We start from the raw sequence: 230,686 nt of genomic DNA on the forward strand, positions 1-230,686 counted from the left end.
CGGATTCCGGCCGGGTGGACCTCGTATCGGCTCTGCGCACCCTGCTTCCCTGGCCGGAGGCCGCACGGCTTCGCGAATTGGTCCCGGAATCGCTCGAGGTGCCCAGCGGATCGCGCATCCGCCTGGACTACCCGGAGCCCGAACGGGCCGATGACGGCCCGGTTCTCGCGGTCAAGCTCCAGGAGTGCTTCGGCTGGGAGGCGGTCCCGCGCATCTGCGATGGGAGGGTGCCGGTCACCCTCCATCTGCTCTCCCCCGCCCGACGTCCGCTCGCTGTCACCGCCGATCTCGCCTCCTTCTGGGCCAATGCGTACTCACAGGTCCGCGCCGAGAACCGGGGACGCTATCCGAAGCACCCCTGGCCGGAGGATCCGCTGAGCGCACCCGCGATGCGGGGCACGAAGCGGTCTGGGACAATGAACCGGTGACCTCAGCACCCGCCCGTCCTGCCGCGCCGACGACCTTCGGCCGAGGCGATGTCCTGCCCGCCCGCACCTGGCGGCGGATGCGGGACGAGCACGCCGCGGCGGTCGCCGCGCGCACCGATGCGCACATCGCCCGGCGGATGCGCGGCGAGGCCCATCCCGTCGAGGACTTCCTGTTCACCTACTATCCGTTCAAGGTCGGGCAGCTGGCGAAGTGGAACCCCGGGCCCGGCATCCGCCTCGAGCTCGAAACCGATGCCGATCGCCAGTGCTTCGATCGTCGCTGGTACCGCCTCGACCACGCAGGCACGAACGCCGAGTTCGATCTCGACGCCTGGCAGGCCGATCGGGGGGACGGAGCGAAGTTCATCGCCTCACTCCTCGCCGCCACCCTGCACCGGGAAGCGAACTTCGGCTGCTTCGGGATCCATGAATGGGCGATGGTCTACCGGCTGAGCGAGGAGGAGCGCCGCCATCAGCAGGTGCCCCTGCGTCTCAGCCCGGCCGAGACCGATGCCGTGGTCGAGGGCCATCGCATCCAGTGCTCGCACCATGATGCCTTCCGCTTCTTCACCGAACCGGCACGGCCGTTGAACACGCTGCAGCCGAGCCGGTCCGGCATGATCGACAACGAACAACCCGGGTGCCTGCATGCGGGCATGGACCTCTACAAATGGGCGATGAAGATCGGACCGGTCGCGCCCTCGGCTCTCGTCCTCGACTGCTTCGATCTCGCCCTCGACATCCGCACTCTGGATATGGAAGCCTCTCCCTATGACCTGCGCGGATGGGGCTACGGAGTCGTCGCCGTCGAGACCGCAGCAGGCAAGGCCGAGTACATGCACCGGCAGAAGGAATTCTCCGCACGTGCCCAGGCGCTCCGGCGGCGGCTGCTCGAGTCCCTGGGATCCGCAGGCGTGCGGCCGCGCTGAACGCCGCGTTGAACGGGGGCGGACTTCACAGGCTGGACACGATCGGCGCTCGGCTGCCGTGACGCCTACTCTCGACGTCATGCGCGCCATCGTCTTCGAAGAGTTCTCCGTCCGTCCCGAGCTGCGGGACATCGCTGCCCCGGTCGCCCCCGCTGCCGGGGTCGTCATCGACGTCGAGGCCACAGGGGTGTGCCGCAGCGATCATCATGCCTGGACCGGTCACGATGAGTCGATCCGCCTGCCGCACGTTCCCGGGCATGAGCTGGTCGGTCGAGTCGCCTCGGCGGGGGTCGGTGTGGAGGAATTCCATGTCGGTCAGCGGGTGACCGTGCCCTTCGTCTGCGGGTGCGGGCGCTGCCGCTGGTGCCGCTCCGGCAATGCGCAGGTCTGTCCGGATCAGACCCAGCCGGGCTTCACCCATTTCGGCTCGTGGGCCGAGCAGGTCGTCATCCACCAGGCCGATGCGAATCTCGTGTCCGTGCCCGAGGAACTGCCTGCCGCCGCCGTGGTCGGACTCGGCTGTCGATTCGCCACCGCCTTCCACGGACTGCGCGTGCGGGCGGAGCTGACCGCCGGTGAGACGGTGGCCGTGTTCGGCTGCGGGGGCGTGGGACTGTCGGCGATCATGATCGCTCGAGCCCTCGGCGCCGAGGTCGTGGCCGTCGACGTCAGCCGGGCCGCCCTCTCGTCGGCTCGTCGTCTCGGTGCGGTCCGAACCGTCGACGCCGGCGGGCTGAGCCCGGAGGAGCTGAGCGCCGAGGTCGTCTCCCAGGTTCACGGCGAGTGCCCGGACGGGGTGGCCGTGACCGTCGACGCGCTGGGCCGTGAGGATACGATCCGGGCGGCCATCGGCGCTCTGGCGCCGTTGGGCCGGCATGTGCAGATCGGTCTGCTGCCGCAGGCGCCGGTCGTCGATCTGCCGCGCGTGATCGCACTCGAACTCAGTGTGCTCGGCTCCCACGGCATGGCCGCCGCCGACTATCCCGAGCTCGTCGACCTCGTGGTGCAGGGGCGACTGCGCCCGCAGGATCTCGTCACCACCGTCATCGGCCTCGCCGACGCGCCGGAGGCGATGGAGGCCATGAGCCTGCCTGCGGCATCGGCCGGGATGACGATCATCGACCTGGCGCGGTGATCGCCTCCTCCGCTCACACCACGACGGTCAGGATTCACACCATGACGGCGAGGACGACGGCCGCTTCCTGACCGGTCCAGCGCCCCAGCAGCCGACCCTCGGTTCCTTCGGCCGGTGAGTCGAGGCTCAGCCGGTGCAGCATTTCGACGTCGCGGGCACCGGGCAGCGGTCCCGTCCCGAAGGCTTGGGCCACCTCGGTGATCTCATCGATCCGTCGTCCGTCTTCGTCGACGCGGAACTGCTTCGCCGAGGTTCCGGCCGTGGCGATGGCCTCGTCGAGGCGTTGGCGGAAGACCGGATCGCCCATACCCGCGTAGACCCAGCGTTTGCCGAGCACGGAATGCTCCATGGTCGCGATCAGGTGCTCATCGGCACCGTCGAGCGGGGCTCCGCGGTAACTCAGCGGAACCTGGAAGTGTCGGTCGCCGCTGCGGACGATGTGCACTTCGAGGCCGACCTCACCGGCGGGATCATCGAATCGGTAGGACGTGACCGGCTCGAGCGGTGCGGAACCGAGATCGAGGTCCGCCGCCCAGTCCTGTGCGGCCACCCATTCGGTGACGACCTCGAGCTTGCCGGGATTGAGCTGCGCGGCATAGATATCAGCCATGACGGTTCCTCCTGACGTCGGTGTTCGGGGCGGGCTCAGGCCTTGCGGGTGCCGGGGATCCACTCTCCGTCGACGACCTCGTAGTCGGCGAAGACGGCGGGGGCTTCCTCCCGCATGACCTCGCCGATCTTGTTGAACACGAGGCGGATCTCCTCTTCGGCGCCCTTGGCGGTGCGCATCTCGATGACGTGGCGCAGAGAGCGCAGGTTCGCGGTGTAGACGATGCCGGTGGCCAGTCCTTCGGGGGCGAAGCGGCGCATGAACGAGGTCATGTGCTTCTTGTGGGAGAACTTCGTGCCCTCCTCGTCGAGTTCGAAGTGCTCGGCCATCCACTTCTGATGCTCCTCGAGCGTGTCGAGGACCTTCAGGGAGCGCTCCATCAGCTCGGGATCCTCACGGGCCCATTCGGGGAACCAGAACGGGATGTCGGACAGGCGCACATAGCGCAGGGACTCCTGCGAGAACGCGGAGCCGGCGCGGTGGCGGATGAGCTCGTGGGTGAGCACGCGGGAGACGTTGTGGAGGACGAACGTGAAGTTCGCGTGTTCGAGCACGGAACCGTGCTGGGAACGCACGACATTGCCCAGGTACTGAGCGGAATCGGTGCGCACTCGGGAGACGTTCGGATTGAGTCCGGGCTCCCAGGAGCGGTAGCACATGCGGCCGGAGAACTCGAGGAGATCCTCGGCGTCGGGCGAATCGGCCTCTTCGACGCGATCGGCCCAGTTGTTGCCGCCCACCTCATCGAGGTACGTCCTCATCGCTTCCCAATCGATGCTGGGTTTGGCGAGCAGTTCAACGGACGGTTCGACCTGGCGCATGGCTCTCCTTGTGCAGGGTGCAGTTGTTCTGGTGCAGAGTGCAGTCGTTCAGCGGTGGAGTGTGATTCCCAATCCTACAGACCCGAACACTATCCCACAGACCCGAGCAAAAGGGGTGGATTCTCAGATCGCTACCGATATCTCCGACCGAATCTGACCATGAGCACGACCGACCCGCCGCCGAAGAACACGACGCCGACGGCTGCGGCGATCGTGGCGATCAGCTGCGACCGTCCGGGAGCATCGATGACGATCCCGGTCAGCGTCATCACAACGAGGAATCCGCAGGCGAACGTCAGCAGCACCGCGGATGTGATGCCCAAGAGCAGTCCGCGCCGGGTGCCCATGCCGACCAGCTGCATGCTGCCGGCCACAATGCCGGCAGCGAAGAATACAGCTACGAAGAGCCCGGCCATCAGACCCGCGCCGATGAGCATGATCAGTCCGACGACGACGAACAGGCACGAGACGAGGATGAGCAGCACCGCCTCACGCCGCTGTCTGCGCCAGGCATAGGTGAAGATCGCCTGCAGCTCGTCGTCGCTCACGGTTCGGCCCGCCCCCAGACCCGGTCGGCGCAGCGCGTCACCGGCCGCACCGGCACCTGGTCGGAGACGACGAAGGCCCATGCCTCGGGTTCTTCCACCATCACCGAGGCGGCCCCTGCGCGATCGAAGACGACCGCGGCTCCGTCGTCGATGGCCAGTCCCGGGCCGGGCAGCTCGCCGGAGCCGATCCAGTCATGGAACGTCTCCGCGCGGTCGGCTTCACCGTGGAAGTGCGGGCATGCGCTGCCGGAGATGAACCCGAGCCCGTCGTTGAGCGGCGCCAGCTGTCCGAAGGAGTCGGTGGATGAGGCATCGAACCAGCAGTTCGCTCCCGCGCTGATGCCGGCCAGGATGACTCCGCCGGCGGCGGCCTGTCGGAGGGCATCGTCGACCCCATGCCGTCGCCACAGGGCGAGGAGGTTGACGGTGGATCCACCCCCGACATAGACGAGGTCCATGTCCAAGAGCATGCTCGGATCCGAATACTCCTGCCCGGCCTGCCCGAACAGGGACAGAACATGTGTCTCGACACGTTCGGCGAAGGCGTCTTCGAAGCGCTGGATATAGGCGGGGTCGTCGCCGGAGGCCGTCGGTACGAAGCAGACACGCAGGTCAGAGACCGCGTTCGGGCTCTCCGTCCCGACATCGGGGCGCGGCGCACGTTTCCGGCGATTCACCCGTGCCTGTTCTGCCATCTTCAGCAGGCGATCGTCGATCACGGAGCTCCCGTCCTCCGCCATCGAGAATCCGCCGCCGCCGAGGGCCACGATCGTGCCGTCGACTCTCTTCTCGTTGCGAATGTCGGGGCACCCGGTCTCGTTCCTCAGGGCACGCGATGGGTCCATTTGTCGGTCCCGAACTTCTCCTCGACGAGGGTCTGCGCCCTCTCCAGCTCGGCCTCGGTGTAGGTGTCGTAGGAGGCGCCGTACCGGGAGGCGAAGGTCTCGGCCATGACGTCGATGATGTCCTTCCGGGCCTCACCGGTCTGGCTGCGCAGCGGATCGACGCGCTTCTTCGCGCTCGAAACTCCTTTGTCGGAGATCTTCGCCTCGCCGATCCGCAGGACTTCAACCATCTTGTCGGCGTCGATGTCGTAGCTCATCGTCGCGTGGTGGAGCAGCGTGCCGTCGCGCAGGCGCTTCTGAGCGGCGCCGCCGATCTTGCCGCCTGTCGACGAGATGTCGTTGATGGGCTTGTAGAAGGCGTCGACGCCGAGGCTGGCCAGCGCTGCCAGCACCCATTGGTCGAGAAAGACGTAGGACTCCTCGTAGTCGAGCCCGGCGACGAGGGCGGGCGGGACGAACATCGAATAGGTGATGCAGTTGCCGCCCTCCATGAACATGGCACCACCGCCGGAGATCCTGCGGACGACCTGGACGTCGTGCTTCTCCACGCCTTCGGGACGCAGCTCGTTGACATAGGACTGGAAGGCACCGATCACGGTTGCGGTGTCCTCCCATTCCCAGAACCGCAGCGTCGGCTTCCTCCGTCCGGCGGCGACCTCTTCGAGCAGCACCTGGTCGAGGGCCACGTTCACCTGGGTCGGCAGGACCTCGCCGCGGATGACCTGCCAATCGAAATCGGTGAAGTTCGCGGCCGAACCGAGGGCACGGCGGACGACCGTGGCGATGTCGGCCGTCGAGAAGCCGTGCATGGCCAGCTCGGAGCCGTAGCCGGCGAGCGCGGAGTCGAGTCGCTGGCGCAGTGCCGCATTGTCGGCGTTGACGCTGGCGCCTTCGAGTGCCGGTGCCAGGTCGAAATACGCTTCTTCGGGTTCGAGGAAGAAGTCGCCGGAGATCTTGACCTCGGTGATGGTCTTGCCGTCGGTGGTCACATCGGCGACTACGAGCTTGCCGCCGATGACCTTAAATTCGCCGTGGAAGTGCTGCGTCTCGTTCGTCATGCTTCCCAACCTACTCCCCCGTCAGCGAGTTCCACAGAAAGCGGTAGCTCAGAGCCCGGGTGAATGCCGTCTGCTCATTGTCCGAGGCCGCCGAGTGCCCGCCTTCGGTGTCTTCGAAGAACCAGACGTTCTCGATGCCCTGTGCCTGCATCCGCGCGGCCATCTTCCGTGCCTGGACGGGACCGACCCGATCGTCCGAGGTCGCTGTCCAGAACAGCACGGGCGGATAGTCCCGGTCGGCCTCGATGAGGTGGTACGGCGAGAACGTGCGGATGAATTCCCAGTCCTCGCCCACGTCCGGGTCTCCGTATTCGGCCTTCCACGAATAGCCGGCGCTGAGCTTCGTGTATCGCCGCATGTCGAGCAGTGGCACGCCGCAGGAGACGGCGCCGAAGAGCTCGGGGTACTGGGTGAGCATGTTCCCGACCAGAAGGCCGCCGTTCGAACCTCCGGCGCAGGCGAGTCGTTTCGGGTTCGTCACCCCGCGATCGATGAGGTCACGGGCGACCGCCGCGTGGTCCTCAAAGCATAGTAGCCGGTTCTCCCGCATCGCCGAGGTGTGCCAGTCGGGTCCGTATTCGCCGCCCCCGCGGATGTTGGCCAGCACATAGACGCCCCTGCGTGCCGTCTCCACCCCTGTGCGCCGGCTCAGCCAGCCGATGCCGACGACGGGCGAGTACACGGGGGTGCGGCTGACTTCGAAGCCTCCGTAGCCGTCGAGCAGCGTGGGGTTGCCGCCGTCGAGTTCGATGTCCTCGTCGCTGATCTGGAAGTACGGGACCTTCGTGCCGTCGGCGCTGGTGGCGAAGTGCTGTTCGACCCTCAGCCCATCGGACGGGAACAGTGCGGCTGCGGACTTGATCACCTCGGCGTCGGCTTCGTCTCCCTCGGACGAGGGGGCCTCCGAGGCGCCATGCGACGGTGTGCCCAATGTTCCGTACGACAGAGTCGAGGGGGTGAGGAAGCCTGTGCTGACCATCCAGTAGTCGTTGGCGGTCGCCGGGTCGAACTTGTCGACCGCGGCGAGCCCGACCATGTGATTAGCCGGCACCCCCGGCAGTGCGGACTCGGCGAAATCGTTTTCGAGGTCGAGGACGACCAGCTTCGACTGCACATCGGCCAACAGCTCGAGGACGAGGAAGTCATGGGTGAAGGTGAATGACTGCAGCGATGTGTGCTCGTCGGGGGTGAAGATCACCCGAGGAGTGATCTCACCGGCCTTGACGTCGGCGATATCGGCGATGGCGAGTCCTCCGGCGGACACCACGGCGGTGCCTGCGTCCCAGGACGACTGCGGTCGGAAGAGCACCAGATCGCGCTCGAAACCGACCTGGACGTCGGTCGGGACCTCGACCGTGGTGATTGCCTCCTTCCACACTTCGGGGTCGGCGGAGACAGTCCCATCGGCCTCCTTGATGTCATCGAGGTCGAGGAAGCTGAATCGGGAGTTGAAGAAGTCGATGGCGTCATCGAGGACGACCCGATCGGTGGTCTCTGTGCCGGGCCTGACGTCGCTGCCGACGAAGATGGCGACATGGTTACGGGGCACCTCGGCGACGATCGGAGCCTCGGACACATCCTGCCCGCGTCTGAGCGCTCTGGCCTGGCGGGCGTAGGACGAGGTCGTCAGGGAGTCCTCGTCGGTCTCGGTCGCCACGAGCACGGTGTCGTCGTCGAGCCAGGCCAGTCGCGTCTTGGCAGCCGGGATGTCGAAGCCGCCGTCGACGAACTCCTTGTCCTCGAGATCGAATTCGCGGACACGATGTGAGTCTCCCCCGTCAGGCGACAGCAGGACGAGAGCGCGACGATTGTCGCTGCGGCGGACCATCGCTCCTGACCAGACCCATGCCGTGTCCTCACGGGCGGCCAGCTCGTCGAGATCGAGCAGCACTTCCCAGTCGGGTGTCGGAGTGCGGTAGCTGTCCCAGGTCGTACGTCGCCACAGTCCCTTCGGGTTCGTCTCGTCCCGCCAGAAGTTGAAGAAGTGTTCTCCGCGTTTGGTGACCATCGGGATCCGGTCGTCGGAGTCCAGTGCGGTGCGCAGTTCGTCTGAGATGGCGTCGAAGAGTCCGTCGTGGAAGCGGTCGAGCGTCTTCGCGTTCTGCTTTCTGACCCAGTCGAGCTGTGCTTCGCCGGTGATGTCCTCGAGCCAGAGGTTCTCGTCGTCGGGCATCTCAGCGCTCGTCGTCGGGGCTGTACTCTCTTCACGCATGCCACCCATCCTAGTGAATGCTGTCGCGGCTGCCACTGTGTGCGGACGGGCGCAGCATGACCAGCCCGAGCTGCCCGACCGGCGCCAACAGGCCGCGCTGGGTTGACGCCGACGTCTCATCGCCTCTGTCTGCGGTGCTCCCAGGTGCCGATGCACAGGAGTTCTTCGGCAGGACTGAGCGGATCGTCGTCGGCCTCGAATACCTCGACTCCGATGGTCTTCCCGCCGATGTCGATCATCGATGGCTGCGAGTCCCGAGGGCGGAACCGCCACGGGATCAGCACATTGATCGACGGATCGGCACCCGGCGGACTGGCATCGGCCCCCGGCTGATCGGTGTGCGACGGGTCGGCACCCGGCGGACTGGCATCGGCGCCTGGCGGGCCGGTATTCGACGGAGCGGCGCCCGGCGGGTCGGCACCCGGCGGGTCGGCACCCGGCGATCCGCGGCCGTCCTGGATGCTGGGAGGAGCGTTCGCCTCCGTTACGACTTCGCCCCGGACCAGTGCAGGGTCGGGGCCGCTGATCGGTTTGGTGCGTGAGCGATAGTGGTGCCCCGTCGGGGTGCTCACCTCGAGCTCATCCGGTGTCGCCTCGTGCCGCCACCCGGAGAGTTCCTTAGCAAAATTGCAGGCGGCGCACAGTCCGGAGGAATTGACCCAACCGGTCGTTCCGCCCGAAGCGTACGAATCGGCATGATCGGCATGTTTGATGGGCGCTTCACACCACGGCGACCTGCAGACGTCGTCACGGAAGACGACCATGCGCCTGAGCAGACCGGAAAACTCCCTTCGGCGGGAATCCATGCGTACGAGCTGGCCGTCTTCCGGTCGTGTGTACATCCGCCGAACGAACACGGCCGCCTCGTTCTCGGTCACGAAATCCCGGGCAGCCTGCGCCGGGATCGGACCACATCCCGGGAACCAGGCAGCTTCGGCTCCGGGCTCGAACAGACTGCTGGCCTGCATGATGAGGTGGACTTCTGTGGGCACTGCGGCTGCGGATGCCTGTCCCGTGAGACGTTCGACCAGAAGATCGACGGCGATCTGGCTCTGCGTCCGACCTGATGATTCTCCGGTGGCGATGAGTGACTGCGCCGACTTCTGGAGATTGGCAAAGGCGGCCACCGCCTGCGGCATCGGAAGCAGCGCCGTCAGATAGGCCATGTTCCCCGGGGCAGGGCGCACACTCACCGACCGCTCCTCGACACGACGTTCAAGGTGTTTGACCGCAGCCCGTTGATCGAGCTGTTGGGCCAGTGCGCGGACTTCGTTCCCGAGTCGCTTGACTCCGGCTTCGGGGAGGCGCTCTGCCATGCGCTCATCGAGTTCGTGCTTCTTCTCGCGCGGCAGCCAATCGGATTCCCTGGCGACGACCCGCGCCTTCTCCTCGGAGATGTCCCCGCTCTTCATCGCCGCATACGTCCTGGGCAGATCCATGAGCAGTGTGCGGGAGAACTTCAGCAGCCCATCGCCGCGCGAACGGGAGACCCTGCGCGCCAACGCGATCTCCGCCCCGAGACCGCGGCCCTGCTTCTCACTGGCCACTCCGTCCTCGGCCTCACGGTTCCTCCGGAGCATGTCGAAGGTCAGGGTCTCCCGAGCCTGAGCTGCCGCGCTCGCCGAGTTCAACTCCTCCAGGGCGGCGATCCGGTCGATCGCCTCTTCCTCGGTCTTCGCCGGCGGCAGTTCGGACAGGGAACGGCGCCACCGATGGATCTCGGTGAGAACGTCCGGAACCTGCTCTGCTTCCATGACTCCGACACTATACGGCGGCACTGACACGACTTCATTTGCGCCTGTCTTCCGAGGTCACGCCATCTCCATGGGCTCCCGCAGGCGCTCTTCAGCCGAGTTCCTCGCCGGTCGTCTCGCGGGCCAGGAGACTCATCATCAGGACTGCCGCGACGACGAGCACTCCGGTGAGGACGAACGTCAGCGTCAGGCCGAGCACCGGCCACATGAAGGCTCCGAACACGATCGGGGCGATGCCCGTGGCCACGCGGGAGGCCGCCGAGGCCCAGCCGAATCCCGAACCGCGCAGCCGGGTCGGATAGAGCTCGGACACGTATGTGTACAGGGCCGGGATCGCGACCTGGACGACGAAGCCGAAGCCGATGATCGCCGCCTTGGCCGAGAACGTCAGCTGCGAACCGGACGATTCGATGAACACTGCCGAGGCGACGAGCAGCACCGCCGAGGCGATGGCAGTCGAACCGAGCACCCATTTGCGTCCGAAACGTTCGACGGTGAGCGCTGAGACCACGACGCCGAGGATTCCGACCGCTGTCATCGAACCTGTCACGAGGAAGGCCGCCTGATCGGCCAGACCCTGCTGCTTGAGGATCCCGGGAAGCCATGTCAGCGCCGCGTAGTAGACGAGGAGGATGGAAACGAAGAGCGACCATGCCACGAGCGTCGTCCCGGCTGAGTGCCGCCACAGCTGCACCAGCTGGCCGCTCGCGGCGCGCCACCGTCCGTCGGCTTCGTCCCCTGAGCCGGAAGACGCGCTCGCGGGTACGACATGCGTCCATTCGCGCGCCTCGGCACCGGTGCGTGCGACCAGCCCGGCGATGACGGCGTCGGCCTCCTCGTAGCGACCGACCGAGGCGAGATAGAGAGGTGATTCGGGAATCCCGAACCGGACGGCGACGGTGAGCAGCGCCGGCACGATCATGATGAGCATGATCAGCCGCCAGTCGCCGAAGTCCAGCAGATACGCGGAGACGAAGGCGCACAGGGAGGCGCCGATCGGCCACCAGCCGTCCATGGCCGTGAGCACCCGGCCACGATGCCGGCTCGGAGTGAACTCCCCGACGAGCGCATAGTCGACGGGAATGCATCCGCCGAGTCCGAATCCTGCGAGGAAGCGGAAGAGGATGAACCATCCGTATGCGGGAGCGAAGGCTCCCGCGACCGTGAAGATCGAGAACACGAGGAGCGTGAGTGTGAAGGCTTTCTTGCGGCCGATGACATCGGCGACACCGCCCCAGATGAAAGCCCCGAGGGCCATTCCGATGAGGTTCGCCGCAGCGATCCAGGACGCCTGACCGACGCTGAGACTCCAATAGTCGCTGAGGAGCGGGATCAGAAATCCGTTGAGTGCGACGTCCCAGGCGTCGAACATGAACCCGAGCCCGCCGATGATGAAGATGGCGCCCTGGGTGCGCCATCTCCATGGCAGGTTGGCGATGACTTCGGAGGCTGTCGGTACCGACGCCGAGGTGGTGGTGGACACGAGGACACAGTACCCCATTTTGCGCATAATTGCGCAAATGAGTCAGGAAGGTTCTCGCTCAAGAGCGATCGTCGAAGAACACGGCAGGGACCACAGCACCTCCGGTCCGGCAGGTGTCCCGAGGCTCATGACAAGCACGAAGAGCGAAGGCGGGCACCGCGACCGTGATCGCGATACCCGCCTCAGCGCTGTCAGAGCGGAGCTCCCTCAGGCCAGACGCACGAGCCAGTTGTTCGTGTCCTCGACCCGGCCGTACTGGATGTCGAGCAGCGTCCTGCGCAGCTCCATGGTCTTCTCTCCGGCCGTCTCACCGTGGTCGATGGTGAAGTCCTCGCTGACGAGCTTGCTGATCGGCGTGATGACCGCGGCCGTGCCGCAGGCGAAGGCCTCGACGATCTCGCCGCTGGCCGCCCCCGCGCGCCACTCCTCGACGGAGATCTTGCGCTCCTCGGGCTCGAGTCCGAGCTGCGGTGCCAGCTCGAGCAGCGAGCGACGGGTCACGCCGTCGAGGATCGTGTCGCTGAGCGCCGGCGTGAGCAGCTTCCCGTCCTTGGTCACGAGCATGAGGTTCATGCCGCCGAGCTCGTCGATGTACTTGTTCTCCTCGGCGTCTGTGAAGAGCACCTGCTGGCAGCCCTTCGCGGCGGCCTCATTGGTCGCGACCAGCGAAGCCGCGTAATTGCCGCCGCACTTGGCGAACCCTGTGCCACCGGAGCCGGCGCGCTTGAGCGTGGGCGAGAGCCAGATGGACAGCGGCTTGATGCCGCCGGAGAAGTACGGTCCGGCAGGCGAGGCGATGACGTAGTAGTCGACTTCGTGGCTGGCCCGCACCCCGAGGAACCGTTCCGTCGCGATCATGAACGGGCGCAGGTACATGCTCGACTCGTCGGTGTCCGACTGCGGCGTCGGCACCCAGGCCTGGTCGACGGAGACCAGTGCCTTGAGCGAGTCGATGAAGTCCTCTTCGCTCAGCTGCGGCAGCGCGAGGCGCTCGGCGGAACGGTTGATGCGCGCGGCGTTGCGCTCGGGCCGGAAGGTCCAGACCGAGCCGTCGGCGTGACGGTACGCCTTGAGCCCTTCGAAGATCTCCTGCGCGTAGTGGAGCACTGCGGCGGCCGGGTCGAGCACCAGCGGGCCATAGGGCTTGACCTCATGCGCCTGCCAACCGTCATCGACCGTGTATCGGATGTGCGCCATGTGGTCGGTGAAGTACTGGCCGAAACCGGGGTCCTTCTTGATGTTCTCGCGCACCAGCTCGGGTTGCGGCTGAAGGTTCTTGAGAACGGTGAAATCTGTCATGGGAACTCTTTTCTCATTTGTGATGAGTGACACTGTCAGGGTAGTCCATCACCCCCGCGCACGTCGCACCGGGGTGACGTCCTCTTCCCCCTTGCAGCTGCTCTCCGCCCGTGCAACCGCTCTCCCGCCTGCCGCCGTTCTCGCACCTGCAACCGCCTTCCCGCCTGCAGTCGCTCTCCGCCCGTGCAGTCGGGGATGCCGTCCCCGAAGCGGCCGTGGCCGCCCCCGCCCGCCGCCGGTTCGGTCGGGGTCCGGCGGCGGAGGCGTTCTCAGCCCAGTCGCGCTGCGATCGCGTCGCCTACCTCGGCGGTGGAGCGCTTCGTGCCGTCGCGCTCGGCGAGATCGGCCTCGACGGCCGCTTCGATGGACTCGGACACGACATCGAGACCGAGGTGAGCCGCCATGAGCGAGCCCGAGAGGATCGATGCGGTGGGGTCGGCGATCTGCTGCCCGGCGATGTCGGGAGCCGAGCCGTGAATGGGTTCGAACAGGCTCGGCGCTGTGCCCTCGACATTGAGATTGCCCGAGGCGGCCAACCCGATTCCACCGGTCACCGCGGCCGCGAGGTCGGTGAGGATGTCGCCGAAGAGGTTATCGGTGACGATGACGTCATAGCGCTCCGGATCGGTCACCATATAGATCGTGCACGCATCGGTGTGCTCGTAGTTGACCGTCACCTCGGGATACTCCGCACCGACTTTCTCGACGACGCGCCGCCACAGGTGACCCGCGTGGACCATCACATTGTGCTTGTGCACATAGGTCAGCTTCTTGTTCCGGGCCTGGGCACGCCCGAAGGCATCGCGGACGGCCCGCTCGACGCCGTACCAGGTGTTGACCGAGACCTCGGTCGCCACCTCCTGAGGTGTATCGGTGCGCACCGATCCGCCCGAGCCGGTGTAGGAGCCCTCCGTGCCTTCGCGGACGACGACGAAGTCGATCTTGCCCGGATTCGCCAGCGGGCTGGTCACTCCGGCGAACAGCTTAGAGGGACGCAGATTGACCGCGTGTCCGAGTCCGAAGCGCATCTTGAGGATGACACCGCGCTCGAGCACACCCGAGGGCACGGACGGATCGCCGCAGGCGCCGAAGAAGATGGCATCGTGGCCGCGCAGCGATTCGAGCTCCTCATCGGTGAGCGTCTCACCGGTCTCGTGCCAGCGCTGGGCGCCGACCGTGTAATCGGTGAGTTCGAGTTCGACGGGCTCATCGGAGACCTCGATGGCTCGCTGGAGGACCTTGAGACCTTCGGGGACGACCTCGTTGCCGATTCCGTCACCGGGCATGACTGCGATTGAGAACTTCATAGTCAGACAATAGGTCGCGATCTCATCATTCAACTATCCTGTCCTACGATTCGGACAAGAGTCCGCGCCCTTGCTCCGTCGGCATGTTCTGCACCGTCTTCGGCATCGTCGCAAGCCCGCAGCGCTCCGGCAATCTCCTCGCCGGGGGCTCCGCTGTGTGCCACCATGAACAATTTCACGTCTCAATCACTGTTGCCGACTACACATCTGCGACGGGAGCGACGAAGATGGTCATAGCACCCCGAACCCCGTGGGGGCCACACCGACCAGCCCCGAGAGAAAGTCGATCATTGACCGAAACCATCCGCAATGCCCGTGCCGCAGCTCTGCCCGCCAAACTCTCCCGGTCATGGCTGCTCGTCAATGCTGCGAAGGAGGAGGCCTTCACTCCCGCACAGACCTCGGAAGCGGATTCCGTCATCTTCGACCTCGAAGCCTCCGTCGCCGACGATCAGAAGCTCCAAGCTCGCGACAACGTCGTGCGGGCCCTGGAATCCGGCATGTCGGCCTGGGTGCGGATCAACAAGATGGAATCCGAATTCTGGGACGATGACCTCGCCGCCGTGGCCATGCTCCCGGGCATGCGCGGAGTGATGCTGCCCGAGACCGAACGTCCCGAACAGGTCTCCTACACGGCTATGCGCGCCAAAGCCGGACTGCCCGTGCTCGCACTTCTCGAATCGGCCCGCGGAGTGGAGAACGCGACGAAGATCGCCGAGGCGCCGGGAACATTCCGCCTTGCGTTCGGGACGAATGACTTCCGCAAGGACACCGGTTTCTCCGGCGATCCGATGGCTCTGGCCTATGCGCGTTCGCGTCTGACCATCGCCTCGCGCATGGGCGGCCTGCCCGGTGCCATCGACGGCCCCTCGGCAGCCGATGCCGACGATGACAAGGTCCGCCAGGACGCCGAGGCGACTCATATGATGGGCATGACCGGCAAGCTCGTCCTCAACGTCGGCCAGGTCAATGCCCTCAACGAGGCGATGAGCCCGAGCGAGGACGAACGCCACTGGGCGCGCCAGATGCTCGAGGCCGCAGAAGGCGGATCCGAGATCACCGACGGCTCCTACCTGCCCCGGCTGGCCCGCGCGAAGAAGATCGCGTCCCTGGCCGACACGTACGGCCTCTGGAACGCTTGAGGTTCGAAAGGCAGCTGCGCCAGCCGGCCTGGCTGCTGTGGTCGCTTCTGCCGGCGCTCCTCCTCATCATCGCCTTCGGGCTGTGGGTGCGCCTCGAAGCACTCGGTCCCACTCCCGTCGACAGGACCTGGCTGGGTATCGTCGGCCTCGATCAGGAGACAGTCCCCTACTGGATCGCGGTCGTCCTCGCCGAGGTGGGCGGCGGGACGGGGGCGGTCACGTGCACAGGCGTATTGGCCGTGATCTTCGCCCTGCGGCGACGATTCCGCGCCGCAGCCTTCCTCGTCTCGGCCATGGGCGCAGGCATCATCACGTCCGGACTGCTCAAGATCGTCGTCACCCGCCTCCGCCCGGTCGAGCAGCTCTATGAATCGACCGGGTTCTCCTACCCCTCGGGCCATTCGATGGGAGCGGCCGCCCTGGCCACGAGCCTGGCGATCATCGCTGCCCGCGCCCACGGCAGGCGTGGCCGAACCGAACATGCGGCAGACACGGACGCCGAAGCCGACTTCTCGGCCGACCCCCTCCCCGCACCCGCACCCACATCCGCACCCGCACCGAGGCTGCGCTTCCACTGGTCCTTCGTCCTCGCCGCGATCTGGATCCTGACGATGATGTGGTCACGCACCGCCCTGCAGGTCCACTGGCTCACCGACACGATCGCCGGCGCGCTCGTCGGCGTCGGCGTCGCCGTCCTCGTCGACGAGATCTGGTCCCTGACAGCAGAGAGGACCCGTTCACCCCGGTTCGCACTGTGGCTCTAGGGGTGAACGGGCCCGATCGGTGCGGCTCAGTCCTCCTGCAGCGACACAGCGGTGAATGCCGAGGCATTCACCGCTCCGGCGACCGCCTTGACGACCTCATCGGAGACGGCCGAATCGACCGCGAGGACTGACAGCGCCTCATTGCTCGTCGACGCGGGCGAGACCTGCATGCCGGCGATATTGACCTCATTGGCACCGAGGGCCAGACCGAGCTGACCGATGATGCCCGGACGATCCTCGTACCGGAAGATGAGCAGATTGTCGGTCAGTTCGATCTCGAGCTCGTAGCCGTCGACCTCCGTGAGCTTCTGCACGAGCTTCGGCCCGGTCACGGTGCCCGAGACGGAGATCCGCTGTCCGGTGCTCGTCGTCGCCGTCAGGCGGGTGATGTTGCGGAACGACTCGCAGTAGGGGTCGGTGGTGAGTTCGACGCCGATGCCGCGCTCCTCGGCCAGCAGCGGAGCGTTGACGTAGGAGACCTGATCGGACACGACGTCCTTGAACAGACCCTTCAGCGCGGAGAGCTTGAGGACGGAGACGTCCTTGTCCGCGATCTCCCCGTTGACCTCGACCTTGAAGTGAGTGACAGAGGAGTCTGCGAGCGAGTTGACGACCCGGCCGAGCCGCTCGGCCAGCGGGATGCCCGGACGCACGTCCTCGTGGATGGCGCCGCCGGCGACGTTGACCGCATCCGGTACGAGCTCGCCGGCCAGGGCCTTGCGCACGGATTTCGCCACGGCGACTCCGGCCTTCTCCTGCGCCTCGGCAGTGGAGGCGCCCAGATGCGGGGTGACGTTGACGGAGTCGAGCTCCATGAGCGCCGAGTGCTCCGGCGGCTCCGTGTTCCACACGTCGATGCCGGCGCCGCCGACTTCGCCGGTAGCGATCGCTTCGGCCAGCGCCTCTTCATCGATGATCCCCCCGCGGGCGACGTTGATGAAGCGGGCACCGGGCTTGGCGGCCTTGAACTCCTCGGTGCTGATCATACCGATGGTCTCGGGGGTCTTGGGCATGTGGACCGTGACGAAGTCGGACACGGCGAGCAGACTCGGCAGGTCGAGGACCTCGACGCCCATCTGCGCGGCACGGGACTGCGTGATGTAGGGGTCATAGCCGACGAGCCGCATGCCGAAGGCCTTCGCGCGCTCGGCCACGAGCCCGCCGATGCGCCCGAGTCCGACGATGCCCAGGGTCTTCTCGTAGAGTTCGACGCCGGTGTACTTCTTCCGGTTCCACTCCCCCGCCTTGAGCGAGGTGTTGCCGGCACCGAGGTAGCGTGCGGATCCCAGGATGTGCGCCATGGTCAGTTCGGCTGCGGAGATGATGTTCGACGTCGGTGCGTTGACGACCATGACACCCGCCGAGGTGGCCGCGGGGACGTCGACATTGTCGAGTCCAACGCCCGCACGGGCGATGACCTTGAGGTTGTTCGCAGCTCCGATGGCCTCGGCGTCGACCTGCGTGGCCGAGCGGACGAGGATCGCATCCGCGTCGACGATGGCGGACAGGAGCTGGGATCGGTCAGCGCCTTCGGTGTGGCGGATCTCGAAGTCTCCTCCGAGGGCTTCGATAGTGGCCGGTGACAGTTCTTCGGCGATGAGCACGACGGGCTTGGGCACTGATTTCCTCCTGTAGCGTCCGGGACCTGTCCATCTTATGAGACTTCGGGCGAGCCTTCACAAAGTCTCAGATTCTGGGAAGATCGCTCAACAGAACGCAGCCCAGCAGCCGGAGGCCTCAGAACCCGTTCGGCGAATACGGCGCCCGACCGAGGCTGAACATCGCGCTGGCGAGCACTGCGGCTCCCGGCGTCTTCTCGTCGATGCGTCCGGCCCTGGCCAGGATGACGGGATCGGCGCCGCCGAAGTACAACGAACCGAGCTCGGCGATGCCCAAGCCCAAGTCCGCGGGCGTGGATTCGGAAGCGGGGGTCACCTCGGCGTTCTCCCCGTCCGAAGTGATGGTGAAGCGTCCTCCGGCGAGGTCGAGCGAATCGTCGACATCGATCGTCAGCGTCCCCGGCACAAACCAAGGACGGGCCTCGAGAGCGGACTTGATGTCGAGGATGCGGATCCAGATGTTGTCCTCGGTCGCCACCGTCTTCACCCGACGCGAATCGGTCAGCAGCCACGGCAGCGGAGAGTATTCGGCCGACTCCGAGAAGGTCACCCGGGTGGACAGGTCGATGGCTGCGAGGAAGGACCACAGAGAGGCATAGGCGGCATCGGTGACGGCCACGAAGTCGATGATGTCGACGGTCGGCGGAGTCTTCGACCAGCCGGCGAACTTATAGGACACGTAGCCGTCGGGCTCACCCTGCTCATCGAAGTGCAGGGCCGCGCGGACACCGCGGTCCTCCTCGCCGGTCTCGGTGTTGAGCGCACCCGTGGCGCGCTCGATGTAGGTCTGCTGCCGTTCCATGGCGCCCGGCGACGTGCGCATGAATCTGTCATAGATCTTCGGCGCCAGCTCCCGCAGTTCGCCGGGCAGGCACATCTCGACGCGCCGATCGGGTTCGCGGACCATCTTGAAGCCCGGCGAGGTGTCGACCTCGATCGAATGCGACCAGGTGGCCACGCCGAATCCGAACCGCGAATAGATTCCGCCCTCCGTCGCCGTCAGCGCGGCGAACGGGTAGCCGTTCGCCTTCGCCTCGGCGAGGTCGGTGGTCATCATCGACCGCAGCAGACCCCGCCGGCGGTGCGTCGGGCGCACGGTGATCCAGGTGATGAGATGGCCGGGGACGAGCCGTCCCCCGCCGACGTTGACGAGCTTCTCGAACCAGGCGAAGGTCGCCACGGGGATCGAGGAGTCCAGTCCGTGCTCGTACTCCTGATCGGCGTAGACGGCGGTGAGGCGGCGCCCATCGGCGATCGCCCGCTCGACCCGGCCCAACAGCGCGGCATCGGTCGACCGAGGGTCGTGGAATCCCACGCTCGTCGAGGCGAAATAGCCTTTCGTGCGGGCATCCGGCTCACCGGTGGTCTCGTCAATGGCGGGCCTGAAGTCTTCGAATCTGTAATTCGTCACACACCCACAGTAATCCAGTTCGGCCCCGGAGTCGGAGCGAATCGTCGAATTGCTCGGCGATGGTGAGCGACGTCCGGAACCGCGCGTCCGCGCTGACGCATGCACGAACGCGACGGAGCCCCGGACACCGCTCGGTGTCCGGGGCTCCGTCCGTCCCCTCTCGCCGCGCTCGGCCGCCCTGCTCAGTGCGGCACCGCCTCGGCGAGGGTCAGACTCGGACTCAGCGTGCGGCAGTGCCCTCGGTGTAGTCGTCGTCGGAGTCCTTGAGCCAGGCGAACATCTTGCGCAGTTCGCGGCCGGTGGCCTCGATCGGGTGCTGCTCTTCCTTGGCGCGCAGCTCCTTGAACTCCGGGGCGCCGTTCTTCTGGTCGTTCATGAAGCGCTCGGCGAACTTGCCGTTCTGGATGTCGTCGAGGACGCCCTTCATGTTCTCCTTCACCTCGGGGGTGATGACCCGCGGTCCGGCGACGTAGTCGCCGTACTCGGCGGTGTCGGAGCAGGACCAGCGCTGCTTGGCGATGCCGCCTTCGACCATCAGGTCGACGATGAGCTTGAGCTCGTGGAGGACCTCGAAGTAGGCGATCTCGGGCTGGTAGCCGGCCTCGGTCAGGGTCTCGAAGCCGTACTGCACGAGGTGGGAGACGCCGCCGCAGAGGACGGTCTGCTCGCCGAAGAGGTCGGTCTCGGTCTCCTCGGTGAAGGTGGTCTTGATGCCGCCGGCGCGCAGGCCGCCGATGCCCTTCGCGTAGGACAGGACGGTGTCCCAGGCCTTGCCCGAGGCGTCGACCTCGACGGCGACGAGCACGGGCACACCGCGTCCGTCGACGAATTCGCGGCGGACCACGTGCCCGGGTCCCTTCGGGGCGACCATGATGACGTCGACGCCCTCGGGAGCCTGGATGTAGTCGTAGCGGATGTTGAAGCCGTGGATGAACACGAGCGTCTTGCCCGGTGCCAGCTGGTCCTTGATCTCGCTGTTGAAGATGTCGGCCTGCACCTGGTCGGGGGCGGCGATGGTGATGACATCGGCCCAGGCGGCCACCTCGGCGGGGGTGCCGACCTCGAGGCCCTCGGCAGCGGCCTTGTCGCGGCTGGCCGAGCCCTCCTTGAGTCCGATGCGGACTTCCGCGCCCGAATCGCGCAGGCTCAGCGAGTGGGCGTGGCCCTGGCTGCCGTAGCCGATGACGGCGACTTTCTTGCCCTGGATGACGGACAGGTCGGCATCGTCGTCGTAATAGCGTTCTGCTGCCATAGTTCTAGCTCCTTAGGATTACGGGGTGATGTCCCCATTGTTTCACAGTTCGGTACTGTTGCTCATTTATTGAGATGACGGACGTTCCACGGATTGGAACGCAGATTCCTTCGCCGAGGCGGTTCAGCCGCGCAGCGCACGGTCGGTGATCGACTTCGCGCCGCGGCCGATGGCCACGGTTCCCGACTGCACGATCTCCTTGATCCCGAAGGGCTCGAGGACCTCGCGCAGCGCCTCGACCTTGCCGAGCTCGCCGGTGGCTTCGACGCTGACGGACTCGGGACCGACGTCGACGATCTTCGCGCGGAACATCTCCACCGCCGCCGCGACCTGCGGCCGGGTCGCGGCATTGGCCTTGACCTTGTAGATGATGTGCGCGCGGCGGACCGAGGTCTCGGGTTCGAGTTCGACGATCTTGATGACGTTGACGAGCTTGTTCAGCTGCTTGGTCACCTGCTCGAGCGGCACGTCCTTGACGTCCACGACGACGGTGATGCGCGAGAGCTCCTCGTGCTCCGTCACACCCACCGCGAGGCTGTGGATGTTGAAGCCGCGTCGGGCGATGAGTCCGGTGAAACGGGTGAGCACACCGGGTTTGTTCTCGACCAGGACTGAGAGTGTGTGCCGGTTGTTCATTCCAGGCCTCCTTCGATCTGAGCCACGGAACGCACCGTGCCGTCTTCTTCCGTGCCGGGCCCGGCGATGGGCGCCTCGGCCTCATCGTCGTCCTCCCCGTCGAATTCGGGGCGGATGCCGCGGGCGTATTCGATCTCGTCGTTCGACACGCCGGCCGCGACCATCGGCCACACCATCGCATCCGGCGGGACCGTGAAGTCGAGGACGACGGGCCGGTCGTTGATCGACAGCGCCTTCTCGATCGCCGCGTCGACGTCATCGTTGCGTTCGACGCGCAGGGCTTCGCAGCCGTAGGCCTCGGCGAGGCCCACGAAGTCGGGGATGCGGATCGTCTCATGACCGGTGTTGAGGTCGGTGTTCGAGTACCGGCCGTCGTAGAACAGGGTCTGCCACTGCCGGACCATGCCCAGCGAGGAGTTGTTGATGATCGCGACCTTGATCGGGATGCTGTTGATCGCGCAGGTGGCGAGCTCCTGATTGGTCATCTGGAAGCAGCCGTCTCCGTCGATCGCCCACACCACGCGGTCGGGCTGCGAGACCTTCGCCCCCATGGCGGCGGGCACGGAGTAGCCCATGGTGCCCAGTCCCCCGGAATTCAGCCACGACTTCGGGCGTTCGAATTCGATGAACTGGGCGGCCCACATCTGGTGCTGGCCCACGCCCGCCGCGTAGACCGCCTCGGGGCCGGTGAGCGCGGAGATCCGCGAGATCACGTACTGCGGATCGCAGAGCTCCCCCTGCCGGTCGTAGCCGAGCGGATAGGTCTCCTTGAGACGATTGAGGAATCGCCACCAGGGCTCACGCTGGCGTTCGAGCGCCTTGGGGAACCTCTCGCGCATCTCGCCCAGCATCTCGGCGAGCACCTCGCGGGCATCGCCGACGATCGCGACGTCGACGTCCCGGTTCTTCCCGATCTCGGCCGGGTCGATGTCGGCGTGGATGACCTCGGCGTTCGGGGCGAACGAATCGAGTCTGCCGGTGACCCGGTCGTCGAAACGGGCGCCGATGGCGATGAGCAGATCGGCCTTCTGGAAAGCGGTCACGGCCGGCACGCTGCCGTGCATGCCCGGCATGCCCAGGTGCAGCTGATGCGAATCGGGGAAGGCACCCCGGGCCATGAGGGTCGTGACCACGGGGATATTCGTCGCCTCGGCCAGACGCAGCAGCTCCTTCTCCGCCTCCGAGCGGATGACGCCGCCGCCGATGTAGAACACCGGGCGCTGCGATTCGGAGATCAGCCTCGCCGCCTCGCGGATCTGCTTCGCGTGCGGCTTGAGCACCGGACGGTAGCCGGGCAGTGCCGGTTCGTCCGGCCAGACGAACGGCACGGAGCCCGTCTGCGCGTCCTTCGTGATGTCGACGAGGACCGGTCCGGGACGTCCCGTGGTGGCGATGTGGTGGGCGTTGATGAGCGCCGCGGGGATGTCCTCGGGCTTCGTGACGAGGAAGCTGTGCTTGGTCACCGGCATCGTCATGCCGACGATATCGGCCTCCTGGAAGGCATCGGTGCCGAGCAGGCTCGACGCCTGCTGCCCGGTGATCGCAAGCATCGGCACCGAGTCCATATGGGCATCGGCCAGTGCCGTGATGAGGTTCGTGGCACCGGGCCCCGAGGTCGCGATGCACACGCCGAGCCTGCCGGAGGCGGCCGCATAGCCTTCGGCCGCATGTCCGGCGCCCTGTTCGTGGCGGACGAGGATGTGTCGGATCTCGTCGGTCTCGAACAGCGGGTCATACGTGGGGAGGATGGTCCCGCCGGGAAGCCCGAACACCGTGTCGACCCCGAGCTTCTCGAGGCTGCGGACGATCGCCTGGGCACCGGTGAGGACCTCCGGGCCGGCTGCGCGACGAATGCTGGACGGTGTGGCGGTGACCGGCCCGGCCGCGGGTTGGTTCCCGGTGGCCTTCGCGGTCGAGGGCTTGGCTGCCATCGATTCCTATCCTTCCTAGTGTTCCCTCTCGTCTCCGCATGAAAAAAGCCCCTCCGGTTTCGGTAGGGGCGCGCGGAACGTGTCGTCTCGACAGGCTACGGAAGATCCGCGCGCTGGCTAATAACGACGACGAGAAGGTGAGTCATGCCTCAATGGTTCACCGCAGCGGACGACGGTGTCAAACCTCGCAATCGATCGTCTCGGGATCCGAGATGCAGGGCGGTTGGCCGGTGAGACGGTGCGGATTCAGCGGTAAGAGAAAAGGGAAGCCTCTTTGCCGGAACCGTGGAACAGATCACATCCGAGGACTACGCTTGATATCCGTGCGTCCCCTCCTTCGGTTCTGGCCCGATCTCCGCTCTCGCATCGGCGTGTACGTCCTCGTGCTCGTCCTCACTCTCCTGGCCAACGGCATCCAGCTCGTCGTGCCGATGATCACCGGCCACATCATCGACGGACCGATCGCCCATCGCGACCTCTCGGCGCTGTGGCTGCCCGTCCTCGGCGTGCTCGTCATCGGCATCGCCGAAGCCGTGGGAATGTGGGCCCGACGCATGATCGTCGCCCCCGTCGTCGCAAGCTGGGAGATCACCTGGCGGTCGCGTCTCTTCGACCGCCTGCAGTACACCTCGGTGGCAATCCACGACTCCTGGGAGTCCGGCCAGCTGCTCTCGCGCGCGGTCAACGACCTGTCCATGCTGCGGCGCTTCTTCGCTTTCGGGCTGCCCTTCCTCATCTCGACTCCGATCGTGCTCGCCGTCGGTACGATCATGCTCGTTGTGATGCAACCGGTCTTCGGGCTGATCATGATCGTCATGGCTGTGCCGGCGATCATCGCCGTCGCCGTCTTCGAGAAGCGCTACCGTGAGACCTCGCGCCGCTCGCAGGACACGATGGGCGAGGTCACGACCGATGTCGAGGAGTCCATTCAGGGCATCCGGATCCTCAAGTCCTTCGGCCGCTCCCCCTGGGCCGCCGAACGGTTCTCGGCCATCTCGAGCCGGCTGAAGGCGCTTGAGATCCGCAAGGCCGAGCTCGATTCCTGGCTGTGGAGCGTGCTCCTGCTGCTGCCCACGCTCGCCCAGGCCGCAATCGTCGCCATCGGCACCTGGGGCGTCGTCCAGGGCTGGACCACCGTGGGCACGGTCGTCGCCGCGGTGACGATCTCGATGGTCCTGCGCATGCCGATCGAGATGCTCGGCTTCCTGCTCGCCGATGCGCTCATGGCGCTGACCGCGGCCGGACGATACTGGGAGGTCATCGACATCAGACACGACATCACCGATGCCGACGGCAGCGTCGAGGACGATCCCGAGGTCGGTCACTACCGGGGACAGCTGAGCTTCGACGACGTCTCCTTCCACTTCTCCGACACCGATCGTCTCACCTTGGAGGGCCTCGATCTGCGGATCGAACCCGGGCAGACCCTGGCCCTCGTCGGTGCGACGGGCTCGGGGAAGACGACGCTGGCCTCGCTCGTCCCCCGGCTGCAGGACGTCACCTCGGGGACGGTGAGCATCGACGGCGTCGATATCCGGCAGATGCCGGTCAACGAATTGCGCCGCCTCGTATCCGTGTCCTTCGAGGATCCGATCCTGTTCTCGACCTCCGTGGCCGAGAACGTCGAGATGGGTGCCCCGAGTGCCGACGAGGAGGAGATCTGGAATGCCCTCGAGATCGCCTCGGCGAAGGACTTCGTGTCCCGCCTGCCCGAAGGCCTGGACACGCAGGTCGGCGAGCAGGGACTGTCCCTGTCCGGCGGTCAGCGACAGCGTCTCGCGCTGGCCCGTGCGGTCATCGGCCGCCCGCGCATCCTCGTCCTCGACGACCCGCTCTCGGCCGTCGATGTCGATACCGAGGACCGCGTGCAGCGGGCGCTGCGGGAGATCCTGCCGGATTCGACGACGCTCATCATCGCCCACCGCCCCTCGACTGCGGCACTGGCCGATGTCGTCGCCGTCATCGACGACGGTCGGATCGCCGCCCACGGCACGCACGAGGAGCTCCTAGAATCCTCGCCGCTCTACCGCGAACTCATGGGGGCGAGCGCGATCGCACAGGAAGGAGGACGGGCATGAGCGCTCCGCGCCTCGACAGCGACGACGAGATCGAACAGCTGCCGCCGGACATCGCCGCCAAGGCCCGCGCCCTGCTCAAGTCGCTGGTCAGACCCCATCTGCCGATGGTGGTCTTCCTCGCCGTCATCGTCGTCCTCACCGCGGTCCTGCTCGTCATCGGACCCGTCTTCATCGCCGACGCCCTCGATAAGGGGATCCCAGCCGCCATCGACGGCGACCTCGCCCCGCTCATCCGCGCGGTCACCCTGTTCGTCGCCTCGGCCCTCGGCTCGGCGATCCTCGCATTCACCTCGACGAGGCTGGTGGGCATCACCGCGCAGAAGATCCTCTTCACCCTGCGCGAGAGAATGTTCACCCATGTGCAGCGCCTCGACCTGGGCTATCACGAGAAGTCGACCTCGGGCCGGCTGGTGTCCCGGCAGACCTCGGACATGGAGTCCGTGCAGCAGTTCCTGTCCTACTCGCTGTTCGAAACGGCGCTGGCCCTGCTGCAGATGAGCTTCATCGCCGTCACCCTCATCGTCCTCGATGTGCCGCTGGCCGTGGTCGTCTTCGCCGGGTTCGTTCCACTGTTCTTCATCACGAAGGCGGCGCATTCGACGCAGCGCAGCGCCTACCGGCGGACGCGGACCTCGATCGCGAAGGTCATCGTCCACTTCGTCGAGACGATGGGCGGCATCCGCGCGGTGCAGGCCTATCGTCGTCAGCCCGAGCGGCGCGGGACGCTGAGCGATCAGGACACCCGTTATCGCGATGCGAACACCGATGCGCTGCGCGGGGTCGCCTGGTTCGCCGGCTGGACCCGGCTGATCGGCAACGTCACCCAGACGGTGATCATCGTCGTCGGCGCGTGGCTGGTCATCGAGGGGTGGACGCAGATCGGTGTGCTCGCCGCGTTCATCCTCTACCTGCGCCGGTTCTACGGTCCGCTCGACGAACTCGTGCAGGCGTTCAACCTCTACCAGTCCGCCTCGGCGGCACTGGAGAAGATCGCGGCGGTCCTCGACACCGACCCCGAGGTGGTCGCACCGGAGAACCCGCAGATGCTGCCCGCGCATGACGAGGAGAGCGCCGAGGCGAACTCCTCCGCGGCGGAGTCCGCGGCCGGCAGCGGTCGCGCCCTCGATCTGGAGGCCGTCCGCTTCGCCTATGCGGACGGTCCCGACGTCCTCCCCCGCTTCGATCTGCACATCCCCGCCGGGCAGATCGTCGCGCTCGTCGGCGCCACAGGTGCGGGCAAGTCGACCCTGGTCAAGCTCGTCACCCGCTTCTACGATCCCAGCGATGGTCACGTCAGCCTCGACGAGGTGGATCTGCGTGATCTCGACGATGAGCAGCTGCGCTCGTCGGTCGTCATGGTCACTCAGGAGTCGTTCCTCTTCGCCGGCACCATCGCCGACAACATCCGCATCGGCAATCCGGAGGCCGGAGACGAGGAAGTCCTCGCCGCCGCTCGGGCAGTCGGCCTCGACGCCTATATCCGCCGTCTGCCGGACGGCTACGCCACGGATGTGAAGAAGCGAGGCGGCCGGCTGAGCTCGGGACAGCGTCAGCTCGTGTCCTTCGCCCGCGTCTTCCTCGCCGACCCTGATGTCGTCGTCCTCGACGAGGCGACCGCGCACCTCGACATCCCTTCGGAGCGGTTGGTGCAGAACGCTCTGGCCACCGTGTTGGAGGGCAGGACCGCGATCATCATCGCCCACCGCCTGTCCACAGTCGAGATCGCCGACCGCGTGCTGGTCATGCAGGCGGGGCGGATCGTCGAGGACGGCACCCCGGACGAGCTCATATCCGGCACCGGCAGGTTCGCTCAGCTGCACCAGGCGTGGCGCGATTCGCTCGTGTGATCGAGCCGCGTGTTTCAGCAATGTATATTGCGCTCTGTAGAGCGAAGCGAAGCGACGCGACGAGGAGGACACATGGACGCCGATACCGAAGACCGGGAGCGTCGCATCATCGCTGATGCCATCGCCCGCGGTCATACGATGGCCAGGTGGATCGCTGTGATCATCAGTCTGCTCTTCATCGCTTCGGGTCTGTGGTGGGCTGGAATCCTCGTGCTCGTTGTCACGACGTTCGAACTCCCCCGCCTAGCGACTCAGCGGTACGCACGCAGACGCGGCCTCGAATTGAGCATTCCGTCCGGTCAGGAAGTCGAGAAGACGTCGCTGTCAGGACTGGCGTTCGGAGTCGTCTTCATCCCCATCGTTTCGTGTGCGCGCTGCTCCTCGCCGAGAACGCCCTCGGGCATCCTCTGCTGCCGTGGTCGTGGCGGGCCGAGTTCGCAGGCTCGGACATCTATGTGCTCATGCCGTTCATCTTCGTCGGACTCGTCGTCACAATCTCGTGGTTCATCCGTCGGCGCAGAGATGCCCGTACTGCAGAGCATGCTGAAACTCAGTGATTGCCTGATGTGAGCGATTCGCACTGCGGAAGAGTGGGCCGGACGCTCACTCGGTGATCAGGGGGACGAAGCGGTACAGGCCGTGGCGAGTGATCGTGACCTCATCGTCCCCGCGCCCGTCGCGTACGACCTTGAGCATCTGACCATTCACGGGGATGACCATGATGCCTCCGATCTCGAGCTGGTCGAGCAGCTGCGCGGGAACCTCCTCGGCACCGGCCGAGACGAGGATCCTGTCGAAGGGACCGGCCTCGGGCAGCCCGAGCTGCCCGGGGCGTGCGGTGAGGATCTCCGCATTCTCGCAGTCCAGATGGCTCAGAGCGGTCCGCGCCGTATCGACGAGCGCCTGATGGCGTTCGACTCCTGATACCTGCCCCTCGTCTCCGACCAGGACGCTGAGCAGGGCCGTCGTCCACCCGGACCCCGCACCGAGGTCGAGGACCCGATCGCCGAGGCGCACGTCGAGGAGTTCGAGCATATCGGCGACCGTGCTCGGTTGGGAGTTCGTCTGGCCGTGGCCGATCGCCAGCGGGACGTTGCACTCGGTCAGTGTCCGTTCGGTCGCAGGCAGGAACGGGGCCCGCGGCACCGAGTCGAACGCCTCGGCGACGGGGAGACGACTGCGTTCGGTTGTCATGGGCCCTCCTGGGAGCGTGTGGATGACTCAGTCGCAGTCTGCGGGCCCCAACGGCAGATTTCAAGACCCTCCGCACTCCGGCGAGCGCCCCTGCGAGCCCACCGAGTATCGTTGATGCGTGAATACTGCTGAACTCGAGCGCGCGAAGTCTCTCATCACCTCGATCCCCGACTATCCCGAACCGGGGGTGAACTTCCGCGACATCTCACCGCTGATCGCCGATGGTCCGGCACTGCGCACCGTCACAGAGGCGCTCATCGAACCGTTCGCCGGACAGTTCGACATCGTCGGCGGACTCGAGGCTCGCGGATTCCTCTTCGCCGGCACGATCGCCGCGCAGACCGGGGTCGGAATCCTGCCCATCCGCAAAGCGGGCAAGCTGCCCAAACCCGCTGCCGCCGTGTCCTATTCGCTCGAATACGGCACCGCCACGATCGAGGGGCCGAATGTGCTCCGGCCCGGCGAACGGGTCCTGCTCATCGACGACATCCTCGCCACGGGCGGAACGCTCACCGCGGCTCAGGCGCTCGTGGCCGACCTCGGGGCCGAGGTCGTCGGTTCCGCGGTCGTGCTCGAACTCGCAGCGCTCGGCGGACGAAGCCTCACAGGTGACGTCCACGCGGTCTTCACGGACTGAGCTCCACGGGCTGAGCTCCAGGGCCCGAGCCGAAGTCGAGGTTCCCGCTCCGGCGGCTGGGATCGCGCTGCGGACCGGGCCCGAGGGGCCGGGCGCGACGGGCCGGGCGCGACGGATCGAGCCAGGAGGATCAGCCGCAGGTGTCGTACTTCGCTCGCAGCCGGTCGCGGACGGCGATCGCGTCCTGTGTGAAGTGCTTGGCCGGTTCGCGCTCGTACTCGCTGTCATGGGCGTAGTCGCAGCCTCCGACGCTCACCGTCGCTCCCGTCGCCAGGTGGCTCGGGTTCGGCGTCGCCACCGACCACCTCAGAGTCCACGGCGATGAGGTTCCGCCAGCGATCGTGTCGATGACGATCATCAGCCGGGTCGTCACGTCCGTGGCGCTGTCCAGATCGGCGGAGACGCGATTGACCCGATCATCTCTGATCTCGATCGTGTCGACGTCCTCGGGCACGCCGGGACGAAGGGCCGCGAGGAGTCTGTTCTGCGCCTGCACGGAGTACGGGAAACTCACGTCCCACCTGGGCCCGTGATGGGGCGAGAAGCTGACGCGCGTCGGTTCGCTCCCGATCAGATCCGTGAAAGCAGTCAGCGCCTCATCGGCGGGTCCATTCGTCTCACCGATCGTCAGAATGCCCTCGCTTTCGTCGTCGTTGCGGACCTCCCAGGTGAAGGGCTCGGCGTGAAGGGTCGAGCTCAGCCTCTTCATTCCGGCCAGCCGCTGTCTGAGCGCATCGACGTCTGGCACCCCTCGGATATCGATCGTGAACCCGGTCAGCAGCAATCTCAGTTCGCGGTTGTAGTCGTCGAATTCGAGGCCGACTTCGCTGTTGAGGGTCGACGCGACACCGACGACCTCATCGTCGCTCGCCCCCGCCGCCATTCGGACCTGGTGACTGAGCACCAGACCGGCGTCGAATCCGTTCTGATAGAGATGGACGACCTCGTCGACTCCGGGCATCCCCCTGAGCGCGTCCGCGATCTCCTCTCCTCGGTCGCTGAGGTCGGGTCTCGGGACGCATCCGACCAGCCCGAGGAGGACGATCGCCAGCACGAACGCGATCGACACTGTCCCTCGGCTGCTTCTCCGTTCCATGCTCTCACCTTATGGTCACCGTCCCGGGCCGTGGCGGCCGCGGTCGTGACAGTCTCGGAACAGGTGGTGACGCCGACAGCGGAATTCCACCAGCGTCTGCTGACGTTATAGGCTCGTGACGGCGCGAAATCAGCGCCTGATCAGGCAGAAGCATCGCACCCGGATGCCCGAGCAGACCAGACAACCTGTGACGAAAGGCGGCACCATGACGGTTCCCACACTCACTCTCAACGACGGCAAGACCATTCCCCAGCTGGGCTTCGGCGTGTTCAAGGTCGATCCTGAGGAGACCGAACGCATCGTCACCGACGCCCTCGAGGTCGGCTACCGCCACATCGACACCGCCGCCGTCTACGGCAACGAAGAAGGCGTGGGCAAGGCGATCGCGAAATCCGGAATCGCCCGTGACGAGCTCTTCGTGACGACCAAGCTGTGGAACGATCGCCACGGTGCCGAGGAGTCCAAGCGTGCGCTCGGAGAGAGCCTCGAGAAGCTCGGCCTCGACCATGTCGACCTGTACCTCATCCACTGGCCGACCCCGGCCAACGACAACTCCGTCGAGACCTGGGAGGCTTTCCCCGGATACCGTGACCAGGGACTGACCACCTCGATCGGCGTGTCGAACTTCGATCACCGCTTCCTGCCGGAGATCCTCGACACCGGCATCATCCCCGCGGTCGACCAGATCGAATGCCACCCGCAGTTCCAGCAGGTCGACACCCGTCCCCTGCTGGCCGAGAACGACATCAGAATCGAGGCCTGGGGGCCGCTGGGCCAGGGCAATGTCGACTACGCGAGCACCGTCATCGGCGAGATCGCCGCCGCCCATGAGAAGTCCTGGGCCCAGGCCATCATCCGCTGGCACCTGCAGAAGGGCCACATCCTGTTCCCGAAGTCGAACAACCGCGACCGGATGGAGCAGAACTTCGATGTCTTCGACTTCGAGCTCAGCGACTCCGAGATGGCGTCCATCGACGCCCTCGAGAACGGCGGCCGCGTCTCGGCCGATCCCGCCGAGGTGAACTGATCCACCGCGGTCGGGCGAGTCGGCCGAACACACTCGTCCGAACGCTGACCGAGCCGCCGGAGAGTTTCGACTCTTCGGCGGCTTCGTCGTGGCTTCCGGCTCCGCGCTCAGCCGAGCACGCGGATCGGCTGTCCGTCCGCCCAGGCGGCGATGTCCTCGACCGCCTGAGTGAAGAAGATCCGGTAGGTGTCCTCGGTGACATATCCCAGGTGCGGAGTGAGCACCGTGCGCGGCGCCGAGCGCAGCGGGTGGTCGGCCGGCAGCGGTTCGAGGTCGTGGACGTCGAGGCCCGCGCCTCGGATCCGTCCCTCGTCCAGGGCCGCGAGGAGGGCGTCGGTGTCGACGAGCCCCGCCCGGGACGTGTTGACGAGGATGCCGCTTCGCTTCATGAGCTGAAGTTCCGCCGCCGAGACCAGGCCGCGGCTGCGATCGCTGAGCTTGTAGTGGATCGTGACCACATCGGAGGTCGAGAACAGCTCCTCCCTGCTCACTGCCCGCACTCCCAGACCCGAGGCCCGTTCGGCGTCGAGGTTCTGGCTCCAGGCCACGACTTCCATCCCGAACGCCGCCCCGATCCGGGCGACCTTCGTTCCCAGGCGTCCCAGGCCGATCACCCCGAGGCGGTGCCCGTCGAGGTCTCCCCCGACCGTCGTCTGCCATCCTCCGTTTCTGACAGAGGCATCCTCGACCGGGATGCTGCGCAGCACCGACAGAATGAGGCCCCAGGTCAGCTCCGGTGTTGCCGAGGTCGTCGAGTCGGTTGAACAGACCACGATGCCACGTTCACGCGCCGCCTCCACATCGATGGAGGCATTCACCCGCCCCGTGGTCACGAGCAGTCGCAGATCCGTCAGCAGGGCAAGACGGTCGGCTGTGAACGCGGTCCTCTCCCGCATCGCCACGACCACCTCGGCGCCGCTGAGCACCGTGACCAGGTCACTGTCATCCCGGATGGGGCGCGGAACGAATTCGACCTCGGCACCGAGGCTGCTCCAGTCCGCGAAATCGGCCGCCACCTGCTGATAGTCATCGAGCACGACGATGCGCATGCTGTCCCTCCTGAGTCCGTGGGACCTCCATCGTAGAGCGATAAGCTGGCCCGGTGAGCGCAGAGATCATCCTGAGACAACGCAGTGGCCCGATCATCACGATCGTCGTCTGGGTCTTCCTCGCCGCCCTCCTCGGCGATGCACTCGTCCGCGGCGCCTGGGACACCATCGGCCGTTTCGGCCCGTCTCTGCTGCTCATCGGCTGGATCGCTTTTCTCGTGCTCTGGCGACCGGCGCTCATCGTCGGGCGCGAGCAGGTCGCAGTGCGTGAGCTCCTTCGCACGACGACGGTGCCTTTCACCCGCATCGGCGATATCAGGCTGGGTTCGGTGGTGACGATCGAAGCCGCCTCGGCGAACGGGACCGTGCAGACGATCCGACCGTGGAACGCACCGGGGATGCCGCGGCGGAAGATCGATTCGGGGCTGACCGGCGGAACCCGGCCGGAGTCCATGGACAGCCACCCGTCCTTCGAGCTGCTCCGGAGGTGGGAGCGCACTCAGGCCGACGATCGGGCGAAGCGTTGCGTATCCGGCGACGGGGACGGCTCGCCGGAGGCCGTCGATGTCGAGACTCCCTGGAGTCTCGGCGTCATCGGAGTCACCGTGGTCCTCGCCCTGCTGGTGGCAGTCGGTCTGATCTGAGAACAGCGAAGACCCGGCCCCGCGGGAAACGGGATCCCACGGGGCCGGGTCTTCGCTGGTCTCAGGCGGTCAGAACATCATCCCTTGAAACCGATCTCCGTCCAGTCCGGCGTCTCGAGCTGACGCGGGCCGAGGTTGACGACATCGTCTCTGACGCCCCATACATACGGTGTCGGGTAGAACGGAATGAGAGGCTTGAGCTTGAGCACAGCGGCATCGCCTTCGTTCGCGAGCTTCTTCGCCTCGGGCGGGTCGAGGGTCTTGGTCGCGGCCTTGAACTTCTCTCCGATCTCATCGCTGGAGATCTTCGAATGGTTCTGCTCCGAGTCGGCCGGATAGAACAGGTTCGAGCCCGAGGAGATCGGGAACGCGGTCCCCTCCCAGGTGAAAGTGGCCATATCGAAGTTGCCGTTGAGCACGTGGTCGGCGAAATAGGCGGCCACGGGCACGGTCTCGATCTCGATCTTGAAGCCGATCTCGTTGAGATCCTTCATGATCTGCTCGGCCCGCTGCGCGTTCGAGGCTGTGTCAGCGGGCACGACGATGCTGAACTCGAGCTTCTCGCCGTCCTTCTCCCGCACTCCCCCGTCGCCTTCGGTCCACCCTGCGTCATCGAGGATCTTCTTCGCGGCCTCGGGGTCGAAGTCGAGGCCGCCGTCGGTGTTGTCCTGATAGCCCTCTTGGCCGGGCATGAAGGTGACGTTGTTGACCAGGGTCACCGGGGCTTCGACGGGTCCGATCGCCGCCTGGGCGATGGCTTCCCGGTTGATCGCATGGCCGATCGCATCACGAACCTCCTGCTCCTTGAGCGCGCCCTTCTCAGCATTCATCGTCACATGGGTCCACTGCATGCCCTGCGACTTGAAGATCTCACCGTCTTCGCGCTTGCCGGCGGTCTTGTAGGCGTCGCCGTCGGTGCCGATGTCGACGAGATCGATCTCCTTGTTCGCATAGGCCTGTGCCTGCTGCGCCTGCGAGACGACCTTGAAGATCACCTTGTCCAGCTTCGGCTCCTGGCCCCACCACTTGTCGTTCCTGACCATGGTGATGACACCGGACTTGTGGTCGACCTTCTTCGCCTTGAACGGTCCGTTCGACGGCAGGACCTTCTTCGTGTAGTCCTCGTTGAACGCGTCGACGTCCTCGGAGACCTCATTCGGCAGGAAGGCGCCGATGTAGTTCGGCCAGTCGATGTTCGGAGTCTTGAACGTGACCTTGACCTCGTGCTTGTCCTTGCCGGACTCGATCTTCTCGATGTCCTCGTAACCCTTGGTCGAGGCCACTTCGTATTTCTCGTTCGATCCGTTCTGAGTCTTCCAGAAGGCTCTGTAGTCCTCGACGTCGATCGGCGTGCCGTCCTCCCAGACGGCGTTCTTGTTGAGCTTGACGTCGATGACCAGCGGATCCTCACTGGCGATCTCGACGCTTTCGGCATAGTTCTTATCGACTTCCCAGGTGCCGTCGTCCTTGATCCTCACCGGTCCGCCGAGGGAGGTGCCGTAGATGTTGTTGTTGTCCACATGCGCGCCGTCAGCATGGTAGTAGTTGAGGCTCGCCGGGACCTCGGTCATCGGGTAGGTCAGCGAGCCGCCGTCCTTGACCTCGTCATAAGAGGCTTTCTGGTAGTCGGTGGTGGGCAGACCGGAGATCTCTTCATTCGCCTTGTCGCTGTCGACTCCACCGGAGTCCTTGTTCGCCTGCTGGCAGCCCGACAGAGCCAATCCCAGCGCTGCGGTCGCGGCGACGACCATTGTCGCCTTCTTCCTCATTCTCATGAGTTCCTCATTTCTGATGTGGTGTTCCTCGAGGTGGTTTGGAGGGGCCCTCAGCTCGTGGAGTCGAGTTCCGTGATCCGCTCTGCGTAGTGGCATGCGACGAGTTCGGCTTCCACCGGTCGGGGCCGGGGATCCTCAGTCAGGCACTGCTGCTGGTCGCCGTCGGGCAGGAGGGCGAACAGCGGACACCGGGTGCGGAAGTTGCATCCGGAGATCTCGTCCGTCGGGCTGGGCAGATCTCCCGAGAGCAGCACCCGCTCCCGGGTGCGTTCGATCCTCGGGTCCGGCACCGGGATCGCCGACATCAGTGCTCGCGTATACGGGTGGCGAGGACGCCGGTAGAGCTCATCGGATGCACCGTATTCGACGATTCGCCCGAGGTACATCACGGCCACGTGATCGGAGATCTGGCGGACGACGGCAAGGTCGTGCGCGACGAAGAGATAGGACAGCCCGAGGCTGTCGCGCAGGTCCTCGAGCAGGTTGATGACACCGGCTTGGACGGACACGTCCAGGGCGGAGACCGGCTCGTCGAGGACGAGCAGCTTCGGATTCGTCACGAGTGCTCTGGCGATGCCGATGCGTTGGCGCTGCCCACCGGAGAACTCGTGCGGATAGCGTTCGGCCATCGACGCGTCGAGGCCGACGAGTTCGAGCATCTGCGCGACCTTGTCGCTGCGCTCCTGCGCAGGCACCCTGTGCACGGTCAGAGGCTCGGCGATGACCTCGCCGACAGGCAGACGCGGGTCGATGGCGGCCATCGGGTCCTGGAACACGACCTGCACGTCCTTGCGCATCGCCAAGCGTTCGCGCTTGCTCAGATCGGCGACGTCGATGCCGTTGATGACGAGCCGACCCTTCTGCGGGGCGACCATTTCGAGCACTTCGCCGATCGTCGTCGACTTTCCGCAGCCGGACTCACCGACGAGGCCGAGCGTCTGTCCGGCCCTGATCTCCAAGTCGATTCCGTCGACGGCCCTGACGGTGCCGATCTGACGTTTGAACACTGCCCCCTTGAGCAGCGGGAAGTGCTTCTGCAGGCCTGTGATTTCGAGGATGTGCGGAGCTTCGTCGTCTCTCACACGCGTCGCCACCGGTTCCGGGCGCGGGTAGATGTCCTGGGCCGACAGATCCCCGCGGGCGATCTCATCAGCACGGTGGCAGGCGGCTTCGACTCCCTCGACACCGTGTTCGATGAGTTCGGGTTCGACCTCGCGGCAGACTTCGACAGCGATCGGGCAGCGCGGAGCGAAGGGGCACCCGGCGGGCAGATTCGACAGCGACGGCGGTTTGCCTTCGAGCGGAACGAGACGCTGGGTGCCTGCTGTCGCGAGGTTGGGAACCGAACGCAGGAGCCCGGTGGTGTAGGGCATCTGCGGATTGCTGAAGACCTGGTCCACTCCCCCTGTCTCGACGAGTCGGCCGGCGTACATGACCGCGATCCGATCCGCATTGCCCGCGACCACTCCGAGATCGTGGGTGATGAGGACGATGGCAGCGCCGGTGATCTCGCGCGCCTTCTGCAGCACCTCGAGGATCTGGGCCTGAATCGTCACGTCCAGAGCCGTGGTCGGCTCGTCCGCGATGATGAGGTCCGGATCGTTGGCTATGGCGATGGCGATCATCGCTCGCTGACGCATTCCTCCGGAGAATTCGTGCGGGTAGGAGTTCACGCGTCTTTCCGGCGCGGGGATCCCGACGATCTTGAGCAGCTCGATCGCCCGGTCGTTCGCCGCTTCCTTCGACATGCCCGGGTCGTGGATGAGCAGACCTTCGGAGATCTGCTCCCCGATCGTGTAGACCGGGGTCAGCGCCGACAGCGGATCCTGGAAGACCATGGCGATCTCACGCCCGCGCAGCTTCGACATCTGGTGGTCGGTCATGTCCAACAGCGACCGACCACGATAGCGGATCGAGCCCTCGACTCTCGCCGTCGAGGGAAGAAGTCCCATCACGGCCATCGAGGACACCGATTTGCCGGAACCCGATTCGCCGACGATGCCGAGGAACTCTCCGGGTCTGACCTCGTAGTTCACGCCGCGCACCGCTTGGACGTCTCCCTGCGGGTTGGGGAACGTCACGCTCAGATCTGCGACTTGAAGGATGGGGGCCTCGGCGCTGAGGGGCTGCAGATCGATGTCGAGGGTTTCAGTCACGGTTGACTCCTGAGGTCGGATCGATCGCATCGCGGAGTGCATCGGCCATGAGGCTGATGGCGAAGAGCATGAGCACGAGGACTCCCGCGGGGAAGACGAACAGCCAGGGGCGGGTGGCCGCCGCCCCTGATCCGTCAGCCAAGAGGGTTCCGATCGAGACGTCGGGCTTCTGGATGCCCAGGTTGAAGTAGCTCAGCGAGGTCTCGGCGATGATCGCGGAGACGACGCCGAGGGTCGCGTCGACGATGAGGATAGAAGCGACGTTGGGGATGATGTGGCGGCTGAGGATCCGCGGGGTCGAAACGCCCATGTAGCGAGCGGCCCTGACGAAGTCACGATCCTTGATCGCCTTGGTCTGATTGCGGACGACCTGCGCCATGATCATCCAGCCGAAGAGCACGAGGAAGACGACGATGGCCATCCACGACAGCTGTCTCAGCAGGGGCGCCATCAGCACGAGGATGAAGAACGACGGCAGGACGAGCAGAAGGTTGATGAACCAGACGATGATGACTTCGACGCGACCGCCGAAGTACCCGGCCGTCGATCCGATGATCGCAGCGAGGATGCTCGCGCAGGGACCGGCGATGATGCCGATGAGCAGGGACTTCTGCAGGCCGACGACGGTCTGGGCGTAGATGTCCTGACCGATGGTGTTCGTACCGAACCAATGTTGCGAACTAGGCGGCTCATTGAGGGCGAAGACGTCCTGGTCGGTCGGCGAATAGATGTTGATCGTGTTTCCGAAGAACGCGAAGAGGACGAAGAAGAGGAGAAGGACACCGCCGACCCAGAAGCGCGGCGTCGACCGCAGCCGCCGCCAGATGAGCATCGCTCGGGAGGTCGGCTTCGACCGTTTCGACACCGTCTCGGTGTCGGGTTCGGTGGAGATCGGAATATCGGTTGCCATGTCAGATCCTCACTCTCGGGTCGAGTGCGGCGTAGAGGACCTCGGACAGAGTCGAGGCCAGCAGCGTGAGCACCGCCACGAAGAGGACGGAGCCTGCGGCCGCATTGATGTCGGACTGCAGGATCGAGTTGATGGTGAATTGGCCCATGCCATTCCACGAGAAGACGACTTCGAGCATCGCCGAACCGGCCACCAGGGTGCCGAAGGCGTAGGCGAAGTACGTCGACATGGGGATGAGTGCGACGCGCACGCCGTGCTTGACCAGGGCGGTCTTGCGAGTCCGACCTTTCGAGCGTGCGGTCCGGATGAAGTCGGAGGCGAGTACGTCGAGCATCACCGACCGCTGGTAGCGCGAGTAGGTCGCGGCTCCCATGAGCACGAGCGCCAGAGTCGGCAGCAGCATGTGCGATACCTGGTCGGCCAGCCACGGAAGGAATCCGGGGTCGATATTCGCCGTGTAGTCACCAGTGAATCGGATGAGGGTGGTCCCGAGCAGACGGTTGAAGCCGGTGGCGATGATCATGAGGATCACTCCGATGACGAACGTCGGAGTCGCGATGACGAGATAGGACGCATAGGTCACTGTCTGGTCGGACGCCTTGTACTGCTTGACCGCGCCCCAGACGCCGAGGACCACGCCGAGGACCGCACCGATGATCGACCCGATGAGCAGCAGTTTGAGACTGACCCCGGCGCGGACGAGGATCTCCTGGACCACCGGAGAGTTGTGGACGGTTGTGCCGAAGTCACCGTGGAGGAAGATGTTCGTCAGCCAGGCCCAGGTCCTCTCCAGGACGGGGACATCGGGGTTCGTGCCGTGCCCATTGAGGATGGCCCGGATCGATGCTTCGGACAGCGGCGGATTCTGTCCGCGATACCGGGCGGCCGGATCCATGAAAGAGCTGGAGGCGATATAGGCGGTGACCGTCGCGATGAACGCGAGAATGAAGTAATTGATGAACCGCCGGAGTACGTATTTCCCCATGGCGTCGACTACGACGCCATGATCAGCCGAGTCTCATTCGGGGAGGCGGAATGGTGCATCGGGCCGGGGAGCTGAGCGTAGATCTCTTCGCGGATCGGGAAGGAGGTGTGCATCATCGACGATCAAGATTCCTTTGGGATATGCAATGCTCTGATCAGCCCAGATGTGTGAATCATCAATGATCCCTCACAGTCGACTGAACGTGTTTTCACTGTATCCGCCTGTGACCCGTCGCACAAACCTGCCTTGCAGTATTCGTGCCGCACAGCCCCGTCATTCCGCGTAAATCCGTGCGACACGCCGCGATTACGATTCGGTAACGCGAGGTGCATCCGAGGCCGGAGTGAGGCGAATCGGCGCACAGAGCGCCGACGAATCCTCGAACAGAGCGTCGGTGAAATCGCACACAGATCGCCGAGGCGGTGCCGACAGGATGTCAGCACCGCCTCGGCGATTTCATGCTCGGGTCACGTTCCGCTGCCGCGGTGTCACCCGATGGTGGAAGTTCCTGCGATCAGAAGCAGACCGCGCCCTTCGAGGCCGACTGCACGAGCTTCGCGTACTTGCCGAGCACCCCGGTCAGGCGATGGTTGTCCGGGATCGTCCAGGTCTTCCGGCGCTCGGCCAGCACCTCCTCGTCCACGTGGAGTTCGATGGACCGGGCCGCGATGTCGACGGTGATCCTGTCTCCGTCCTCGACCAGGGCGATCGGGCCGCCGTCGACGGCCTCTGGGGCGATGTGGCCGATGCACAGACCGGTCGATCCGCCGGAGAAGCGGCCGTCGGTGAGCAGCAGGACGTCCTTGCCGATGCCCGCGCCCTTGATGGCGCCGGTGATCGCGAGCATCTCGCGCATCCCCGGCCCGCCCTTGGGCCCCTCGTAGCGGATGACCACGACGTCGCCCTTCTTCAGTTCGCCGTTCAGCACGGCGTCCATGGCCGGCTTCTCCTGGTCGAACACACGAGCAGTTCCCTCGAAGACATCGGCGTCGAAGCCCGCGGACTTCACCACGGCGCCTTCAGGTGCCAGCGAGCCCTGCAGCACGGTGAGACCGCCGGTGGCGTGGATCGGGTTGTTCAGCGCGCGGAGGATCTTGCCGTCGGGGTCCGGCGGGTTGATCGACTCGAGATTCTCGGCCACGGTCTTGCCGGTCACGGTCAGGCAGTCGCCGTTGAGCAGTCCGGCATCGAGCAGAGCCTTCATGACCACGGGCACGCCGCCGATCTTGAAGACATCGTTCATCACGTACTGGCCGAAGGGCTTGACGTTGCCCAGGTGCGGAACCCTGTCGCCGATCCGGTTGAAGTCGTCGAGCTCGAGGGTGACCCCCGCCTCGTGGGCGATCGCCAGCAGGTGGAGCACGGCGTTCGTCGAACCGCCGAAGGCCATGACCACGGCGATCGCGTTGTGCAGCGATTCGCGGGTGATGATGTCCTTGGCGGTGATTCCGCGGCGGAGCAGGTTGACGACCGCTTCGCCGGACTTGCGTGCGAACATCGTGCGGTTGCGGTGGATGGCCGGCGGGGCGGCCGAACCGGGCAGCGACATCCCCATGGCCTCGGCGGCCGAGGCCATGGTGTTCGCCGTGTACATGCCGCCGCACGCTCCCTCGCCGGGACAGACCGCACGTTCGATGGCATCGACGTCGCCCTGGGTGATGGTGCCCGCGCGGCAGGCGCCGACGGCCTCGAAGGCGTCGATGAGAGTGACTTCCTTCTCCGTGCCGTCCGAGAGCTTCGCGGTGCCCGGCATGATCGAGCCGTTGTAGAGGAAGACGCTGGAGAGACCGAGGCGGGCCGAGGCCATGAGCATGCCGGGGATCGACTTGTCGCAGCCGGCCATGAGGACCGAGCCGTCGAGGCGCTCGGCGCTCATCACGGTCTCCACGGAGTCGGTGATGACCTCACGGGAGACCAGCGAGTAGTGCATGCCCTCGTGGCCCATGGAGATGCCGTCCGAGACCGAGATGGTTCCGAACTCCAGTGGGAAGCCGCCGGCCTCGTGGACGCCTTCCTTGGCGGCCGCGCCGAGACGCTGCAGGGACATATTGCAGGGAGTGATCTCGTTCCACGAGGTCGCGATCGCAACCTGCGGCTTCACCCAGTCGTCATCGCCCATGCCGACGGCGCGAAGCATGCCGCGCGCGGCGGTGGCTTCGAGGCCGTCGGTGACATCGCGAGACCGAGGTTTGATGTCCGGAGTGGTGGTGTCTGTATCGATGCTCATGCAGGCATGCTACGCCGGATTTCAGCATCCGCACGCCCGACTCTCGCATGGTGGAACCTCATCTGGGCAACCGACGGCGTTCCGCGCCGACGACAGACCAGGACGCTCGCATTCGGTGAGGAATGTGTGCCCTTGAGTTCGGTCCGCACCGCTGCGATCGTTTCGTACTGCTGCGGTCGGTTCAGGCCCTGACGAGGTTGATCGGCTGCTCGCCGTCGTTGATCCGACGGACCTGATCGGCGAGGATCTTCACCACCCGCGGTTCGAACGCCGAGGTGTCCCCTCCCACATGCGGAGTGATGAGCGTGTTCGGGGTCCCCCACAGCGGGTGATTGCGCGGCAGCGGCTCGGGATCGGTGACGTCGAGGGCGGCATGGAGGCGGCCGGTCGACAGCTCGGCCACGAGCGCCTCGGTGTCGACGACCTTGCCGCGAGCGACATTGACGATGAGCGCATTGTCGGGAAGGAGTCCGAGGAATTCGGCATCGACGAGGTGGTGCGTGCCCTCGGTGAGCGGCGTGATGAGGACGACGACCTCGGTGTGGGGCAGCAGCTGCGGGAGTTCGTCGACGCCGTGGACGTGCCCCCGGTCGTCGTCGCGGGCGGACGAGGCCACGCGCGTGAGGTCGACTTCGAAGGGGGCGAAGCGATCGGCGATGGCGGCGCCGATCTCTCCGACGCCGATGACCATCACGCGCCGGTCCTGCAGGGACCGGTAACGCTCGTGAGCCCAGCTCCGCGAGACCTGCGATCGGACGGCATCGTCGATGCCGCGCAGGCTCGCCAGGGTCAGCGCCAGCGCGAGCTCGGCGGTCCCGCCGGTGTGCACGCCCGAGGCGGTGGCCACCTCGATGCCGCGTTCGGGCAGGTGGGCCACGGGATCGTAGCCGGTTGTCTGGGTGATGACGAGCCGGAGGTTCGGCAGCTCGTCGAGCATCTCGATGGTCGGTCCCGAGCCGAGGTAGGGCAGGACGACGACGTCGACATCGTCGCGGCTGAGCTTCGCGGATCGTTCGGCATCGGAGAAGACGACGAGGTCGACGTTCGCCCGCTGATGAGCGGGTATCTGGGCGATCACCCGGTCGCGGAGTTCGGAATTCGGGAAGGCGATGGTGGTGAGGGACATGCCCTCATTGTGGCACTATTCGGGCAGCGCGCGGGAGATCCGACCGAACACGCTGCGGATGACCTCGAGTTCCTCGTCGCTGACATGGTCGAGGAACACCTCGTCGACATAACCGCGGTGCCTCTGTCCGGCGGCGAGGAAGGCCCGTGCGCCGGCTTCGGTGAGCGCCACATTGTGGGCCCGCCTGTCGTCGGCGCACTCGGTCTTCAGCACCAGTCCCGCGTCCTGGAGCACCTTGATCCGGTAGTTCAGCCGGGATGGCGAGAACACGAGCTTCCTCGCCAGGGCACTCATCGTCAGTGTCCGCTCGGGCGCTTCCCAGAGCAGGAGCAGGGTGTTGTAGTCGCTGACGGTCAGGCCCGCGTCCTCCTTCAGCTGCGCCTCGAGGGCCTGCCGGATCCGCTGCGAGGTCTCGAAGTACACTCGCCACGAGCTCTGCGCGAGCAGATCCCGGCCCAGTCCGAACTTGATCTCGGTCATCGTCAGCCCTCGAGCAGCTGGGCGAACGGCGTGATGCGATCCGGATCGAACTCGTCGTCGACGCCGCGGACGGCGCCGGAGGATGCGCCTCCGGCACGACGCGAGACCGGCTCGGAGTGCGAGCCATCGGCAACCTCGGCGAGATCATCTCGCGAAGCGCCGATGATCGTCGAGGTCAGCGAGACGAGCTCCTCGGCGGCCTGGCGGACGCGGGCGCTCAGCGCACGCCCGCCCTCCATCGAGCCCCAGTCGTCGGTCGCGGCGAAGACCGTGGTCGGCACGACGATCCCCTTGAGGTAGGACAGCATCGGCCGCAGCGCGGCCTCCCCGGCCAGGGAGTGACGCGGGGTGCCTCCGGTGGAGGCGATGAGCACGGGCTTGTTCGCCAGTGCCTTCTCGTCGATGAGCTGCCAGAACAGGGTGTGCAGCCCCACCGGAGCGACCTTGTACACGGGCGAGACGGTGACGACGGCGTCCGCCTCGGCGACGGTCGCGAACACCGTCTCGAGCTGCTCGGAGCGGAACCCGGTCAGGGTCATGTCCGTCAGCGCCGAGGCGAGGTTGCGGATGTTGATGTTCTCCGTGGCGACCTCGATGCCCACCGACTCCCCCACCGAGGTGAGCCCGGCGAGAATCCTGTCCGTGAGTTTGAGTGTGGTCGAGTCCTCGCTCAGAGAGGTCGTCACGGCCACGACCTTCATGGTCTGTCCGGTCATGCCTGATCAGCTCCTGACTTCTCGGCGGCACGGGCCTGCTCGCGGTCGGTGAAGGCACGTGATCCCGGGCCTCCTCCGGGGATCGGGTCGCGGCCCTCGCGATGGCGGAGGACCAGCGATTCGTGGGTCGGCGCCTCGGGGACGTCGGCGGGACGGTTCTTCGCGAACTCCTCGCGCAGGACCGGGATGACCTCCTCTCCGAGCAGGTCGAGCTGCTCGAGCACGGTCTTGTGCGGGATTCCGGCGTGGTCGATGAGGAACAGCTGGCGCTGATAGTCCCCGGCCCAGTCGCGGAAGCTCAGGGTGCGCTCGATGACCTGCTGCGGCGAGCCGACGGTCAGCGGGGTCTGCGTCGAGAAGTCCTCGAGGCTCGGACCGTGGCCGTAGACCGGCGCGTTGTCGAAGTAGGGACGGAACTCACGCACCGCGTCCTGCGAGTTCTTGCGCATGAAGATGTGTCCTCCGAGGCCGACGATCGCCTGGCTGGCGGTGCCGTGGCCGTAGTACTCGTAGCGCTGGCGGTAGAGCTGGACCATCCTTGCGGTGTGCGAGGTCGGCCAGAAGATGTTGTTGTGGAAGAACCCGTCGCCGTAGTAGGCGGCCTGCTCGGCGATCTCGGGGCTGCGGATCGATCCGTGCCAGACGAAGGGCGGAACGTCGTCGAGCGGCCACGGGGTGACCGTGAACCCATTGAGCGGGGTCCGGAACTTGCCCTCCCAGTCGAGGTTCTTCTCCCGCCACAGGCGATAGAGAAGATTGTAGTTCTCCACCGCCAGCGGGATGCCCGAACGGATGTCCTTGCCGAACCACGGGTAGACGGGACCGGTGTTGCCGCGTCCCATCATGAGGCTGAGCCGACCGTCGGACAGGTGCTGGGCGTATGAGTAGTCCTCGGCGATGCGCACCGGGTCGGTGGTGGTGATCAGCGTCGTCGAAGTCGTCAGGTGCAGCTTCTCGGTCTGGGCCGCGATGTTCGACAGCAGGACGGCGGGATTGGCCGGAGCGACGAACGGCGGGTTGTGGTGCTGACCGGTGGAGAAGACGTCGAGTCCGACCTCTTCGGCCTTCTTCGCGATCTCGACCGTGTTCTTGATGCGCTGGTTCTCTGTGACGGTGGTGCCGTCGGTGGGGTCGCTGGTGACATCACCGATGGTGAAGATTCCGAATTCCATGGCTGCTCCTTCTGTTCGCTGCAGGTGAGGCGACGGCTGCGGCCTGGTGGCCCGGCTGGACCCCGCCTCCAACTAACTTCAATTTTGAAGTAACTAGTTGAAAGCTTAACAGACTGCCCATGGAAAGTATTCCTGCGTGCGGTGACTCGTCTCCTGCGGGCGGATCCGCCGCGATCCAGCACGGGATTTCGAAGTGGATCCGCCCGCAGGAGACGAGGCACTTCGGTTTGGCACTCAACCAGCCGCAGCCCAGGCGCCTCCGTACAGACGATGCCCAGGCGCCTCCACCAGCCGATGCGCGGTCGCCTCCGCACAGCGCGGCCGCACGTTCGCAGTGCCGTCGAGAAGACCACTCGTACGTATTCGCCTGTGGGCAGATCCTCATCAAAAGAACCTGCCGCCCGGATTCTCGGAGATCGACTCGCGTGCACGATCCTGTGGGCAACAGCGCGCTGTGCACAGCCTCGTCCCCCTCCTCGGCTTCCGCTCCCAGGAAGAGGAGCCTTGAGAGTATGTGGAAAACGATGAATCAGACCGTCGATTTCAGACCCGTACCGCTGCCCTTCACGGCCTCCGAAGCCAGGCGACGGGGCATCACTGCTTACGCACTGGCGGACCGTCACCGCTTCAGCCAGATCTTCCGCGGCATCTGGGTCGACACCGAGTCATTGACCGACGTGCCGGCGCCTCGCTGGGCGGATCACCGATGGCTCGAGACCTGGGTGCGCATGACAGGCATCCGTATGCTCTATCCCAGCCTGGCCGCGGACCACCTGACAGCGGCGCGTCTGTACGGCCTTCCGCTGCCGAGCCATATCTCAGACAAGAGCATCCATGTGGCCACGGCCTCGCGCAATCTTCGCATCAGCCGGCCCGGCCTCGTCGTCCGCAGACCGGCGACGCTCCGAACCGAGTGGGTCGAGCTCCTGGGGCTGCCGCTGGCCACCATTCCGCGCGTCATCGCCACCCTGGCACCGCTGCTCAGCCTCAATGAGCTCGTGACAGTCGGCGATGCCGCAATCGGCAGGCAGGCCAGCGGACCGTACATCACCCGCGAGCGGCTGCGAGAGGAGATCGCCGCGCTTCCCCGCGTTGCCCACCGCCGCAAAGTGCGGAAGGCGCTCACCCTCATGCGCGAGACGGTCGACTCGCCGCAGGAATCCTGGCTGCGCTTATGGCTGATCGGCTGCGGGTTCCAGGAACCGGTCGTCCATCCCGCCGTCTACAGTCCGATCGACGACTGCGTGCTCCACCCGGACCTCGGCTACCCCGAGCTGCGGATCGCGATCGAGTACGAAGGCGACCAGCACCGCACCTCCCCCGCCCAGTACGCGCAGGACATCCGCCGCAGAGAACTGTTCGAAGCGGAGGGCTGGGTGCTGCTGCGTGTGGCGAAGCGCAGCGACATGGCCTCGTTCGCAAAGCGCCTCAGGCACTGCATCGCGGAGCGATCCTCGTCACGCTGACCGGTCTCCTGAGGGTGGATCCACCGTGAATCCTCGTCCGCAATCGCGGTGGATCCACCCGCAGGAGACACCGCAGCGGCGTCTGACGAGATGTGACCCAGAGGAAGAGGAGTCGGAATCGGAATCAGGTCCAGAGGGCGGGACCGGAATCAGATCCAGAGGGCGGGGTCCACCAGCTCGAAATCCGCATACTTCGAGGACGCCGCCCCTTCGCCGTGCTGTCCGCCCGAGGACCCGGCTGCGACGCGACTGCGCTTCGGACGCACGGCAGCGGGGATGCCGACGGCACTCGAATCAGGCGCGACATCCTTGACGACGACGGCATTGGCCCCGACCGCGGAGTTGTCGCCGACGGTCACGGGCCCGAGGATCTTCGCCCCTGCGCCGATGAGGACATGATCGCCGATCGTCGGGTGGCGCTTCGTCTGCTCCATCGACGTGCCGCCGAGTGTGACCTGGTGGTAGAGCATGACGTCGTCGCCGATCTCCGAAGTCTCGCCGATGACGACCCCGTTGGCGTGGTCGATGAAGAAGCGACGGCCGATCCGTGCGCCGGGGTGGATCTCCACCCCGGTCAGGGTGCGCACGGCCTGGGACATCAGGCGGGCGGGCACCCTTCCGAGATCGTGCTGCCACAGCCGGTGCAGACCACGATGGGCCCAGATCGCGTGCATACCGGGGTAGGACACGAGGGAGACGAAGTCGTTCCGGGCTGCAGGATCGCGCCTGCGCACCGTCTCGAGGTCCTCACGCAGTGTCTTTCGCACTCCCGGGCGGCTGAGCCCGTATACCGCCGCGCCCGCGGCCGCAGCGGCCGCCGTCCACAGTGCCTTCATCATGTCCGTCCTTGCTCATCGTCGTCTTCCGCGTCCGCGCCCGTCCGAGACGCCCCGCCTGCCTGTCCCAAGCCCGTTCGAGTGTCGGAGATTCCGAGACAGCGAGGGCGCCAAACCGGAGTTTGACGCCCTCGCGCTCGGCCGCTGGCTCACAGGAGCCCACGACCGATGCCGTCGGCTCAGTCGAGGTACTCGGAGAACAGCGGTGTCGACAGGTAGCGCTCACCGAAGTCGGGGAGGATGACGACCACGCGCTTGCCGGAGTTCTCCGGCCGTGAGGCGACCTCCTCGGCTGCGACGAGGGCGGCTCCCGAGGAGATCCCCACGAGCAGACCCTCCTCCTTGGCGACATCGCGGGCGCGATCGACGGCCGCATCGTTCTCGACGGCGACGACCTCGTCGTAGATCTCGGTGTCGAGGATGCCGGGCACGAAGTTCGCACCGAGGCCCTGGATCGCATGCGGTCCGGCGGTGCCTTCGGACAGCAGCGGGGAGGCGGCGGGCTCGACAGCGACGATGCGAACATCAGGGTTGGCCTCGCGCAGCGCCGCACCGGCACCGGAGATGGTTCCGCCCGTGCCGATTCCCGAGACGAAGACGTCGACCTGAGCATCGGTGTCGGCGAGGATCTCGGGACCGGTGGTGGAGCGGTGGATCGCGGTATTGGCCTCGTTCTCGAACTGACGCACGAGCACCGCACCGTCAGCGGCCAGCTCCTCGGCCTTCGCCACGGCTCCCTTCATGCCCTCGGACTTGTCGGTGAGGACGAGTTCGGCTCCGAAGGCGCGCAGAAGGGCGCGACGCTCCTTCGACATCGACTCCGGCATGGTCAGCTTGACCGTGTAGCCGCGCGAAGTGCCGATCATGGCCAGGGCGATGCCGGTGTTGCCCGAGGTGGCCTCGACGATCGTGCCGCCGGGCTTGAGCTCTCCGGACTTCTCGGCCGCGTCGATCATCGCCACGCCGATGCGGTCCTTGACCGAGTTCGCGGGGTTGTACGACTCGAGCTTGGCGACGATCTCGGCGCCGGAACGCTCGCTTGCCTTGTTGACGCGGATCAGCGGCGTCCGGCCGACCAGGTCGGAGACGTTGTCGAAGATAGTCAAAGTGAGTCCTTTCAGGCTTCTGTGTGCACCTGCCGCCACAGGCCTCTCACCGATCGGCAGACCTGCGCCGGCAGGGGTGAGCGACGGCTTTCATCTCGTGGTCCGAGACGGCTTGCTCTCATCATAACCACGCCGACCCCGAGCATGTTCCCAGATCTGTTGCTCAACAATCTCTGTTCGCTGGCGGCGAAAATCTCCGACTTCCGGCGTCATACTCCCGGAATCAGTGCCTCCCTCCGCCCGAACTCGCGAGTCCCACCGGTTCGACCGCTGAGCAATCAGGCTCGTCTGCACACGCCTGCGGCCGGTCGCAAGGACAGCGGCGTCGCGGGCGACGAAGGGCTGAGAGGACACCGATACGATTGTCCTCATGGCTATTCATCCCATCGTCGTCTACGGCGAGCCCGTTCTGCACCGACGCGCGGAGAAGATCACCGAGTTCGACGAGAAGCTCGCAGATCTCATCGCGGACATGCACGAGACTCTCGACGCCAGCAACGGCGTCGGCCTGGCCGCCCCGCAGATCGGCGTCGGCAAGGCCATCTTCGTCTTCAACGCCGATGACGACTATGGTGTGCGCCGTCGCGGCACCTTCGTCAATCCCGTCCTCATCGCCTCGAAGGTCCCCGACACCCGGCCGGACCCGGACGAGGAGACCGAGGGCTGCCTCTCGGTGCCGAGCCTCGATTTCCCGCTCAAGCGCGCCGAGCGTGTCACCGTCAACGGCGTCGACGAGAAGGGCCGGCCCGTGACGCTGAGCACTCAGGGCTGGTTCGCCCGCATCATGCAGCACGAGTACGACCACCTGCAGGGGACCCTCTACGTCGACCGGCTCGACAGGCGCTGGTCGAAGAAGTGGAAGAGGGCGCAGGCCGCCCATGGCTATGACCAGCCGGGCCGATCATGGATGCCGGGGGTCGATCCCGACCCGTTCGGGCACTGAGCCGCCGGCCCCTCGGCTGCCACTCGGTGCGCGGAAGTCGACCCCTCGGCTGCCGTGCTCTCTAGTTCTCCAGTTCGTCCACGGATCTCTGCGCCGCCGCCAGGCGGGTGTCGAAATCGTCGAAGTCATCGGCCGTCTGTTCGAGTTCGGCGACGAGTCCGGTGATGATCGACGACTGCGATTCCGCGTCGATGCGCAGCTCCCGGAACTGCCAGTCGGCCGAATTGTCGGCGGCGGTGCGGGAGAGCACGTCGAGCACCCGGTCGCCGAGTTCGCGTGAGCGTTCGGAGTTGTGCAGCAGCATGAGCTGCTGGTCGAGCTCGGTCAGCCGCTCGTAGTATTCGTGCATCGACTCGACCCGGCGGGCCATCGAGGAGAACGCGACGGCGAGTTTGGACAGATACGTTTCGACCGATTTCGCGGTGCCCGAGTCGCGGATGCCCTCGATCTCCTCCCGCAGTCCGACGAGCTCCTGCAGACGCACGCCGATGGAGGCGACGGCATGATCGAGATCGACACGGGAGACGTGGTCTCTGAGGATCGGGTGGGTCCATGCACGGGTGCGCACGATCTTGCGCGCGATCATCACCGCCAGGTGGAACAGGCGCTGCTCATCGGTGTCGCGTCCCTCTCCGCGGCCGGGAATGTATCCGAGGCCAGCCGGCGTGATCCAGCGGGCGCCGGAGACCTTGCGTCGGTTCCTCCGACTCAGTCGCTTCGGATCACGCAGATATCTGGGACCGGTCACGGCGGCGAAGATCCCGGTGCCCAGGGCCGTGGCCGCGCCCATGCCGCCGAAGGTCAGCGCGGCGTCGCCGAATCCCGAGAGCAGCGCCAGCCCCCCGGGTGCGACGAAGCCGGCGGTCGCGGCAGTTCCCGCCGCGGTGCCGCCCTTGAACAGGACGCTCGAGCGGAAGAAGTTCCGACTCATCCCGCCAGTGAGCATGATCGCGCTCGGCGCTCCTGCCGTATAGCGGTATCCACGTGCGTTCCAAGCACGGATGACGTGCTCGTTGACGCTCTCGGGAACGAGGACTCGATAGATCGGGGCCGTCTTCCCGCACTCGCTTCTCCACAGAGACTTCCACTCAGACACCGCTTCACCTCCACGCGTGTGGCGCACGCTCACGGTTCGGTCGCAGCCGACCGTGGTCGTCGGAGAATGCGAACAGCCACACCCTCCGCTGTGCTCGGGAGCCGGGCGGCTCCCTTTGCTCGCACAGTCTAGAGGGTGTGGCTGGATCAATCCTGAGTTGCGCTCAGCTGCGGATCAGGACCGAGTCGGTGCTCAGACTCCGATCTTGGCCAGGATGAGCTCCTTGGCCTTGCCGGCGTCGGCCTGGCCGCGGGTGGCCTTCATGATCGGCCCCATGAGCGCGCCGATGGCCTGCATCTTTCCGCCCTTGATCTTCTCGACCACGTCAGGGTTGGCCGCGATGGCCTCTTCGACGGCGGCCTCGAGCGCTCCGGTGTCCTCGACGATCTCGAGGCCGCGGGCGTCCATCACCTCGGCGGGCTCGCCCTCACCGGCCACGACCCCGGACAGGACCTCCTTGGCCAGTTTGTCGTTGAGCTTGCCCTGCCCGATGAGATCGACGAGCCCTGCGACCTGGGCAGGGGTGACGATCTCAGTGGGATGCCTGTCCTCCTGGTTGGCCAGGCGGGCGACCTCACCGGTCCACCATTTCCGTGCCGCGGAGGGCTTCGCTCCGGCGGTGACGGTGTCCTCGATGGCCTCGAGGAGACCGGCGTTGACGATATCGCGCATCTCGAGGTCGGAGAACTTCCACTCCGCGAGCAGCCGCCTGCGTTTCTGCGCCGGCAGCTCGGGCAGAGTCTCCCGCAGCCGGTCCACCCATTCGCGGCTGGGCTGCAGCGGGACGAGGTCCGGTTCCGGGAAGTAGCGGTAGTCATCGGCATCGGACTTAGGTCGTCCCGAGGAGGTCTCCCCCGACTCCTCATGGAAGTGCCGTGTCTCCTGCACGATCTTCTCCCCTGCCTCGAGGAGGGTCGCCTGGCGGGCGATCTCGAAACGCACGGCGCGTTCGATCGAGCGGAAGGAGTTGACGTTCTTCGTCTCCGTACGGGTTCCCAGAGGGGCGTCCGGGCTCTCGCGCAGAGACACATTGACGTCGGCGCGGACGTTGCCCTGCTCCATGCGCGCTTCGGATACGTCGAGGGCGCGGAAGATGTCGCGCAGCGTCCGGACGTATGCGGCGGCCACCTCGGCGGCGCGTTCCCCGGTTCCGGTGATCGGGTGGGTGACGATCTCGACCAATGGCACACCCGCGCGGTTGTAGTCGACCAGGGAGTGGTCGGCGCCGTGGATACGTCCGGTCGCTCCGCCGACGTGGGTGTTCTTGCCGGCGTCCTCCTCCATGTGCGCCCGCTCGACGGGAACGGTGACGAGAGTGCCGTCGCTGAGTTCGACCTCGACCTGGCCCTCGGCCGCGATGGGCTCATCGGACTGGCTGGTCTGGAAGTCCTTGGGCACGTCCGGATAGAAGTAGTTCTTGCGGGCGAAGCGGCAGGTCTCGGCGATCTCACAGCCCAGTGCCAGGCCGATCTTGATCGCATACTCCACGCCCTTCTCGTTCACCACGGGCAGGGAGCCGGGCAGGCCGAGCGAGGTTGGGGTGATGTTCGTGTTCGGTCCCCCGCCGAAGGTGTTGGGGGCGGCATCGAACATCTTGGTCGCGGTGCCGAGCTCGACGTGGACCTCGATGCCGATGACCGGATCGTACTTCTTGATCGCGTCTTCGTATTTCACTTGGCTTCCAGTCCTTCCGCAAGGGTGTCGAGCACGCGGCCGCCGGCCGATTCCAGTGCGGCCTCGAGCGGTCCGGCCACCTCGTAGAGTCTGACGTCCTCGCGGGCCGGAGCGAGGATCTGGAATCCGACGGGCAGTCCCTCGGACAGTCCTGCCGGCAGCGACAGGCCGGGGATGCCAGCGAGGTTCGCCGGGATCGTGGCCACGTCGCCCAAGTAGAGCGCCATCGGATCGGCGGCCGCCTCGGCGCCGAACTCCAATGCGGTCGTCGGCGCCGTCGGCGACACGAGGACGTCGCAGGAGGCGAAGGCCTCGGCGAAGTCGTTCTGGACGAGCGTGCGGATCTTCTGCGCCGAACCGTAATAGGCGTCGTAGTACCCGGCCGAGAGCGCATAGGTGCCGAGGATGATGCGGCGCTTGACCTCGTCGCCGAAACCGGCGGCACGCGTGGCCGACATGACCGTTTCGGCGGTGACGGGGCCGGTTTCGGGTTCGACGCGCAGCCCGTAGCGCATGCCGTCGTAGCGGGCCAGGTTCGAGGACACCTCGGAGGGCATGATGAGGTAGTAGGCGTCGAGAGCGTAGGAGATGGCGGGGCAGTCGACCTCGACGATCTCGGCGCCGGCGGCAGCGGCGACCTCGAGTGCGGCGGAGAACGCATCGCGGACCCCGTCCTGGTACCCCTCACCGCGCAGCTGCTTGATGACGCCGAGCTTCTTGCCCTTGAGTTCGCCGGTCCGGGCGGCGTCGAGGAATCCGGGCACCTCGTCGGGCAGCGAGGTCGAGTCGAGCGGATCGTGTCCGGCGAGCAGTTCGTGCAGGGCCGCCGCATCCGCGACGGAGCGGCCCATCGGACCGACCTGGTCGAGGCTGGAGGCCATGGCGATGATGCCGAAGCGCGAGATCGAACCGTAGGTGGGCTTGACGCCGACGGTGCCGGTGAACGCTGCGGGCTGGCGGACGGACCCGCCCGTGTCGGTGCCCACGGACAGCGGAGCCTGGAATCCGGCGAGCGCGGCGGCAGCGCCGCCGGAGGACCCGCCGGGGACGTGGTCGAGGTTCCACGGGTTGCGGGTGTTGCCGAAGGCCGAATGCTCGGTCGTCGATCCCATCGCGAACTCGTCGAGGTTGGTCTTGCCGAGCACCGGCAGGCCGGCGGCCCTGATCTTGCTGTGCACGGTCGATTCGTAGGGCGGGACCCAGTTCTCGAGCATCTTCGAGCCCGCGGTGGTGCGCACGCCCTCGGTGACGACGAGGTCCTTGAGCGCCACCGGCACACCGGCGAGCGCATGGACGTCCTCACCGGCGCTGCGCTTGGCGTCGACGGCCTTCGCCGTGTCCAGGGCCAGCTCGTCGGTGACGGTGATGAAGGAGTTGAAGTCGTCCTCGGTGGCCGCGATGCGGTCGAGGTGGGCCTGTGTGACCTCGACCGAAGAGAACTCGCCGGAGGCCAGTCCTGCGGCGAGTTCGAGGGCACTGGAGTTCGTCAGTTCGGGCATCTCATTCCTCCCCGAGGATCTGCGGGACGAGGAACTTGTCATCGGCGGCGGCCGGGGCCGCGGCCAGAGCCTGCTCGCTGCTCAGCGTCGGGCCCACGACATCGGGGCGCATGACGTTCGTCAAGGGGATGGGGTGGCTGGTTGCGGGCACATCGTCACCGGCCACTTCATTGACCCTGGCGACGTTTCCCAAAATTGTGGTCAGATCACCGGCGAGCGATTTCAGCTCGTCCTCGCTCATGGCGATCCGAGACAGTGAAGCCAGATGCTCCACCTGTTCGGGGGTGATTGCGGAGGACTCCGTCATTCCCTGCCTTTCATCGACGTTAACACTGACACCCCAGTCTAATCTCTTCGGCGGACCGCCCGAGGCGGGTGCGGTGTGAGCTTCGCCGAGGCAGGGCTCGGGAACGGATGGATCAGGGCACGTCAGGCGACCGAGCGCTCGGGCCAGGTGCGTTCGCCTCGGATGTAGCTCGAGATGTCGCTGAGGACGCGCTCGGCATCGGTCTGCGAGAACTCTCCCGCGTCGACGCCGACCTGCAGGTCTCGGGCGAGTGCGCTCACTCGTGTTTCGGCATCGGTGGCCGTCTCGGCCACGAGGGCCGCCGCCTCTTCGAGGCTCCCGCTCGCCTCGGCTGCGGCATCGGCGAGGACCCCGCCCGCGGCCATCGGCTGGCCGGTCGTCGTCTGGGACGAGACCCGCTTCGTCGGCTGCTGACCCGGATTGATCAGCTGGTCGGCGACGCCTGCGGTGACGGGAGCGGCGGCCAGGACGGCGGCGAGGACGACGGCAGTGCCGGCGATCAGCCGGGAGATCGATGTCATGTCCCCCACTTTCCCAGCCGAAGCTGTCCTTCCACTTGGCTCCGGCTGTGATCAGTCTCCACGTCCGACCACGAATCAGTGCGAGCAGCTCCGACCGGGATGCGGCTCGGGCGAGGGCTCGGGCGACTCAGTCGAGGCTGCCGGTGTCCAGCAAGGTCCGGAACCGGTCCTCGTCGAGCACGGGCACGCCGAGCGATTCCGCTTTGTCCAACTTCGATCCGGCGTTCTCCCCTGCGACGACGTAGTCGGTCTTCTTCGACACCGAGCTCGCGGCCTTGCCTCCGGCCGACAGGATCGCCTCCTTGATGCCGTCGCGGGTGAAGGTGCTCAGCGAGCCGGTGGCCACGATCGTCAGCCCCTCGAGAGTCTGAGCCGCGGACTCGACCTCTTCGTCCTCCATGCGCACCCCGGCTGCCTTCCACGCCTCGACGATCTCGACATGCCAGTCGACGTCGAACCAGTCGCGGATGCTCGCAGCGATCGTCGGACCGATGCCTTCGACCGCGGAGAGCTCGTCGAGCTCGGCGGCTCGGATGGCGTCGAGTGTGCGGAACTTCGTCGCCAGGGTCCGCGCGGCGGTGGGGCCGACGTGGCGGATCGACAGGGCCACGAGAACGCGCCAGAGGTCCTGGTCCTTGGCCTTGTCGAGTTCGTCGAAGAGCTTGTTCGTGTTCGCACTCGGCGCGCTCGGCTTCTTCGCTGTCCCGCGTGTGAAGAAGTAGGGCACGAGCTCCCGCTCTCCGGTTTCGACGCCCTTGTCCTTCTTGTTCCGCCAGATCTTCACATCCTTCAGATCCTCGGGTGTGAGGTCGAAGAGGAAGGCCTCGGACGTCAAGGGCGGTGTCTCAGGTTCGGCCGGGGCCGTCAGTGCCAGTGCGGCCTCCTCGCCGAGGGCTTCGATGTCGAATGCGGCGCGGGAGGCGAGGTAGAAGATGCGGTTGGCCAGCTGGGCCGGGCAGGACCGAGAGTTCGGGCAGCGCAGGTCCTTGTCCCCCTCCTTCTGCTGCCCGAGCTTCGTTCCGCACGAGGGGCAGTGCGTGGGCATGACGAATTCGTGCTCGCTGCCGTCTCTTTGAGCCACGACGGGTCCGAGCACCTCGGGGATGACGTCTCCGGCCTTGCGCAGGGTGACGGTGTCGCCGATGAGCACGCCCTTGCGTCGGACTTCGTGCCCGTTGTGCAGGGTGGCGCGCTCGACGGTCGATCCGGCCACGGTCACCGGCTCCATCACCGCGAACGGGGTGACCCGTCCGGTCCGGCCGACCTGCACCTGGATGTCGAGGAGTTTCGTCGTGACCTCTTCGGGCGGGTATTTGAAGGCCGTCGCCCACCTCGGCGCGCGTGAGGTGTAGCCGAGAGTCTCCTGCACGGCGATGTCGTCGATCTTGATGACGATGCCGTCGATCTCGTGGGTGACGTCGTGACGGTGCTCGCCGTAGTAGGAGACGAAGTCCTCGATCTCGTCGATCGTCTCGAGCACCTTGAAGTAGTCGCTGATGGGCAGCCCCCAGGACCGGAACTGCTCGTAGACCTCGGACTGCTGGGCCGGTTCCGGATGCGAATCATCGGCCGGGGCCCACACGGCGATGCCGTGGACGAGCATGTGCAGGGGCCGGCGCGCGGTGACGGCCGGATCCTTCTGCCGCAGCGATCCGGCCGCGGAGTTGCGCGGGTTGGCGAAGGGGGACTTGCCCTCGGCCACGAGGGCGGCGTTGAGTTCGCCGAACTCCTCCACGGGGAAGAAGACCTCGCCGCGGATCTCGACCTCGGCGGGCGGGTAGTCGGTGTCGAGCTTGTCGGGAACGTCGTCGATGGTGCGCACGTTCGCAGTGATGTCTTCGCCGATGCGTCCATCGCCGCGTGTGGCCGCACGGACGAGTTCGCCGTCCCGGTAGAGCAGGTTGACGGCGAGCCCGTCGATCTTGAGCTCGCAGAGGAACTTCGACTTCGCCGAGGTGGCCGTGCGCACCCGCTCGTACCAGGCCCTCAGCTCCTCGAAGTCGAAGACGTTGTCGAGGCTGTACATCGGACCGATGTGCTCGACCGGGTCGAAGGTCGAGGTGTCGACGATGCCGCCGACGGTCTGCGTCGGTGAGGAGTCCGTGACGAGTTCCGGGTAGCTGGCCTCGAGGTCTTCGAGACGGTGGACGAGTTCGTCGTACTCGGCGTCGGAGACGAGCAGGGAGTCCTGGTAGTACGCGGCTCGGTACTCCTCGATCTTCTGAGTCAGCTGGGCGTGGGCCTGGGCGCGTTCGGCCGCATCCGACAGATCCGCGTTCTCCGGTGTCGCAGTCATTCGATCTCCTCAAGGGCGCGCCGCAGACCCGCGGCGATGGTCATGGTTCCCCGATTGTCGTCCGGGTCGGTCTCGTTCGCCACCCCCAGCAGCGGTGGGTGAGTCATCGGCAGTTCGAGTCCGGCGACGATGCCGAAACCGCGCAGATCGCTCGCCCTCATGCCGATGCGCGTCCACGGGGTGCGGAGGCGCTCGACCCAATGGCTGACCGCGTCCGGGCGGCGGCCGGAACCGGCGGGCAGGTGGAGCCAGATCCCGAGGCCCGCCTCGGCGAGGACGGCCAACTGTTCCCAGCTGTGTGCGTTCAGGCCGTCCACGGGCACGGACACGGAACGCGCTCCGGTGCTTCGGAGCGCCTCGGCGGCTGCGATCTCCTTGCCGCGCAGGTGCACGGGCGCGAGGTTCGGCAGGCTGAGCACGGTCGGCGGCAGGTGGCGCAATGTGGATTCGAGGGCGGCCCAGACCTGGGTCTCGCTGATCGCCGGCAGGCTCTGCCATCCGGACACCGAGGGCCAGGTGCCGGTGAGGACCGGGTCCAGGCGGGACTCGACGAGGCGGACGGTCGGCTGCATGCCCAGGGCGGCGATCTTCTCGGTGAACGCGGCGATGCCGAAGGCATAGGCCTGGACGACATCGCGACGGGCTCCGTGGTCGCCCAGCACTCGCGCCCCGGAGCTCAGACTCAGGGCGGTCACCAGCGTCCACGGTCCCGGCAGAGAGAGCTGGACCTGGCCGGGACGCGATCGGCCGTATTCGGCGATCGCGTCGAAGGCCTCCCCCAGCGCCGAGTCCTCGAGTCGTTCGTCCTTGCCCGCCGAGGCGGTCAGCCGCCAGCCGAAGGAGGTGAGGTCGACATGCAGGTCCGTGATCAGGCCGGCGGCCCGACCGATGGCGTCGGCGCCCCACCGGCCCTCGGCAAGATGGGCTGTCAGCGGCACCGGCGGCAGTTCCTCGGCGAGGATGTCGAAGGCGGCCGCGGCCGCTTCGCGGACCGGGCTCGTCGCGATGTAGCCGTCACGCCGGTCGCGGGCTGCGGGCAGCCAGATGCCGGTCGTCGTGGCGGCCGGGAGCACAGTGGTCGGAGGCCCCTCGGTCGGGACGGGCTCGCCTGGCTCAGCCATGGCGGCCGCCGCGCGGGATTCCGAAGACGTCGACATAGAATCCGAACTCGCTTTCCAGGGAATCAATGATGGTCTCGGCGCGGACGAACCCGTGGGATTCGCCCTTGTACAGTCGGTAAATGTACTCCACTCCGGCCAGCTCCAGTGCATCGACGAATTCCTGGGCCTGTGAGGGCGGGACGATCGGGTCGCGGTCTCCCTGCATGACGGCGACGGGCACGCTGATCTCGCTGACTCTTCGCAGCGGCGACCTGCGAGTGTATTCGTCGAGGGCTTCGGGCAGCGGTCCGACGAGGCCGTCGATGTAGTGGGATTCGAAGTCGTGGGTGTCGACGACGAAACGCAGGAGGTCGGTGACGCCGAAGTACGAGGTGCCGCAGGCGAAGACGTCCGTCGAGGCCAGGGCCGAGAGCACAGTCCACCCGCCCGAGGAGGATCCGGAGATCGCGATGCGCTTCGGGTCGGCCAGCCCAGCGGCGATGAGCCCCTCGACGGCGGCCACGGTGTCCTCGACGTCGACGATTCCCCACTGCCCGCGCAGACGGTCGCGCCAGGCTCGGCCGAAGCCCGTCGAACCGCCGTAGTTGACTTCGAGGACGCCGATCCCCTGGGAGGTGAAGAAGCTCGTCCGCGCCGACATCTCCGGCGTCGCCTGTCCCGTGGGTCCGCCGTGGATCGAGACCACATAGGGCGGCAGTTCGCTCTCGACAGGGGCGAAGCGGGGATTGTGCGGTGGGTGGATGACTACCGGGACTCCCCCAAGTTCGCCCACACGGGGACGGGAGTACCAGCCCTGATGGGTGTCGAGCCGCTCTCCGGCGATCTCGGTGAATTGCCCGGTGGCGCGGTCGACGGCATAGAGGATGCCGGTTCTCGTCGTCGATCTGGCCGTCATAAGTAGGTGGGTGCGGCCGAGGTCGAGGAGTTCGATCGTGCCGAACGTCTCCCCCGGCGGAGCGACCGTCGCCCAGGTGCGGTCAGTGAGCCGACAGCGCACCAGTGCGGCCGTCGCCGCCTGGGCGTGCGCCCAGACCTCGTCACCGTCGTGCAGGTGCCACTTGGCGCCGAGCTGCCACAGAGCAGCGCCGATCTCCATGCCGGTGTCGAGGACGGGCCGCAGCTGTTCGATCCCCATCTCCGTGGTCGCCGGAGCATGGGAGGCGTCCGTGACGATGGGACTCGCGGCCACAGGAGCGAAGTCGAGGCTGTAGAGCGTCCAGTGTCCCCGGTGGTCGGAGATGAGGCGGAGCGAGGAATCCGAGGTGAATTCCGGCTGCAGGAGTGAGACTCCCCCGTCCGCCGGTGTCGGCAGGCTCGGCGGGGCGTGCAGAGGCCGTTCGACGGCGTCGCCGATGAGCACTGCTGCGGCGGGTGTGGCAGGCGTGCGCACATCGATCAGCCACAGGTTCGTGCCGTCCCAGGGCATGTTCGGGTGTTCCCAGCCGATGTACGCCAAGGTGCTGCCATCGGGTGAGAGTCGCGGCCAGGCCATGAAGTGAGAGTGCGTGGACAGCACGTTCGTGGTTCCGTGCTTGGTCAGCAGGACGATGGCGCGTTCGCGCCGGGTGGACCGGCAGTCCTCACGCACGCAGAGCAGCCCCCAGGGGGTCATGTGCAGGTCCCCGTAGCGGATCCTCCCCGAGGTGTCCGGGGTCAGGGCGTGCGGCGCCCTGCCGGGAATGATCTGCCATACCCGCTGGTCGGCGGCGTTGACGAAGTAGATGACCTCGCTGCCGGGATCCAGCGCCCAAGCCGCTCCCCCGTATTCGTGGACGGCGGAGCGGATGTTGAAGCCGGCCGGCAGGATCTGCTCGCGGGCTCCGGGGCGCGACAGCGAGGTGCGGACGAGTCCGGTGCGGGCCTTCTCGGCGGGGATCTTCGTCGAGTAGAAGATCTCGTCCCCGCGGAAGGCCGCGTCGAAGATCGGCGTGGCACCGGCGGCCACCTCGACGGCGCTGAGAGGTGACGTCCAGGTTCCATAAGGTGCCGTGACGACATCTTGGGGAGATTCCTTCATGTCCTCAGCGTATCGTCATGCCCTGTCGCCCGGGACCGGTCCGTGGCTGGACGGTCGGCGGCCGCACCCGGTCCGCGGCTGGACGTTCGGCGGCAGGACGGCCGGCGCCGGCTCAGGAGCCGAGGCGGGCCGCGACGCGCTGCGGGCCGACGTGGTCCTTCGCCGTGGAGTCGATGGTGGCCTGGCCGAGCACGCGGGTGCCGCGGTAGATGACCATGGTCTGCCCGGGCGCCACGCCCGAGAGCTCTTCGTCGACGTCGACGTGCATGAGCTGTCCGGCAGGGCGGGCAGCGGGCACCTCGACCTCGTCGACGACGGGATTCGCTTCGTGCTCGGGCACCTCGGCGACGAACTCGCCGAGCCAGGCACGGGCCGGAACCGGGTCGGAATGGGCGCGGATCTGGACTTCGCAGTCGATCGCGGATTCCGGACTCCGTCCCATGTCCGCCGGTGCCGAACCTGCCCAGGAGGTGCGGATGCCGGTCAGATGCGATACGGCGAGATCGGCGCGCGAACCGACGGTGACCGTGTTCGCGGCCGGGTCGAGGCCGGTGACGAAGCGCGGCTTTCCATCGGGAGCGGGCTTCTCGATGCCCAGGCCCTTGCGCTGTCCGATCGTAAAGGTCATCGCACCGTCGTGCTCGCCGAGCACCTCGCCTTCGGCGTCCTTGATCAGGCCCGGCCGCATGGGGATCTTGTCGGCCAGCCAGGCCTTCGTGTCCCCGTCGGGGATGAAGCAGATGTCATAGGAGTCGGGCTTGTTCGCCACGGAGAAGCCGCGCTCGGACGCCTCGGCGCGCACTTCGGCCTTCGAAGCGGTGGCACCGATCGGAAAGTAGCAGTGTTCGAGCTGGTCGGAGGTGAGCACGCCGAGGACATAGGACTGGTCCTTGGCCAGATCCTCACCGCGGTGGAGCTCGGGCTTCCCATCGTCATCACGCAGCACCTCGGCATAGTGGCCGGTGGCGATGGCGTCGAAGCCCAGGGCCAGCGCCCGGTCGAGGAGGGCGGCGAACTTGATGCGCTCGTTGCAGCGCATGCAGGGGTTCGGGGTCCGCCCGGCCGCGTATTCGGCGATGAAGTCGTCGACGATGTCTTCCTTGAACCTCTCGGAGAAGTCCCAGACGTAGAAGGGGATGTCGAGCATCCCGGCCACCCGATGGGCGTCGCGGGAGTCTTCGATCGTGCAGCAGCCGCGCGAGCCCGTGCGCAGGGTGCCGGGCATGCGGGACAGGGCCAGGTGAACGCCGACGACTTCGTGGCCGGCGTCGACGGCGCGCGCCGCGGCCACGGACGAGTCGACTCCGCCGGACATGGCGACGAGTACTCTCATGATGCTCCTTGCATCCATCGGGGTGTTGCCGAGACCATCCCGGCTCGGCGTGCCTGCTCGACGACCTCGGGCAGGGCCGCGAGCAGGGCATCGACATCGTTCTCGGTGGTGTCGTGACCGAGGCTGAAGCGTTGGGCGGACCGGGCAGCGTCCTCGTCCATCCCGCAAGCCAGAAGCACGTGCGAGGGGCGGGAGACTCCCGCCGAGCAGGCCGAACCCGTCGAGGTGGCCAGGCCGCGGGCGTCGAGACCGAACAGCAGCGAGTCCCCCTCGCAGCCGGGGAACGTGAAGTGGGCGTTGGCCGGCAGGCGGCCCTGACCGCGCGGGCCGGAGAGGACGGCTCCGTCGACGTCGGATTCGATGCCGGCGATGAGGCGGTCGCGCAGACCTGACAGCCGTGCCGCTCGTGTTTCGAGATCACGTGTGACCAGGTCGACAGCTGCCGCGAAGGCCACGGCTCCGGCGACGTCGAGGGTGCCCGAGCGCACTCCGCGCTCCTGCCCCCCGCCGTGGAGGATGGGCGTCGGAGCGGCAGAACGGTCGAGCAGGAGAGCACCGATGCCGACGGGACCGCCGATCTTGTGCGCGGTGATCGTCATGGCGGTGGCCCGGAACTCGGCGAAGTCCAGTGGGATCTGTCCGAGTGCCTGCACCGCGTCGATGTGGAAGGGCACGCCGAGTTCGGCCGCCGCCTGACCGATCTCGCGGATCGGCTGCAGAGTGCCGATCTCATTGTTCGCGGCCATAACGCTCACGAGTGCTGTGCGTTCGGGCTCCCGGCGCAGCTCAGCCAGGGACGACTCGAGGTCGAGGCGTCCGGAGGAGTCGACGTCGAGGTAGACGATCTCGGCTCCGAAGTCGGCCAGCCACTCCACGGAGTCGAGGACGGCATGGTGTTCGATCGTCGTCGTCAGCACGCGGGGCCGCAGCGGGGCGTCGAAGGAACCGCTGTTGCGTGAGAGGTAGAGGCCCTTGAGCGCGAAGTTGTCCGCCTCGGTGCCTCCGGACGTGAAGATGACCTCCGACGAGGTGGCCGCACCGACCGCTCGGGCGATGTCCTCGCGGGCCTCTTCGATGCGCATCCGAGCGGCCTGTCCGACCGCATGCAGAGCCGAGGGATTGGCCCGGCGGGCCAGCTCCCTGGTGTACACGTCAAGCACCTCGGCGGGCATCGGCGAGGTGGCTGCGTGGTCGAGATAGATGGGCACCCTGCAATTTTAGGGGGTGAGCCCGGCTTCGGCCAGGATCGTGCGGCATCTCACCCGCCGGGTACGTCCGCGGAACTGCGGCCTCGCCTCCGATGGCGACTAAACTGGGGCGCGTGTTCACCGTTTTCACCATCGTCCTCTACGCCGTCACCGGCGTCCTGACCGTGTGGTCGATCGTCGAGACCATCCGCAACAGACCAGCAGGAAAGGCGCTGCTGGCAGCCGCCGCGCTGCTCCTGCTGCTGCTCATCGTGCAGCTCGTGCTCTCGATCGCGACCTTCGGATCCGCCCATGACGTCGATCCCCTGCTCTACTTCGGCTACGTGATCACCGCGATCCTCGTCATCGGCCTGGCCGGCTTCTGGGCGTTCGCCGAACTCAGTCGGTGGGGGCCGGGGGTGCTCGCCGCGGCGGGACTGACGGTGGTCGTGATGATCGAGAGATTGGACCAGATTTGGCAGTGAAGAGACGCAGCAGATTCGGCGGGGCCGGCGCGGCCTCGGCGAACGATGCCCATGCAGAGGAGACCCGGACGAGCACCCCGTATTCGGCGATGCACACCGGTCCCGGCCGGGCGCTGACCGCCGTCTACGGTGTCTTCGCGCTCTCGGCCACGGCACGGGCGGGCTATCAGCTCATCCGCGAATTCGATGTCGCCCCGATCGCCTATTCACTGTCGGCGCTGGCCGCGGTCATCTACATTCTCGCAACGATCTGCCTGGTCATCGGCAACCGCGTCGCACACCGGATCGCCCTGACCGCCTGCGGTATCGAGTTCCTCGGCGTCATCGTCGTCGGCATCCTCAGCCACACCCACCCCGAGGACTTCGCAAAGCCTTCGGTGTGGTCGAACTTCGGCAGCGGCTACGGGTTCATCCCCCTCGTCCTGCCGCTCATCGGCCTCTGGTGGCTGGTCCACGTGGGCCGCCGGGCGGCGAAGGGCTGACGTTCCTGCCGGACCCGGCCTCTCGCTCATTCCACGCGCGAGGACAGAACGTTCCAGTCTGTGGCCACAGCCGTGAGCGATTCCCCGGTCTTCATCAGCACATAGGGGTGCGCGGTGTCGACCTTCACGGTGTCGCCGTCCTTGTCATTGGTCTTCACGGCTTCGACGGTGTCACCGAGATCGAGGGCATAGTCGGTGGGGACCTTGATCGTCAGCGTGCAGCGGACCTCGCCCATGCCGATCGCACCGTTCTCCGTGCTCAGCGTCATGTCCTGGAAAGCGAGATCGTCATAGGGCTTGCAGTCGACATCGACCTTGTCGAAGCCGGAGTCCTTGTCCCGCAGCCCGTCGAGGTAGCCGCGGAATCCCTTGAACCCGCCTTCCTTGAGTCCTTCGGGCGACCCCGACTTCGCCTTGCCGTCCACGAGGTAGGAGGCCACCTCGTCGGCCGAGGAATCCATCTCCTCGTCGAATGATTCAGGCCCCCGCTCGACTGCGCCGCGGTCATCGGCCATGAGTCTGGGCATCTGATCGGTGGGGATGTAGGAGGACGAGCGCACGAGCGGATCGCTCGAGGCCGATTCCCGCGTCACGAGCATCACCTGGGTCAGCTGCTTGTCGCCGTCGGTGGATTTCTTGTCCGCGGTGCCGAAGGCGTAGAACCACATCGGGTACTCGGTGAAGCTCGGGCTGCCGGCGACGACCTCGGTGAAGTTCGGCGCCCGCAGCTTCTGCTTGGCTTTGTCCGCGATCTGGACCTGGGCGCGAGTGCGCTCGATGAGCGGCGCGGCCTGGATCTTGTCGAGGTCGGCCCCCTCGTCCCCGAGCGTCTTGTCGAGTGCCTCGGTGTAGTTCGTCATGAACTCCCCGGCTTCGCCCGGCCGCAGCGCGGTGCGTTCGTACGGGGTGGTGTCCGGCTGGCTGGGTTTGGCGATCGGCATGCTCGTGCAGCCGCTGAGCACGAGCCCCGTGCCCAGAGTCGCGGCCGTGACGGCGCGCAGTGAGCGACGGTTGCGCAGGTCCCGTCGCCGAGGCGGCACCGGGGTGGTCGAACCCGGCTCGACCGTCGAGATCGGCTGGGTCTCCGGACCGGCCTGGTCGGCAGCCGCAGCGCGGTCCGTGCGGTCGGTCGGTGTCTGCTGGTCTTCACCCTGCGAACCGCCGCTGCCGCCACCGGTGTTCCCGGTGCCGGTGCGGTCGACGTCCTTCCTGGGCGGCCGGATGCGCGACTGCCACCAGCGCATGAAGAAGAACACACAGAATCCGGCGAGGATGATGCCCAGGGCCACGCCGAGCAGGCTGAGTCCGAGCACACCGTTGACGCGCATCTTCAGACTCACCGTCGTTCCTTCGAGATCGTCATCGGCGTTCGCTGGGGCGATGACGAGCACCTGCGGTTCCGCGTCGAGGTCGAAGGTCTTGGCCACCGACTTCCCCGCATCCTGGCTGATCCACCAATCGCGTTCGGCGATGGCCGCCTCCGGCTTCGACTGTCCGGGGAGGAAGCGATGCTCGGCTTCCTTCGGGAAGGAGACATCGCTGATCTGCTCCTGCGCCACCCCGTCGAGGTAGCTGTCGGCGTCGACGCCGTTGGCGGTGCCGATGAAGAGCTCCGTGCCCTTCGAGTTCTTCGCCGTCACGGTCACGCTCGAACCCGAATAGGGCACGATCGCCTCGTCGAGGACGACAGCATAGGCGCCGTCGTCGACCTTGAACCCGGGAGTCTCGGTGATCTCGTCGGTGCCGACCACAGAGAGCGCGGAGATGACCAGTCCGGCGAGCGTGAGAGCGGCTACGCCGAAGAGGATGGCGGTGATGAGACGGATTCGCTGGATCAGAACAGTGCCCTCATGAGTGCGGTCCGTGCCTTGGTCACGGCTGGATCGTCGGCGCCGAGGACCTCGAAGAGCTCGAGGACGCGCAGACGCAGGGATTCCTTCTCCTCGCCCGCCGTGGTGCGGATGAGGGAGATGAGTCGGGTGAAGGCGCAGCTCGCATTGCCCCCGACTACCTCGGCGTCGGCGGCGGCCTTCGCCGCCTCGACATCGGTCGGGTCGGCATCGGCGGCGGCGATGAGTTCGGCGGGTTCCTTGTCGATGAGGCGCCGGCCCAGCCCGGCGCGGGCGAGACCGAACTTCGCCTCCTCATCGGCTGGTGAGGAAGCCAGTGCGGCCTTGAACAGGTTCTCCGCGGTGTCGAAGTCGCCCTTGGCCAGGGCTTCCTCCGCTTCGGGGTGTGCGGGGCCGGACGGTTCGGGTTCGGCGCCGTCGGCGACGGCATAGCCGGTGACGCCGTTCTCGGAGGCGAGTTTGAGCAGCTCGTCGAAGTAGGCCCTGACCTGCGGTTCGGGCAGGGCGCTCTGGAACAGCGGCACGGGCTGGCCCTTGACGATCGCGACGACCGTCGGGATCGACTGGACGCCGAAGGCCTGCTGCAGGCGCGGGTTCGCGTCCACGTCGACCTTGGCCAGGACCAACCGCCCGCCGTAGGCCTCGGTGACGCGTTCGAGCACGGGCGAGAGCTGCTTGCACGGTTCGCACCATTCGGCCCACAGGTCGATGACGACGGGCACTCGGTCCGAGATCGCGACGACGCTGTTGAAACCGGCCTCGTCGACGTCGAAGACCAGGGACGGAACGGCGACCGCGTTCGGGTCCTGCGCACCGGCTGCTCCTGCGCCGGCAGGGCCCGCCCCGGCAGGTGCCTGTCCCGCATTTCCGGCCTGCTCCGGAGGCAGGTTCTTACTCCGCACAGCCGACAGGTCGAGTCCCTGATTCTGCTGTGTGTTCTCCTGCGAGGGATCCATTGACACGTGGTCTCCTTTGTGACGCGATCGGTGGGGCCGGCGACGTCGGTCTCTCACCTGGTCCTTATCTGTCCAACAGAACGTATCAGCACCCGTCAGCCTGCGGCTATTCCCCCATGGCCTCGCCGGTGCCGAAGGGTCCGGATCAGCCCGCCTGCGCTCCTGCCAGCGTTTCGAGCCCGCCGATGAGCCTGACTTTCCCGTCCTTGGGGACGAGGAAGGTGAGCACCTGCGTGGTCGTCGTGGTCACGGGCTGCTGCGTGGAGTCCGTGCCGAGGAGTTCCTTCTGCGGTGACGACAGGGACAGGGTGCCGGTGCGGCCGTCCTTCGACTCCGGACTGATGGTCGACTCGGCTTCGATCACGCCGGTGACGATGGCGGCGTCGCCGGCGGTGCCCTGAGCGACGAGTTCCTTGCCCGGTGTGTAGTCGTACTTCACCTCTGCCTTGCCCTCTTCGGCGCTGGCCTTCTGTTCCTTCTGGTTCTTCCAGATCGACTTCGAGAAGTCGTCGGACTCGAACTTCTTCGCTTCTTTCGATCCCTTGCCTTCGCCGAGGGCCTTCGCATAGTTCGCCACCACCTTCTCCGGGGTCGCGACGAAGTCCTTGGCGCCGGGTTCGAGCATCTTCGCTCCCTGCCGGGAGTCGGGCAGCTCGGGCAGCTTCGTGCCGGCCACCAGCTGGGTCTGCGACCAGAGCTTGTAGTCGCTGCGCGGATCCTCCTGCGTGAGCACGAGCAGCTGCGTGTCTCCGCCGGCAGAGGTGATGAGGCTGGTCACCCGCGGCCAGGCATCGGTCGCGGAGGTGTAGTTCGCGACGATGTCCCCACTGGCCACGGCGGGCGGCAGCTTCTGGTCCTCGACCTTCTTCTTCACCTTGTAGGCGTCCTCGCGCTGCTGCAGGGCAGGGCCGGTGGCGCGCTTGGCCAAAGCCTTCTTGTCGGCGCCCTTGTCCGCGGCCTTGATCTCCTGGGCGACTGACTCGAGGATCCGTTCGGCCTGGTCGTCGGTGATTCCGGCGCCCGCCGAGCTCGGCTCCTGCGAGGGTTCGGGCTTCGGCAGCTCCTCCGGGCCGCAGGCGCTGAGTGCGAGCACGGGGACGATGGCGAAAGCGGTTCCGAATTCGGCGAGCTTGCGGCGGCGCTCCTGGCGCGCCTTGCGCCGGTTCGCTTCCCTCTTCGCACGGTTCGCACCCAGGAAGAGCAGCACGAGACCTCCGATGAAGACGACGCCGCCGGTGATCATCAGCGGGAGCGCCCAGGGCGTGTCGGCGTGGTTGGGCCAGGAGATGGTGACTGTCTTGATCTGTCCGGGCTCACCGTTGCCGGCGATGAGGAAGCCGGTGCGGTTGGCATCGTCGTTCCATTCGAGTTCGACCGAATCGGTGCCGCTGACCTGCGCCTGCCACAGATCGTCGCCGGTCGGGTCGGGGACCTTCTCCTCGCCGTCCGTAGACTTCGTCGTGAGCTTGCCCTCCTGGGCCAGCCCGGTGACCCGGTCATAGGCGGACTGCCCCGCCCAGGCTTCGACGTTCTCGATCGGCGCCTGGGCGATCGTCAGGTCACCGCTGCCTTTGACCGTGAGAGTGGCGGGGGTGCTGTAGAGGTTGAGCATTCCGGGGTCGACGATGACCGCCGGTTTGTCGGTGTCGATCTGCGCGGTGGCAGTGATCGTATCCTCCGGCGCCCACAGGGTCTTCTGCAGGATGCCGAGGCCACCGACGACGACACCCACCACCATGAGAATCACAGCGAATGTGTAGCGCACGAGCGAACCTTCCCTCAGCCGAGCAAAATGGCACCCCTGGTTCGGGGACTCTCCAAGTTTAAGTCACATGCCGAACATCGCCTTTGTGCCCACGCTCAGTGTGTGTCGGCATTCACAGATGTGCGGGCCGCAGACGGGCCCGGGATGCTCCGAGCGTCCGGCCTGAACTAAGCTGGCCCGGTGAGCAATAACAGGATTGTGTGGATCGACTGCGAAATGACGGGCCTCGACGAGGTCAGGGACGAACTCATCGAAGTGGCCGCGATCGTCACCGACTTCGATCTCAAGCCCCTCGACGAGGGCATCGACATCGTCATCCGCCCCTCGGCGGAGGCGCGTGCGAACATGAACGAGTTCGTCACGGACATGCACACCACCTCGGGGCTGATCACCGAACTCGATTCAGGCACCACCGCCGCTGAGGCGCAGGCCCAGGTCCTCGAATACGTCAAGCAGCACGTACCCGAGCCGCGCAAGGCCCCGCTGGGCGGCAATTCGGTGGGCACCGACAAAGTGTTCCTCAACAAGCAGATGCCCGAACTCGTCGACCACCTGCACTACCGGATCATCGACGTCTCCTCGATCAAGGAACTGAGCAAGCAGTGGTTCCCCCGCGCCTACTTCCAGGCCCCCGCCAAGCACGGCGGCCATCGGGCGCTCGGTGACATCATCGACTCGATCATCGAGCTCCAGTACTACCGGAAGGCCGTGTTCTCCGCCGAGGGGCCGAGCTCCGACGAAGCGAAGTCGATCGCCGCCGAGGTGGCCGGAAACTTCTCGAAACAGACCGACGAGAGCTGATCGCCTCCTCCCCGGGGCGATCGGACCGCGCTCTCCTCGATTGATATGCGACGGCGATCCTATCTCAGCCCGGTTCCGCTGATGCGGGACCGGGCTTTTCACTGCCTGAGACTCCCACTGCCCGCCGCGTGAGACTCCGCACTGCTTTCCGTGACTCAGCGAGATGATGGATTCATCATGCCATTGAATCAGTCTCAGCGTCCCCTCTACGAGGTGAAGGCGAATCTCTTCAAGGGCCTCGCCCACCCCTTCCGCATCCGCATCCTCGAGCTGCTCTCCGGCGCCGAGGAGGTCAGCGTCGCCGACCTCCAGACCGAGACCGGCCTCGAGGCCTCGCATCTGTCCCAGCATCTGGCCGTGCTTCGCCGGCACCGCCTCGTCGAATCGGAACGGCGAGCCAGCCACGTCTACTACCGGTTGGCCGACCGTCGCACCGCCGAGCTGCTCGCCGTGGCCAGGAGCCTGCTGCTGACCATGCTCGAGGACGACGAGGTGCGGCTCTCGGAGGCGCGCACGCTGCCGCAGATCCCCGGCGCGGGAAGCCGATGAGTCCGGCATCGGTGCTGCGACACGCGCGCGGCCTGCTGCCCTCTCTCGCGGACTACCGTGAGGCGCGCCGGTCCTGGCCGAAGGACCTGCTGGCCGGAGCCACCGTCGGCATCGTCGCCCTGCCGCTTGCCCTCGGCTTCGGGGTCAGTTCGGGGCTGACGGCCGAGCAGGGCCTCATCACCGCCATCGTCGCCGGCTTCCTCGCCGCGGTCTTCGGCGGATCGCACGTCCAGATCTCCGGTCCGACCGGGGCTATGGCCGTCGTTCTCGTGCCCATCGTCGCCAGTCACGGGCCACAGGCGGTCGTCGCCGTCACCCTCATCGCCGGCATCATCGTCGCCGCGGCCGGTCTGCTGCGGCTGGGCCGCACCGTCTCCTTCATTCCGTGGCCGGTGATCGAGGGCTTCACCGTGGGCATCGCCGCCATCATCTTCCTCCAACAGGTGCCCTTCGTGACCACGCCCGCGGATCTCTCCCCGGGCGAGATGAGCACGAATGCCTTCGCAGCAGCGGTGCAGCTCGTGGCTGCCGCCGACTGGGCCTATCTGCCCTATTCCCTGGGTGCGGTGGCGATCGTGGCCGCGTGCATGGTGCTCGCACCGAAGATCCACGCCTCGATCCCCGGCTCCCTCATCGGCATCGTCATCGTCACCGTCATCGCCGGCCTCGTGCCCAATCCGCTGGCGACGATCGGCAGCATTCCGCAGTCCCTGCCCTCCCCCACTCTGCCGATCATCGACACGGCCACGCTGCCAACGCTGCTGCCAGCGGCGGGAACGATCGCTGCGCTGGCGGCCATCGAATCGCTGCTCTCGGCGCGGGTCGCCTCGTCGATGTCGGATGCCGGGGCCTATCAGCCCGATCGGGAGCTGGTCGGGCAGGGCATCGCCTCGATCGGGTCCTCACTCTTCGGCGGCATCCCCGCGACCGGTGCCATCGCCCGCACCTCGGTGAATATCCGTGCCGGAGGACGCACGCGGCTGGCCTCCATCGTCCACGCGCTCGTGCTGCTGCTCATCGTCCTCGTCGCCGCCGCTCCGGTCAGTCGGATCCCGCTCGCCGCTTTGGGCGGGGTCCTCTTCGTCACTGCCGTGCGGATGGTGCACCTGGGCACGATGCGTGCGATCCTGCGGTCGACGAAATCCGACGCCGCGGGATTCGTCATCACCGCTCTCATCACTGTCTCCTTCGACCTCATCGTGGCTGTGGGCATCGGCGTCGTGGTGGCCGCGTTCTTCGCTCTGCGCAAGCTCTCGTCCACCACCGCAGTGCGCATCGAGCGCCTGTCCGAGAGCACCGAGCCGAGGCCGGGAGACGAGTCGATCGCGATCGTCCATTTCGGAGGACCGCTGTTCTTCGCCTCCGCCGACCGGGTCTTCGACGAGGTGATGCGCCTGCAGGGAGTCACGGTCGTCGTGCTGGGCATGTCCCAGCTGGAGCTCGTCGACGCCACCGGCGCCCACATCCTCAGCGATATGGTCCGGGCCTTCGAACGGCGCGGAATCACCGTGCTCATCAAGGGCGTCAAGGACGGCCACGCCGGACTGTTCCGGCAGGTCGGAGTGCTCGGCGCCCTCCGCCACCACCGGCACCTCTTCGACGAACTGCCCGCGGCCGTCACCCACGCCCGCTCCCATGTGGAGCGGGCGGGCTGAGTTCAGCCGGCTTTCTTCGCCGGCTGCGCGAACACGTTCGTCGGGAATGCACCCGACTGCGCGATGACCTTGACGAGCGTGCGGGTGGGTGAGAGCAGGGATTCGATGTGCTCGTCGTCGAGGACCGACCAGGCCGCGGCCACGGTGCCGTCGGTCAGCAGCTCCACCTGCTCCTTGAGCTCGCGCCCGGCCTCGGTGATCGTCGGCAGGTCGAATCCGCGTTCGTCCTTGTCGACGGTGATGAGGCCGGCCTCGGCGAGCCCGGACTGCGCGGTCTGCCATTCCTCGTCGGTGTAGCCGCGGGTCTTCTGCGCCGCCCGCGGTCGGAAGCCTGTCCCGGCGGCGACGTCGAGCATGAGGGCGTCGATGCCGGGCACTCCGGCGGTGACGAGGGAGGCGACGTGTCCGTCGCCGCGGAACTCGCGCGCAATGGTCGCGCAGTCCCACAGCTTCTCGAAGGCGGTGTTCGGCCGATGTCGGCCGATCGTGTCGGCGGTGGCCGCTGCCAGGGTGCGGCCGGCGAAGTCCATCGCGGCGAGGACCGGCTCGATGGTCTCGGTCACCTGTGTGGCCGCCTCGGTGAGCAGCGCGATGTCATCGCGGTCGCCGAAGAGTTCGTGCATGTAGGCGGCCACTGCGTCGAAGCGGGCCCGGACCATCTCCTCCGGAGTCACCTTCTCCCACAGGCCGGGCAGCAGATCGGCGATGAAGTTCGGGGAGTAGTTGTAATAGGCGGCGCTGACGACTCCCGGTTCCACTCGCCCCAATGGAGCGGTGCGGGCGACCAGATTGCCTTCGACTCCGGGCTCGAGGCCGTGTTCGGCGTAGACGGCGCCGACCGTCGAGGAGAAGTACATCGCCGCATGGATCGAGTTGAGCCGGGCGGAGACCGTTCGGATGCTCTGTGTGCGCTGGGATTCCATGTCGTCATCCTATGGTCAGCATCGCTGCGGGTAAACGGTTCGTTGCTGCGGTCGGCAATTAGCGCAGTCCCATGCTCTCTTAATCGGTTCACCGCGACAGCGGCCGGCGCGCGCAGCCCGCCGCGGCGGCTCCCGACGGTCGGACCCGGGCGCAGGTGTTTGCTCTGCACCGGCCCGGTGCTACCGTCTGAGCACGGAGTGCCGGAGGATCGTCTCGCCCGCGATGTCGAGCGGACCGAAACGCGACCTGCACAACCGCAATGTCCGGCTTGGAGGTCAGATGAAGATCGCACTGTTCGCCACTTGCATCGTCGATGCGATGTACCCCGAGGTTGCGCAGGCGACCGTGACCGTCCTCCGTCGGCTGGGCCACGAGGTCATCTTCCCCCTGGGCCAGTCCTGCTGCGGGCAGATGCACATCAACTCCGGCAAGTTCGCCCAGGCCGAACCCGTCATCGCCAATCACGTTCGGGCCTTCACCAACACCGAATGGGACGCCGCGGTCGCCCCCTCGGCCTCCTGCGTGGCCTCCCTGGGGCACCAGCAGCCGTTGATCGCCCGCCGCATGGGCAATGAGGCCCTCGCCGAGGCGGCCGCCGAGGTGTCCGAGCGCACCTATGAGCTCACCCAGTTCCTCACCGACGTCCTCGGCGTCACCGATGCCGCGGCCGACCTCGGATCCTATTTTCCGCATCGGGTGACCTACCATCCCTCGTGTCACGGCATGCGCCTGCTCCGCCTCGGCGACCGGCAGTCCTCCCTCGTCCGGTCCGTCGAAGGCATCGACCTGGTCGAACTGCCATTGGCCGATTCCTGCTGCGGCTTCGGCGGCACCTTCTCCGTGAAGAACCCGGAGGTCTCGTCCGCGATGCTCGCCGACAAGGTCCGCACCATTCAGGCCACCGCCGCCGATGTGTGCACAGGCGGCGACGCCTCGTGTCTGCTGCACATCGGCGGCGGGATCTCCCGCTTCGAGCGGACGGGCCGTTTCGAAGGCGCGCCCGACATCACTGCCGTCCACGTCAAGGAGACGAGCTCGACCACGGTCGGCAACGAGGGATCCGAGCACCTCACCGCGGTGGTCGGAGCCGATGACGACGACCATCGCACCCCGGGCGAGGACGGCAGCGCGCCCGTCGAGCCCAGCCGTGTGCAGGCCGGCTTCCGAGTCGGTCAGGCCACCGTGCACCTCGCGCGGATCCTCGCATCGACGAAGGAGGACCCGCTCCGGGTCCCGAGTGAAGGAGCAGCAGTGAGCGGAGGGAGCCTGCGATGACTTTCCTGGGAATGCCGCTGCTTCCGCCGAAGCGTCGGCAGCAGACCGATCTTCCGGGCGGACAGGGCAACATCATCGAGCCGGAGTCCTTCCCGGACGTCTCGCATCAGCATCTGTCGAATCAGCAGCTGCGCAACAACATCGGGCATGCCACTTCGACGATCCGTGAGAAGCGGGCCGACGTGGTCGCTGAACTCGATGACTGGGAGGCACTGCGCGAGGCCGGGGCTCGCACGAAGAACGAGGTGATGGCCAACCTGCCCGAATACCTCACGCAGTTCGAAGAGGCCTTCACCGCCGCCGGCGGCATCGTCCACTGGGCCCGGGACGCCGATGAGGCCAACGCCATCGTCACCGATCTCGTCGCAGACAACGCTCCGGTGCTGGAGAACGGCCGTCGCGAGGTCATCAAGGTCAAGTCGATGGCCACGCAGGAGATCGGTCTCAACGAACATCTCGAGACCGCAGGCATCGACGCTTTCGAGACGGATCTCGCCGAACTCATCGTCCAACTCGGCGAGGACAAGCCCAGCCACATCCTCGTCCCCGCCATCCATCGCAATCGCGACGAGATCCGCGACATCTTCATGGACAAGATGCCCGACGCAGGACAGCTGACCAATGAGCCCGCCGTCCTCGCCGAGGCGGCGCGCAGACACCTGCGGCACAAGTTCCTCACCACGAAGGTCGCGATCTCCGGAGCGAACTTCGGCATCGCGGAGACCGGCTCGCTCGGCGTCGTCGAATCCGAAGGCAACGGGCGCATGTGCCTGACCCTGCCGGAGACGCTCATCACCGTCATGGGCATCGAGAAGCTGCTGCCCCGCTTCGCCGACCTCGAGGTCTTCCTCCAGCTGCTGCCGCGTTCGTCGACCGGTGAGCGGATGAATCCCTACACATCGTTCTGGACGGGGAGGGCCGAGGGCGACGGGCCCCAGAACGTCCATCTCGTCCTCCTCGACAACGGCCGCACCCGGGCGCTGGCCGATGAGCACGGCCGCACCGCACTCAACTGCATCCGCTGCTCGGCGTGCATGAACGTCTGCCCCGTCTACGAACGCACCGGCGGACACGCCTACGGCTCGACCTATCCGGGCCCCATCGGCGCGATCCTCTCGCCCCTGCTGACCGGGGTGGAGGAGCAGGGCAACGGCTCCCTCCCCTACGCCTCGAGTCTGTGCGGCGCCTGCTATGACGTGTGCCCGGTGAAGATCAACATCCCCGAGATCCTCGTCCACCTCAGGGGCGAGGACGTCCAGGCCAATCACTCCCCCGTGTCCTCGCAGCTCGATGCCGCCCTCACCGGCGCGTCGTGGATGATGAGCGACGGGAAGCGGATGACCGCGACGGAGAAGGGCCTGCCCCTGGCGCATGCGGTCACCCGCGGCGAGCAGATCAACGCCCTGCCCGGCATCGCCGGGGCCTGGACGTCGAGTCGCGACATCCCGGCTCTGCCGAACAAGAGCTTCCGTCAGCTGTGGGCCGAAGAGGAAGGCGAGAAATGACCAGCACCGCTCGCGAGGAGATCCTCGCCCGCATCAACGAGGCTCTCGGTCGTCGCGGCGGCGGGGACTATGTGTCCTCGACTGCCCGAACGCCCGCTTCGGCGGGGTCCGCAGGTGCGGCAGGTTCTGCAGGTGCGGCAGGTTCTGCAGGTGCGGCAGACGAATCCGGTTCAGCCGCCTCGGCGAGCCAGGCGAGCGCAACGGCCGCCGATGTCGGGTACCGCCACGAGGGCACGCATACGGGTGAGGAACTCGTCGATCTGCTCATCGACCGTCTGGTCGACTACAAAGCGAACGTTCATCGCGCCACGGGCGATCCCGCTGAGACGATCGCGCAGCTGATCGAGGCCCATGATTCGGTCGTCGTCCCCCACGGTCTGGAGACCTCCTGGCTGTCAGGGTTCGACGGTGAGGTCCGCGTCGACGCCCCGGGCGAGGAGCTCACCGTCGACGAGCTCGACGCACAGGGGGCGGTGGTGACCGCCTCGGCGGTGGCGATCGCCCAGACGGGAACGATCGTCTTAGACGGCTCGCAGGTGTGCGGGCGCCGGGCGGTCACTCTCGTGCCCGACCACCATGTGTGCATCGTCCGCGTGGCCGATATCGTCGACATCGTGCCCGAGGGGATCTCCCGGCTCGACGCACGCGACCCGCTGACGTTCATCTCCGGGCCCTCGGCCACGAGCGACATCGAACTCAGCCGAGTCGAAGGAGTGCACGGTCCGCGCACCCTCGATGTCGTGATCCTGAACGAGTGAGTGTCGAATCTGCGGGACAATGGAGTCCATGACCACGGCCAGAACTCTCGAATACCCGCAGAAGCAGCCTCGGCGGAGGTCGCGCAGGACGACGGTCCTCGTCTCCGCGATCGTCATCGTCATCACCCTCATCATCGGGGTGATCGCGGCCGATCGCATCGTCGACTACACCACCGAGCAGCGCATCGCCGACGGGCTGCAGGACTACGGCGAGGCCGACGTCTCCGTCGAGGGCTTCCCCGTGCTCACCCAGTTGGCCGCCGGGAAGCTCGAGACGGTGCACATCACGGCGGCGGAGGCGACCTACGACGACGTGGACTTCACCGACGTCGACGCACGCCTCTACGACGTCCCGACCGACACCTCCCGACCGATCGGCACCGTCGACGCCACCGCGGTGCTCCCCCACTCCACGCTCGATGCGCTCGCGGCCGAGCATGCCTCCCTGCCCGAGGGGATGACGTTCACGACCGTCGACGGCGAGCTCTTCCTCAAGGGCTCGCTGCTGGGCCAGGACCTGCTCATCGGCATCGAGCCGACGGCCGAGGGCCGACGCGCCGTCGTCGATGCGACCACGATCCGGCTCGGCTCGGCGAAGGTCGATGTGGGATCGCTGCCGGGCTTCCTCACCTCGGAGATCTCCGATATCGTCATCGACCTCGATTTCCTGCCCGCCGGTCTCGAACTCACCGACATCACCGCCACCGAGGCGGGACTGTCCGTGCGCCTGCACGGTTCCGGGGTGACGCTGGACTGAGGCCAGGTCAGCTCAGCGATGCTCGCCCGGTTCGCGGGTTCGCTCGTCACCGCCGCGCTCGCTACAGTCGTACTCGGCACCCGAAGCCGGCACCGACGCCGGCTGACCAGACCCTGAAAGGCTCGACGATGAGCATCATCTCACCGGTCCGCGAACGCTTCGCGACCGAACTCGGAGAACTCGCCGCCCTCACCGACTCCTCGAGACCGGGCTGGACCCGCCGGGCGCTGAGCGAAGAGGACGTCGCCGGGCGCGACTATGCTCGCACCCTGATGAAGCAGGCCGGTCTCGAGACCCGGATCGACGGGGCCGGCAACGTCATCGGCCTCCTGCGCGGTCGCCTCGGCGGGCGCGAGATCATGCTCGGCTCGCACACGGACACCGTCGACGGCGGCGGTCGGTTCGACGGGATCACCGGTGTTCTCGGAGCGATCGAGGTCGTGCGGCTGCTGCGCGAGAACGACGTCCGTCTCGACCACGATCTCGTCATCGTCGTGTTCTTCAACGAGGAGCCCAATGACTTCGGCCTCTTCTGTGTGGGGTCTCGGGCGATGACCGGACTCGTCGACCGTTCGACCCTGGCCGCAGTCGATCCCACTGGTCGCACTCTGGCCGAAGCCCTTCCCGAGTCCGCGATCGATCCCGAGGCGTTCCTGAACGCCCGCTACGATTTCGCTCGGGTCACCGCGTTCCTCGAACTCCACATCGAACAGGGTCCCGAGCTCGAACGCGCCGGAAGGCAGATCGGCGTGGTCGAGACGATCACCGGGATCAACCACTTCCGCGCGCTCTTCACCGGACGGCAGGACCATGCCGGGACCACCCCGATGGACGTCCGCGCCGACGCGGGCTGCGCCGCCGCCGGCACCGTGCTGGCGGTCGAGTCGATCGCAGGTTCGGGTGAGAACACGCGTGGCACCTGCGGACAGATCAGCTTCACGCCCGAGGCCGTCAACGTCGTGTCCCAGAATGCCGTCGTCGAGGGAGAGTTCCGCGGTCCCGAAGGGTCGTGGCTCCACGAAGCGCAACGTCGGCTGACTGATGCCGCCGCTGCCGAGGCGAGCCGGCGCGGTGTCTCGGTCGAGGTCGAATGGACCACCGACGACGCGCCGGTCCCACTGCATGAGCCGGTCACATCGACGATCGCCTCCGTCGCCGACGATCTCGGCCTCAGCAGGGCGACGATGTTCTCCGGAGCCGGCCACGATGCCGGAATCATCGCCGCGAAGACCCGGGTCGGGATGGTCTTCGTCCCCTCGGTCGACGGACGCAGCCACTGTCCTGAGGAGTTCACCGATCTCGACGACATCATGCCCGGCGTCTCCGTGCTGCTCGAGACCGTGCTGCGCGTCGATCGGTGGTACGCCGGCTGACAGCCGCAGGTGGGCGTCCTCACAGCTGGGGAGCCGCCGTGCGCGCGGGCGATGTGTGAGAATGGCAGTCGGCCGAAACGGCGGTCGATGAACGTCAGTCACATGCAGGAGGTGCCATGCGATCGCCCATCCCGGATTTCCTCGATGAGACGCTCGACCGTTTCCGCCCCGACCGGTCCGGGGAGAACGCGGACTACATCCCGGATCTGGCCGCGGCCGATTCGGAGAAGCTGGCGATCTGCATCTCGACCCTCGACGGCATCGAATACACCTCCGGCGACGCCGATCACGAGTTCTCCATCCAATCGATGTCGAAGCCCTTCATCTACGGGCTCGCCCTCGAACAGGAGGGACTGGCCGGAGTCCTCGAGAAGGTCGGCGTCGAACCCAGCGGTGAGAAGTTCAACGAACTCTCCCTCGACAAGATGTCGGGGCGACCGCTCAACCCGATGATCAATGCCGGGGCCATGACCATCCACTCCATCCTCGGCGAGCCCGGTGCCGGCCTGCCCGAACGCACCGAGCTCGTCCGTGCCGGACTGTCCCGGTTCGCCGGCCGGGAGCTGACGATCGACGAAGACGTCGCCGACGGCGAATGGCGCGAGGCCTACCGCAATGTCGCGATCGCGAACATGCTCCGGTCCTACGACATCTTCTTCGACGACCCCGACGAGGTCGTCCGCGGCTATATCGAACAGTGCTCTGTCCTCGTCACCGTCAAGGACCTCGCGATCATGGCCGCGACGTTGGCCGGCGGCGGAATCAATCCCCTCACCGGAGAACACGTGCTCTCCCCACGAGTCAACCGCCAGGTGCTCGCAGTGATGATGACCTGCGGCATGTACGATGCCGCCGGCGACTGGATGACGGAGATCGGGATCCCGGCCAAGAGCGGGGTCTCCGGCGGTGTCTTCGGTGTCATGCCCGGTCAGGTCGGCATCGCCACGTTCTCCCCGCGCCTGGACAAGCACGGCACGAGCGTACGCGGGGCGAAGATCTTCCAGGATCTGTCGAACCGTCTGAGCCTGCACATCATGGATGCGCCGGAACCTGCGCGCTCAATCATCCGCCGCGACCGCCGCTTCGTCGACGGACAGGGCAAGATGGTCCGCATCTGCAGTCTCCAGGGCCTCATCCAGTGGAGCGGTTCGGAGAACGTCATCCGCGCCATGGACGAACCGGAATCGCACACCGACACCTTCGTGCTCGACCTGCGGCGGGTCAATGAGGTCAACTCCGTGGCCAGGACCATGCTCACCGAGGCGCTGTCCCGGCTCGAGGAAGACGGTATGCGCGTCGTGCTCATGGACCCGGACGACATGATGCAGTGCAAGGGTCCGAACTCGGCGCTGCCGGGCGTGACGATCCTCGACTCGCTCAAATCCGTCAAGGGACTCAAACGCATCCGCGACGACCGCCGCAGGGAGATGGCCGAACGCTCTCGGTGAATCCGGGCCCTGATGTGCAGCGAACTCGTGTGATGGGACGGGCCGATGCGAAGCCAGGCGAAGAAGCCGGGCGAAGGGGTCTCGCTGGTTCAGGAAACGCGCCTGATAAGGTGAGGCTCACCGAACCACAGCGCCGAGGCGGCTCGCCCGTCCCCGACGCGGCCGCTCGCGCGTGGAAGCGACCCCTTGCAGAAAGGCCGTTGATGACGACCGCACCGAACACTCCCACCCGCAGCGCACGCCCTGCCCGCGCGCAGGCCATCCTGACCGTTCTCGAGGTCACCGAGCTCAGCCCGCGCCTCGTCCGGATCCGCCTCGGCGGCAGTGAGACCTTCGACAACATCACGGCGAACGAGTCGACCGACAAGTACGTCAAGCTCCTCTTCGCCGATCCCGCTCACGGGCTCGCGCCGCCCTATGATCTGACCGAACTGCGGGAGCAGGCTCCGGAGAAGCTGCCGAGCAGACGCACGTACACGGTGCGCGAGATCGATCTTGAAGAGAAGTGGCTGAGCATCGACTTCGTCATCCACGACGATGAGGGGGTCGCCGGCCCCTGGGCGAAAGACGCCCGCCCGGGCGACACACTCGTCCTGTCCGGTGCCGGAGGGAAGTATGCGCCCTCGGCGGAGTCGGACTGGCACCTGCTCATCGCCGATCATTCCGCTCTTCCTGCGGTCAGTTCCGCACTGGAGGCGATGCCCGAGGACGCCCGCGGCCTCGTCGTGGCCCATGTCGCCGCAGCGGATCGGGTGCTACCTGCCCCGCCCGCCGGCGTCGAGGTGAAGTGGGTGGATTCGGATGAGGACCTCATCGCCGCGGTGCGCGAACTCGAGTGGTCGGCCGGTATGCCGCAGGTCTTCGCCCACGGCGAGCGCGAGACCATCAAATCCATCAGGAAGATCCTCAAGGAGCGTGAGGTCCCCAGAGAGTCGCTGTCGATCTCCGCGTATTGGGCGCGGGGCCGCGCAGAGGACCAGTTCCAGGCCGAGAAACGCGAACCCATCGGCAAGATCGACTGAATCGCGGAAAGTCGAGCGCTGTGCGCTCGGCGCGAGCCGCGATCCGGTGGGCGGTCGAGGCGGGAACTCAGTCCAGCTCGAGGCTCTCGACGACTTCAGCGACCTTGCGCTTCGCGGCCTCGTCGAGTCCGCGCACCGGCAGCGGCAGACTGTCGGACCCGATGAGGCCGAGGTGCTCGGCGATGGCCGCGGTCACCCGCAGGCTGCCGCCGAATTCGGCGAACAGGTCCCACAGCGGTTGGAGTTCGGCGGAGAGTTCACGGGCCTGCTCGGCATTGCCGAGCTCAGCGGCGCGAGTGATCTCGAGCAGCGGCTCGGGCACGGTTCCGCCGACGGCCGTGTACCAGGCGTCGCAGCCGGCGATGAGTCCGTCGGCACCGAAGGCGTCGCCGGAGATGCCGATCATCATCTCGTTGCCGACGGCGGCACGGATCTCGCCGATGCGCTCGTCCCAGCCCGCGGGTGAGAGCGGATGGCCTGGGATCTTGATCGAGGCCACTCCGTCGAGTGCGGCCAGGCGCGCGTAGAGCTCGGTGGTGAAGGTGAAGTGCGTGGTGCCCGGATTGTCGTAGACGACGATCGGCAGTTCGGTGGACTCGGCGACTGTGCGGAAGAGTTCGAACACCTCGTCGTCGGTCAGGGGCTGGTAGCTGACGGGGGCGAGGAGGAGTCCGTTCGCACCCGCGGCCTCGGCGGAGCGGGCATTGGCGAGCACGTCCCTGGTGCGCAGCGCTCCGATGCCGACGATGACGGGGAGGTCGAGCGCGGAGTCGACGGTCAGCTGCGCAACACGGGCGCGTTCATCCCGGTCGAGGTAGGCATAGGAGCCGGTGGACCCGAGAGCCGTGATCGAATCGACTCCGGCGAGGACGAGACGTTCGATGAGGCCGGTGTAGGCGTCCTCGTCGATGCCCTCGTCCCGCAGAGGGGTGAGCGGGAAGGCGCTGAGGCCGGTGAACAGGGAGTCGTCGTATGAGGTCATCGTTCGTCCTTCACGGTAGGGGTCGAGCTGTCGAGGTAGTGGTCGAGCGTGAGGAACTCCGGCTGCGCGGAGGCATCCATGACCGTCGCGGCTCCGACGCGGTTGGCCGCACGCAATGCCTCTTCGCCGGGCAGTCCCGAGCGCAGGCCGATGGTCAGGGCAGCGCAGAAGGCGTCGCCGGCACCGACGGTGCTCACCGGCTTCCGTGCCAGTGCCTCGGCGAAGCCGATCTGCTCACCGTGGGCCAGCAGGGCCGAACCGCGGTCCCCGTAGGTCACGGCCACGAGCCTCGCTTCCTGAAGCTGCGGCAGCAGGGAGTACTCGGTCTCATTGACGATGATGAGATCGGCGCGGTCGACCACCTCGGCGGGCAGAGGCAGGGCCGGGGCGGCGTTGATGACGAGGTGACCGGGCACGCGGGCGGCGAGTTCGGTGATGAGGTCCATGGAGATCTCGAGCTGCGTGAGCACGGTCTCGTCCTCGCCGAACTCGATCCCATCGAGGCTGACCTCGGCATTCGCACCTTCGCACACCGCGATCTGGTTCTCCCCGGCGGAGTCGACCATGATGAGAGCGGTCCCGGTCTCGGCGGTCGCCTCGGCGATGTCGTCGACGAGGACTCCGGCAGCTCGCAGCGCCTGCCTCATCTCCTGGCCTTCGGCGTCGCGGCCAACGGCGCCGACCATCCGGGTACGGGCGCCGAGCCGGGCGGCCGCCGCGGCCTGGTTCGCGCCCTTGCCGCCGGGCGAGCGCGAGAGCCGACCCCCGCCGACGGTCTCGCCAGCGGCCGGAAGGCGGTCGGTGGTGGCGGTGATGTCGGCGTTGATGCTGCCAACGACCGTGAGTGCGCAGGCGATGGTCATAGACACCATTATCCCGGGTTGACCCGCCGGCGACCGGGCAGCGAATCGGTGAGTCGGCATGAGGAAAGCCCCGTGATCCACTCATTCGGACGGATCACGGGGCTTCCGGTTCGGGGTGAGTAACGGGACTTGAACCCGCGACATCCGCGACCACAACGCGGCGCTCTACCAGCTGAGCTATACCCACCACATGCGCTGCACCACAGGTGCAGACAGCAAGATATATCTTAACCTCACCCGCCACACCCGGGCAAACCGGATCCGCCCGTCGCGCACAATGAGACACAGATCTCACGTGCAACGATTCAGTAGCGATGTATAACGGTTTCGGAAAAGCGGTAGGAGCCGTCCTCGATATTCATTAGGATAAGTTCGGCCCTGTCCTCGTCACCTCTCAAGGAATCCTGTACATGACTCGTGCGTTGATCTCCGTCTCCGATGACGGGTTCACCTACATCTCCCTCAATGGGGCGACGAGTCGCTATTCCGACACCGGACAGGCCATCGCCTACCTCGGCGACTATGCGCGGGAGACCGCGACTCCCTTGACCGTGACGATCGACGACGGCACGAAGAAGACCGAAGTCTTCCTCGACGAGAACGGAAAGCTCGGCACCGCCGCGGCACACGCAGGCAACGAACCAGTTGCGGATACAGAAGCCGACGCGACGGATTCCGCCGAGAAGACTGCACCACACACCGGCGCCGAGGCGGCCGACCCCGCCGCGGGGTCGGCCGCAGCCGCGGAGAGTGCGGAGAGTGCGGAGACGGGCTCTGATCCTTCCCGCGATTATGAAGGGATGGCTGGTGAGGGCGCAGCGGCTTCCTCGTCAGCAGCCGAAGGCACGCCCGAGGGATCGGGCGGCTCGTCCGACCCCTCAGGCGCAGGCGGTGACGGCTATCCGCTCGGCACCCCGTTCTCGGGCCCCGCCGCTCCCGCCGCACCGAAGGTGAAGAAGACTCGCGTACGCAAGCACTCCTCGCGCAGCCGACCGCAGAGACTGAAGAAGATCACGGTCCCAGGGCTTGTGCTCATCGGTCTCGCGATCCTCATGATCGGAGCGTTCGTCGTTCCGAACATCGTGCCCGTCGACACCTCGGAGGCGCCGCAGACGATCGGCTCCGAGCAGCAGATCAACCCGGCCTCCGAACTCTCCGTCGACAAAACCAGCGATGTGGTGCCGAGCTACGACAACTCCCCCACCTGGGAGACCGAGGTGCCCAAGCGGGCGTCGGTGACCGCCTCGGACCGCGGCGTCCTCCTCGTGTACAAGAAGAAGCTCGAGGTCCTCGACCCCGACACCGGCAAGACCCGTTATAAGACCAAGATCGACGAGGCCCCGACCTTCGCCGTCGACACCGTCATCGACGGCCGGCCGGCTCTGCTCTGGCAGGCGGGCGACACCGCCGAGGCGCTCTTCGACGGGGAGAAGAAGCCGAAGTCCTATCAGCTGCCCGAGAAGGCACGCATCACCTCGGCGGGCAAGAGCGTGCTCATCAAATCCGGCAATCAGCTCTCGACCTTCGGAACCGACGGGCTGGAGAACGTGCCGACCCCGAAGCCGGGCTCGACGCCGATGGCGATCGAGAACGACGAGCTCTACAGTTCCGACTGGAACGGCCCGGTCAAGGCCAAGAACGTCGAGACCGGCGAGGAGCGCAGCATCGACCTCGAGCGTCCCGCCGACAACCTGCAGATCATCGACTGGATCTCCGCCGGGCACGGAAAGGCCATCACCCTGTGGGGCGAACAGGGTGCGTCGACGAATTCGGGCCACCGGATCCAGCTCGTCGTCCACTCCCTCGAGGACGGATCCATCCTCTCGACCGTGACCACGACGACCGACATCGTCGGCGAGAAGTCCTGGGTGCGCGGCCAGGCAGGCGAGCGCGCCTACATCGGCCCCTACCTCTTCGACCTGCAGTCCGGTCTGCTGCTCATGGACGTCTCGAGCCGCGACATCCACCTCTCGGAGCCGCGCGGGACGATCGTCCCGTGCACCATGGATACGAACACCTCCTGCCTGCTCGCCGGCAAACACGCTTTCAAGACCGACACCGATCTCCTCGCGGTCGTCGACGGGGGCGAATCGGCTCTGGTGATGGGAGACGACTCCACTGTGCGGGCGTATCCGAAGAAGTCCGACTCCCACGACCGCTGAGCCGAACGCCACGACGAAACATCACCGAGGTTTTAACACATCCGGTCGAGACATTAAGATGGGACCGATGTGCCTGAACGTCATGTCCCCTTGATCCAATAGAGCCGGAATCCCCACCGCGAAGGAACGCAGTGTCAGCTTCACACCAGTTCAACCGCAGAATCGCCGCCATCGGCGCTGCGATTGCCCTGGTGGCGCTTCCGGTTTCGAGCACTCTCACTTCGCCGCCGGCGCTCGCAGAGCCGAGTCCCACGACCGTCGCGGACGCCGGAGCGGCCAACGCCGAGGCGACCGGAGCCGCCGATGGCACGGATGGATCCGATGAGGCGAGCTCCTCCGAAGCCGAATCGACTGCAGCCGCGGACAGCGACACCGAAGCCGACTCCGCCAGCGAGGACGAGGCGGGCAAGGACACCAACGACGGCTCGAATGGCGGCGATGACGAGCCCGATGACGACTACGATAAGGCCTGCGCTCCTCCCGAAGAAGGCGAACCAACTCCGGGCGTCGACGGGCCCTGCGAGATCAAGGCACCGCTACCGGCCGAATGGGATGACAATAACCAGACTCTGCGACTCCCCTCACCCGCGAATGAGCCTGGCAGCATGCCCAAGAGCTGGAAGGAAGAGAAGTTCAAACTTCGGAAGAGACAGCCAGTGCGTCTTCCGGTCCAAAGCTCCTCGCAATCGACTACCTACGGGGGCGATACCGATGACAGCGGGAATCCTCTGCCGTCCGCGGCGTCTCAGGCAGGTGTCCCAGAAGACCTGAGGCTCCGCTCCGACGGCTTTGTTGTGCCTGCAAGCGGTGGAGAACCGGTACGTTTCACCGGGTTCACGGCCAACCCCAAGTGGAAATTCAACGTAAAGGGCGGAAAAGTCACAGTCGTCTCCGGCCGTGGGTATCCTGACCCAGAAGGCGGATCCTCCAGCGCTGAGACAGACGGATCCAAAGAGGGAACTACAGGCTCGGCAGCGGACAAGGACGGGTCAGACAGCGGATCCCACACTGCCGCGCAGGACGGCACTGACACCGCCGACAGCAAATCTGCTGACAAGGACTCCGACGGCAACTCTTCCGACGCCAATTCGTCGGCCAACAGCGCCAAGTCCTCCGACAGCACATCATCGGCCAGCAGCGACACTTCCAAGGACTCCGGCAGCAAGGATCGGGCCAACTCGTCGACCGACAAGGACTCCGACGGCACGAAATCGAAGTCCGATACCGGCTCGCGGTCCGATGCCTCCAGCAGCAGCGATTCCGATGGCTCAGGATCGGACTCGACGTCCGGAAAGGACGAGGAGAAGGACTCTGGCAACGACAAGGACGGCTCCGGCTCCCCACTCGGCACGGTCGACGCCGACGGCACCACCCCGGATCCGTCGACCGGCAACGGCTCCCAAGACGCACGGGAGACCATCCCCGGAACCGCCGGCGACGAATGGCTGCCCGGCGACGAGGACGACTCTCAGCACCCCGACTATTCGGATCCCGTGCCACAGAATCCCGACGCGCCCACGCCCAAGGACGACACCGACCTCATCACCGGAGGCGACCAGCCCTCCCCACGGGCGAACCAGCAGCCGTCGACCTCATTCGGCGAGTCCATCATCTCGACGATCGTGAGCTCCTGGCCCGTCTTCGTCCTCGCAGCCTCCGGAATGGCCGCAGTCGGATTCATCATCTACCTCATGGGACGTCGCGGAAAGCAGGACTGAGGGCCGCCGGACTGGGCCTGGCCGCCTCGGCGAGGATTTTCCTCTCCGTCCCGGTCCGCCCCGGCAATACTCGCCTAAGATCGCAGGCATGGACCTCTTCGACTCCGAACGACGCGTGATCGCCTCGGCCCGAGAACTCGCGGCGAGTCTGGGATCCGACGCCCACCACACGGTCGCCGCAGCCGCGATGGACACCACCGGCCGCATCCACACCGGAGTCAATGTCGATCACTTCACCGGCGGCCCCTGCGCCGAGATGGTGGCCATCGGGGTTGCTGCCGCCGCCGGCGCCGGTTCGCTGGTCACGATCGCTGCAGTCGGCGATCACGGTCGAGGGGTGCTCCCACCCTGCGGTCGCTGCCGGCAGGTGATCCTCGACCTCCACCCCGACGCGCTGGTGGCCATCACCGACAAGTCCACGGGCGGAGAGACGATCGCACCGATCCCCGCGCTCCTCCCCCACTCCTACCGGCATCCTGACGCCGCACCGATGCGGCTGCTGCGCTTCAACGCCAGGTACGTCGATGCTTTCCGCGCGGGGAAGAAGACTCTGTCGGTGCGCTGGAACGAAGCGCACCGCACGGGCAGGGCACTGGCCTATTTCGAAGACACCGAACACGGCCCGGCGCCCGTCGTCATCACCTCGGTGACCCCGAAACGACTGAGCGAGCTGAGTGCGACCGATCTGGAGCTCAGCCGTCCCGGAGGTTTGGACCGCTACCTTGCGAACCTCCACGCCCACTACCCCGCCATGCCGGATGACGCCACGGTCGAGATCGTAAGATTCCGTCGAACCGCGTCCGATATCTGACACTCGCAGTTCCCAGCCGCTAAGCTGGACAGCGAAGCACTGTGGCACAGGGCCACAGGCGCACCAGGCATTCTCGACCGGGAGGACTCGACCCGATGACTGACAACGTCTACACCTCAGATGTAACCGTCGACCAGGCAACGACCGCACAGCTCGCGGAGTCGATCCGCCTGCGCGAAGAGCGCATCGCAGACAACATCGACGAACTCATCGGCCGCATCCATCCCAGGGTGCTGGTGACGCGCGCCGTCAACAAGGCGAAGTCCGGAGTCGTCGAGGAGGACGGTTCGCCCAAGCCTGAGGTCCTCGCTCTCGGCGCCGGCACCGTCCTCGGTGTGGCCGCTCTCGTCGTCGGTCTGTCCGGTCGGAACAAGCGTGGCTGATTGCGCTCTTCCGATCCGGATGCTCCATGACCGGATCCTGCTCGAACCCGGTCCGGAGGCCGGCGAGCGCAAGTCCTCGGCGGGCATCGTCATCCCGGCCACCGCCAGCATGGGCAAACGCCTCGTGTGGGGCAAGGTCGTGGCGGCCGGCCCGCACGTGAGGCAGGCCAACCTCGGCGACACCGTCCTCTACGATCCCGAAGAGCTCGCCGAGGTGGAGCTCGAAGGGCAGCTCTATGTGCTCCTGCGTGAGCGCGACGTCCATGCGATCTCCGAACCGGCCGAGCAGTCGAGCGCAGGCATGTACCTGTGAGGTCCGGGACGCCGTCAGCTGGACTCCGAAACAGTGGATTCCGAGTCGAGAGCGTCGTTCGTATCGGCCTCTGACCTGGGGCTTGCGACGTTCATCACAAAATCCGGATCGGCCCGATCTCGGTTTGCATGAACGGCGAACACCTGAGTAATATTAATTCTCGTTGCGCAACGAGCGCGGCAGGCGCCTCTAGCTCAATTGGTAGAGCAACTGACTCTTAATCAGTGGGTTCCGGGTTCGAGTCCCGGGGGGCGCACAGCGCCGACAGAACCGCTTCCGACTACGGTCGGGAGCGGTTCTTTCGCATTCACTACGCGGGCACTCATCCCTGACCGGCGCGGGCGTAGGCACCGAGGACCTGTCGTTCGGAATCGCCGAGGTAGGTGCCGAGCTTCGCGGCCGCGGCGGCAGGGCTCTCATTGCGGTAGACCTCGATGACCTCCCGGTTGCGCTCGATGAAGGGCGCATGGAGGAAGTCGAGGACCTCGACCTTGAGGAAGGCCAGCCGCAGCTCGGCGAGCACATTGGCGAACGACCGCGCTAGCCGCCGGCTGTCCGAGAGCGAGACCACGGCATTGTGGAAGGCCATGTTCGCCGTCCCGACCTCCAGCCAGTTCTCCTCCGCCGCGAACTTCGCAGCCGCCTCGACGGCGGCCTCCATATGCGCGGCGTTCGGATGATTGCGCGGGGCATGCTCGAGCACCGAGCACTCGACATGGTGGCGCACCCGATAGATGTCGACGACATCGGCCGTGCTCGGTGAGGCCACGGACACGCCGCGATGTGGGATGTGCGTGACCAGCCCCTGCTCGCCGAGGACCCGGAAGGCCTCGCGCAGCGTGTTGCGGGAGACATCGAACTCCTTGGCCAAAGAAGCCTCGGACAGGCGGTCTCCGGGACGGAGCTCTCCTGCGATGAGTCGGTCGGTGAGTCTGTTGACCAGGGATGAGTCGTGATTCACATCTCCATCCTAATGAATCTCCGAATCGAACACCCACATGGTGTTCAGCAACTGTGCGCGAGCAATGTGATGCGCGTCTATCTTTGTTCAACAATGCATGCTAGATTGTTTACCACTTCTTCGGAGTGCGCCAGGACACAGACACTGCTGTCGTCATACCGGCGGCGCCCAGGAAACACAATCGACCACAGAGACAGTCGGAGACTCCCATGTCACACGCACCGGAATCACCAACGCCGGAGCCCACCTCGGACGAACCAGCGGGGCTCAAGAGCGAACTCGGCGCGAAGATCAGCCGCAGCGCCATCGTCGGCGCCATCTTCCTCATGGCCACCTCGGCGATCGGCCCCGGATTCATCACGCAGACGGCGACGTTCACCGCGCAGATGGGCGCCGCATTCGCCTTCGCCATCCTCGTGTCGATCCTCATCGACATCGCCATCCAGCTCAACATCTGGCGAATGGTCACCTCATCGGGCAAGCGGGCCGCGCAGCTGGCGTCCTCGGCGGTGCCCGGCTCGGGCATCGTCCTGTCCATCCTCATCGTCGTCGGCGGCCTGGCCTTCAACATCGGCAACATCGCCGGCGGCGGACTCGGACTCAACGCACTGCTGGGCATCGATCCGAAGCTCGGCGGCCTGGCCACCGGCGTTCTGGCCATCGGCATCTTCCTGTTCAAGCGCGCGGGCAAGGTCGTCGACGCTGTGGTCCTCGTCCTCGGCATCGGGATGATCGTTCTCACCTGCATCGTCGCTGTCGTCTCCGATCCGCCGGTCGGAGAGGCCCTCAGGCAGAGCTTCGTACCCGACACCATCAACTTCGCGACCGTGACCACGATCGTGGGCGGCACCGTCGGCGGCTACATCACCTACTCCGGTGCCCACCGCTACCTCGACTCCGGCAAGACCGGCCCGGAGAACTCGCGATCCGTGATGCGCTCGGCGCTCTCGGGCATCCTCGTCACCGGCGTCATGCGCTATATCCTCTTCCTCGCCATCCTCGGAGTCGTCGCCTCCGGCGTCGCCATCGACGTCCAGGGCCAGGTCGCCAACCCCGCCGGTCAGGCCTTCGCCGCCGTCCTCGGAGACGCCGGGATGCGGATCTTCGGTGCGATCTTCTGGGCCGCGGCGCTGAGCTCGGTCATCGGTGCCGCCTACACCTCGGCGACCTTCCTCTCCGCCTTCTCCCGACGCCTCGCCCGCGGCTGGCCGCTGCAGCTGGCGACCGTCGCGTTCATCGTCGTCTCACTCATCGTCTATCTCATCGTCGGCACCGCTCCGGCCACGCTGCTCGTCTTCGTCGGCGGCTTCAACGGCCTCATCCTGCCCATCGGCCTGACGATCTTCATGTACATCGGCTGGTTCAGACCTCAGCTGCTGCGCACGGATTCCTATCCGAAGTGGTTGCTCATCATCGGCACCGCGGCAACACTGGTCACGTGGTACACAGCCGTGCAGTCCATCGGCCCCATCTTCGCAATGATCGGAATCGGAGGGTGACATTGTCTGTCAACAGCGAAACGCGAATCGACCTCAACTCGGACCTCGGGGAGAACGTGCCCGACCGCGTCGTCAGCGATGACGCGGCCATGCTCGGCCTGGTCACCAGCGCCAATGTCTCCTGCGGATTCCATGCCGGCAACCCCGAGGGCATCCATGCCACCGTCGATGCCGCCGTCAAGGGCGGCGTCGTCATCGGCGCCCACCCCGGCTATGACGACTACGAAGGCTTCGGCCGACGCGCCCTCGACGTGCCGGCAGCGACCCTGCAGGCCCAGGTCGAATACCAGATCGGCGCGCTCATCGGCCTGGCCACGGCCGTCGGCGGCGAAGTCGCCTACGTCAAGCCCCACGGCGGCCTCTACAACGCGATCGTCCGCGACGAGGCGCAGGCGAAGGTCGTCGTCGACGCGATCACAGCCATCGACGACTCCCTCGTCTTCCTCGGCCTCGCCGGCAGCGTGGCCAACCGCATCGCCGCCGAGGCAGGGCTGACCGTAGCAGCCGAGGCCTTCGCCGACCGGTCCTACAACCCCGACGGGTCCCTGGTCTCCCGGAGCGAACCGAACGCCGTCCTCCACGACCCCGATGACGTGGCCGCCCGAGTGCTGCGCCTCGTCCAGACCGGTCAGGTCGAGGCGATCGACGGCAGCCTCGTCGACGTCGACGCCCAGTCGATCTGCTTCCACGGAGACTCGCAGGGCTCGATCGACATGGCCCGCGCCGCCCGTGCTCTCCTCGAGTCCGAAGGCGTCACCGTCTCGGCCTTCGCCGGAGCCGGTCGATGAGCGCGTCGTCGGACGCCGGGACACCGATTGCCGCGCCCTCGGCCGAGTCGAAGACCGACGGCAGCCGGGCCCGCGGACGGATCCGGGCCGGATTCGACGGCCCCACCTCGGGGATGGCTCCCGGCCTGGTCCAGGCCAACCTCATCTCCGTGCCCGCCGATTGGGCCTTCGACGTGCTGCTCTTCGCACAGCGCAATCCGAAGCCCTGCCCGGTCATCGATGTCCTCGAACCCGGACAGGTCGAATCGGCGTTGGCCCCCGGCAGCGACGTGCGCACCGATCTCCCCGGCTACCGGATCTGGAGGGACGGCGAACTCGCCGACGAGGTCACCGATGCCACCGAGGTGTGGCAGCGGCACCCGGACCTCGTGTCCTTCCTCATCGGCTGCTCCTTCACCTTCGAATCGGGTCTGACCGGCGCCGGCATCCCGATCCGCCATCAGGAGGCCGGGCGGAACGTGCCGATGTACCGCACCTCGACCGCGTGCGTCCCGGCCGGTCGGATCAGCGGTGACATGGTCGTGTCCATGCGCCCGATCCCGGCCGCTCAGGTCGCCGAGGCGGTGCGCATCACCGACCGCTTCCCCGCCGTCCACGGTGCCCCGGTCCACATCGGCGAACCCGCCCAGATCGGCATCAGCGACCTCGGCTCCCCCGATTTCGGTGACCCGCCGGTCATCGCCGAGGGCGACATCCCCGTGTTCTGGGCCTGCGGAGTCACCCCGCAGGCCGCGATCCGGGCTTCGAAGGTTCCGTTCGCGATCACCCATTCGCCGGGGCGCATGTTCATCACCGACGAACCGGAAGACACCTATCGCCGATGACCTCCCAACTGACCTTCCACACCGCCTCGAAGCATCACCTCCTCGTCGAATGCACCGACCTGGCCACGACGATGGCGCTGCACCGCAGCCTCGAAGCCGCAGAACTGCCCGGCGTCGTCGAACTCGTTCCGGCAGCGCGCACCGTGCTCATCAGCTTCGACCCCGCACGCACCCGGGCGGCTTCACTCGCGGAGGCCATCCGCGAGCTCGGGCACACCGAGTCGACGACCGATGACGCCCGAGCGGTCACCATCGATGTCCGCTACGACGGAGAGGACCTCGCCGAGGTCGCCGACCTCCTCTCCGTCTCCCCCGCCGAGGTGATCACCCGCCACCAGGCCGCGACCTGGCAGGTCGCGTTCGCCGGGTTCGCCCCCGGGTTCGGCTACCTCGCCGGGGACGATGAGCTCTTCGAGGTTCCCCGCCGTCCCTCCCCGCGCACCCGCGTGCCCGTGGGCGCCGTCGCCCTGGCCGGGGAATTCACCGGTGTCTACCCGCGGTCCTCGCCCGGCGGCTGGCAGCTCATCGGCCGCACCGAGGCGACTCTGTGGGATCTCGACCGGCAGCCGCCCGCGCTGTTCGTGCCGGGGACGATCGTGAAGTTCAACGACGCCGGTCGGGAATCCCTGCACCTCGGTGCAGGACCGGGATCAGACGAGGCGACGGCTGAGGAGGAGAGCTCGGAGCCCGCGGCGACGCAGGAAGCCGATTCTGCCGCGGAGCCCAGCACACCGCCCCGTGCTCTCGAGGTCCTCCGGCCCGGCCTGCAGCTGCTCGTCGAGGACCTCGGGCGTCCGGGCTTCGCCTCGATGGGCGTCTCCGGCGCCGGCGCTGCCGACCGCTCCGCGCTCATTGCCGCCAACCGGCTGGTCGGCAACGCCGAGTCCGCGGCCGGGCTCGAAAGCTTCGGCGGCGGCGCGCTCCTGCGCCTCACCGGTGAGTCAGTGGCCGCCGTCACCGGCGCCGAAGGCACCGTCACCGTGACAGGGGCCGACGGGACTGTCCATCGCCCCTGCCTCGGCGAGGCCTTCGCCATCGCCGACGGAGACGAACTCGACCTCGGGAGCGCCGATCGGGGAATCCGCCTGTATCTGGCCGTGCGCGGCGGGATCGACGTCGGCACGGCGCTCGGCAGCGGCTCCGCCGACACCCTCGCGGGACTCGGCCCTGCGGCGCTGGGGAAGGGCAGCCTCCTGCCCCTGCGCGATCCGCGGACCGCGCCCCACCTCGTCGACCCCCATGTCCCGCTGACGCACCGGGACCTGCCGCGGCCCGGGGACACCGTGACCATGACGGTGACCCTGGGGCCCCGCGAAGACTGGTTCACCACGTCAGGAATCGACACACTGCTGGGCCAGGAGTGGACGGTCACGCATGAGTCCGACCGAGTCGGTCTGCGCCTGTCCGGTGACGTCCCATTGGAGCGGGCCCGGACCGGGGAGCTGCCCAGTGAGGGCGCGGTCACCGGCGCCCTCCAGGTCCCGCCGAACGGGCAGCCGGTCCTGTTCGGACCCGACCATCCGCTCACCGGCGGCTACCCGATCATCGCGAGCGTCGACGACCTCGACTTCGCCGCGCAGCTGCCGCCGGGAGTGAAGCTGCGCTTCACCACCTCGGCCACGACGACTGATAACGAAAGCTGAACCATGTCGACCATCCTCATCGCCAACCGCGGCGAAATCGCCGTCCGCATCATCCGCGCCTGCGCCGAGCACGGACACACCTCGGTAGCCGTCTACGCGGATCAGGACGCCGATGCCCTGCACACGAGCCTGGCCGACGCCGCCTTCGCCCTGCCCGGGGCCACTGCGGCCGAGACCTACCTGAGCATCGACGCGATCCTCGCAGCAGCGAAGCAGGCCGGTGCCGATGCCGTCCACCCCGGCTACGGCTTCCTGTCGGAGAACGCCGACTTCGCCGCCGCAGTCGAGGAAGCCGGTCTGATCTGGATCGGCCCGACCGCGAAGACGATCACGGCGCTGGGCGACAAGGTCACCGCCAGGCAGCTCGCGCAGAAGGTCGGGGCTCCCCTGGCCCCGGGCATCGATCGGCCGCTGAAGGACGCCGCCGAAGTCGAATCCTTCGCCGCCGAAGCCGGACTGCCGATCATCATCAAGGCAGCCCACGGCGGCGGTGGGCGCGGAATGAAGATCGTCCACGAGCTCACCGAGGTCGCCGGAGCCTTCGATTCGGCCACCCGTGAGGCGACCGAGGCCTTCGGCCGCTCCGAATGCTTCGTCGAGAAGTACTTGGAGCGCCCCCGCCACGTCGAGGTCCAGATCGTCGGCGACGGCACCGGTCGGGTCGTGGCCGTCGGAGACCGCGACTGCTCGGCCCAGCGCCGCAACCAGAAGCTGATCGAAGAGGCCCCCGCTCCGGGACTGACTGCAGACCAGCGTGAACGTCTCCACCGTTCGGCCGAGGCCATCTGCGCCGAGGTGGACTACCGCGGCGCGGGCACCGTCGAATTCCTGCTCGCCGCCGATGGCACCATGACATTCCTCGAGGTCAACACCCGTCTCCAGGTCGAACACCCCGTCACCGAGGTGACCTCGGGCGTCGACCTCGTCGGCGAACAGTTCCGCATCGCCTTCGGCCAGGGCCTCTCCCTCGACTCGACGCCGCAGCCCCGAGGGCACGCGATCGAGCTGCGGATCAACGCCGAGGATCCCGGACGCGGCTTCCTGCCCACCCCGGGACACATCGACGGCCTCGACGTCCCAGGAGGCCCCGGGGTCCGTTGGGATGCCGGAGTGCGCGCCGGGGACACGGTGCAGCCGGCCTTCGACTCCCTCTTCGCCAAGCTCATCGTCCACGGTCCCGACCGGGACTCCGCGATCGCCCGCACGATCACCGCGGCCAGAGAGCTGCGCGTCGCAGGACCGGCAACGGTGCTGCCGTGCTCACTGGAGATCCTCGCCGACGACGCGTTCACCTCACTCGGGTCGGACAGCGCCGAGGGCATCCACACGCAGTGGATCGAAGCCGATCTCATGCCACGCCTCGAGGCACAGAAGCGACCAGAGCCACTGGCGGACGAGCATCTGCGGCGCATGCCGATCGAGATCGACGGGAGGATCACCACCATCGGGCTGCCCGCTGGGCTGCTGACCGCTCTCGGACCCGCGGCTGGTCAGGGCGCACCAGGCGAACGGACCGCCTCTGACGGCGACGATATGCAGTCGAGTGCAGGGACGGTGACCGCGCCGGTGCCCGGCAGCCTCGTGGACTATCTCGTCGACGACGGCGAAGAGGTCGAGGCCGGCGACGAGGTCGCAGTGCTGTCGGCGATGAAGATGGAGACAAGGGTCGAGGCTTCTGAGACCGGCACATTCCGTCAGGTGGCCGCCGTCGGTGACGTCCTGGCCGTGGGCGAGATCATCGCACGGGTCGACTGAAGAGCTCGGGCCGCCTCGGTGCCGTCGCCGCTGCGCGGAATTCGCGCATTGGGGGCGGAGGCGAACTCCGAATAGAGTGGTGGGTGTCGTTGGTGCGACACTGCCATGGGCCGTGCGGTCCCGGCATGCCCGCCTCGCACCAGGAACACCGCCCACACTAGAAGGAGCATCCATGCCACGTCTGTCAGTCGGCGACACCGCCCCGGACTTCACGCTCGTCAACCAGGACGGGAAGTCGGTCAGCCTCAGCGACTACAAGGGCCAGCGCGTCGTCGTCTACTTCTACCCCGCGGCCATGACTCCGGGCTGCACGACCGAGGCCTGCGACTTCCGCGATTCGCTCTCGGCGCTCAAGGCCGCCGGTCTCGTCGTCCTCGGCATCTCCCCGGACAAGCCGGAGAAGCTGCAGAAGTTCATCGAGAAGGAGGGCTTGAACTTCGATCTGCTCTCGGATGAGGACAAGACCATGATGGAAGAATGGGGTGCCTTCGGCGAGAAGAAGAACTACGGCAAGGTCGTCCAGGGCGTCATCCGCTCGACCGTCGTCGTCGATGCCGAGGGCAAGGTCGAACTCGCCCAGTACAACGTCAAGGCCACCGGCCACGTCGCCCGCGTGCGCAAGGCGCTGGGGATCGACGCGGCCTGAACCGAGCCATCGGATTCACGGGTCTTCCACCGCTCCTGAGCGTTTTCAGCATCGCGACGGCGCCCTGCTAGTCTTGAGGGCGTCGCGGCCGAGTGAGGCCGCCTGGCGCGAGTGGCGGAATTGGTAGACGCGCTGGATTTAGGTTCCAGTGTCTTCGGACGTAGGGGTTCAAGTCCCCTCTCGCGTACAGATCGACGACAGCCCTTCACCAGTCCCGTGCGGGTCGAGGTGGAGGGCTGTTTCGTCCGCACGGCACCTTGCGGTCAGCCGCCAGAGCCCACCTCCTGCCGCAGGCCCTTGATCAGCGCTGTCAGACCGAGTTCGAATGCTGCCGCGGCCGATGAGGACTCGGCGAAGCGCGGATCGAGGGCCGCACGGATCTCGGAGAACCGTGTGTCAGCAGAGTCCTGGGTGATGAGATCGTCGGGGGCGATGATGTCGAGGGCAGAGCCGAGGACATGGGCTTCGACCGTGCGCATGACGGCCACGGTCCGCGACTCCGGCCAACCGCCTCGGCGCAGGCCGTCGACCACCGCGTCATACATCTGATAGGTCGAGAGATCACCGATCGATGTCGTCGCGAGCAGCCGGATGAGGTTCGGATGGGCGGCGAAGGCACGCAGATACGATCGTGCCCACGACTCGAGCGCCACATCCCAGGGCACCGCGTCCGCCGAGGTGGACGACGCGGCGAACGCACTGACATCGATGTCGGCGACGATGCGGGCGCGCATGAGTTCGATGAGCTCGGCACGACCGGACACATGGTTGTACAGCGAGGACACCTGCCGATCGACACGTGCTGCGAGCGTGCGCATGGACAGCACCTCGGAGCCCTCCTCGTCGACGAGGGCGAGCGCGGCGGACACGAGCCGCTCCTGATCGAGTCGCATGTCGGCCCTCGCTTCCCTTGCTGCCTGCTGCCGCTGCTTTCCGTATTTCCGTTAGGAGTGTATCGTGTTGCTCGCCACACATACGAACAGTGTTCGTATCCGGATGAACGGCACTGACAGATCGCAGCGAAGCGGGAGCAGGAACGAATTGACGACGACGCATTTCCACAACGGCACCATCTGGCTCGGACCCGGGGCCGAGGCCTCCGATTCCCTTCTCATCCGCGACGGAGTCATCGTCGCCGTCGGCACCGCCGAAGTGAATCGTCACCTGGCCTCCCGGGCGACCGGTGAGGCCGCACCCGAGCTCGTCGATCTCGACGGCGGCTTCCTGATGCCGTCCTTCGGCGATGGACACGCCCATCCGATCTTCGGCGGGATGGAAGCGGAAGGACCGCAGGTGCGTTCGTGCTCGAGCGTCGACGAGATAGTCGCAGAGGTCCGCCGCTACGCCGAAGCCCATCCCGACGACGAGTGGATCACCGGAGCCTCCTATGACGGCAGCCTCGTGGAAGGCGGGCTCTTCGACGCCCGCTGGCTCGATGAGGCCGTGGCCGACCGTCCGGTCGTCCTCCGCGCCTGGGACTATCACACCGTCTGGTGCAACTCCCGGGCTCTCGCACTCGCCGGGATCACTGCCGAGACTCCCGAACCCGAGCTGGGAGAGATTCCGCGCCGCGACGACGGCTCCCCCTTGGGCACGCTGCGCGAATGGGGCGCGGTCGACCTCGTCGACGCAGTGCAACCACCCCATGACGAATCCGTCCGTCTGCGGGCACTGGAACGCGCAGCCGACTACTACCTCGCCCGAGGCGTCACCTGGGTTCAGGACGCCTGGGTCGAACCGGCCGATGTCGAGACCTACCTGTCCGCCTCGGAGCAGCAGCGCCTCAAGCTGCGTTTCAACCTCGCGTTCTACGCCGATCCCCGCCGCTTCACCCGGCAGCTGCCCGAGATGGTCCGCGCCCGTGACCGCGTCACAGCACTCGATGACCCGCTGCTGAGCGCGAATACCGTGAAGTTCTTCGCCGACGGAGTCGTCGAGAACGAGACCGGAGCACTGCTCGAACCGTACTGTTCGTCCCTGCACAACCACGGTCTGCGCGTCTGGGAGGGCGAGTCCCTGGCCGATGCGGTTCGCGCCGCTGACGCCGAGGGATTCCAGGTCCACATCCATGCGATCGGCGACGCCGCAGTCAGGCAGGCGCTCGATGCCATCGAAGCGGCCATTGCGCAGAACGGGCCGCGCGATCGTCGCCCGGTCATCGCGCATGCCCAGCTCGTCGACTCGGCCGACCTCACCCGCTTCGCCGAGCTCGGCGTCATCGCCAATATGCAGCCCCTGTGGGCACAGCTCGACGATCTCATGACCGTGCTCACCGTGCCCCGCCTCGGCGAAGAACGTGCGAGAACCCAGTATCGGATGCGCAGCATCCTCGACGACGGCGGTCGCCTCTCCTTCGGTTCGGACTGGCCGTGCACCTCGGGGGATCCCGTCGAGGGTCTGGCTATCGCAGTCAGCCGGCAGAACGAGGACGGCGAGCCCGCGGGCGGCTGGACGCCGGACGAGATCCTCGACATCGACCGCTCACTCGAGGCGTACTCGGCCACTGTCGCCCACCAGGCCTTCGCCGACCGCTCCCCCGCCCCCTGGGGAGAGATCAGCCCCGGGGCGAGCGCCGACCTCATCGTCTTCGCCCGTGACCCGCGGGAACTCGCACCTCGTGAGCTCGCGCTCGCATCCGTGCGCAGCACCTACCTCCGCGGCGTCGCCGTGCAGACCGGAGACTGAGCCGAAAGGACCGTCATGCCCCATCAGCAGAGCAGCACCACGGCCGCGGGCGGAGACACTGAGCTCAAACGCGCCCTCGGGGTGCCCTCCCTCGTCTTCTTCGGCCTCGTCTACATGGTCCCTCTGACGATCTTCACGACCTACGGGATCGTCACCCAGGTCACGGGCGGACGAGTGCCTGCCGCCTATGTCGTCACCTTGCTGGCCATGGTCTTCACCGCCCGGTCGTATGCGAGGATGGCCGCGGCGATGCCCTTCGCGGGCTCTGCGTACACGTATACGCAGAAGAGCTTCGGCGCCGGCATCGGCTTCGTCGCCGGCTGGGCGCTGCTCCTGGACTACCTGTTCCTGCCGATGATCAACTACCTCGTCATCGGCATCTACCTGTCTGCCGCGTTCCCGATGATTCCCGCGTGGGTGTTCGTGCTCACGGCGATCGGCCTCGTCACGGTCCTCAATGTCATCGGCATCGTCTCCGTGGCCCGGGCGAACATCGTCATCATCGCCGCTCAGGCGATCTTCATCGTCACTTTCGCCGCACTCGGCATCTCGTCGATGACCGGAGCCGGAACGGTCGATCTCGCCGCCCCATTCACCGGCGACGGCACCGCGCCGGGATTCGACAGCGTCATGGCCGGTGCCGCGATCCTGTGTCTGTCGTTCCTCGGCTTCGACGCGGTCTCGACCCTCTCCGAGGAGGCGAAGGAACCGAAGCGCACCGTGCCGCGAGCGATCGTCATCGCGACGATCACCGGCGGCCTCATCTACATCGTGCTGTCCTACCTCGCGCAGCTGGTCTATCCGTCGAATGACTTCGCCGATGTCGACTCCGGCGCCCTGGACGTCATGGCCGCCGCCGGCGGCGAATTCCTCACCATCTTCTTCACAGCCGCCTATGTCGCCGGCGCCTGCGGTTCGGCACTGACCTCGCAAGCTTCGGTCTCGCGCATCCTCTTCGCCATGGGCCGCGACGGCGTGCTGCCGAAGAGCTTCTTCGGACGGCTCTCACCGCGGTTCCACACTCCGGTGCTCGCCACTCTCTGCGTCGGCGTGGTCTCGCTGCTTGCACTGGCAGTCGACCTCGGCTTCATCTCGGAGATGGTGAGCTTCGGTGCGCTCATCGCGTTCTCCGCGGTCAACCTCTCGGTCATCAAGCACTTCATCATCGACGAGAAGCACCGGGGCGGCGACGCGATCCTCAGTTCCCTCGTGCTGCCGGGGATCGGGTTCTGCCTCACCCTGTGGCTGTGGACGAGCCTGTCACCGCGGACGCTTCTCATCGGCGTGATCTGGCTCCTCCTCGGTGTCGCCTACCTCGCGTTCGTCACCCGCGGTTTCCGCCGCCCGACTCCGATGCTCGACCTGACCGAGTAAACGACCCCACCGGCACAGCGCCCGGCCCGGACAGGGACCGGTGCCGCAGCCTGCCCGGAAGGCGAGGAGCGGTTCATCTCTGACCGTGCCATACCTCGCCTCTTGTAATAGTGTGTGACACACACTATTGTGTGGTGCATGGACGAGGATGCAGAGAAAGCACTGGCCACCCACGAACAGGAATTGCGCCGCGGCACCGTGGTCTTCGCCAGCCTCGTCGCCTGCCGCCGACCCCAGTACGGCTACTCACTGCTGACCACGCTCACCGAGGCCGGCATTCCCACCGAGGCCAATACCCTCTACCCCCTGCTGAGGCGCCTCGAGAAGCAGGGCCTGCTCTCAGCTGTTTGGAACACCGAACAGGCCCGCCCCCGCAAGTACTACACCGTCACAGACAGCGGCGCCGAAGTCGCCGCCGCACTCCACACGCACTGGCTGGACCTCGATTCCAGCATCACGAAACTCTGGAAGGACGGCACACCATGACTGTGCTCACCGGCATCTACATCGACAACGTCATCCGCCATCTGCCCGAGGGCTCCCGCTCCGATATCGCCGCCGAGATCACCGCGACGATCAGCGATATGATCGATGACCGCCTCGGCGAGGATCCGCAGCCGAGTCCCGAACATACGGCCGCGGTCGAACGCGAGGTGCTCGAAGAACTCGGCGACCCCGCTGTGCTGTCGCGGGAGTATTCGAACTCGCCGCAGCACTTCATCGGCCCGAAGTCATATCCGCTCTTCCTCTGGACGCTGCGTTGGATCCTGCCCATCGTCGGTCTCATCGCCCTGCTCGACAACATCGTCGTCACCTTCGCCACCACGCCGCAGGCCCACCTCGGCGAAGCCATCGGACCCGCGATCGGCAACACCGTGACCGCGCTGCTCACCGCCTTCGCCGTCATCACGATCCTCATCGGCCTCGGCGACCGCCGAGTCGACGACGATGCGCTCCCGCGCGTGCCCGGACGTCAGAAGGTCCCGTGGACGATCGATGACCTCGATCGCCGCGATATCCGCGGCAGGCAGACCCGCGCCGAGGCGGCCCTCGGGCTGGTCTTCATCCTCGCGCTGGCAGCCATCCCCTTCATTCCGACGACCCTGCTCTACGTCGGCCACCTCAACCGCGGTGGAACGTTCATCAATCCGGACCTCGGCACAGGCTGGCTGGTCGGCTATTGGGCCTTCCTCGCCCTCCTGGCCGCTGTCGAAATCGTCAGGTTCGTGACCGCCTCGACACGACCGACCGTGGCGATCATCGGCGGAATCATCGATGTGGCCATGGCCGTCTTCCTCACCGCCGCCATGCTCACTCAGCCGGTCTTCCACCCGGAGCTGACGAGCGCCTCGGGCGCCGAGGTGCAACAGGTCATCACTGTCATCGCGATCTGGATCATCGTCGTCTGGGACCAGGTGAGCACCTGGCGGGTCATCCGCGGCTGGCGATGACCGTGAACTTCTTGTTCCGCGCCAGCTGCTCGCTGTCGCCGATGATGGCCTCGAGTCGGCCGCGATAGCGCAGATGCGAGTTGAACACAGTGATCACGACTCCGCCGGGCGCCAGGTGCCTGGCCGCTGCGGCCATCATCGCCTCGGCGCTGTCGGTCTCGATCGCCGTGCCCTGGTGGAACGGCGGGTTGAGGAGAACGAGGTCGAATTCGCCCAGCCCCTTCAGCTCGGGGTCGGTGCTGTCGGCGGCGTCGGCGAGTCGGATGTCGACGTCGATGCCGTTGGCCTCTGCGGTGGCTCGCGCCGAGGCGACTGCCGCTCGAGAGACGTCGAGTCCGGCACCGCGGGCGGCGCCGGTGGCCTGCATGACCGCGGTCAGCAGCCAGCCGTTCCCGCAGCCGAGGTCGAGCACGGAGCCGGGAGCGAACTCGGAGTCCGGAGCAGCTTCCTCTCCGGTGCCAGAGGCCGTCAGCAGGCTCTGCACGGAGTCGAGCAGCAGAGCAGATCCTTCGTCCTTCCTGATCCCGGAGAAGCACGCACCATGCGCTCTGACCTCGAGGTCTCCGTTGCCGGGATGGGTGATGGTGCCGTGCTTGGGGAAACGGGAGAGGCTGGGGGTCGGCAGGGGGCGGCTGCCGATGATCATCCGATGCTTGCCGACTCCGGGAGAGACATCGACGCGGCCGAAACCGCGGGCGAGCTCCTTGTTCACCGCCCGCGACATCGCATCGCTGCGTCCGATGACGATGATCGTCGTCACCGACGGGTGAAGCGTGGCGATGGTCTCGGCCAGGGCGTTCGTCGCCTTGGGCGCATTGACGACCGCCCAGGTCTCGTGGGGATCCTGACCGTCCTCGACGGGCGGGTTTCCGGTTTCGGCCGCGGTTTCGGCTACCTCGACGGTGTCTTCGACGGATCGCTCCTCGTCGATCCGGTCATGCCGGGTCTCGACCTCGGCGAGACGTCCCATCAGCGTCGTCTGCATGCCGTGGGCATCATCGACGACGATGATGCGCTGCGGTTGGCGGGCGACGGCCTCGGCGGGCACGAAGGTGCCCTGGGCGTCACGCCCGGAGACGTCGAGTTCGCCGGCGCGCCTGCCGAGGATGTAGTCGACGAGCATCCGCGCCTGCGGCAGCCCGGGCCGGTCGGCGAAGGACGGGAATTCGGCCAACAGCTTCCGACTGCGTTCGAGGGCGGCGGAGTCGCGAGAGAGCAGAGAAGCAGGCATCCGACCAGTCTAGTGGGACTGCACCGCCGAGCTGCCTCCCATGAGCCTGACCGTGACCGAGCTCTCGGAGATCGCCCGGGAGACATCTCGACCGGATCCGAAGATTTATCGCTCCGCGGACCGGACGGACACCCGTCGGACAAGGGCGGGTGTGCTACAAATTGAGGGAGCTTCGTCCAATGTCGCATCAGGAGAGATCATGACAATCCTTGTCGGTTATTCCCCCTCGCCGGAAGGCAGGGCCGCTGTCGATTTCGGCATCGAACAGGCCCGCGCATTCGACGATGTCGTCGTCGTGCTCAATGCCGGAATCGGTGAGACTCCTGACGAACGCGGAGTGGCCACCAGCAAGGACATCGAGGAGCTCAAGGAGACGCTGCAGTCTTCCGAGGTCTCCCATGAGATCCTCCAGTTCCTCCGCGGCAACGACCCCGTCGAAGAGCTGCTGGCGCTGGCCGAAGCGACAGCCGACACTCGTATGATCGTCATCGGATCCCGTCGCCGCTCCCCCGTCGGCAAGCTCATCATGGGCTCGACGGCTCAGCGCATCATCCTCGACTCCGATGTCCCCGTCGTCTCCGTGAAGGTCGACCGGACGAAGAAGTGACTCCCTCCTGTTCGACATCCCTCTGAACGAGAATGCCCCGCACCTGCGATGGTGCGGGGCATTCTTCGCATCGGTGCTCACGTGTCGCGCGACTCAGTCATCGGTGCGAACCGGTGCGTCCCATTCGTCGAGCTCGGCTTCGCTCCAGTCGCCGTAGGTCGGGTTGGGCAGGATGATCCATTCGGAGCCGAACTTCGCGCTGTTGTCCTCGACGAGCTTGCGCTGCTCGTCGATCGAGGCATCGGCGAAGGCGCCATCGAAGTCATGGAGGGTGTCGCCGAGCTGCATGAGCAGGGTGTGGTCCGATTCGACCTTCGCGCGCCGTTCGTCCTTCGGAGGGCCGAGCAGCATGACGTGCTCGTCGTCGGCCTGCGGCAGACCGAGCTTCTGCAGAGCGGCGACATTGGCAGCATGGTTGTCTTCGGTCCGGTCCGAGACGTAGTAGATGTCGACTCCGAGCTCATCGGCATGTTTGAAGAACTCCATCGCACCGGGGATCAGGGTGGGCTCCCCGTTCTTCTCCCAGTCGTCCCATGTGTCCCAGCCGCTGAAGTCGTGGCATTTCGCGATATCGCGAGCCAGCAGCTTCGAGTTGTCGATGGCCGTCTCATCGAGATCGCTCATGATGGCCAGGTCCTCGCCCTTCGGCGCGGCGGCCACGGCCTTATCGAGCTGCCTGCTGGCTAGCTCGTAGGTCTGTCCCTGCAGGGCCATGGCCTCTGCGCTCTGCTGCTGCCATTTCACCCCCATGGTGTAGGCAGAGACATCGCAGTCATCGGCGGCTTCGGATCCCGCCTCACCTGGAGTCGGCCCCGAGTTGAGGATGTAGCCGACGACGCCCAGGATGAGGACGAGCAGCACAGTCAGGGCAGGGACGAGGACCTTCTTCATTCATCTTCTTTCTTCATCGGCATCACTTGCAGATCAGCGGTCGCTGACCTCATCTCTTCGAGCCGTCCGGCTCAGTCTCCGACGATGGCGGCGATCAGGGCGTCGACGTCGTCGGCGGTCGTGTCGAAGGCACACATGAGACGGACAATGTCCTTCTCAAGCGGCCAGTTCGCGAAGGCGAACTTCTGCCGGGCACGGGCGGTCACCTCGGCGGGCATTCGGGCGAATACGACGTTCGATTCGACGTTCTGCACGATCTCGAGTCCGGGCACGCGGTTCTCCGCGATCACCTCGGCGAGGCCCTTCGCAAGGCGCTGGGCCATCCCATTGGCGTGAGCGGCAGACCGGCGCCACAGGTCGCCCTCGTAGAGAGCGCACAGCTGGGCGGAGAGGAAACGCATCTTCGAAGCCAGCTGCAGGTTCATCTTGCGCAGGAAGCGCATGCCCTGACCGATGTCCGGGTTGAGGACGACGACGGCTTCGGCGCCGAGCAGTCCGTTCTTCGTCCCTCCGAGACTGATGATGTCGACGCCGACCGCGCTCGTGATGTCCCCCAGGCCGAGGTCGAGGTGGGCGGCGGCATTCCCCAGACGCGATCCGTCGACGTGGACGATCATGTCGAGTTCGTGTGCAGTGCGGGCGATCGCCGCGATCTCCTCGGGCGTGTAGGTGGTGCCCCATTCGGTCGATTGGGAGATGCTCACAGCCAGGGGCTGGGCATTGTGCTCGTCGCCACGGCCGATGATCGCGCCCTTGATGGTCTCCGGTGTCAGTTTGCCGTTCTCAGTGGCGGCGCCGACGATCTTCAGTCCGCCGACCTTCTCCGGGGCGCCGGTCTCGTCGTAGTTGATGTGCGCCGAGGCGGCGGTGATGACAGCGGCCCACCTCGGCAATGCGGACTGCAGGGCGAGCACATTGGCTCCGGTGCCGTTGAAGACCGGGAACGCCTGAGCCTCAGGCCCGAAGTGATGCTGCATGAGCTCGTGGAAACGCGCGGTCCACGGGTCGCCGCCGTAGCCGGGCGCGTGGCCGACATTCGCCTCGGTGATCGCGGCGATGACCTCGGGGTGGGCTCCGGCCCAGTTGTCGGAGCCGAAGTTGCGCGGATGCGCATCCGGGCTGGTGTCGACCGCGGGAATCGGGGACTGAGAGTGCGCGGTGGCGGCGCCGGCGGGGGCGTTGGCGGCGGCAGGTGCGGCGGGAGCGTTCGAGGGGTTCTGGGACTGCGCTGTCTGGTCAGATGCCTGGGTGTTCACATTCTCAGACTAGCCTCTCGGCCGCCGTCCTTGCACGGCGGTCCTGGGCTCGGCCATCCCTCATCGGTGGTTTCATCCACACCCGCTGCAGCGGGGTGTTCTGCGAGGACCGATGTTTGATGCGCGTGCAATGGTAGGACGAGACGGCAACGGTGCGTCGTGGCAGCATCGAGCCCTGGTGGATACGTCAGCGCATAAACACCTCGCACATCGGCTGAAGCACCCCGCACATCGCCCGACGCATCGGATACACAACACCGCGGCCCGCCTCCGCTGTGGGGAGACGGGCCGCGGTGAAATCGGCTCAGAGGCGCAGATTCAGAGCGTCAGAGCCTCAGCGCCGGGCCGGCGACTCTCAGGCGAGGAGTTCGCGCATGAGGTCGGCGGTCTCGGTCGGGGTCTTGCCGACCTTGACGCCTGCGGCTTCGAGGGCTTCCTTCTTGGCCTGAGCGGTTCCCGAGGAGCCGGAGACGATGGCGCCGGCGTGGCCCATGGTCTTGCCCTCGGGCGCGGTGAAGCCTGCGACGTAGCCCACGACCGGCTTCGACACGTTGTCCTTGATGAAGGCCGCGGCACGCTCCTCGGCGTCTCCGCCGATCTCGCCGATCATGACGATGGCTTCGGTGTCCGGGTCAGCTTCGAAGGCCTCAAGTGCATCGATGTGCGTGGTGCCGATGACCGGATCTCCGCCGATGCCGATGGCCGTCGAGAAGCCGAGGTCACGCAGCTCGTACATCATCTGGTAGGTCAGGGTGCCGGACTTCGAGACGAGACCCAGCTTGCCCTTCTTCGTGATGTTGGCCGGGATGATGCCGGCCAGCGACTCCCCGGGGGTGATGATGCCCGGGCAGTTGGGTCCGATGATGCGGGTGGCGTTGCCGGCCGCCTGCGCACGGGCCCAGACCTCTGCCGAGTCCTGGACCGGGATGCCCTCGGTGATGATGACGAGCAGACCGATCTTCGCGTCGATGGCCTCGATCGCGGCGTCCTTGGAGAACGCCGGGGGCACGAAGGCCACGGACACATCGGCGCCGGTCGCCTCCATCGCCTCGGTCACGGAGCCGAAGACGGGCAGTTCGAGCTCGTTGCCGTCCTTGTCGTTGTGCTTGACGGTGGTGCCGGCCTTGCGGGCGTTGACACCGCCGACGACGTTCGATCCGGCGGCGAGCATGCGAGCGGTGTGCTTCGAGCCCTCTCCGCCGGTGATGCCCTGGACGATGATCTTCGAATCGGAATTCAGAAAGACAGACATTGTTGTAAAGACCTTTCCTTACTTGGCAGCAGCCAGTTCGGCGGCCTTGTCGGCTCCACCGTCCATCGTGTCAGTGAGCGTGACGAGCGGGTGCGCGGCCTTCTTGAGGATGGCGCGTCCCTCCTCGACATTGTTGCCGTCGAGGCGGACGACGAGCGGCTTGGTGGCCTGCGGCCCAAGGATCTCGAGGGCCTTGACGATGCCGTCTGCCACAGCGTCGCAGGCGGTGATGCCGCCGAAGACGTTGACGAAGACCGACTTGACCTGGTCATCGCCGAGGATGACGTCGAGTCCGTTGGCCATCACCTCAGCCGAGGCGCCGCCTCCGATGTCGAGGAAGTTCGCCGGCTTGACGTTCGAGTGCTTCTCACCGGCGTAGGCGACGACGTCGAGGGTCGACATGACCAGACCTGCGCCGTTGCCGATGATTCCGACCTCGCCGTCGAGTTTGACGTAGTTGAGGTCGAGCTTCTTGGCCTTGAGCTCGAGCGGGTTCTCCGCGCTGATGTCGCGCAGCTCCTCGTGCTCGGTGTGGCGGAAGTCGGCGTTGTCGTCGAGCGAGACCTTGCCGTCGAGGGCGAGGATGTCACCGGCACCGGTCTTGACCAGCGGGTTGACCTCGACCAGGGTGGCGTCCTCGGACTCGAAGACGGTCCACAGGCTGGTGAGCACGGGGGCGACCTTCGCAGCGGTGTCGGCGTCGAAGCCGGCGGCCTGAGCGATTTCGGCGGCCTTGTCGGCGTTGATGCCGTCGATGGCCGACACGGGGATCTTGGCGAGCGCATCCGGGCGTTCCACGGCCAGCTGCTCGATCTCCATTCCGCCTTCCTTGGAGCACATCGCCAGGTAGGTGCGGTTGGAGCGGTCGAGGAGGACGGAGAAGTAGTATTCCTCTGCGATGTCGGCACCCTCGGCGATCATCACCTTTTCGGTGATGTGGCCCTTGATGTCCAGGCCCAGGATGTCCTTGGCGCGGGCTTCGGCCTCATCGGGGTTCTTCGCCACCTTGACGCCGCCGGCCTTTCCACGGCCGCCGATCTTGACCTGCGACTTCACGACCACGGTTCCGCCGCCGAGGGCCTCGGCAGCTGTCTTCGCTTCTTCTGGCGTCGTCGCGACCTGGGCCTTGAGCACGGGCACTCCGTGCTTCTCGAACAGGTCACGTGCTTGATACTCGAAAAGATCCACGTGTATTCCTTCGCTCTCACTGCCGGGTGGTTTGCCCCTGCAGGTTCGTTGACGGATGCAAGAACCAAAGACAACCATATTCCCAAACGCACCCGCGGCTCCAAACCTGCAGGTTGGACAGACCCTCGAGCGTAAGGAATATCTCGTCAAAAAGTATCTTTGTCGTCAAGAATCTTGATATGGACGTAAAATCGGTCCATGGACGAAGTGGACCGAATAGTCGCAGCCTGGCGTCGCGAGCGTCCGGATCTCGATGTCTCCCCGATGGAGATCCTCTCCCGTGTCTCGCGCCTGGCCAGGCAGTTGGATCTTGCACGGAAGACGAGCTTCTCCGATTACGGCATCGAGGGGTGGGCCTTCGATGTGCTCTCCGCCCTCCGTCGCTCGGGCGAGCCCTACCAGCTCTCCCCGTCGACGCTGCTCCAGGAGACGCTCGTGACCAGCGGCACGATGACCAATCGCATCGATCGCCTCGTCGCTCGCGGTTGGGTCGAGCGCCGGCCCGACCCGGGAGATCGTCGCGGTGTGCTGGTCCAGCTGACCGACAGCGGGCGGGCCACCGTCGACTCGGCGCTGGCGGATCTGCTCGTCAAGGAGCGCGCGATCCTCAGCGGTCTCACCCCCGCGGGCAGCCGCAAGCTCGCCGCCCTGCTGCGCGAGCTCTCCACCGGATTCGACAGCGACGAGGACTGACGCCGACCGGCCCGACACACCCGACCGACTTCGACCACGAGGAGCCAGCCATGACCGATGAGCTCACGAACTACACCGGCGCACAGCCGCCTCGGCGCGAAGCGATCCACGGTCGCTGGGTCGATCTCGAACCCTTGGATCCGGCCGCTCACGGTCAATCGCTCTTCGCCGCGGTCTCCGCGCCCGACGGAATCGAGGAGCGCTTCCGCTATCTGCCGCAGACCCCGCAGACCGATCGCGGGGACTTCGACGCCTGGATCGCCGAGGCGGCCGCCGGCACCGACCCCCTCTTCTTCGCCGTCGTCGACCGTGTCACCCGACGGGCTGTGGGACGGCAGGCGCTCATGCGCATCGATGCGGCGAACGGCGTCATGGAGATCGGCCAAATCCTCTGGGGTCCGGCACTGTCGCGCACCCGCGCTGCCACCGAGGCGCTCTTCCTCTGCGCCGATCTCGCCTTCGCCCGCGGGTTCCGCCGGTTCGAGTGGAAGTGCGATGACGACAACGCACCGTCGAAGCGTGCGGCCGAACGGTTCGGATTCACTTTCGAAGGCGTGTTCCGGCAGCACCTCGTGGTCAAGGGCCGTAACCGGGACACCGCCTGGTTCTCGATCATCGACGCCGAATGGCCGGCTCTGCGGGCGGCGTACCTCGAGTGGCTCAACGATGCGAACTTCGATGACCGCGGCGAACAGAGGAAGGGACTGCGGGAGCTCATCGCCGTCCACCGAGGCATGTGAGCCGCTCACCTCTTCCCGGTTCGACACGGCTTCCGGGACTCTCGCCTGCCCCGTTCGTCACGGCACCGCGCGTCCGCCCCGGCTCTGGCCCCCACTCGGATTAGGCTGAGGATGAGGACCTGCAGAGTGCGGGTCCTCATCCCACAGGGACGCCGACGAAACCTCGAGGAACCATGCGACTTCGCCCACTTGCTCTTCTGTCCGCCGCTGCACTGCTGGCCACGACGACAGCCTGCGTGTCGACGCCCGAGGAGACTCGGCCCCAGCCGCGGCCATCGGTGAGCAAAGAGGAGGTCACACCGATCGAGACGCCCAAGGGCGCGCCCGAGGTGACAGTCGTCGACAGCTCGCCGGGCGGTGAGAAAGACGCCGACCCACTGTGGCAGGGACTCGCCGAGGCAGCTGAGAAGAAGACCGAGGCCTATCTCAAGGTCTACGTCCACGCCGGCAACCCGGAGGTGCCCGACTCCGGCGAGATGACCGTCACTGCAGACACTCCCGACAGCGTCAGCGTGACCGTGGACGCCGAGAACGTCGACGACGACCTCTCTCCCTTCCTGCTCATCCACGGCACCTTCGAAGTCGATGAGATCGGCAGCTCCGCCTACACCCTCAAGACCGTCGACGCCGAGGACATCCCGGAGCTCGATCCGAAGGGTCCCGACGACAAGACACGCTGCACCGCCGACGACGCGCAGGAGAGGATCGGGCTCGCTGCCGATGACCTCGCCGAGGATCCCGGTCGCCGCGAGGAGTTCCGCCAGCAGTGGGGCGGCTCGCCGAAGGTGTGGTGGGGCATCCAGAAGACCGCGATCAGCCTCGGCAAAGAGGGCGGCGTCGCCGGCGACTTCCTCACCGAGGCGTGCGGCGAATACCTCCAGTAGCGGTTTCGACGCCGAGGCACTCGTCGGCCGAGCTCGGACGTGGAACGATGGCCACATGAGGATCGCCATCGTCGGAGCCGGCATCGGCGGACTCTCCGCGGCCGTGGGGCTGCAGAGAGCCGGCGCCGAGGTGACCGTCTTCGAGCGCGCCCCCGCAGTCCGCGCCGGCGGGTCGGGGCTCTCCCTCTTCGCCAATGGGCTCAAGGCTCTGGAGGCGCTGGGACTGCGGGAGGAATTCGAAACCGTGACAGACCGTGGGGTCGAAGGCTTCACCGCCGGCCAACGCCGCGCCGACGGACGCTGGATCGCACGTGTTCCCGAGGACGCGGTCGGCGCTCTGCGCGTCGTCGACCGTGCCGATCTCCACCGGCTCCTGCTCGCCGGGCTGACACCGGACACGGTGCGCACAGACGCCGAGGCGGCTTCCGCGACACCTCTGGGTGCTCTGACCTTCAGGACCGACGCCGCGCCGCCTGAGGCAGAAGAGCGCTTCGATCTCATAATCGGCGCCGATGGTCTGCACAGCCGCGTGCGCCCCGTCGTCGACGGAGGACGGGCTGGCCCGCAATACGCCGGATACTCCGCGTGGAGAGGCATCACCTCGGTGCCGGTGGATCTGTCGGGCCAAGCCGGGGAATCGGTCGGTCACGGCCGCCGGTTCGGCATCGCGCCCCTGGCCGATGACCGCGTCTACTGGTTCGCCGTCGCGAATATGCCCGAAGATGCGGTCTTCGCCGATGAGAAATCGACCGTCGAGCAGATGTTCGCAGGATGGCACTCCCCCATCGCCGAACTCATCGCCGCCACCGACGCCGAGGCGGTTCGCCGGACCCCGATCGCCGACCTGTCGAGCCCGCTGCCCCGGTTCCAGCGGGGTCGGATCGTGCTCCTCGGCGATGCCGCGCATGCGATGACGCCGAACCTCGGGCAGGGAGGCGGCCAGGCCCTCGAAGACGCAGCTACGCTGACGGCTCTGCTGACCCCGCTGCTGTCAGGTCACACCGCAGGCCGGCGGACGGATCTCGATGCGGTTCTGCACCGTTATGATGCGCTGCGTCGACCGCGCTCTCAGTCGATCGCGAAGAAGTCCCGATTCATGGGGCGGGTGTTCCAGCTCGAGTCTCCGCTGCTGGCCGGTGCGCGGGACGCGATCTTCTCCGCCGTTCCGGCAAGGCTCATCGCCGCTCAGGCCGCGCGCGTCCAGAGATGGTCACCTCCGGCCCCACCTCGGTGAGTTCCGGGCCCGCCTCGGTGAGCCCTGGACCCGCCTCGGTGAGTTCATCGTGCGGGGGAGGGTGCGGAATTCGCCGAGACGCTGCTTGGGTGGGCGCTTTGGGCGGACCAGGCCCCGGGAAAATCCACCCATTTGGACCACTTAAGCTGGCTCTTCGGCCGTACGAGCGCGATCGCAAAGCATCTATCACTCACAGCGTCGTGTTTCCGGGCCCCTCCCGTGGAGGCGTCGTGTTTCCGGCCCCTCCCGTGGAGGCGTCGTGTTTCCGGACCTCTTCCGTGGAAGCGTCGTGATTCCGGACCTCCTCCTTGGAGACTCGGTGTTCCGGAACGTCAGTCGTGCAGCGCGCGGTTGTAGGCGTCGACGACTGCGGGCAGGAAGAAGCCCATGATCACGGCGATGGCGGTGACCAGGCAGGCCAGCCCCAGCCACAGGGAACCGCCGATGACGGTGAAGCCGAAGACGATGACCAGCAGTTCGAAGGCGATCGCGGCCGGCCGGGCCCAGCGGTGCAGACGCCACGCGCCGCGCGCTGCGGCACCGACCCCAGCTGCGAAGATGAGGAACATGACGGCCAGGCCGAGCAGCGATGCTGCCAGCTCACCGGCGGTGAAAGCTGTGATGACGAAGGACAGCGCCGAACCGACCAGGGCCAATGCCTGGACCACGAGGACGACGACGACCAGCAGCATCGCCCTGGGGGTGGGCACATCGGTCGAACTCACGTCGGTCAAATGGTCACCCGGGCGAAACCTGGGATGAGGATCTCGTCGAGCATGCGCTCGCGCACATCCAGGGGCAGGAAGGCCGCGGTCACGGCATTGACGGTGGCCCATTCGAGGTCCGTCTGCGTCCATCCGGCCTCGTCGACGAGCAGACGCATCTCGCGCGTCACGGACGTGCCCGACATCAGCCGGTTGTCCGGGTTGATGGTGACGGCGAAGCCGAGATCCTTCAGCCCGGTGATCGGGTGGGAGGCGATGGTACCGCCGATATCGGTCTGCAGGTTCGAGCTCGGGCACAGTTCGAGCGGCACCTGCTGGTCGAGGACCCACGCGGCGAGGCTGCCGAGCTGACCCTCTCCATCGACGATGTCCATGTCCTCGACGATGCGCGCACCGTGGCCCAGACGCTGCGCGTGGCAGATGGTGATCGCCTCGTGGATGGATTCCTTGCCTGCGGCCTCACCGGCATGGATCGTCACCGGCACATAGGCCTGGTGGAGGGCGTTGAAGGCGGACAGGTGCGCCGAGGGCGGGAAGCCGTTCTCGGGCCCGGCGATGTCGAAGCCGACGACGCCGGAGTCCGCTCCCTTCTCACGGTGGCGGATGGCCAGTTCGGCGATCGCCAGGGAGTTGTCGGCCTGGCGCATGGCGGTGATGAGCTGACCGACGCGGATGTACTTGCCCTCGGCTGCGGCCTCGGAGACACCGGCTTCGAGCCCTTCCTGGACGGCGTCGACGACTTCGTCGAGTTCGAGCCCTCCCTCGAGGTGCTGCTCGGGAGCCCACCGGGCCTCGGCATAGAACACTCCGTCGGCGACTTGGTCGAGCACCCATTCCTTGGCCACGCGCTGCAGCCCTTCACGGCTCTGCATGAGCGCCACCGTGTGGGAGAACGTCTCGAGATAACGGACGAGGTCACCGGAGTTCGCGGACTCGGAGAACCAGGCACGCAGCGACTCCGGGTCGCCGGCGGGCAGTTCGTGTCCGCTCTGCTCGGCCAGTTCGATCATCGTCTCGGGGCGCAGGCCACCGTCGAGGTGATCGTGGAGGGAGACTTTGGGCAGCTGCAGGATGGGGTCGTCCGAAGCGACGCCGGCGGGTACATTCATCACCGCCTCAGCTTATCCGATGACGCCGAACATCGGCGGTGCGGCGCGGGAGGATTTCGGACCGGCTCCGCCTCCGACTTTCGCGCCCGAGGCGAGCGCTCATCCCTTCTCCGGGTCGATCTCCCCGCTCTTGATCCGCTCGCGCAGATCAGTGATGCCGCGCCCGGCGTCGGAGACGCGGGAGAGGAAACCGTCTTCGGCGACGATCCGGACTCCGCCGTTGTCGATCGTGCCGTGGTACCGCCGGTCGCCGACGCGGAAGCCGCCGATCTCCTCCGGCTGCGTTTTCGACGCCGGAGCCACCTCGTCGGGATTCTTGCTCTGCGGCCAGTCCGGAAACATCGTGCGCAGCCCCCGGCGGACATTCGGTTCCACGGTCGCCACGATCGTCTTGTTGAAGCCTCCGGCAGTTCCGTACCAGACGAGCTTCGGCAGGCTCGGGCCCTCATCATCGGAGTCCTCGGCCTCCTCCGCCGACGCGAGTTGGTCCTTCCGCTCCTCCTCCGCCGAGGTGACCGCCCCCATCGCGGCGGCCGAGCCGAAGGGCACGAGAACGTCGACGTCGGAGTCGAAGGCCTGGGTGAAGTACTCCTCGCCCGCCGCACGAGTGTCGTCGACCGTGCGGTTCATCGCCGAGGCGCTGCGGTAGGACTTCACCTCGTCGGCGCCTTCGTCCCTCTCCTCGTTGTACAGGTCGACTCCGGCGTCGAAGGCGGTGAGGATCTTCTCCGCCTGGGGGAAGTGGTGCGAGACGACGACGCCGACCTCTCCGGTCTCCGAGGCCGTGGCCGCGGTGTAGCCGGCGATGAAGGCCGGTGGGACGAGGTCGAAGTCGATGCTCAGCACGTTCTTCGGCAGGTCCTGCCCGCCGCTGGAGACTCCGAGGAACAGATCATCGGGGTGGGCGGAGGCGAACTCCGCGAGTTCATCGGCACCGCCGGATCCGATGACCGTGGTCAGTGCGCAGTCCTGCCCGTGCATCCGCTGCAGGGCCGCCGAGGTGGCCCCGCCTCCCGAGACACGCTGACTCGAGGTGCCGGAGAAGACACCCGCCGCACGCGCCAGTTCCGTCTCCTCGAGGGTCAGGGCCCCGGACGAATGGTCGTCGAACCCGGCAGGGGCGGAGATGAGACAGCCCAGCCTCGATTCCTCGAGCGGTTCGGGAGCTGTCACGGAGCAGGCGCTGAGCATCAGTGCGCCGGCCGCACCGACGGCGCCGAGCAGAATGCCCCGAGCTCTCATCCTCATGGGTGCAAGATTATCGGCCCGATTGACGACCGCGGTAATCACCGGCTCCGGTCGCGCTCGAGGACCTTGAGAGCTGTGGCAGTGAAGACGCGGGCGGCGATCGCGACGGCGCGTTCGTCGATGAGCAGATCACCTTGGTGGATGTCGTAGGTCGTGCCGCCGGGGGTGCGGGTGCCCAGACGGATGAGGGCCCCCGGACAGTGGGTGAGGTACCAGGCGAAGTCCTCTCCGCCCATCGACTGCGGGGTCAGCTGCACGGCGTTCTCCCCCAGTTCGCCGCGCACGGCGGATTCGATGAGCGTCACCTGGTCCTCGGTGTTGACCACCGGCGGGACGCCTCGGCGGTGTTCGAGGTCGACGTCGACCCCATACGGTCCGGCGATGCGGTCGACGAGTTCGGGCAGCACCTCGGCGACCTGATTCCACCCGTCGACGTCGAGGCACCGCAGCGTGCCGCGCAGGATGCCCTCACTGGGGACGACGTTCGCGGCGTGCCCGGCGCTGATCTCGCCCCATACGAGTGAGATCGCATGCCGCGGATCGATGAGGCGGCCCAGCGTCGAGGGCAGGTCGGTGGCGAGTTTGCCCAGAGCGTAGACGAGGTCCTCGGTCAGGTGCGGCCGTGAGGTGTGCCCGCCGTGGCCGGACAGGCGGATGATGACGGTGTCGCCGGCGGCGGTGATGGCGCCGATGCGCGAACCCACCCTGCCGATGTCGACGTTCGGGTCGCAGTGGACGGCATAGACCTCCGGCACGCCGTCGAGGACGCCTTGGGAGATCACACGCAGCGCGCCTCCGGGGGTCACCTCCTCGCCGGGCTGGAAGATCAGTCGCACACGTCCGCCGAGTCCTCCGGGCCGGGATTCGTGGAGTCGCTGCAGGGCGATGCCGGCGCCGATGAGGGAGGTCAGGTGCACGTCGTGGCCGCAGGCGTGGGCGACGCCGGGGACCGTCGACCGGTACTCCTCCTCGATGAGGTCGTCGACGGGCAGAGCATCGATATCGGCACGCAGTCCTACCGCCAGAGGGCCTTCTCCGACCTCGCAGACGACGCCGGTCCCCTCCAGCCGCTGCGGCTGGAGACCTGCGGCCTCGAGGCGGGCCACGATCTTGTCCGTGGTCGCGAATTCCTGGAAGGACAGTTCCGGATGGGCATGGATGTCGCGGCGGAAATCGATGAGCTCTGCACCGATCTCAGCGATTGTCGAGCTGATCACGTCGGGTCCTTCAGGAAAAGCAGGTCGGGGATGGGAGAAGTCGAACATTGACTGCAATGCTAAGCACTCACCGTCACAATTGTGCCGATTGCGACCAATTTCGACACACTGTCGTCCGCTGCGACGGCAGCGGCGATGCCGGTCTCGGCGCGAGCGGTGCGGTTCAGAGCAGTTCGTCGAGTCCGCGCTCGCCGGCCACGGACACGACTTTCTTCACATCCTGCGCGTGCGAACGGGAGGTGATGAGCAGGACGTCGTCGGTGTCGACGACGACGAGATCCTCGAGTCCGACGATGGCAACGGTCCGAGGCCCCTCGGAGAACACCACCCCAGAGGCGTCGACCTCCAGCAGGTCCGCGTTGCCGCCGATGGAGATCACTCCGCGCGGCTCCCCCGGCACCGGCTGGCGCAGACGTGCGACCGAATCGAAGTCGCCGACATCGTCCCAGCCGAAGTCGCCGGGAATGACGATCACACGGCCGGCAGCGGCGGCGGGTTCGGCGACCACATAGTCGATGGCCCGCTTCTCCAGCCCGGGCCAGACCTCGTCGAGCACCTCGTCGTGGGCGGCGGTGTCCCAGGCCTCGGCGATGCGGGAGAGCCCGGCGAAGAGGGCCGGGTCCTCCTCGGCGAGGACATCGAGGAGCGACGCCGCCCTGGCGATGAACATACCTGCGTTCCAACGGTAGCGGCCGGAGTTCACGTAGGTGCGGGCGGTGCTCGCGGCGGGCTTCTCCGCGAACGCCAGAGCTCGCCTGGCGGTGGGCGCGCCCGGCAGACCGAGCAGCTCGCCGGTTTCGATGTAGCCGTATGCGGTCGCAGGGTTGCGGGGCATGATGCCGACCGTGACGATGTCGCCGGTCTCGGCGGCGGCGACGGCCTGATCGATGACGAGACGGAACTCGTCGACGTTCGTGATCGAATGATCGGCGGAGAAGGACCCGACGATCGCCTCGGGATCCTCACGGGCGATGAGCATGGCGGCAAGGCCGATCGCCGCCGCCGAGTCCTTCGGCGAGGGTTCGGCGACGATCTTCGACCGCGAGATCTCCGGCAGCTGCTGGGCGATCTGTTCGAGGTGGCTGCGTCCGGTGACCACCCAGACGTTGTCCTCACCGACGATGGGCGCCACCCGGTCCCAGGTGGCCTGGATCAGGCTGCGTCCGAGGCCGAGCACATCGTGGAGGAACTTCGGCGTCGCCCGGCGCGACAGCGGCCACAGACGAGTTCCGGAACCGCCGGCGGGGATGATGGCGTGGAAGTGCGTGTTCACGGTGCCAGTGTCTCAGAGTTCGGGCATCGGTTCTTCGAGGCTGTCCGCCGTGTCGAATGCGGACTCCTCCCCTTTTCGGGTGGGGACAGCCTCATCGGTGCGGCCGCCTCGGGACCGGACCCCACCCCGCCCGGGGCCGCCGCGCCGCCGTTCACGGCTGCCCGAGGGCGATCCAGGTCAGCGCGGAGGCCGAACCATTTAGCGCATACGACTGTGATGTAAATGGAAATCCGTGAGACGCCCGATCCCAGTATTGAGGGAATTGCCAGGGTTGTGGTGTGATCCGGCACGCTCAGGGGTGTCCCGACTGGCACGGAAGCGGTCTTGAGCGTAGTTTCTAGACGTACACACCCGAATTATCAAGATGGAGGATGCTCCGTGGCCAAAGCGTCTACGGGCACTCTGTACCGAGGAAACGAAGGAATGTGGTCCTGGGTCGCGCATCGCGTCACAGGCGTCGGAATCTTCTTCTTCCTTCTGGTCCACGTGCTCGATACTGCACTCGTCCGTGTCTCGCCCGAGGCCTACAACGCAGTGATCGGAACCTACAAGACACCGGTCATGGCATTCGGTGAGATCGCGCTTGTCGCCGCCATCGCATTCCATGCGTTCAACGGCCTTCGCGTCATTCTCGTCGACTTCTCGAAGAGTGGCCCGAAGAATCAGAAGAAGCTGTTCTGGGGAGTCATGGTCATCTGGCTCATCATCATGATCGCCTTCATTCCCCGCCAGCTGATGCACACTTTCGGAGGCTGACATGAGCACAACATCCATTCCGGCCCCGCGGACCGGCTACTCCCGGCACAAGTCGACGCGTTCGAAGTTCGAGATGTTCGCATGGCTGTTCATGCGCATCTCCGGAGTCGTCCTCGTCATCCTCATCTTCGGCCACCTGTTCGTCAACCTGTGGGTCGGCGACGGCGTTCAGGCCATCGACTTCGGCTTCGTCGCAGGCAAGTGGGCCAGCCCGTTCTGGCAGATCTGGGATCTGCTCATGCTGTGGCTGGCGATGCTGCACGGCACCAACGGACTGCGCACCATCATCATGGACTACTCCGAGAAGCCCAGCACTCGCATGGCCCTGCAGGTGATCCTCTACATCGCCGCGGTCATCGTCATCGTGCTCGGCACGCTCGTCATCTTCACGTTCGATCCCTGCCCGGCCGGAGCGGACCCCTCGGTCCTGGCTGAGTTCTGCAAGGCCTAAAGGAGAAACATGCAGGTACATCATTACGACGTCGTCATCGTCGGCGCCGGCGGCGCCGGCATGCGCGCGGCGATCGAGTCGGGTCAGCGCGCCCGCACCGCAGTGCTGACCAAGCTCTACCCCACCCGTTCGCACACCGGCGCAGCCCAGGGAGGCATGTGCGCGGCCCTGGCGAACGTGGAAGAGGACAACTGGGAGTGGCACACCTTCGACACCGTCAAGGGCGGTGACTACCTCGTCGACCAGGACGCCGCCGAGGTGATGGCCAAGGAAGCCATCGACGCCGTGCTCGATCTCGAGAAGATGGGGCTGCCGTTCAACCGCACCCCCGAAGGCAAGATCGACCAGCGCCGCTTCGGCGGCCACACTCGTGACCACGGCAAGTCGGCCGTTCGCCGCTCGTGCTACGCGGCCGACCGCACCGGTCACATGATCCTCCAGACCCTGTACCAACAGTGCGTCAAGCACGGTGTGGAGTTCTACAACGAGTTCTACGTCCTCGACATCATCATGACAGAGGTCGACGGGGTCAAGCGTCCGGCGGGCGTCGTCTCCTACGAACTCGCCACCGGTGAGATCCACGTCTTCCAGGCCAAGTCGATCGTCTTCGCCACCGGAGGCGTGGGCAAGGTCTTCAAGACCACCTCGAATGCCCACACCCTGACTGGCGACGGCATGGCAGTGACCTACAACCGCGGCATCCCGCTGGAGGACATGGAGTTCTTCCAGTTCCATCCCACGGGTCTGGCCGGGCTGGGCATCCTGCTCTCCGAGGCGGCCCGCGGTGAGGGCGGAATCCTCCGCAACTCCGAGGGTGAGCGCTTCATGGAGCGCTACGCCCCGACGATCAAGGACCTCGCCCCGCGTGACATCGTGGCCCGTTCGATGGCCAACGAGGTGCGCGAGGGCCGTGGGGCCGGGCCGAACAAGGACTACGTCCTCCTCGACCTCACCCACCTCGAGCCCGCGCACATCGACGCGAAGCTGCCGGATATCACGGAGTTCGCCCGCACCTACCTCGGCGTGGAGCCCTACACGGAGCCGGTGCCGGTCTTCCCGACCGCGCACTACGCGATGGGCGGCATCCCGACGAACATCAACGCCGAGGTGCTCGCCGACACCGACAACGTCATCCCCGGCCTCTACGCCGCCGGCGAATGCGCCTGCGTGTCCGTGCACGGCTCGAACCGCCTGGGCACGAACTCGCTTCTCGACATCAACGTCTTCGGCAAGCGCGCCGGCATCGCCGCCGCGGAGTACGCGAAGACCGCCGACGTCGTCGAACTTCCGGAGAACCCGGAGACGGACGTCGTCGAGCTGCTCGAGAAGATGCGGACCTCGGACGGAACCGAACGCATCGGCGCCATCCGCAAGGATCTGCAGGAGATCATGGATTCCAACGTGCAGGTGTTCCGCACCGACGAGTCGCTGCGCGAAGCGCTCAACGAGATCGCCAAACTGCGCGAACGCTACAACAACGTGGGCATCCAGGACCGGGGCAAGCGCTACAACCTCGATCTGCTCGAGGCAGTCGAGCTGGGCTTCCTGCTCGAACTCGCCGAAGTCATCTCCGTCGCGGCGATCCACCGGAAGGAATCGCGCGGAGGCCACTTCCGCGAGGACTTCCCGGATCGTGACGACGAGAACTTCATGCACCACACGATGACCTACCTCGATCCCGAAGCGGAGACCGACGGCATCAAGGGCATGCGTCTCGAGACGAAGCCCGTCATCGTCACCCGTTACCAGCCGATGGAGCGTAAGTACTGATGAGCACCGATACAACACCCGCCGAGCCAGCGTCGAAGATCGACCTGCCCGATCATGTGGCCGGAGACGCCGGATCGATTCCGTCGTTCGACTGCACCTTCCGGATCGCTCGCTTCGATCCCGAGCAGGACTCGGAGCCGCACTGGGAGGAATACAACGTCACGATGTACGGCACCGACCGTGTGCTCGACGCCCTCCACAAGATCAAGTGGGAGATCGACGGCTCGCTGTCCTTCCGCCGGTCCTGCGCCCACGGCGTGTGCGGTTCCGATGCCATGCGCATCAACGGCCGCAACCGTCTGGCCTGCAAGACCCTGCTGAAGGATCTCGACACGTCCAAGCCGATCATCGTCGAGGCCATCAAGGGTCTGCCGCTGGAGAAGGACATGATCGTCGACATGGAGCCCTTCTTCCAGTCGTACCGCGAGATCATGCCGTTCCTCATCACCTCCGGTCATGAGCCCACGCGTGAGCGCCTGCAGTCGGCCGAGCAGCGTCAGGCATTCGACGACACCACGAAGTGCATCCTCTGCGCTGCGTGCACGTCTTCGTGCCCCGTGTTCTGGACCGACGGCCAGTACTTCGGGCCGGCGGCCATCGTCAACGCGCACCGCTTCATCTTCGATTCGCGTGACGAGGGCGGAGACATGCGCCTCGAGGTCCTCAACGACAAGGAAGGCGTGTGGCGCTGCCGCACCACCTTCAACTGCACCGAGGCCTGCCCCCGCGGCATCGAGGTCACCAAGGCCATCGCCGAGGTGAAGCAGGCGATTCTGCAGCGCGCGTTCTGACCGCGCGCTCTGGAGTTCGACGCGAACAGCGGCGCCGAGGCGGCCGTGCACTTTCGAGTGCACGGCCGTTTCCGCATGTGATGGCCATTCACATCGTCTTCCGGAGCCGCCGCGGTGAGGGGAACCTGAGGAGCGCGATCTCGGCGCGGTCGTAAACTGGGGCGCATGCGTTCACTTCGCCCTTCCTCCGCTGCGCTGACTCAGACAACCGCCGCACCTTCGCAGCGCTCGGTGATCCACGTCGTCGTCTGCGCTGTCGTGGTGGTCCTGTTCGCAGCGGCACAGCTCGTCTGGTCCCCCGCACCCTCGCACGCGGTGACCCAGCCGGTCGACGAGACGCCGAAGGCGTACGTGACTCCCGACGACCTCGGCGACGGTGCGAAGCCCCCGGTCCCTGTGGGAACGTCGTGGCTGGTCGGGGACTTGGACTCCGGGGATCTGCACGTGGCGAAGAACATCGAGAAGCGGCATGCTCCGGCATCGACGATCAAACTGCTCACCGCTCTCGCCCTCGTCGATGTGCTCGATGACAAGAAGCAGAAGATCACGGCCGAATTCGCGGACATGGAGATCGACGGGACGAAGGTCGGCCTCATGCAGCAGAACGAGTACACCATCGACCTGCTCTTCCACGCGATGCTCATGTCCAGTGCCAATGATGCCGCGAACGCACTCGGTCGCGCGGCCGGAGGGCAGGACAGAGCCGTCAGGCTGATGAATGACAAGGCTGCGGAGCTGGGCATGACGAACACCCATGCGATGAATACCTCGGGCCTCGATGCCAAGGGCCAGTACACGACGGCCGAGGACCTCATGAAGCTGGCATGGGCGGTCTGTGAGAACGACTATCTGATGAAGGTCATCGGGACCCAGACCTTCAAGTTCCCGGGTGGGAAGAATCCGCAGACGAAGGAGAAGTTCTCCGGATACGAAATCCAGAACCATACGAAGATCGTCGGCCAGGTCGACGGCGGGCTCGGTCTGAAGAACGGGTACACCCGCGCCGCGAAGGGCTCCTACGTCGCCGTAGCGAAGCGGGACGGGCACCGGGTGGTGGCGACGATGCTCGGCATCGACAACCACTCCCGGCAAGCGGCCGTCGACCTCCTCGAATGGGATTTCGCACAGAAGGATCCGAAATCCCTGCAGACGGTCCCGGTCGGGCTCCAGGCCACCGCCGAGGCCGATCCCACTGCCGCGGGCAGCTCGAGCGATGCCGGTGGCGCCGTCGAGGACTCATCTCCTGCGGCCACGACCGAGGAGGCGAATGGTTCGGCTGCTCCCTCGATCGCGTCCCGTTCGCTCCATGCAGCGCTCGAGAACCCTTTGGCCCTCGGCCTCCTGGCCGCCGGCGTGGCGCTCATGATCATCACGGTGGTGATCTGGACGCGCGTGCGTGCACGGATGAACCGACGCTAAGCACCAACAGGGCGCCTGCGAGGAATCGGGGCTGCACCGGCAGTCCGGGGCCGCGGCAGCAGTCCGGGTCCGCGGCAGCGTTCCGTCCACGCTCGCAATCCGTCCGCGCCAGCGATTTGGAGCCGCGATCTCAGTGAATCTGTGACTCATACCACCGTCGATTGACTGGATGACAAGCGCAGGGTTATGATAGTAGTTCACGTTCGAAGTTGTCCGCATTCATCGAACCGATCGTGGCGTCGCTCCTGACGATCAGCCGTCCTTGTCTCCGGCTCCGATCTCGGTTCGTCATTGCAGATGAATGATCAGGACACTGTGTCTCTTCGAATTGCGATCCCCATTGGCGATCACCCCATCGCCGACTCGAACACCTGAGGAATAGCATGCGTCGCTGCCTGCTATTCACAACTGAAGAAAGGAGGGAACCCATGTCTGAGTTCCCACAGTGGGTCCGGAGCGGACTCGCACACGCAGGAATGATCGATCCGAAGATCGTTCACCAGGCTCCTGGCGAAGTCACCATCGAGGATGCGACCGGTCGCCTCGTGCTGTACACGGGCACCTCGTTGCGTGAGATCACGCCGATGGCCGCTGCCTGATCCAGACAGGTCACGAAGACGCCCACTCGTTGCCGGGTTTTACGCAGCGGGTGGGCGTTGCTCATTCATCTCGGAGTCCGACGGTCTCCAGCCGGGCTGCGATCTCATCCATGCGGTCCCACAGCTGACCGTGCTCCCGCAGCATCACGAAGACCGGCCCCATGAGCCCTCCGGCTTTCATCGCCGGGAAGTGAAGCACCTCTTCGACATAGATGTGATGACGCAGACCTGCGGCCCCCGTCGTGAAGGCTCCGGTGTCGATCGGTCCGTCGCCTGCCAGGGATTTCGCGAAGGCCTCGAAGTATCCGTCGATGCGGTGGTGGTCTCGCTCAAGCACCTCTCCGACGCTGAGTCCTCCGCTCTCCCCCGTTGTTGAGTCCGCCACGATGCACCGTTCCTTCCACAGACGACGCGGGTCGATATGACCTCGTCTTCCGATTGTGCCACTCCGGCAGGTCGCTCGACCGGCAGCGAATGCGGTGGCAGGTCGGTTGGACGAAGGTGGACGCGATGATCGGGCGGACGACGATGAATGCTGCGGGTCGGCAATGGACGACGACGGACTTCAGCCGCAACGCAATGGCGTCTATCTCGGGTGAACGTGAAAAAGGTCCGGAACCGCAGAGAACTGCGATTCCGGACCTCTGTCAGTCCGTGAACCTGAGCTCAGAAATCCCAGTCGTCGTCTTCGGTGTTCTCGGCCTTGCCGATGACATAGGACGATCCCGAACCGGAGAAGAAGTCGTGGTTCTCATCGCTGCCGGGCGAGAGCGCCGCGAGGATGGCCGGGTTGACCTTCGTGACCTCCTTGGGGAACATCGCTTCGTAACCGAGGTTCATCAGCGCCTTGTTGGCGTTGTAGTGGAGGAACATCTTGCAGTCCTCGGCCAGCCCGACCGAATCGTAGATGTCGTGGGTGTAGGAGACCTCGTTCTCGTACAGCTCGAACATGAGGTTCATCGTGTAGTCCTTGAGCTCCTGCTTGCGCTCCTCGGACTGCGATTCGAGGCCCTTCTGGTACTTGTAGCCGATGTAGTAGCCGTGCACGGCCTCATCGCGGATGATCAGGCGGATCAGATCGGCGGTGTTCGTCAGCTTGGCGTGGGCCGACCAGTACATCGGCAGGTAGAAGCCGGAGTAGAAGAGGAACGACTCGAGCAGGGTCGAGGCGACCTTGCGCTTGAGCGGGTCGTCACCTCGGTAGTAGCTGAGGATGATGTCGGCCTTCGACTGCAGGTAGGTGTTCTCGCGCGACCAGCGGAAGGCCTCGTCGATCTCCTTCGTCGAGCACAGAGTGGAGAAGATCGATGAATAGGACTTCGCATGCACGCTCTCCATGAACGCGATGTTCGTGAGCACGGCTTCTTCGTGCGGGGTCACGGCATCGGGAATGAGCGAGATCGCACCGACGGTGCCCTGAATCGTGTCGAGCAGGGTGAGACCCGTGAAGACGCGCATGGTCAGCGTCTTCTCATCATCGGTCAATGTCGCCCACGAGGGGATGTCGTTGCTCAGCGGAACCTTCTCCGGCAGCCAGAAGTTCCCCGTCAGGCGGTCCCAGACCTCATCGTCGATAGGATCGACGACGCGGTTCCAGTTGATGGCGTCGACGTGCGAGGCCAGAGTCAGATTCTCCAACGCTTTCTCTCTTCCCAAAGTTTTGTTCGTCGTGAGTACGAGCTGTCTGCACGGCAGACGAAGTCATGTGCGCGGGCACACTGCTCGAGGTGGCCCGGCACGAAGCCGGCGGACCGATTCGCATCGGTCCGCCGAGTTCTCTGATCAGAGCATGCAGGAGACGCAGCCCTCGACCTCCGTGCCCTGCAGCGCGAGCTGCCGCAGCCGGATGTAGTAGATCGTCTTGATGCCCTTGCGCCAGGCGTAGATCTGCGCCTTGTTGATGTCGCGAGTGGTGGCGGTGTCCATGAAGAACAGAGTCAGCGACAGCCCCTGGTCCACGTGCTTCGTGGCCTCGGCATAGGTGTCGATGATCTTCTCGTAGCCGATCTCGTAGGCATCCTGGTAGTACTCGAGATTGTCGTTGTCCATGAAGGGAGCCGGGTAGTACACGCGCCCGACCTTGCCTTCCTTGCGGATCTCGATCTTCGAGGCCACCGGGTGGATCGACGAGGTCGAATTGTTGATGTACGAGATCGAGCCGGTCGGCGGCACGGCCTGCAGGTTCTGGTTGTAGATGCCGTGCTCGGCCACCTGGGCCTTGAGCTCGCGCCAATCGTCCTGCGTCGGGATGTGCACACCGGCCTCGGCGAACAGTTCCTTGACGCGTTCGGTGCGCGGCTGCCACACCTCGTCGGTGTACTTGTCGAAGTACTCACCGGTGGCGTACTTCGAACGCTCGAATCCTGCGAAGGTGGTGCCGCGCTCCTTCGCGATCTCCATCGACGCCCGCACACAGTGGTAGGCGACGGTGTAGAAGTACATGTTCGTGAAGTCCAGACCTTCATCGGAGCCGTAGTAGACGTGCTCACGAGCGAGGTAGCCGTGGAGGTTCATCTGGCCCAGGCCGATGGCATGCGACATGTCGTTGCCGCGTGCGATCGACGGCACGGACTGGATGTTCGAAGTCTCGGCGACTGCAGTGAGTCCGCGGATCGCGGTCTCGATGGTCCGACCGAAGTCCTCCGAGTCCATGGTCAAGGCGATGTTGAGTGAACCGAGGTTGCAGGAGATGTCCTTGCCGACGACATCGTAGCCGAGGTCGTCGTCGTACTTGCTGGGTTCGGAGACCTGGAGGATCTCCGAGCACAGGTTGGACATGATGATCTTGCCGTCGATCGGGTTCGCCTTGTTGACGGTGTCTTCGAACATCACGTACGGGTAGCCGGACTCGAACTGGATCTCGGCCAGGGTCTGGAAGAACTCGCGCGCGTTGATCTTCTTCTTCTTGATCGCCGCGTTGTCGACCAGCTCCGTGTACTTCTCGGAGACATTGATGTCGGAGAACGGCACGCCGTAGACGCGTTCGACGTCGTAGGGGCTGAAGAGGTACATGTCCTCGTTGCGCTTGGCCAGTTCGAAGGTGATGTCCGGGATCACGACGCCCAGGGACAGGGTCTTGATCCGAATCTTCTCGTCGGCGTTCTCGCGCTTGGTGTCGAGGAAGCTGTAGATGTCGGGGTGGTGAGCGTGCAGGTAGACGGCACCGGCCCCCTGACGAGCTCCCAGCTGGTTGGCGTAGGAGAAGGAGTCCTCGAGCAGCTTCATGACGGGGATGACGCCGGAGGACTGGTTCTCGATCTTCTTGATCGGGGCACCGGACTCACGGATGTTCGTCAGGGCGAAGGCGACGCCGCCTCCGCGCTTGGACAGCTGCAGGGCGGAGTTGATGGACCGGCCGATCGACTCCATATTGTCCTCGATGCGCAGCAGGAAGCAGGAGACGAGCTCTCCACGCTGCTTCTTCCCGGCGTTGAGGAAGGTCGGGGTGGCCGGCTGGAAGCGTCCGGCGATGATCTCGTCGACGAGCTGCCTGGCCAGCGTCTCGTCGCCTCGGGCCAGGAAGAGCGCGACCATGACGACACGGTCTTCGAAGCGTTCGAGGTAGCGCTTGCCGTCGAAGGTCTTGAGCGTATACGAGGTGTAGAACTTGAACGCGCCGAGGAAGGTCTGGAAGCGGAACTTGTGCTCGTAGGCCCGCTTCGACAGCTCCTCGATGAATTCGAAGGAGTACTGTTCGAGGACCTCGGGTTCGTAGTAGTCCTTCTCGACGAGGTAGTCGAGCTTCTCCTTGAGGTCATGGAAGAAGACGGTGTTGTTGTTCACGTGCTGCAGGAAGTACTGCCGGGCAGCCTGCTTGTCACGCTCGAACTGGATCCGTCCGCTCTCGTCATACAGGTTCAGCATGGCGTTGAGCGCGTGGTAGTCCAGATCCGTCTCTTCGCGGATGATGTCCTCTACATTGCGGTCTTCAGCGAGCTCGCGCACAGTTTATCCAATCCTAGATTCACCGTGTCGACGTCCTCCTGGGTTCCCAGGAGTTCGACTCGGTACATGAGGGGCACTTGACATTTGACGGCGACCTTCTTGGCCGCGCGACAGTAATCTTCGCCGAAGTTCGTGTTTCCGGCGCCGATGACGCCGATGAGGTGGCGTCTGTTCTCTTCGATGTTGAGGAATTTGATGACCTGCTTGGGGACGGCACCTTGATTGCGGCCGGCCCCGTAGGTGGGAGTCATGAGGACGAACGGTTCGTCGACTCTCAGTGTCTCCTGCTTCGTCAGCAGCGGGATCCGGCGAGCCGGGTGCCGCAGCTTGCCGACGAAGCGGTGGGTGAATTCAGAGCTACTGGAGTAGTAGACGAGAAGCATTTCAGGCCACGACGGAAGCCGTCTGCTCGCCGGTCAGGGTGGCGATCTTGTCCGGGCGGAATCCCGACCAGTGGTCGTTGTCGGTGACGACGACGGGGGCCTGCATGTAGCCCATGGCCTTGACGACGTCGAGGGCGTTCTCATCGACGCTGAGATCGACCGACTTGTACTTCAGCCCCTTGGCGTCGAGCGCACGGTAGGTTGCATTGCACTGGACACAAGCCGGCTTGGTGTACACGGTAATCATGACGACTCCTCAATTCTGCCTTGCGGCTCCGCGTTCTGCTTGGTGTGACCATGCCCTCTCCCTGTCGAATCATGATGAAGATCACGAGGCGCAGGCTCAGGGTTGACCACTAGATGTTGTGTTCGGGTACGACCTTACCCCTATATCCAGTGTTACACCAGTGTCGTTCCGACGGTCCACACCCTGTGTTCTCGTCGTCCACATTCGTCCACAGGCTGTGAACGACACTCGTGTAGTTCGATCACCAGCGAGGACACGGGGATCGGCCGCCGATGCGTCATTCTTCCCGCCGTTTCCCACTGAGTTTTTCCACCGCTTTCCACAGAAAATAATTTTGCCTGTGGGTGTGTCGCGACCGTTCTGCTCTTCATGCGCTGCTCCTCCTCCCGCTGCCCTCACACGAAGCGAATCCTTGCCTCCCTCCCGCTGTCCGTTTCCGGTCCGGCACGTCCGTTTAGTGCCCGGCATTGTGCGTGTCGGGTTCGGCATCGTCCGTTTCGGGCCCGGCCTTGTGCGTTTCGGGTCCCGTCGACGTTACAGGTCGGCACTGACACAGCAGCGCGATCGCGCCGGCCGGCGCACATGCCCGGACACAGCCATCCGGTGCAGGCGGGTGACGAGACCGGCCGCCACGGTCGTGTGTCAGCACTGGCACCTCGGCGACTGTCTCACGTCAGTGTCAGCCAATATGCTGGAGAACACACCACGACGAACCGAGAGGCACCGACTATGACGGCGACGGCACCGGCCAACACCCAGGAGATCGCTCATGCGAAGACGATCCTCAACGGTCTGGAGTCCTACCTCGACCATTTCGTCGTCGGCCAGCAGCGCCTGCGGGAGTCCCTGCTCATCGGACTGCTGTCCAGCGGACACCTGCTGTTAGAGAGCGTCCCGGGCCTGGCGAAGACCACGGCCGCGGCGGCCCTGGCCAATGCCGTGGACGGGAAGTTCTCCCGCATCCAGTGCACCCCCGATCTGCTGCCGGCCGACATCATCGGCTCGCAGATCTACAACGCGCACGAAGGCTCGTTCAACACCGTGCTCGGTCCGGTGCACGCCAATATCGTCCTCCTCGACGAGATCAACCGCTCCTCGGCGAAGACCCAGTCGGCAATGCTCGAGGCCATGCAGGAGAAGCAGACGACCATCGGCGGCCGACGCTTCGAGCTCCCCCGGCCCTTCCTCGTCATGGCCACGCAGAACCCGATCGAGCAGGAAGGCACCTACCAGCTGCCCGAGGCCCAGCTCGATCGATTCATGATCAAGGACCTGCTCACCCATCCGAACCCCTCCGAGGAAGTCGAAATCCTCTCCCGCCTCGACTCCGGCGTATTCGACAAGGACTCGGTCCCGGACCCGGCCTGCACCCTCGACGATGTGACGACCATGCAGCGCTATGCGCGCACGATCTACATCGATCCTGCGATCACCCGGTATCTTGTCGAGCTCGTCCACGCCACCCGCAATACGGGCAAGTACCTCGGCCGCTTCGCGCCCTTCATCGAGTACGGTGCCAGCCCGCGCGCCTCGATCGCGTTCACCAATGCCGGACGTGCCCTGGCGATGATCCGCGGCCGCAACTACGTCATCCCCGAAGACATCAAGGACCTCGCCCACCGGGTCCTAGCCCACCGCATCCAACTCAACTTCGAGGCCGCCGCCGAGAACATCACGAGCGCTCAGATCGTCGATGCCCTCCTCATGGCCGTGCCCACCCCCTGATCGGCTGCGACGATGACTGTCCTGCTCAACCGCATCAAAGCACGGATGACCATCCACGCCCATCGGCGGACCCGTCGTCTTCTCGACGGCGACTACTCCTCGGTCTTCCACGGCCACAGCCTCGACTTCGACGATCTGCGCGACTACATTCCCGGCGACGAGATCCGCGATATCGATTGGAAGGCCACAGCCCGGCACTCCGATCCCCTGGTCAAACGCTACGTCGCCCACCGCCGGCACATCCTCGGCCTCGTCGTCGACACCTCCCGGGACTTCGATGCCGTGACCTCGGCCGGCGCGGACAAACGCCACTTGGCGATCCTCATGGCCGGCATGGTCGGCTACCTCGCCGTGCGCCACGGTGACGACGTCATGCTCATCCACGGACATGCCGAACGCACGACCGCCTCCCCCAGAAAGGGCAGCGAAGCCCACCTCGAGCACCTGCTGCAGCAGATCCTCGCCGAATCAGGCACCTCGGCACCCGGCTCGATCAGCTCACAGCTGCAGTGGATCACCAGCCACATCAAGCATCGGATGCTGCTCGTCGTCATCTCCGATCAGGCTCCCCTGGGTCCGGAGGAGGAAGCGACGATCCGACGGCTGCGCGCCCAGCACGAGGTCCTGTGGATCACGATCACCGACGCGGATCTCGCCGGGCTGCCGACCGCCTCGGCGCCGTTCGATGTCGCCCGCCCCGAACACGGACTGCCGACTTCCGTGATGACGCAGCCCCAGGTGAGACAGGAATTCGCCAACGCCGAGGCGGCCCGTCGGCAGCATCGCATCGATCTGCTCGCGAAGCTGGGCATCGCCCATGCCGAGATCGACCACCCGAAGGCGGCCCTGGGCCGTCTCCACACTCTTCTGCTGAGGCACCGCCGTGGGCCCCGCTGAACTCGTCGCACCGCTGCAGATCTCACCCGCGTGGTATGTCGCGGTCTCCCTCGTGCTGCTCATCGCCCTGTTCAACCTCTTCGCCCCGCTCATCCGACTCGCCGCCGGAGCGACCGAGGCGGCGGGACCACGCGTCCCGATCCCCGTGCGCAGCACTTATCTGTCGCGCATCACGACCGTGGAGACGGCCCTGGGCACGGAGAGCCCGGACGTCCGCGACGCGGCCCGACAGCTGGCGAAGGTCGTGCGCGATTTCGCCCATGACGCCTGGGGCGTCAAAGCCGAGCACCTCACCTACCGTGATGCCGCGGTCGCCGGACTCGATGACCTCGCCGCGTGCCTGCTGGGTCTCTACGAAGCCGAGTTCGCTGAGACGGAGCCGGCCGGCCTGCGGGCCCAGATCGCCGATGCCAGGAAGCTGGTGGCCAGATGGTCCTGATGTTCTGGTGGCTCGCCCTCATCCTGCTCGTCCTCGCCGCTTCCGCGGTCTTCCTCTTCCGCCGCCCGAAAGCCAAGCCGGCCTCTCTGGCCGTGGCCCACAGCGGCCGGATGACCAGCCTGCCCAGCTTCCGCCGCGCCATGCGCACCCGTCTGATCACGACGGTCGCCTTTCTCGGCGTCATCGTCCTCACCGGGGTCTCGGCGCTGGCCGGCATCGCCCGACCGGCCTGGATCGAGACGGTCAACCCGGAGAAGAAGCTGCGCGATGTCATGCTCTGCCTCGACGTCTCGGGGTCCATGCTCGGCTACGATGCCGATCTGCTCGAGGCCTACCAGGAGCTCGTCGACAGATTCGACGGGGAGCGCATCGGGATGACCGTGTTCAATGCCACGGCCGTTTCGGCCTTCCCCCTCACCGACGACTACGAGATGGTGGAGAACTTCCTCGCCGAGGCGGAGGACGGTTTCCGGACCTGGGGAGCTGAGGGCACCGACTACTCGTGGTCGACGTCGCCTCCGAACATCGGCGGCTCCTCCCTCATCGGCGACGGCCTCGTCTCCTGCGTCGACAACTTCGATCGCAAGGACGAGAAGCGCTCTCGCTCGATCGTCTTCGCCACGGACAATATGCTCGCCGGCGATCCGCTGTTCCAGCTCAACGAGGCCGCCGACATCGCCGTCGATGCCGACGTCCGCGTCTACAGCCTGTCCCCTCCGTCGATCCTGACCACCACTCAGACGAAGGAGCTGCGTTCCGTGTCCGACCGCACCGGCGGCAAGCAGTTCGACCTGGGTTCGGCCTCGACCATCGACCGCATCGTCGAAGAGATCCAGAGCCAGGAGGCAGAGAACACCCCCGGCCGGTCGTACACCATCGTCCATGACATGCCGGCGGTCCCCCTCGGACTCGCCGTCTTCGGACTCGCTGGGGTCTTCGTGCTGGCGTGGAGGACGAAATCATGAACTTCGATCCCGTCTTCACCTGGTTCGGCTGGGGCTTCGTCGTCCTCGCCCTGCTCACTGTGTGCATCATCCCTGCCGTCCGCGGCGACGGTCCGCGGTGGAAGTGGTTCGCCCGCATGGGGGTCGTCGCGATCCTCGCCCTCGCCCTCGTCCGCCCCGGCATCCCCATCAAATCCTCGACCGAGGAGTACGAGGCCCAAGCGGATGTGTACTTCGTCGTCGACACCACGACCTCGATGGCCGCCGAGGACTACGACGGGGACAAGCCCCGGCTCGAGGGAGTGAAGAAGGACATGCTCGCTCTCGCCGAGGAGTTCCCCGGCACCCGCCTGAGCATCATCACCTTCGCATCGACCGCCGCGACGGTGATGCCCCTGACGACCGATCATGCGGCGTTCGCCTCGGCCGTCGACGTCCTCGCGACGGAGACGTCCCTGAACTCCAAGGGCTCGTCCATCACCGAGGCCGGAGACGAGCTCGAGAAGCGGATGAGCGCCAACGATGAGGACCGCCCCGACAACAAGAACCTCGTGTTCTACTTCGGCGACGGCGAGCAGACGGTGTCGCAGAGCCCCGAATCCTGGGCCTCCTTCGCCTCCCGCATCGACAGCGGTGCTGTCTTCGGCTATGGCACCGCACAGGGCGGGAAGATGCGAGAGCCGCATCCTTTCGACTCCGAAGCAGGCGTCGGCGACACCGGCGACGGCAATGGCCCGGGACTGGGCGGTTCCGATGAGCCTTCGACAGAAGGCGGCCCGCAGGGCGAATACGTCCGAGATCGTGACGGCAATCCGGGCATCTCGAAGATCGACGAGGGCAATCTCCGGCAGCTCGCCTCCGACCTCGGCGTCGACTACCACCACCGCGATGGCAGCGGAGCGATCTCCAACGTCTACACCGCCCCGAAATACGACCAGACGCTGGTGAAGAAAGACGGTCGGGTCACCGTCGACGAGTACTTCTGGGTCCCCCTCATCCTCGTCTTCGCCTGGATCGCCGTGGAGTCGGTGTTCGGTGTCCGCGAATACCTGAGGCTGAAGGCGATCATGCCCCGTCGTCCCCACCGAGGAGGCCCACGATGAACCGGCTCAAGGAACTGTGGTCCCGCTCGCGCCGGATCACGAAGATCAACCTCATCGTCGGCACGGTCGCCGCGCTCGTCTTCGGCTACATCGCGGTGACCGCCTACTTCGGCACCGCCTCGCAGGTCCGCTACACTTCCAACGACTTCCCCGGAGCGCAGAAAGCCGCCAGCGCCTTCCTGCACCTCAGCCCCTTCCAACGGCACATCGGCTACTTCAACCGCGGCACCGCCGAGGCGGCCGTCGGCGATTACGACAAGGCGCAGAGCGACCTCGAGGCCGCGCTGGAGATCGCTCCGACCTCGGCCGAATGCGCGGTGCGGATCAACCTGTCATTCGTCTATGAGAAGCAGGCCGACCAGATCGCGTCCCAGGACCCGGATCAGTCGCAGGAACTCTACGACCGGTCGCTGCAGACGCTCGAGGAGGCACCCCAGGAGTGCCAGCCGAAGAAGAGTGAGGAGAAGCAGAAGAGCGAGGAGGCCAAGGACCGGGTCGAGGACAAGAAGAAGGGCGAGAAGGCCAAGGAGGAGGGAACCGACGACGAGGACTCACAGAGCAAGGACTCGGAGGATGAGGACGGGTCCTCCGGCGATGAGGAGTCTCCCTCGGACGGTGAGGATCAGAAGCAGGGTTCGGAGGACGAGAAGTCCGATGACTCCGGCGAGAAGTCCGAACGCGAGAAGAAGCGGGAGGAGCTGGAGAAGCGCGGGGAGGACTCCGAACGGCAGCAGCGCCAGCAGGGCCCCGACGGCAACGGCGGCCGTTCGTCCCCGGACAAGCCCTGGTGATGAAGCGCAGCGCATCGGCTCCTGAGCGCATTCGGATCTCGGAGCACTTGGACCGCGCAGCCCGCCTGTGTCCTGCTGTGTCATCATGAGTCCATGACTGCTGCCGATTCCTCCCCCTCTGCCGCATCGACACCCCGTCTGCGGGCGGCTCTGAACACCTTCCCGCCGTATGTTCCGGGCAAACCGCCTCGGCAGATCGAGGGACTGCGACCGTACAAACTCTCCTCGAACGAGAACTTCCTCCCTCCCCTGCCCGAGGTGCTCGAAGCCATGGTCGAGCATGCGAAGGACCCGGCGAACTACCCCGACGATTCGGCCCTGGCGTTGCGACGGGCACTGGCCGAGCGCCTCGACGTGAGCCTCGACGAGCTCGTCGTCACCACCGGAGCCAGTGAACTGCTCGTGGCGCTGACCCAGATCACCTCGGATGCGACGACCGAGGCCATCTACCCGTGGCCGTCGTTCGAGATGTATCCGCAGACGACGGGACTTGCGGGAGCAGAGCGGATCGAGGTGCCGTTGACGGCCGAGGGTCGTCACGATCTCGAGGCGATGGCGGAGGCGATCACCGAACGCACAGGGCTCATCATCCTCTGCTCGCCGAACAACCCGACCGGTCCGGCGCTGCGCGACGATGAGGTGCGGGACTTCCTCGACCGTGTGCCGGCTCATGTGCTCGTCGCACTCGACGAGGCCTATTGGGAGTTCGCCACGGTCCCCGACCGCGCCCGTGGTCTGGGCCTGGTCAGAGACTATGCGAACCTCGTGCTGCTGCGCACCTTCTCGAAGGCCCACGGGCTGGCCGGTCTGCGCGTGGGCTACGCCGTGGCCCATCCGCCGGTCATCGAAGGTCTGCTCAAAGCCGTCATCCCCTTCGGAGTGACCGATCTCAGCCAAGCGGCAGCACTCGAATCTCTGCGGCACTGGGACGCCGTGCTCGACCGGGCACAGCAGATCGCAGAAGCCCGTGACGCCTTCGCAAACGCCCTGCGCGCTCAGGGCTGGGACGTGCCCGAGGCGCAGGCGAACTTCGTGTGGCTGCCGCTGGGCGAGGCTTCCGCGGCCTTCGAAGACGCCTGCGTCGAGCAGGCAGTAGCGGTTCGCAATCTCGGCGAAGGCGTGCGCATCAGCATCGGAGAGCCCGAAGCCCTCGAACGAGTTCTCCAGATCGCGAAGGCGTTCCGAGCCGAGCACTTCGCCTAGGAGGTACGAGGCAGCGGGGAGCGTGAGGCTCTCGGGCAGGCCTGCCCGAGAGCTTCAGAGTTCGGCGAGTTCGAGTGCCATCGCCACGGCATGAACGGTCTCGGCGCGTGAGAGGTCCCGGCCCAGCAGCTTCTCGATCTTCGCCATTCGCGCCCTCACCGTGTGCCGGTGGATGCCGAGGTCGGCGGCGATGCGCTCCCGCGCTCCCGAGGAGGCGACGAACGCCCGCAGCGTCTCCAGCAGCTCCTGCCCTCCCCTGGCCCGGACCAGATCTCCGAGAACCCGGTCGATGAAGCGAGCGGCCGCTGTCTCGTCGACCGACGACAGCAGCGATCTGACCTCCGAGGTCTCGGATTCGTGCTGGGTCCTCCACAGTGTCCAGGCGTGGTGGATCTGCGCCGGCGGCAGCACCTTCTCGCTCAGCAGCTGCAAGCCGGTCGCCGCGGCCGCCCGGTCGACCAGCTCGTCGAGTCCGCGTTCGCTCGAGCCGAGGACGCCGAGGATCGAACCTGCCCGCGTCAGCAGGGACTCGCCGACGATATCCGCGATGAGGTTCTCCGCCGTGTCCCCGCGGGCCCCGCCGAAGATGCGCATCCCGGTCGTCGCCACGGGAGCCAGACCCGTTGCGTGCGTCCATTCGACCCGAGCCTCCTCGGTGCTCAGCTCAGCTTCGAACAGACGTGAATTCCCCGTCCGCTGCGGCATACCGGTCAGCGTCATCGCCAGCAGGGCCGCCGCCGTCGACAGCAGCAGAGCACGCGTCTTCGGACTGCCGGCCGCCTCGGCGGGGGTGAGGATCCATCCGAGCGGATGGTCGCTGCCCAGCGGCACGGCCTCGACGATCCTCTTCCCGGTCCGGATCAGGCGTGGGCTCAATGACGGCTGCAAGGCCGCTTCGATGAGTTCGAGGCGGACGTCGTGTTCGGCATCATCTCCGGTCAGTGCCCGTCCCGTGGGTGAGACGAAGCGGACCCGCGTGTCCAGGGTCTCGGCCAGGTCCGCGACCAGGGCCGCCGGCCCCTGATGCGCCAGTTCGGTGGCGAAGCGGCGGGCGGCGCTGCTGGCGCGAGTCAACTCACGGTTGGTCTCGGCCTCGCGCATGCGGGTGAAGGCGTCGACGACGGCGACGAACGGCACCGGTTCGGGCACTCCGAACAGGGCAAGCCCGGCCTCCTCGGCGTGGATCACCAGCGACTGGGGCACATGCTCCCACGGCAGGTCGGACCCGAGCCCGATGCCGAGGGCGTGGACGCCGACTTCCTTGAGTCTGCGCACATAGTCCTTCACCGATTCGGCTCCGAGATCCTGGCCCACTCCGATGGTCAGCAGCACCTCACCGCCGGCCAGCCATTCGTCGACCTCCGGCAGCTCTGAGGAGTGGACGATCGTGACCTCCTGCTCTGCCGCCGTCGGCGAACCGACGATGACGTCGAGGGCGAGTTCGCTGCGGGACCAGAGCTGCTCCAGAGTGACCATGGCCCACATACTATCCGCACTGGACACCCCCGTTCACAATTGCTCCTCTTCGGATATCGGTGTCATGTGGGACACGTCCTAGGCTGAGGACCAACCATTCGGAGCCCCGCACGGGTCCGCCCCACGACGAAGGAGAGAGTCAATGCCGTCTCAGCCACTCGGTCCGGCCGACTACAGCAAAACCCCCCGCTACGCCGGTCCCCCGACCTTCGGACTGCTGCCTCGCATCGATGAAGTCGAGGCGCAGCGCCCCGGGGAGAAGATCGACGTCAAAGTCATCGGCATCCCGTTCGACGCCGGCGTCAGCTACCGGCCCGGCGCACGATTCGGTCCCGCCCACATCCGCCAGTCATCGAAGCTGCTGCGCCCCTACAACCAGGCCACGAATGTCCACCCATTCACCTGGCAGCAGGTCGCCGACTGCGGCGACCTCGGCGTCAACCCCTTCGACATCGAAGAGGCCATCGCCACCGTCGAGGCCAACGCCGACGAGATGCGCGCCGACGGAGCCCGGCTGCTCACCCTCGGCGGCGACCACACCCTGGCCCTGCCGAACCTGCGCTCTCTGCACAAGACGCACGGGAAGATCGCCGTCCTCCACTTCGATGCCCACCTCGACACCTGGGACACCTATTTCGGCGCGCCCTACACCCACGGCACCCCGTTCCGCCGCGCCAGCGAAGAGGGCCTGCTCGACCTCGAGTCCTGCATGCACATCGGCATCCGCGGGCCGCTGTACGGGAAGAAGGATCTCGAGGACGACAGCGTGCTCGGCTTCCAGATCATCCGCAGCGACGAGTACCAGTTCAGCTCGGTCGAGGACGTCGTCGCGCGGATGCGCAGCCGCCTCGGCGATGCCCCCGTCTATCTCTCGGTCGACATCGACGTCCTCGATCCCGCGGCCGCCCCGGGCACCGGCACCCCCGAGGCCGGCGGCATGACCAGCCGCGAACTGCTCAACTCGATCCGCGGGCTGCAGGGACTCAACGTCGTCGGCGCCGAGATCGTCGAGGTCGCACCGGCCTATGATCATGCCGAGATCACGGGTCTGGCCGCCGCCCATGTCGGCTACGAGGTCCTGTCGCTGTGGGCGGCCGAGAACAACGGCGTCACCGAGCCCACGGGTCCCTCCGGCGAAGCCCTCGGTGTGCGGCGATGAGCCAGGAGCAGAGCTTCCGCAACGGCGGCCGCGCCGTCGTCGCCACGCTGGCCGCCCACGGCGTCGACACGATCTTCGGCATCCCCGGCACGCACAATCTCGAGTTCTACCGGCACCTGCCGGAGTTCGGGATCAGTGCCGTGACACCGCGCCACGAGCAGGGGGCCGGCTACGGCGCCGACGGGTACTTCCTCGTCTCCGGCAAGCCCGGGGTCGTCATCACGACCTCGGGGCCGGGACTGACGAACGTCATCACGGCCGCCGCGACCGCCTATGCGGAATCCCGTCCGATGCTCATCCTCTCCCCCGGTGTGCCGACCGGACTCGAAAGAGCCGATGTCGGAATGCTGCACGAGACGAAGGACTCCTCCGGCGCACTGACCCACCTGCTCGTGTCCTCGCAGCGCACCCGCACGGCCGAAGGCGCGGCACAGGCCGTGGCCGAGGCATTCGCGATGTTCTCCTCGGCCCGGCCCGGGCCCGTCCACATCGAAGTCCCGCTCGATGTGCTCGAAGGGGCATGGAACGGCAGCGTCCCGACCCCGTTCACCGGTCGTCGGCCGGGCCTCGATGACCATGTCGTCGCCCGCGCCGCCGAGGCGATCGCTTCGGCCCAGCGCCCCCTCGTCATCGCCGGCGGCGGGGCCCGCACCGCACGCAGCGAAGTCAGGCGCTTCGTCGAGCTCATCGACTCTCCGCTGGCGACGACGGCCAACGGCAAGGGCATCCTGCCTGAGGACCATCCGCTCTCGCTGGGATCCAATGTCCGATTCCCGAGTGTGCAGGCGGAATCCGCCGCCGCCGATGTGCTCATCGTGCTCGGCTCGGAACTGGCCGACTCCGACCTCTGGGGCGGCCTCATCGGGGCCCAGTCCGCCGTCGGCTTCCGCGAGGAGAGCTCTGCCCAGCGCGTCATCCGCTGCGATATCGATCCCGATCAGCTGAATAAGAACCTGCCCGGAGACATCCTCGCCTGTGCCGATGCCTCCGAATTCCTCACCGCACTCATGGCCGCGCTCGGTGACGGTCGCCCCAAGTCTGCGGACGCGGAACCCGCCTCCGATGGTCCGGGTGCGGCCACCTCGGCGAGCGAATCCGGAGGTGAGCGCACCGCGCGGATCCGGCAGAGCTGGGACACCGATTTCGACTTCGACTCGATCGGCGCCCGGGTCACCCGGCTCGTCGAGCAGGGCGCGGGTGCGCGCGTCGTCATCGCCGGCGACTCCTCGCAGGTCACCTACGACGGAACCGTGCACGCGCTGACCGCGAGCACCCCTGACCAGCTGCTCTACATGCCCGGCTTCGCCACCTTGGGCTACGGGATTCCCGCAGCCCTCGGAGCGAAGGTCGCCGACGTCGACCGCCCTGTCGCCTGCATCCTCGGCGACGGGGCCGCCATGTTCTCCGTCCAGGAGCTCATGACGGCCACGGAACTGGGCCTGGGCATCCCCTTCGTCATCGTCGACAACGGCGGCTACGCGGAGATCGAGGGCCAGATGGTCGAGCGGGACATGGAGCCGTTCGCCGTCCGCCTCGCCCGTCCCGACTTCGCGAAGCTCGGCGAGTCCATGGGCGGGGCCGGGGTGACGATCGCCGAGGCGGACATCGACGATGCCCTGCCCGGTGCCGTCGCCGAGGCACTCGAACGTCGCGTGCCCACTGCCATTCACATCACCGTCGGCCGCTGAGGCCGCACTGACAGAGAGGGTCGCTGTGGACTCCTTAGTAGTGATCATCTATCTCGCCGGAATGGTGGGATTCGGAATCTGGGGCCGGTTCAAGGCCAATGACCAGGAGGACTTCCTCGTCGCGGGCCGGCGCCTCGGCGGACTGCTCTACACGGGCACGATGTCGGCCGTCGTGCTCGGCGGGGCCTCGACGATCGGCGGTGTCGGCCTCGGCTACACCTCCGGTCTGTCGGGCATGTGGCTGGTGCTCGCGATCGGACTGGGCATCATCGCCCTGTCCCTGTTCTTCGCGCCCCGCATCCAGAAGCTCGAGATCTACACGGTCTCGCAGATGCTCGAGCTCCGCTACGGGAAGGGTTCGCGGTTCGTCTCCGGAGCGATCATGACCGCCTACGGGCTGATGATCTCGACGACGTCGACGGTGGCCTATGCGACGGTGTTCCACGCTCTGTTCGACCTCAGCAAGTTCTGGTCGGTGCTCATCGGCGGCGGCATCGTCATCCTCTACTCGATGCTCGGCGGGATGTGGTCGATCACGCTGACGGACTTCGTGCAGTTCTTCATCCAGACGATCGGCATCTTCCTCATCATGCTGCCCGTCGTGCTGTCGCAGTCCGGCGGACTGGGCGATCTGTTCTCGAGCCTGCCCGTCGAGCACACGAGCCCGGTGGGCATCGGCTGGCAGGCGATCCTCGGATACATCCTCATCTACACCCTCGGTCTGCTCATCGGTCAGGACATCTGGCAGCGCGTGTTCACTGCGCGCAGCCCCGGGGTGGCCCGGTGGGGAGGATTCTCGGCCGGTGTGTACTGCCTGCTCTACGCCGTCGCCGGAGCGCTCATCGGCATGGCCGCGACGAAGATCGTCCCCGGCATCGAGGTCCAGGACGATGTCTTCGTCGCCGTCGTCGATGCCTCGATGTCACCGGTGCTCGGCGGGATCGTCCTCGCCGCCGCTCTGGCGGCCATGATGTCGACGGCCTCGGGCTCGCTCATGGCGGCGTCGACCGTATGCCGACAGGACATCATCGAACCGATCCTCGCACGCAAGGACCTCCTGCCGGTGACGGAATCGGATTCCGCAGCCGGTGCCGCCGGCGGGGCGGACGCAGTCGGTGGTATGGCGGACGGCGGGACGGCAGCCGGCGGGACGAAGTCGACTCTCGTTCGGTCCCTGGTCCGCGAGACCGGTGACGAAGTCCGTGATTCGCGGATCTATCTCATCGTGCTCGGCGTCGTCACCCTCGTGCTCGCGATGATCATGCCCAGCGTCGTCGAGGCCCTGACCGTGGCCTACAACCTGCTCGTCGCCGGACTGTTCATCCCCATCCTCGGCGGTCTCATCTTCAGACGCGGCACGATCGTCGGCGTGATGGCCGGCATGATCCTCGGCGCCGTGACCACAGTGGTCGTGATGATCGTGGCGGGCATCTACTCGAACGAAGCCATCTACCTCGGTCTCATCGCCTCGCTGCTGGGCTACCTCGTCGGTTCCTTCGCCTCGAAGCCGACGGATCCTGTGATCATGGCCGCGTGGAAGGAGCGGCTGAGCCGCTGACACACCGCGCAACTCAGGACTTTGCCGCGGATGCGCCGGTCCTCTATATTCGACATGTCAGGCCGGTGTCGATGACGGATCCGGTTGATGCCGAAATGCCGGTGCTCGAAAAAGGAGCACGAAGCCGCGGGAACCGCGTGTGAGACATATATGGATCGTTCACTTCCATATCTCATCAGCGATTGGCTTCTCATGGCTCACACTTCTGCGCATGTCGCGCACACTCTCGCCCAGCACATCGACGAGGTCTTCGGCCTCATGGGCAACGGCAACGCCTACTTCCTCGACGCTCTGCTGCGCTCGACCTCGGCGAGCTACACTGCCGTGCGCCACGAGGCCGGCGCCGTGGTCGCCGCCGACGCCCACTTCCGCACCTCGGGGCGGATCGCCGCAGCCACGACGACCTACGGCGCGGGCTTCACGAATACGCTCACGGCCCTCGCCGAGGCGGCCCAGGCCAGGGTCCCCCTCGTCCTCGTCGTCGGTGACGAACCCACTTCGGGTCCGCGCCCCTGGGACGTCGACCAGATCGCCATGGCCTCGGCGGTGGGTGTGCGCACCTACACCGTCGGCCGCGTCGACGCGGCGGCGGCAACCGTGACCGCCATCGAGCATGCTCTGACCTACCGCGTGCCGGTGGTGCTGGCGATCCCCTACGATGTCGCCACTCTCGACATCGGCACAGTCCCCGAGGTACCCGGTCCGGCGGTGGCCGCTCCCCTGGCTCCGGACTCCGAATTCGGCCAGGTCTCACTCGACCGTCTGGCTGAGTCGCTCTCCGGAGCGAAGCGTCCGCTCCTCCTCGCCGGTCGGGGCGCCTGGCTCGCCGATGCCGAGACCGAACTCGGCGAACTGGCTGCGGCCACGGGAGCCCTGACCGCGACGACCGCTCTGGGCCGCAACCTCTTCCCGGAAGCCGATTTCGACCTCGGAGTCGCCGGCGGCTTCGGCGCCCCGGCGGCGATGGAGAGGATTCGGGAAGCAGATATCGCAGTCGTCTTCGGGGCCTCCCTCAACCAGTTCACCATGCGCTTCGGCGAACTCTTCCACCCCTCCACCTCGGTGTGGCAGGTCGACACCGACGACCGCGCGACGAACGCCCGAGTCGGAGGCTTCATCCGTTCGGACGCCAAACTGGCCGCGGGGCAGCTCGTGTCTCGTCTCGCCGCACGAGCACCTGCGACTGGCACTGCCGGCCCCGCCCCCTGGCGCGAGACCGTCGACACCGCCGCCGACCGAGCCTATGAGGCCGGAACCGAATTCGCCTCCGACGGTCGGCTGGACCCGCGCGCGGCGGCCGCCCGCCTCGGCGAGCTCCTGCCGGCCGACCGGGTCGTCGTCTCCGACGGCGGACACTTCATCGCCTGGGCGAACATGTTCTGGGAGCCGAGCGCCCCGGACCGCCTGGCCATGGTCGGCACCGCCTTCCAGTCGATCGGGCTCGGCTGGCACAGCGTGGCCGGTGCGGCGCGGGCGAACCCGGAGTCGACGATCGTGCTCACCACCGGCGACGGCGGCGGAGCCATGGCCCTGTCGGATCTCGACACCGCTGTCCGCTCGGCCGGCGGGCGCGGCATGGCCGTGGTCTTCAACGACGCGGCCTACGGTGCCGAGGTCAACCTCTACGGACTCAAGGGGCTGGAGAAGTCGCCCATGCTCATCGACGAGATCGACTTCGCCGCACTGGCCACGGCCGCCGGCGGGCAGGGACTCGCGGTGCGTTCGCTGGCGGATCTGGAGATCGTCGAGGAGTGGAAGGCGACGCCTGTCGACCAGCGGAAGTTCCTGCTCCTCGACCTGCGCATCTCCGGTTCTGTCATCGCTCCGTATCAGGAGGAAGTCATCCGCGTGAACTCGTGAGGCGACCCCAGGTGACGATGCGCCAGAGCTTCTCCAGCGGCCCCTGGCCGAAGAACCGCAGCCACAGGCTCGAGACGATCACCTGCACGAGGATGATGCCGAGGCAGATGAAGAGGCCGGCGAGGTAGCCGCCATGGGAGTCGAACCCGGTGAGGTCGGGCATGACGAATCGGAGGCCGACCATCATCAGGGTCGCTCCGACGTAGTTGCTCAGCGCCATGCGCCCCAGCGGGGAGAAGATCATCCGCAGGGCCGCCTCGGCGGGGGTGCGCAGCAGTAGGACGATGACGGCGACATAGGTCAACGCCATCGTCATGCCGAGTCCCGCGTTGATCCACTGGTCGACGTGTCGTGTGAGATAGTCCGTCAGCGCGAAGCCGATGACCGTGATGACCAGCGCACCGGCGCCGACCAGCGCCAGCCGAGCAGGATGTGCGAGTGCCGAGCGGACGAACCCGCTCCAGCCGATGGCGAAGCCGAGCAGGAAGAGACCCGGGATGACGGCGAGACCGCCGCCGCTCGCAATCGCTGCGATCAGCAGGACTCCACCGAGCACCGAGGTCACAGGCGCGAGGAATCGTGCGGGAATCCGTGTCGAGGGCAGGAGCACGACGATGCCGACGATGGCGTACGGCAGCAGGGCCTCGCCCGGCTGCAGCAGCTGATGGAGCCCGCCGAGGACTCCGAGGAAGGCGAACCGGCGAAGCAGCGCCGAGCGGGGACGCGAGCTGCGCTCGGATGCGCTGAGCCACATGAGTCCGAAGCCGATGCCGAAGAGGAACGAGAAGATCGGGAAGAAGCGGTTCTGCACGAAGTCTTCATAGAAGCGGTAGAAGCCGAGGGCGCCGCCGTCGGAGTCGACCGAACTGAGCCCGAACAGCGGGGGCAGATTGACCAGCAGGATCCCGCACAGAGCGAAGCCGCGAACGACGTCGAGGGCGAGGATCCGGGACCGGTGAGTGGGAAGAACAGTGTCTGTCAGCTGGGTTGTCATACTTCCATTCTTCGACTCCGGCCACATGCGCGCATCGGCTGCACGGACGGTTCTCGTCAGCAGGGGTCAGCCGTTCGGCCGATCCATCTCCCCCGATTCCCACATGGCGGCGGCGATCTCCACCCGGTTGCGGGCCTCGAGGCGTGTCTGAATGCTGCCGAGGTGGGTCTTGACCGTGCCGAGGGAGATGAAGAGCTGCTCGCAGATCTCCTGGTTGGTCCGGCCCGCGGCGACGAGCCTGGCGACTTCGAGCTCTCTTGCGCTCAGTCTCGCGACCGCGTGAGTGTTCCGTGCCGGGCCCGAGCTGCGCCTCCTTAGCAGGTCGAGGGTCAGCGAGGGAGAGATGAGGGCATCGCCGTTCGCAGCGGCCCTGACCCCGGCGATGAGGAGGTCTGCTCCGGCGTCCTTGAGCAGGAAGCCGCTGGCACCTCCGTCGAGTGCGGCATCGACGTAGTCGTCATCGTCGAAGGTGGTGACCATGATGACTCTGGAGTACGGCGTGATCTCGGGCAGGGCCGCGAGTCCGTCGAGGCGGGGCATGCGTATGTCGAGGAGGACGACGTCGGGCTTCTGGCTTCTGGTCAGGTCGATCGCCTCGACGCCGTCGGCGGCCTGCCCGATCACGCTGATCGAATCTTCGGCGTCGAGGATGAGGGAGAAGCCCATCCGCACCATCTCCTGGTCATCGACCACGGCGACTGTGATCACTGTGTCCCCTTCCCTTCGTCACGTGCCGAAGGCAGCTCGGTGCGCACGCTCCATCCGCCTCCAGCGTCTCTGCCCGCTTCGATGGTCCCGCCGAGGTGGCTCACCCTGGTCCGCAGACTGCTCAGTCCCGTCCCGCTTCCGGCTCCGAGGCCGCCCGTGCCTGGGCCGTTGCGGACGACCATCACCACGGCCCCGGCCGCCTCGGCGGGGGTGGCGACAGTGACTCTGACCGGGGCGTCGGGGCCGGCGTGCCTGCGCACATTGGTGAGAGTCTCGACGAGCACTCGATCGAGCACGGGCCAGATGCGGCGGTCGACGTCGGTTGTGGTCTCGATGGAGATCTCGGCCTGCTCACCGTAGTCCTCGACACGGTCGCGCAGCGCCTGGGCGCTCTCGGCGACCGGGGCGCGGGCCGGGCGATCGGCGTCCCCGTCGGCCACGAGGCGGCGGATCTCCTCGAGCGCGCGTGTGCCCGACTCCTCGATCTTGTGCAGGGCCGTCGAGGTCAGGTCGGCGTTGTCGCTGCGGGCGGCGGCCTGGGCGAGGACGACGATCCCTGTCACCTCGTGGGCGATGAGGTCGTGGAGTTCGGTGGCGATGCGGCGTCGTTCCGCCTCGGCGGCGGTGGCTTGTCGTTCGAGCAGCGAGCGGTCGGTGAATCGCAGCATCAGACCGATCGAGATCGCGGCGACGATGAGGACCGCTGAGGCGAGGGCGTAGATCAGCCCGTCCGGCATGAGTCCCGGGACGAGTGCGTTTGCGACGGCGAGGATGACGATGAGGGCTGTCGGCACCCGCCCCGAGGCGGAACGAGCGAGCATCGCCAAGGTGACGAGACTCAGCCACAGGACGGTGAGACTGATCGTATGGGCGATCGCCACGAGGCCGAGTGCCACGAGCAGACCGCAGACCGACATCCATAGGCCGGCTGCTCGGACGCGGCCCTGCTGGTGGCGTATGAGGACCGGCAGGGCCACCGCGACGGCGACGACGTTGCCGAGGAGCAGGAACCACCCGGAGCCGAGCAGAAGCTCGAACCCGAATGCCAGAGGCACCGGGATCAGCCACAGCCACCTGTTGAAGCGTCTCATCGGGCCCCAGTCTATCCGCGGGGCTGTGTGTTTCCGCGCGGGCGTGAGACTCCCCGGGACGGTGTGGGCTGCCATGCGGTCAATGACCTTCGTCTCGAGTTCGGCCTTGGATCGCAACTCGACGACGAGAGTGGCGGGAACACGCCTGCGAATACAGAAACGCCCAGAATCCGTAGCGGACCTGGGCGTTCATTGGTGGAGATGGCGGGAATCGAACCCGCGTCCGTCGGCAGATTGTCAGGACTTCTCCGGGCGCAGTTCGTGAAATAGTTTCTTAGGTTCTGGCCCTTGCACGAACACATGGACCAACGAACGGAGTTGAGTAAGAGTCCCTCAGATACCCTCAACAAATATCTGAAGCAGTGGCTTCCTAAGCGACGCCAGGTTCTAGAGCGGAAGCAACTCTAGGCTGACGGATTCGCAGCTCGCGCTCTATCAGGCAGCGAGGGCGAAATCGGTGCGGTTGTTAGACTTAGCACCTATTGTTTTGCAGAGGACATTAACGAGATGACTCTGCATTCTCGGCCCGCTTCTCCCGACGCAGTGTCCGACGTCGAAACCGATCATCCCCATATTCTTTTACCAATCCTGCCTCGCTCTGGCCTCCGCGTCTGCGGATTTCTCGGCTGGACAGGAACTCCAGCATACTCGGTCAACACAGGGCGAGCCAATCGTATTCCCGGCTCCCCTGACCGCCTCGCACGGCCGCCTCGGCGACTGTCACGCACGGACCGCGTGAACGGAAACTGTGCCCTCACAGGCTCCCTGGATCAGCGTGCCCCGCAGGTCTCTACAGGAACTGCTTGGCCTTCATCGCGCGTTCGGCTTCGCGCTTGTCCTGCGCCTCACGCAGGGCCTGACGCTTATCCCATTCGCGCTTGCCCTTGGCCAGAGCGATCTCGACCTTCACCCGCGAACCGTCGAAGTACAGTTCGAGCGGCACCAGGGTCCGACCGGACTCCTTGACCTTCTGCGAGAGCTTGAGGATCTCCTCGCGGTGGAGCAGCAGCTTCCGCCGACGCCGGGCCGAATGGTTCGTCCAGGTCCCCTGCAGGTATTCGGGGATGTAGACGTTCTCCAGCCACGCCTCATTCTGGAAGATGAGAGCGAATCCGTCGGTCAGTGAGGCTCTGCCTTCTCGCAGCGACTTCACCTCGGTGCCGGTGAGCACGAGACCGGCCTCCCACGTGTCTTCGATGTGATAGTCGTGACGCGCCTTGCGGTTCCTCGCAATGACTTTCTTGCCAGTGTCCTTCGGCATGACCGGCCTCCTCTCTGCTCTCGTCTCGATGGTCTCACACGTGTCCGCGACCGCCTGCTGTGACGGTGGCAGGGTATGAACGCACAGACCCTCAATTCTAGCTCACCGCCGCCGTGGGCGAAAAGTGAGTCGGGCAACAGTCAGAAGATGAAGGGCTTCGGGTCGACGTAGCCGCCGTTCTTCATGATCTCGAAGTGCAGGTGGCAGCCGGTCGAGGCGCCGGTCGTGCCCGAGTACGAGATGATCTGGCCCTTCTTGACCTTCTGCCCGTCGTGGACCTTGAGCTTCGTGTTGTGGTTGTAGGTCGACGCGATCGAGTCGCCCTTGATCTTGCCGTGGGAGATGACGACGCGGTTGCCGTAGCCGCCGGTCCACCCGGAGGTCACGACGATCCCGTCGCCGGCCGCACGGATCGGGGTTCCGCAGGGCACGCCGAAGTCCATGCCGGTGTGCAGCTTCTTCGCGCCCGTGATCGGGTGGACCCGGTAGCCGAAGGGCGAAGTCGTCGGGTAGCCCTTGGCCGGGTTGGCCAGGACTCCGTCGCCGAAGACGAACTTGCCCTTCTTCTCCTGTTCCTTCTCCCATTCGCGGACCTTCTCCGCCAGCCGGTCCTGCTCTTCCTTCTCCTTGGCCAGCTGCTCCTCGGTCTTGGCCTTGTTGTCGGAGATCGTCTGCTCCGCTTCGTCCTTCGCCGAGATCAGGTCATTGAGGCTGTCGGCCTTCTTCTTCGCATCGACCTGGGCGGCCTCTTTGGCCAGCACCGCCTCGGCGGCTTCGTCCTTGAGGTCGGAGATCTTCTCCGTCACGCCCGAGAGCCGCTCCTCGTTGTTCTTGTTCAACGACCGCTGTTCGGAGAGTCTGTCGATCGTGCGCTGCTGGGAGCGCACGGCCGAGTCGACTCGCCCGATGCCGCCGTCGGCGCTGGTGCCCTCGGCCATCTGCAGAAGCATCGCGAGATCCGAGGTGATGCCCGAGTTCTGGTAGGCCTGGCGACCGATGCGTGCGGCAGCAGTCTTGTGCTTGTCGATCTTCGCGGTGCCGGACTTGATGGATTTCTTGAGATCCTTCTGCGCGTTCTCCGCCGAGGTCAGCCGCGCCGCCATGTCCTGATCCTTCTCGATGGCCGCGGCCAAGGCGTCGTCGGCGGCCTTCGATGCCGCCTCGGCGTCGGGCAGCTTCTCCTGCGCGGCATCGCGTTCGGCGATGACCCGGGCGAGGTCCTCGTCGAGGCCCTCGAACTCCTGCTGGAGCTCCTTGACCCGCTCATCGACCTTGCTCTTGTCGTGCCTGGGATCGGCCACCGCCGAGGCGACCGGCAGGAACAGCGCGAGCGCAGCCGCGATGATGACGAGTGCGAGTCTGCCTCTCATCTCAGACCTTCGTGTACTTGTTCAAGGTGATCAGCGACGACGCCCCGGCCATGACGACACCGATGAAGATGAGCACGGGGGCGATGAGGAGCACGTCCCACCCGGAGATGAGGCTGAAACCGGTCGCCTGACCCTGCAGCCATCCGCTGACCCCGAAGTGGACGAGCAGACCGAGAGCCCCGCCCGACAGGGCGGCACCGATCGCCGCCGCGATCACTCCCTCGAGCAGGAACGGCAGCTGGATGAAGGTGTTCGAGGCGCCGACGAGCCGCATGATGCCCGTCTCCCGCCGTCTCGAGAACGCCGAGAGTCGGATCGTCGTGGCAATGAGGAGCATGGCGCACAGGAGCATGATGCCGGCGATGGCCACGGCCACGATGGTGGCGATGTTGAGCACCGCGAAGAGACGGTCGAGCAGCTGATTCTGGTCGACGACCTCCTCGACACCCGGGGTGGAGGAGAACGTCTCCTTGATGATGTCGTACTTCTCCGCGTCCTTGAGCTTGACCCGGAAGGACTCGTTCATCTCCTCCTCGGGCACCGTGCCTTCGAGACTGGTGCCTTTGAACTGCTCCTGGAAGTGCTCGTAGGCCTCGGACTTGTCCTCGAAGTAGACCTTGTCGACATAGGGGGCGAGTTCGGAGCTTTCGAGTTCGGCACGGATCTGGTCCTTCTGGTCACCGGTGACCTCGCCGTCGACGCAGTTCGTCGCCTCGGAGTCGGGCGGGCAGAGGAACACGGAGACCTGCACTCGGTCGTACCAGAAGTCCTTCATCTGCCCGACCTGCATCTGCAGCAGAATCGCGGCACCGACGAAGAGCAGGGACACGAAGGTCACGAGCACGACGGAGACGACCATGGAGAAGTTCTTCCGCAGACCCGACCAGACCTCGGAGAGGATGAATCCGGCCCTCATGAGGCGACTCCGTAGGTGCCCTCTTCGACGTCGCGGACGATCGAACCCTCGCGCAGCTCAATGACGCGTCTGCGCATCCGATTGACGATCTCGCCGTCGTGGGTGGCCATGAGCACCGTGGTGCCGTTGCGGTTGATCTTCTCCAGAACGCTCATGATGTCAGCACTCGTCGTCGGGTCGAGGTTGCCTGTGGGCTCGTCGGCCAGCAGGATGCCGGGCTTGTTGACCACGGCGCGCGCGATCGCCACACGCTGCTGCTCGCCGCCGGAGAGCTCGCTGGGGTAGCGCTTCTCCTTGCCGTCCAGGCCGACGGTCTCGAGGACGTCGGGCACGAGCGTCGACATGGCCGCTCGCGATTTCCCGATCACCTGCAGGGCGAAGGCGACATTGGCGAAGACGGTCTTGTTCGGCAGCAGACGGAAATCCTGGAACACGGTCCCGATCCCCCGGCGCAGATACGGCACCTTCCAGCTCGGCATCTTCACCACAGATTTGCCTGCGATGTGGATGCGTCCGGCAGTCGGCACCTCTTCGCGGAGGATGAGGCGGATGACCGTGGACTTGCCCGAACCGGAAGCCCCGACGAGGAACACGAACTCCCCGCGGTCGGCCTCGAACGAGATCTCGTCAAGAGCCTTGCGGGAGCGTGCGTCGTAGGACTTCGAAACGGAGTCGAATCTGATCAAGTCGGTCTTCAATCATGTCGCGGGTGGCTCGGCCGGTTCCACTGTACGTAACAGTTCCGTGATGTTCGCGGAGGCGAAGGGGCGTGTGTTGCGATCTGATGAAGTTCACAGTCGCGTCACCGAGGCGGGCGGCTCCACCGAGGCGGCCGACCGAGGCGGGGTGGCCGAGCCGGGTGGCCGACGGTGCGTTTGTGGTCAGTCCGCCGAGGAAAGGGAGCCGAAACGGGCGAATCGCCTCGGCGCACTGACCACAAACGGAGGGTGGGGGGGGCGCACGAGGGAGCAGGCCGGCCCGACCGGGTCACTCCTCGGCGGCCATCTCCTGTTCCTTGCGCCAGCGGATGCCGGCCTCGATGAGACCGTCGAGGTCGCCGTCGAACACCGCAGAGGGGTTGTTGACCTCGTAGCCGGTGCGCAGGTCTTTGACCATCTGGTAGGGATGCGTGACGTAGGAGCGCATCTGGTCGCCCCAGCTGGCCTTGATGTCGCCGGCGAGCTCCTTCTTCTGTGCCGCCTCCTCCTGGCGTTTGCGCTCGAGCAGACGCGACTGGAGGACGCGCATGGCGGCCTCGCGGTTCTGGATCTGGGACTTCTCGTTCTGCATGCTCACGACCACACCCGTGGGGATGTGGGTGATGCGCACGGCCGAGTCCGTCGTGTTCACCGACTGTCCGCCCGGGCCCGAGGACCGGTAGACGTCGATGCGCAGGTCGTTCTCGTCGACCTCGATGTGGTCTGTCGACTCGATGAGCGGGACCACCTCGACGGCGGCGAACGAGGTCTGCCGGCGGCCCTGGTTGTCGAAGGGGCTGATGCGCACCAGACGGTGGGTGCCGGCCTCGACGGACAGAGTGCCGTAGGCGTAGGGGGCGTTGATCTGGATCGTCGCGGACTTGATGCCCGCGCCCTCGGCGTAGGAGGTGTCGAGCTCCTGGACGTTGTACCCGCGGTTCTCCGCCCACCTCACATACATCCGGGTGAGCGTCTGCGCCCAGTCGGTGGCATCGTCGCCGCCGGCGCCCGAACGCACGGTCACGACGGCGGAGCGTTCGTCGTATTCGTGGTTGAGCAGGGTGGAGATCTCGAGATCGGCGAGCTGATCGTGCAGCTTCTTCAGATCCCGGTCGGCTTCTTCGAGGGAATCCGCGTCGCCTTCGTCCTGTGACATCTCGACGAGCAGTTCGGCGTCGTCGATGCGCTGGCCGAACTTCTCGAGCTTGTCCAGGGTGCCCTGCTTGTGCGAGAGCCTGGCCGAGGTCTTCTGCGCCGAGTCCGGATCGTCCCAGAAGGTGGGCGAGGACGCTTCCTCCGTGAGCTCAGCGACTTCGTCGCGCAGATTGTCCAGGTCGGACACGTCGAGAATCGCTTTGTACGTTTGGCGGAGGTTGGCGATTTCAGAAGAGTAATCAGTGGTGGCCATAATGCTCCGATTCTAGTGCATGCACTGCCCGCGCCCAGAACTGAAGCCCGCGGGCGCATACCCGCGGGCTTCGTTCTGTCGTTATACGCAGCCGGTCCGATCAGGCCGGAACTGCCTCGGGCACGGTGGCCCAAGTATCGGGGCCGAAGACCTCGAAGTGGATGTTCGCCTCGGGCACGTCGAGTTCGTCGAGTCCGCGGCGGACGGCCTTCATGAACGGCGGTGGGCCGCAGAGGTAGACCTGCGCGTTCGCGTCGACGGGCACTTCGGCGAGGTTGATGAATCCTTCGTGGACGGTCTCGGTGGCGGTCCGGGCGCCGAGCTGCTCGTACCAGTGGTGCATGTTGGCGCCGGGCAGCTGGTCGACCAGCTGGGCCATCTCGCGCCGGTGGGCGTGGCTGGCCATGGACTGGTCGGCGTGGAGGACGGTGACCGGGCGCTGGGACTCCTTGGACACGAGGTCGTTGAGCGCTCCGAGGATGGGCGTGCATCCGATGCCTGCGGACACGAGCAGCAGCGGGGCCTCGGAGTCCTCGACGACGAGGTCGCCGTAGGGCAGCGAGCAGCGGATGGAATCGCCCTCGAAGACGTTGCCGTGGATGAAGTTCGAGACCTCACCGGCGGGGACGCCCGCCTCGGCGCGGCCGGGCTCGGCCTTGATGGTCACCGTCCAGCTGGTCCGGGCGGTGGCCTTGGTCAGACTGTACTGACGGATCTGGTTCGCGCCGTCGGGCAGCTGGACCTGGACGGAGACGTACTGTCCCGGCTGGGCCTGCGGCAGCGCACCGCCGTCGGGGCGGGAGAGGACGAGGCTGACGGTGGTCGGCGATTCCTGCCTGCGGCGGGTCACGACGAGGTCGCGCCAGACGTCACCGGGAGCGACATCGTGGCGGGCGTAGAGCTCCCTCTCGGCCTTGATCAGCGAGTCCGCCATGTCCCAGTAGACCTCGGTCCAGGCGTCGACGACCTCGGCGGTGGCCGCTTCGCCCAGGACCTCGCCGATGGCGGCGAAGAGATGCTCGTAGACGATCGGGTACTGGTCTTCGGTGATGCCCAGGGAAGCATGCTTGTTCGCGATCCGGCTCATCATCGCGTCGATGTTCGGCGCGTCCTCGGACACGAGCAGGCTCGCATAGGCGGCGATCGCACCCGCCAGGGCCTTCTGCTGCTCACCCTGGGCCTGGTTCCCGCGGTTGAACAGGTCACGCAGCAGGTCGGGGCGGGCGGTGAACATCCGCTTGTAGAAGATCGGGGTGATGTCTCCGATCGCTGCTCCGACGACGGGAAGCGTCTCACGGACGGTGGACAGTGCTGACTGGGAGATCACTGAAACTCCTTTCGCGGCGGTTCGCCACGCGGATGGAACGGCCTTTCCAGGTCGTGCTTGTGCTGACGTCTTCGACAGTACTACGACGTGTAGAACATTTTCTACACGTCGTAGAATTTGAGAAGAGGTCACCCGCAATGCGGACACGCAGCGGCCGGACGGCGCGCGGACGGGTCAGTCGGTGACCTCGACGGTCCCGTGCGCACCGCGCTCGGCGTCGACCATGGTGTGGGTGACGAAGGGATAGTGGCCCGCCTCGGCGAATTCGAGCTCGACGAACCCGCCCTGGGAAGGCGCGAGATCGAGCGTCTGGCTGCCGCCCTTCTCGGCATTGCCGCGCTTGAGCTGGTAGGCGCCTTCCTTGAACACCGTGTCGAACTGTCCGCCGATGATGTGGAAGGCGCTCGGTCGATTCGGTCCGGCGTCGACGACCCAGATGCGCACACGCTCGCCGACCTTCGCGCGGATCGGATCGTGGTCGTACTGGTTCGCGAAGCCGTTGAAGACCACGGCGTCGGCCTCCTCGCGAGCCACTTTATCGGGGTCGACGACTCCGCCCTGCGGGCCCAGGTAGAGCTCTGACTGGATCATGAAGTATTCGCGGTCGACCTCGGGCAGGTTCGACGGGTCGATGATGACGGCTCCGAACATGCCGTTGGCGATGTGGCTCGACATCGGCATAGTCGCGCAGTGGTACATCCAGGCGCCCGAGTGGGTGGCCGTGAACGTGTAGGTCAGCGACTCACCGGGCGCGATCGTGCGCATCGGCTGGTCAGGGGCCAGCTCTCCGGCGTGGAAGTCGATCGAGTGACCCATCGACCCGTCGTTGACGAGGGTGATCTCGAACGTGTCGCCGACCTTTCCGCGCAGGGTCGGGCCGGGCATCGTGCCGTTGAACAGCCACAGCTTCTGCTTGACCCCGACGGCGACCTCGCGTTCGACCTCGCTGATGGTGAAGGTCTTCTTGTGCGTCGTCGTTTCGGGAGCCGGCGGCAGCGTCGCGTCGCGGGCGGTGAAATCGGGGCCGGGCTCTGCCATGAAGTCGAGGTCATCGGCCGCCGAGCCGCTCCCGTCACCGGCCGAGCCCTGGTCCTCACTGCCTGCGGCATCGGCTCCTGTGGCGTTGACGGCGAAGACCATGCCCATCTGCCGGTGGCCGGCGATCGAGCACCAGCCGTCGAGATCCTGACCGACGATGCCGACATCGAGGGTCGCAGATTCGCCGGGGCTCAACCGGCCGCTGTCGACGCCGCCTTCGAGGACGAGGTCATGGACGTCCTGGTCATCGGTGTTCTTCACCTCGATGATGAGTCGGTCGCCGACCGGCACATCGACCTTCGCCGGAGTGAAGCGCATGTCCTTCGCCTCGACGCTCACCCGCGTGGTCTCCCCCGTCGGAGTCACCCCCGCCGAGGCGGACTGAGCCGTGACCGCGGTCGTGGCGGCTGGATCGATGGCCACTCCCCCGGCCACGGCGATGAGCACGAGCGCCAGCCCCGAGGCGGCCGAGGCCAGGGCCCGCCGGTCGTCGAGCTTCTTCGCAGCAGCGCGCTCCTGCCTCGTCGGGCGTTTCTGGGCTTGCACATCGTGCGGATTCGCCTTCGCGCGGCGGGAGGCTCGCAGTCCGCGGAACAGGAAGGGCAGGAACAGGGCCAGCCCCAGAGCCACGAGACCCGAACAGAGGACCCGCACCCAGCTGGGCACCGGCAGCAGGCAGACGGCCAGGCCGAGGTTGATGATGGTCACGCGGAACGCGGCGAGCCGATTGAACTCCCGGTTCGCGGCCCGCACTGCAGCCGGTCCCCCGCCGAGGACGACCGGCAGGAGGTAGGACAGGGCGCCGAAGAGGATCTGCGCGGCGAACCCGGCCGCCAGCGCCGGCGTCAGCCAGGTGAATCCGGATGTGGCCTCGGCCCAGTCCGCGGAGGTGAAGAACACCCAGGCGGTCGCGATGAGGCAGATGGCCAGCCACGATATGGCCGCCGCGGCCGAATAGGTCGGGTACTCCCGAGGCGGTTTCGCCATACCGGCGCGAACGAAGGGAACGGCGACGAGGCCGAGGCCGGCGAGGTAGCCGAGCAGCCCAATGCCCGCGGCCCACGGTGCGACCAGCAGCGATGCGGCCAGGGCGATGGCCAGCCCGACGAGAAGGAGGGGAAGACCGCGGCGGGCGGCCGCCTCGGCGCCGGCGACGATCTTCGTGCGCAGCATCGTCGGCCACAGGGTCATGAGCGTGCCGATGACGGTCAGTCCGATCCAGCCGAGCAGGTTGAGCAGGGCATGGGCGGCGAGCAGTCGCGAGTGCCAGGGATCGGCGATATCGCGGGCGAGGATGACGCCGAAGGTCACGCCCACGGGCAGGATCGCCGCGGCGGCGAGATAGTAGCGGACGGTCCCGGCGAAGCGGGAGGCCAGGGCGTGCCGGACCTTGTTCCACAGGTCGGCCCCGTGCCAGACGACGGCGGCGGCCACCGCTGCGGCACCGATGATGACGATCGCCCAGATCGCGGTCATCATGCCGGTGATGACGACCAGCGTGCCGGAATTGATGAGTCCGAGCCGGATGCTCTGGCTGCGGCGATCATCTGCCGAGGTGGGCGTGTGCAGGAGTGCCTGCGCGAAGTACTGGGACCACACGAGGATCGAATGGCTGACCGCGCCGAGGACGAGGAGGTGGATCATCAGCCACCGCGCCACGGGCAGACCGGGGTGGGCGCCGACGACGATGATGAGGAAGACGATCCAGATCACGACGGGCAGGTCGCGGATGAGCCAGCGGCCGCGGCCGATGCCGAGTTCCGCATCGCGGTCGGCTGTGCCGGCGTCACTCGGGACGCGGTCGCGGTCGCCTGGGGAGGACAGCTGCGGGCTCATCGTGTCGTGTCCTCCTCCGTGAGCGGCGACTTCGTGTCCGGCGCGGCTGCCGGCGACGTGCCTGCGGCGGCATCGCCGGGCGCCGTCGGCTCGGCCGGAGTGCCGGGTCTGGCTGTGCGGGTCGGTTTCGTGGGGCGGCTGCGCCGGTTCGTGGCGATGATCGCCGAGGCGGCCGCGAGCAGCGCGAACCCGAGGAGGGCGATGACGTTGAGCACTCCGCCCCATTGCCGGGCCCAGTCGAGTCCGAAGCCGTCCCCGAGGCCGATGCGCAGGATCAGCCCGAGGTGCAGCAGCATGGCAGGGATGTAGAAGCCCCGGTTGTACGGCAGACGGACCCGCAGAACGGCAGGCAGGATGACCGAGGCGTGGGCCATGATCATCGAGATCGCGAACCCGAGGAAGACCGCGTGCACGGTGGCGTCGAAGGCGCGGGTGTCAGCAGCCGGACCGCCGAGGACCCAGATGATCCCGGCCACGGCCAACCAGACGTAGCCGGCGAGCAGGCAGGCTCCGATGTACCCGGTCTGGCCGGGTGCGCGAACGGTGCGGCGGGCGACGTCGTTGCCGGTCAGCCAGGCGACGAGGCCGAGCAGACCGATGCCCAGCAGCGGAGTGCCGATGCCCGGCCACAGCAGTGCCACGAGAACGGCGAGGACGAAGACCGCGACGAGCAGACGCAGCACTCTCACGGCCGAGCCGCTGATGCTCACTCGGGCGAGTTCGAGCCGCTCAGCGGCGATGGTGAGGATGACGAACCCCGACATCCAGCCGATGAGATTCGACACCGGAGCCCCGCCGAGCCACATGAGGGCTGCGCCGGTGAGCAGGGCGGCACCGAGGGCCTGGATGAGGATGGCGTCGTCGAAGTTGCGTCTGAACAGGGGAATGTAGAGCACGGTCAGGGCCAGACTGCCGACTGTGAGTCCGAGCTGTCCGACGATGAGCGGGGCAGGAGTGAGCACGGCGATGGCGCCGAGCCCGAGGAGTCCGGGGGCGAGGAACCCGACCGGTTTCGCCAGCGCCACAGCGCGCTCGAGGGCGATGACGGTGCCGAGGAACCCGAAGACCATGAGGATGCCGTGCAGATCGGGCAGATCGGCTGTGCTCACAGGAGCCCAGACCCCGAGGAGGAGCAGGGCGGCGTCGAGACCGGCGAGCATCGCCAGTCCGGCGGGGACGAGGAAGGCGAGACGGCGGATCACTGGTCGGGCTTTCGAGCCGAGGTCGTCACGGATGCATCGGCGGTGTCGGATGCCCTGTCCTGCAGGTGCAGACGGCAGGCACCGGGCTCGGAGAAGGGTTCGAGTTCGCTGTCGGCCGTCGCGTCGCCGAAGATTTCGAGCGCGCCGCGGACCAGACCGAGGTGGACTCCGCACACGATGTCGGGATGCTCATGGGCGGCCTCGAGCAGCGGGCACCGGGTCAGACGAAAGCTGCGCCGATCGGTGGCGGCCTCGGCGCTCGCGGTCGTGTCCGCCGGCTCGGGGGCGAAGCCGAGCTCGTCGAGCAGGGTGACCGTCTCCGCGACGGCCGAGATCTGCTCGACGGCAGCAGATCTCGCCGCTCCGCCCTCGGAGGCGTCCGCCTCGGCGCGCGTTTCGGCGGCTTCCCGGGCGAGGTCACGGCCCCAGCCGATTCCGGCCGCGATTCCGTCCTCGCGCGGGTTTGCGCTCGTGCGAGCGATATGAGCAGCCAGCACCGAGGCGAGCCCGAGGTATTCGGAGGTTCCCGTCTGCGGGGAGCCGGCGGCTCGATACAGCCAAGCCGGTCGTCCCCGCCCCGTCGATGCCGCCTTGGACTTCGTGGCCGCGCCGGCCTCGACCAGCTGGTCGAGATGCTCGCGCACGGTGTTCTGATGCAGTCCGGTCATGGCTGCCAGGGCCGAGATCGTCACCGCCCCCGCCTGGGAGGCGAGGTGTTCGTGGACGAAGGCGACCGCCGGGGTCAGATCCGTCTGCGGGGCTGCCGGCTCCGGCCCGAGCGCCGCCGAATCCCTGTCTGTGTGGCCGCGATTGTTTTTCACGGTTCCCATTGTAATAAATGGCATCCAGTGAGCCGCGCCCGGCCCATGATCGATACCACAAGCGCCGCCGGCGGGAGATCCTATTCATCCCGCCGGCGGCGCGGCTCGTGTCATTTCGCCCCGGTGATCGGTGAAGAAAATGTATACCGGATCCCGTCGGTGCGCAACAGGGTTCCGGTCGCCGCCGGTTTCAGGCTCAGGGCTCCGGCAGTGGATTGCACGAGCCGATACGGCGCGTGTAACTACATCCGTGTCACTTTAGGGCCGAACGAAAGTTATCCACAGATCTGAGAAATCACTGGATTCTTCATTCGACTACAGATAGGTTAAACAGCAAATCTCGCTGTCATTTGATTGATCTGGGCAAGGGTTCACCGTGGAAGCCACCGAAGTCATCACCAGCGAGGTCCACAAGCGGATCAGAGATCTCGATGTGGACCCGCGCGCCGATATTCAGCGATCCCGCGAGCTCATTCGCACCGTCATCGCAGAATACGACGAGCGCAGCCTCGTCGCCGATCTGCCTGTCCTCGAAGACAGAGAAGCGACCTTCCGCCACATCGACAATCAGCTCTCGGGCTTCGGCGCCCTGCAGGACTATTTCGATGATCCGCACGTCGAGGAGATCTGGGTCAACAGCCCGAGTGAGGTCTTCATCGCCGTCGACGGCATCCACCAGCTGACGACGACGAAGCTGAGCGTCGGTGAGCTCGACGACCTGATCGAGCGAATGCTGCGGACCTCCGGCCGCCGTGTCGACCTGTCCCAGCCGTTCGTCGACGCCATGCTGCCCGACGGGTCTCGTCTGCATGTCGTGCTGCCCGACATCACGCGAACACATCCGGCCGTGAATATCCGCAAGTTCATCGCCCGGCCGCGCAGTCTCGCGAACCTCGTGTCGAAGGGTTCGCTGACACCCGGTGCCGCCGAGTTCCTCGACGCGGCGGTCGCCTGCGGCGCGAACATCCTTGTCTCCGGAGCCACTCAGGCCGGCAAGACCACCATGCTCAACGCTCTGGCCGGGTCGATCCCGGCCAGGGAGCGCACGATCTCCTGTGAGGAGGTCTTCGAACTCAACCTGCCCAGTCGCGACTGGGTGCCGATGCAGTGTCGACAGCCCTCACTCGAAGGCACCGGCGAGGTCACCCTGCGGGACCTGGTCAAAGAAGCGCTGCGCATGCGTCCGACCCGCATCATCGTCGGTGAGGTCCGAGAAGCCGAGAGCCTCGACCTCCTCGTCGCACTCAATTCAGGCCTGCCCGGGATGGGCACCATCCATGCGAACTCCGCCCGCGCCGCCATCACGAAGATCTCCACCCTGCCCCTGCTGGCCGGGGCGAACATCTCCTCCGCCTTCGTCGTACCCACCGTCGCCGGCAGCTTCGACATCGTCGTCCATCTGCGCAGGGACCCTTCGGGACTCCGGCGCGTCGACGAGATCTGCGCCGTGCCCGGAGGAGTCGAAGGCGATGTCGTCGAGCTCGATACGATCTTCCATTCCCCGCGCGGACAGCTCATCCGCGGTCAGGGGTTCGGCCACCTCGGCGAGCGGTTCGTCACCATCGGCAGAGATCTGCACGCCATTCTGGAGGCGGCGTGAGCTATTCGCAGTACAGCCTGCTCATCGGCGCCTGCCTCGGTGCCGGTCTGTTCCTCATCTGGATGTCCCTGTGGCAGCCCCCGACAGGGGCCAGGACGCAGCGGCGGTGGGTGCGCGAGATCGACGACATGCTCACAGGCGCAGGCTTCCCGCGCTTGCGGCCCGCGCATCTGCTGCTCATCTCTGTCGCGGTCTTCTGTGTCGTCTCCGTCATCTCCACCGTCCTCACCGGCTCCTGGGCGATCGCCCTGTGCTTCGGCCTCTTCGGCTCCTGGCTGCCGCACCGGATCCTGCAGCATCGGGCCCGCGGTCGGCAGGTGATGCGCCGTGAGCTGTGGCCGGAGACTCTCGACCACCTCAACTCCGGTGTCCGAGCAGGGCTCTCCCTTCCCGAGGCACTCAGTTCGCTGGCGCAGCGCGGGCCCGAACCCCTGCGCCCCCTGTTCGAGGTCTTCGCCGAGGAGTACAGGGCCAGCGGGTCCTTCGCCCTGGCGCTCGAGAGGTTCCGCCAGGTCAGCGCCGACCCGGTCGCCGACCGCATCGTCGTGGCTCTGAGCGTCACCCGGCAGGTCGGCGGCAGCGATCTGGGCACCATGCTGCGTGCCCTGGCGCAGTTCGTACGTGACGACGCCCGCACCCGCAACGAGCTGACCGCCCGGCAGCAGTGGACGGTCAACGGCGCCCGCCTGGCCGTCGCCGCTCCCTGGGCAGTGCTCGCTTTCCTCTCCACCAGACCGGAGACAGCCACCGCCTACAACTCCCGGACCGGGCTGATCCTCCTGGCCGCGGGATTCGTCGTCTCACTGCTCGCTTATCAGGCGATGAAGCGCATCGGACGCCTTCCGACGGAGCCGCGGGTGATCGAAGGCTCCTCGCTCAGCTCCGCGACCAGACGTTTCGCCGACGCCGCGGACGAGACCGGGGCACAGGGGCTGAGCGGTTTCGGAAGGCTCGGCTCCTCAGGACCGCATTCGCACGGGTCGAGCGGACGCACCATCGGCGGGGATCGACAGGGCGGACAGGCGGCATGAGCATCCTCGACGAACCGCTGAGTGTGCTCGGCCTCGGGCTCTTCAACGGTCTGGCCCTGTGCGTATTCATCTTCTCCCTCCCGCCTCTGCGCCGACCGACCCTGTCCTCCCGGATCGCTCCCTATCTGCGCGATCAGGAGTCCCTGATCGATGTCTACGCTCCCCCGACGCCTCGCTCGGAGGGATTCGTCGGTGTCACGAAGTCTCTGCTGCTGACCTCGACTCTGTGGGTCACTTCGCGCATCACCACCGATGCCACGCTGCGGCAGCGCATCGACCGCCTCGGAGGAAACGCGACGATCGAACGCTTCCGGATCAACCAGGTGCTGAGCATCCTGGTCGGGATGATCGCCGCCGGTGGGCTGGCCGGACTGCTGTCGGCTCAGCGCGGCTTCTCCCCCATCGTCACCTTCGTCCTCGTCATCAGCGGCGGCATCGCCGGCCATGTGTTCAACGATTGGCGCCTGAGCCAGGCCATCAGCCGCCACGAATCACGGGTGCTCGCCGAGTTCCCCACCGTGGCGGAGCTGCTTGCCCTGTCGATCACCGCAGGCGAGGGGATCGTGGAGGCGCTCGAACGGGTGTGCCGGACCTGTTCGGGTGATCTCATCGACGAGCTCCGCGCGGCCCTTGCCGCGACGCGCACCGGCACGCCGCTGGTCGAAGCTCTCGACGGTATGGCCGCACGGATCGCCATCCCCGAGATCGTCCAATTCGTCGACGGGCTCGCGGTGTCGATGACTCGCGGCACTCCCCTGGCGGAAGTGCTGCGGTCCCAGGCGGCAGATGTGCGCGAACAGTCGCGCCGCCGCCTGCTCGAACTCTCCGGCAAGAAGGAGATCGGCATGTTGGTTCCGGTCGTCGTCTTCGTCCTGCCGGTCACCGTCATCTTCGCCGTCTTCCCGTCCCTGACCGTCCTCGACCTCAGCCCCTGAGACCCCGAAGAAGGAGACACTATGTTCCGTCAGTTCAGCTGCCGACTCATCCCTTTCGTGCTCGGGTTGATTCCCGGTCCACCCGATCGCCGAGGTGGAAGGACCAACGCCGAGGTCCCCGCCCCAGACGCCGGCACTGTCGTCGATCCGCCCGATCGCGGGGATGTGCCCGGATGGGTGCTCATCACCCTGATGACCGCGGGGCTGGTGGTGGCGCTGTGGGCACTGGCCGGTGAGGCCTTCACCTCGATGTTCCAGGACGCCATGAACAAGGTCCGCGGTGCCGGGTGATCAGGCGGCGCCCGCAGACGAACATGCCGAGCACTCCGGAATCGACGGTCCCGACTCGGGCTCCGCAGTCGCCGAGTTCGTGCTCGTCGCCTCACTGCTGGCCCTGATCCTCGCCGGTGCTCTGCAGATCGGTCTCGTCATCCACGTCCGCAACACGGTCATCGACTCGGCGATCGCGGGAGCCAGACAGGCGAGTCTGGCCGACCAGAGCCCACGCGACGGGCAGAGGCTGACCGCGGACCTGATCCGCGTGTCCGTCGGCGAGCGCTATGCGCAGAAGGTCACCGTCTCGACTTCACAGCGCGGTGGGGCCGAGATCGTCGAGGTCCGGGTGAGGACACCGCTGCCTGTGCTCGGACTGTGGGGGCCGGCCGAGGTCTGGGATCTGCGAGGCAGGTCCCTCGTCGAGGACATCGACCGTGACTGATGCCCACATCAGTCCCTCCGGCGAGACCGGCGGCGAAACCGATGTGGACGAGCACACCGGGCCCTCGGCCGAACCGGCAGATGCCGGGAGCGCCGTCATCGAGTTCATCTTCGCCTCGATCATCCTGCTCATCCCCGTCATCTACCTCATGCTCACCCTCTCCCAGCTGCAGGCGGCCAGCTATGCGACCACCTCGGCGGCGATATCGGCCTCGCGCATCGCGGCCCGCGATGCGAACCCCTCGGAGGCTCGGGCCCGTGCCGTCGCGAAGATGCACTTCGCGGATTTCGGCCTGGAAGATTCCGCGCCGACCATCACCTACTCGTGCGCGGGCCCTTGTGGACATGCGGGGTCTCTTGTCACCGCACGGGTCGAGACGCGTGTGTCACTGCCCGGTCTCCCGCTCCTCTTCGGTTCCGAACACGCCCCGCACATCACCCTGCGGGCGCACCACACCGATGTCGTCGCCTCAGGAGCCGGATGAGATGATCGAGGACCATACCCACGAGTCGGACACCGGGTCGATCACACCTCTGGCCATCGGCTTCGTCGTCATCGCCCTGCTCCTCGCATTCCTCATCGCGGCGCTGACCGATCTGCACATGGCCCGACGGGAGCTGCAGGGCCTCGCCGATTCCGCGGCGCTGGCGGCCTCGGACTCCTTCGAACCCGCCCCGGGTGAGGACCCCGGTCTCGTGTTCTCACCTCCCGCGGCCAAGCGTGCGGCGGGCCGCTATCTCGCGGCCGTCCCGACTCCGACGGGCATGCACGATCTGCGGCTGAGCGCCGACGCCGATGGGGCGCACTCGGTGAGGATCCGCCTCCGGACCAGCTACTCGCCACCCCTGCTCTCGCCTTTCGTGCCCGGACTCATCGACCTTCAGGCCACGGCTCACGCCAGGGGCGCGCTCCGCCTCTCCTGATCGCACCGACTGCACGTTCACGGCACTTCGACGCCGTTTCCTGTGGAAGGCGTTCCCACTCGCATGTTCTCGCACTGTGGATGCACAATCACTGTGCACAGTGGGCCGTCGGTGTCTTGTCGGCGCCCATCGACGCAGAGATCCTGTGTTCATGAGAACTCTGGGACTCGTCCATCGCCTCGAGGCGAACGGAGAAGTGACGAGCGCCCGGATCGAAGCCGATTCGGCTCAGCCGGTGCTCGAGGTCTTCCGGGCCCTGTTCGGCTGCGCTCTGCTGCCCAGAGACCTCCTCGAGGGCAATCGGCTCGGTGAGGGCAGCCTCGAAACCATCACCTGGGGAGGCTGGCAGAGCCTCAACCCGATCACCGTCATCGGGGCACACACCCTGCGGACCACGTCATCCGGGGCCGAGGCCGAACTGGCATCCGTGAGCGTCCTGGCCGGACCGGACTCGGGATTCGCCCTCACCGTCGACCCACGAAGGGCGCGGCTGAGCCGGCTTCCCCACGATTCCTGCCTGACCATCATCGACCCCTGCCTGTCCCGACAGCCGATTCCCCTGGAGATCGATGCCGCAGGTGAACAGGAAACCGTCTGCCGAGGCGCGACGATCCTCGCCCCGAGCCCGGGTGCCGCTCTGACCCCGGGAACGCAGTCCACAGCGAACGCGCCCGGAGAACTGCCGCAGTTCCGTTCCCCGCCGCCGCACCGCAGAGAGGACACACATATCGTTCCGAAGACGATCGACGATCCCCGGCCGGCCCGTCCTCCGCAGTGGTGGACCTTCCTCATCCCCATCGGCATCGGGGTGGTGCTGGCAGTCGTCACGGGGATGTGGTGGTTCCTGCTCTTCAGCATCTCGGCCCCGCTCTCCGGGTACATCGCCTACTTCGTGGAGAAGAAGCGCTTCACCCGCGACTCCGCCCGTTGCCGACGCGACCGCAGCGCTGCTCTGGCCGAAGCTCGCACGCGACTGTGCGAACTCGAAGCGACACACCGTCGCGCTGCCTTCACCGCTCCGGGTCTGTGTCTCGGTTTCGGAGCGCTCCTCAGCGACCTGACGATCGATGAGCAGCTGCAGGAGGGAATCGATCATGTCGCAGGACGGGTGGTGCTGGATTCGATGCCGATCCGAATCGATCCGATGAGCACCGCGGTGACCGTCAGAGGTGACGTCGAACAGCTGCGCACCATGGCCTTCTCCTGGATGTCCGACCGGCGCTTCGCCTGGCGACCGTGCCCGGAGCTGACGCTGCTGCCGGAGCTGGCCGGCACGGAATTCGCCGGCGCACATGCCACAGCACCCGGCCTCTCCCTGCCACGCCACGGGCCGACGGCCGAGGAACTCATCGATGTGCGGCTCGATGAGACCGCACACCCGGCGGCCCTGTCTCTCTCCGGCCCCCACACCGATTCCTCGCTCTCGATGACCCTGGGGAGCTTGGCCCAGGCACTCACGACAGCATCGACAGCGCCCCGTGGTCCCGTCCCCGGCCGACCGCTGATCGCCTCACTCATGCCGGCCGCCCGATTCGTCACCCTGCACCGGAACCGCCAGACGCGCGGTGAACTTCGGCCCTGGCCCAGCCACGGTCTCGGCGAGCTCTGTGATGACGCCCCTGACGCCATCATGGAACGGTGGCGCCACCCGGTACCCGGGCCGGCGATCATCGGCCGCGGAGCGCACGGCGCAGTCGGCATCGACCTGTTCGACGACGGCCCTCACGCCCTCGTCGCCGGAACCACGGGCAGCGGAAAATCACTGCTCCTGCAGACCTGGCTGCTGGCGACGGCTCTGGCACACCCGCCCCGGCGACTGCGCTTCGTGCTCATCGATTTCAAGGGCGGCGCCACCTTCGCCCCGCTGCAGGATCTGCCGCACACCGACAGCGTGCTCGATGACTTCGATTCCGGGCTGGCCTTCCGCGCCCTCGTCTCAGTGCGCGCCGAGATCACGCACCGGGAACGGCTGCTGGCCGACCGCGGATGCGCCGATGTCCTCGATCTCGACGACCCGCCGCCGCGCCTCGTCGTCGTCATCGACGAATTCCATGCGCTCATGGCCGCTCATCCACGAGCCGCTGACCTGCTCGAACACCTCACCGCGCTGGGACGGTCGCTGGGTGTGCACCTCATCCTCGCCACGCAGCGTCCCATGGGCGTCGTCACCGGGCAGATGAAGGCCAATATCAATATCCGCGTCTGCCTCCGGGTACGCGACGAAACCGATTCTTTCGACGTCATCGGCAGCGAGGCCGGGGCCCTGCTGCCGGCGGACAAGCCGGGCGCCGCGTGCCTGGACACCGGTACGGCTGTCTCTCAGTTCCGGGTCGCCGTGCCCTTCGGCACCGATCCCCGCAACGAGGCGGTCCGCCGCCCGCGTCTGCGGCCGTGGACACGAGGGCCGGTTCCGTCCCTGGCCAGCGGGCTCAGAGGTGTCAGCGTCGACAATATCGCTGCCGCGGCCGCGGCGATGCCGGAACAGGCGCCGCCGCGGCAGGTGGTGCTCCCACCGCTTCCCTCACCGGAGGAGATATTCACCGGCGCGGAAGCGGACGAGGTGCTCACCCCCGAGTCACTGGCCGACAGATCGGCCGGCGCCGACAGTGCCTCCGGAGACGAGCCCGCGGTGGTGACCGGCATCATCGACATCCCGAAGGAGCAGGACCAGCAGATATGGCTCTATGAACCCGACGTCGACGGTTCGACGATACTGACCTCGGCCGACCCGGCGGTCACGGATTCCGTGCTCGTGCGGATGGCTCGCGCCGCTGCACCGAGGCGGCGCATCATCGCGCTGGGCAGGATCGCCTCGGCCCTCGATTGGGCCGAGGTCACTTGCGGAATGGATACGGGATGGCGGATGCAGGTCGTCCTGGACCATCTCGCCTTCGACCCGAGCGGGGCGGACCGGCCACCGAGCCTGCTGGTGTGCGGCAATTGGGCCGAACTCGTCGATTCGCTCGATCATCATTGGGCCGATCGTCTGGAACGTCTGCTCAGCCACGGAACGAATTCCGGACTCGTGTTCCTCCTCGCCGGCTGCCGGAACGCAGCGAGCAGGAGTTCACGGTTCTCCACCCAGATCATCTTCCCGCCTGCGGCAGGAGAGGACGGCCTCAGCGTCGGTCTCAGCCGACAGCGCTTCGCCGGCCGCTGGCCGGAGTTCCGCGCTGTGCTCCGCGGCCCGCGAGCGTCCTCGGCGGGAGGTGACGGAGCCGATGTCCAACTGCTGCCGCAGGACAGAAGGGCGGCAGAACCAGCTGGTTCTGCCGGTTCTGTCGGCCCTGTCGACTTTGCGGGTTGTGACGGTTCCGCACAGACTCGGACCGGCTTCGCGCCGCGCTGGTATGGTCTCGAACGTCACGCGGGGCCCGAAGTCGCGGACCTGATCACAGAGACGGAGGAACCGCCCCGAGAGCTTCTCTTCCCCCTCGGCACCGATCAGGAACATCTCATCCCCATCGGCGTCGACGCCTTCGGCGAGACCGTGCTCTGGAATCCTGTGCGTGACGGTTCTGTGCTCACGGTCCGGGGCTCCTCGCAGAGCGGGAAGAGCGAGTTATCTGCGCTGATGCAGAGCCTGGCGAACGCCGCGGTCTCAACCCATGACGACGCTCACAGGGAGACCGAACCGCTCGACTGGGACCTGCTCGACGGTGACCTCCACGTGCTCACCATGCCGACGCGCTTCACCCCCGGTTACGGCTCTACGCTGTCGAAGGCACAGGGACTCGGGCCCCTGCTGGTGCTCGGTGCGCACAGCCGTCACGACCTCAACGGTCTCGGCCTCATCAGACAGGCACCGCTCGACGGTCGGCCGGGCACGGGGTGGTTCGTCACCGAGGATCGTGCTCGGGCTGTCCGGACCCTCACCGCCGATGAAGCCGCAGCTCTGCTGCGCAAACGCTCAGCGACGAGCACCGGAGGCCACGATCAGGCGGCGTCGGAAGGAGGCCCTGTGAGAGTCTCGTAACGGTACAGCTCGGCCGCCGCGCCCGATTCGAGCAGACGGTCGGCGAGCGCCGAGATCACCGGCATCCCGCTCGTGACTTCGATGACGACATCGGCGTCGACGGACAGGCGGGCCAGCAGCAGCTCGGCATCGGCGACGGCTGCGGCGAAGAACTCACCGGCTGCGTCAGCGGCATCCTCGCAGGTCTCGAACATCGACCCGAGGATGAGCTCGGTCGGTGCTTCCTCCTCGACCTGGTCGACGACGGCCGAGCCGGCCTGACCGCCCGACTGCCCCTCACCCGACTGTCCGGAACCCGGCTGACCAGCAGCGGTGTCACCGGCGGCCGGCAGGGTCCCGGCCGTCTCGTCTGCCTCGCGCGCATAGGACACGGCGAAGGCGCTGAGTCCGTCCGCCTCGGCGGTCCCGGCCGCACCGTTCAGCAGTGCCGCGCCGTGGGCGCCTGCGGCTTCGGAGAGGAAGGCGTTATTCACCTGCCCGATCGTCAGCGGGCCGACAGCATCGTCACGGTTGACGGCGGTGTACCACGCAAGGAAGGCCTTCGTCAGCTTCACCGAACCGGTGGCCACGATCTCGAGGTCCTCGGCCCGTCCCCCTCCGGACGGCGGCAGGGCCCCGGCGGGCACCCTGATCACCCGAGTCGTCGTCAGCGGAGTGAATCCGAGCGCTTGGGCGAAGCCCTCCCCCGAGCTGCCGGCCTGGACCCGGGCACGCAGGTCGAGACCTTCGAGCGCCGTGCCGCGCGTCTCGGCGCAGACGGCGTCGAAGAGCTCGCGCCCCTGGCCGTGCCCGCGTTCCTCGGCGGCGACCTCGACGTGCACCCATGCCCGGTAGGGGTGCAGGGGCGATTCGGAGATCGCGGCAGCACCGACGGGAACGTCGGGAACCACCTCGGCGATGACGGAGCGGATCAGCGGAGAGTCCGAGGACGGGCGGAACAGGGACCTGGCCATATGACCGGCCGGAGTGTCCGCGTCGGCGAACACTTCGTTCAGGCGCAGATCGTCACCGTCGCTCAGCTCTCTGATGGGCATGTGCTCGCTCCTTGGGCGGTGGGGAACTTGATAATCTTGGCGTCATGACTGACTTAAGCGATCCTACCGCCGCCGCCCATGCTGCGGCCACGACCATCAACGCGGCAGCGGGCATCGACTCCCATGACATCGCCCTCGTCCTCGGCTCCGGTTGGGGCGGTGCGGCCGACCTGCTGGGCGAGACGGTCAGCGAGATCTCCGCGGCCGAGGTCCCCGGCTTCCATGCCCCGGCCGTCGAAGGCCACGGTGCCACCCTGCGCACCGTGAGGATCGCCGCCAGCGGCAAGCATGCGCTGGTCCTCGGTTCACGCACCCACTTCTACGAGGGCAAGGGTGTGCGCAGCGTCGCCCACGGTGTGCGCACCGCCGCCGCAGCAGGCTGCTCCAGCCTCGTGCTCACCAACGGCTGCGGCGGACTCAACCGCAACTGGGCAGCCGGCACACCGGTGCTCATCTCCGATCACATCAACCTCACCGGCACCTCCCCCATCGAAGGCGCGAACTTCGTCGACCTCACCGACCTCTACTCCCCGCGCATGCGCGCCATCGCCAAGGACATCGATCCGACGCTCGACGAAGGCGTCTATGCGCAGTTCCGCGGCCCCCACTACGAAACCCCCGCCGAAGTGCGCATGGCCGGGATCCTCGGCGCCGACCTCGTCGGCATGTCCACCACACTCGAGGCCATCGCCGCACGTCAGGCCGGCCTCGAGCTCATGGGCATCTCATTGGTGACGAACCTCGCCGCCGGCATCCAGGAGACTCCGCTCTCCCACGCCGAGGTCATCGAGGCCGGAGTCGCCGCAGCTCCGCGCATCTCGCAGCTGCTGGCCGATATCGTCGCGAAGCTCTGAGGAAGGACCCCATGACCCGCGTAGCAGATCGCTTCACGAATGGATTCGACGCCGAGGTGGTCCGTGCCTGGATCGCCGATGACCCGGATCAGCAGACAGCGACGACCTTGGAGCGCATCCTCGCCGAGGCCGAGGCCGGAGACGCCGCGGCGATCGCCGATCTCGAGGACCGGTTCGCAGGCCCCTTGGCCTTCGGCACGGCCGGTCTGCGCGGGGAGATCGCCGCAGGGCCGAACCGGATGAACCGGGCCGTGGTGATCCGTGCCGCCGCCGGCCTCTCCCGCTTCCTCGCCGACACCGTGGGTGAGGGCTTCCGGGTCGTCATCGGCTGCGACGCCCGCTACAAGTCCGCGGAGTTCGCCGCCGACACCGCCGCCGTCGTCACCGCCGCCGGGGGCGCGGCCATCCAGCTGCCCGAACAGCTGCCCACCCCGCTGCTCGCCTTCGCCCTGTCCCACCTCGGCGCCGACGCCGGGGTCATGGTCACGGCCAGTCACAATCCGCCTGCCGACAACGGCTACAAGGTCTACCTGGGTGGGCGTCCGCTGTCGGCCATCGAATCCGACCAGGCGGCCGCCGAGGCGGGAGCGGGCGCACAGATCGTCAGCCCGGCCGATGCCCTCATCGCAGAGAGGATCGCGGCGATCGAATCGGTCGCGTCCGTCCCCCGGGCCGAGTCCGGTTGGGAGCACCTCGACGAGTCGATCGTCGAGACCTACCTGGACCGGATCGATGCTCTGGGGGTGCGGGCGGAGTCCGAGCTGTCGATCGTGCTCACCTCACTCCACGGCGTCGGTGCCACGGTCGCCGAGGCGGCCCTGGCCCGCACGGGCTTCGACACGGTCCACCCGGTCGCCTCACAGCAGACCCCGGACCCGGACTTCCCGACCGTGACCTTCCCGAACCCGGAGGAGGCCGGGGCCCTCGACGAGTCCTACGAGCTGGCCCGCGAAGTCGGTGCCGAACTCGTCATCGCCAACGACCCCGATGCCGACCGCTTCTCCGCAGCCATCCCGGACGCCTCGACGGCGGCCGGATACCGACAGCTGTCCGGCGATGAGGTGGGGCTCCTCCTCGGTGAAGACGCCGCGACCCGCCTGGCCGCCGGCACGCATCACGCGGCGCAGGACTCGAGTGCGGGCTCGGCTGCACCGGTGTTCGCGAATTCGATCGTGTCCTCCCGCGCGTTGGCCGCCGCCGCAGCCAGCCACGGTTTCCCGGCGGTGAACACGCTCACCGGCTTCAAGTGGATCTCCCGCGTCGCCGGTCTCGTCTTCGGCTACGAGGAAGCGCTCGGCTACTGCGTCGACCCGGCTGCGGTGCGCGACAAGGACGGAATCTCCGCTGCTGTGACCTTCGCGGCCCTGGCTTCGCGGCTCAAGGCGCAGGGGTCGAGCATCGAGGCCGAGCTCGATCGGATCCGGAAGCGCGACGGCTTCTTCGCCACCGCCCCGCTGAGCTTCCGCCTCGACGACGTCTCGCTCATCGCCGCGGGCATGGCCAAGCTGCGGGAGAATCCGCCGACCGCACTGGCCGGCTCCCCCGTCGCCGAGGTCCACGACCTCTCGGCCGGATACCAGGGCCTGCCTCCCACCGACGGGATCCTGCTGCTCTCGGAGTCGGGATCCAGGGTCATCGTCCGTCCCTCCGGCACGGAGCCGAAGCTCAAGTGCTACCTCGAGGTCGTCGCCGAACCCTCCGAACTGGAGGCGGCAGCAGAGGCCGACGCCCGGGCCGCGGCCAGCGCAGGCGTGCGACTGCCGAGGACCTCGGCGAGTGCCTCCCTCCAACCCGCACTGCGCGAACGTCTCACCTCGATCACCACCGGGCTCAAGGAATTCTTCGGGCTGTGAGTGACGATCAGTTCCCGGTCGATGACGAGGTCGACTCCGTCCTCGCAGCTCAGCTCGCTGAGCTCGGCGCTCGCACCACGGTCTTCGGCGCCGGACGCCTTGGTGCCGGATGGACGGCGAAACGACTGAAGACAGAGACCTCTCAGACCGTTCTCGACGTGAGCGGCAGAGACGCCGAGAGCCTGACGACCGAAATCGGCCAGGTCCTCGGCGCCGCAGCGAGCAGCGCTCAGCAGGAGGACTCCCAGACCGTCTGGCGCGGCATCGTCGGCTCCGGATTCGCCTCGATGAATCCGGCCTATGTCATCATCGTCCTCGACAGGCAGGCCGCGACTCTGGGCATCGCAGCGCATGCGAAGGAAGGTCTGATCAGACAGCGCACGGCGCAGAAGGCGGTGAGCAGGGTCCGCGAGACGCTGGGACTCTGACGGGCCCCGCGGAAGCGCAGGTGCGGAGACTCAGTCGCCCAGCGCCTCGAGGATCCCCTTCGAACCGGACAGGCCGAGGCGTGAGGCGCCGGCGGCGATCATCTCTTCGGTCGCCTCGACGGTGCGGATTCCCCCGGAGGCCTTGACGCCGAGGCGATCTCCGACCGTCTCCCGCATGAGAGCGACGGCATGGGCGCTGGCTCCGCCGGCCGGGTGGAATCCTGTTGAGGTCTTGACGAAACCGGCGCCGGCGGCTTCGGCGCGACGGCAGACCTCGACGATCTGCTCATCGGTCAGTGCCGCCGATTCGATGATGACCTTGACCAGAGACCTGCCGCTGGCCTCGACGACACCGCGAATGTCGGCTTCGACGGCATCGAAGTCTCCGGCGATGGCCTGGCCGATGTTGATGACCATGTCGACCTCGGCCGCACCGTCGGCCACGGCGCGCTTCGCCTCGGCGGCCTTGATCTCGGGCTTGACCTGCCCGGACGGGAACCCGACGACGGTGGCCACGACGAGCTCACCGGGATCGGCGACCGGCAGCATCGACGGGGACACGCAGATCGCGAGCACGCCGAGGTCCTTGGCCTCGGCGACGAGCGCGGTGACGTCGGCGGGCGTGGATTCGGGTTTGAGCAGGGTGTGGTCGATGATCGCGGCGACATCGGTTCGGCTGGTCATGGGTTCCTCCGAAATGGTTGGTGGGGTGGTCAGGGTCTCAGCTGATCTTCTCGAACACGATCGATTCCGGCACCGAGGCGGTGTCCCCACCGATCTCCACGGCGGTCTCGAGGGATTCGACGGCGCGGGCGAAGCGTTCGGGGGTCGCTGTGTGCAGGGTCATGAGCGGCTGACCGGCGCTGACGTTCTGACCCGGTTTCGCATGGAGTTCGATGCCGGCGACATCCTGCACCGGATCCTCCTTCCGGGCCCGGCCTGCGCCGAGGCGCCACGACGCCACTCCGATGCTCAGCGCGTCCAGCTTCGTGAGCACCCCGGTCTCGGAGGCCGTGACGACCTCGGTGTGCTCGGCGACCGGCAGGGCCGCGGCGGGGTCGCCGTTCTGGGCGCGGATCATGGCGTTCCATCTGTCCATCGCCCGCCCATCGGTCAGCGCGGCGCGCACATCGACATCGGTCTTGCCGGCCAGGCGCAGCATCTCCTCGGCCAGCGCCACGGTGAGGTCGACGACATCGGCGGGCCCGCCGCCGGCCAGCACCTCGAGAGATTCGCGCACCTCGAGGGCGTTGCCGACCGTCAGGCCCAGTGGTGTGGACATGTCTGTCAGCAGCGCCGAGGTCCTCACCCCGGCGGACTTGCCGAGGTCGACCATGGTCCGGGCCAGCTGGCCGGCCTTGTCGAGGTCCTTCATGAATGCCCCGGAGCCGACCTTGACGTCGAGGACGAGCCCGGAGGTGCCCTCGGCGATCTTCTTCGACATGATCGATGAGGCGATGAGCGGGATGCAGTCGACCGTGGAGGTGATGTCGCGCAGGGCGTAGAGCTTCTTGTCCGCCGGGGCCAGACCGGTTCCGGCGGCGCAGATGACCGCTCCGATGTCCTCGAGCTGGTCGAGGATCTCGTCATTGCTCAGTCCCGCCTGCCAGCCGGGGATGGACTCGAGTTTGTCGAGCGTGCCTCCGGTATGGCCGAGGCCGCGACCGGACAGCTGCGGGACGGCGACGTCGAACACCGCGACGAGCGGGGCCAGGGGCAGGGTGATCTTGTCCCCGACTCCCCCGGTCGAGTGCTTGTCCGAGGTGGGTCGGGACAGGCCGGAGAAGTCCATCCGCTCGCCCGAGGCGATCATCGCCTGTGTCCAGTCGGCGATCTCGGACGGATCCATGTCGTTGATGAAGATCGCCATGGCCAGTGCGGCCATCTGCTCCTCGGCGACGACGCCGCGGGTGTAGGCGTCGATCACCCAGTTGATCTGCTCCTTGCTCAGAGCCCGGCCGTCGCGTTTGGCGGCGATGACGTCGACTGCGTCGAATGCCTCTGCTGTCACTGTCTCAATCCTCCGTCGATCGTGTGCGGACGGCCGCCTCGGCGGTATCGCTGATGCGACCGGCCTCGTGGCTCGTCAGTGTTTGGCGTTGTGCGTGCTCCGCCCCGCGCCGAGGTGGTCCGGCCCGAACGCCTCGGGCAGCACCACGGACATCGGGGCACGTCCGCTGGGCATGTTGAGGATGAGGTCGCTGCCCCCGTGTTCGAACAGCAGCTGCCGGCAGCGGCCGCAGGGCACGAGTGTGTTGCCTTCTCCGTCGACGCAGTCGAAGGCGACGAGCCGGCCGCCTCCGGACATGAACAGGTCGGAGACCATGGAGCATTCGGCGCAGAGCGTGACGCCGAAGGAGGCGTTCTCGATGTTGCAGCCGCCGACGATGCGGCCGTCGTCGACGAGGCCCGCCGCTCCCACGGGATAGGACGAGTAGGGCACATAGGCCTTCGCCATCGCGCGCTGTGCTTCCTCCCGCAGCAGCGTCCAGGTGCCCTCGCTGAGGTCCTCGGGGCAGACGGGGGTCGGTTCCTCGCTCCAGACGTGTTCGGAGGCGTCGGTGTCGGGGACGGTCATGGGGATGCTTCTTCCTTCGTCGGTGCGACTGTTCGGTTCTCGAGGAGTGGTGTCATGTCACATCAGGGGTGGTCACTTCACGTAGGGGACGCCTTCCGCGGCGGGCGGTCTGACCCGACCGACGAACCCGGCGACGGCGAAGACGGTGACGATGTAGGGGAGCATGAGCAGCAGCTCATTGGCCACGGGGGTGCCGATGGACTGCAGCGTGTTGCCGAGGCTCTTGGAGAAGCCGAACAGCAGAGCGGCCATCAGCGCGCCCTTCGGGTTCCATTTGCCCAGGATCATCGCGGCCAGGGCGATGTACCCCTGTCCGGCCGACATCTCCTTGCCGAAGGCCAGTCCTGAGCCGACCGTGAAGAAGGCTCCGCCGAGGCCGGCGATGGCGCCGGCGAGCAGCGTGTTGCGCACTCGGGTGAGGTTGACCTTGATGCCGACGGTGTCGGCGGCCTTCGGATGCTCGCCGACCGCGCGCATCCGCAGACCCCACTTCGACCGGAAGACGAAGATCTGGAGGGCGATGACGACGACGTACATGATGTAGACGAGGATGTTCTGGTCGAACAGCACTCGCCCGAGCACGGGGATGTCGGACAGCAGCGGGATGGGCAGGTCCGGCAGCTTCTGGCGGGAGTTCCACAGACCGGGGTCCTCGGTGAGCACCGTCGAGTAGAGGAAGCTCGTGACTCCGACGACGAGGACGTTGAGAACGACGCCGATGATGATCTGGTTGACCCAGTACTTCACCGCGAAGAAGGTGAGGATCACGGCGACGAGGGCACCGGCGATCGGGGCGGCGAGCAGACCCGCATAGGGGTTCTTCACCACCGAGGCGACGACGGCGGCGAGGAAGGCGCCGGCCAGCAGCTGACCCTCGATGGCGATGTTGATGATGCCCGAACGTTCGCCGACGAGGCCGCACATGGCGCCGAAGATGAGCGGCACCGACAGGGCGAGGGCTCCGGCCAGCAGCGTCGTCAGCGGGATCACACCGCCGGAGCCGCCACCGGCCCAGGCGAGGAAGGAGAGGACGAAGAGGATGCCGAAGAGCATCGGGAACCAGGAGCCGATGCTCAACCGCCGCATCGCCACGTAGACCGACACTGCGGCCATGATCACGAGCAGGATGCCCAGGGTCAGGCCTGCGGCGGTCGAGGACACGACGAGGTCGGGGATGGCGAAGAGGTCTCCGCCGCTGGCGACCCGGAAGGTCGTCTCACCGTCACGGCCGATGAGGCCGAAGAAGACGAAGGACACCAGTGCCAGGATCGAGTAGACGATCGGGAACTTCCAGGCGATGGGAGCCACGACCTTCGCGTGGGTCGAGGATGTGGTTTCCACGGTCTGAGCAGTCATCTCAGTCCTCCTTCCGCTTGAGCACCGGCGTGGGCAACCGGAAGATCGACCTCACCAGGGGCGGGGCCGCGATGAGCAGCACGATGACGGACTGGACGACGAGCACGATGTCGATCGGCGTGCCGGTCTGCGACTGCATGAGGTAGCCGCCGGCCTTGAACGCGCCGAAGAGCAGACCGGCGAGGAAGGTGCCCAACGGCTTCGACCGTCCCAGCAGGGCCACGGTGATGGCGTCGAAGCCGATCGAGCCGCTGATGCCGCCGGTGAGTTTGAATTCGGTGCCGAGCACCTGTGCCGCGCCGCCGAGTCCGGCCAGAGCGCCGGCGACGATCATCACGGTCACGGTGACCTTGGATACGGAGATGCCGGCTGTGCGTGCGGCGTGCGGGTTCGCGCCCACGGCCTTGAACTCGAAGCCGATGGTCGAGCGCTCCAGCAGCCACCACACGAAGACCGTGGCGAGGATCGCGAGGACGAAACCGAAGTGGAGGCGGAACGGCGGCGGCAGGAGCAGGAACATCTGCGCGGAATCGTCGATCACGCGCGACTGCGGGTTCGCCGAGGCGGTGTGGGTGAACCAGTTCTGCTTGAGCAGATATCCCAGCGCATAGCCGGCGATCGAGTTGAGCATGATCGTCACGATGACCTCGTTGGCTCCCGTGCGTGCCTTGAGGACGCCGGCGATCCCGGCCCAGATCGCTCCGCCGACGATGCCGCCGATGACGGCGATGAGCATGTGGACGATCGGAGGCAGGCTCAGCGCATAGCCGAGGAATCCGGCGATCGTCGCGCCGAGGATGACCTGGCCCTGACCGCCGATGTTGAACAGACCGCAGCGGAAGGCCAGCGCGATGCCGAGTCCGGTGAGGATGAGCGGCGTGCCCGAGACCATCGATTCGGTCAGCGGACGGATCGCACGTTCGGCAGTGCGCGCATCCCAGTCGAAGACGGCTCCCCGGAACAGCGCCGAATATGCGTTGCCGACGGTCGAGAACAGAGTGGAGAAGAACTCTCCGGGCGCGGCGAAGAAGTTCTCCGCCGCCGCGACGACCTCCGCGTTCGACACGGCGATGAGGACACCGCCGAGCAGCAGGGCGAGCACGATCGCCAGCAGCGAGACCAGCCACGAGCCGGACAGGATCTCCTGCAGCAGGTTCTGCTGCCGGCCGTCTTCGGCCTCGGCTTCCGGCGGCGGTGCCGGTGATGGTGCCGCCGGTGAGATATCAGTCGTCATTCGGTCTCCTCCGCCGAGGTGGGGGCTGAGTCGTCATCCGCAGGTCCCGCCGAGGTGGCGGCGGGCTCGTCGGCCGAAGCGGCCTCCGCATCCGTCGCGGCCAGCGCTTCCTCGGCCGGCACGCCGGCCATCATCAGGCCCAGCGCCTCCCGCGAGGTGTCGGGGCCGACGATGCCGACGATGCGGCCGGAATACATCACGGCGATGCGATCGGCGAGCCCGTAGACCTCGTCGAGCTCGGTCGAGACGATGATGCACGGAGTGCCGGAGTCGCGTTCGGCGATGACGCGCTTGTGCACGAACTCGATCGATCCGACGTCGAGTCCGCGCGTGGGCTGGCTGGCGATGAACAGCCGCAGCTGCCGACCCAGCTCCCTCGACAGCACGACCTTCTGCTGGTTGCCGCCGGAGAGCGTCGCGATCGGGTCGGCGGCGCTGCCGAGACGGATGTCGAACTCCTCGACCTTGCTCTTGGCCTCTGCGGTGATCACCTTCGGTTTGAGATTGAGCCCTTTGGCATAGGGCTCCCGGTCGTAGACGTCGAGGATCATGTTCTCGCGGATCGCGAATTCGGCGATGATGCCATCGGTCGACCGGTCCTCGGGCACGAAGCCGATGCCCGCGCCGAGGCGGTTCTTCACGGATTCGCCGACGAGATCCTTCCCGTCGAGGGTGATCGTGCCCAGCCGCGGTTCGGTCAGGCCGACGATCGTCTCGGCGAGCTCCGTCTGCCCATTGCCCTGGACACCGGCGACGGCGAGGATCTCACCGCGGCGGACGTCGAAGGACACATCGTCGACGACGACGTTCTCGGCCTTGTCGACGACGGTGAGACCGCGCACTTGGAAGGTCGCATCGCCGGGATCGGCCTCGTCCTTCTCCGTCGTCAGGGACACGGCGCGGCCGACCATCTGACTGGCCAGTTCGGCCTCGGTCGATTCCGGGGAGGCCTCGCCGACGATCTTCCCGCGGCGGATGACGGTGATCGAGTCGGCAATCGCTCGGACCTCACGGAGTTTGTGGGTGATGAACACGATCGATGTGCCCTGCTCCTTGAGCTGGCGCATGATCGAGATGAGCTCGTCGGTCTCCTGCGGAGTGAGCACAGCGGTGGGCTCGTCGAGGATGAGGATCTCTGCGTCGCGGGACAGGGCTTTGATGATCTCGACGCGCTGCTGCGCACCGACGGGCAGGTCTTCGATGAGGGCGTCGGGGTCGATATTGAAATTGAAGCGCGAGGAGATCTCGATGACCTTCTTCCGCGCCTGTGCGATGTCGAGGAGCCCGAGGCTCTTCGTCGGTTCGTACCCCAGCGCCACGGACTCGGCAACGGTGAACACAGGCACGAGCATGAAATGCTGGTGGACCATGCCGATGCCGGCGGCCACGGCGTCCCCGGGGCCGGAGAACCTCACCGGCTCGTCGTCGATGAGGATCTCTCCCCCATCGGCGTCGTAGAGTCCGTAGAGGACGTTCATCATGGTGGATTTGCCCGCGCCGTTCTCACCCAGCAGGGCATGGATCTCGCCCGGTTCGATAGTGAGATCGATGTGGTCATTGGCCACAAACGATCCGAACACCTTGGTCATCCCGCGAAGCTCGAGTCTCACTGCTCGCAGCACTCCTCACAAAGTTGAAGACTGCAGGGCCGAGCGAACGCAGCCCTGCAGTCTGACCGACGAGCTTATTTCGGCGTGCTCTCCGACTCGACGGTCAGGGAACCGTCGATGATCTGCTTCTTGAGCTCTTCGACTTCCTTCTTCACATCTTCGGGCACCTTGTCCTCGAAGTCGTGGTACGGGGCGAGTCCGACGCCTTCGTTCTCGAGGGTGCCGATATAGGGCTCGTTGGTGAACTTGTCCTTCGTGCCTTCCTTGATGGTGTCCTCGACGGCGTTGGCGATCTCCTTGACGACCGAGGTGAGGATGATGTCGCCGTATTCGGTCGACTCGTAGCCGTCGGAGTCGACCCACACGAGCTTGGTATCGCCGGCTTCCTTCGCGGCTGCGGCGGCACCGAGGCCGACGGGGCCGGCGACCGGCATGATGACATCGGCGCCTTGGGAGATGAGCTGCTTGGTCAGTTCCTGGCCCTGGCCCTGGTTCTCGAAGTCACCGGAGAACGAGCCGTCCTGCTTCTCCTTGTTCCAGCCGAGGAGCTTGACGTCCTTCTTGTTGTCCTCGTTGAACTTATCCACACCATCGGCGAAGCCGTCCATGAAGATCGTCACCGAGGGGATCTGGATACCGCCGAAGGTGCCGACCTTGCCCGACTCCGAGGTCGCGGCCGCAACGTAGCCCGCGAGGAACGCCGCCTCTGCGGTGTTGAAGACGACAGGCTTGGCGTTGTCGATGGTCACGGGCTTGCCGTCGGCATCGGAGAACGTGGAGTCGATGAGCGCGAAGTTGAGGTCGGGGTTCGACTCCGCAGCTTCCTGGATCGTGTCCTCGAGGAGGAATCCGACGCCGAATGTGAGGTTGCAGCCGGCTTGGACCATGTTGTCGACGTTCGGCTTGAAGTCCGCGTCGCCCTGCGACTCCGCGTCCTTCTCCTCGATGCCGAGGTTCTTCACCGCGTTCTCCAGCCCCTCCTTGCCCGACTGGTTGAACGACTGGTCGTCCCAACCACCGGAGTCCGAGACCATGCAGGCGAGGTAGTCGGATCCGGACTCTCCGCCTTCGCCCGAACCACAGGCCGAGAGCACAAGGGCTGATGCGGCGATGATCGACACCGCTGAAGCGAGCTTCTTCACGTTTTCTCTTTTCTGAACACAGACAGCGGACACGGTCGAGGCCCCTGACTGCCCCTGCCGAAGATGTGAAACCACTGGACGATCTGTCATATTTTGGTGAGTTCCGGTCAGTCTAATGCACTCTCGACCCCTCGGAAGCTCAGCTAGCACGACAATCGCGGACACCGATATGAAAACGCAATAATCCGTCACGCGAGACCCGCTCACGTCCGAAATGCGAACGCGCATCGGCTTGTGTTTGAGACGCCGGGGCAGATCCCGGGCCCCGGAGCCCGGCTCGCCCGTGCACAGCCGCCTCTGCGCGGTGAACTAGGCTGGAGGGTGTTATGGCACATCTGCTCGGGGCCGAAGCCCTCCATCTCGAATACCCCACTCGCGTCGTCTTCGACTCCGTCGCCCTCGGCGTCGAGACCGGTGACATGATCGGCATCGTCGGCCGCAACGGCGACGGCAAGTCGAGTCTGCTCGGCATGCTCGCCGGCACCATCGAACCCGACTCCGGACGCGTGACCTACCGCGGCGGACTGCGCCTGGGCATGCTCGGCCAGAGCGACGACCTCGATGACGACGCGACGGTCGGCTTCTCCGTCGTCGGAGACGCCGCGGACCACGAATGGGCCGCCGACCCCCGCGCCCGCGACGTCATCGCCGGCCTCATCGCCGACCTCGACTGGGACGCGGAGATCGCCAGTCTCTCCGGAGGCCAGCGCCGCCGCGTGGCCCTGGCCGCGCTGCTCGTCGGCGACTGGGACATGCTCATCCTCGACGAACCGACGAACCATCTCGACGTCGACGGCATCGCCTGGCTGGCCGAGCACATGCGCAAGCGGTGGCCGAAGAACGCAGGTGCCCTGCTGCTGGTCACCCACGATCGCTGGTTCCTCGACGAGGTGTGCACGAAGACCTGGGAGGTCCACGACCGCATCGTCGAACCCTTCGAAGGCGGCTATGCGGCCTATGTCCTCCAGCGCGTCGAACGCGACCGGATCGCTGCCGCCACGGAGCAGAAGCGCCAGAACCTCATGCGTAAAGAGCTCGCCTGGCTGCGTCGCGGAGCCCCGGCGCGGACCTCGAAGCCGAAGTTCCGCATCGAGGCAGCCAATCAGCTCATCGCCGATGTCCCCGAGGTGCGCAACCCCATCGAGCTGAAGAAGATGGCCACCGCCCGCCTGGGCAAGGACGTCGTCGATCTGCTCGATGTGTCCAAGCACTTCGGCGACACCCCGATCCTCGACGATGTCACCTGGCGCATCGGTCCCGGCGAGCGGACCGGGATCCTCGGCCCCAACGGCGCCGGCAAGTCGACCCTGCTCGGTCTCGTCTCCGGAGACATCGAGCCCGATTCAGGGCGGGTCAAACGAGGTAAGACCGTGCAGATCGGCGTCCTGGACCAGCAGTTCAAGGACCTGGCACGCATCAGCGACTCCCGGGTGCGCGAGGTCCTCTCCGAGTCGAAGACGTCCTTCACCATCGAGGGCAAGGACTACACTCCCGCGCAGCTGCTCGAGAGGCTCGGTTTCGCCAAGGAGCACCTGTCCGCTCGGGTCAAGGAGCTCTCCGGCGGGCAGAAGCGTCGCCTGCAGCTCCTGCTGCTGCTCATGGCCGAGCCCAACGTCATCATCCTCGACGAGCCGACCAATGATGTGGACTCGGACATGCTCACCGCGATGGAGGACCTGCTCGACTCCTGGCCGGGCACGCTCATCGTCGTCTCCCACGACCGCTACCTGCTCGAACGCGTCACCGATCAGCAGTATGCGATCCTCGATCACGGACTCCGCCATGTTCCCGGCGGGGTCGAGGAGTACCTGCGGCTGCGGGCCGAGCAGAACCGCACGGGGACAGCCGCCTCGGCTCGGGCCGGTGAGAGCGCGGCCGCCTCGGCGAATGAGGACTCGGCGGAGGCGAAGCTCACCGGCGCTCAGGCACGGGCGGCGAAGAAGGAGCTCGCCTCGATCGAACGTCGGATGGACAAGCTGGGCGGGCAGATCGAGAAGAAACACGAGGAGATGGCCGCGCACGACCAGACCGACTTCGAAGGCCTGGCCGCGCTCACGGCCGCGCTGCGGGAGCTCAAGGACGAACTCGACGAGCTCGAGATGCGCTGGCTCGAGGCGACCGAAGCCCTGGAGGCCTGAGATGGTCGACGAGGAGCGGATGCGTGAGCTGCTCGCCTCGGAGCGGGAGGACGCCGAACGGCTCATCGCTTCCCTGTCCCACGGCATCGCCGAGGTCTCGGAAGCCCGCGAGGGAGACAACAGCGATGACGAACACGACCCGGAAGGGTCCACCCTGGCCTTCGAACGTTCGCAGGCCGCGACCCTGCTCGAGCAGTCCCGCGCCCGGCTGGAGGAGATCGCCGAGGCAGTGACCAGGCTCGACGAGGGCCGGTTCGGCATCTGCGTCGACTGCGGCAGGCCGATCGCCCCGGCTCGGCTGGAGATCCGCCCCTATGCGGCGCGGTGCGTGGACTGCGCCGCCGGCCGCTGACCCTCCGGCCCCGCCACTGACCTTCCGGCCCCGCCACTGGACCTCGCGCCTCGGACGCCGATGCTCGGGCCCCGAGCGGAGGCTGACCTTTACCGTTATCGGGTCATATGCGGTAATGTATCTGGGTGTCTTCCCGTGACTATCGCCTCGATCGTGCCAAAGGTATCCTCATCTTCGCGGTTGTCCTCGGCCACCTGCTGGCGAGGACCTCGCCCTGGGAGTCGCCTGTCCTGGGCGCACCGATGTACCTCATCTATTCGTTCCACATGCCTGCCTTCGTCTTCCTCGCAGGCATCACGGCGAAGTCCAACCGACTGCCCGAGAGGGTCCTGACCTTCCTCGTCCTCCTCGCCGCGGTGCTGCCGCTGATGTGGGTGTGGATGTGGGCGTTCGGGCTCGATCCCGACTACAGCCTGCTCACTCCGTTCTGGTACACGTGGTTCCTGCTGTCCATGGCCTGGTGGATGATCACGGTGCCCTTCATCGAGCGCTTCCCGCGCACGATGCTCGTCGCGTCCTTGGGCATGGGCATCTTCGGCGGAATCCTGCCGATCCTCGACACAGAGCTGTCAGCGGCTCGGACGATGGCCTTCTGGCCCTTCTTCGTCATCGGCAAGCTCTACGGCAAGCAGATCATCGACTGGGCCGGGAACCTGGCGATCTGGCAGAAGCTCGGCCTCAGCTGCGCGGCGCTGGCCACGGTCGGATACTTCTACGTCGACCAGGTCGACCACCACTGGCTCTACGGCAGCCTCAACTTCGCGCACTTCGCCGTCAGCGTCCCCGAAGGTGTTGGCCTGCGGCTGATCATGGACATCGCTGCGGTGCTCATGACCCTGGCGCTGCTGTCGTGGCTGAGCGACAGAAACGATTTCATCGCCACGATCGGCAAGCACAGCCTCGCGGTCTACGTTCTGCACGGCTTCGTCGTCCGCGGCCTCCAACCCGTCCTCGACGGCAGCCGCGACGTCCTGCCCGACGCCGTCGTCTTCATCATCTGCCTGGCTCTCGCCCTCGTCTGGACGGGAGTGCTGTCCTGGACGCCGTTCGAACGCGCTCTGCGCTGGTACGGCTCGACCGCGTCGGGACTCATCCTCAAACCCTTCTCGATGCTGCGACCGAAGTCGCGCTCGGCCCAGCCGGCCGCAGCCGACGACGGGTCCTCCCTCGGCCCCGACGTCTTGGGCGACCGGGTCGAGGAGTCAGAGCAACTCGCGTCAGAACATCCCGCCCCGGAGAGCCTGGCCCATCCGGCGCCGTTCGAACACTATCCGCTTCCCGGCTCGCACCAGGTCCCGCAGAACGCCGCGTACGGGAGCACACAGGAAGTGCCGGCCGGCTCCGCCCAGCCGACCGCGCAGGGAACGCCGCAGCCGGAGACCCGCAACGTCGCGGAGAACTCTGCGACACCCCACCTCGGCGAGAGCGCCGGTCGCTACCGCCGCCTCCCCGTCTACCTCAGCACGCCCTCGGACGACGAAAGCCGCTGACCGGTTCCGCCGCCTCGCCGCCCCGGCGAGAAGCGGTTCCGCCGCCTCGGCGGCGACGCTGACAACGGAATATGTCATTGTGACGGCCGCCGCAGTGCCGAAGATGGTTTGATACCTGAGTTCGGGTCGATACCCGGACATGGACGATCCCCCACCATCGAATCGGAGAGCACCCATGACCGCGACCAATGCACTCACCCAACGCCTCGACGCCGGACCCGTGATCTGCGCCGAGGGCTTCCTCTTCGAACTCGAGAAGCGCGGCTACCTGTCCGCCGGCGAGTTCGTCCCCGAGGTCGCCCTCGAGTTCCCCGATGCTCTGCGATCCCTGCACGTCGACTTCCAGAGGGCCGGTTCGGACATCGTTGAGGCCTTCACCTACAACGGACATCGCGAGAAGATGCGCGTCATCGGCAAGGAGGACCTGCTCGAGCCGCTCAACCGCTCTGCTCTGCAGATCGCCCGCAGCGTTGCGGATGCGAAGCCGGGCAACTTCATGGCCGGCAACATCTCGAACTCGAACATCTGGGATCCGGCCGACGAGGACAAGCAGAACGAGGTCCGCGGCATGTTCGCCGAGATGGTCGGCTGGGCCGTCGAGGAGGGTGCCGACCTCATCATCGGCGAGACCTTCTACTTCGCCGGGGAGGCCATCGCCGCCGCCGAGATCGCGAAGGCCAGCGGCCTGCCGGTCGTCCTCACCCTCGCCCCCATGGCCTTCCAGGAGATGGCTGACGGCGTCGGGATCGTCGAGACCGCGCAGCGCCTCGAACAGCTCGGCGTCGACGTCGTCGGACTCAACTGCTTCCGCGGACCGGCGACGATGCTGCCGTGGCTGCGCGAGATCCGTGCGGCCGTGTCCTGTCACGTCGGCGCCCTGCCCATCCCCTACCGCACCACGCAGGAAGAACCGACGTTCTTCAACCTCTCCGACCCCCGCGCCGAGGTGGCCTCCCCGCACGGTCGCACCTTCCCGACCGCTCTCGATCCGCTGCAGACCAACCGCTACGAGATCGGCGCCTTCGCCAAGGAAGCCTATGAGCTGGGCGTCAACTACATCGGCGTGTGCTGCGGGGCGACCCCGATGCACATCCGAGAGGTCGCCGAGGCCGTCGGTCTGACCACGGAGGCCAGCCGGTTCTCGGAGAACATGGCCAACCACTTCATGTACGGAGACAACGAGCGCCTCGCCGAGAACGTCGTCGCCCTCGGCGACACCGCCTGAGACCGGTCTCGGTCAGCACCGGGCGCCTGAGGGGCCCGGAAGCATCCCTCACCGCTGGTGTCGCCTCGCACCGACAGTGCCAGCACATACTGTCAGCGCCATAACCTCCCGTTGCAGCGAGGGGTTATGGCGCTGACTGTTCGTGTTGCAGACCGCCGGGCGGTCGATTCGTCGAGACGCGATCAGCTCTCTGCGGTCACGCCGATCGAGTCGAGGGCCGCTTCGAGGCGAGCGATAGTGCCGTCGATGTCGCCGAGCTTGTCGAGGCCGAAGAGACCGATGCGGAAACTCCGGAAGTCCTCGGGCTCATCGCACTGCAGCGGCACGCCCGCAGCGATCTGGACTCCGACCTCCTTGAAGTCGGCGCCGCTGGCCAGCTCGGAGTTGTCGGTGTGGACGACGACCACGCTCGGCGAAGCGAATTCCGGGGCGGCCACCGAGGGCAGACCGCGTTCGGCGAAGACCGCGCGCACCCGGTCGCCGAGTTCCCGCTGAGCCGATTCGAGCTTGTCGAAGCCGCGCTCCTCCGTCTCGCGCATGAGTTCGACATTGTGCGCGAGAGCGTCGGTGGGCATCGTGGCATGGTACGGCGAACGTCCCTGTTCGTACTCGTCGGCGATGGACAGCCACTTCTTCAGGTCCATCGAGAAGCTCGACGAGGTGGAGCCCTCGACCGCCTTGCGTCCGTTCTCGCTGAGCATGACGTAGCCGGCGCACGGTGATCCGCTCCAGCCCTTCTGCGGTGCGCTGATGAGGACGTCGATGCCGAGGTCCGTCATCGATGCCCACATCGCACCCGAGGCGATGCAGTCGAGGACGAAGAGACCGCCGACGGCGTGCACAGCCTCGGCGACTCGGCGGACGTAGTCATCGGGCAGCAGCATGCCGGATGCGGTTTCGACATGGGGCGCGAAGACGACTTCCGGCTTCTCACGCTCGATGGCGGCGACCACCTCGGCGATGGGGGCCGGCGCCCATGGAGCCTGGTGCTCGTCGATGACGGGCGAGGCCTTGAGCACGGTGGTCTCGGCAGCGATGTTCCCGGCGTCGAGGATCTGCGACCAGCGGAAGGAGAACAGCCCGTTGCGCACGATGAGCGTCTTCTTGCCGGTGGCGATCTGACGGGCCACGGACTCCATCGCATAGCTGCCGCCGCCGGGGACGATGGCAGCGGCTTCGGCGTCGTAGGCCGAGCGCAGGATGCGGTTGATGTCCTGCATCACGGACACGAACCGTTTCGACATGTGGTTCAGCGATCGGTCGGTGAAGACCACCGAGTATTCGAGCAGGCCGTCGGGGTCAACATCTTCGTGTGGCAAAGTCATGGCTCTAACATAGTCACAACTTCGCCGTTCGGGCCACCGTCGTCGCGCAGTGAGACCGGACCGATCAGAGCTGGACCTCGCTGCGGTCCCCGGACCACAGGGTATGGAATGTGCCCTCTCGGTCGGTGCGCTCATAGGTGTGCGAACCGAAGCGGTCACGCTGGGCCTGGATGAGCGCAGCGCTGCCGGCCGCGCTGCGCAGCCCGTCATAGTAGGACAGCGTCGAGGCCAGTCCGGGTACGGCGATGCCCTGTCCGATCGCGCGGACCACGGTGGATCGCAGCGCGGTCTGGCAGCGGGCGGCGACATCGCGGACATAGTCATCGGCCAGCAGCGTCTGCGGTGGCGTCGATGAGTCGAAGGCCTCGACCACACGGTCGAGCAGGCGCGCCCGGATGATGCATCCGGCCCTCCAGATCGAGGCGAGGGAGCCGAGGTCGATCTCCCAGCCGTACTCCCGTGCCCCGGTCGAGATCTCGTGGAATCCCTGCACATAGGCCATAACCTTGCCCAGCAGCAGCGCCCGTCCGATCTCGTCGATCGCGGCCCGGCGTTCGTCGCCGGTGAGGTCGGAGGACACGGGTGAGGCGGCTGCGTCCGCCGCTGCCGGACGTGGGCCGGCTAGCCGGGGGCCTTCGGCGCGCAGATCGGCGGCCGAGGACAGCGACCTGGAGAAGACCGCCTCGGCGATGGTCGGCGCGGGGACCCCGAGGGCGAGCCCGGTCTGGGCCGTCCACGCTCCGGTCCCCTTAGCTTTCGCAGCATCGGCGACGATATCGACGAATGCCCGGCCGGTGGCCGCATCGACATGGGCGAGCACATCGGCGGTGATCTCGATGAGGTAGGACTCGAGTTCCCCCTCGTTCCACTCCTCGAACACCTCGCCGATTTCCGAGGCCTGCATCCCGAACCCATCACGCAGGAGGGTGAAGGCTTCGGCGATGAGCTGCATATCAGCGTATTCGATGCCGTTGTGGACCATCTTGACGAAATGCCCTGCCCCGTCGGCGCCGATGTGCGCGACGCAGGGGTAGGACTCAGCCGACGCAGCCTCGGGTGGAGCAGCATCGGGATCTTCGGTCGTTGCGCCGTCACCGGCGCCGATGCTCTCGGCTCGGGCGGCGATCGGTTCGAGCAGCGGGCGCAGACGCTGCCAGGCGGCCGGTGAGCCGCCGACCATGAGTGAGGGGCCGAGCAGGGCACCGACCTCTCCCCCGGAGATGCCGACGCCGCAGAATTCGATGCCCGTGCCGGTCAGGCGCGCCCCGCGGGCAATGGTGTCCTGGAAATGCGAGTTGCCGCCGTCGACGATGATGTCGCCGGGCGCGAACACCTCGGCGAGATCGGCGATCGCCGAATCCGTGGCGGGCCCGGCGTTGACCATGAGGATGGCCACCCGCGGCCCGGCGAGCCGGTCGGCGAGGTCAGCGGGGTCGGTGGCGACGATGAACTCGGCTTCGGGGAAATCCTCGGCCAGCGTCGTGGCGCGGGCGACGTCGCGGTCGTAGACCGCGACCCGGTGACCCGTCTGCCGGGCGAGATTCCGGGCCAGATTCGATCCCATCACGCCGGTCCCGATCACAGCGATGTCGGCCTTCATCAGCATTCCCCTTCCCTGGGAGCGGCGATGTTGACAGTCACTCGCCACCAGCATTACGGTGCAATAAATCTGTTTTAATACCTGATTATAGGTTTCTCTTCATATTTTATCGAGAGGTTTCGGATATGGGTCAACACCCTTCCCTTCCACCGCTCGTCATCATGGGTGTCTCGGGAACCGGCAAGACCGTCCTCGGCGCTCAAGTGGCGCAGGCCCTCGATCGTCGCTTCGTCGATGCCGACGACCTCCACTCGGCCGCGAACAAGCAGAAGATGCACTCGGGCACTCCCCTCACCGATGAGGACCGCATCCCCTGGCTGGACAGCGTCGCGGCCGAGGCTGTCCGTGCCCCGGCACCGGTCATTGCCTGCTCCGCGCTCAAACGCTCCTACCGTGATCTGCTGCGCAAGGCGGCACCCGACCTCATCTTCATCCACCTCGCCGGCCCACGTGAGGTCATCGCCGCTCACCTGGCCGGCCGCAGCCACGAATTCATGTCCCCGGACCTGCTCGATTCCCAGCTGGCCACCCTGGAACCGCTCGACGACGAGGAGGCCCATGCCATCGTCGACGTCGACCATCCGATCCCCGAGGTTCTGCACGCGATCCTCGAAGCCGTCGACCACCTGACCTCGTGACCGTGCGGCCGTCCGACCTCCCGCTCGTCCCTCCGACGCTCTGACCTCAAGGAAGAGGAACAATGACCGATATCGAATTGGCCTGGACCCTGTCCGCGCCGGCACTCCTCGCACTCGCCGCTGCGGCCATCGCCCTGCTGCTCCTGCTCATCATCCGGGCCCGGCTCCACGCCTTCATCGCCCTCGTCATCGTCAGCGTGCTCACCGCCCTGGCGTCCGGCATCCGGCCCGGCGACCTCATCGATGTCCTCTATGACGGCTTCGGCTCCACCCTGGCCAGCGTGGCTCTGCTCGTCGGACTCGGTGCGATGCTCGGTCGCATGCTCGAGCTCTCCGGCGGCGCCGAGGTGCTCACCGATGCCCTGATCAGGCTCTTCGGTGAGAAACGCGCCCCCTTGGCTCTCGGCGTGACCTCTCTGCTCTTCGGCTTCCCGATCTTCTTCGACGCCGGCCTCGTCGTCATGCTGCCGATCATCTTCACGATCGCGCGCCGCCTCGGCGGCTCCCTGCTCCTCTACGCCATGCCCGCGGCGATGGCGTTCTCCGCGATGCACATCTTCGTGCCGCCGCACCCCGGCCCGGTGGCCGCCTCGGGCCTGCTCGGTGCGAATGTCGGGCTCGTGCTCATCTGCGGTCTCATCGTCGCGATCCCTGCTTGGTATCTCACGGGCTATCTGTTCGGGGTCTTCGTCGGCAAGCGCATAGACGTGGCGGTCCCCGATGTCCTCTCGGGCGGGAAGAATGACGAGTTCGCGGAATTCGCCTCGAAGCCGAAGCTGTCGCATGTCGTCTTCCTCCTCGTGCTCCCTCTCGTGCTCATCTTCCTCAACACCGGCCTCGACTTCGCCGGGCAGGCCGGTTGGGTCGATGCCGAAGCGACAGCGGTCACCTCGCTGCGCCTGCTGGGCGAGACCCCGATCGCACTGCTCATCACCGTCGTCATCGCGATGTGGCTGCTCGGCTGGCACCAGAGCAAGGACCGGTCGCTGGTCGAGAACGTCGTCGACTCCGCGCTCGGCCCCGTCTGCTCCATCGTCCTCATCACCGGTGCGGGCGGAATGTTCGGCGGTGTCCTGCGCGCCAGCGGAATCGGCGATTCGCTCGCCGATTCCCTCGCCGCGCTGGGGCTGCCCGTCATCGTCGCAGGCTTCGTCATCGCCGCGATCGTGCGCATCGCGCAGGGTTCGGCCACGGTGGCCCTGACGACCGCGGCTGCGCTCGTGCAGCCGATCATCGTGGGCAATCCGGATTTCTCCAGCCTGCAGGTCGTCGCCATCGTGCTCTCGCTGGCAGCGGGCTCAGTCTTCGCCAGCCACGTCAACGACTCCGGGTTCTGGCTCGTCTCGCGCTTCTTCGGCATGGACACGAAGACGACGCTGAAGACCTGGACGGTCGGACAGACGATCCTCGGCCTCGTCGGCTTCGCTCTCAGCCTTATCCTCTACGGGGTCGTCAGCCTGTTCTGAGGCCGCGTTCGGGTGAGCACGCGGTCCGAGTCGCTCGGACCTCAGCGCCTCGGGCCGCGGGGTTCGTCGGCCCAGACGCCGCTCATCTCGTCATCGGCCTTCGCGACGATCTTGTACATCGCCTCTTTCGCGCGCCCGGACTGCTGCCGCCCGATGGCGTCAGCGACGTCGAAGTGCCACTGGAGGGCGTCCGGGTGCGGGTACTGCGGCATCAGGCCTGCGCCGGTGCGACCGGTGAGGATCTCGCCGATGACCGTGTCGAAGGCGGCGAAGAGCTCATTGCCCCCGGCGCCTAGCACGGCGCGGTGAAAGGCGACATCGGCTTCGAGGAAGGACTCGACGTCGCCGTTCCTGCCGGTCGAGCGCATCCGGGCGGCCAGGCGCATGATCTCCTCGGCGGCCTCGGCCGGCGCGTGCTGTGCCGCGAGGCAGGCGGCCTCTGGTTCGATGGCCACGCGCAGCTCGGTCAGCGAGCGCAGCTGCCGGGCCGGGGCCTGGGTCATCCGCCAGCGGATGACGAGCGGGTCGAGCAGCATCCACTCATCCATGGCGAGCACGACCAGCCCGACCCGGCGGACGGGCCGGAGCATGCCGAGCGATTCGAGGACGCGCACGACTTCCCGCACGACCGACAGGGAGACGTCGTAGCGGGCTCTGAGATCTTCGGCCTTGATAATGGTGCCGGCGGCCAGCCGGCCCGCGACGATGTCCTGCCCGATCTGGTCCCGCAGGCGCTCATGGAGGTTCCTGCGGTTCATCGGGCCCTCTGTCTGACCGGTCATCCGACGATGTCCACCACTTGCGCCCCGGGCGCCGGCCCGGTCGCACGCAGTGCCTCGTTGACGCCGCGCGTGGCCTGCAGCAGCACCGCCAGGTCGAGTGCGTGGCGGGCATCGCGGGCGAGGAATCCGATCGTCGGCCCCGAACCGCTCAGCAGCGGCAGCAGCGCGCCGGCGGCGCGCCCGGCCTCCATCACCTCGGCGATCTCGGGCATGAAGGACACGGCCGCCTCGGTGAGGTCGTTCGCTGCGGATGCCGCGAGCGCATCGGGGTCGCCCGCGGCCAGTGCCGTGAGCACTCCGGCGGGGATCTCGGCAGGCGCGGGGTCGGGGTTGAGCTCATCGAAGCGTGCGTAGACATCCGGGGTCGGCAGCTGCCTCGCCGAGGTGGCCATCACCCAGTGGAAGGTTCCGCGGGTGAGCACGGGGCTGAGCCTCTCCCCGCGACCATGGCCGACGGCCGTGCCCCCGCGCAGGAGGAAGGCGACGTCGGCGCCGACGGCCACCCCGCAGTCGTGGAGGACGTCTTCGGCCACTCCCCCGACGAGGTGGGCTGCCCCGACGAGGGCGGCGGCCGCATCGGCCGATCCCCCACCCATTCCCCCGGCCACGGGCACCTGTTTGTCGATGACGATGTCGATGCCGCGCAGCACGTCGACGTCGCGCTCGTCCTCGAGAGCGGCGATGAGGAGGTCGATGGCTCGACGCGCGAGGTTCGTCTCATCGGCCGGGACCGCGGAACCCGCGTAGCGTCCCTGGACGATGATCGACCCCGTCCCGCCGGGGATGAGGGTGAGCGTCTCGCCGAGGTTGAGCGCCTGGAATACGGTCGCGAGTTCGTGATACCCCTCCGCGGTCGCCCCTCCGACACCGAGGTGGATGTTGATCTTCCCCGGCGCCTGGACCTTCACCGGGGCGCGGGTCGTCGAACGCGAGCGCAGCGGCGTGGTCATCGCCGGTTCCCTTCGCCCGAGTCCGCGTCGGTGTCGCTTCCCTGGAGGTGACCGGGAGCCTCGACGTCGGCCAGGCGTTCGAAATCAACGACCGAGAGTGCTTCCCCGCGGGTCTTGGGGTCGATGCCGGCGGCCAGCAGCAGCTCTTCGGCTCTCTGCGGGCTGCCCGCCCACCCGGACAGGGCGGCGCGCAGGGTCTTGCGGCGTTGGGCGAAGGCCGCGTCGATGAGAGTGAAGAGGCGACGTCGCCGCGCGGATTCGCGCTCGGTGCGGGTGACATCGATGCGGACGAGTCCCGAGTCGATGTTCGGGGCCGGCCAGAACACGTTCTTGCCGATCCGACCGGCCAAGCGCACGTCTCCGTACCATTGTGCCTTGACGCTGGGCACACCGTAGGTGCGGGACCCGGGGGCCGCGGCAAGCCTTTCGGCGACCTCGAGCTGAACCATGACGAGCACCGACTTCAGGCTCGGGAAGGTCTCGAGGAAGTGCAGCAACACGGGCACGGCCACGTTGTAGGGCAGGTTGGCCACGAGCGCATCGGGATGGTTCCCCGCGTCGGTCCCATCCGGTCCGGGCAGTTCGGTGACGGTGAGGGCATCGGCGTTGACGAGTGAGAAGCGAGCAGCCCCCGAGGCGGCACCACGCGCGGCGGTGTCGGCGTCCGGGCGACGATCGGCCGCCTCGGTGCCGGCGAACTTCTCCACGGTGGCCGGCAGTCTGGCCGCGAGCACCTCGTCGATCTCGACAGCGGTGACGCTGTGCCCGGCTTCGAGCAGACCGAGGGTGAGCGAGCCGAGTCCGGGACCGATCTCGACGACGTTCGAGTCCTCCTCGAGTCCGGCCGCGGTGACGATCGAGCGCACGGTATTGGGGTCGATGACGAAGTTCTGCCCCTTCTGCTTCGTCGGGCGCAGACCGATGTCAGCGGCTGTCTCGCGTATGTCGCGGGCGGTCAATAACGTCACAGCCAACAACTTACAGCACTGCCCGGCCGGCACAATCATCTCGCGTCCGGCGCTTCGGACACTCGCCGAGGATGGGGTGCCGGCCATCACGGACGATAAGGTGAAGCCTATGGATCCGCAGACTCTGACCGAACTGCTCGACGTCGCCGTCCTCGACCGGCTCGATCACATCGACGACCTGCCCGGCGACGAGCTCGCCCGGTCATCAGCCCTGCGGAAAGAGGGCTACTCCGCCGAGGTGACCGCCGCGCTGCTGACACAGGCGAGGCTGCGGAAGGAAGCGGCCGCGAAGCTCGGCCCCTTCGCCGATGACATGCTCTTCACCCGCGACGGGCTCGCTCAGGCCACCCGCCTGCCGGTGGCCGCCCACCACGCCCGCCGTCTCCTCGGTGAGGCGTCGGAGGATGACACGATCCGCATCGCCGACCTCGGGTGCGGGATCGGTGCGGATTCCATCGCCTTCTCCGGGATGGGCGCGCAGGTCAGCGCCGTCGACGCCGATGAGGTCACCGCCGCCCTCGCCGCCTTCAACCTCCGCCACCTGCCCGATGCCGAGGTCGAACACGCTCGCGCCGAGGACGTCGACCTCGACGGCTTCGACGCTCTGTGGTTCGACCCGGCCCGGCGGACGGTCGGCAAGGCCGACCGCCGCGGGTCGACCGCCCGGATCACCGACCCCGAGGCCTTCTCACCGTCTCTGTCCTGGGTCGTCGACAAGGCGCTGAAGGCCAAAGCGGCCGGGGTCAAGCTCGGCCCGGCCCTCGACCACGGACTCGTCCCGGCTGAAGCCGAGGCGCAGTGGGTCTCTCACAATGGTGAGGTCGTCGAGGTCTGCCTCTACTTCGGTGCGGCCCGGCAGCGTCCCGGTCGCGGAGCCCTCGTCATGGGCGAGCGCACGCTCCTCGTGCACGAGGACGATCTGCCCGACGAGGACGAGGCGGGCATCGGCGAACTGGGCTCCTATCTGCTCGAACCCGATGGCGCGATCGTGCGCGCCGGGCTCGTCGCCGCACTGTGCGCCCCGCTGCAGGCACGCCGGGTGCATCCGTCGATCGCGTACCTGACCACCGACGTCGAACCGACCGGTCCCGCCTCGGCGGGGGTCACGGCCTACGAGGTCGTCGACGTCCTGCCGGCGAAGATCACGAGCCTGCGCAAGGAGCTGGTCAGCCGTGGCATCGGTTCGGTCGTGATCAAGAAGCGCGGCGCCGACATCGTGCCCGACCAGGTTCGACGTCAGCTGAAACTGCCGAAGGGAGACAAGGCCACGCTCGTCTTCACCCGCCTCGGCGAACGCCACGTCGTGCTGCTGACCCAGCCGGTGGGATGACATCGCCGATCGTGCCTGAACCGCGCTTCCCCGGACCTCGCCGCTGAGACCCCCGAACACCCCGCAGAAGGAGACCGAAATGAACCGCTCCGACGTCCTCATCAGCGCCGCAGAACTGCTGAGACTGCAGACCTCGTCGCGCGCGCCGAGGCTGCTCGACGTCCGCTGGACCCTGCCGAAGCCCGATGGCCGGGACGACTTCGCCGCCGGCCACATCCCCGGAGCGATCTACGTCGATCTCGACACTGAGCTCGCCGACCACGCGAACACAGAGGCCACAGCGGGCCGGCACCCCTTGCCGAGCGCCGGACAATTCCAGGACACGGTCCGTTCCTGGGGCATCGACTCCGGCACCGAGGTCGTGGTCTATGACGACAACTCCTCTCTCGGTGCCGCCCGCGCCTGGTGGCTGCTGCGCTGGGCGGGACTGAACGCCCGCGTGCTCGACGGCGGGCTGGCCGCCTACGAAGCGGCCGGCGGAGAAGTCGAGACCGGCGCCTCGCCCGAGGTCGCACCGAGCAGCGTCTCCATTTCCCCGGGAGCGCTGCCGGTCATCGACGCCGATGACGTGTCCGCCTGGGACGGGGTGCTGCTCGACGCCCGTGCGGCGGAGCGCTTCCGCGGAGAGACCGAACCGCTGGATCCGCAGGCCGGGCACATCCCCGGTGCGAAGAACGCGCCGGCGACGGAGAACGTCAGCGATGGGGCTTTCCTCGACGAGGCAGCCCTGCGCAGACGGTTCGCCGCACTCGGTGCGCTCGAGAGCCCGGTCGGCGTCTACTGCGGTTCGGGCGTCACCGCCTGTCACAACGCCTTGGCGCTGGCGACGCTCGGCGCGCAGGCGAGTCTCTATCCTGCCAGCTGGTCCGGCTGGTCGGCCGACCCTGAACGCCCAGTCGAAACCGGCGGCTGAAGCCGCGGCCGTCGTCGTGGCGGCGCTCGTTACGAAACAGTCACGAATCGTTACGCGGGACCCGTGACTGTGCGTTAAATCACAGATCAGTACTGTGTTCCCTGCGTGCACTCCCCTTCGATTTCACCCTCTATAAGCCTCTGACCTCGCAAAACAGTGCACACTTCCGATCGCACATCTTTTGTAACGGAACCGTGACATAAGATCACAGATTCGTTACAGTTGGTGAAAACGTTCATGACGACGAGAGGAAAACGTGGCACGTAAGCAGCACGGCCGCCGCGCCGCCGAAACCAAGGTCAAGACACCCCTGACCGAACTGCTCGATGCGAACTCCGGGGCATTCGGTCGTCGCGCTGCAGTCGTCGCCGCCAGCGGCGGCCTGCTCACCGCGGCGGTCCTCCCCGCGACGGGGCAGACACCCGACGACACGGCGTCGGTCTCAGCCGAGTCGGACGACCACGCTCAGGTCGAGTTCAAGAACCAGACGCCGACCATCCAGGCCGGCAGCGGCTCCGAGAAGAGCGATCAGGGCGGCGCCGCCACCGTCGACGTCGACGTCATCACCGCCGAGGGAGCACCGAAGCCCAAGCCGAAGCCGAAGCCCGAACCGGAGCCGGCGACCGAGTCTCCGGCACAGACTCAGTCGTCGTCCAGCGAGACGTCCGAGGAGGATTCGAGTGAGTCCTCGGATGAGGATTCGGCGAAGGCAGAGACCGCCGATGACAAGGCCTCCGATGACACCGGCTCTTCGGATGAGAGCCCGAAGAAGGATTCCGGCGGCTCTGACAGCTCGGGCCCGATCGATGGTTCGAAGGCCGAGCAGGTCATCGGCTGGGCGAAGAAGGGGGTCGGAACCCCCTATGTCTACGGCGGAACCTCGCAGAGCGGTTGGGACTGCTCTGGTTACACGTCCTGGGTCTACAGCCACGTCGGCGTGGATCTGCCCCGACAGTCGGGAGCGCAGAAGACCTCCGGCACGGTCGTCTCCCAGGCAGAGGCGAATCCGGGCGATCTCATCTGGCACCCCGGTCACGTGGGCATCTACGCCGGCGGCGGACAGATGTACGATGCCGGTTCGCCGGGATCGGGCACCTCGAAGCGCAGCTTCAGCTGGATGGGCGACGTCACTTTCATCCGCGTTCTCTGATCCGGCCCCACCTCACGGAACCCCTCGCAGGCTCGTCATCCCTTGCCTGCGAGGGGTTCCTTGTCTGGCTCAGCCCTGCGCGCTCACGGGCGCGACCCTGGCTCAGCCGCAGTCGGGGGCTTTGTCGCTGCCGTCATACTCTGCGGGCAGCGTGCCGCTCGCGTCGAGATCGCCCTTGAGCCATTTCGCCACGGCCCGCAGTGCGTAGGGGTTCGAGTCATATGCCGTCACCGCGGTCGAGGCCGAGGTGCTGCGCATCGTCCACGGGGCAGCTGTGCCGACGGCCACCTCGGCGGAGCTCTTCGGACTCAGGCTCACGGAGGTTCCGCTCGACCCGACCTTGAGTCCGACGTCCTCGGCCGCCTTCCGCAGCGCCGACTGCTCCTTCTCGCTGCCGCCGACGATCGAGATCGCATCAGTGCCGGCGAAGGAGCACTCGCCCTTGAGGACGGTCAGCGACTTCTCGGCCACCTCGGTGAGGACCTTCTTCGGGTCCGCGGCGGCGTCCGCGGAGTCATCGGACCCCTTTCCGGACGTTCCAGAGCCGCCCCCGGACTCATCGCCCGACTTCAGGCTCTTCTGCGCGTCGGCGGTGGCCAGCTGCATCGCGACGACCCGTTCGGACTTCTTCACGACGTCCTTCTTCTGCAGCGTCCCGTCGCCCATCGCGGTGACGATCGCCTTCTGCGCGGCGGCCGAGTCCGGCGGCATGAGCGCGATATCGGCACCGGCGGCGAGTGCCTTCACGGTCTCCCCGCCGCCCAGGTTCTGCGGCACCGCCTCCATATTCAGCGCATCCGTGGTGATGACGCCGTCGAAGTCGAGGGTGTCCCGCAATGCCGAGTACGCCTTCCTGTTCAGTGTCGCCGGCGTGGTCTTCGCATCGGGCAGGCCGATATGGCCCATCATCACCATCGGCACCTCGGCCGCGACGGCGGACTTGAACGGCAGCAGATCCGTGTCCTCGAGCTCCTCGATCGTCTTCTTCGACACCGGCAGGCTCTCGTGCGAATCCACGCCGAGGCGGCCGTGTCCCGGGAAGTGCTTCGCGGAGCTGGCCACGGCTCCGGCACGGTAGCCGGTGACCGCATCGGCGACGACCTCGGCGGCGTCCTTGTGGTCGGTGCCGGCCGAGCGGACGTTGATCGCCACGTCGTCGGGGCCCGTGGTGACGTCGGAGTCCGGGGCGAAGTCGATGGTGAAGCCGAGGTCCGTGAGGTTCGTCCCCTGCACTGTCGTGGCCTGGGTGACGAGATCGGAGTCCTCGGTGGCGGCCAGGGCCATGAGCGGCGGGAACGGCAGTGCGGCCGTGCTCAGGCGGGAGACCGGGCCGCCTTCCTGGTCGACTCCGATCGACACCGGCTGGCCCTTCGTGCGCGCCCCCGAGATCTGTTCGGTCATCGATGTGACCTGGTCGGTCGTCGGGTTCTCCGGCAGGTTGTAGCCCATGACGATGACCCCGCCGAGGTGGTTCTGCTCGACCATGTCCACCGCCGTCTGAGTGTCCGTTCCGTCCCAGGTGCCGATGATGAGCGAACCGGCGAGTTCGTCGTCGGAGAAGCCTGCGACGATGTCTTCGGCCTCGTCGCGGTAGTCGGCCGGGTCCGCCTCGGCGGGGTCGGACAGGGACGTATCGGTTTCGGACTGGGCACCGGTCTGCGCCTCTGCCTGGGAGGGTGTTCTCTCCCCGTTCGTCTCGGATTCAGGCGTCGCCCCGCCGGAGCAGCCGACGAGCGCAAGGGTCGTGGTCAGAGCCAGGAGGCTCAGGCGCGAGGAGAACATGTCCCCATGCTAGACGGTCGACCTGAACCGGCGGTGAGGCCGCAGTCGTCGATGCCATTGCGCAGCGCTTCACCGGACGGTGGTCAGTGTGTCCGAATCCGGCGGCTGAGGAGGGAGTTTCGGCGTCACGCCACTATGATCGATCCATGGTCGATTTCGCTCACTCTGCCCGCTCCACCATCGGTGTCGAATGGGAACTGGCTCTCCTGAACAGTCAGAGCCTTGACCTGACCCCCGCCGCCGAGACCCTGTTGGCGGATGTGGCCGAACATGCTCCCGAGTTCGAGGACCAGATCGTCGGTGAGATGCTCACGAACACCATCGAGCTCGTCACCGGTGTGCACACTCAGGCATCGGCCGTCGCCGAGGATCTGGCCACCTCGATGGCGGCGCTGCGGAAGCTGACCGAAGCGCGCGGCATCGAACTCATGTCTGCGGGCACTCACCCCTTCGCGCAGTGGCAGTCGCAGGAGGTCCGGGCCAAGGACCGCTACCTCGAACTCGTCGATCGCACCCAGTGGTGGGGGCGGAACATGCTCATCTTCGGCGTCCACGTCCACGTCGGAATCGACTCCAGAGACAAGGTCCTGCCGATCGTCAAAGCCCTGCTCGCCTACGTCCCCCACCTGCAGGCTCTGTCCGCGTCCTCTCCTTTTTGGGGCGGCACGGACACCGGGTATGCCTCGAACCGGGCGATGATGTTCCAGCAGCTGCCCACCGCGGGTCTGCCGTTCCAGTTCGATCAGTGGTCCGACTACGAGAAGTACGTCGACGACATGCTCACCACCGGCATCATCGATCACATCAATGAGATCCGCTGGGACATCCGCCCGGCTCCGCATTGGGGCACCGTCGAGGTCCGCGTCTGCGACGGACTTCCGACCTTGGAGGAGATCCTCGCGATCACCGCGTTCATCCAGTGCCTCGTCGATGACTTCTCCGCCCGCCTCGACGCCGGTGAGACCCTGCCGACGATGTCCGATTGGTTCCACAACGAGAACAAGTGGCGGGCGGCCCGCTACGGCATGGATGCGATCATCATCGAAAACGCCGCGGCCGATGAGCGGCTCGTCACCGAGTGCCTGGCCGATGAGATCGCCCGCCTGAGCCCGGTCGCCGAACGCCTCGGCTGCGCCGACGAGCTGCACTCCATCACGTCGATCATCGAACGCGGTGTGCCGTACCAGCGTCTGCAGCGAGTGTTCCGGTCCACCGGGTCGCTGACCGAGGTGACCCGTTCCCTCATCGGCGACCTCCGCACCTCCTACACCTAGGGGGCCCGGGGCCTGCACATGCTTTCTGCGGGCGGATCCGTCGTGATTCTCGATGGGATTTCGCAGTGGATCCGCCCGCAGGAGACACTCAGCCACCCGGGCAGCTGCCTACGTGCGGCTGCGGCGACGTTCTCCCGAAACACTGGTCATGAACGGAGACGTCTCCGCGCCAAAACTATCCGTTCGCGACCAGTCCTCATGGCTCACCCATCGAAAGACGGGTCAAGTACCGAAACACGGGTGCGCACCCTCTGTGGCAGGCTGTCTCACAACAGCCTGACACAGAGCGCGCGCACGCGTTTCTCGGCGTGCATCTGGGCTAGAGGTGTGGGCGGCTGACGCAGAAGTGCGCGGCTGGCCTACAGATGCGGACGGAGAAGATCCAGCAGAGTCGGCAGCGCAGAAGCGACGCCCGGATGCAGCGGATAGTCCCGGAGCTCGTCGAGCGGCACCCAGGCCAGCTGGATGCTCTCGGGGTCGCTGATGACAGCGTCGAAGCGGCGCAGGGTCTTCGCGATCACCGTCGTATAGGACCACGTGTCGAGGTCGAGGACATGGGTCTCGAGGATCTCGATGCCCGAACCGTCCTCGTCCGGCACCCCGGCTTCCTCCCAGGACTCGCGGACCGCGGCGTCGATGGCCGACTCGCCCATGTCACGTGCGCCGCCGGGGAAGCCCCAGGTCCCTCCCTCGACCGACCACAGCGCCCGGTGCTGCATGAGCACCCCGCGTTCGGGGTCGACGAGCATGAGCCCGGCAGCACCGTTGAGCCCCCAGTGCTTCTTCCCGTCGGATCCGTAGGTCCATCCGTCGCCTGATCGCCGAGGCGGCCGACCGTCCGGCAGGCGCGTCGACTTCGCCGCCTGAGCGTTCCGCTCCGCGGCTTCGCTCGCGGCGCTGTCCGCCGCGCGTTTCGCAGAATCGCTCGCGGCACGGGCCTCTTCGTTCTCAGACGAGGACATGATCGACATCCAGGGAGGAGACGGCGGCGAAGGACAGGTCGCTGGGCCCGATCCCGCGCGAGACGAGTTCGGCTCCGAGGGCTGCGACCATCGCCCCGTTGTCGGTGCACAGCCTCAACGGCGGCACCCGCAGGGTCACCCCTGCCTCGGCACAGCGAGCGGCGAGCACCTCCCGCAGGTGGGTGTTCGCGGCCACTCCCCCACCGAGGACGACATGGTCGATTCCTGTATCGGCCGCAGCGAGCAGGGTCTTGGTCACGAGCACGTCGACGACGGCGTCTTCGAATCCGGCGGCGATATCGGCCACGCGCAGGTCGGTGCCGAGCGTCTCGGCCTTGGTGACTTCGCGCAGGGCCGCGGTCTTGAGACCGGAGAAGGAGAAGTTGTACCGGCGTTCGGGATCGCGCAGATCCTGCTTCTTCGCCAGTCCGCGGGGAAACTTCACCGCTGTCCGGTCGCCGGGGACCCCGGTGCCGTCGAGCAGGCCGAGGGCCGCCTTCGAGATGTTCGGCCCGCCCGGATAGCTGAGGCCGAGCAGACGGGCGGTCTTGTCGAAGGCCTCGCCGGCAGCGTCGTCGATGGTCGCACCGAGTAGCTCGATGTCATCGACCACATCGCCGAGGCGCAGGATCTCCGTGTGTCCGCCGGAGACGAGCAGGGCGATGGTCGGGGTGGTCAACCCGTCGACGTCCTCGGCCACGAGATCGACGGCGACGTGGGCGGCCAGGTGGTTGACCCCGTAGAGCGGTCGGTCGAGTGCCGCGGCGAGCCCTTTGGCCGCGCCCACACCGACCATGAGCGCACCGGACAGACCCGGGCCCGCAGTCACGGCGACGGCGTCGATGTCGGACAGCTCCACCTCGGCGGTCTCACAGGCCGAGGCGATGGCCGGGCCGATGGCCTGCACATGGGCACGGGAGGCGACTTCCGGCACGACGCCGCCGAAGCGCACGTGCTCGTCCATCGACGAGGAGACAGTGTTCGTCAGCAGTCGGCGGCCGCGCACGATTCCCACTCCGGTCTCGTCACAGGAGGATTCGATGCCGAGGACGAGTGGTTCGCTCATGATTCGGCCTCTGCTGTCTCGAGTTCGAGGTTCGAGTAGACAGCGTCGAGTTCGGGTTCGCTCATCTCGGCGACCTCGGCCCCGAGGGTGCGGGCGAACAGTCGCAGGTGAGTGTCCCACATCGGCCCGAATTCCTCGGCCCGCGTCCGGGCGGCGTCGGCATCGGCGGCCGTCTGGGTGAACACCAGCAGGGTCTCCCGACCGGCGTCCGAAGTCCCCTGTCCTGCGTCCGAAGTCCCCTGGCCGGCGTCATCGTCGAGGGGCACGAGCCGGATGCCCAGCACTCCGAAGCCCTCGAGTTCGAACAGCACATGGTCGCAGGTCTCGCAGCTGAGGACCGTTCCGGTGAGTTCGACGTCCTCGAGTTCGAAGGTGATCGGGCGGGCCGCCGGTGCGTCGGCGTCGTTGTCAGTGTCGGCGTCGGCGTCGTTGTCGGCGTCGGTGTCGGTGTTCGCAGGTTCCTCGCCGAGGCGGAACGGGGCGAACCAGGTCCTCACACTCGCGCTGTCGGTCAGTGCGTCCCAGACCCGTTCGACGTCGAGTGCCAGAGGCATCTCGATGACGAGGTCGGTGCCGTTCTCCCAGGTGACCAGGCGCGGGGAGGTCGTGCTCATTCCTCCACCCACGATTCTGTCAAGGCCGTGATCTCCTCGGCGCTCAGCTGCATCTCGACACCGGCGAGCAGCTCGGTGAGCTGTTCGGGCACTCGCGCCGAGGCGATGGTCGAGGGGATGAAGTCGTGGCCGAGCTGCCAGGCGATGGCCGTGGCCGTCATCGTCGCATCATGGGCGGAGGCGACGTCGTGGAGGACTTCGAGGGCGCCGAGGGCCTTCTGATCCTCGACGAAATCGGCCACCCGGTCGCCGCGCACGCTTCCGGTGGCGTCTCCTCCGGTGTGCTTGCCGGTGAGGAACCCGGACGCCAGGGAGTGGAAGGGCAGTTCGGCGATGCCTTCTGAGCGCAGGTAGGCCTGCTTCTGGGGATCGACGGCGGCGCGGGAGACGAGGTTGAACCGGTCCTGGACGACCCGGTAGCAGGCGAGGGAGAACTTCGTGGAGATCTTACGCGCGTTCTGCAGCCGTTCGAGGCTGAAGTTCGAGGCACCGAGGTAGCTGACTTTGCCGGAGCGCACCAGCGCGTCGAAGGTCTCGGCCACGGCGACCTGGTCGACCTCCTCATCGTCGCGGTGGGCATAGTAGACGTCGATGTGATCGGTGCCCAGACGACGCAGCGAGTCGTCGACGCCGTCCCGGATATTCGCCGGGTCGAGGCCCTTGCGCTCGGGATGCATGCCGACCTTCGTCGCGATGACCAGCTCTTCGCGGTTGCCGCGGGCCTTCATCCATTCGCCGATGATCGTCTCGGATTCGCCGCCGGAGTTTCCCTCGACCCAGGCCGAGTAGGCATCGGCCGTGTCGATGAAGTTCCCGCCCGCCTCGACGTAGGCGTCGAGGACCGCGAAGCTCTGATCCCGATCCGCGCCCCATCCGAAGGGGTTGCCGCCCAGTTGCAGTGGGTGGACGAAGAGATCGGTATCTGCCAATTGCACACGTGTCATGCCTCCAGCCTACTCGCCTCGTCTGAAGGATCAGGGTCTGCCCATCTGCCGGATCAGGGTCTGGCCCTCCGCAGTAAACTTAGGCTAAGCTCATCTCAAGATCAGCGTCGACGTGCCATGGAAACCCACCCCCGACGAGCAGGCTTCCTGCTCGCCGTCTTCTCCCCGAGGAACCGCAATGACCGAACAGTTCTCCGCTCGCCTCAAGAGCAGCACTGCCGCCATCCATGACGAGGTCGAGCACACCACGTTCATGGTCGACCTCATGGAGGGCCGCCTCGATGCCCGGGCCTATGCGCTCCTGCTCCGGCAGTACGATGTCATCTACCCGGTGCTCGAGGCGAGGTCGCGGGACTTCGCCGGCGATCCCGTCTTCGCCCCGTTCCACGACGCCCTGCTCTTCCGCTCCGACTGCATCGCCGCAGATCTCGCCGCGCTTGAGGGCACCGAGCTGCCCGTCATGCCCAGCGCGAACGCCTATGCGTCTCATCTGGAGAGCCTCGACAGCCCCGAACAGGTCATCGCCCACCATTACACGCGCTACCTCGGCGACCTGTCCGGCGGGCAAGCCATCGGAACTCTCATGCGCCGTCACTACGCCCTGCCGGCCACGTCACTGACGATGTGGGACTTCACCGGGATCGGAAAGACGAAGCCGTATAAGGACGCCTACCGTCGCCGCCTCGACGAGGTGGCCGCGGCCGGGGGCGACGAACAGATCGTCATCGACGAGACGATGGAGGCCTTCCGCCTCAACGGCGAGCTCCTCGTCGACCTCACCGAGGCCACAGAACGTCGGACGGTCACGGTCGCCTGAAACAGGCACCTGCGACCACCGCCGGAACCCGCCACCGAGACGACCGCCCGAATGTGGTCCCGGTCAGTCCTGAACCCGAGCCCGCATGAGCACGGCCGCAGCCCCGGGGTAATAGTCCGGTCGTCTCCCCCATTCCTCGAAGCCGAGGGAGGAGTACAGGGCCAGCGCTGCGAAGTTGCGCTCGTCGACCTCGAGGTGGACGACTGCGGCTCCTCGCTCCCTGGCCCAGTCGAGGCCGGCCAGGAGCAGTGCCCGGCCGATGCCCTCGCCGCGTGCCGCCTCGGTGGTCGCGATCGTCATCACATCGGCTTCGCCGCCGGCCGCGGACATGACGATCCACCCGACCAGCTCCCCCGCCGAGGCGGACGTGCCCCCAGACTGGTCCGCGCCGTTTCCCGGCCTCGGCTCGGTTCTGGCTGCGAGCACGGCCGTGCCGTTCTGCGCCTTGACCGACCAGTAGTAGCGAAGCGTCCATGCGGTGGGCCCGAAGACCTCCGCATCATGCGCGGCGACCTCGGCGAGATCCCACCAGGGCAGCTCGGCGATGGTCGTCTCGGAAGTCATCTCAGCGAACTCTCGCGGACCGGAGCGGCCTTCGCATCGGGTTCGCGCAGGTATTCGGGGACCGGTTCGCCCAGCTGCCTGCCGGCGGCGAGTTCGCGGGCGGCGGCGAGAGCGAGGAACTCGGCGCGCGGGTCCGAGATCTCCTCCTGTGTCGGAGCGCCGAGAACATCGGCATAGAGGAGGAACCCGCGTCCGCACCGTACGCCGATCGGCGTGAGACCAGCGGCCGAAGAAGCCTCTCCGGCGGGGTCGGGCCGCTCGAGGCCGAAGCCGTGGTCGGCGAGCACCGCGGCGACCTCATCGGGCCGGGCCACGAAGGGACCGGAGCTCAGGGAGGCATCGACGGAGTCATAGACGCTGAAGTACACCTCTCTGCGCCGGGCATCGGAGGCGATGAGCACCGGACGGCCGGAGGCAGCGGACGCGTCTGCAGACGACGCTGCGACACCGGTTCCGGCCGCGTCCGCCCGCCCGGTCCGCACCAGCTGTGCGGCGATCGCGGCGTGGGAGAGCAGACCTCTGACTGGGATGCCGCGGGCCTGCCCGACCGCGATTCCCGCGGCGATGCCCACGCGCAGGCCGGTGAACGGGCCGGGCCCGATGCCGACGACGACGAGGTCGGGACGGGCATCGGCGGCGAGCACTCGGGCGAGCGCCGGCCCGATGAATTCGACGTGCCGGCGTCGGTCATCGGCGGCTTCGGCGGCGATGACCTCACCGGAGTCCGTGTCCACGAGCGCCACGGACGCCGCCTGCGAGGTGTCGATGCTGAGAATGATCATGGTCTCTCTCCCCCGGACGTCATGCCTTCGACTGCTGTGATCGCCGCGTGCAGCTGCGGCAGCCGCTCGGCCCATGAGGTGCCGTGGCCGGTGAGGTCGACGGTGCGTCGTTCGTCCTCGGCCTCCTCGTCCTCGGCGTCGTCGGCCGCCTCGCCGTCCGTCTGAGCGTCGGTCTGCCTCTGCGTGCCGGAGCCGCCGGCGGCCGCACCGCTGGGCTCGTCAGACTGCACCGGGGCGATGGTGATCTCGAGATAGTCGCTGCTCAGCTGCTCGGCCATCCCGGCACCCCATTCGACGACGGTGATCGATTCGTCGAGTTCGGAGTCGAGGTCGAGGTCCTCGAGCTCCTCACCATCGGCGAGCCGGTAGGCGTCGACATGGACGAGGGCGGGACCTCCGGCCCGTGACGGGTGTTCGCGGGCGATGATGAAGGTCGGCGAGGTGATCCGCCCGGCCACGTCGAGGGCCGCGCCCAGGGACTGGGTGAAGGTCGTCTTACCGGCACCGAGGTTGCCCGTGAGGATGAGCAGATCTCCGGCCTGCAGATGTCCGGCCAGCACCTCGGCGACGGTGCGCATCTGCTCCAGCGATTCGATCTCGACCCTCATCGTCCGCCTCCTTCTGTCACATCCGTGCCGTCGTTTCGCACGCACCGGTGGACGCGGGCGCTGAGCTGGGTGACGATCTCGTAGTTGATCGTGTCCGCCCAGATCCCCCATTCGGCCGCGCTCGGGCCGCCGGGGCCGAAGATGACGACCTCGTCGCCGATGGCCACGTCCTCGTTTCCGGCACCGATGTCGATGATCATCTGATCCATGGCGATGCGTCCGACGACGGGATAGCGGCGGCCGCGGATGGCCACCTCGGCGCGGTTCGATGCCGCGCGGGGAAGACCGTCACCGTATCCGCCGGGCACGAGCGCGAACCGGGTGTCCGTCGCGGCCGTGAAAGTCAGCCCGTAGGAGGCGCCGTGACCTGCGGGGATGTCCTTGAGGTTGATGACCGTGGACAGCAGCCGCAGGGCCGGTCGCAGCCCGAGCGCCTCCGAATCCGTTCCCTCGAGCGGGGAGAGTCCGTAGAGCGCCAGCCCCACTCGCGCCGAGGTGCCCGGACAGGGGCCGAGGGTGAGCGCGCCCGGTGAGTTCGCGATGTGCACGTCGAGGGCCTCGGAATCGCCGAGGCGACCGTCGGCGGCGTCGAGGACCGCCCGAAGCTGCCCGTGAGCGGAGGAGAAGACCGCACTCTGCGCGGCGGTCTCGGGGCGTTCGGGTTCGTCGGCGACCGCGAAGTGGCTCATGATGCCGACGACGCGGATGTCCGGGCATCCGTCCTCAGCGGCCCGGCGCAGCCATTCGAAGGCACGGACCAGCGCATCCGGAGCGAGTCCGTTGCGGCCCAGCCCGGTGTCGATCTTGAGGTGGAGCCGGGCCGTCGTGCCCGTGCGCTGGGCCGCGGCGGCCAGACGATCGAGGCTGGCGACCGTCGAGACGCCGAGTTCGATGCCTGCCCGCACCGCCTCGTCGAGGTCGGTGGTCGGCCCGTAGAGCCAGGCGAGGATCTCGGCCTCGGGACCGAGCAGGCTGCGCAGCTCCAGGGCCTCGGGGATCGTGGCCACACAGAACTCGCGCCGACCGGCCGCGAAGAGGGCAGGGGCGACGATGTCGACTCCGTGACCATAGGCATTGGCCTTGACGACGCATTTGAGACGGGCGGGGGCGAGCTGCGAGGCCAGTGCTGCGGCATTGTCGCGCAGGGCCGCCTCGTCGATCTCCGCCCGGACCAGCGCCTCGGGAATGTCGAAAGATGTCACTGGACAAGAGTACCGCCGACACCTCCCACCGGGCTGTATCGGGACCCCGGAGCCGGCCGTGGCCTCCGTTACGATGAACCCCCGCGGCCACGGGCGATCCTGCCGGCGGCCGCGGACGCAATTGACGACGAAGGAGACAGTCATGCACACCAGCACATCCGCTCGCACCCTGGCCATGGTGCTCGTAACCGCGCTGTTCGCCGCGGTCCTCACCCTCGCCTCGGGTGCCGGGGCCGCCTCGGCGGCGGCGAAGCACTGCACCGGCATCGAATCGAACTCGAAGGTCACGGCGGCGAAGGCCATCGAGGTCAGACAGCGCTCGACGGTCACCGCCGACATCTATCTGTGCCGCAAGTCCGGCAGCCGTTATGTGCGCGACAGCGGTCCGCTCAAGGCCCGGCTCGGGTACAACGGGACGACGGCGGACAAGCGCGAAGGCGACGGCAAGACCCCGAAGGGCGTGTTCTGGATGCGCGAGGGCTTCGGCACGTCGAGCAATCCCGGTCTGCAGAAGCCCTGGACGAAGGTCACCCGTGACCATGTCTGGGTCGACGGTGATGCGACCAAGGCGGAAGGCTACAACACGATGCAGCTGAAGTCCGAGGGGTATACGGGCGAATCGCTCTATCAGCCCAAACCGTACAAATATGCCCAGGTCATCGGGTACAACGAGGCTCGCACTCCGGGCAAGGGTTCGGCGATCTTCCTCCATGCGAACACCGAGTCGATGAAGACCGCCGGGTGCGTGTCGATGTATGAGGCCAGCCTCGTCAAGGCGATGAAGTGGGAGGGGGCGACGAAGACGCAGATCGTCATCCACTGAGGATGCGCTCGGGCCGGGGCGGGCGTGTGGCTGGGCCTGCCCCGGCCCGCCCTCGTGGGAGTGAGCCTCAGTCCTGGCCGTGGATGAGAGCGTCGACCACCTCGGCGAGGGCGTCGGCGATTCCGGAGGCGTTGATCGCCCGCCGTCCGGCGGCATTGTGGATCAGCACGGCGAGTCCGGCCAGGCGAGCCCATTGATGCGACAGCAGCGACCGATCATCGCTGCTGTAGCGGCTGCGGGCCGAGGCGATCGCGAAGAGCCCGCCGAGCACCCCGGCCAGCACATCGCCGGCTCCCGCCGTGGCCAGGCTCGCCGGCCCCGGTTCGGGCAGCACCGTATGCCCATCGGGGGCGGCGATGACCGTGTGGTGGCCCTTGAGCAGGACGATCGCTCCGGTCAGCTCCGCTGCCTGCCGGGCCCAGCCGAGCGGGTCCTGACCGATCCGACCGGCCGTGATGATCTCGCCGAGGAGGCGGCTGAGCAGCCGCGCCAGCTCTGCGGCATGCGGGGTGATGAGGAGGGGACGATCGCCCAGCCAGGTGTCGGCCATCGTCTCGGCGCGTCCGACCATGTCGAGGCCGCCCGCGTCGATGACGACCGGGATCGTGGTGCCTGTCAGCGCGTCGATGACGGGTTGGAGGAATTCGGGTTCGGGATCTCCTGGGCCGAGGACGACCGCGTCGACCCGGCCGGAGGCGGTGACCACCTCGGGGTGCAGGCCGATGACGAATTCGGCCACGGCCGCAGACCCGAGGCAGCGCACCATGCCGGCCCCGGAATTCACCGCCGAGGTGGTCGTGAGCACGCCGGCGCCCGGATACTCCTCCGACCCGGCCAGCACCCCGGCGATCCCCCGCGAGTATTTGTGCCCGTCGTCTGCGGGGCGGGGGAAGCCGGTGACGAGGTCGCCCTCGTCGAGCAGCTCTGCAGTCGCCAGCTCCGGGTCGAGGTCGAGTCCGATGTCGATGACGTCGATGGCGCCGGTGAATGCGCTCACTCGCGGATCGACGAGTTCGGCCTTGAGGCCGCCGAAGGTCACGGTCCGGTCGGCGTGGATCCGCTGCTCGGCGCCTGTCGTTTCGAAGCTGAGATCGGACGGCACGTCGACGGCGATGAGACGGCCCCTGCGATGCGGAGCCCAGGCGGCGATGAGTCCGGCGATGTGCTCGGGCAGGCCTCTCCTGCCGCCCGTGCCGAGGATGCCGTCGAGGACGAGATCGGCGCGCGTCAGCTCCCGCAGCGCTTCGGCGTGGTCGGGGTCGGCGGGGCCGGCGGCAGTCGCCTCGGCGGGGTCGGCGGCGAAGGCGATGACCTGGGCCCCGCTGCGGCGGGCGGCGGCCAGCCCCTCGGCGTGCGTATGCTCGAAGAGGGTGATGATCGTGACGGCCGCGCCCCGCCGGGCGAGAGCGGCCGCGGCGAAGAGAGCGTCCCCGGCGTTGTTGCCCGGGCCTGCCAGCACACAGACGCGGGAGCCGGTGACCCGGCCCCTGTCAGTCGCCAGCGTCTCTCCGGCGATGTTCGCCAGGGCGCGGGCCGCCCGGGCCATGAGAGCGACACCGGCTTCGAGAAGAGGCACCTCGGCCTCGCGGATGACCTCGCTCGGATAGGCGAACACACTCATCGACTGCTCCTTCACGTCTCGACGTTCTGCCTCAACCGTATGCCGTCTCCGGCGACAGCCCGATCAGTCCTCGGCCAGCTGGACGAGTCTGCGCCCGGCCAGATGGGCGAGGAACAGAGCGTGGTCGGCCAGCCCGTCGTCGCTGTGGCGGGCACGCGGGGAATGGTTGGCCTCGCGCTCTGCGACCGGCAGGTTCGGCAGCGCCACACCGAAATGCCCATAGGCGCCGGGCACCTGGGCCAGCACGCGGGAGAAGTCCTCGGAGCCCGGGTGCGGGTTCGCTCTGCGCACCGCACGCTCGGGTCCGAAGAGGTCGGCGAAGGTGGACAGGAAGAACTCGGCCTCGGCATCGTCGTTGATCGTCGGCGGCAGGACGGACTCGTAGTCGACATCGGCATTGAGACCGTGCGCGGCGACGAGGTCGCGCACGAGCTGGGGCAGCTCCACCTCGGCGCGGGCGGTGACGGTTTCGGAGAAGGTGCGCACGCTCACGACGAGGGAGGCGCTGTCGGGGACGACGTTCGGTGCGGTGCCGCCGTTGAACTGGCCGACGGTGATGACGATCGGGTCGAAGATGTCGAAGCGGCGGGTGACGTACTCCTGGAGCTGGCCCACAAGCATGGCACCGACCTGGATCGGGTCCTTGCCGGTGGCCGGGCGGGAGGCGTGGGTGCCCTTGCCGGTCACCGTGATCGTCATCTTCGAGAACGCCGCCATATAGGGCCCCGGACGGCTGAAGGCCACACCGAGGTCGGCGTCGGCGGAGACGTGGATGCCGAAGGCGGCTTTGACGCGTGGGCCGGCGGCGTCGAGGACGCCTTCGCCGATCATCTTCCCGGCCCCGTCATAGCCTTCCTCACCCGGCTGGAACATGAAGACGACGTCGCCGGGCAGGGATTCGCGGTCCCGGTGGAGGAGTTTGAGCGCACCGACGAGGCCGGCGGTGTGCAGATCGTGGCCGCAGGCGTGCATCCTGCCCGAGGTGGCCGCGAAGTCGAAGCCGGTGGCCTCGGTCACGGGCAGCCCGTCCATATCCCCGCGCAGGAGCACGGCGGGCACGACCCCGGTCGAGTCCTTCCTTCGGGCGCCGCCGCGGAGTACGACGACGATCGAGGACAGGCTCTCTCCCGTGCTCACCTCGACGTCGAGGCCTTCGATGGCCTCAAGTACGAGCTTCTGCGTGATCGGCAGATCGAGGCCGAGCTCGACGTTCTCGTGCAGCTCTCGCCGGAGGGCGACCAGGCCGGGGGCGATGTCCGCGGCGTCGTCGGCGGTGGGCAGGTGGACGGAGGAGGCGACTGCCTCGGTGGGATCGGGAAGTGAGCTCATGATCCCTCAGTCTATGACTCCTGAGCTCAGGACGTCTGTTCCCGTCCGCCGTCCGGGCGGTACATCGAGTGGCTGAAGTGCTCGGCGATGCCTTCGATGCCGGGACTGAGCGACGGACCTTCGCCCTCGGCGATGACGAAGGTCATCGTCAGGTCCGCATCGTGGGTGATCGACAGGTGGATGTTCGTCCCGCCGATCCGCCTGAAGTGCTCGAGCACGAGCCCGCGCAGCCGGAAGGAGGGCGCACCGGAGCGGGCGGGCACCACCTCGGCGGACTGCCAGGGCAGCCAGCCGGGGAAGCCGATCGCCTTCTTCAGCGCCTCCTTCGCGGAGAACCGCGCGGCCAGGGAGGCATCGGTGCGGCGCTTGCCGTTGCGTTTGAGCTGTTCGGCAGGAGTCAGCAGCCGGTCGAGGAGTTCGGGCACGCGTTCGATGTGCTCGGCGAAGCGCGGCACATCGGCGATGTCGGTGCCGATTCCCAGAATGGCCATCGTCTCGTCCTTACTCGACGGTGACGGACTTCGCGAGGTTGCGCGGCTGGTCGACGTCGAGTCCCTTGGCCGTGGCCAGTTCCATCGCGAAGATCTGCAGCGGAACCGTCGTCAGCAGCGGAGCCATGAGCGTCGTGGTCTCCGGCACGGAGATGACCTCGGAGGCGAACTGGTCGACCTCTTCGTCTCCCTCCTCGGCGATGACGACGGTGTTCGCACCGCGGGCGCGGACCTCCTGGATGTTCGAGATGACCTTCGCGTGCAGCGAATCCCGGCCGCGCTTGGACGGCACGATGATGATGACGAGCTGGCCGTCGTCGATGAGTGCGATCGGTCCGTGCTTGAGCTCACCGGCGGCGAAGCCCTCGGCGTGGATGTAGGCGAGCTCCTTGAGCTTGAGCGCTCCCTCCATCGCCACCGGATAGCCGACGTGACGGCCGAGGAACAGCACCGAACCGACGTCCTGGTTGCGATCGGCCAGGGCGAGCACCTGCGATTTCGTCTCATCGAGGATGTGCTGGACCTTCTCGGGGATGGTCTGCAGCTCGGACAGGATGGTCGCGATCTCGTCGCGGAACTTGTTGCCGCGCAGCTGCGCGAGGTAGAGGCCGAGCAGGTAGCAGGCGACGACCTGGGACAGGAACGCCTTCGTCGAGGCGACGGCGATCTCCGGGCCGGCGTGAGTGTAGAGGGCGGCATCGGATTCGCGCGGAATCGTCGAGCCGAAGGTGTTGCAGATCGCGATGACCTTCGCGCCCTGCTGGCGGGCGTGGCGGACGGCCATGATCGTGTCCATCGTCTCGCCCGACTGCGAGATCGCCACGACGAGGGTCTTCTCGGTCACGACGGGGTCCCGGTAGCGGAACTCGTGCGCGAGTTCGACCTCGGTGGGGATGCGGCACCAGTGCTCGATCGCGTACTTCGCGACCTGACCGGCGTAGGCGGCGGTGCCGCAGGCGATGACGACGATCTTGTCGACGGACTTCAGCACCGACTCATCGATGTGCATCTCGTCGAGGGTCAGTCGCCCCTCGGTGTCGAGACGACCGAGCAGCGTATCGGCGATGGCCTGCGGCTGGTCGTGGATCTCCTTGTCCATGAAGGAGGCGTAGCCGCCCTTCTCCGCGGCCGCGGTGTCCCAGTCGACCTCGAAGCGCTCACCCTTGACAGGGTTGCCCTGGGTGTCGGTGATCACGACCTCGTCCGGAGTGATCGTCACGACCTCGTCCTGGCCGATCTCAACGGCCGTGCGGGTGTAGTCGATGAAGGCGGCGACATCGGAGCCGAGGAAGTTCTCCCCCTCGCCGAGGCCGATGACCAGCGGCGAGTTGCGGCGGGCGGCCACGACCTGTCCCGGCGCGTCGGCGTGGACGGCGAGCAGGGTGAACGCGCCCTCGAGCTCGGTCGCGGTGATCCGCATCGCGGCGGTGAGGTCACCGGTCTCGCGGTAGTTCTTGGCCAGCTGGGCGGCGGCGACCTCGGTGTCGGTCTCGGAGAGGAACTCGACGCCCTCGGCGACGAGGTCCTTCTTCAGGTGCGCGAAGTTCTCGATGATGCCGTTGTGGATGAGCGCGAGCTTGCCGCCGTCGGCCAGGTGCGGGTGGGCATTGACGTCGGTGGGGCCGCCGTGGGTGGCCCACCGCGTGTGGCCGATGCCGGTCTGCGCGGCCGGCAGCGGGTTGGCCTCGATCTCCTCGGTCAGGGCGGAGAACTTCCCGGCCTTCTTCGCCGAGGCGAGCTCACCGTCAGCGGTGACGAGCGCGACCCCGGCCGAGTCGTAGCCGCGGTACTCGAGCCGCTTCAGGCCGCCGAGCACGACGTCGAGCGCCTGATGATCGGCATTGTCGATGGGGGCCTTGGATACATAGCCAACGATTCCACACATGAGGGAGATTTTACGCACTCGCGGCCGATCTCGCGCATTCCGGCGAGTCATGATCGCGGCAACGTGATCAACTGCACGCGGTGGGGCACCCGTCGGGCCCGGCCTCGGCCCGGGCGGACGGGGTCGCGGCCCGTGCGCGTCTCACGGGCCGCCTCGGCGAGGGAAGCGAACATGACGCATGACACAATGGGGCGCATGAGCACAGTCGACCCCCAGCTGGACCGCGCGCGCCGGCTCGCCGGACTCAGCCCTGCCCGTCGCAGCGAACCCGACTCGACGTCCCCGTTCTGGGAGTTCGACCGTGAGGTCTGGGGCACGCTCGCCCAGGCCACTCCCCTGCCGCTGAAGCAGCGCGACATCGAACGGCTGCGCGGCCTCGGCGATCGGATCAACCTCGACGAGGTGGCCCAGGTGTACCTGCCCCTGTCGCGCCTGCTCAACCTCTACGTCTCGGCCAGGCGCTCCAAACACGATATGACCCGGCAGTTCTTCTCGCCGCTGCACGAGCAGGGACTGGAGCCGCAGGACGCCAAGCGCACGCCCTTCGTCATCGGAGTGGCAGGCTCCGTGGCCGTCGGGAAGTCGACGACCGCACGCGTGCTGCGCGAACTGCTCGCCCGGTGGCCCGACACTCCCCGCGTCGAACTCATCACCACCGACGGGTTCCTCTACCCCAATGCCGAGCTCGCCCGCCGCCGCCTGACCGGCCGGAAGGGATTCCCCGAATCCTATGACCGGCGCAAACTGCTCAAGTTCATCTCCGCCGTCAAGGCCGGCTCCCCGGAAGTCCGAGCCCCCGTGTACTCCCACCACACCTACGACATCGTCCCCGGCGCCGAGGTGGTCGTCCGCTCCCCCGATGTCCTCATCGTCGAAGGCCTCAACGTCCTGCAGCCCGCACGCCCCCGCCAGGACGGCACCGTGGGGCTGGCGATCAGCGACTACTTCGACTTCTCCGTCTACGTCGACGCCCGCTCCCGGGACATCAAGCAGTGGTACGTCTCCCGCTTCCTCAAGCTCAAGCACGGTGCGTTCCAGGACGAGGACTCCTACTTCCACCGCTACTCACAGCTCGACGACGACGAAGCCGTCACCCTGGCCACGGAGATCTGGGACTCCATCAACTTCCCGAACCTGCGCGAGAACGTCCAGCCCAGCCGCGGCCGGGCCGACCTCGTGCTCCACAAGTCCGCCGATCACACGATCCGGAAGGTCCAGCTGCGCAAGCTGTGAGCGAGGTCGCGCAGCCGGCGAGGAAATAGTTTCACTCCAGAAACAGTTGCACTGTGTGCACTGTTGTTCTCTCCCTTGGAGAGTCACCCGCCTTCAGCGGCGACCGGATGCGGGCGATCCTCGCATCGACACGGCTGAGACCCGTGCCTGCTCGGTCGCTTCGGCACCAGAAAGGGACCGGCTATGAGTATGCCCTCCGCGCACCGTGTGATGTACTCCTCGGTCAAGAACCAGAAGACGCCGCAGACGACCATCCAACCGGGCATCTACCGCAGGATCGCCGCGTACGCGACGCGGCACAAGCGCAAGCTCATCGTCTTCCTCATCCTCTCCGTCCTCACCGCCGGCATCGGCGTGCTCAACCCGGTGCTCGCCGGCGACGTCGTCAACGCGATCACCGGCGGCGGGCCTGTGGCCACAGTGGTGTGGCTGGCCGTGGCGATCGGCGGTCTGGCCATCGCCGATGCCGCGATCTCGATCACGAACAGGTACCTGTCCTCCCGCATCGGTGAGGGGCTGATCTTCGATCTGCGCACGGCGGTGTACGACCACGTCCAGTCGATGCCGATCGCCTTCTTCAACCGCACCCGCACCGGCGCTCTGGTCTCCCGGCTCAACACCGATGTCATCGGCGCCCAGCGGGCGTTCTCGAACACCCTGTCCGGAATCGTGTCGAACTTCGTGTCCCTGGCACTGACCGTGGGCGTCATGGTCACGATCTCCTGGCAGGTGACCGTGATGTCGATCCTGCTGCTGCCCCTGTTCATCATTCCCACCCGCCTGCTCAGCGGGAAGCTCGCCGCTCTGCAGTTCGAAGCTGCGAACAACTCCGCAGACATGTCGACGCGGATGACCGAGAGGTTCTCAGCCGCCGGTGCCACACTGATCAAACTCTTCGGCAATCCCCGCAAGGAGAATGAGGAGTTCGCCGACCGTGCCGGACAGGTCCGCGACATCGGGGTGAAGGTCGCAATGCTGCAGTCGACGTTCGTGTCCTCGCTGACGTTGGTCTCCGCCTTGGCGCTTGCCCTGGTCTACGGCGTCGGCGGTGCGCAGGCCGTGCTCGGCAACCTCAACGCGGGTCAGGTCGTGACCCTGGCGCTGCTGCTGACCAGGCTCTACACTCCCCTGACGATGCTCGCCAATGCCCGCCTGGACATCCAGAGCGCGGTCGTATCGTTCCAGCGCGTGTTCGAGATCCTCGACCTCGTGCCGTACTTCAAAGAACCCGAGAAGCCGCGACGTCTGCCTGCCAGCGGTCTCGATGTGGTCTTCGATCACGTCGACTTCGCCTACCCCAGTGCCGAACAGGTCAGTCTGGCCAGCCTCGAAGACGTCTCCGTGCTCGATTCCCGAGGCGGCGACGAGGTCATCCATGATCTGAGCTTCACGATTCCCGCCGGGCACACCGTCGCCCTCGTCGGTTCCTCGGGGGCGGGGAAATCGACGATCGCTTCCCTGCTGCCGCGCCTCTACGACGTCACCGGCGGCACGATCAGCATCGGCGGAGTCGATGTGCGGGATCTGTCGTTCGCCGATCTGCGCGAGGCCGTCGGCGTCGTCACCCAGGACGGTCACGTCTTCCATGAGTCGATCCGTGCCAACCTCGCCCTCGTCAACCCCGACGCGACCGAGGGGCAGATGCGCGACGCGATCGACCGGGCGCAGCTGACAAGCGTCATCGACGCTCTGCCCGATGGTCTGGACACCGTCGTCGGAGAGCGCGGCTACCGTCTGTCGGGAGGCGAGCGTCAGCGCCTGACGATCGCACGCATGCTGCTGGCATCCCCGGAGATCGTCGTCCTCGACGAGGCCACCTCGGCGCTGGATTCGACGAACGAGGCGGCGATCCAGCAGGCCCTGGCTCAGGCGATGCACGGCCGCACGGCCCTGGTCATCGCGCACCGGCTCTCAACGATCCGGCAGGCCGACACGATCCTCGTCATCGAAGCCGGGCGCATCATCGAGTCCGGTTCCCACGATGAGCTCGTCGGCCGCGGCGGCCGCTACTCCGAGCTCTACGCCACCCAGTTCGCCTCGAGCTGAGCTCCCGGACCGACGCCGCAGCCTCGGTTACGCCGGGCTTTCGTGAGGTTCGTTGCGATCTTCCCCGTCTTCAGGGCGACCACTACGCTGACCGCATGATTGTGCGCGTGATGGGGCGCGTGGAGGTACTCCATGATGGTGTGGCCCGAGGGGTGCAGGGGCGCACGCAGCGGGCCCTTCTGTCTCTGTTGGTTCTCCGGCTCCGAGTGTGGACGCCGGCCTCGCTCATGGTTGAAGCACTGTGGCCAGGCGATCAGTCCGAGCGTGCCTTCACTCGCCTGCACGTCCAGATCCACCGACTGCGCCGCCAGCTGGGACACGGTGTCCTCATCAATTCGGCCAGCGGCTACCGACTCGATCTCACCACGGAGGCCATCGACGCGTGGCACTTCGAACACAGTGCCCGCTCCGCCCTCACCGAGGCCGCGCCCACCCACGATGTCGGCGCCCTCCGACGACTCGAGGCGGCGGCATCGCAGTGGGACGGTGAGCCGTTTCCCGGTGTCGAACTCCCAGACACCGTGACGTGGCAGTCCGCACTGGCAGACCTGTACACGCGAGTGCAGGTCAAACGCGCCGAGGTCCATTTGGAGCTCGGCGACGGACACGCGGCGCTCGATCTGGCCACACAGCTGTCACACGAGCAGCCGGAGAACGAACGCGCACAGGTTCTGCGGATGTCGGCCCTGCAGCAGACGGGCCGGGATTCGGAACTGCCCCGAGCCTTCGGCGAAGTCAACCGCGCCCTGACCGATCTGGGACTGGAGCCGGGGCCGGACCTGCTGGCCGCCCAACGGGTCCTGGCCTGCAGCCGGGAGGCGGAGATCCGATCCGAACTCGCAATCGTCGATCCTGCCGGAGACCTGACTCCGCGCAGCGACGACGAGGCCGACCCGTCGATGCGCGGGACGGTGCTGCGCCGCGAGCTCGCCTACATCCTCATGGGCAAGGGACGCCACAGCGAGGCGCTGTCGCTGCTGGAGCGCCTGGAGGCCCTCCACTCCGGGCTCGGGCATGAGAACCTGTGCGCGCTCCTGTTGCGAGACATGGTCGCGGTCATGGGGCTGACCGGGGATCTGCGCCGCGCCCTGCGACTCCTCGGTGAGGCGTCGAGACTCGACGAGCGAACGACCGGAACCGATGCGATGCTGCGTATCGTCCGGGCCCTCGTCCTCACCCACATGCGTCGGCTCCGCCGCGCCGAGGATTCGCTGACGGCCTCCGGCGAACCCGTCGGTGCGCGCTCCCGACAGCTCATGTGGTGGCGGGTTCGCAGTCAGATCGACAGGCGGGCCGGTCGGCCCCGCGATGCCGTGGCCGGAGCGCTCAGAGCCTGGGACATCGGCAGAGAGGCCGGCACCGAGGTCGACCTCGGCCCGGTTCTGCTCGACGTCGCCTGCTCGATGCGCGATGCCGCCGATACCGACTGCTTCGACTGGTACCGAACCGTGCTCAGGCACGCTCATGACGCGGTGCGCGTGCCCCTGGCTGCGAGCGCGCATGCGTCGATGGCCAAGGCCCATCTGCTGTGGGGCAGCCAGGAGACGGCGGCCGTGCACGCACGTGCGGGGCTCGAGCTTGCGCAGCGGTCGGGATGCTGGCTGTTCGCCGGCCGGGCCGCCGCTCGCCTCGCCGAGGCGGAGGAGCACTTGGGTGAGACCTCCTCCGCCCTTCACCACCGGTATGAGGCACAGTCCTTCTACCGCCGCATCGACTTCCCCGCGCCGATCGGGTTCGGCAGCGGATCGGAGGCCGATGCGGTGCTCACGACTGCGCCGGCGGCACGGGGTGATTGGCCGCGAACACGTTCCCGGGATCGTAGGCGCTCTTGACGCAGGTGAGCGTCAGCCATTCGCGCTCCCCGTAGTTGTCACCGACATCGACCGGAGCCTCGGCGAAGTTGAGGTATCGGCGTCCGGTGCTCCAGGGCGACAGGCTTCGGACGAGTTCGGCGGCGTCCATCCGTCCGCGGGCTTCGTTCTCGGGAGTGTCTGCGATCGCCGCGGCGAAGAGCAGGAGGCTGCCGTCCAGGCGACTGAGCGCACCGCCGTCCGGATGTCTGCGCGCCAGGGCTCCCCCGAGCTGTCGCAGCTCGGCCGAGAGCAGGGAGTGCTCGGTGCCGGGCCCGGCCCGGGCGAGGAACGCATCGACGGCTTCATCAGTCAGTCGTCCCAACAGGGCCGTGTTCGCGGTGACCGGAGTCGGGCCCAGGGGGTCCATGTGGAGTCGTGCGATCGAGCTGGGCGGCACCTGCGCGAAGGTGTCGACTCGCGGCGACAGCTGCCTGAGAGGAGCAAGGATGCTCGCCGCACGGCCTTCGTCGGCCAGAACGGCGCCGTCCATGCAGACGACCGGACGGCCGCCCACTTCTTCGGGGATGTCCGGGGACTGAGGGAGGTTGAGGATGCGCATCGACGTGGTGATCTCCTTGGGGGCCTCAGGAGCCCATTCGGCCCAGGCGCGCACGACCCTTTCGGCATCGTCGATGTCCCAGACCATCATTCCCGCATGCACGGTGGCCAGTGGGTAGAGCGAGAACTCGAAGGAGGTGACGATGCCGAAGCTGCCGCCTCCGCCGCGCAGGGCCCAGAACAGGCTCTGATGCTGTGTGCGGTCCGCGCGGACCAGTTCGCCGTCGGCCAGGACGATCTCCACGGCGGTGAGACTGCTGGTGGCCATTCCCAGTCTGCGCGCGTACAGGAAGATCCCACCGCCGAGCAGGTATCCGCCCACTCCGACGTCGGGCGAGGATCCGTGCAGGCAGGCCAGTCCATGAGCCCCGGCGGCATCGATGACGTCACCCCACAGAGCCCCTCCCTGCACCTTCGCCATGGCGGCGGACGGATCGACCTCGACCGCGGTCATGGACGAGAGCTTGAGCAGGACGGTCGATGCGAGGTCATGTTGGACCAGCGGGCCTGCGTTGTGGCCTGTGCTCACCGGAGCGACCTTCAGCCCGAGCTCTCGCGACGCGGTGACGACGGCGGAGACCTCGGCGGGGGTGGTCGGTTCCGCGATCGCTGCGGGGGCCAGATCGACGGCGGTGTTCCACAGTCTTCTGGCCTCATCGTACCCGGGATCGCCGGGGAGATGGATCGTCACCGGCCCGACGATCGCGGCGAGTTCGGCGGCGGAATCGGTCGTATCCTCACCTACGGTGTCGGTGAGGACCGGCTGGGATTGCAGAGTCATGGATCTCCGATCGTTGGAAGATGTGAGGGTTTCGTTCCAACGACGTTCGACTCATCCGCCGTTGGATGTGTCGATGCTCCCAGCCTGCGCTTACATCTGACTTACCCCGACCCCGAGCGGCGGAGCGCGCTAGAGCGCCAGATGCTCCTTGACCGTGGCGGCGAGTCGCTCGGCCTGGGCCGAGGCGGTGTCCTCGGTGGCCGCCTCGACCATGACGCGGATGAGCGGTTCGGTGCCCGAAGCGCGCAGCAGCACCCGACCGGTGTCGGCGAGCTCGGCCTCGACGGCAGCGACCTCGGCGGCGACCTGCGGATGATCGAACCCGTGCTTGTCCACGCCCTTGACGTTGACGAGGGCCTGCGGCAGCTGCGGGATCTCGGCGGCGAGGTCGGCCAGGGTGCGTTTGGCATCGGCCATGCGCTTCATCAGGTGCAGAGCCGTCTGCACACCGTCTCCGGTCGTGCCGTGGTCGAGCATGAGCACATGGCCGGACTGCTCGCCTCCGAGGACGTAGCCGTCGGCGAGCATCCGCTCGAGCACGTAGCGATCACCGACGGACGTCTGCACGGTCGCGATGCCGTACCTGTCCATCGCCTGCTTGAGACCGAGGTTCGACATGACGGTGGTGACGAGGGTGTTGCCCTTGAGTTCGCCGAGCTCCTTGAGCCCGATCGCGAGGATGCCCATGACCTGATCGCCGTTGACGACACGTCCCCGGGAGTCCACTGCCAGGCAGCGGTCGGCATCGCCGTCGAAGGCCACGCCGAGGTCCGACTGGGTTTCGACGACGAGGCGCTGCAGCGGTTCGAGGTGAGTCGAGCCGACTCCGTCATTGATGTTGAAGCCGTCGGGCTCGGCGGCGGAGACGATCACCTCGGCGCCGGCCTGACGCAGAGCGGCCGGACCGACGATGGATGCGGCACCGTGGGCGCAGTCGACGACGACCTTGAGGCCGGACAGCGGACGTGTCCCCTCGGCGCCGAGGGAGGCCACGAGGTGCTCGGTGTACTCATCGGCGGCGGCCGGGTAGCGGGAGATGTGCCCGACGGATTCACCGATCGGGCGCTCCCACTCCTCGTCGAAGATCGCGAGGATCTCGTCCTCGATCGCGTCGTCGAGCTTCGTGCCGCCGGCGGCGAAGAACTTGATGCCGTTGTCGGGCATCGGGTTGTGCGAGGCGGAGATGACGACGCCGAAGGCGGCACCGGTGTCCTTGACCACCTGGGCGATGCCCGGGGTCGGCAGCATCCCGGCATCGAGCACGTCGACCCCGGTCGAGGCGATGCCGGCGCTGAGCGCGGCGGAGAGGAATTCGCCGGATACACGCGTGTCACGCCCGACGACCGCGAAGGGTCGCCTCTCGCCCGTCCAGCCGCGGCTGAGCACGCGTGATCCTGCGACGGAGAGCTGCAGCGCCAATTTCGCCGTGATGTCGCGATTGGCCAGACCGCGCACTCCGTCGGTGCCGAATAGTCGGGACATGTGGGGTTCCTTTCGTTTGTCGGAGTCGATCTTAGTCGATTCCCGCGCCGAGTCCGGATATGACGAAAGCGGCCCCGAACCAGGTTCGGGGCCGCTTTCGCACGTTCGTCGAACTGAACTGTCGATGACTGCGACTCAGTGGCAGACCAGCCGCAGCTTCTCGAACAGGTCGATCAGCGCTTCGAGAACTGAGGTGCCTTGCGGGCCTTCTTGAGACCGGCCTTCTTGCGCTCGGGGACGCGAGCGTCGCGGCTCAGGTAACCGGCCTTCTTCAGCTCGGCGCGGTTGGACTCCGCGTCGATCTGGTTGAGCGAGCGAGCCACGCCCAGGCGGACGGCGCCGGCCTGTCCGGAGGGTCCACCGCCGGAGATCCGCACGACGACGTCGAAACGTCCGTTCAGGTCCAGCAGGGTGAAGGGCTCGTTGACGAGCTGCTGGTGCAGCTTGTTCGGGAAGTACTCTTCGAGAGTACGGCCGTTGATGGTCCACTCGCCGGTGCCCGGGATGAGGCGGACGCGAGCAACGGCCTGCTTGCGGCGGCCCACTCCGTTGCCGGGAGCGGTCAGGGACTGTCCGCGTCCACCGGCGGTGCTTTCGCCCAGGCCGGCAGATGCGGGAGTCTCGGAAGTGTATTCGGTCGCGATCTCTTCGTCGACAACGTCGGTCGCGTTAGTGGTGTCAGCCACGGTTCTCCTCGGGATGTCTAGGGCTCAGGCGCTTACTGCGCGACCTGGCTGAGTTCGTACGGCTGCGGATTCTGAGCGGCGTGCGGGTGCTCGGCACCTGCGTAGACCTTCAGCTTCTGCATCTGGGCACGTCCGAGACGATTCTTCGGAACCATGCCGGCGACAGCCTTCTCGACTGCACGCTCGGGATGGGTGGCGAGAAGCTCGGCGTAGTTCACGCTCTTGAGGCCACCGGGGTATCCGGAGTGGCGGTAAGCGCGCTTCTTCTCGAGCTTCGCACCGGTCAGCGCGACCTTGTCGGCGTTGATGATGATGACGAAGTCGCCGGTGTCGACATTCGGAGCAAAAGTGGTCTTGTGCTTGCCGCGCAGGAGGCGTGCAACCTGCGAAGCAAGGCGACCGAGCACCTGGTCAGTGGCGTCGATGACGTGCCACTGGCGCTCGATGTCACCGGGCTTGGGTGTGTACGTACGCAAAAGTAGCCTTCTTTTCGTATCTTCTTCAAATGCAGCGCCGGGTCCCGGGCGGGTCGTGAGTCCACTGGGCCTCGAGCACTGGTTGTCTTCAATCGGATGAGCCTGCCAACGCCTTCCCCTCACCTACGGGCCTGCAACGCATGAGGCTATGTAAGGGAGTGCGACAGACACACACAACGACAATCAAATATACACGCCCATTGAGTCGGGGAGCAAACGCTCAGAGCGGTCTCAGGACGGGGTGGGACCGAGCCGATACCATTGTGCTGTGCCGACTCTCTCCAGCCTGCCCTCACGACTTCCCACATTCAGAATCCTGGTGCTGGGTCTCCTGGTCGGGCTCCTGACGGCGGGACTCGGACTCGCCCCCGCCTCGGCGGACGGCACGGAGCAGATCCCCGAGGAGGCCGGAGCCCCGGACGGGAAGACGATCGTCTTCGGCATCCCCGGTCTGACCATCAACGATATCGACCGCGAACGCACACCGCACCTCTTCCGTCTGCTCTCCGAGGGCGCCGCCGCCAATCTCAATGTGCGCACGATCGGCTCGGCCACCTGCCCCGCATCGGGCTGGCTGTCCTTCGGCGCCGGTGCCCGCGCCGAGGCCGGCCCCTCCCCCGCCGCCGAGGCGGCCGACGAAGAGGACACGGCCCGCTGCCCGACGATGATCGCGCCCACCACGGACCTCGACGGCGACGCCCCCGACTCCGATGAGGGAGCCGCCGAGCCGACCGACGAGGACGAGACCGGCGAGAAGAGTGACGAAACTCATGCGCAGGGCTCGGCTGCCGGAGCGACCACGGCCCGGATCGAAGGCTTCGATGCTGTCAAGGAGCCCAACATCGGCTCGGGCTACTCCGTCGACTACGGCATGCTCGCTCGCGCCGTGGCGGAATACGGCCAGGACGCATCGGAGGGCAAAATGGCCCGGCAGGAGGGCCGGGGCCTCGAGTCGTGCGTCGCCGCTGAAGGCCCCGGAGCCGCCTATGCCGCCGCCGATGAGCACGGCGTGGTCGCGAACTATGCCGACGATGCGATCGCCACGGACTGCCGGCTCGGCCTCGTCGACCTCGGGGCGATCGGGATCCGGTCCTGGCTGTTCAACCCGATCCCGAGCTACTCCTACACCGTTCCGTCCGACTTCGACCGTGAGGACCGGGTCGCCGAGGCCGACCGCCGCCTCGGTGACCGGCTCCAGGAGGTGCAGGAGAACGCGAAGGAGGGTGCCGGTGAGCCCACGATCATCGTCGCCGGCCTCGGCGACAGCTCGGGCCTGCCCCAGCTGCGCGCCTTCATCGCCGCCGGCCCCGGCTTCGAACCCGGCTCCCTGTCCTCGACGACGACCCGCACCCCCGGTCTGCTGCAGCTGACGGACCTGGCCCCAGGGATCCTCGACCTCCTCGATGTGCCGGCCCCCGGGGCGGTCGGCTTCGAACAGACCCCGACCGAGGACGATCCCCAGCAGCGCATCGACGATCTCGTCGCCGATGCGCAGAAGTCGACGACGATCTACGAACACCTGTCGACGTTCTCCGTGACGTTGGACATCGTCTTCTACTCCCTCTTCCTCGCCTGCGCTCTGCTGCTGAGCAGGTCGGTCCTCGGCCGCCGAGGCGGGGCCACCCTGGCGCCGCTCGTCCACAGATTCCTCGGCTGGGCTTCGCTGGCGATCGCGACCCTGCCCATGGGCGCGTTCCTCGCCGGGCTCCTCCCCTGGTCACGGATGTCTCAGCCGGACCTCGGTCTGCTCCTGTCCGTGCTCGGCACCGCCGCCGCGCAGTTCGCTCTCGCGCTGATCCCTCCGTGGGGACGGACGTGGCGCGGGCGCGTGGGCGCGCTGACGTTGACGAACCTGCTCGTCCTGTCCATCGATCTGGCGACCGGTTCGCACCTGCAGGCGAACTCGCTGCTCGGCTACAACCCGATCGTCGGCGGCCGCTACTACGGTCTGGGCAATCAGGGAGCGGCGATCTTCATCGTCAGCCTCTTCGTCTTCCTGGGCTTCGTGATCTCCTGGCTGCGGACGCGCGGTCATCGCAGGGCCGTGATCGTCCTGCCCGTGGTCGTCGGCCTGCTCGCCGTGTTCGTCTCCGGCAATCCCTCGTGGGGGGCGAAGTTCGGCGGCACGATCGCCATCCTCGCCGGGCTCATGGTGCTTCTGGCGCTCCTGACGAAGGTCCGGCTGTCGATCCTCCGGCTGGGTCTCATCGGCCTGGCCTCCCTGACCGTGCTCATCGGCATCGCCTTCCTCGACTGGCTGCGCGCTCCGGGGGCGCGGTCCCACTTCGGCACCTTCTTCGACCAGATCGTCACGGGCGAGGCCCTGCAGGTGATCGGACGGAAGCTCGGGGCGAACCTCCACATCATCCAGATCAACCCCGCTCTGGCCATCGTCACTCCGCTAGCCGTCATCGCCGTCCTGTTCTTCCTGCGCTACCTGCTCCACCTCCCCCGCGTGAGTGCTGACAGCCGCACGGGACGACTCGTCAACAAGTGGCGGGGCAAGCTGCCTCAGGTATTCACCGACGCCGACCTCCACTTCGGGTTCCTCGCCGCGGCCACCGGCCTCGGCGTCGGACTCGTGCTCACCGACTCCGGCGTCGCCGTGCCCTCGACCGGAGCCATGGTGCTCCTGCCCTACCTGCTGGCATTGAGCGCCGAGCACGCCGAGGACACCGTGGCGCCGTCGGAGACCGGCACCGACGCCGAGGAGGTGCGCCCATGAGAGGTTCTGCGCTCTCCACCGCCGCTCGCGTTCTCCTCAGCGTCCTGGCCCTCACCCTCGTCGTCCTCGGTCTGCCGCAGGCGGTGCATGCCGCTGCGAGCTCGCCATCAGGGCATTCGGACCGGTCAGCTGACTCAGCGGATCGGGGCGAAGATCCGTCGGGTCAGGGCGTGGTTTCGATCAACGTCTCCGGGTTCAGCTTCGAGGACCTCGATCCGCGCATCACCCCGAATCTGTGGGTGGTGATGAAGAACGCGCAGATCGGCACGATCACGCCCCGCAGCGTGCGGTCGACCAGCTGCCCGGTCGACGGCTGGCTGGGGCTGGGGTCCGGCCGGAGGGCCGCCGACGAGCCCCGGGACGAGTGCCGCAGGCCGGCCCCGCCGATGGACGGATGGGTTGCCGACTGGGACGTCTACGCCCAAGTCGCACGCAGTGACAACTACGATGCCTCCCTCGGAGCGCTCGCCGAGGCGGTTCCTGACATCCGCTCCTTCGGCGCCGGGGCCGCGATCGCCGCTGCCAGCCCCTCCGGTCATGTGGAGAACTGGTCCCCCGTCGGCTCGGATCTGGGCGCCCAGGTGGCGAAGTCCTCCGCACACGATGAGCTCACCCTCGTCGATCTCGGCAACACCGCCGCCGACGGCTATTCGCTCAAGCAGCTCGACCGGCAGGTCGGGGACATCCTCGAATCGACGGGGTGGATGAGCGACGAACGCCAGGGCCGCCTCGGCGAGGGCCGCACCCCCGTGGTGTTCTCCTCCATCGCCGACGGCGCGCACGAGGGTTCGTCGATGCAGGCGACGATGATGCTGCGGCCCGGGCAGCCTCCGGGCCTGCTGACCTCGCCGTCGACGCGTCAGCCGGGTCTGGTGCAGGTGCCCGATCTCGCCCCCACCCTGGTGGAGCTCTCCGGAGCCGAGGAGATGGACAATGCCGCCGGAGCCCCGATGACCTCGACCTCGAGCGGGTCCGACTGGAAGGCGCGCTATCAGGCCGTGCTCGATCGGCAGGTGGCCGTGAAGACGCAGAGCGACCTGTCCACGTGGTTCTTCCCCGTGGTCGCCTCATTGATGGTGGGGCTCCTCGCTTCGGCCTGGTTCCTGCGGAAGAACCATCGACAGCTCGTCCATTCCGGGGCCTACCGCCTCGGTGTCGTCTTCGCAGCGATGCCGATCTCGACCTATCTGGTCAACACCGTGCCATGGGAGCGGGCGACGAATCCCGACATCGCGATGCTCGGGGCCCTCGGTGGATGGGCGCTCCTGCTCGGTGCGCTGGCGCTGCTCGGGCCGTGGCGCAGACACAAGTTCGGCCCCGTCCTCTTCGTCTCGGTCGTCACCGTCGGCGTGCTCGCCTATGACGTCGTCACCGGCTCCCAGCTGCAGATGTCGACCCTGCTCGGCGAGCCGCTGCTCATCGCGTCCCGGTTCTACGGAATCGGCAACTCGGCGCTGGCGCTCTACTGCTGCGCGCTGCTGCTGGCCGTGGCCGGCTTCGCCTCTTTGGTTGCCAAGCCACTCCACCGCATCCTCATCGTCACACTGCCGGTGATCGTGTCCTGCGTCCTGCTGGCCGCACCGGGATTGGGCACGAAGTTCGGCTCCGTGCCGACGCTCATCATCGGTGTGACCTATCTGGTCCTCGCCGTCGCGAGCATCCGCTTCTCCCTCAAGCGGCTGGGCTTGACGGTGGGCATCGCCGGCTTCGTCATGCTCGCCGTGCTCTTCCTCGACTGGCTGCGCCCGCCCGAGCAGCGCACACACTTCGGACGCTTCTTCGACTCGATCATCAGCGGAGAGGCGCTGAACGTGCTCGCCCGCAAGATCGGCATGAACATCGACATCCTCACTCAGTCCTGGATGACCTTGGTGCTGCCGCTCATCATCGTCGCAGTCTTCTGGGCGGCGCTCGACCCCGCGCGCTTCGGCCTGCGGGGGCTCCAGGACGCCTACCGGCGGATTCCGCTCCTGCGCGCGGCGATGATCAGCCTGGCGATCCTGCTGGGAGTCGGCACGCTCATCAACGACTCGGGCATCGTGGTCCCGGCGGTCGGCATCCTCTTCCTCGTGCCGGTCCTCACCCACCTGGAGACCTTCACGGCGCCGCTGCCGCCGACGGGTGGCGACGACGAGCTGGCAGATGCTGCTGAGGACGCTGTCGCTGCGGACGGTTCAGGTACTGCCCGCGCATCGCGGGAGCTTTCTGCGGCTGCGGATGAATCGCCTGCCGACGGATCTCACCGATAGCAGCGGCACCGACAAGCTGCATCCCTCACCTTTCGCGGCTTCCCGCACCGTTCGTGACACTTCAGCGGCGCAGCGCCTCGTCGCACCGGTGCACCGCTCTGACATGCAGCTGACTGTAGGCGAAGGCGCTGACGGTGAGGGATGCTCAGTCGAGGCCCTGACGGTGAGGGATGCTCAGTCGAAGGCGCTGACGGTGAGGGATGCCCGGGCGAGGAGCTGCCGGCAGCGAAGGTTCCACACAGCGCAGAGGCGTACTCTCCGACCCCGCCTGTCCGCCGTCGACTCAGATGCTGATCCTGCGACGACGGACCACTGTGATGGCTGTGCCGCCGGCGACGATGAGCGCGAGAGCCGCGGCGACGACATTGAACGTCTCGAAGCCGGTGCGCGGCAGATCGCTGCCGTCCCCCGAACCACTCGCGTTCGAAGCGGATCCGTCCGCCTCACCGCCGTCGGCCGCAGCGTCTGCCCCCTCGGCGGCGTTCGCACCACCATCATCAGCCGAACCATCCGCGCCGGCCGCACTGTCACCACCGTCCGCGGCACCGCCATCGGCCGCTCCATCATCACCGGCGGAGGCCCCGGCGTCCTCGGACACGGCAGCGGTGGCCGCGAACTCGTGTGCGATCGGCAGCGGGTTGTCGTCCCACCACGGGCCTTCGGCGTTCGCCTGCACACCGACCGTGACAGTCACGTCTCCCGAGGCATCCTCCGGCGCGGTCACCGTCACCGAGGTCTCGCTCTCCCCCGCCGCGATCGAATCGAGGGTGATCGTCGCCGCAGTCGCCTCGGTGCTCACCTCGGGAGCCTTCGCGGAAGCCGACTGGGACGAAGCCCCGGCTGCCTCGGCGGCGAATCCCTCGGGCACGTCGACGCTGACGTCGATCGGGCCGGCGACCTCAGACTTCGCATTCGTCTTGAGCTCGAAGACAGCGCTTTCACCGGGAGCGATGTTCTTAGGACCGGTCAGCTCGGCGGTGAGATCGCCCTTGTCGATGACGTCTTCGGCCAGGTCGGCCTGGCGTTCGTTCTCATCCGGCGCCACAGGCGTGTTCTTCTCGAAGTAGGACACCCAGGTGTCGAAGTCGGTCAGTCCCGACTGTTCGAAATCACCCTTGGCGAAGGAGGAGAAGTTGTCACCGCCGGCGGCGAGGAAGCTCAGGGTGGCGACCCGGTAGTCCGCGTTCGGATCGACCTCCTGACCGTTGACCTCGACTGACTTCACGTGCTCGCCCCTCTCAGCGTTCGAATCGTAGACGACGTCGAGTTCGTCGGAGATGCCCAGATGGAGGAACGCGTTGCGTGCGCCTTCGGGCTGCCACTGCTCCTCGAAGAGTCCGATGACGTCTTCGCCTTTCATCGTCACCACGCCGTGGTCATTGGCGAACGGCAGCACCTCGTTGAGCTCAGCAGCCGTGACCTCGCACTTCTCCTCTTCGCCGTAGATGTGATCGCAGAGGAGGTCGGTGCGCAGACCGCCGGGGTTCGTGATGCCGAAGTCGGCCCCGGGCAGCTGCGAGTCCTCGACGCCGTCCTTGAGCGCATCCGCGACGAGGTTGCCCAGCGTGGACTCGGCACCGCGGTCCTCGTTGCCGTCCGTCTCGGCGCGGGTGATGTCTTCGGTGATCTTGCCGTGGACGACGGAGCCGGGTCCCTTGGCCGCTTCGTCAGCGTCCGCGATGATCTTCTCGACCTCGTCGACGACGGGAGAGTCGTAGCTCTTGTCCTCGGTGTCGATGAGTTCGGCCGTGTCCGTCGTCCAGTTGCCCTCCCCGTCGGCGGTGAGCTGGACCTGACCGACGTATTCGCCGTAGTTGCCGGCCCCGAGGACCGGACGGGTCCGGTCCGCGTCACCTGGGACCGGCGCTTCGAAGCTGTACGGCAGGTGGGTGTGGCCGGTGAACAGCACGTCGATCGAGGCGTCGGCCTTCGTCACGAGCTTCTCGAACTCGGCGTTCGAGGCTTTCGCGTCCTCGAGGTTCTCGGTCGAGGACGCGCCGAGGTGCGCCTCGACGACCGTCATGTCCGGCTGTTCGTCTGCCGGGAGCTCCTCGATCTCGTCGGCGACCCGGTTGACCGCGTCGGTGGGGTCTCCGAACTCGATATCGGCGATCCCGGCCGGTGAGACGAGGGTTGCGGTCTCCTTCGTCACGACGCCGATGACGGCGACCTTGACCTCGCCGACGTCGACGATCGTGTATTCGTCGAGGCCGTCGGCGACGTTCTGCGAGCCCTTGTCGTAGACGTTCGCGGCGAGGTAGGGGAAGTCGGCCTCGTCGACGACGCGTCCGGTGAGGTCGGCGAGGCCGCGATCGAATTCGTGGTTGCCCACCGCCGAGGCCTGGACGCCGATCGCGTTGAGCACGTCGATTGTCGGAGTGTCCTTCGCCGAGGACGAGTTGTAGGGTGAGGCGCCGATGTTGTCACCGGCCGACAGCATGCCCGTGTCGCCCTTCTCGGCGAAGGCCGCACGCTCCTCTTCGACGACCGAGGCGACCTGGGTGCCGGCGTCGGAGATGCGACCGTGGAAGTCGGTGATGTTGAGCAGCTGCACCTGGGTGCCGGATGCGGCGGCCTGCGCGGAGGATTCGTCAGCGCTGTTCGCGTCATTGTGCGAGTCGCCGGCTCCAGTCGCGGAGGACTGCCCCTCGCCGAGGCCGGGCCCGGCGACGGCCGGTGAGAGACCGGGCAGAGTCAGCATCGACACCGCCGCTCCTGCGGCCAACACCTTCGACACAAGCTTGGACATGTATTCAGTTCCTTCGGTTATTCATCAGGCACACATCAACGGTGACGAGGAGCGGGAGACGGTTCCGTCCCGCAGTGCCGATGCGAACTCAGGGTTACCTGAGTGACAATCTACACAGGATTCTCACATCTGGAAAGGGGGATTCTCTCATAATCACGACATGCGTGATGAAGTGGCGCGCCTACTCGCGGTCGCGGCGGGCCATGGTCTGGGCCGCACGGGCGGCGTACTCCTCCGGTGCCGGGTAGCCGACCTCGGTGAGCACGAGGCCCTCGGCGGGGGTGACGAACATGGGCACGTCGGGGGCGAGGCCGGCGTCGGCCTCGGCGATGAGCTCCGCGGGTCGGGTGATCGCCCAGTTGCCGGAGCCGACCTTGATCAGCCCGCCGACGAGCGCGCGGACCATATGGTGGCAGAAGGCATCGGCGCGCAGGTCGATGGTGATCACCGCGTCCTGGTCGCGGACGACCCGCAGCTCGTGGAGGGTGCGGATCGTCGTCGCGCCCTCGCGCGGTTTGCAGAAGGGCAGGAAGTCATGCAGCCCCTGCACCTCGGCGGCGGATTCGGCCATGGCTTCGGCGTCGAGTTCGCCCTTGTGCCGGGGAGTGACGGCGGTCAGCAGCGGATCGATGAATGACCGATGATCGGCCAGACGGTACTGATAGGACCGCCACAGTGCGGAGAACCGGGCGTCGAAGGTCTCGGGCACCTCGGTCACGGCGTGGATGACGATGTCGGAGAAGCCGTCGGCGCCGAGCACTCCGCGCAGACGCGAGAGCAGAGCCACCTCGGCGGAGCGGTTCGATCGGCCGATGAGCTTGGCCATCGCATCGGCGCTCAGGTCGATGTGGACGACCTGCCGCCTGGCGTGCACCCCGGCGTCGGTGCGTCCGGCGACGACGGTGGCCACCTCGGTGCCGGTGATGCGTTCGAGCCCGGATTCGAGCGCGGCCTGGACGGTGCGCAGGCCCGGCTGCTTGGCCCAGCCGTGGAAATCCGTGCCGCGGTAGCCGAGGTCGATGCGGAAGCGGGTCATGCCGCAGACCTCGCCGAGGCGGGCCCGCCCTCGTCACCGGCGACCTCGGTGAAGGGGTCGCGGGGTTTGAAGACGTTGGAGAACAGGCGGGAGATCGGGCGCATGCGCTGCCGGTGATAGCGTTCGACGTTCGTGTTGTAGAAGCGGGCGGCGGCGAGAATCCGCTCGGTGAGCACCTGCAGCTGACCGTGCAGCAGTTGGATCGTCGTATCGATCTCCTCGTTCACCGCCGCCTGCCCGGAGCGGGCGAAGTCCTCGGTCAGAGACCTTTCGGTCATGGCTGCGGGGATGAGCGCGGCCTCGTCGACGGCCTCGGTCAGCGCGTTCTCGGCGGCCGCGCCGCGGTGGTCGAAGGGAGCACGTTCTGCGGAGGCGAGGGCGAGTTCTATGGTGGAGAGGTCCTGGCCGGCGATCTGCTGGAGGGTGCCGATGTAGGCCGGCACGAGAGCGTGTCGCGCGCGGATCTCTCCGATCAGCTGCCGTTTGGCCTCATCGCACAGTGACCGGGCCATGGACAGCTGGTTGAACCGCAGGATGGTGAAGACGAGCAGAAGGACGACGAAGGCGGCGACGATGCAGCCGCCGACGATGAACCAGACCACGGGCCGCTCCCCTCGACTGTGCGCTTGACGCTGAGTTCGTTCACTGTGCTCGACCGCCCGCGTTGAGGCGCAGACGGGGCGAGCTTTTCCGACACCTCAGTTTACGCAGGGTTCAGACGCCTCGCGAACGTGATTTCGACCAGATGTCGCCGCCTCGTCGCCTCCGGGTCATGCGGTCGTCACCGGGCGGGGCTTGGCTGGGGATCGTGAGAGTAGCGATCATTGCCGAGTCCTTCCTCCCCAATATGAATGGGGTCACCCACTCACTCCTGCGGGTCCTCGACCATCTGGCCGATCGCGGTGACGAGGTCCTCGTCATCGCCCCGGGCACCCGCCGCGACGGACCGAAGGAGGTCGCCGGAGCCCCCATCGTCAGGGTCCCCTCGATCGCCCTGCCGAAGTATCGGCGCGTCCGCGTCGCTCCCGGAGGCGTCACCCGCATCCGCCGTCTCCTCCAGCGCTTCGCCCCGGACGTCGTCCATCTCGCCAGCCCCTTCGTCCTCGGCTGGCGCGGAGTGCTCGCGGCCCAGGCGCTCAGCCTGCCGACCGTGGCGATCTACCAGACCGAGGTGCCCGCCTATGCCGCCCGCTACGGAATGCACGGCATCGAGGCGATGCTGTGGAACCACGTCCGCAATATCCACCAGCACTCCTCGCTGACGCTGGCCCCGTCGAGCTACACGATCGATCAGCTCTCCGGCCTCGGTGTCGCCGAGGTGGCCCTGTGGGCCCGCGGGGTCGATTCCTCCCGCTTCGACCCGGGACACCGGTCCGAGGCGTGGCGACGTTCCGTGGCGCCGAACGGAGAGAAGATCATCGGCTATGCCGGCCGGCTGGCCGCGGAGAAGCAGGTCGAGGATCTCGCGGTGCTCACCGATATTCCCGGTGCCCGTCTCGTCATCGTCGGCGACGGGCCGTGGCGGTCCCGCCTGGAGAGGTCCCTGCCGAGAGCGCACTTCACGGGTTTCCTCGGTGGGGACGCTCTGGCGCAGGCGGTCGCGAGCTTCGATGTCATGGTCACCCCGGGTGAGCTCGAGACGTTCTGCCAGACGATCCAGGAGGCGATGGCCTCGGAGGTTCCCGTCATCGCCCCGGCCCGAGGCGGGCCCCTCGACCTCGTCGACTCCTCACGGACCGGTTGGCTCTACTCCCCGAAGGACCTGGGTGCCCTGCGCCGGCACGTCGTCGATCTGCTCGGCGACGAGGCGAAGCGCCGCGCCTTCGGTGTGGCCGGTCGTGAGCAGGTGTCCTCGCGCAGCTGGAAGAGCGTGTGCTCCCAGCTCATCGGCCACTACTCCCAGGCGATCGAGAATCCTGCGCCGCAGGTGCTCGGGCGCGGGTTCAGCTCGATGGTCAACTCCGGGATCGAGGACACCCTGCCCTACTAGGCTCGAGGACGCACGATGCAGCCCCGGCCTCGCCGAGGCGCTAGCGCCCGCGCCCGCTTCAATCGACGATGCCGCGGGCGTCGAGGGCCCGACCGGTGTCCTGGGCGTACTTGACCGAGCGCAGGATCGCCGGCACCACCCGGGCCTTGATGCTCGAATCGAGACCGCGGGCACGAGCGGCCCGCTCGGCCTCCCCCAGCAGGCCCGAGATGTGGGAGATCGCCCGCACCATGAGACTCGCGGTCAGAGCGATCGCCTCGGTGTTGGCGCCGAAGAACCGCAGCGGGCTCACCAGCACGGTGAAGGCGTCGAGCAGCTGCGCGACAGTGGTCGTCAGCGTCAGCAGCAGCGCCGCTTGGACACACGCGAACACGGTGCCGCCGACGGCCAGACCCGACTGCAGGGAACCGAAGAAGTACTGCAGGGCCATGACGATGGTGACCAGCACGGCGACGTAGAGCCAGGTCCGCAGGAAGTACGAGAGTCGCAGCCGGGCCGTGAACCCGACGATGACGAGGACTGCGAATATCGACCAGTTGATGACCGGGTCGCGGAAGATCAGCGCCACGATGCCGATGGCCGCGATGCATCCGAGCTTGGCTCCGGTCGGCACCGCGTGCAGCCAACCGCGGGTGGCCGCGACCTTCCCGAAGAGCTGCGGCCGCGGTCTGATCCCTGCATGCTTGCGCCAGGTGGCCGCGGCGCCATCAGCCCCGGCAGCGTTCGCACCGCCGGCGTCAGCCCCGTCAGCGTTCGCGCCTGCCAGAGGATCCCGGGTCATGGCGTATCGCTCATGATCATCTGGCGGTAGGTCTCGACCGCCTCGGCGGGGGCGGCATCGCAGGCGATGCGGCCGTCTTCGACGACGA

Annotated in this window: 201 protein-coding genes, 3 tRNA genes and 1 other RNA gene (2 of these 205 running past the window's edge); 93 read left to right on the forward strand and 112 right to left on the reverse strand. The window is 66.8% G+C overall.

The window, feature by feature from the left end; genetic code table 11:
* The 3 genes from hrpB to IIE29_RS01060 all read left to right on the forward strand — a co-directional run.
* Positions 1 to 428, forward strand: the end of a protein-coding gene (gene hrpB, locus IIE29_RS01050; protein ID WP_209323344.1) for an ATP-dependent helicase HrpB. The gene continues 2,194 nt to the left of window position 1, outside the view; only the last 428 of its 2,622 coding nucleotides appear in the window; the start codon falls outside the window, past its left edge; its stop codon occupies positions 426 to 428.
* Between the two features lie 77 nt (positions 429 to 505).
* Positions 506 to 1,357: a 3-methyladenine DNA glycosylase gene (locus tag IIE29_RS01055; RefSeq protein ID WP_209324084.1), complete on the forward strand. Its 852-nt coding sequence runs from the start codon at positions 506 to 508 to the stop codon at positions 1,355 to 1,357.
* A 79-nt stretch (positions 1,358 to 1,436) separates the two neighbouring features.
* The gene (locus IIE29_RS01060; RefSeq protein ID WP_209323345.1) at positions 1,437 to 2,492 is read left to right on the forward strand and encodes an alcohol dehydrogenase catalytic domain-containing protein; all 1,056 of its coding nucleotides are present in this window, start codon (positions 1,437 to 1,439) and stop codon (positions 2,490 to 2,492) included.
* A gap of 34 nt (positions 2,493 to 2,526) precedes the next feature.
* Here the strand turns inward: IIE29_RS01060 and IIE29_RS01065 are convergent, their stop codons facing one another.
* From IIE29_RS01065 to IIE29_RS01110, 10 genes are all read right to left on the reverse strand, one after another.
* Positions 2,527 to 3,102 (reverse strand): maltokinase N-terminal cap-like domain-containing protein, encoded by a 576-nt coding sequence (locus tag IIE29_RS01065; RefSeq protein ID WP_209323346.1) that lies wholly within the window; start codon positions 3,100 to 3,102, stop codon positions 2,527 to 2,529.
* A gap of 35 nt (positions 3,103 to 3,137) precedes the next feature.
* The gene (gene thyX, locus IIE29_RS01070) at positions 3,138 to 3,923 is read right to left on the reverse strand and encodes an FAD-dependent thymidylate synthase (protein ID WP_209323347.1); all 786 of its coding nucleotides are present in this window, start codon (positions 3,921 to 3,923) and stop codon (positions 3,138 to 3,140) included.
* Between the two features lie 131 nt (positions 3,924 to 4,054).
* Positions 4,055 to 4,471, reverse strand: coding sequence for a hypothetical protein (locus IIE29_RS01075; RefSeq protein ID WP_209323348.1), 417 nt, complete (start codon positions 4,469 to 4,471; stop codon positions 4,055 to 4,057).
* Entirely contained in the window at positions 4,468 to 5,316 is an 849-nt protein-coding gene (locus tag IIE29_RS01080) for a Type 1 glutamine amidotransferase-like domain-containing protein (RefSeq protein ID WP_209323349.1), read from the reverse strand. The genes IIE29_RS01075 and IIE29_RS01080 overlap by 4 nt, the downstream gene beginning before the upstream one ends.
* Positions 5,295 to 6,374 carry a lipoate-protein ligase small subunit gene (gene lplB / locus IIE29_RS01085; RefSeq protein ID WP_209323350.1) on the reverse strand — a complete coding sequence of 360 codons (1,080 nt, stop codon included), beginning with the start codon at positions 6,372 to 6,374 and terminating at the stop codon, positions 5,295 to 5,297. The genes IIE29_RS01080 and lplB overlap by 22 nt, the downstream gene beginning before the upstream one ends.
* A 10-nt stretch (positions 6,375 to 6,384) precedes the next feature.
* Positions 6,385 to 8,586 (reverse strand): prolyl oligopeptidase family serine peptidase, encoded by a 2,202-nt coding sequence (locus IIE29_RS01090; RefSeq protein WP_209323351.1) that lies wholly within the window; start codon positions 8,584 to 8,586, stop codon positions 6,385 to 6,387.
* Positions 8,587 to 8,702: 116 nt separating this feature from the next.
* A complete protein-coding gene (locus IIE29_RS01095) occupies positions 8,703 to 10,340 on the reverse strand; it encodes an HNH endonuclease (RefSeq protein ID WP_209323352.1) in 1,638 nt (545 codons plus the stop codon).
* A 91-nt stretch (positions 10,341 to 10,431) separates the two neighbouring features.
* On the reverse strand, positions 10,432 to 11,823 hold the full coding sequence (locus IIE29_RS01100) for an MFS transporter (RefSeq protein ID WP_343071749.1): 1,392 nt from the start codon (positions 11,821 to 11,823) through the stop codon (positions 10,432 to 10,434).
* A 207-nt stretch (positions 11,824 to 12,030) separates the two neighbouring features.
* A complete protein-coding gene (locus tag IIE29_RS01105; protein ID WP_209323354.1) occupies positions 12,031 to 13,122 on the reverse strand; it encodes a branched-chain amino acid aminotransferase in 1,092 nt (363 codons plus the stop codon).
* 269 nt (positions 13,123 to 13,391) lie between these two features.
* Positions 13,392 to 14,429, reverse strand: a complete 1,038-nt coding sequence (locus IIE29_RS01110; RefSeq protein ID WP_209323355.1) for a 3-isopropylmalate dehydrogenase — start codon at positions 14,427 to 14,429, stop codon at positions 13,392 to 13,394.
* A gap of 290 nt (positions 14,430 to 14,719) precedes the next feature.
* Between IIE29_RS01110 and IIE29_RS01115 the strand changes: the two genes are divergently transcribed.
* Both IIE29_RS01115 and IIE29_RS01120 read left to right on the forward strand, forming a co-directional pair.
* A complete protein-coding gene (locus tag IIE29_RS01115) occupies positions 14,720 to 15,571 on the forward strand; it encodes an HpcH/HpaI aldolase/citrate lyase family protein (RefSeq protein WP_209323356.1) in 852 nt (283 codons plus the stop codon).
* Entirely contained in the window at positions 15,568 to 16,335 is a 768-nt protein-coding gene (locus tag IIE29_RS01120) for a phosphatase PAP2 family protein (protein ID WP_209323357.1), read from the forward strand. Before IIE29_RS01115 ends, IIE29_RS01120 begins: the two co-directional genes overlap by 4 nt.
* Before the next feature lie 26 nt (positions 16,336 to 16,361).
* Here IIE29_RS01120 and serA read toward each other — a convergent pair whose 3' ends face one another.
* From serA to IIE29_RS01145, 5 genes are all read right to left on the reverse strand, one after another.
* Positions 16,362 to 17,954, reverse strand: a complete 1,593-nt coding sequence (serA, locus tag IIE29_RS01125) for a phosphoglycerate dehydrogenase (RefSeq protein WP_209323358.1) — start codon at positions 17,952 to 17,954, stop codon at positions 16,362 to 16,364.
* A 118-nt stretch (positions 17,955 to 18,072) separates the two neighbouring features.
* On the reverse strand, positions 18,073 to 19,365 hold the full coding sequence (locus IIE29_RS01130; RefSeq protein ID WP_209323359.1) for a GNAT family N-acetyltransferase: 1,293 nt from the start codon (positions 19,363 to 19,365) through the stop codon (positions 18,073 to 18,075).
* 220 nt (positions 19,366 to 19,585) lie between these two features.
* On the reverse strand, positions 19,586 to 20,617 hold the full coding sequence (gene ilvC, locus IIE29_RS01135) for a ketol-acid reductoisomerase (RefSeq protein ID WP_209323360.1): 1,032 nt from the start codon (positions 20,615 to 20,617) through the stop codon (positions 19,586 to 19,588).
* Positions 20,618 to 20,740: 123 nt separating this feature from the next.
* Positions 20,741 to 21,253 carry an acetolactate synthase small subunit gene (gene ilvN, locus IIE29_RS01140; protein WP_209323361.1) on the reverse strand — a complete coding sequence of 171 codons (513 nt, stop codon included), beginning with the start codon at positions 21,251 to 21,253 and terminating at the stop codon, positions 20,741 to 20,743.
* Positions 21,250 to 23,184: an acetolactate synthase large subunit gene (locus IIE29_RS01145; RefSeq protein WP_209323362.1), complete on the reverse strand. Its 1,935-nt coding sequence runs from the start codon at positions 23,182 to 23,184 to the stop codon at positions 21,250 to 21,252. Before IIE29_RS01145 ends, ilvN begins: the two co-directional genes overlap by 4 nt.
* 323 nt (positions 23,185 to 23,507) lie before the next feature.
* Here IIE29_RS01145 and IIE29_RS01150 point away from each other — a divergent pair, with 323 nt between their 5' ends.
* The 3 genes from IIE29_RS01150 to IIE29_RS01160 all read left to right on the forward strand — a co-directional run bounded on the left by IIE29_RS01150 (position 23,508) and on the right by IIE29_RS01160 (position 27,666).
* Positions 23,508 to 25,262 carry an ABC transporter ATP-binding protein gene (locus tag IIE29_RS01150; RefSeq protein WP_343071750.1) on the forward strand — a complete coding sequence of 585 codons (1,755 nt, stop codon included), beginning with the start codon at positions 23,508 to 23,510 and terminating at the stop codon, positions 25,260 to 25,262.
* The gene (locus IIE29_RS01155) at positions 25,259 to 27,109 is read left to right on the forward strand and encodes an ABC transporter ATP-binding protein (RefSeq protein WP_209323363.1); all 1,851 of its coding nucleotides are present in this window, start codon (positions 25,259 to 25,261) and stop codon (positions 27,107 to 27,109) included. The genes IIE29_RS01150 and IIE29_RS01155 overlap by 4 nt, the downstream gene beginning before the upstream one ends.
* Positions 27,110 to 27,474: 365 nt before the next feature.
* Positions 27,475 to 27,666 (forward strand): hypothetical protein, encoded by a 192-nt coding sequence (locus IIE29_RS01160; RefSeq protein ID WP_209323364.1) that lies wholly within the window; start codon positions 27,475 to 27,477, stop codon positions 27,664 to 27,666.
* 46 nt (positions 27,667 to 27,712) lie between these two features.
* On the opposite strand, the gene IIE29_RS01165 is transcribed toward IIE29_RS01160, so the two are convergent.
* Positions 27,713 to 28,303 carry a protein-L-isoaspartate O-methyltransferase family protein gene (locus IIE29_RS01165; RefSeq protein WP_209323365.1) on the reverse strand — a complete coding sequence of 197 codons (591 nt, stop codon included), beginning with the start codon at positions 28,301 to 28,303 and terminating at the stop codon, positions 27,713 to 27,715.
* A gap of 118 nt (positions 28,304 to 28,421) precedes the next feature.
* Between IIE29_RS01165 and IIE29_RS01170 the strand changes: the two genes are divergently transcribed.
* On the forward strand, positions 28,422 to 28,940 hold the full coding sequence (locus tag IIE29_RS01170) for an adenine phosphoribosyltransferase (protein WP_209323366.1): 519 nt from the start codon (positions 28,422 to 28,424) through the stop codon (positions 28,938 to 28,940).
* Positions 28,941 to 29,070: 130 nt separating this feature from the next.
* Here the strand turns inward: IIE29_RS01170 and IIE29_RS01175 are convergent, their stop codons facing one another.
* The gene (locus tag IIE29_RS01175) at positions 29,071 to 30,036 is read right to left on the reverse strand and encodes a hypothetical protein (RefSeq protein ID WP_209323367.1); all 966 of its coding nucleotides are present in this window, start codon (positions 30,034 to 30,036) and stop codon (positions 29,071 to 29,073) included.
* 205 nt (positions 30,037 to 30,241) lie between these two features.
* Here IIE29_RS01175 and IIE29_RS01180 point away from each other — a divergent pair, with 205 nt between their 5' ends.
* Positions 30,242 to 31,063, forward strand: a complete 822-nt coding sequence (locus tag IIE29_RS01180) for an aldo/keto reductase (protein WP_209323368.1) — start codon at positions 30,242 to 30,244, stop codon at positions 31,061 to 31,063.
* 107 nt (positions 31,064 to 31,170) lie between these two features.
* Here IIE29_RS01180 and IIE29_RS01185 read toward each other — a convergent pair whose 3' ends face one another.
* Positions 31,171 to 32,112: a D-2-hydroxyacid dehydrogenase family protein gene (locus IIE29_RS01185; RefSeq protein ID WP_209323369.1), complete on the reverse strand. Its 942-nt coding sequence runs from the start codon at positions 32,110 to 32,112 to the stop codon at positions 31,171 to 31,173.
* A 53-nt stretch (positions 32,113 to 32,165) separates the two neighbouring features.
* Here IIE29_RS01185 and IIE29_RS01190 point away from each other — a divergent pair, with 53 nt between their 5' ends.
* Positions 32,166 to 32,756, forward strand: coding sequence for a hypothetical protein (locus IIE29_RS01190; protein WP_209323370.1), 591 nt, complete (start codon positions 32,166 to 32,168; stop codon positions 32,754 to 32,756).
* A 77-nt stretch (positions 32,757 to 32,833) separates the two neighbouring features.
* Here IIE29_RS01190 and IIE29_RS01195 read toward each other — a convergent pair whose 3' ends face one another.
* From IIE29_RS01195 to IIE29_RS01235, 9 genes are all read right to left on the reverse strand, one after another.
* Complete coding sequence (locus IIE29_RS01195) at positions 32,834 to 34,531, reverse strand: ABC transporter family substrate-binding protein (RefSeq protein ID WP_209323371.1); 1,698 nt, start codon at positions 34,529 to 34,531, stop codon at positions 32,834 to 32,836.
* 50 nt (positions 34,532 to 34,581) lie between these two features.
* On the reverse strand, positions 34,582 to 36,687 hold the full coding sequence (locus IIE29_RS01200; RefSeq protein ID WP_343071751.1) for an ABC transporter ATP-binding protein: 2,106 nt from the start codon (positions 36,685 to 36,687) through the stop codon (positions 34,582 to 34,584).
* Positions 36,680 to 37,597, reverse strand: coding sequence for an ABC transporter permease (locus tag IIE29_RS01205; protein WP_209323373.1), 918 nt, complete (start codon positions 37,595 to 37,597; stop codon positions 36,680 to 36,682). The genes IIE29_RS01200 and IIE29_RS01205 overlap by 8 nt, the downstream gene beginning before the upstream one ends.
* A gap of 1 nt (position 37,598) precedes the next feature.
* Positions 37,599 to 38,582: an ABC transporter permease gene (locus IIE29_RS01210; RefSeq protein ID WP_209323374.1), complete on the reverse strand. Its 984-nt coding sequence runs from the start codon at positions 38,580 to 38,582 to the stop codon at positions 37,599 to 37,601.
* A 514-nt stretch (positions 38,583 to 39,096) separates the two neighbouring features.
* A complete protein-coding gene (gene ilvD, locus IIE29_RS01215) occupies positions 39,097 to 40,809 on the reverse strand; it encodes a dihydroxy-acid dehydratase (protein WP_209323375.1) in 1,713 nt (570 codons plus the stop codon).
* 181 nt (positions 40,810 to 40,990) lie between these two features.
* Positions 40,991 to 41,935, reverse strand: coding sequence for a 2-hydroxyacid dehydrogenase (locus IIE29_RS01220; RefSeq protein ID WP_209323376.1), 945 nt, complete (start codon positions 41,933 to 41,935; stop codon positions 40,991 to 40,993).
* Between the two features lie 15 nt (positions 41,936 to 41,950).
* On the reverse strand, positions 41,951 to 42,415 hold the full coding sequence (locus IIE29_RS01225) for a MarR family winged helix-turn-helix transcriptional regulator (RefSeq protein WP_209323377.1): 465 nt from the start codon (positions 42,413 to 42,415) through the stop codon (positions 41,951 to 41,953).
* Positions 42,416 to 42,417: 2 nt separating this feature from the next.
* Positions 42,418 to 43,131, reverse strand: a complete 714-nt coding sequence (locus tag IIE29_RS01230; RefSeq protein ID WP_246475633.1) for a CE1759 family FMN reductase — start codon at positions 43,129 to 43,131, stop codon at positions 42,418 to 42,420.
* Positions 43,128 to 44,303 (reverse strand): LLM class flavin-dependent oxidoreductase, encoded by a 1,176-nt coding sequence (locus IIE29_RS01235; protein ID WP_209323378.1) that lies wholly within the window; start codon positions 44,301 to 44,303, stop codon positions 43,128 to 43,130. Before IIE29_RS01235 ends, IIE29_RS01230 begins: the two co-directional genes overlap by 4 nt.
* 524 nt (positions 44,304 to 44,827) lie before the next feature.
* On the opposite strand from IIE29_RS01235, the gene IIE29_RS01240 reads away from it, so the two are divergent.
* On the forward strand, positions 44,828 to 45,769 hold the full coding sequence (locus IIE29_RS01240) for a hypothetical protein (protein WP_209323379.1): 942 nt from the start codon (positions 44,828 to 44,830) through the stop codon (positions 45,767 to 45,769).
* 149 nt (positions 45,770 to 45,918) lie between these two features.
* Here IIE29_RS01240 and epsC read toward each other — a convergent pair whose 3' ends face one another.
* Positions 45,919 to 46,605 carry a serine O-acetyltransferase EpsC gene (gene epsC / locus IIE29_RS01245; RefSeq protein ID WP_209324087.1) on the reverse strand — a complete coding sequence of 229 codons (687 nt, stop codon included), beginning with the start codon at positions 46,603 to 46,605 and terminating at the stop codon, positions 45,919 to 45,921.
* Between the two features lie 179 nt (positions 46,606 to 46,784).
* Complete coding sequence (gene cysK / locus IIE29_RS01250) at positions 46,785 to 47,711, reverse strand: cysteine synthase A (RefSeq protein ID WP_209323380.1); 927 nt, start codon at positions 47,709 to 47,711, stop codon at positions 46,785 to 46,787.
* A gap of 370 nt (positions 47,712 to 48,081) precedes the next feature.
* Between cysK and def the strand changes: the two genes are divergently transcribed.
* Positions 48,082 to 48,654 (forward strand): peptide deformylase, encoded by a 573-nt coding sequence (gene def / locus IIE29_RS01255; protein WP_209323381.1) that lies wholly within the window; start codon positions 48,082 to 48,084, stop codon positions 48,652 to 48,654.
* Positions 48,655 to 48,715: 61 nt separating this feature from the next.
* Here def and IIE29_RS01260 read toward each other — a convergent pair whose 3' ends face one another.
* From IIE29_RS01260 to IIE29_RS01305, 10 genes are all read right to left on the reverse strand, one after another.
* On the reverse strand, positions 48,716 to 49,750 hold the full coding sequence (locus IIE29_RS01260) for a hypothetical protein (RefSeq protein ID WP_343071752.1): 1,035 nt from the start codon (positions 49,748 to 49,750) through the stop codon (positions 48,716 to 48,718).
* Between the two features lie 192 nt (positions 49,751 to 49,942).
* Positions 49,943 to 51,424 carry an Asp-tRNA(Asn)/Glu-tRNA(Gln) amidotransferase subunit GatB gene (gatB, locus tag IIE29_RS01265; RefSeq protein ID WP_209323382.1) on the reverse strand — a complete coding sequence of 494 codons (1,482 nt, stop codon included), beginning with the start codon at positions 51,422 to 51,424 and terminating at the stop codon, positions 49,943 to 49,945.
* Entirely contained in the window at positions 51,421 to 52,923 is a 1,503-nt protein-coding gene (gene gatA, locus IIE29_RS01270; RefSeq protein ID WP_209323383.1) for an Asp-tRNA(Asn)/Glu-tRNA(Gln) amidotransferase subunit GatA, read from the reverse strand. The genes gatB and gatA overlap by 4 nt, the downstream gene beginning before the upstream one ends.
* 1 nt (position 52,924) lies before the next feature.
* Positions 52,925 to 53,230, reverse strand: coding sequence for an Asp-tRNA(Asn)/Glu-tRNA(Gln) amidotransferase subunit GatC (gatC, locus tag IIE29_RS01275; RefSeq protein WP_209323384.1), 306 nt, complete (start codon positions 53,228 to 53,230; stop codon positions 52,925 to 52,927).
* A 122-nt stretch (positions 53,231 to 53,352) separates the two neighbouring features.
* The gene (locus IIE29_RS01280; protein ID WP_209323385.1) at positions 53,353 to 53,751 is read right to left on the reverse strand and encodes a hypothetical protein; all 399 of its coding nucleotides are present in this window, start codon (positions 53,749 to 53,751) and stop codon (positions 53,353 to 53,355) included.
* A gap of 127 nt (positions 53,752 to 53,878) precedes the next feature.
* Positions 53,879 to 56,047: an NAD-dependent DNA ligase LigA gene (gene ligA, locus IIE29_RS01285; protein ID WP_209323386.1), complete on the reverse strand. Its 2,169-nt coding sequence runs from the start codon at positions 56,045 to 56,047 to the stop codon at positions 53,879 to 53,881.
* The gene (locus IIE29_RS01290) at positions 56,044 to 57,168 is read right to left on the reverse strand and encodes a uroporphyrinogen decarboxylase/cobalamine-independent methonine synthase family protein (RefSeq protein WP_246475634.1); all 1,125 of its coding nucleotides are present in this window, start codon (positions 57,166 to 57,168) and stop codon (positions 56,044 to 56,046) included. Before IIE29_RS01290 ends, ligA begins: the two co-directional genes overlap by 4 nt.
* Positions 57,161 to 59,185: a S9 family peptidase gene (locus IIE29_RS01295; protein ID WP_209323388.1), complete on the reverse strand. Its 2,025-nt coding sequence runs from the start codon at positions 59,183 to 59,185 to the stop codon at positions 57,161 to 57,163. Before IIE29_RS01295 ends, IIE29_RS01290 begins: the two co-directional genes overlap by 8 nt.
* A gap of 112 nt (positions 59,186 to 59,297) precedes the next feature.
* A complete protein-coding gene (mnmA, locus tag IIE29_RS01300; RefSeq protein ID WP_209323389.1) occupies positions 59,298 to 60,518 on the reverse strand; it encodes a tRNA 2-thiouridine(34) synthase MnmA in 1,221 nt (406 codons plus the stop codon).
* On the reverse strand, positions 60,515 to 61,726 hold the full coding sequence (locus IIE29_RS01305) for a cysteine desulfurase family protein (RefSeq protein WP_209323390.1): 1,212 nt from the start codon (positions 61,724 to 61,726) through the stop codon (positions 60,515 to 60,517). The genes mnmA and IIE29_RS01305 overlap by 4 nt, the downstream gene beginning before the upstream one ends.
* A gap of 113 nt (positions 61,727 to 61,839) precedes the next feature.
* Between IIE29_RS01305 and IIE29_RS01310 the strand changes: the two genes are divergently transcribed.
* Together IIE29_RS01310 and IIE29_RS01315 are read left to right on the forward strand one after the other, a co-directional pair.
* Complete coding sequence (locus IIE29_RS01310) at positions 61,840 to 62,190, forward strand: hypothetical protein (protein WP_209323391.1); 351 nt, start codon at positions 61,840 to 61,842, stop codon at positions 62,188 to 62,190.
* 89 nt (positions 62,191 to 62,279) lie between these two features.
* Positions 62,280 to 62,672 (forward strand): hypothetical protein, encoded by a 393-nt coding sequence (locus tag IIE29_RS01315; RefSeq protein WP_209324089.1) that lies wholly within the window; start codon positions 62,280 to 62,282, stop codon positions 62,670 to 62,672.
* Between the two features lie 26 nt (positions 62,673 to 62,698).
* Here IIE29_RS01315 and IIE29_RS01320 read toward each other — a convergent pair whose 3' ends face one another.
* The 3 genes from IIE29_RS01320 to IIE29_RS01330 form a co-directional block, all read right to left on the reverse strand.
* Positions 62,699 to 64,423 carry a hypothetical protein gene (locus IIE29_RS01320; RefSeq protein WP_343071753.1) on the reverse strand — a complete coding sequence of 575 codons (1,725 nt, stop codon included), beginning with the start codon at positions 64,421 to 64,423 and terminating at the stop codon, positions 62,699 to 62,701.
* Positions 64,424 to 64,506: 83 nt separating this feature from the next.
* Positions 64,507 to 65,478 (reverse strand): tetratricopeptide repeat protein, encoded by a 972-nt coding sequence (locus tag IIE29_RS01325; RefSeq protein ID WP_209324091.1) that lies wholly within the window; start codon positions 65,476 to 65,478, stop codon positions 64,507 to 64,509.
* A 145-nt stretch (positions 65,479 to 65,623) separates the two neighbouring features.
* A complete protein-coding gene (locus IIE29_RS01330) occupies positions 65,624 to 67,243 on the reverse strand; it encodes a DUF8094 domain-containing protein (RefSeq protein ID WP_343071754.1) in 1,620 nt (539 codons plus the stop codon).
* A gap of 180 nt (positions 67,244 to 67,423) precedes the next feature.
* Between IIE29_RS01330 and orn the strand changes: the two genes are divergently transcribed.
* The 3 genes from orn (at position 67,424) to IIE29_RS01345 (ending at position 70,248) form a co-directional block, all read left to right on the forward strand.
* Entirely contained in the window at positions 67,424 to 68,044 is a 621-nt protein-coding gene (orn, locus tag IIE29_RS01335; RefSeq protein WP_343071755.1) for an oligoribonuclease, read from the forward strand.
* Between the two features lie 177 nt (positions 68,045 to 68,221).
* Entirely contained in the window at positions 68,222 to 68,593 is a 372-nt protein-coding gene (locus tag IIE29_RS01340) for an ArsR/SmtB family transcription factor (RefSeq protein ID WP_209323392.1), read from the forward strand.
* Positions 68,590 to 70,248, forward strand: coding sequence for a SulP family inorganic anion transporter (locus IIE29_RS01345; RefSeq protein ID WP_209323393.1), 1,659 nt, complete (start codon positions 68,590 to 68,592; stop codon positions 70,246 to 70,248). Before IIE29_RS01340 ends, IIE29_RS01345 begins: the two co-directional genes overlap by 4 nt.
* A 2-nt stretch (positions 70,249 to 70,250) precedes the next feature.
* On the opposite strand, the gene IIE29_RS01350 is transcribed toward IIE29_RS01345, so the two are convergent.
* A complete protein-coding gene (locus IIE29_RS01350; RefSeq protein ID WP_209323394.1) occupies positions 70,251 to 71,171 on the reverse strand; it encodes an SCO6745 family protein in 921 nt (306 codons plus the stop codon).
* 280 nt (positions 71,172 to 71,451) lie between these two features.
* On the opposite strand from IIE29_RS01350, the gene IIE29_RS01355 reads away from it, so the two are divergent.
* The 7 genes from IIE29_RS01355 (at position 71,452) to IIE29_RS01385 (ending at position 79,310) form a co-directional block, all read left to right on the forward strand.
* Complete coding sequence (locus IIE29_RS01355) at positions 71,452 to 72,447, forward strand: (Fe-S)-binding protein (RefSeq protein ID WP_209323395.1); 996 nt, start codon at positions 71,452 to 71,454, stop codon at positions 72,445 to 72,447.
* Entirely contained in the window at positions 72,444 to 73,952 is a 1,509-nt protein-coding gene (locus tag IIE29_RS01360; protein WP_425491427.1) for a lactate utilization protein B, read from the forward strand. The genes IIE29_RS01355 and IIE29_RS01360 overlap by 4 nt, the downstream gene beginning before the upstream one ends.
* Positions 73,949 to 74,710 (forward strand): LutC/YkgG family protein, encoded by a 762-nt coding sequence (locus IIE29_RS01365; RefSeq protein WP_209323396.1) that lies wholly within the window; start codon positions 73,949 to 73,951, stop codon positions 74,708 to 74,710. The genes IIE29_RS01360 and IIE29_RS01365 overlap by 4 nt, the downstream gene beginning before the upstream one ends.
* Before the next feature lie 28 nt (positions 74,711 to 74,738).
* Positions 74,739 to 75,467, forward strand: coding sequence for an LmeA family phospholipid-binding protein (locus IIE29_RS01370; RefSeq protein ID WP_209323397.1), 729 nt, complete (start codon positions 74,739 to 74,741; stop codon positions 75,465 to 75,467).
* A 128-nt stretch (positions 75,468 to 75,595) separates the two neighbouring features.
* Positions 75,596 to 76,840 (forward strand): M20 family metallo-hydrolase, encoded by a 1,245-nt coding sequence (locus tag IIE29_RS01375; protein WP_209323398.1) that lies wholly within the window; start codon positions 75,596 to 75,598, stop codon positions 76,838 to 76,840.
* 116 nt (positions 76,841 to 76,956) lie between these two features.
* Complete coding sequence (locus IIE29_RS01380; protein WP_209323399.1) at positions 76,957 to 78,288, forward strand: glutaminase; 1,332 nt, start codon at positions 76,957 to 76,959, stop codon at positions 78,286 to 78,288.
* 203 nt (positions 78,289 to 78,491) lie between these two features.
* Positions 78,492 to 79,310 carry a siderophore-interacting protein gene (locus IIE29_RS01385; protein ID WP_209323400.1) on the forward strand — a complete coding sequence of 273 codons (819 nt, stop codon included), beginning with the start codon at positions 78,492 to 78,494 and terminating at the stop codon, positions 79,308 to 79,310.
* Positions 79,311 to 79,377: 67 nt separating this feature from the next.
* On the opposite strand, the gene IIE29_RS01390 is transcribed toward IIE29_RS01385, so the two are convergent.
* The 3 genes from IIE29_RS01390 to IIE29_RS01400 all read right to left on the reverse strand — a co-directional run bounded on the left by IIE29_RS01390 (position 79,378) and on the right by IIE29_RS01400 (position 81,342).
* Positions 79,378 to 80,292 (reverse strand): dihydrodipicolinate synthase family protein, encoded by a 915-nt coding sequence (locus tag IIE29_RS01390; RefSeq protein ID WP_209323401.1) that lies wholly within the window; start codon positions 80,290 to 80,292, stop codon positions 79,378 to 79,380.
* Complete coding sequence (locus IIE29_RS01395; protein ID WP_209323402.1) at positions 80,289 to 81,155, reverse strand: ribokinase; 867 nt, start codon at positions 81,153 to 81,155, stop codon at positions 80,289 to 80,291. The genes IIE29_RS01390 and IIE29_RS01395 overlap by 4 nt, the downstream gene beginning before the upstream one ends.
* Before the next feature lie 114 nt (positions 81,156 to 81,269).
* A tRNA-His gene (locus IIE29_RS01400) sits at positions 81,270 to 81,342 on the reverse strand.
* A 223-nt stretch (positions 81,343 to 81,565) separates the two neighbouring features.
* On the opposite strand from IIE29_RS01400, the gene IIE29_RS01405 reads away from it, so the two are divergent.
* The 6 genes from IIE29_RS01405 to IIE29_RS01430 all read left to right on the forward strand — a co-directional run bounded on the left by IIE29_RS01405 (position 81,566) and on the right by IIE29_RS01430 (position 86,798).
* Positions 81,566 to 83,317 carry a hypothetical protein gene (locus IIE29_RS01405; RefSeq protein WP_209323403.1) on the forward strand — a complete coding sequence of 584 codons (1,752 nt, stop codon included), beginning with the start codon at positions 81,566 to 81,568 and terminating at the stop codon, positions 83,315 to 83,317.
* 131 nt (positions 83,318 to 83,448) lie between these two features.
* Positions 83,449 to 85,035, forward strand: coding sequence for a hypothetical protein (locus tag IIE29_RS01410; protein ID WP_209323404.1), 1,587 nt, complete (start codon positions 83,449 to 83,451; stop codon positions 85,033 to 85,035).
* 88 nt (positions 85,036 to 85,123) lie between these two features.
* Complete coding sequence (locus tag IIE29_RS01415; RefSeq protein ID WP_209323405.1) at positions 85,124 to 85,846, forward strand: ASCH domain-containing protein; 723 nt, start codon at positions 85,124 to 85,126, stop codon at positions 85,844 to 85,846.
* A gap of 95 nt (positions 85,847 to 85,941) precedes the next feature.
* Complete coding sequence (locus IIE29_RS01420; protein ID WP_209323406.1) at positions 85,942 to 86,229, forward strand: DUF3618 domain-containing protein; 288 nt, start codon at positions 85,942 to 85,944, stop codon at positions 86,227 to 86,229.
* Positions 86,222 to 86,542, forward strand: coding sequence for a GroES family chaperonin (locus tag IIE29_RS01425; RefSeq protein WP_209323407.1), 321 nt, complete (start codon positions 86,222 to 86,224; stop codon positions 86,540 to 86,542). The genes IIE29_RS01420 and IIE29_RS01425 overlap by 8 nt, the downstream gene beginning before the upstream one ends.
* Before the next feature lie 183 nt (positions 86,543 to 86,725).
* Positions 86,726 to 86,798, forward strand: a tRNA-Lys gene (locus IIE29_RS01430).
* 66 nt (positions 86,799 to 86,864) lie between these two features.
* On the opposite strand, the gene IIE29_RS01435 is transcribed toward IIE29_RS01430, so the two are convergent.
* Positions 86,865 to 87,503, reverse strand: coding sequence for a GntR family transcriptional regulator (locus IIE29_RS01435; protein ID WP_209323408.1), 639 nt, complete (start codon positions 87,501 to 87,503; stop codon positions 86,865 to 86,867).
* 209 nt (positions 87,504 to 87,712) lie between these two features.
* Between IIE29_RS01435 and IIE29_RS01440 the strand changes: the two genes are divergently transcribed.
* The 7 genes from IIE29_RS01440 (at position 87,713) to IIE29_RS01470 (ending at position 94,845) form a co-directional block, all read left to right on the forward strand.
* Positions 87,713 to 89,002, forward strand: coding sequence for an NRAMP family divalent metal transporter (locus IIE29_RS01440; protein WP_209323409.1), 1,290 nt, complete (start codon positions 87,713 to 87,715; stop codon positions 89,000 to 89,002).
* 2 nt (positions 89,003 to 89,004) lie between these two features.
* Positions 89,005 to 89,790, forward strand: coding sequence for a LamB/YcsF family protein (locus IIE29_RS01445; RefSeq protein WP_216629495.1), 786 nt, complete (start codon positions 89,005 to 89,007; stop codon positions 89,788 to 89,790).
* Entirely contained in the window at positions 89,787 to 90,614 is an 828-nt protein-coding gene (locus IIE29_RS01450) for a putative hydro-lyase (protein ID WP_209323411.1), read from the forward strand. Before IIE29_RS01445 ends, IIE29_RS01450 begins: the two co-directional genes overlap by 4 nt.
* On the forward strand, positions 90,611 to 92,257 hold the full coding sequence (locus tag IIE29_RS01455) for a 5-oxoprolinase subunit B/C family protein (RefSeq protein ID WP_209323412.1): 1,647 nt from the start codon (positions 90,611 to 90,613) through the stop codon (positions 92,255 to 92,257). The genes IIE29_RS01450 and IIE29_RS01455 overlap by 4 nt, the downstream gene beginning before the upstream one ends.
* Before the next feature lie 3 nt (positions 92,258 to 92,260).
* Positions 92,261 to 94,012, forward strand: a complete 1,752-nt coding sequence (locus IIE29_RS01460; protein WP_209323413.1) for an acetyl/propionyl/methylcrotonyl-CoA carboxylase subunit alpha — start codon at positions 92,261 to 92,263, stop codon at positions 94,010 to 94,012.
* 172 nt (positions 94,013 to 94,184) lie between these two features.
* Entirely contained in the window at positions 94,185 to 94,658 is a 474-nt protein-coding gene (bcp, locus tag IIE29_RS01465) for a thioredoxin-dependent thiol peroxidase (RefSeq protein ID WP_209323414.1), read from the forward strand.
* Positions 94,659 to 94,763: 105 nt separating this feature from the next.
* A tRNA-Leu gene (locus IIE29_RS01470) sits at positions 94,764 to 94,845 on the forward strand.
* A 76-nt stretch (positions 94,846 to 94,921) separates the two neighbouring features.
* On the opposite strand, the gene IIE29_RS01475 is transcribed toward IIE29_RS01470, so the two are convergent.
* Positions 94,922 to 95,551, reverse strand: coding sequence for a TetR/AcrR family transcriptional regulator (locus IIE29_RS01475; protein WP_209323415.1), 630 nt, complete (start codon positions 95,549 to 95,551; stop codon positions 94,922 to 94,924).
* 148 nt (positions 95,552 to 95,699) lie between these two features.
* Between IIE29_RS01475 and IIE29_RS01480 the strand changes: the two genes are divergently transcribed.
* The 4 genes from IIE29_RS01480 (at position 95,700) to IIE29_RS01495 (ending at position 100,168) form a co-directional block, all read left to right on the forward strand.
* Complete coding sequence (locus IIE29_RS01480; protein WP_209323416.1) at positions 95,700 to 97,343, forward strand: amidohydrolase; 1,644 nt, start codon at positions 95,700 to 95,702, stop codon at positions 97,341 to 97,343.
* Between the two features lie 15 nt (positions 97,344 to 97,358).
* On the forward strand, positions 97,359 to 98,717 hold the full coding sequence (locus tag IIE29_RS01485; protein WP_209323417.1) for an APC family permease: 1,359 nt from the start codon (positions 97,359 to 97,361) through the stop codon (positions 98,715 to 98,717).
* 138 nt (positions 98,718 to 98,855) lie between these two features.
* Positions 98,856 to 99,203: a PadR family transcriptional regulator gene (locus IIE29_RS01490; RefSeq protein WP_209323418.1), complete on the forward strand. Its 348-nt coding sequence runs from the start codon at positions 98,856 to 98,858 to the stop codon at positions 99,201 to 99,203.
* Positions 99,200 to 100,168, forward strand: a complete 969-nt coding sequence (locus IIE29_RS01495) for an HAAS signaling domain-containing protein (RefSeq protein WP_209323419.1) — start codon at positions 99,200 to 99,202, stop codon at positions 100,166 to 100,168. The genes IIE29_RS01490 and IIE29_RS01495 overlap by 4 nt, the downstream gene beginning before the upstream one ends.
* On the opposite strand, the gene IIE29_RS01500 is transcribed toward IIE29_RS01495, so the two are convergent.
* Positions 100,149 to 101,399, reverse strand: coding sequence for a class I SAM-dependent methyltransferase (locus tag IIE29_RS01500; RefSeq protein ID WP_209323420.1), 1,251 nt, complete (start codon positions 101,397 to 101,399; stop codon positions 100,149 to 100,151). The two genes, IIE29_RS01495 and IIE29_RS01500, sit on opposite strands and share 20 nt — an antisense overlap.
* Before the next feature lie 199 nt (positions 101,400 to 101,598).
* Here IIE29_RS01500 and IIE29_RS01505 point away from each other — a divergent pair, with 199 nt between their 5' ends.
* Positions 101,599 to 102,006, forward strand: a complete 408-nt coding sequence (locus IIE29_RS01505; protein ID WP_209323421.1) for a universal stress protein — start codon at positions 101,599 to 101,601, stop codon at positions 102,004 to 102,006.
* A gap of 93 nt (positions 102,007 to 102,099) precedes the next feature.
* Here the strand turns inward: IIE29_RS01505 and IIE29_RS01510 are convergent, their stop codons facing one another.
* The 4 genes from IIE29_RS01510 to sucC form a co-directional block, all read right to left on the reverse strand.
* Positions 102,100 to 102,897, reverse strand: coding sequence for a 5'-nucleotidase, lipoprotein e(P4) family (locus tag IIE29_RS01510; RefSeq protein ID WP_209323422.1), 798 nt, complete (start codon positions 102,895 to 102,897; stop codon positions 102,100 to 102,102).
* Between the two features lie 71 nt (positions 102,898 to 102,968).
* Positions 102,969 to 104,036, reverse strand: a complete 1,068-nt coding sequence (locus IIE29_RS01515) for a threonine aldolase family protein (protein ID WP_209324095.1) — start codon at positions 104,034 to 104,036, stop codon at positions 102,969 to 102,971.
* 472 nt (positions 104,037 to 104,508) lie between these two features.
* Positions 104,509 to 105,405 carry a succinate--CoA ligase subunit alpha gene (gene sucD, locus IIE29_RS01520; protein ID WP_209323423.1) on the reverse strand — a complete coding sequence of 299 codons (897 nt, stop codon included), beginning with the start codon at positions 105,403 to 105,405 and terminating at the stop codon, positions 104,509 to 104,511.
* 18 nt (positions 105,406 to 105,423) lie between these two features.
* Positions 105,424 to 106,593 (reverse strand): ADP-forming succinate--CoA ligase subunit beta, encoded by a 1,170-nt coding sequence (gene sucC, locus IIE29_RS01525; protein WP_209323424.1) that lies wholly within the window; start codon positions 106,591 to 106,593, stop codon positions 105,424 to 105,426.
* A gap of 198 nt (positions 106,594 to 106,791) precedes the next feature.
* Here sucC and IIE29_RS01530 point away from each other — a divergent pair, with 198 nt between their 5' ends.
* The 4 genes from IIE29_RS01530 (at position 106,792) to IIE29_RS01545 (ending at position 110,144) form a co-directional block, all read left to right on the forward strand.
* Positions 106,792 to 107,286 (forward strand): MarR family winged helix-turn-helix transcriptional regulator, encoded by a 495-nt coding sequence (locus IIE29_RS01530; protein WP_209323425.1) that lies wholly within the window; start codon positions 106,792 to 106,794, stop codon positions 107,284 to 107,286.
* Between the two features lie 50 nt (positions 107,287 to 107,336).
* Positions 107,337 to 108,026 (forward strand): GNAT family N-acetyltransferase, encoded by a 690-nt coding sequence (locus tag IIE29_RS01535; RefSeq protein ID WP_209323426.1) that lies wholly within the window; start codon positions 107,337 to 107,339, stop codon positions 108,024 to 108,026.
* Positions 108,027 to 108,199: 173 nt separating this feature from the next.
* Complete coding sequence (locus tag IIE29_RS01540; protein ID WP_209323427.1) at positions 108,200 to 108,910, forward strand: hypothetical protein; 711 nt, start codon at positions 108,200 to 108,202, stop codon at positions 108,908 to 108,910.
* Between the two features lie 55 nt (positions 108,911 to 108,965).
* Positions 108,966 to 110,144: an FAD-dependent oxidoreductase gene (locus IIE29_RS01545; protein ID WP_209323428.1), complete on the forward strand. Its 1,179-nt coding sequence runs from the start codon at positions 108,966 to 108,968 to the stop codon at positions 110,142 to 110,144.
* A gap of 332 nt (positions 110,145 to 110,476) precedes the next feature.
* On the opposite strand, the gene IIE29_RS01550 is transcribed toward IIE29_RS01545, so the two are convergent.
* The 5 genes from IIE29_RS01550 to IIE29_RS01570 form a co-directional block, all read right to left on the reverse strand.
* On the reverse strand, positions 110,477 to 110,869 hold the full coding sequence (locus tag IIE29_RS01550) for a hypothetical protein (RefSeq protein WP_343071756.1): 393 nt from the start codon (positions 110,867 to 110,869) through the stop codon (positions 110,477 to 110,479).
* 5 nt (positions 110,870 to 110,874) lie between these two features.
* Positions 110,875 to 111,978, reverse strand: coding sequence for an adenosine deaminase (locus tag IIE29_RS01555; protein ID WP_209324097.1), 1,104 nt, complete (start codon positions 111,976 to 111,978; stop codon positions 110,875 to 110,877).
* Positions 111,979 to 112,077: 99 nt separating this feature from the next.
* Complete coding sequence (locus tag IIE29_RS01560; protein ID WP_246475635.1) at positions 112,078 to 113,226, reverse strand: BMP family ABC transporter substrate-binding protein; 1,149 nt, start codon at positions 113,224 to 113,226, stop codon at positions 112,078 to 112,080.
* Positions 113,227 to 113,264: 38 nt separating this feature from the next.
* Positions 113,265 to 114,443, reverse strand: a complete 1,179-nt coding sequence (locus IIE29_RS01565; RefSeq protein ID WP_209323429.1) for an amidohydrolase — start codon at positions 114,441 to 114,443, stop codon at positions 113,265 to 113,267.
* Positions 114,444 to 114,606: 163 nt separating this feature from the next.
* Complete coding sequence (locus IIE29_RS01570) at positions 114,607 to 115,716, reverse strand: mannose-1-phosphate guanylyltransferase (RefSeq protein WP_209323430.1); 1,110 nt, start codon at positions 115,714 to 115,716, stop codon at positions 114,607 to 114,609.
* Positions 115,717 to 116,094: 378 nt separating this feature from the next.
* On the opposite strand from IIE29_RS01570, the gene sdhC reads away from it, so the two are divergent.
* From sdhC to IIE29_RS01600, 6 genes are all read left to right on the forward strand, one after another.
* Complete coding sequence (sdhC, locus tag IIE29_RS01575) at positions 116,095 to 116,472, forward strand: succinate dehydrogenase, cytochrome b556 subunit (protein WP_209323431.1); 378 nt, start codon at positions 116,095 to 116,097, stop codon at positions 116,470 to 116,472.
* 1 nt (position 116,473) lies between these two features.
* Entirely contained in the window at positions 116,474 to 116,923 is a 450-nt protein-coding gene (locus IIE29_RS01580; RefSeq protein ID WP_209323432.1) for a succinate dehydrogenase hydrophobic membrane anchor subunit, read from the forward strand.
* 9 nt (positions 116,924 to 116,932) lie between these two features.
* Entirely contained in the window at positions 116,933 to 118,693 is a 1,761-nt protein-coding gene (gene sdhA, locus IIE29_RS01585; protein WP_209323433.1) for a succinate dehydrogenase flavoprotein subunit, read from the forward strand.
* Positions 118,693 to 119,484 carry a succinate dehydrogenase iron-sulfur subunit gene (locus IIE29_RS01590; protein WP_209323434.1) on the forward strand — a complete coding sequence of 264 codons (792 nt, stop codon included), beginning with the start codon at positions 118,693 to 118,695 and terminating at the stop codon, positions 119,482 to 119,484. The genes sdhA and IIE29_RS01590 overlap by 1 nt, the downstream gene beginning before the upstream one ends.
* Positions 119,485 to 119,649: 165 nt before the next feature.
* Positions 119,650 to 120,903: a D-alanyl-D-alanine carboxypeptidase family protein gene (locus IIE29_RS01595; protein ID WP_209323435.1), complete on the forward strand. Its 1,254-nt coding sequence runs from the start codon at positions 119,650 to 119,652 to the stop codon at positions 120,901 to 120,903.
* A gap of 428 nt (positions 120,904 to 121,331) precedes the next feature.
* Positions 121,332 to 121,502: a hypothetical protein gene (locus tag IIE29_RS01600; RefSeq protein ID WP_209323436.1), complete on the forward strand. Its 171-nt coding sequence runs from the start codon at positions 121,332 to 121,334 to the stop codon at positions 121,500 to 121,502.
* Between the two features lie 61 nt (positions 121,503 to 121,563).
* Here IIE29_RS01600 and IIE29_RS01605 read toward each other — a convergent pair whose 3' ends face one another.
* The 5 genes from IIE29_RS01605 to nrdH form a co-directional block, all read right to left on the reverse strand.
* Positions 121,564 to 121,887, reverse strand: coding sequence for a hemerythrin domain-containing protein (locus tag IIE29_RS01605; protein WP_209323437.1), 324 nt, complete (start codon positions 121,885 to 121,887; stop codon positions 121,564 to 121,566).
* A gap of 281 nt (positions 121,888 to 122,168) precedes the next feature.
* On the reverse strand, positions 122,169 to 123,140 hold the full coding sequence (gene nrdF / locus IIE29_RS01610) for a class 1b ribonucleoside-diphosphate reductase subunit beta (RefSeq protein WP_209323438.1): 972 nt from the start codon (positions 123,138 to 123,140) through the stop codon (positions 122,169 to 122,171).
* A 144-nt stretch (positions 123,141 to 123,284) separates the two neighbouring features.
* Positions 123,285 to 125,411, reverse strand: a complete 2,127-nt coding sequence (gene nrdE / locus IIE29_RS01615) for a class 1b ribonucleoside-diphosphate reductase subunit alpha (RefSeq protein WP_343071798.1) — start codon at positions 125,409 to 125,411, stop codon at positions 123,285 to 123,287.
* 5 nt (positions 125,412 to 125,416) lie between these two features.
* Positions 125,417 to 125,830, reverse strand: a complete 414-nt coding sequence (gene nrdI / locus IIE29_RS01620; RefSeq protein ID WP_209323440.1) for a class Ib ribonucleoside-diphosphate reductase assembly flavoprotein NrdI — start codon at positions 125,828 to 125,830, stop codon at positions 125,417 to 125,419.
* A gap of 1 nt (position 125,831) precedes the next feature.
* Entirely contained in the window at positions 125,832 to 126,077 is a 246-nt protein-coding gene (gene nrdH / locus IIE29_RS01625) for a glutaredoxin-like protein NrdH (protein ID WP_166973050.1), read from the reverse strand.
* Between the two features lie 729 nt (positions 126,078 to 126,806).
* Here nrdH and IIE29_RS01630 point away from each other — a divergent pair.
* The 7 genes from IIE29_RS01630 to IIE29_RS01660 all read left to right on the forward strand — a co-directional run bounded on the left by IIE29_RS01630 (position 126,807) and on the right by IIE29_RS01660 (position 133,179).
* Entirely contained in the window at positions 126,807 to 127,802 is a 996-nt protein-coding gene (locus tag IIE29_RS01630; protein ID WP_209323441.1) for an AAA family ATPase, read from the forward strand.
* Positions 127,803 to 127,814: 12 nt separating this feature from the next.
* Positions 127,815 to 128,699, forward strand: a complete 885-nt coding sequence (locus IIE29_RS01635) for a DUF58 domain-containing protein (protein WP_209323442.1) — start codon at positions 127,815 to 127,817, stop codon at positions 128,697 to 128,699.
* Positions 128,686 to 129,138, forward strand: a complete 453-nt coding sequence (locus IIE29_RS01640) for a hypothetical protein (protein ID WP_209323443.1) — start codon at positions 128,686 to 128,688, stop codon at positions 129,136 to 129,138. The genes IIE29_RS01635 and IIE29_RS01640 overlap by 14 nt, the downstream gene beginning before the upstream one ends.
* The gene (locus tag IIE29_RS01645; RefSeq protein WP_209323444.1) at positions 129,129 to 130,103 is read left to right on the forward strand and encodes a vWA domain-containing protein; all 975 of its coding nucleotides are present in this window, start codon (positions 129,129 to 129,131) and stop codon (positions 130,101 to 130,103) included. The genes IIE29_RS01640 and IIE29_RS01645 overlap by 10 nt, the downstream gene beginning before the upstream one ends.
* Entirely contained in the window at positions 130,100 to 131,185 is a 1,086-nt protein-coding gene (locus IIE29_RS01650) for a vWA domain-containing protein (RefSeq protein ID WP_209323445.1), read from the forward strand. The genes IIE29_RS01645 and IIE29_RS01650 overlap by 4 nt, the downstream gene beginning before the upstream one ends.
* Complete coding sequence (locus tag IIE29_RS01655; protein ID WP_209323446.1) at positions 131,182 to 131,976, forward strand: tetratricopeptide repeat protein; 795 nt, start codon at positions 131,182 to 131,184, stop codon at positions 131,974 to 131,976. Before IIE29_RS01650 ends, IIE29_RS01655 begins: the two co-directional genes overlap by 4 nt.
* A 93-nt stretch (positions 131,977 to 132,069) precedes the next feature.
* Positions 132,070 to 133,179, forward strand: coding sequence for a histidinol-phosphate transaminase (locus IIE29_RS01660; protein ID WP_209323447.1), 1,110 nt, complete (start codon positions 132,070 to 132,072; stop codon positions 133,177 to 133,179).
* A gap of 54 nt (positions 133,180 to 133,233) precedes the next feature.
* Here the strand turns inward: IIE29_RS01660 and IIE29_RS01665 are convergent, their stop codons facing one another.
* Complete coding sequence (locus IIE29_RS01665) at positions 133,234 to 134,655, reverse strand: PucR family transcriptional regulator (RefSeq protein WP_209323448.1); 1,422 nt, start codon at positions 134,653 to 134,655, stop codon at positions 133,234 to 133,236.
* Between the two features lie 142 nt (positions 134,656 to 134,797).
* On the opposite strand from IIE29_RS01665, the gene speB reads away from it, so the two are divergent.
* The 4 genes from speB (at position 134,798) to IIE29_RS01685 (ending at position 140,920) form a co-directional block, all read left to right on the forward strand.
* A complete protein-coding gene (gene speB / locus IIE29_RS01670) occupies positions 134,798 to 135,814 on the forward strand; it encodes an agmatinase (protein ID WP_209323449.1) in 1,017 nt (338 codons plus the stop codon).
* Positions 135,811 to 137,502, forward strand: coding sequence for a thiamine pyrophosphate-binding protein (locus tag IIE29_RS01675; RefSeq protein WP_209323450.1), 1,692 nt, complete (start codon positions 135,811 to 135,813; stop codon positions 137,500 to 137,502). The genes speB and IIE29_RS01675 overlap by 4 nt, the downstream gene beginning before the upstream one ends.
* Before the next feature lie 25 nt (positions 137,503 to 137,527).
* On the forward strand, positions 137,528 to 139,060 hold the full coding sequence (locus IIE29_RS01680; protein ID WP_209323451.1) for a sodium:solute symporter family protein: 1,533 nt from the start codon (positions 137,528 to 137,530) through the stop codon (positions 139,058 to 139,060).
* 192 nt (positions 139,061 to 139,252) lie between these two features.
* Entirely contained in the window at positions 139,253 to 140,920 is a 1,668-nt protein-coding gene (locus IIE29_RS01685) for a thiamine pyrophosphate-binding protein (protein WP_209323452.1), read from the forward strand.
* On the opposite strand, the gene IIE29_RS01690 is transcribed toward IIE29_RS01685, so the two are convergent.
* The 13 genes from IIE29_RS01690 to IIE29_RS01750 all read right to left on the reverse strand — a co-directional run bounded on the left by IIE29_RS01690 (position 140,901) and on the right by IIE29_RS01750 (position 155,590).
* Positions 140,901 to 141,914, reverse strand: a complete 1,014-nt coding sequence (locus IIE29_RS01690) for a DUF418 domain-containing protein (RefSeq protein ID WP_209323453.1) — start codon at positions 141,912 to 141,914, stop codon at positions 140,901 to 140,903. The genes IIE29_RS01685 and IIE29_RS01690 overlap by 20 nt on opposite strands.
* Before the next feature lie 66 nt (positions 141,915 to 141,980).
* Positions 141,981 to 142,622 (reverse strand): response regulator, encoded by a 642-nt coding sequence (locus IIE29_RS01695; RefSeq protein WP_209323454.1) that lies wholly within the window; start codon positions 142,620 to 142,622, stop codon positions 141,981 to 141,983.
* A complete protein-coding gene (locus tag IIE29_RS01700; protein WP_209323455.1) occupies positions 142,619 to 143,713 on the reverse strand; it encodes a sensor histidine kinase in 1,095 nt (364 codons plus the stop codon). Before IIE29_RS01700 ends, IIE29_RS01695 begins: the two co-directional genes overlap by 4 nt.
* Before the next feature lie 193 nt (positions 143,714 to 143,906).
* Positions 143,907 to 144,284, reverse strand: a transfer-messenger RNA (tmRNA) gene (ssrA, locus tag IIE29_RS01705).
* Positions 144,285 to 144,503: 219 nt separating this feature from the next.
* Positions 144,504 to 144,974: an SsrA-binding protein SmpB gene (gene smpB, locus IIE29_RS01710; protein WP_025780801.1), complete on the reverse strand. Its 471-nt coding sequence runs from the start codon at positions 144,972 to 144,974 to the stop codon at positions 144,504 to 144,506.
* A 140-nt stretch (positions 144,975 to 145,114) separates the two neighbouring features.
* Positions 145,115 to 146,344, reverse strand: coding sequence for a M23 family metallopeptidase (locus IIE29_RS01715; RefSeq protein WP_209323456.1), 1,230 nt, complete (start codon positions 146,342 to 146,344; stop codon positions 145,115 to 145,117).
* Position 146,345: 1 nt separating this feature from the next.
* Positions 146,346 to 147,260 (reverse strand): permease-like cell division protein FtsX, encoded by a 915-nt coding sequence (ftsX, locus tag IIE29_RS01720; protein ID WP_209323457.1) that lies wholly within the window; start codon positions 147,258 to 147,260, stop codon positions 146,346 to 146,348.
* Positions 147,257 to 147,946 carry a cell division ATP-binding protein FtsE gene (ftsE, locus tag IIE29_RS01725; RefSeq protein WP_209323458.1) on the reverse strand — a complete coding sequence of 230 codons (690 nt, stop codon included), beginning with the start codon at positions 147,944 to 147,946 and terminating at the stop codon, positions 147,257 to 147,259. The genes ftsX and ftsE overlap by 4 nt, the downstream gene beginning before the upstream one ends.
* 301 nt (positions 147,947 to 148,247) lie before the next feature.
* The gene (gene prfB, locus IIE29_RS01730) at positions 148,248 to 149,366 is read right to left on the reverse strand and encodes a peptide chain release factor 2 (RefSeq protein WP_209323459.1); all 1,119 of its coding nucleotides are present in this window, start codon (positions 149,364 to 149,366) and stop codon (positions 148,248 to 148,250) included.
* 100 nt (positions 149,367 to 149,466) lie between these two features.
* Complete coding sequence (locus IIE29_RS01735; protein ID WP_209323460.1) at positions 149,467 to 150,693, reverse strand: globin domain-containing protein; 1,227 nt, start codon at positions 150,691 to 150,693, stop codon at positions 149,467 to 149,469.
* Between the two features lie 174 nt (positions 150,694 to 150,867).
* Positions 150,868 to 153,567, reverse strand: a complete 2,700-nt coding sequence (locus tag IIE29_RS01740; protein WP_209323461.1) for a multicopper oxidase domain-containing protein — start codon at positions 153,565 to 153,567, stop codon at positions 150,868 to 150,870.
* Positions 153,564 to 154,769, reverse strand: a complete 1,206-nt coding sequence (locus IIE29_RS01745; RefSeq protein WP_209323462.1) for a hypothetical protein — start codon at positions 154,767 to 154,769, stop codon at positions 153,564 to 153,566. Before IIE29_RS01745 ends, IIE29_RS01740 begins: the two co-directional genes overlap by 4 nt.
* A complete protein-coding gene (locus IIE29_RS01750) occupies positions 154,766 to 155,590 on the reverse strand; it encodes a helix-turn-helix transcriptional regulator (protein WP_209323463.1) in 825 nt (274 codons plus the stop codon). The genes IIE29_RS01745 and IIE29_RS01750 overlap by 4 nt, the downstream gene beginning before the upstream one ends.
* A 376-nt stretch (positions 155,591 to 155,966) precedes the next feature.
* Here IIE29_RS01750 and IIE29_RS01755 point away from each other — a divergent pair, with 376 nt between their 5' ends.
* The 8 genes from IIE29_RS01755 to IIE29_RS01790 all read left to right on the forward strand — a co-directional run bounded on the left by IIE29_RS01755 (position 155,967) and on the right by IIE29_RS01790 (position 164,773).
* Positions 155,967 to 157,190, forward strand: a complete 1,224-nt coding sequence (locus IIE29_RS01755) for a TadA family conjugal transfer-associated ATPase (protein ID WP_209323464.1) — start codon at positions 155,967 to 155,969, stop codon at positions 157,188 to 157,190.
* Complete coding sequence (locus IIE29_RS01760) at positions 157,187 to 158,221, forward strand: type II secretion system F family protein (RefSeq protein ID WP_209323465.1); 1,035 nt, start codon at positions 157,187 to 157,189, stop codon at positions 158,219 to 158,221. Before IIE29_RS01755 ends, IIE29_RS01760 begins: the two co-directional genes overlap by 4 nt.
* Positions 158,218 to 159,156 (forward strand): type II secretion system F family protein, encoded by a 939-nt coding sequence (locus tag IIE29_RS01765; RefSeq protein WP_209323466.1) that lies wholly within the window; start codon positions 158,218 to 158,220, stop codon positions 159,154 to 159,156. Before IIE29_RS01760 ends, IIE29_RS01765 begins: the two co-directional genes overlap by 4 nt.
* Positions 159,157 to 159,177: 21 nt before the next feature.
* Positions 159,178 to 159,447 carry a hypothetical protein gene (locus IIE29_RS01770; protein WP_209324171.1) on the forward strand — a complete coding sequence of 90 codons (270 nt, stop codon included), beginning with the start codon at positions 159,178 to 159,180 and terminating at the stop codon, positions 159,445 to 159,447.
* Positions 159,437 to 159,874 carry a TadE/TadG family type IV pilus assembly protein gene (locus tag IIE29_RS01775; RefSeq protein ID WP_343071757.1) on the forward strand — a complete coding sequence of 146 codons (438 nt, stop codon included), beginning with the start codon at positions 159,437 to 159,439 and terminating at the stop codon, positions 159,872 to 159,874. Before IIE29_RS01770 ends, IIE29_RS01775 begins: the two co-directional genes overlap by 11 nt.
* Positions 159,867 to 160,358, forward strand: a complete 492-nt coding sequence (locus tag IIE29_RS01780) for a hypothetical protein (RefSeq protein WP_216629497.1) — start codon at positions 159,867 to 159,869, stop codon at positions 160,356 to 160,358. The genes IIE29_RS01775 and IIE29_RS01780 overlap by 8 nt, the downstream gene beginning before the upstream one ends.
* 1 nt (position 160,359) lies before the next feature.
* Positions 160,360 to 160,797: a pilus assembly protein TadG-related protein gene (locus tag IIE29_RS01785; protein ID WP_209323467.1), complete on the forward strand. Its 438-nt coding sequence runs from the start codon at positions 160,360 to 160,362 to the stop codon at positions 160,795 to 160,797.
* A 151-nt stretch (positions 160,798 to 160,948) separates the two neighbouring features.
* Positions 160,949 to 164,773, forward strand: a complete 3,825-nt coding sequence (locus tag IIE29_RS01790; protein ID WP_209323468.1) for an FtsK/SpoIIIE domain-containing protein — start codon at positions 160,949 to 160,951, stop codon at positions 164,771 to 164,773.
* Here IIE29_RS01790 and IIE29_RS01795 read toward each other — a convergent pair.
* Positions 164,734 to 165,807 carry a GNAT family N-acetyltransferase gene (locus IIE29_RS01795; protein WP_209323469.1) on the reverse strand — a complete coding sequence of 358 codons (1,074 nt, stop codon included), beginning with the start codon at positions 165,805 to 165,807 and terminating at the stop codon, positions 164,734 to 164,736. The two genes, IIE29_RS01790 and IIE29_RS01795, sit on opposite strands and share 40 nt — an antisense overlap.
* A 44-nt stretch (positions 165,808 to 165,851) precedes the next feature.
* On the opposite strand from IIE29_RS01795, the gene IIE29_RS01800 reads away from it, so the two are divergent.
* From IIE29_RS01800 to IIE29_RS01810, 3 genes are read left to right on the forward strand one after another with little or no spacing between them, the layout of a single operon-like run.
* A complete protein-coding gene (locus IIE29_RS01800; protein WP_209323470.1) occupies positions 165,852 to 166,661 on the forward strand; it encodes a purine-nucleoside phosphorylase in 810 nt (269 codons plus the stop codon).
* An 11-nt stretch (positions 166,662 to 166,672) separates the two neighbouring features.
* Positions 166,673 to 168,514, forward strand: a complete 1,842-nt coding sequence (locus tag IIE29_RS01805) for a phospho-sugar mutase (RefSeq protein WP_209323471.1) — start codon at positions 166,673 to 166,675, stop codon at positions 168,512 to 168,514.
* Entirely contained in the window at positions 168,511 to 168,942 is a 432-nt protein-coding gene (locus IIE29_RS01810; RefSeq protein ID WP_209323472.1) for a hypothetical protein, read from the forward strand. Before IIE29_RS01805 ends, IIE29_RS01810 begins: the two co-directional genes overlap by 4 nt.
* A 30-nt stretch (positions 168,943 to 168,972) precedes the next feature.
* Here IIE29_RS01810 and deoC read toward each other — a convergent pair whose 3' ends face one another.
* From deoC to IIE29_RS01845, 7 genes are all read right to left on the reverse strand, one after another.
* Positions 168,973 to 169,626, reverse strand: coding sequence for a deoxyribose-phosphate aldolase (gene deoC / locus IIE29_RS01815; RefSeq protein ID WP_209323473.1), 654 nt, complete (start codon positions 169,624 to 169,626; stop codon positions 168,973 to 168,975).
* Between the two features lie 37 nt (positions 169,627 to 169,663).
* Positions 169,664 to 170,953, reverse strand: coding sequence for a thymidine phosphorylase (locus IIE29_RS01820; protein ID WP_209323474.1), 1,290 nt, complete (start codon positions 170,951 to 170,953; stop codon positions 169,664 to 169,666).
* Positions 170,954 to 171,028: 75 nt separating this feature from the next.
* Complete coding sequence (locus tag IIE29_RS01825; RefSeq protein ID WP_209323475.1) at positions 171,029 to 171,520, reverse strand: cytidine deaminase; 492 nt, start codon at positions 171,518 to 171,520, stop codon at positions 171,029 to 171,031.
* A 72-nt stretch (positions 171,521 to 171,592) separates the two neighbouring features.
* Positions 171,593 to 172,876, reverse strand: coding sequence for an ABC transporter permease (locus tag IIE29_RS01830; protein ID WP_209323476.1), 1,284 nt, complete (start codon positions 172,874 to 172,876; stop codon positions 171,593 to 171,595).
* Position 172,877: 1 nt separating this feature from the next.
* The gene (locus IIE29_RS01835; protein ID WP_209323477.1) at positions 172,878 to 174,110 is read right to left on the reverse strand and encodes an ABC transporter permease; all 1,233 of its coding nucleotides are present in this window, start codon (positions 174,108 to 174,110) and stop codon (positions 172,878 to 172,880) included.
* Positions 174,107 to 175,720 (reverse strand): ABC transporter ATP-binding protein, encoded by a 1,614-nt coding sequence (locus IIE29_RS01840; protein ID WP_209323478.1) that lies wholly within the window; start codon positions 175,718 to 175,720, stop codon positions 174,107 to 174,109. The genes IIE29_RS01835 and IIE29_RS01840 overlap by 4 nt, the downstream gene beginning before the upstream one ends.
* Positions 175,721 to 175,794: 74 nt before the next feature.
* On the reverse strand, positions 175,795 to 176,862 hold the full coding sequence (locus IIE29_RS01845; protein WP_343071758.1) for a BMP family lipoprotein: 1,068 nt from the start codon (positions 176,860 to 176,862) through the stop codon (positions 175,795 to 175,797).
* Positions 176,863 to 177,188: 326 nt separating this feature from the next.
* Here IIE29_RS01845 and IIE29_RS01850 point away from each other — a divergent pair, with 326 nt between their 5' ends.
* The 4 genes from IIE29_RS01850 to IIE29_RS01865 all read left to right on the forward strand — a co-directional run bounded on the left by IIE29_RS01850 (position 177,189) and on the right by IIE29_RS01865 (position 182,067).
* On the forward strand, positions 177,189 to 179,000 hold the full coding sequence (locus IIE29_RS01850; RefSeq protein WP_209323480.1) for an ABC-F family ATP-binding cassette domain-containing protein: 1,812 nt from the start codon (positions 177,189 to 177,191) through the stop codon (positions 178,998 to 179,000).
* 1 nt (position 179,001) lies between these two features.
* Positions 179,002 to 179,352 (forward strand): TraR/DksA family transcriptional regulator, encoded by a 351-nt coding sequence (locus IIE29_RS01855; protein ID WP_209323481.1) that lies wholly within the window; start codon positions 179,002 to 179,004, stop codon positions 179,350 to 179,352.
* A 125-nt stretch (positions 179,353 to 179,477) separates the two neighbouring features.
* Positions 179,478 to 180,842: an acyltransferase family protein gene (locus IIE29_RS01860; protein WP_209323482.1), complete on the forward strand. Its 1,365-nt coding sequence runs from the start codon at positions 179,478 to 179,480 to the stop codon at positions 180,840 to 180,842.
* Positions 180,843 to 181,017: 175 nt separating this feature from the next.
* A complete protein-coding gene (locus IIE29_RS01865) occupies positions 181,018 to 182,067 on the forward strand; it encodes a homocysteine S-methyltransferase family protein (protein ID WP_209323483.1) in 1,050 nt (349 codons plus the stop codon).
* A 182-nt stretch (positions 182,068 to 182,249) separates the two neighbouring features.
* Here IIE29_RS01865 and IIE29_RS01870 read toward each other — a convergent pair whose 3' ends face one another.
* Positions 182,250 to 183,392, reverse strand: coding sequence for an aminotransferase class V-fold PLP-dependent enzyme (locus IIE29_RS01870; protein ID WP_209323484.1), 1,143 nt, complete (start codon positions 183,390 to 183,392; stop codon positions 182,250 to 182,252).
* Between the two features lie 64 nt (positions 183,393 to 183,456).
* On the reverse strand, positions 183,457 to 184,992 hold the full coding sequence (gene gndA / locus IIE29_RS01875) for an NADP-dependent phosphogluconate dehydrogenase (protein WP_209323485.1): 1,536 nt from the start codon (positions 184,990 to 184,992) through the stop codon (positions 183,457 to 183,459).
* A gap of 125 nt (positions 184,993 to 185,117) precedes the next feature.
* Here gndA and IIE29_RS01880 point away from each other — a divergent pair, with 125 nt between their 5' ends.
* Together IIE29_RS01880 and IIE29_RS01885 are read left to right on the forward strand one after the other, a co-directional pair.
* Complete coding sequence (locus IIE29_RS01880) at positions 185,118 to 185,630, forward strand: gluconokinase (RefSeq protein ID WP_209323486.1); 513 nt, start codon at positions 185,118 to 185,120, stop codon at positions 185,628 to 185,630.
* A gap of 62 nt (positions 185,631 to 185,692) precedes the next feature.
* Complete coding sequence (locus IIE29_RS01885; protein WP_209323487.1) at positions 185,693 to 187,096, forward strand: GntP family permease; 1,404 nt, start codon at positions 185,693 to 185,695, stop codon at positions 187,094 to 187,096.
* 41 nt (positions 187,097 to 187,137) lie between these two features.
* Here IIE29_RS01885 and IIE29_RS01890 read toward each other — a convergent pair whose 3' ends face one another.
* The 3 genes from IIE29_RS01890 to rsmA are packed head-to-tail and all read right to left on the reverse strand — an operon-like array spanning position 187,138 to position 189,796.
* Positions 187,138 to 187,878, reverse strand: a complete 741-nt coding sequence (locus IIE29_RS01890; RefSeq protein ID WP_246475636.1) for a FadR/GntR family transcriptional regulator — start codon at positions 187,876 to 187,878, stop codon at positions 187,138 to 187,140.
* The gene (locus IIE29_RS01895) at positions 187,875 to 188,828 is read right to left on the reverse strand and encodes a 4-(cytidine 5'-diphospho)-2-C-methyl-D-erythritol kinase (RefSeq protein ID WP_209323488.1); all 954 of its coding nucleotides are present in this window, start codon (positions 188,826 to 188,828) and stop codon (positions 187,875 to 187,877) included. The genes IIE29_RS01890 and IIE29_RS01895 overlap by 4 nt, the downstream gene beginning before the upstream one ends.
* On the reverse strand, positions 188,825 to 189,796 hold the full coding sequence (rsmA, locus tag IIE29_RS01900; RefSeq protein ID WP_343071759.1) for a 16S rRNA (adenine(1518)-N(6)/adenine(1519)-N(6))-dimethyltransferase RsmA: 972 nt from the start codon (positions 189,794 to 189,796) through the stop codon (positions 188,825 to 188,827). The genes IIE29_RS01895 and rsmA overlap by 4 nt, the downstream gene beginning before the upstream one ends.
* A 109-nt stretch (positions 189,797 to 189,905) precedes the next feature.
* On the opposite strand from rsmA, the gene IIE29_RS01905 reads away from it, so the two are divergent.
* From IIE29_RS01905 to IIE29_RS01915, 3 genes are all read left to right on the forward strand, one after another.
* Positions 189,906 to 191,126: a class I SAM-dependent methyltransferase gene (locus tag IIE29_RS01905; protein ID WP_209323489.1), complete on the forward strand. Its 1,221-nt coding sequence runs from the start codon at positions 189,906 to 189,908 to the stop codon at positions 191,124 to 191,126.
* Between the two features lie 79 nt (positions 191,127 to 191,205).
* Positions 191,206 to 192,039, forward strand: coding sequence for a sulfurtransferase (locus tag IIE29_RS01910; RefSeq protein ID WP_209323490.1), 834 nt, complete (start codon positions 191,206 to 191,208; stop codon positions 192,037 to 192,039).
* 256 nt (positions 192,040 to 192,295) lie between these two features.
* Positions 192,296 to 193,189, forward strand: a complete 894-nt coding sequence (locus IIE29_RS01915; protein WP_209323491.1) for a C40 family peptidase — start codon at positions 192,296 to 192,298, stop codon at positions 193,187 to 193,189.
* Between the two features lie 102 nt (positions 193,190 to 193,291).
* Here IIE29_RS01915 and IIE29_RS01920 read toward each other — a convergent pair whose 3' ends face one another.
* Entirely contained in the window at positions 193,292 to 194,971 is a 1,680-nt protein-coding gene (locus IIE29_RS01920; protein ID WP_209323492.1) for a glycoside hydrolase family 3 N-terminal domain-containing protein, read from the reverse strand.
* A gap of 146 nt (positions 194,972 to 195,117) precedes the next feature.
* On the opposite strand from IIE29_RS01920, the gene IIE29_RS01925 reads away from it, so the two are divergent.
* The gene (locus IIE29_RS01925; RefSeq protein ID WP_209323493.1) at positions 195,118 to 196,245 is read left to right on the forward strand and encodes a glutamate--cysteine ligase; all 1,128 of its coding nucleotides are present in this window, start codon (positions 195,118 to 195,120) and stop codon (positions 196,243 to 196,245) included.
* A gap of 359 nt (positions 196,246 to 196,604) precedes the next feature.
* Here the strand turns inward: IIE29_RS01925 and IIE29_RS01930 are convergent, their stop codons facing one another.
* Genes IIE29_RS01930 through IIE29_RS01945 form a run of 4 tightly spaced genes read right to left on the reverse strand, consistent with a single transcriptional unit; the run spans position 196,605 to position 199,831 of the window.
* Positions 196,605 to 197,207: an NUDIX domain-containing protein gene (locus tag IIE29_RS01930; RefSeq protein WP_209323494.1), complete on the reverse strand. Its 603-nt coding sequence runs from the start codon at positions 197,205 to 197,207 to the stop codon at positions 196,605 to 196,607.
* Positions 197,194 to 198,273 (reverse strand): tRNA (adenosine(37)-N6)-threonylcarbamoyltransferase complex transferase subunit TsaD, encoded by a 1,080-nt coding sequence (tsaD, locus tag IIE29_RS01935; protein WP_209323495.1) that lies wholly within the window; start codon positions 198,271 to 198,273, stop codon positions 197,194 to 197,196. The genes IIE29_RS01930 and tsaD overlap by 14 nt, the downstream gene beginning before the upstream one ends.
* Positions 198,270 to 198,887 carry an SRPBCC family protein gene (locus IIE29_RS01940; protein WP_209323496.1) on the reverse strand — a complete coding sequence of 206 codons (618 nt, stop codon included), beginning with the start codon at positions 198,885 to 198,887 and terminating at the stop codon, positions 198,270 to 198,272. The genes tsaD and IIE29_RS01940 overlap by 4 nt, the downstream gene beginning before the upstream one ends.
* Positions 198,884 to 199,831 (reverse strand): aldo/keto reductase, encoded by a 948-nt coding sequence (locus IIE29_RS01945; RefSeq protein WP_209323497.1) that lies wholly within the window; start codon positions 199,829 to 199,831, stop codon positions 198,884 to 198,886. The genes IIE29_RS01940 and IIE29_RS01945 overlap by 4 nt, the downstream gene beginning before the upstream one ends.
* A gap of 178 nt (positions 199,832 to 200,009) precedes the next feature.
* Between IIE29_RS01945 and IIE29_RS01950 the strand changes: the two genes are divergently transcribed.
* A complete protein-coding gene (locus IIE29_RS01950; RefSeq protein WP_209323498.1) occupies positions 200,010 to 200,648 on the forward strand; it encodes a biliverdin-producing heme oxygenase in 639 nt (212 codons plus the stop codon).
* Positions 200,649 to 200,711: 63 nt separating this feature from the next.
* On the opposite strand, the gene IIE29_RS01955 is transcribed toward IIE29_RS01950, so the two are convergent.
* The 4 genes from IIE29_RS01955 to alr are packed head-to-tail and all read right to left on the reverse strand — an operon-like array spanning position 200,712 to position 203,804.
* Positions 200,712 to 201,212, reverse strand: coding sequence for a GNAT family N-acetyltransferase (locus IIE29_RS01955; RefSeq protein WP_209323499.1), 501 nt, complete (start codon positions 201,210 to 201,212; stop codon positions 200,712 to 200,714).
* Positions 201,209 to 201,994, reverse strand: coding sequence for a tRNA (adenosine(37)-N6)-threonylcarbamoyltransferase complex dimerization subunit type 1 TsaB (tsaB, locus tag IIE29_RS01960; RefSeq protein ID WP_209323500.1), 786 nt, complete (start codon positions 201,992 to 201,994; stop codon positions 201,209 to 201,211). Before tsaB ends, IIE29_RS01955 begins: the two co-directional genes overlap by 4 nt.
* Positions 201,991 to 202,602 (reverse strand): tRNA (adenosine(37)-N6)-threonylcarbamoyltransferase complex ATPase subunit type 1 TsaE, encoded by a 612-nt coding sequence (gene tsaE, locus IIE29_RS01965; RefSeq protein WP_209323501.1) that lies wholly within the window; start codon positions 202,600 to 202,602, stop codon positions 201,991 to 201,993. Before tsaE ends, tsaB begins: the two co-directional genes overlap by 4 nt.
* A complete protein-coding gene (gene alr / locus IIE29_RS01970; RefSeq protein WP_343071760.1) occupies positions 202,599 to 203,804 on the reverse strand; it encodes an alanine racemase in 1,206 nt (401 codons plus the stop codon). The genes tsaE and alr overlap by 4 nt, the downstream gene beginning before the upstream one ends.
* A gap of 142 nt (positions 203,805 to 203,946) precedes the next feature.
* On the opposite strand from alr, the gene IIE29_RS01975 reads away from it, so the two are divergent.
* Positions 203,947 to 204,627, forward strand: a complete 681-nt coding sequence (locus IIE29_RS01975; protein ID WP_209323503.1) for a hypothetical protein — start codon at positions 203,947 to 203,949, stop codon at positions 204,625 to 204,627.
* 67 nt (positions 204,628 to 204,694) lie between these two features.
* On the opposite strand, the gene IIE29_RS01980 is transcribed toward IIE29_RS01975, so the two are convergent.
* The 4 genes from IIE29_RS01980 to glmS all read right to left on the reverse strand — a co-directional run bounded on the left by IIE29_RS01980 (position 204,695) and on the right by glmS (position 209,953).
* The gene (locus IIE29_RS01980) at positions 204,695 to 206,248 is read right to left on the reverse strand and encodes a bifunctional ADP-dependent NAD(P)H-hydrate dehydratase/NAD(P)H-hydrate epimerase (RefSeq protein ID WP_209323504.1); all 1,554 of its coding nucleotides are present in this window, start codon (positions 206,246 to 206,248) and stop codon (positions 204,695 to 204,697) included.
* 63 nt (positions 206,249 to 206,311) lie between these two features.
* Positions 206,312 to 207,577: a M20 metallopeptidase family protein gene (locus IIE29_RS01985; protein WP_209323505.1), complete on the reverse strand. Its 1,266-nt coding sequence runs from the start codon at positions 207,575 to 207,577 to the stop codon at positions 206,312 to 206,314.
* A gap of 26 nt (positions 207,578 to 207,603) precedes the next feature.
* Positions 207,604 to 208,068, reverse strand: a complete 465-nt coding sequence (locus tag IIE29_RS01990) for a holo-ACP synthase (protein WP_209323506.1) — start codon at positions 208,066 to 208,068, stop codon at positions 207,604 to 207,606.
* Positions 208,069 to 208,078: 10 nt separating this feature from the next.
* Positions 208,079 to 209,953 carry a glutamine--fructose-6-phosphate transaminase (isomerizing) gene (glmS, locus tag IIE29_RS01995; protein ID WP_209323507.1) on the reverse strand — a complete coding sequence of 625 codons (1,875 nt, stop codon included), beginning with the start codon at positions 209,951 to 209,953 and terminating at the stop codon, positions 208,079 to 208,081.
* 195 nt (positions 209,954 to 210,148) lie between these two features.
* Here glmS and coaA point away from each other — a divergent pair, with 195 nt between their 5' ends.
* The 3 genes from coaA (at position 210,149) to IIE29_RS02010 (ending at position 215,064) form a co-directional block, all read left to right on the forward strand.
* Entirely contained in the window at positions 210,149 to 211,186 is a 1,038-nt protein-coding gene (gene coaA, locus IIE29_RS02000; protein WP_209323508.1) for a type I pantothenate kinase, read from the forward strand.
* Positions 211,187 to 211,369: 183 nt separating this feature from the next.
* The gene (locus IIE29_RS02005) at positions 211,370 to 213,232 is read left to right on the forward strand and encodes an ABC transporter ATP-binding protein (protein ID WP_209323509.1); all 1,863 of its coding nucleotides are present in this window, start codon (positions 211,370 to 211,372) and stop codon (positions 213,230 to 213,232) included.
* A gap of 227 nt (positions 213,233 to 213,459) precedes the next feature.
* A complete protein-coding gene (locus IIE29_RS02010; protein WP_209323510.1) occupies positions 213,460 to 215,064 on the forward strand; it encodes an AfsR/SARP family transcriptional regulator in 1,605 nt (534 codons plus the stop codon).
* Here the strand turns inward: IIE29_RS02010 and IIE29_RS02015 are convergent.
* From IIE29_RS02015 to rplM, 4 genes are all read right to left on the reverse strand, one after another.
* Entirely contained in the window at positions 214,997 to 216,424 is a 1,428-nt protein-coding gene (locus IIE29_RS02015) for an FAD-binding oxidoreductase (protein ID WP_209323511.1), read from the reverse strand. The genes IIE29_RS02010 and IIE29_RS02015 overlap by 68 nt on opposite strands.
* A 129-nt stretch (positions 216,425 to 216,553) precedes the next feature.
* Positions 216,554 to 217,906, reverse strand: a complete 1,353-nt coding sequence (glmM, locus tag IIE29_RS02020) for a phosphoglucosamine mutase (RefSeq protein ID WP_209323512.1) — start codon at positions 217,904 to 217,906, stop codon at positions 216,554 to 216,556.
* Between the two features lie 173 nt (positions 217,907 to 218,079).
* Positions 218,080 to 218,592 (reverse strand): 30S ribosomal protein S9, encoded by a 513-nt coding sequence (rpsI, locus tag IIE29_RS02025; RefSeq protein ID WP_209323513.1) that lies wholly within the window; start codon positions 218,590 to 218,592, stop codon positions 218,080 to 218,082.
* A 32-nt stretch (positions 218,593 to 218,624) separates the two neighbouring features.
* On the reverse strand, positions 218,625 to 219,068 hold the full coding sequence (gene rplM, locus IIE29_RS02030; protein WP_209323514.1) for a 50S ribosomal protein L13: 444 nt from the start codon (positions 219,066 to 219,068) through the stop codon (positions 218,625 to 218,627).
* Positions 219,069 to 219,336: 268 nt separating this feature from the next.
* On the opposite strand from rplM, the gene IIE29_RS02035 reads away from it, so the two are divergent.
* Both IIE29_RS02035 and IIE29_RS02040 read left to right on the forward strand, forming a co-directional pair.
* A complete protein-coding gene (locus IIE29_RS02035) occupies positions 219,337 to 221,793 on the forward strand; it encodes a hypothetical protein (protein WP_209323515.1) in 2,457 nt (818 codons plus the stop codon).
* Entirely contained in the window at positions 221,790 to 224,042 is a 2,253-nt protein-coding gene (locus tag IIE29_RS02040; protein ID WP_246475637.1) for a hypothetical protein, read from the forward strand. The genes IIE29_RS02035 and IIE29_RS02040 overlap by 4 nt, the downstream gene beginning before the upstream one ends.
* A 283-nt stretch (positions 224,043 to 224,325) precedes the next feature.
* On the opposite strand, the gene IIE29_RS02045 is transcribed toward IIE29_RS02040, so the two are convergent.
* From IIE29_RS02045 to IIE29_RS02055, 3 genes are all read right to left on the reverse strand, one after another.
* Complete coding sequence (locus IIE29_RS02045) at positions 224,326 to 226,791, reverse strand: bifunctional metallophosphatase/5'-nucleotidase (RefSeq protein WP_209323516.1); 2,466 nt, start codon at positions 226,789 to 226,791, stop codon at positions 224,326 to 224,328.
* 181 nt (positions 226,792 to 226,972) lie between these two features.
* Positions 226,973 to 227,827, reverse strand: coding sequence for a tRNA pseudouridine(38-40) synthase TruA (truA, locus tag IIE29_RS02050; RefSeq protein ID WP_209323517.1), 855 nt, complete (start codon positions 227,825 to 227,827; stop codon positions 226,973 to 226,975).
* The gene (locus tag IIE29_RS02055; RefSeq protein WP_209323518.1) at positions 227,824 to 228,429 is read right to left on the reverse strand and encodes a LemA family protein; all 606 of its coding nucleotides are present in this window, start codon (positions 228,427 to 228,429) and stop codon (positions 227,824 to 227,826) included. The genes truA and IIE29_RS02055 overlap by 4 nt, the downstream gene beginning before the upstream one ends.
* Before the next feature lie 206 nt (positions 228,430 to 228,635).
* Between IIE29_RS02055 and IIE29_RS02060 the strand changes: the two genes are divergently transcribed.
* On the forward strand, positions 228,636 to 229,817 hold the full coding sequence (locus IIE29_RS02060; protein ID WP_209323519.1) for a glycosyltransferase family 4 protein: 1,182 nt from the start codon (positions 228,636 to 228,638) through the stop codon (positions 229,815 to 229,817).
* 58 nt (positions 229,818 to 229,875) lie between these two features.
* Here the strand turns inward: IIE29_RS02060 and IIE29_RS02065 are convergent, their stop codons facing one another.
* A complete protein-coding gene (locus IIE29_RS02065; RefSeq protein WP_246475638.1) occupies positions 229,876 to 230,598 on the reverse strand; it encodes a CbiQ family ECF transporter T component in 723 nt (240 codons plus the stop codon).
* Positions 230,595 to 230,686, reverse strand: the end of a protein-coding gene (locus IIE29_RS02070) for an energy-coupling factor ABC transporter ATP-binding protein (RefSeq protein WP_209323520.1). 637 nt of this gene lie beyond the right edge of the window; 92 of the gene's 729 nt are visible here — the last part of the coding sequence; the start codon falls outside the window, past its right edge — the gene reads right to left on this strand; the stop codon is at positions 230,595 to 230,597. Before IIE29_RS02070 ends, IIE29_RS02065 begins: the two co-directional genes overlap by 4 nt.

It is taken from the genome of Brevibacterium renqingii (assembly GCF_017808095.1).
GTDB classification, from domain to species: Bacteria; Actinomycetota; Actinomycetes; order Actinomycetales; family Brevibacteriaceae; genus Brevibacterium; species Brevibacterium renqingii.

Coding starts and splice junctions, on each gene's coding strand:
- IIE29_RS01485 (WP_209323417.1), top strand. CDS start 97,359: ATGCCCCATCAGCAGAGCAGCACCACGGCCGCGGGCGGAGACACTGAG.
- IIE29_RS01850 (WP_209323480.1), top strand. CDS start 177,189: ATGGCACATCTGCTCGGGGCCGAAGCCCTCCATCTCGAATACCCCACT.
- IIE29_RS01280 (WP_209323385.1), bottom strand. CDS start 53,751: ATGACATCGATCTCCCGGCTGATCGCCGGCACTGCCGTCGTCCTCGCC.
- IIE29_RS02005 (WP_209323509.1), top strand. CDS start 211,370: ATGAGTATGCCCTCCGCGCACCGTGTGATGTACTCCTCGGTCAAGAAC.
- IIE29_RS01630 (WP_209323441.1), top strand. CDS start 126,807: ATGACGGCGACGGCACCGGCCAACACCCAGGAGATCGCTCATGCGAAG.
- tsaD (WP_209323495.1), bottom strand. CDS start 198,273: ATGAGCGAACCACTCGTCCTCGGCATCGAATCCTCCTGTGACGAGACC.
- IIE29_RS01175 (WP_209323367.1), bottom strand. CDS start 30,036: ATGGAACGGAGAAGCAGCCGAGGGACAGTGTCGATCGCGTTCGTGCTG.
- nrdH (WP_166973050.1), bottom strand. CDS start 126,077: ATGATTACCGTGTACACCAAGCCGGCTTGTGTCCAGTGCAATGCAACC.
- IIE29_RS01145 (WP_209323362.1), bottom strand. CDS start 23,184: ATGGCAGCCAAGCCCTCGACCGCGAAGGCCACCGGGAACCAACCCGCG.
- IIE29_RS01785 (WP_209323467.1), top strand. CDS start 160,360: ATGATCGAGGACCATACCCACGAGTCGGACACCGGGTCGATCACACCT.
- thyX (WP_209323347.1), bottom strand. CDS start 3,923: ATGCGCCAGGTCGAACCGTCCGTTGAACTGCTCGCCAAACCCAGCATC.
- prfB (WP_209323459.1), bottom strand. CDS start 149,366: ATGGCCACCACTGATTACTCTTCTGAAATCGCCAACCTCCGCCAAACG.
- IIE29_RS01405 (WP_209323403.1), top strand. CDS start 81,566: ATGACTCGTGCGTTGATCTCCGTCTCCGATGACGGGTTCACCTACATC.
- IIE29_RS01345 (WP_209323393.1), top strand. CDS start 68,590: ATGAGTCCGGCATCGGTGCTGCGACACGCGCGCGGCCTGCTGCCCTCT.
- IIE29_RS01580 (WP_209323432.1), top strand. CDS start 116,474: ATGAGCACAACATCCATTCCGGCCCCGCGGACCGGCTACTCCCGGCAC.
- IIE29_RS01590 (WP_209323434.1), top strand. CDS start 118,693: ATGAGCACCGATACAACACCCGCCGAGCCAGCGTCGAAGATCGACCTG.
- IIE29_RS01055 (WP_209324084.1), top strand. CDS start 506: ATGCGGGACGAGCACGCCGCGGCGGTCGCCGCGCGCACCGATGCGCAC.
- IIE29_RS01950 (WP_209323498.1), top strand. CDS start 200,010: ATGACCGAACAGTTCTCCGCTCGCCTCAAGAGCAGCACTGCCGCCATC.
- IIE29_RS01975 (WP_209323503.1), top strand. CDS start 203,947: ATGCACACCAGCACATCCGCTCGCACCCTGGCCATGGTGCTCGTAACC.
- IIE29_RS01910 (WP_209323490.1), top strand. CDS start 191,206: ATGAACCGCTCCGACGTCCTCATCAGCGCCGCAGAACTGCTGAGACTG.
- IIE29_RS01220 (WP_209323376.1), bottom strand. CDS start 41,935: ATGTCCCTCACCACCATCGCCTTCCCGAATTCCGAACTCCGCGACCGG.
- IIE29_RS01700 (WP_209323455.1), bottom strand. CDS start 143,713: ATGAGACGCTTCAACAGGTGGCTGTGGCTGATCCCGGTGCCTCTGGCA.
- IIE29_RS01210 (WP_209323374.1), bottom strand. CDS start 38,582: ATGGGGAAATACGTACTCCGGCGGTTCATCAATTACTTCATTCTCGCG.
- IIE29_RS01355 (WP_209323395.1), top strand. CDS start 71,452: ATGAAGATCGCACTGTTCGCCACTTGCATCGTCGATGCGATGTACCCC.
- IIE29_RS01880 (WP_209323486.1), top strand. CDS start 185,118: ATGGGTCAACACCCTTCCCTTCCACCGCTCGTCATCATGGGTGTCTCG.
- IIE29_RS01895 (WP_209323488.1), bottom strand. CDS start 188,828: ATGACCACGCCGCTGCGCTCGCGTTCGACGACCCGCGCCCCGGTGAAG.
- IIE29_RS01870 (WP_209323484.1), bottom strand. CDS start 183,392: ATGACTTTGCCACACGAAGATGTTGACCCCGACGGCCTGCTCGAATAC.
- IIE29_RS01990 (WP_209323506.1), bottom strand. CDS start 208,068: ATGGCCATTCTGGGAATCGGCACCGACATCGCCGATGTGCCGCGCTTC.
- IIE29_RS01450 (WP_209323411.1), top strand. CDS start 89,787: ATGAGCGCGTCGTCGGACGCCGGGACACCGATTGCCGCGCCCTCGGCC.
- coaA (WP_209323508.1), top strand. CDS start 210,149: ATGAGCACAGTCGACCCCCAGCTGGACCGCGCGCGCCGGCTCGCCGGA.
- IIE29_RS01195 (WP_209323371.1), bottom strand. CDS start 34,531: ATGAGAATGAGGAAGAAGGCGACAATGGTCGTCGCCGCGACCGCAGCG.
- IIE29_RS01905 (WP_209323489.1), top strand. CDS start 189,906: ATGGATCCGCAGACTCTGACCGAACTGCTCGACGTCGCCGTCCTCGAC.
- IIE29_RS01690 (WP_209323453.1), bottom strand. CDS start 141,914: ATGACAACCCAGCTGACAGACACTGTTCTTCCCACTCACCGGTCCCGG.
- IIE29_RS01765 (WP_209323466.1), top strand. CDS start 158,218: ATGAGCATCCTCGACGAACCGCTGAGTGTGCTCGGCCTCGGGCTCTTC.
- IIE29_RS01510 (WP_209323422.1), bottom strand. CDS start 102,897: ATGAAGAAGGTCCTCGTCCCTGCCCTGACTGTGCTGCTCGTCCTCATC.
- IIE29_RS01645 (WP_209323444.1), top strand. CDS start 129,129: ATGGTCCTGATGTTCTGGTGGCTCGCCCTCATCCTGCTCGTCCTCGCC.
- IIE29_RS01240 (WP_209323379.1), top strand. CDS start 44,828: ATGAATCAGACCGTCGATTTCAGACCCGTACCGCTGCCCTTCACGGCC.
- smpB (WP_025780801.1), bottom strand. CDS start 144,974: ATGCCGAAGGACACTGGCAAGAAAGTCATTGCGAGGAACCGCAAGGCG.
- IIE29_RS01180 (WP_209323368.1), top strand. CDS start 30,242: ATGACGGTTCCCACACTCACTCTCAACGACGGCAAGACCATTCCCCAG.
- IIE29_RS02040 (WP_246475637.1), top strand. CDS start 221,790: ATGAGAGGTTCTGCGCTCTCCACCGCCGCTCGCGTTCTCCTCAGCGTC.
- glmM (WP_209323512.1), bottom strand. CDS start 217,906: ATGTCCCGACTATTCGGCACCGACGGAGTGCGCGGTCTGGCCAATCGC.
- IIE29_RS01110 (WP_209323355.1), bottom strand. CDS start 14,429: ATGAAGTTCTCAATCGCAGTCATGCCCGGTGACGGAATCGGCAACGAG.
- nrdI (WP_209323440.1), bottom strand. CDS start 125,830: ATGCTTCTCGTCTACTACTCCAGTAGCTCTGAATTCACCCACCGCTTC.
- IIE29_RS02045 (WP_209323516.1), bottom strand. CDS start 226,791: ATGTCCAAGCTTGTGTCGAAGGTGTTGGCCGCAGGAGCGGCGGTGTCG.
- IIE29_RS01540 (WP_209323427.1), top strand. CDS start 108,200: ATGCGACTTCGCCCACTTGCTCTTCTGTCCGCCGCTGCACTGCTGGCC.
- IIE29_RS01385 (WP_209323400.1), top strand. CDS start 78,492: ATGACGACCGCACCGAACACTCCCACCCGCAGCGCACGCCCTGCCCGC.
- IIE29_RS01790 (WP_209323468.1), top strand. CDS start 160,949: ATGAGAACTCTGGGACTCGTCCATCGCCTCGAGGCGAACGGAGAAGTG.
- IIE29_RS01290 (WP_246475634.1), bottom strand. CDS start 57,168: ATGGCTGAGCCAGGCGAGCCCGTCCCGACCGAGGGGCCTCCGACCACT.
- IIE29_RS01080 (WP_209323349.1), bottom strand. CDS start 5,316: ATGGACCCATCGCGTGCCCTGAGGAACGAGACCGGGTGCCCCGACATT.
- IIE29_RS01390 (WP_209323401.1), bottom strand. CDS start 80,292: ATGACCTCATACGACGACTCCCTGTTCACCGGCCTCAGCGCCTTCCCG.
- IIE29_RS01535 (WP_209323426.1), top strand. CDS start 107,337: ATGACCGATGAGCTCACGAACTACACCGGCGCACAGCCGCCTCGGCGC.
- IIE29_RS01460 (WP_209323413.1), top strand. CDS start 92,261: ATGTCGACCATCCTCATCGCCAACCGCGGCGAAATCGCCGTCCGCATC.
- IIE29_RS01340 (WP_209323392.1), top strand. CDS start 68,222: ATGCCATTGAATCAGTCTCAGCGTCCCCTCTACGAGGTGAAGGCGAAT.
- IIE29_RS01675 (WP_209323450.1), top strand. CDS start 135,811: ATGAGCCAGGAGCAGAGCTTCCGCAACGGCGGCCGCGCCGTCGTCGCC.
- IIE29_RS01395 (WP_209323402.1), bottom strand. CDS start 81,155: ATGACCATCGCCTGCGCACTCACGGTCGTTGGCAGCATCAACGCCGAC.
- IIE29_RS01715 (WP_209323456.1), bottom strand. CDS start 146,344: ATGAGAGGCAGACTCGCACTCGTCATCATCGCGGCTGCGCTCGCGCTG.
- tsaB (WP_209323500.1), bottom strand. CDS start 201,994: ATGATCATTCTCAGCATCGACACCTCGCAGGCGGCGTCCGTGGCGCTC.
- IIE29_RS01155 (WP_209323363.1), top strand. CDS start 25,259: ATGAGCGCTCCGCGCCTCGACAGCGACGACGAGATCGAACAGCTGCCG.
- ligA (WP_209323386.1), bottom strand. CDS start 56,047: ATGACTGCGACACCGGAGAACGCGGATCTGTCGGATGCGGCCGAACGC.
- IIE29_RS01865 (WP_209323483.1), top strand. CDS start 181,018: ATGACCGCGACCAATGCACTCACCCAACGCCTCGACGCCGGACCCGTG.
- IIE29_RS01375 (WP_209323398.1), top strand. CDS start 75,596: ATGAGCATCATCTCACCGGTCCGCGAACGCTTCGCGACCGAACTCGGA.
- IIE29_RS01940 (WP_209323496.1), bottom strand. CDS start 198,887: ATGAGCACGACCTCCCCGCGCCTGGTCACCTGGGAGAACGGCACCGAC.
- epsC (WP_209324087.1), bottom strand. CDS start 46,605: ATGAAGGCACTGTGGACGGCGGCCGCTGCGGCCGCGGGCGCGGCGGTA.
- IIE29_RS01885 (WP_209323487.1), top strand. CDS start 185,693: ATGACCGATATCGAATTGGCCTGGACCCTGTCCGCGCCGGCACTCCTC.
- bcp (WP_209323414.1), top strand. CDS start 94,185: ATGCCACGTCTGTCAGTCGGCGACACCGCCCCGGACTTCACGCTCGTC.
- IIE29_RS01650 (WP_209323445.1), top strand. CDS start 130,100: ATGAACTTCGATCCCGTCTTCACCTGGTTCGGCTGGGGCTTCGTCGTC.
- IIE29_RS01770 (WP_209324171.1), top strand. CDS start 159,178: ATGTTCCGTCAGTTCAGCTGCCGACTCATCCCTTTCGTGCTCGGGTTG.
- def (WP_209323381.1), top strand. CDS start 48,082: ATGGCTATTCATCCCATCGTCGTCTACGGCGAGCCCGTTCTGCACCGA.
- IIE29_RS01500 (WP_209323420.1), bottom strand. CDS start 101,399: ATGCCTGCTTCTCTGCTCTCTCGCGACTCCGCCGCCCTCGAACGCAGT.
- IIE29_RS01205 (WP_209323373.1), bottom strand. CDS start 37,597: ATGGCAACCGATATTCCGATCTCCACCGAACCCGACACCGAGACGGTG.
- IIE29_RS01825 (WP_209323475.1), bottom strand. CDS start 171,520: ATGACCGTCCCCGACACCGACGCCTCCGAACACGTCTGGAGCGAGGAA.
- IIE29_RS01505 (WP_209323421.1), top strand. CDS start 101,599: ATGACAATCCTTGTCGGTTATTCCCCCTCGCCGGAAGGCAGGGCCGCT.
- speB (WP_209323449.1), top strand. CDS start 134,798: ATGCCGTCTCAGCCACTCGGTCCGGCCGACTACAGCAAAACCCCCCGC.
- sdhA (WP_209323433.1), top strand. CDS start 116,933: ATGCAGGTACATCATTACGACGTCGTCATCGTCGGCGCCGGCGGCGCC.
- sucD (WP_209323423.1), bottom strand. CDS start 105,405: ATGTCTGTCTTTCTGAATTCCGATTCGAAGATCATCGTCCAGGGCATC.
- IIE29_RS01440 (WP_209323409.1), top strand. CDS start 87,713: ATGTCACACGCACCGGAATCACCAACGCCGGAGCCCACCTCGGACGAA.
- IIE29_RS01800 (WP_209323470.1), top strand. CDS start 165,852: ATGACTGACTTAAGCGATCCTACCGCCGCCGCCCATGCTGCGGCCACG.
- IIE29_RS02010 (WP_209323510.1), top strand. CDS start 213,460: ATGGTTGAAGCACTGTGGCCAGGCGATCAGTCCGAGCGTGCCTTCACT.
- IIE29_RS01315 (WP_209324089.1), top strand. CDS start 62,280: ATGCACACCGGTCCCGGCCGGGCGCTGACCGCCGTCTACGGTGTCTTC.
- IIE29_RS01830 (WP_209323476.1), bottom strand. CDS start 172,876: ATGACTGCTCAGACCGTGGAAACCACATCCTCGACCCACGCGAAGGTC.
- IIE29_RS01890 (WP_246475636.1), bottom strand. CDS start 187,878: ATGACCGGTCAGACAGAGGGCCCGATGAACCGCAGGAACCTCCATGAG.
- deoC (WP_209323473.1), bottom strand. CDS start 169,626: ATGACCAGCCGAACCGATGTCGCCGCGATCATCGACCACACCCTGCTC.
- IIE29_RS01555 (WP_209324097.1), bottom strand. CDS start 111,978: ATGAATGTACCCGCCGGCGTCGCTTCGGACGACCCCATCCTGCAGCTG.
- gndA (WP_209323485.1), bottom strand. CDS start 184,992: ATGAAGGCCGACATCGCTGTGATCGGGACCGGCGTGATGGGATCGAAT.
- IIE29_RS01230 (WP_246475633.1), bottom strand. CDS start 43,131: ATGACCGGACAGACCATGAAGGTCGTGGCCGTGACGACCTCTCTGAGC.
- IIE29_RS01420 (WP_209323406.1), top strand. CDS start 85,942: ATGACTGACAACGTCTACACCTCAGATGTAACCGTCGACCAGGCAACG.
- IIE29_RS01365 (WP_209323396.1), top strand. CDS start 73,949: ATGACCAGCACCGCTCGCGAGGAGATCCTCGCCCGCATCAACGAGGCT.
- ilvD (WP_209323375.1), bottom strand. CDS start 40,809: ATGAGCATCGATACAGACACCACCACTCCGGACATCAAACCTCGGTCT.
- IIE29_RS02065 (WP_246475638.1), bottom strand. CDS start 230,598: ATGACCCGGGATCCTCTGGCAGGCGCGAACGCTGACGGGGCTGACGCC.
- ilvN (WP_209323361.1), bottom strand. CDS start 21,253: ATGAACAACCGGCACACACTCTCAGTCCTGGTCGAGAACAAACCCGGT.
- IIE29_RS01665 (WP_209323448.1), bottom strand. CDS start 134,655: ATGGTCACTCTGGAGCAGCTCTGGTCCCGCAGCGAACTCGCCCTCGAC.
- IIE29_RS01985 (WP_209323505.1), bottom strand. CDS start 207,577: ATGAGCTCACTTCCCGATCCCACCGAGGCAGTCGCCTCCTCCGTCCAC.
- IIE29_RS02015 (WP_209323511.1), bottom strand. CDS start 216,424: ATGACTCTGCAATCCCAGCCGGTCCTCACCGACACCGTAGGTGAGGAT.
- IIE29_RS01225 (WP_209323377.1), bottom strand. CDS start 42,415: ATGACCGAGATCAAGTTCGGACTGGGCCGGGATCTGCTCGCGCAGAGC.
- IIE29_RS01370 (WP_209323397.1), top strand. CDS start 74,739: ATGACCACGGCCAGAACTCTCGAATACCCGCAGAAGCAGCCTCGGCGG.
- IIE29_RS01065 (WP_209323346.1), bottom strand. CDS start 3,102: ATGGCTGATATCTATGCCGCGCAGCTCAATCCCGGCAAGCTCGAGGTC.
- IIE29_RS01415 (WP_209323405.1), top strand. CDS start 85,124: ATGGACCTCTTCGACTCCGAACGACGCGTGATCGCCTCGGCCCGAGAA.
- IIE29_RS01925 (WP_209323493.1), top strand. CDS start 195,118: ATGGTCGATTTCGCTCACTCTGCCCGCTCCACCATCGGTGTCGAATGG.
- glmS (WP_209323507.1), bottom strand. CDS start 209,953: ATGTGTGGAATCGTTGGCTATGTATCCAAGGCCCCCATCGACAATGCC.
- IIE29_RS01495 (WP_209323419.1), top strand. CDS start 99,200: ATGACTGTGCTCACCGGCATCTACATCGACAACGTCATCCGCCATCTG.
- IIE29_RS01235 (WP_209323378.1), bottom strand. CDS start 44,303: ATGGAATTCGGAATCTTCACCATCGGTGATGTCACCAGCGACCCCACC.
- IIE29_RS01105 (WP_209323354.1), bottom strand. CDS start 13,122: ATGACAGATTTCACCGTTCTCAAGAACCTTCAGCCGCAACCCGAGCTG.
- tsaE (WP_209323501.1), bottom strand. CDS start 202,602: ATGAGGGTCGAGATCGAATCGCTGGAGCAGATGCGCACCGTCGCCGAG.
- IIE29_RS01185 (WP_209323369.1), bottom strand. CDS start 32,112: ATGCGCATCGTCGTGCTCGATGACTATCAGCAGGTGGCGGCCGATTTC.
- IIE29_RS01545 (WP_209323428.1), top strand. CDS start 108,966: ATGAGGATCGCCATCGTCGGAGCCGGCATCGGCGGACTCTCCGCGGCC.
- IIE29_RS01560 (WP_246475635.1), bottom strand. CDS start 113,226: ATGAGGATGAGAGCTCGGGGCATTCTGCTCGGCGCCGTCGGTGCGGCC.
- IIE29_RS01530 (WP_209323425.1), top strand. CDS start 106,792: ATGGACGAAGTGGACCGAATAGTCGCAGCCTGGCGTCGCGAGCGTCCG.
- IIE29_RS01475 (WP_209323415.1), bottom strand. CDS start 95,551: ATGCGACTCGATCAGGAGCGGCTCGTGTCCGCCGCGCTCGCCCTCGTC.
- gatA (WP_209323383.1), bottom strand. CDS start 52,923: ATGCCCGAACTGACGAACTCCAGTGCCCTCGAACTCGCCGCAGGACTG.
- IIE29_RS01655 (WP_209323446.1), top strand. CDS start 131,182: ATGAACCGGCTCAAGGAACTGTGGTCCCGCTCGCGCCGGATCACGAAG.
- IIE29_RS01490 (WP_209323418.1), top strand. CDS start 98,856: ATGGACGAGGATGCAGAGAAAGCACTGGCCACCCACGAACAGGAATTG.
- IIE29_RS01095 (WP_209323352.1), bottom strand. CDS start 10,340: ATGGAAGCAGAGCAGGTTCCGGACGTTCTCACCGAGATCCATCGGTGG.
- IIE29_RS01795 (WP_209323469.1), bottom strand. CDS start 165,807: ATGCCCATCAGAGAGCTGAGCGACGGTGACGATCTGCGCCTGAACGAA.
- IIE29_RS01090 (WP_209323351.1), bottom strand. CDS start 8,586: ATGCGTGAAGAGAGTACAGCCCCGACGACGAGCGCTGAGATGCCCGAC.
- mnmA (WP_209323389.1), bottom strand. CDS start 60,518: ATGAGAGTACTCGTCGCCATGTCCGGCGGAGTCGACTCGTCCGTGGCC.
- truA (WP_209323517.1), bottom strand. CDS start 227,827: ATGACCCGCTTCCGCATCGACCTCGGCTACCGCGGCACGGATTTCCAC.
- IIE29_RS01740 (WP_209323461.1), bottom strand. CDS start 153,567: ATGAGCCCGCAGCTGTCCTCCCCAGGCGACCGCGACCGCGTCCCGAGT.
- IIE29_RS01635 (WP_209323442.1), top strand. CDS start 127,815: ATGACTGTCCTGCTCAACCGCATCAAAGCACGGATGACCATCCACGCC.
- ftsX (WP_209323457.1), bottom strand. CDS start 147,260: ATGAGGGCCGGATTCATCCTCTCCGAGGTCTGGTCGGGTCTGCGGAAG.
- IIE29_RS01835 (WP_209323477.1), bottom strand. CDS start 174,110: ATGACGACTGATATCTCACCGGCGGCACCATCACCGGCACCGCCGCCG.
- IIE29_RS01955 (WP_209323499.1), bottom strand. CDS start 201,212: ATGACTTCCGAGACGACCATCGCCGAGCTGCCCTGGTGGGATCTCGCC.
- IIE29_RS01060 (WP_209323345.1), top strand. CDS start 1,437: ATGCGCGCCATCGTCTTCGAAGAGTTCTCCGTCCGTCCCGAGCTGCGG.
- IIE29_RS01600 (WP_209323436.1), top strand. CDS start 121,332: ATGTCTGAGTTCCCACAGTGGGTCCGGAGCGGACTCGCACACGCAGGA.
- lplB (WP_209323350.1), bottom strand. CDS start 6,374: ATGACGAACGAGACGCAGCACTTCCACGGCGAATTTAAGGTCATCGGC.
- IIE29_RS01325 (WP_209324091.1), bottom strand. CDS start 65,478: ATGGATCCCTCGCAGGAGAACACACAGCAGAATCAGGGACTCGACCTG.
- IIE29_RS01360 (WP_425491427.1), top strand. CDS start 72,444: ATGACTTTCCTGGGAATGCCGCTGCTTCCGCCGAAGCGTCGGCAGCAG.
- IIE29_RS01380 (WP_209323399.1), top strand. CDS start 76,957: ATGCGATCGCCCATCCCGGATTTCCTCGATGAGACGCTCGACCGTTTC.
- ilvC (WP_209323360.1), bottom strand. CDS start 20,617: ATGGCAGCAGAACGCTATTACGACGACGATGCCGACCTGTCCGTCATC.
- IIE29_RS01595 (WP_209323435.1), top strand. CDS start 119,650: ATGCGTTCACTTCGCCCTTCCTCCGCTGCGCTGACTCAGACAACCGCC.
- IIE29_RS01295 (WP_209323388.1), bottom strand. CDS start 59,185: ATGAAGGAATCTCCCCAAGATGTCGTCACGGCACCTTATGGAACCTGG.
- IIE29_RS01920 (WP_209323492.1), bottom strand. CDS start 194,971: ATGTTCTCCTCGCGCCTGAGCCTCCTGGCTCTGACCACGACCCTTGCG.
- IIE29_RS01455 (WP_209323412.1), top strand. CDS start 90,611: ATGACCTCCCAACTGACCTTCCACACCGCCTCGAAGCATCACCTCCTC.
- gatC (WP_209323384.1), bottom strand. CDS start 53,230: ATGACGGAGTCCTCCGCAATCACCCCCGAACAGGTGGAGCATCTGGCT.
- IIE29_RS01805 (WP_209323471.1), top strand. CDS start 166,673: ATGACCCGCGTAGCAGATCGCTTCACGAATGGATTCGACGCCGAGGTG.
- IIE29_RS01980 (WP_209323504.1), bottom strand. CDS start 206,248: ATGAGTGTGTTCGCCTATCCGAGCGAGGTCATCCGCGAGGCCGAGGTG.
- IIE29_RS01855 (WP_209323481.1), top strand. CDS start 179,002: ATGGTCGACGAGGAGCGGATGCGTGAGCTGCTCGCCTCGGAGCGGGAG.
- IIE29_RS01165 (WP_209323365.1), bottom strand. CDS start 28,303: ATGACAACCGAACGCAGTCGTCTCCCCGTCGCCGAGGCGTTCGACTCG.
- IIE29_RS01945 (WP_209323497.1), bottom strand. CDS start 199,831: ATGACACGTGTGCAATTGGCAGATACCGATCTCTTCGTCCACCCACTG.
- IIE29_RS01930 (WP_209323494.1), bottom strand. CDS start 197,207: ATGTCCTCGTCTGAGAACGAAGAGGCCCGTGCCGCGAGCGATTCTGCG.
- IIE29_RS01660 (WP_209323447.1), top strand. CDS start 132,070: ATGACTGCTGCCGATTCCTCCCCCTCTGCCGCATCGACACCCCGTCTG.
- IIE29_RS01685 (WP_209323452.1), top strand. CDS start 139,253: ATGGCTCACACTTCTGCGCATGTCGCGCACACTCTCGCCCAGCACATC.
- IIE29_RS01350 (WP_209323394.1), bottom strand. CDS start 71,171: ATGGAATCCCAGCGCACACAGAGCATCCGAACGGTCTCCGCCCGGCTC.